Origin of the sequence: Psychrobacillus sp. BL-248-WT-3 (genome assembly GCF_012843435.1) — a bacterium.
In the GTDB taxonomy this organism is placed as follows: Bacteria; Bacillota; Bacilli; order Bacillales_A; family Planococcaceae; genus Psychrobacillus.
Genome location: NZ_JABAFC010000001.1, coordinates 1 through 230,686, shown reverse-complemented (window position 1 = coordinate 230,686; position 230,686 = coordinate 1). Strand labels below are relative to the sequence as shown.

General features: G+C 36.7%; 224 protein-coding genes, 1 other RNA gene, 3 pseudogenes, 1 riboswitch and 3 other annotated features (1 of these 232 cut by a window edge). Of the genes and pseudogenes, 42 read left to right on the top strand and 186 right to left on the bottom strand.

What is annotated here, in order from left to right; genetic code table 11:
• The 3 genes in view from HF876_RS01140 to mce are tightly spaced (at most 16 nt apart) and all read right to left on the bottom strand, a layout consistent with a single transcriptional unit that may run on beyond the window.
• Positions 1 to 365 carry the start of a M20/M25/M40 family metallo-hydrolase gene (locus HF876_RS01140; protein ID WP_169358199.1) on the bottom strand. Its footprint begins 748 nt before the window's first position, so the window shows 365 of its 1,113 coding nt (coding positions 1–365); the start codon lies at positions 363 to 365; its stop codon lies off the left edge, out of view.
• A gap of 16 nt (positions 366 to 381) precedes the next feature.
• A complete protein-coding gene (locus HF876_RS01135; RefSeq protein ID WP_169358198.1) occupies positions 382 to 1,929 on the bottom strand; it encodes an acyl-CoA carboxylase subunit beta in 1,548 nt (515 codons plus the stop codon).
• A 3-nt stretch (positions 1,930 to 1,932) separates the two neighbouring features.
• On the bottom strand, positions 1,933 to 2,343 hold the full coding sequence (gene mce, locus HF876_RS01130; protein WP_169358197.1) for a methylmalonyl-CoA epimerase: 411 nt from the start codon (positions 2,341 to 2,343) through the stop codon (positions 1,933 to 1,935).
• Positions 2,344 to 2,473: 130 nt separating this feature from the next.
• Here mce and prli42 point away from each other — a divergent pair, with 130 nt between their 5' ends.
• The gene (prli42, locus tag HF876_RS19070; protein ID WP_151109618.1) at positions 2,474 to 2,569 is read left to right on the top strand and encodes a stressosome-associated protein Prli42; all 96 of its coding nucleotides are present in this window, start codon (positions 2,474 to 2,476) and stop codon (positions 2,567 to 2,569) included.
• Positions 2,570 to 2,629: 60 nt separating this feature from the next.
• On the opposite strand, the gene HF876_RS01120 is transcribed toward prli42, so the two are convergent.
• The 4 genes from HF876_RS01120 to HF876_RS01105 are packed head-to-tail and all read right to left on the bottom strand — an operon-like array spanning position 2,630 to position 7,995.
• Complete coding sequence (locus HF876_RS01120; protein ID WP_169358196.1) at positions 2,630 to 3,070, bottom strand: BrxA/BrxB family bacilliredoxin; 441 nt, start codon at positions 3,068 to 3,070, stop codon at positions 2,630 to 2,632.
• A 41-nt stretch (positions 3,071 to 3,111) separates the two neighbouring features.
• Complete coding sequence (meaB, locus tag HF876_RS01115) at positions 3,112 to 4,203, bottom strand: methylmalonyl Co-A mutase-associated GTPase MeaB (protein WP_169358195.1); 1,092 nt, start codon at positions 4,201 to 4,203, stop codon at positions 3,112 to 3,114.
• The gene (gene scpA, locus HF876_RS01110; protein ID WP_169358194.1) at positions 4,203 to 6,362 is read right to left on the bottom strand and encodes a methylmalonyl-CoA mutase; all 2,160 of its coding nucleotides are present in this window, start codon (positions 6,360 to 6,362) and stop codon (positions 4,203 to 4,205) included. The genes meaB and scpA overlap by 1 nt, the downstream gene beginning before the upstream one ends.
• Positions 6,349 to 7,995 carry a methylmalonyl-CoA mutase family protein gene (locus HF876_RS01105; RefSeq protein WP_169358193.1) on the bottom strand — a complete coding sequence of 549 codons (1,647 nt, stop codon included), beginning with the start codon at positions 7,993 to 7,995 and terminating at the stop codon, positions 6,349 to 6,351. The genes scpA and HF876_RS01105 overlap by 14 nt, the downstream gene beginning before the upstream one ends.
• Positions 7,996 to 8,976: 981 nt before the next feature.
• On the opposite strand from HF876_RS01105, the gene HF876_RS01100 reads away from it, so the two are divergent.
• Together HF876_RS01100 and HF876_RS01095 are read left to right on the top strand one after the other, a co-directional pair.
• Complete coding sequence (locus tag HF876_RS01100) at positions 8,977 to 9,603, top strand: ZIP family metal transporter (RefSeq protein ID WP_169358192.1); 627 nt, start codon at positions 8,977 to 8,979, stop codon at positions 9,601 to 9,603.
• Between the two features lie 337 nt (positions 9,604 to 9,940).
• A complete protein-coding gene (locus tag HF876_RS01095; RefSeq protein ID WP_169358191.1) occupies positions 9,941 to 10,666 on the top strand; it encodes a hypothetical protein in 726 nt (241 codons plus the stop codon).
• A 183-nt stretch (positions 10,667 to 10,849) separates the two neighbouring features.
• Here the strand turns inward: HF876_RS01095 and HF876_RS01090 are convergent, their stop codons facing one another.
• The 7 genes from HF876_RS01090 to HF876_RS01060 form a co-directional block, all read right to left on the bottom strand.
• Complete coding sequence (locus tag HF876_RS01090; protein WP_169358190.1) at positions 10,850 to 11,272, bottom strand: hypothetical protein; 423 nt, start codon at positions 11,270 to 11,272, stop codon at positions 10,850 to 10,852.
• Positions 11,273 to 11,401: 129 nt separating this feature from the next.
• Positions 11,402 to 11,815, bottom strand: coding sequence for a hypothetical protein (locus tag HF876_RS01085; RefSeq protein ID WP_169358189.1), 414 nt, complete (start codon positions 11,813 to 11,815; stop codon positions 11,402 to 11,404).
• Between the two features lie 373 nt (positions 11,816 to 12,188).
• Positions 12,189 to 13,016 (bottom strand): carbohydrate ABC transporter permease, encoded by an 828-nt coding sequence (locus HF876_RS01080; RefSeq protein ID WP_169358188.1) that lies wholly within the window; start codon positions 13,014 to 13,016, stop codon positions 12,189 to 12,191.
• Positions 13,017 to 13,028: 12 nt separating this feature from the next.
• Positions 13,029 to 13,970 carry a carbohydrate ABC transporter permease gene (locus tag HF876_RS01075; RefSeq protein ID WP_169358187.1) on the bottom strand — a complete coding sequence of 314 codons (942 nt, stop codon included), beginning with the start codon at positions 13,968 to 13,970 and terminating at the stop codon, positions 13,029 to 13,031.
• A gap of 22 nt (positions 13,971 to 13,992) precedes the next feature.
• Positions 13,993 to 15,306 (bottom strand): ABC transporter substrate-binding protein, encoded by a 1,314-nt coding sequence (locus HF876_RS01070; protein ID WP_169358186.1) that lies wholly within the window; start codon positions 15,304 to 15,306, stop codon positions 13,993 to 13,995.
• Positions 15,290 to 16,339, bottom strand: coding sequence for a serine hydrolase domain-containing protein (locus HF876_RS01065; RefSeq protein ID WP_169358185.1), 1,050 nt, complete (start codon positions 16,337 to 16,339; stop codon positions 15,290 to 15,292). The genes HF876_RS01070 and HF876_RS01065 overlap by 17 nt, the downstream gene beginning before the upstream one ends.
• Before the next feature lie 251 nt (positions 16,340 to 16,590).
• Positions 16,591 to 17,820 (bottom strand): MDR family MFS transporter, encoded by a 1,230-nt coding sequence (locus HF876_RS01060; protein ID WP_169358184.1) that lies wholly within the window; start codon positions 17,818 to 17,820, stop codon positions 16,591 to 16,593.
• A 97-nt stretch (positions 17,821 to 17,917) separates the two neighbouring features.
• On the opposite strand from HF876_RS01060, the gene HF876_RS01055 reads away from it, so the two are divergent.
• A complete protein-coding gene (locus tag HF876_RS01055) occupies positions 17,918 to 19,552 on the top strand; it encodes an ABC transporter substrate-binding protein (protein WP_169358183.1) in 1,635 nt (544 codons plus the stop codon).
• 302 nt (positions 19,553 to 19,854) lie between these two features.
• On the opposite strand, the gene HF876_RS01050 is transcribed toward HF876_RS01055, so the two are convergent.
• A complete protein-coding gene (locus tag HF876_RS01050) occupies positions 19,855 to 21,852 on the bottom strand; it encodes an ABC1 kinase family protein (protein ID WP_169358182.1) in 1,998 nt (665 codons plus the stop codon).
• A gap of 440 nt (positions 21,853 to 22,292) precedes the next feature.
• Here HF876_RS01050 and HF876_RS01045 point away from each other — a divergent pair, with 440 nt between their 5' ends.
• Positions 22,293 to 23,150 carry a manganese catalase family protein gene (locus tag HF876_RS01045; RefSeq protein WP_169358181.1) on the top strand — a complete coding sequence of 286 codons (858 nt, stop codon included), beginning with the start codon at positions 22,293 to 22,295 and terminating at the stop codon, positions 23,148 to 23,150.
• A gap of 93 nt (positions 23,151 to 23,243) precedes the next feature.
• Here the strand turns inward: HF876_RS01045 and HF876_RS01040 are convergent, their stop codons facing one another.
• The 5 genes from HF876_RS01040 to HF876_RS01020 form a co-directional block, all read right to left on the bottom strand.
• Entirely contained in the window at positions 23,244 to 23,831 is a 588-nt protein-coding gene (locus tag HF876_RS01040; protein ID WP_169358180.1) for a protein kinase, read from the bottom strand.
• Positions 23,821 to 24,624, bottom strand: a complete 804-nt coding sequence (locus HF876_RS01035) for an aminoglycoside adenylyltransferase domain-containing protein (protein WP_169358179.1) — start codon at positions 24,622 to 24,624, stop codon at positions 23,821 to 23,823. The genes HF876_RS01040 and HF876_RS01035 overlap by 11 nt, the downstream gene beginning before the upstream one ends.
• On the bottom strand, positions 24,621 to 24,989 hold the full coding sequence (locus HF876_RS01030; protein WP_169358178.1) for a cupin domain-containing protein: 369 nt from the start codon (positions 24,987 to 24,989) through the stop codon (positions 24,621 to 24,623). The genes HF876_RS01035 and HF876_RS01030 overlap by 4 nt, the downstream gene beginning before the upstream one ends.
• 171 nt (positions 24,990 to 25,160) lie before the next feature.
• Positions 25,161 to 26,357 carry an MFS transporter gene (locus HF876_RS01025; RefSeq protein WP_205963945.1) on the bottom strand — a complete coding sequence of 399 codons (1,197 nt, stop codon included), beginning with the start codon at positions 26,355 to 26,357 and terminating at the stop codon, positions 25,161 to 25,163.
• On the bottom strand, positions 26,357 to 26,770 hold the full coding sequence (locus HF876_RS01020; protein WP_169358176.1) for a MarR family winged helix-turn-helix transcriptional regulator: 414 nt from the start codon (positions 26,768 to 26,770) through the stop codon (positions 26,357 to 26,359). Before HF876_RS01020 ends, HF876_RS01025 begins: the two co-directional genes overlap by 1 nt.
• Positions 26,771 to 26,896: 126 nt before the next feature.
• Here HF876_RS01020 and HF876_RS01015 point away from each other — a divergent pair, with 126 nt between their 5' ends.
• On the top strand, positions 26,897 to 27,391 hold the full coding sequence (locus HF876_RS01015; protein ID WP_169358175.1) for a GNAT family N-acetyltransferase: 495 nt from the start codon (positions 26,897 to 26,899) through the stop codon (positions 27,389 to 27,391).
• Here HF876_RS01015 and HF876_RS01010 read toward each other — a convergent pair.
• Positions 27,388 to 28,167, bottom strand: coding sequence for a class I SAM-dependent methyltransferase (locus tag HF876_RS01010; RefSeq protein WP_169358174.1), 780 nt, complete (start codon positions 28,165 to 28,167; stop codon positions 27,388 to 27,390). The genes HF876_RS01015 and HF876_RS01010 overlap by 4 nt on opposite strands.
• Positions 28,168 to 28,302: 135 nt before the next feature.
• Entirely contained in the window at positions 28,303 to 29,538 is a 1,236-nt protein-coding gene (locus HF876_RS01005; RefSeq protein ID WP_169358173.1) for a sensor histidine kinase, read from the bottom strand.
• A gap of 190 nt (positions 29,539 to 29,728) precedes the next feature.
• On the opposite strand from HF876_RS01005, the gene HF876_RS01000 reads away from it, so the two are divergent.
• Complete coding sequence (locus HF876_RS01000; protein ID WP_169357994.1) at positions 29,729 to 30,013, top strand: hypothetical protein; 285 nt, start codon at positions 29,729 to 29,731, stop codon at positions 30,011 to 30,013.
• Between the two features lie 42 nt (positions 30,014 to 30,055).
• Here HF876_RS01000 and HF876_RS00995 read toward each other — a convergent pair whose 3' ends face one another.
• Together HF876_RS00995 and HF876_RS00990 are read right to left on the bottom strand one after the other, a co-directional pair.
• The gene (locus tag HF876_RS00995; protein ID WP_169358172.1) at positions 30,056 to 30,556 is read right to left on the bottom strand and encodes an NUDIX domain-containing protein; all 501 of its coding nucleotides are present in this window, start codon (positions 30,554 to 30,556) and stop codon (positions 30,056 to 30,058) included.
• Between the two features lie 33 nt (positions 30,557 to 30,589).
• Positions 30,590 to 31,420, bottom strand: a complete 831-nt coding sequence (locus tag HF876_RS00990) for a DUF2785 domain-containing protein (protein ID WP_169358171.1) — start codon at positions 31,418 to 31,420, stop codon at positions 30,590 to 30,592.
• Between the two features lie 363 nt (positions 31,421 to 31,783).
• Between HF876_RS00990 and HF876_RS00985 the strand changes: the two genes are divergently transcribed.
• Positions 31,784 to 32,506, top strand: a complete 723-nt coding sequence (locus tag HF876_RS00985) for a hypothetical protein (RefSeq protein WP_169358170.1) — start codon at positions 31,784 to 31,786, stop codon at positions 32,504 to 32,506.
• A gap of 68 nt (positions 32,507 to 32,574) precedes the next feature.
• The gene (locus HF876_RS00980) at positions 32,575 to 33,783 is read left to right on the top strand and encodes a hypothetical protein (protein ID WP_169358169.1); all 1,209 of its coding nucleotides are present in this window, start codon (positions 32,575 to 32,577) and stop codon (positions 33,781 to 33,783) included.
• A gap of 918 nt (positions 33,784 to 34,701) precedes the next feature.
• Here the strand turns inward: HF876_RS00980 and HF876_RS00975 are convergent.
• The 11 genes and pseudogenes from HF876_RS00975 to HF876_RS00925 all read right to left on the bottom strand — a co-directional run bounded on the left by HF876_RS00975 (position 34,702) and on the right by HF876_RS00925 (position 48,199).
• Positions 34,702 to 34,881 carry a hypothetical protein gene (locus HF876_RS00975; protein WP_169358168.1) on the bottom strand — a complete coding sequence of 60 codons (180 nt, stop codon included), beginning with the start codon at positions 34,879 to 34,881 and terminating at the stop codon, positions 34,702 to 34,704.
• A 112-nt stretch (positions 34,882 to 34,993) separates the two neighbouring features.
• Positions 34,994 to 35,254, bottom strand: a pseudogene (locus HF876_RS18810) (amidase family protein); the annotation flags it as partial.
• 355 nt (positions 35,255 to 35,609) lie between these two features.
• On the bottom strand, positions 35,610 to 36,083 hold the full coding sequence (locus HF876_RS00965; protein WP_169358167.1) for a DinB family protein: 474 nt from the start codon (positions 36,081 to 36,083) through the stop codon (positions 35,610 to 35,612).
• Between the two features lie 146 nt (positions 36,084 to 36,229).
• Positions 36,230 to 36,703, bottom strand: coding sequence for a hypothetical protein (locus HF876_RS00960; RefSeq protein ID WP_169358166.1), 474 nt, complete (start codon positions 36,701 to 36,703; stop codon positions 36,230 to 36,232).
• An 810-nt stretch (positions 36,704 to 37,513) separates the two neighbouring features.
• Entirely contained in the window at positions 37,514 to 39,211 is a 1,698-nt protein-coding gene (gene metG, locus HF876_RS00955) for a methionine--tRNA ligase (protein WP_285841753.1), read from the bottom strand.
• Between the two features lie 54 nt (positions 39,212 to 39,265).
• Positions 39,266 to 39,522: a binding site (T-box leader), on the bottom strand.
• A 44-nt stretch (positions 39,523 to 39,566) separates the two neighbouring features.
• Positions 39,567 to 42,161: a cation-translocating P-type ATPase gene (locus HF876_RS00950; protein WP_205963944.1), complete on the bottom strand. Its 2,595-nt coding sequence runs from the start codon at positions 42,159 to 42,161 to the stop codon at positions 39,567 to 39,569.
• 206 nt (positions 42,162 to 42,367) lie between these two features.
• A complete protein-coding gene (locus HF876_RS00945) occupies positions 42,368 to 43,720 on the bottom strand; it encodes an amidohydrolase family protein (protein WP_169358164.1) in 1,353 nt (450 codons plus the stop codon).
• 430 nt (positions 43,721 to 44,150) lie between these two features.
• Positions 44,151 to 45,020 carry a serine/threonine-protein kinase gene (locus HF876_RS00940; RefSeq protein ID WP_169358163.1) on the bottom strand — a complete coding sequence of 290 codons (870 nt, stop codon included), beginning with the start codon at positions 45,018 to 45,020 and terminating at the stop codon, positions 44,151 to 44,153.
• A 100-nt stretch (positions 45,021 to 45,120) separates the two neighbouring features.
• Positions 45,121 to 46,056 (bottom strand): DUF2268 domain-containing putative Zn-dependent protease, encoded by a 936-nt coding sequence (locus HF876_RS00935; RefSeq protein ID WP_169358162.1) that lies wholly within the window; start codon positions 46,054 to 46,056, stop codon positions 45,121 to 45,123.
• Positions 46,057 to 46,154: 98 nt separating this feature from the next.
• Positions 46,155 to 46,901 (bottom strand): SDR family oxidoreductase, encoded by a 747-nt coding sequence (locus tag HF876_RS00930; protein ID WP_169358161.1) that lies wholly within the window; start codon positions 46,899 to 46,901, stop codon positions 46,155 to 46,157.
• Positions 46,902 to 47,128: 227 nt separating this feature from the next.
• Positions 47,129 to 48,199: a citrate/2-methylcitrate synthase gene (locus HF876_RS00925; protein ID WP_169358160.1), complete on the bottom strand. Its 1,071-nt coding sequence runs from the start codon at positions 48,197 to 48,199 to the stop codon at positions 47,129 to 47,131.
• Between the two features lie 103 nt (positions 48,200 to 48,302).
• Here HF876_RS00925 and HF876_RS00920 point away from each other — a divergent pair, with 103 nt between their 5' ends.
• The gene (locus tag HF876_RS00920; RefSeq protein ID WP_169358159.1) at positions 48,303 to 49,184 is read left to right on the top strand and encodes a LysR family transcriptional regulator; all 882 of its coding nucleotides are present in this window, start codon (positions 48,303 to 48,305) and stop codon (positions 49,182 to 49,184) included.
• A gap of 130 nt (positions 49,185 to 49,314) precedes the next feature.
• On the opposite strand, the gene HF876_RS00915 is transcribed toward HF876_RS00920, so the two are convergent.
• Complete coding sequence (locus HF876_RS00915) at positions 49,315 to 49,674, bottom strand: YolD-like family protein (protein ID WP_169358158.1); 360 nt, start codon at positions 49,672 to 49,674, stop codon at positions 49,315 to 49,317.
• A 228-nt stretch (positions 49,675 to 49,902) separates the two neighbouring features.
• Between HF876_RS00915 and HF876_RS00910 the strand changes: the two genes are divergently transcribed.
• Complete coding sequence (locus HF876_RS00910; RefSeq protein WP_169358157.1) at positions 49,903 to 50,535, top strand: CPBP family intramembrane glutamic endopeptidase; 633 nt, start codon at positions 49,903 to 49,905, stop codon at positions 50,533 to 50,535.
• Positions 50,536 to 50,619: 84 nt separating this feature from the next.
• On the opposite strand, the gene HF876_RS00905 is transcribed toward HF876_RS00910, so the two are convergent.
• From HF876_RS00905 to HF876_RS00875, 7 genes are all read right to left on the bottom strand, one after another.
• Positions 50,620 to 51,612: an LLM class flavin-dependent oxidoreductase gene (locus HF876_RS00905; RefSeq protein WP_169358156.1), complete on the bottom strand. Its 993-nt coding sequence runs from the start codon at positions 51,610 to 51,612 to the stop codon at positions 50,620 to 50,622.
• 394 nt (positions 51,613 to 52,006) lie between these two features.
• On the bottom strand, positions 52,007 to 53,323 hold the full coding sequence (locus tag HF876_RS00900; RefSeq protein ID WP_169358155.1) for a dihydrolipoamide acetyltransferase family protein: 1,317 nt from the start codon (positions 53,321 to 53,323) through the stop codon (positions 52,007 to 52,009).
• Between the two features lie 50 nt (positions 53,324 to 53,373).
• Complete coding sequence (locus HF876_RS00895) at positions 53,374 to 54,357, bottom strand: alpha-ketoacid dehydrogenase subunit beta (RefSeq protein WP_169358154.1); 984 nt, start codon at positions 54,355 to 54,357, stop codon at positions 53,374 to 53,376.
• Positions 54,357 to 55,367 carry a thiamine pyrophosphate-dependent dehydrogenase E1 component subunit alpha gene (locus tag HF876_RS00890; RefSeq protein WP_169358153.1) on the bottom strand — a complete coding sequence of 337 codons (1,011 nt, stop codon included), beginning with the start codon at positions 55,365 to 55,367 and terminating at the stop codon, positions 54,357 to 54,359. The genes HF876_RS00895 and HF876_RS00890 overlap by 1 nt, the downstream gene beginning before the upstream one ends.
• Positions 55,368 to 55,385: 18 nt before the next feature.
• A complete protein-coding gene (gene lpdA, locus HF876_RS00885; protein ID WP_169358152.1) occupies positions 55,386 to 56,816 on the bottom strand; it encodes a dihydrolipoyl dehydrogenase in 1,431 nt (476 codons plus the stop codon).
• Between the two features lie 85 nt (positions 56,817 to 56,901).
• On the bottom strand, positions 56,902 to 57,996 hold the full coding sequence (gene bcd, locus HF876_RS00880) for a branched-chain amino acid dehydrogenase (RefSeq protein ID WP_169358151.1): 1,095 nt from the start codon (positions 57,994 to 57,996) through the stop codon (positions 56,902 to 56,904).
• Positions 57,997 to 58,078: 82 nt separating this feature from the next.
• Positions 58,079 to 60,097 (bottom strand): sigma 54-interacting transcriptional regulator, encoded by a 2,019-nt coding sequence (locus tag HF876_RS00875; protein ID WP_169358150.1) that lies wholly within the window; start codon positions 60,095 to 60,097, stop codon positions 58,079 to 58,081.
• A 129-nt stretch (positions 60,098 to 60,226) separates the two neighbouring features.
• Between HF876_RS00875 and HF876_RS00870 the strand changes: the two genes are divergently transcribed.
• Positions 60,227 to 60,478, top strand: coding sequence for a DUF2627 family protein (locus HF876_RS00870; RefSeq protein ID WP_169358149.1), 252 nt, complete (start codon positions 60,227 to 60,229; stop codon positions 60,476 to 60,478).
• Between the two features lie 208 nt (positions 60,479 to 60,686).
• Here HF876_RS00870 and HF876_RS00865 read toward each other — a convergent pair whose 3' ends face one another.
• Together HF876_RS00865 and HF876_RS00860 are read right to left on the bottom strand one after the other, a co-directional pair.
• Positions 60,687 to 61,412, bottom strand: coding sequence for a glycerophosphodiester phosphodiesterase (locus tag HF876_RS00865; protein WP_169358148.1), 726 nt, complete (start codon positions 61,410 to 61,412; stop codon positions 60,687 to 60,689).
• Positions 61,405 to 62,892 (bottom strand): DUF342 domain-containing protein, encoded by a 1,488-nt coding sequence (locus HF876_RS00860; RefSeq protein ID WP_240949547.1) that lies wholly within the window; start codon positions 62,890 to 62,892, stop codon positions 61,405 to 61,407. Before HF876_RS00860 ends, HF876_RS00865 begins: the two co-directional genes overlap by 8 nt.
• 683 nt (positions 62,893 to 63,575) lie before the next feature.
• On the opposite strand from HF876_RS00860, the gene HF876_RS00855 reads away from it, so the two are divergent.
• Complete coding sequence (locus HF876_RS00855) at positions 63,576 to 64,118, top strand: hypothetical protein (RefSeq protein ID WP_169358146.1); 543 nt, start codon at positions 63,576 to 63,578, stop codon at positions 64,116 to 64,118.
• A 250-nt stretch (positions 64,119 to 64,368) separates the two neighbouring features.
• Here HF876_RS00855 and spo0A read toward each other — a convergent pair whose 3' ends face one another.
• From spo0A to HF876_RS00740, 23 genes are all read right to left on the bottom strand, one after another.
• Positions 64,369 to 65,160 carry a sporulation transcription factor Spo0A gene (spo0A, locus tag HF876_RS00850; RefSeq protein WP_169358145.1) on the bottom strand — a complete coding sequence of 264 codons (792 nt, stop codon included), beginning with the start codon at positions 65,158 to 65,160 and terminating at the stop codon, positions 64,369 to 64,371.
• A gap of 454 nt (positions 65,161 to 65,614) precedes the next feature.
• The gene (locus HF876_RS00845; protein WP_169358144.1) at positions 65,615 to 66,571 is read right to left on the bottom strand and encodes a SpoIVB peptidase S55 domain-containing protein; all 957 of its coding nucleotides are present in this window, start codon (positions 66,569 to 66,571) and stop codon (positions 65,615 to 65,617) included.
• Positions 66,572 to 66,667: 96 nt separating this feature from the next.
• Positions 66,668 to 68,371, bottom strand: a complete 1,704-nt coding sequence (gene recN / locus HF876_RS00840; RefSeq protein WP_169358143.1) for a DNA repair protein RecN — start codon at positions 68,369 to 68,371, stop codon at positions 66,668 to 66,670.
• A gap of 255 nt (positions 68,372 to 68,626) precedes the next feature.
• Complete coding sequence (gene ahrC, locus HF876_RS00835; protein ID WP_169358142.1) at positions 68,627 to 69,076, bottom strand: transcriptional regulator AhrC/ArgR; 450 nt, start codon at positions 69,074 to 69,076, stop codon at positions 68,627 to 68,629.
• A 98-nt stretch (positions 69,077 to 69,174) separates the two neighbouring features.
• A complete protein-coding gene (locus HF876_RS00830; RefSeq protein ID WP_169358141.1) occupies positions 69,175 to 69,993 on the bottom strand; it encodes a TlyA family RNA methyltransferase in 819 nt (272 codons plus the stop codon).
• Complete coding sequence (gene dxs, locus HF876_RS00825) at positions 69,990 to 71,885, bottom strand: 1-deoxy-D-xylulose-5-phosphate synthase (protein ID WP_169358316.1); 1,896 nt, start codon at positions 71,883 to 71,885, stop codon at positions 69,990 to 69,992. The genes HF876_RS00830 and dxs overlap by 4 nt, the downstream gene beginning before the upstream one ends.
• A gap of 89 nt (positions 71,886 to 71,974) precedes the next feature.
• The gene (locus tag HF876_RS00820; protein WP_169358140.1) at positions 71,975 to 72,859 is read right to left on the bottom strand and encodes a polyprenyl synthetase family protein; all 885 of its coding nucleotides are present in this window, start codon (positions 72,857 to 72,859) and stop codon (positions 71,975 to 71,977) included.
• Positions 72,849 to 73,070 (bottom strand): exodeoxyribonuclease VII small subunit, encoded by a 222-nt coding sequence (xseB, locus tag HF876_RS00815; protein WP_169358139.1) that lies wholly within the window; start codon positions 73,068 to 73,070, stop codon positions 72,849 to 72,851. The genes HF876_RS00820 and xseB overlap by 11 nt, the downstream gene beginning before the upstream one ends.
• A gap of 1 nt (position 73,071) precedes the next feature.
• Complete coding sequence (xseA, locus tag HF876_RS00810) at positions 73,072 to 74,421, bottom strand: exodeoxyribonuclease VII large subunit (RefSeq protein ID WP_169358138.1); 1,350 nt, start codon at positions 74,419 to 74,421, stop codon at positions 73,072 to 73,074.
• A gap of 62 nt (positions 74,422 to 74,483) precedes the next feature.
• Positions 74,484 to 75,338 (bottom strand): bifunctional methylenetetrahydrofolate dehydrogenase/methenyltetrahydrofolate cyclohydrolase FolD, encoded by an 855-nt coding sequence (gene folD, locus HF876_RS00805; protein WP_169358137.1) that lies wholly within the window; start codon positions 75,336 to 75,338, stop codon positions 74,484 to 74,486.
• Between the two features lie 25 nt (positions 75,339 to 75,363).
• Positions 75,364 to 75,741 carry a transcription antitermination factor NusB gene (gene nusB, locus HF876_RS00800; RefSeq protein ID WP_169358136.1) on the bottom strand — a complete coding sequence of 126 codons (378 nt, stop codon included), beginning with the start codon at positions 75,739 to 75,741 and terminating at the stop codon, positions 75,364 to 75,366.
• Between the two features lie 111 nt (positions 75,742 to 75,852).
• Positions 75,853 to 76,248: an Asp23/Gls24 family envelope stress response protein gene (locus tag HF876_RS00795; RefSeq protein ID WP_169358135.1), complete on the bottom strand. Its 396-nt coding sequence runs from the start codon at positions 76,246 to 76,248 to the stop codon at positions 75,853 to 75,855.
• Positions 76,249 to 76,262: 14 nt separating this feature from the next.
• The gene (gene accC, locus HF876_RS00790) at positions 76,263 to 77,615 is read right to left on the bottom strand and encodes an acetyl-CoA carboxylase biotin carboxylase subunit (protein WP_169358315.1); all 1,353 of its coding nucleotides are present in this window, start codon (positions 77,613 to 77,615) and stop codon (positions 76,263 to 76,265) included.
• Between the two features lie 31 nt (positions 77,616 to 77,646).
• Complete coding sequence (gene accB / locus HF876_RS00785; protein ID WP_169358134.1) at positions 77,647 to 78,156, bottom strand: acetyl-CoA carboxylase biotin carboxyl carrier protein; 510 nt, start codon at positions 78,154 to 78,156, stop codon at positions 77,647 to 77,649.
• A 637-nt stretch (positions 78,157 to 78,793) separates the two neighbouring features.
• Complete coding sequence (locus HF876_RS00780) at positions 78,794 to 79,327, bottom strand: SpoIIIAH-like family protein (RefSeq protein ID WP_169358133.1); 534 nt, start codon at positions 79,325 to 79,327, stop codon at positions 78,794 to 78,796.
• Between the two features lies 1 nt (position 79,328).
• Positions 79,329 to 79,763 (bottom strand): hypothetical protein, encoded by a 435-nt coding sequence (locus HF876_RS00775; RefSeq protein ID WP_169358132.1) that lies wholly within the window; start codon positions 79,761 to 79,763, stop codon positions 79,329 to 79,331.
• A 200-nt stretch (positions 79,764 to 79,963) separates the two neighbouring features.
• On the bottom strand, positions 79,964 to 80,875 hold the full coding sequence (locus HF876_RS00770; protein ID WP_169358131.1) for a stage III sporulation protein AE: 912 nt from the start codon (positions 80,873 to 80,875) through the stop codon (positions 79,964 to 79,966).
• 401 nt (positions 80,876 to 81,276) lie between these two features.
• A complete protein-coding gene (locus HF876_RS00765; protein ID WP_144536004.1) occupies positions 81,277 to 81,486 on the bottom strand; it encodes a SpoIIIAC/SpoIIIAD family protein in 210 nt (69 codons plus the stop codon).
• 292 nt (positions 81,487 to 81,778) lie between these two features.
• Entirely contained in the window at positions 81,779 to 82,336 is a 558-nt protein-coding gene (gene efp, locus HF876_RS00760) for an elongation factor P (protein WP_169358130.1), read from the bottom strand.
• 15 nt (positions 82,337 to 82,351) lie between these two features.
• The gene (locus tag HF876_RS00755) at positions 82,352 to 83,416 is read right to left on the bottom strand and encodes a M24 family metallopeptidase (protein WP_277347060.1); all 1,065 of its coding nucleotides are present in this window, start codon (positions 83,414 to 83,416) and stop codon (positions 82,352 to 82,354) included.
• Positions 83,417 to 83,486: 70 nt separating this feature from the next.
• Positions 83,487 to 83,909 carry a DNA helicase gene (locus HF876_RS00750; protein WP_169358129.1) on the bottom strand — a complete coding sequence of 141 codons (423 nt, stop codon included), beginning with the start codon at positions 83,907 to 83,909 and terminating at the stop codon, positions 83,487 to 83,489.
• A 390-nt stretch (positions 83,910 to 84,299) separates the two neighbouring features.
• Positions 84,300 to 86,867: a vitamin B12-dependent ribonucleotide reductase gene (locus HF876_RS00745; protein WP_169358128.1), complete on the bottom strand. Its 2,568-nt coding sequence runs from the start codon at positions 86,865 to 86,867 to the stop codon at positions 84,300 to 84,302.
• A 158-nt stretch (positions 86,868 to 87,025) separates the two neighbouring features.
• The gene (locus HF876_RS00740) at positions 87,026 to 87,862 is read right to left on the bottom strand and encodes a lipoate--protein ligase family protein (RefSeq protein WP_169358127.1); all 837 of its coding nucleotides are present in this window, start codon (positions 87,860 to 87,862) and stop codon (positions 87,026 to 87,028) included.
• Positions 87,863 to 87,965: 103 nt separating this feature from the next.
• Between HF876_RS00740 and HF876_RS00735 the strand changes: the two genes are divergently transcribed.
• Both HF876_RS00735 and HF876_RS00730 read left to right on the top strand, forming a co-directional pair.
• Positions 87,966 to 88,349: a rhodanese-like domain-containing protein gene (locus HF876_RS00735; protein WP_169358126.1), complete on the top strand. Its 384-nt coding sequence runs from the start codon at positions 87,966 to 87,968 to the stop codon at positions 88,347 to 88,349.
• Between the two features lie 73 nt (positions 88,350 to 88,422).
• Complete coding sequence (locus tag HF876_RS00730) at positions 88,423 to 89,685, top strand: ATP-binding protein (RefSeq protein WP_169358125.1); 1,263 nt, start codon at positions 88,423 to 88,425, stop codon at positions 89,683 to 89,685.
• Between the two features lie 240 nt (positions 89,686 to 89,925).
• On the opposite strand, the gene HF876_RS00725 is transcribed toward HF876_RS00730, so the two are convergent.
• The 14 genes from HF876_RS00725 to comGA form a co-directional block, all read right to left on the bottom strand.
• Positions 89,926 to 90,714 (bottom strand): alpha/beta fold hydrolase, encoded by a 789-nt coding sequence (locus tag HF876_RS00725; protein ID WP_169358124.1) that lies wholly within the window; start codon positions 90,712 to 90,714, stop codon positions 89,926 to 89,928.
• Positions 90,669 to 92,624, bottom strand: coding sequence for an ABC transporter permease subunit (locus HF876_RS00720; protein ID WP_169358123.1), 1,956 nt, complete (start codon positions 92,622 to 92,624; stop codon positions 90,669 to 90,671). The genes HF876_RS00725 and HF876_RS00720 overlap by 46 nt, the downstream gene beginning before the upstream one ends.
• A gap of 279 nt (positions 92,625 to 92,903) precedes the next feature.
• Positions 92,904 to 93,563 (bottom strand): suppressor of fused domain protein, encoded by a 660-nt coding sequence (locus tag HF876_RS00715; RefSeq protein WP_169358122.1) that lies wholly within the window; start codon positions 93,561 to 93,563, stop codon positions 92,904 to 92,906.
• 336 nt (positions 93,564 to 93,899) lie between these two features.
• Complete coding sequence (gene gcvPB / locus HF876_RS00710) at positions 93,900 to 95,360, bottom strand: aminomethyl-transferring glycine dehydrogenase subunit GcvPB (RefSeq protein WP_169358121.1); 1,461 nt, start codon at positions 95,358 to 95,360, stop codon at positions 93,900 to 93,902.
• A complete protein-coding gene (gene gcvPA, locus HF876_RS00705) occupies positions 95,353 to 96,702 on the bottom strand; it encodes an aminomethyl-transferring glycine dehydrogenase subunit GcvPA (protein ID WP_169358313.1) in 1,350 nt (449 codons plus the stop codon). Before gcvPA ends, gcvPB begins: the two co-directional genes overlap by 8 nt.
• Positions 96,703 to 96,726: 24 nt before the next feature.
• The gene (gene gcvT / locus HF876_RS00700; RefSeq protein ID WP_169358120.1) at positions 96,727 to 97,872 is read right to left on the bottom strand and encodes a glycine cleavage system aminomethyltransferase GcvT; all 1,146 of its coding nucleotides are present in this window, start codon (positions 97,870 to 97,872) and stop codon (positions 96,727 to 96,729) included.
• Positions 97,873 to 98,023: 151 nt separating this feature from the next.
• A riboswitch (glycine riboswitch) is annotated at positions 98,024 to 98,115 on the bottom strand.
• Between the two features lie 118 nt (positions 98,116 to 98,233).
• Positions 98,234 to 98,746, bottom strand: a complete 513-nt coding sequence (locus tag HF876_RS00695) for a shikimate kinase (RefSeq protein WP_169358119.1) — start codon at positions 98,744 to 98,746, stop codon at positions 98,234 to 98,236.
• A gap of 14 nt (positions 98,747 to 98,760) precedes the next feature.
• Entirely contained in the window at positions 98,761 to 98,967 is a 207-nt protein-coding gene (locus HF876_RS00690) for a hypothetical protein (protein WP_169358118.1), read from the bottom strand.
• A complete protein-coding gene (locus HF876_RS00685; protein WP_346764019.1) occupies positions 98,948 to 99,316 on the bottom strand; it encodes a competence type IV pilus minor pilin ComGF in 369 nt (122 codons plus the stop codon). The genes HF876_RS00690 and HF876_RS00685 overlap by 20 nt, the downstream gene beginning before the upstream one ends.
• A gap of 56 nt (positions 99,317 to 99,372) precedes the next feature.
• Positions 99,373 to 99,684 (bottom strand): hypothetical protein, encoded by a 312-nt coding sequence (locus tag HF876_RS00680; RefSeq protein ID WP_169358116.1) that lies wholly within the window; start codon positions 99,682 to 99,684, stop codon positions 99,373 to 99,375.
• A complete protein-coding gene (comGD, locus tag HF876_RS00675) occupies positions 99,674 to 100,111 on the bottom strand; it encodes a competence type IV pilus minor pilin ComGD (RefSeq protein ID WP_169358115.1) in 438 nt (145 codons plus the stop codon). Before comGD ends, HF876_RS00680 begins: the two co-directional genes overlap by 11 nt.
• Positions 100,098 to 100,427 (bottom strand): competence type IV pilus major pilin ComGC, encoded by a 330-nt coding sequence (gene comGC, locus HF876_RS00670; RefSeq protein ID WP_169358114.1) that lies wholly within the window; start codon positions 100,425 to 100,427, stop codon positions 100,098 to 100,100. The genes comGD and comGC overlap by 14 nt, the downstream gene beginning before the upstream one ends.
• A gap of 13 nt (positions 100,428 to 100,440) precedes the next feature.
• Entirely contained in the window at positions 100,441 to 101,502 is a 1,062-nt protein-coding gene (gene comGB, locus HF876_RS00665) for a competence type IV pilus assembly protein ComGB (RefSeq protein ID WP_169358113.1), read from the bottom strand.
• Positions 101,483 to 102,499, bottom strand: coding sequence for a competence type IV pilus ATPase ComGA (gene comGA, locus HF876_RS00660; protein WP_169358112.1), 1,017 nt, complete (start codon positions 102,497 to 102,499; stop codon positions 101,483 to 101,485). Before comGA ends, comGB begins: the two co-directional genes overlap by 20 nt.
• Before the next feature lie 173 nt (positions 102,500 to 102,672).
• Between comGA and HF876_RS00655 the strand changes: the two genes are divergently transcribed.
• On the top strand, positions 102,673 to 103,353 hold the full coding sequence (locus HF876_RS00655; protein WP_169358111.1) for a helix-turn-helix transcriptional regulator: 681 nt from the start codon (positions 102,673 to 102,675) through the stop codon (positions 103,351 to 103,353).
• A 141-nt stretch (positions 103,354 to 103,494) separates the two neighbouring features.
• Positions 103,495 to 103,734 carry a DUF2626 family protein gene (locus HF876_RS00650; RefSeq protein ID WP_169358110.1) on the top strand — a complete coding sequence of 80 codons (240 nt, stop codon included), beginning with the start codon at positions 103,495 to 103,497 and terminating at the stop codon, positions 103,732 to 103,734.
• A gap of 55 nt (positions 103,735 to 103,789) precedes the next feature.
• Here HF876_RS00650 and HF876_RS00645 read toward each other — a convergent pair whose 3' ends face one another.
• The gene (locus HF876_RS00645) at positions 103,790 to 104,428 is read right to left on the bottom strand and encodes an MBL fold metallo-hydrolase (RefSeq protein ID WP_169358109.1); all 639 of its coding nucleotides are present in this window, start codon (positions 104,426 to 104,428) and stop codon (positions 103,790 to 103,792) included.
• 152 nt (positions 104,429 to 104,580) lie between these two features.
• Between HF876_RS00645 and HF876_RS00640 the strand changes: the two genes are divergently transcribed.
• Positions 104,581 to 104,760 (top strand): DUF2759 domain-containing protein, encoded by a 180-nt coding sequence (locus HF876_RS00640; protein WP_169358108.1) that lies wholly within the window; start codon positions 104,581 to 104,583, stop codon positions 104,758 to 104,760.
• 43 nt (positions 104,761 to 104,803) lie between these two features.
• Here HF876_RS00640 and HF876_RS00635 read toward each other — a convergent pair whose 3' ends face one another.
• From HF876_RS00635 to rpmG, 5 genes are all read right to left on the bottom strand, one after another.
• Positions 104,804 to 105,904 carry a YqgU-like beta propeller domain-containing protein gene (locus tag HF876_RS00635; RefSeq protein WP_205963942.1) on the bottom strand — a complete coding sequence of 367 codons (1,101 nt, stop codon included), beginning with the start codon at positions 105,902 to 105,904 and terminating at the stop codon, positions 104,804 to 104,806.
• A 325-nt stretch (positions 105,905 to 106,229) separates the two neighbouring features.
• The gene (locus HF876_RS00630; RefSeq protein ID WP_169358106.1) at positions 106,230 to 108,131 is read right to left on the bottom strand and encodes an LTA synthase family protein; all 1,902 of its coding nucleotides are present in this window, start codon (positions 108,129 to 108,131) and stop codon (positions 106,230 to 106,232) included.
• Positions 108,132 to 108,349: 218 nt separating this feature from the next.
• Positions 108,350 to 108,550, bottom strand: a complete 201-nt coding sequence (locus tag HF876_RS00625) for a YqgQ family protein (protein WP_169358105.1) — start codon at positions 108,548 to 108,550, stop codon at positions 108,350 to 108,352.
• Entirely contained in the window at positions 108,547 to 109,137 is a 591-nt protein-coding gene (locus HF876_RS00620) for a 5-formyltetrahydrofolate cyclo-ligase (RefSeq protein WP_169358104.1), read from the bottom strand. The genes HF876_RS00625 and HF876_RS00620 overlap by 4 nt, the downstream gene beginning before the upstream one ends.
• Positions 109,138 to 109,206: 69 nt before the next feature.
• Positions 109,207 to 109,356: a 50S ribosomal protein L33 gene (gene rpmG / locus HF876_RS00615; protein WP_053588882.1), complete on the bottom strand. Its 150-nt coding sequence runs from the start codon at positions 109,354 to 109,356 to the stop codon at positions 109,207 to 109,209.
• Positions 109,357 to 109,533: 177 nt separating this feature from the next.
• Between rpmG and HF876_RS00610 the strand changes: the two genes are divergently transcribed.
• Together HF876_RS00610 and HF876_RS00605 are read left to right on the top strand one after the other, a co-directional pair.
• Positions 109,534 to 109,890, top strand: coding sequence for a hypothetical protein (locus tag HF876_RS00610; RefSeq protein ID WP_169358103.1), 357 nt, complete (start codon positions 109,534 to 109,536; stop codon positions 109,888 to 109,890).
• The gene (locus tag HF876_RS00605; protein ID WP_169358102.1) at positions 109,887 to 110,354 is read left to right on the top strand and encodes an MltG/YceG/YrrL family protein; all 468 of its coding nucleotides are present in this window, start codon (positions 109,887 to 109,889) and stop codon (positions 110,352 to 110,354) included. Before HF876_RS00610 ends, HF876_RS00605 begins: the two co-directional genes overlap by 4 nt.
• Positions 110,355 to 110,463: 109 nt before the next feature.
• Here the strand turns inward: HF876_RS00605 and phoU are convergent, their stop codons facing one another.
• From phoU to HF876_RS00560, 9 genes are all read right to left on the bottom strand, one after another.
• Positions 110,464 to 111,123 (bottom strand): phosphate signaling complex protein PhoU, encoded by a 660-nt coding sequence (gene phoU, locus HF876_RS00600; RefSeq protein ID WP_169358101.1) that lies wholly within the window; start codon positions 111,121 to 111,123, stop codon positions 110,464 to 110,466.
• Between the two features lie 18 nt (positions 111,124 to 111,141).
• Positions 111,142 to 111,942, bottom strand: coding sequence for a phosphate ABC transporter ATP-binding protein PstB (gene pstB / locus HF876_RS00595; protein WP_169358100.1), 801 nt, complete (start codon positions 111,940 to 111,942; stop codon positions 111,142 to 111,144).
• Positions 111,943 to 111,955: 13 nt separating this feature from the next.
• A complete protein-coding gene (pstA, locus tag HF876_RS00590; protein WP_169358099.1) occupies positions 111,956 to 112,834 on the bottom strand; it encodes a phosphate ABC transporter permease PstA in 879 nt (292 codons plus the stop codon).
• Entirely contained in the window at positions 112,835 to 113,776 is a 942-nt protein-coding gene (pstC, locus tag HF876_RS00585) for a phosphate ABC transporter permease subunit PstC (protein WP_481900270.1), read from the bottom strand.
• 75 nt (positions 113,777 to 113,851) lie between these two features.
• A complete protein-coding gene (locus tag HF876_RS00580; protein ID WP_169358097.1) occupies positions 113,852 to 114,826 on the bottom strand; it encodes a PstS family phosphate ABC transporter substrate-binding protein in 975 nt (324 codons plus the stop codon).
• 355 nt (positions 114,827 to 115,181) lie between these two features.
• A complete protein-coding gene (locus HF876_RS00575; protein ID WP_169358096.1) occupies positions 115,182 to 117,422 on the bottom strand; it encodes a peptidoglycan D,D-transpeptidase FtsI family protein in 2,241 nt (746 codons plus the stop codon).
• 117 nt (positions 117,423 to 117,539) lie between these two features.
• On the bottom strand, positions 117,540 to 118,148 hold the full coding sequence (locus HF876_RS00570; RefSeq protein WP_169358095.1) for a superoxide dismutase: 609 nt from the start codon (positions 118,146 to 118,148) through the stop codon (positions 117,540 to 117,542).
• Between the two features lie 116 nt (positions 118,149 to 118,264).
• Positions 118,265 to 118,744 (bottom strand): DUF456 family protein, encoded by a 480-nt coding sequence (locus tag HF876_RS00565; protein ID WP_169358312.1) that lies wholly within the window; start codon positions 118,742 to 118,744, stop codon positions 118,265 to 118,267.
• A complete protein-coding gene (locus tag HF876_RS00560; RefSeq protein ID WP_169358094.1) occupies positions 118,744 to 120,375 on the bottom strand; it encodes a Na/Pi symporter in 1,632 nt (543 codons plus the stop codon). The genes HF876_RS00565 and HF876_RS00560 overlap by 1 nt, the downstream gene beginning before the upstream one ends.
• Before the next feature lie 175 nt (positions 120,376 to 120,550).
• Between HF876_RS00560 and HF876_RS00555 the strand changes: the two genes are divergently transcribed.
• From HF876_RS00555 to HF876_RS00535, 5 genes are all read left to right on the top strand, one after another.
• Positions 120,551 to 121,051 carry a DUF1189 family protein gene (locus tag HF876_RS00555; RefSeq protein ID WP_169358093.1) on the top strand — a complete coding sequence of 167 codons (501 nt, stop codon included), beginning with the start codon at positions 120,551 to 120,553 and terminating at the stop codon, positions 121,049 to 121,051.
• Between the two features lie 47 nt (positions 121,052 to 121,098).
• Entirely contained in the window at positions 121,099 to 121,434 is a 336-nt protein-coding gene (locus HF876_RS00550) for a hypothetical protein (RefSeq protein WP_169358092.1), read from the top strand.
• A gap of 93 nt (positions 121,435 to 121,527) precedes the next feature.
• Positions 121,528 to 122,646, top strand: coding sequence for a flavodoxin-dependent (E)-4-hydroxy-3-methylbut-2-enyl-diphosphate synthase (gene ispG / locus HF876_RS00545; RefSeq protein WP_251555618.1), 1,119 nt, complete (start codon positions 121,528 to 121,530; stop codon positions 122,644 to 122,646).
• Positions 122,647 to 122,658: 12 nt separating this feature from the next.
• Positions 122,659 to 123,237, top strand: a complete 579-nt coding sequence (locus tag HF876_RS00540) for a hypothetical protein (RefSeq protein WP_169358090.1) — start codon at positions 122,659 to 122,661, stop codon at positions 123,235 to 123,237.
• Between the two features lie 137 nt (positions 123,238 to 123,374).
• On the top strand, positions 123,375 to 123,992 hold the full coding sequence (locus HF876_RS00535; RefSeq protein ID WP_169358089.1) for an NAD(P)-dependent oxidoreductase: 618 nt from the start codon (positions 123,375 to 123,377) through the stop codon (positions 123,990 to 123,992).
• Positions 123,993 to 124,394: 402 nt separating this feature from the next.
• Here HF876_RS00535 and HF876_RS00530 read toward each other — a convergent pair whose 3' ends face one another.
• The 3 genes from HF876_RS00530 to HF876_RS00520 are packed head-to-tail and all read right to left on the bottom strand — an operon-like array spanning position 124,395 to position 126,414.
• Positions 124,395 to 124,805 carry a Fur family transcriptional regulator gene (locus HF876_RS00530; RefSeq protein WP_169358088.1) on the bottom strand — a complete coding sequence of 137 codons (411 nt, stop codon included), beginning with the start codon at positions 124,803 to 124,805 and terminating at the stop codon, positions 124,395 to 124,397.
• Positions 124,802 to 125,650 carry a metal ABC transporter permease gene (locus HF876_RS00525; RefSeq protein ID WP_169358087.1) on the bottom strand — a complete coding sequence of 283 codons (849 nt, stop codon included), beginning with the start codon at positions 125,648 to 125,650 and terminating at the stop codon, positions 124,802 to 124,804. Before HF876_RS00525 ends, HF876_RS00530 begins: the two co-directional genes overlap by 4 nt.
• On the bottom strand, positions 125,647 to 126,414 hold the full coding sequence (locus HF876_RS00520; RefSeq protein ID WP_169358086.1) for a metal ABC transporter ATP-binding protein: 768 nt from the start codon (positions 126,412 to 126,414) through the stop codon (positions 125,647 to 125,649). The genes HF876_RS00525 and HF876_RS00520 overlap by 4 nt, the downstream gene beginning before the upstream one ends.
• A gap of 103 nt (positions 126,415 to 126,517) precedes the next feature.
• Between HF876_RS00520 and HF876_RS00515 the strand changes: the two genes are divergently transcribed.
• The gene (locus tag HF876_RS00515; protein ID WP_169358085.1) at positions 126,518 to 126,778 is read left to right on the top strand and encodes a hypothetical protein; all 261 of its coding nucleotides are present in this window, start codon (positions 126,518 to 126,520) and stop codon (positions 126,776 to 126,778) included.
• Between the two features lie 27 nt (positions 126,779 to 126,805).
• Here HF876_RS00515 and HF876_RS00510 read toward each other — a convergent pair whose 3' ends face one another.
• Both HF876_RS00510 and HF876_RS00505 read right to left on the bottom strand, forming a co-directional pair.
• Entirely contained in the window at positions 126,806 to 127,693 is an 888-nt protein-coding gene (locus tag HF876_RS00510; protein ID WP_169358084.1) for a deoxyribonuclease IV, read from the bottom strand.
• A gap of 12 nt (positions 127,694 to 127,705) precedes the next feature.
• Positions 127,706 to 129,004: a DEAD/DEAH box helicase gene (locus HF876_RS00505; protein WP_169358083.1), complete on the bottom strand. Its 1,299-nt coding sequence runs from the start codon at positions 129,002 to 129,004 to the stop codon at positions 127,706 to 127,708.
• Positions 129,005 to 129,111: 107 nt separating this feature from the next.
• On the opposite strand from HF876_RS00505, the gene HF876_RS00500 reads away from it, so the two are divergent.
• Both HF876_RS00500 and HF876_RS00495 read left to right on the top strand, forming a co-directional pair.
• Positions 129,112 to 129,810, top strand: a complete 699-nt coding sequence (locus HF876_RS00500) for a YqfQ family protein (RefSeq protein ID WP_240949544.1) — start codon at positions 129,112 to 129,114, stop codon at positions 129,808 to 129,810.
• A 68-nt stretch (positions 129,811 to 129,878) separates the two neighbouring features.
• Positions 129,879 to 130,856 (top strand): 4-hydroxy-3-methylbut-2-enyl diphosphate reductase, encoded by a 978-nt coding sequence (locus tag HF876_RS00495; protein WP_169358081.1) that lies wholly within the window; start codon positions 129,879 to 129,881, stop codon positions 130,854 to 130,856.
• Between the two features lie 117 nt (positions 130,857 to 130,973).
• Here HF876_RS00495 and HF876_RS00490 read toward each other — a convergent pair whose 3' ends face one another.
• From HF876_RS00490 to ccpN, 9 genes are all read right to left on the bottom strand, one after another.
• Complete coding sequence (locus HF876_RS00490) at positions 130,974 to 132,092, bottom strand: Nif3-like dinuclear metal center hexameric protein (protein WP_169358080.1); 1,119 nt, start codon at positions 132,090 to 132,092, stop codon at positions 130,974 to 130,976.
• Between the two features lie 2 nt (positions 132,093 to 132,094).
• Positions 132,095 to 132,787: a tRNA (adenine(22)-N(1))-methyltransferase gene (locus HF876_RS00485; RefSeq protein ID WP_169358079.1), complete on the bottom strand. Its 693-nt coding sequence runs from the start codon at positions 132,785 to 132,787 to the stop codon at positions 132,095 to 132,097.
• Between the two features lie 83 nt (positions 132,788 to 132,870).
• Positions 132,871 to 133,254, bottom strand: coding sequence for a cytochrome c550 (gene cccA, locus HF876_RS00480; RefSeq protein WP_169358078.1), 384 nt, complete (start codon positions 133,252 to 133,254; stop codon positions 132,871 to 132,873).
• A 141-nt stretch (positions 133,255 to 133,395) separates the two neighbouring features.
• The gene (locus HF876_RS00475; protein ID WP_169358077.1) at positions 133,396 to 134,535 is read right to left on the bottom strand and encodes an acyl-CoA dehydrogenase family protein; all 1,140 of its coding nucleotides are present in this window, start codon (positions 134,533 to 134,535) and stop codon (positions 133,396 to 133,398) included.
• A 270-nt stretch (positions 134,536 to 134,805) separates the two neighbouring features.
• Positions 134,806 to 135,375: a hypothetical protein gene (locus HF876_RS00470; protein WP_169358076.1), complete on the bottom strand. Its 570-nt coding sequence runs from the start codon at positions 135,373 to 135,375 to the stop codon at positions 134,806 to 134,808.
• 175 nt (positions 135,376 to 135,550) lie between these two features.
• Complete coding sequence (gene rpoD / locus HF876_RS00465; RefSeq protein WP_169358075.1) at positions 135,551 to 136,678, bottom strand: RNA polymerase sigma factor RpoD; 1,128 nt, start codon at positions 136,676 to 136,678, stop codon at positions 135,551 to 135,553.
• Between the two features lie 28 nt (positions 136,679 to 136,706).
• Positions 136,707 to 138,548, bottom strand: coding sequence for a DNA primase (gene dnaG, locus HF876_RS00460; RefSeq protein WP_169358074.1), 1,842 nt, complete (start codon positions 138,546 to 138,548; stop codon positions 136,707 to 136,709).
• Positions 138,549 to 138,763: 215 nt separating this feature from the next.
• Positions 138,764 to 139,573 carry a pyruvate, water dikinase regulatory protein gene (locus HF876_RS00455; protein ID WP_169358073.1) on the bottom strand — a complete coding sequence of 270 codons (810 nt, stop codon included), beginning with the start codon at positions 139,571 to 139,573 and terminating at the stop codon, positions 138,764 to 138,766.
• Between the two features lie 11 nt (positions 139,574 to 139,584).
• Complete coding sequence (gene ccpN / locus HF876_RS00450; protein ID WP_169358072.1) at positions 139,585 to 140,223, bottom strand: transcriptional regulator CcpN; 639 nt, start codon at positions 140,221 to 140,223, stop codon at positions 139,585 to 139,587.
• Between the two features lie 342 nt (positions 140,224 to 140,565).
• Between ccpN and HF876_RS00445 the strand changes: the two genes are divergently transcribed.
• Entirely contained in the window at positions 140,566 to 141,948 is a 1,383-nt protein-coding gene (locus tag HF876_RS00445) for a glycine--tRNA ligase (protein ID WP_169358071.1), read from the top strand.
• A 105-nt stretch (positions 141,949 to 142,053) separates the two neighbouring features.
• Here HF876_RS00445 and recO read toward each other — a convergent pair whose 3' ends face one another.
• The 22 genes from recO to hemW all read right to left on the bottom strand — a co-directional run bounded on the left by recO (position 142,054) and on the right by hemW (position 164,569).
• Complete coding sequence (recO, locus tag HF876_RS00440) at positions 142,054 to 142,836, bottom strand: DNA repair protein RecO (protein ID WP_169358070.1); 783 nt, start codon at positions 142,834 to 142,836, stop codon at positions 142,054 to 142,056.
• A gap of 32 nt (positions 142,837 to 142,868) precedes the next feature.
• A complete protein-coding gene (era, locus tag HF876_RS00435; RefSeq protein WP_169358069.1) occupies positions 142,869 to 143,789 on the bottom strand; it encodes a GTPase Era in 921 nt (306 codons plus the stop codon).
• On the bottom strand, positions 143,773 to 144,183 hold the full coding sequence (locus HF876_RS00430; protein ID WP_169358068.1) for a cytidine deaminase: 411 nt from the start codon (positions 144,181 to 144,183) through the stop codon (positions 143,773 to 143,775). Before HF876_RS00430 ends, era begins: the two co-directional genes overlap by 17 nt.
• Before the next feature lie 14 nt (positions 144,184 to 144,197).
• Complete coding sequence (locus HF876_RS00425) at positions 144,198 to 144,563, bottom strand: diacylglycerol kinase family protein (RefSeq protein ID WP_169358311.1); 366 nt, start codon at positions 144,561 to 144,563, stop codon at positions 144,198 to 144,200.
• A complete protein-coding gene (gene ybeY, locus HF876_RS00420) occupies positions 144,550 to 145,035 on the bottom strand; it encodes an rRNA maturation RNase YbeY (protein WP_169358067.1) in 486 nt (161 codons plus the stop codon). Before ybeY ends, HF876_RS00425 begins: the two co-directional genes overlap by 14 nt.
• A gap of 19 nt (positions 145,036 to 145,054) precedes the next feature.
• Complete coding sequence (locus tag HF876_RS00415) at positions 145,055 to 147,163, bottom strand: HD family phosphohydrolase (protein WP_169358066.1); 2,109 nt, start codon at positions 147,161 to 147,163, stop codon at positions 145,055 to 145,057.
• 265 nt (positions 147,164 to 147,428) lie between these two features.
• Positions 147,429 to 148,382, bottom strand: coding sequence for a PhoH family protein (locus HF876_RS00410; protein WP_169358065.1), 954 nt, complete (start codon positions 148,380 to 148,382; stop codon positions 147,429 to 147,431).
• Entirely contained in the window at positions 148,379 to 149,488 is a 1,110-nt protein-coding gene (locus HF876_RS00405) for a sporulation protein YqfD (RefSeq protein ID WP_169358064.1), read from the bottom strand. Before HF876_RS00405 ends, HF876_RS00410 begins: the two co-directional genes overlap by 4 nt.
• 289 nt (positions 149,489 to 149,777) lie before the next feature.
• Positions 149,778 to 150,245 (bottom strand): hypothetical protein, encoded by a 468-nt coding sequence (locus tag HF876_RS00400; protein ID WP_169358063.1) that lies wholly within the window; start codon positions 150,243 to 150,245, stop codon positions 149,778 to 149,780.
• Between the two features lie 27 nt (positions 150,246 to 150,272).
• On the bottom strand, positions 150,273 to 151,259 hold the full coding sequence (gene floA, locus HF876_RS00395) for a flotillin-like protein FloA (protein WP_169358310.1): 987 nt from the start codon (positions 151,257 to 151,259) through the stop codon (positions 150,273 to 150,275).
• Positions 151,260 to 151,270: 11 nt separating this feature from the next.
• Positions 151,271 to 152,599, bottom strand: a complete 1,329-nt coding sequence (locus HF876_RS00390) for an NfeD family protein (protein ID WP_251555582.1) — start codon at positions 152,597 to 152,599, stop codon at positions 151,271 to 151,273.
• 394 nt (positions 152,600 to 152,993) lie between these two features.
• Positions 152,994 to 153,977, bottom strand: a complete 984-nt coding sequence (locus HF876_RS00385; protein WP_169358061.1) for a phosphotransferase enzyme family protein — start codon at positions 153,975 to 153,977, stop codon at positions 152,994 to 152,996.
• Between the two features lie 403 nt (positions 153,978 to 154,380).
• Positions 154,381 to 154,554: a 30S ribosomal protein S21 gene (gene rpsU, locus HF876_RS00380; RefSeq protein WP_004227078.1), complete on the bottom strand. Its 174-nt coding sequence runs from the start codon at positions 154,552 to 154,554 to the stop codon at positions 154,381 to 154,383.
• Positions 154,555 to 154,667: 113 nt separating this feature from the next.
• Positions 154,668 to 155,339 carry a deoxyribose-phosphate aldolase gene (gene deoC, locus HF876_RS00375; protein ID WP_169358060.1) on the bottom strand — a complete coding sequence of 224 codons (672 nt, stop codon included), beginning with the start codon at positions 155,337 to 155,339 and terminating at the stop codon, positions 154,668 to 154,670.
• Positions 155,340 to 155,444: 105 nt separating this feature from the next.
• The gene (gene mtaB / locus HF876_RS00370) at positions 155,445 to 156,785 is read right to left on the bottom strand and encodes a tRNA (N(6)-L-threonylcarbamoyladenosine(37)-C(2))-methylthiotransferase MtaB (RefSeq protein ID WP_169358059.1); all 1,341 of its coding nucleotides are present in this window, start codon (positions 156,783 to 156,785) and stop codon (positions 155,445 to 155,447) included.
• Positions 156,786 to 156,800: 15 nt separating this feature from the next.
• Complete coding sequence (locus HF876_RS00365) at positions 156,801 to 157,541, bottom strand: 16S rRNA (uracil(1498)-N(3))-methyltransferase (RefSeq protein ID WP_169358058.1); 741 nt, start codon at positions 157,539 to 157,541, stop codon at positions 156,801 to 156,803.
• Positions 157,542 to 157,554: 13 nt separating this feature from the next.
• Positions 157,555 to 158,499 carry a 50S ribosomal protein L11 methyltransferase gene (prmA, locus tag HF876_RS00360; RefSeq protein ID WP_169358057.1) on the bottom strand — a complete coding sequence of 315 codons (945 nt, stop codon included), beginning with the start codon at positions 158,497 to 158,499 and terminating at the stop codon, positions 157,555 to 157,557.
• A 13-nt stretch (positions 158,500 to 158,512) separates the two neighbouring features.
• Positions 158,513 to 159,634, bottom strand: a complete 1,122-nt coding sequence (gene dnaJ / locus HF876_RS00355) for a molecular chaperone DnaJ (protein WP_169358056.1) — start codon at positions 159,632 to 159,634, stop codon at positions 158,513 to 158,515.
• Between the two features lie 151 nt (positions 159,635 to 159,785).
• Entirely contained in the window at positions 159,786 to 161,615 is a 1,830-nt protein-coding gene (gene dnaK / locus HF876_RS00350; protein ID WP_169358055.1) for a molecular chaperone DnaK, read from the bottom strand.
• A gap of 87 nt (positions 161,616 to 161,702) precedes the next feature.
• Positions 161,703 to 162,284, bottom strand: coding sequence for a nucleotide exchange factor GrpE (gene grpE, locus HF876_RS00345; RefSeq protein ID WP_169358054.1), 582 nt, complete (start codon positions 162,282 to 162,284; stop codon positions 161,703 to 161,705).
• Positions 162,285 to 162,301: 17 nt separating this feature from the next.
• Complete coding sequence (gene hrcA / locus HF876_RS00340; RefSeq protein WP_169358053.1) at positions 162,302 to 163,339, bottom strand: heat-inducible transcriptional repressor HrcA; 1,038 nt, start codon at positions 163,337 to 163,339, stop codon at positions 162,302 to 162,304.
• Between the two features lie 96 nt (positions 163,340 to 163,435).
• The gene (gene hemW, locus HF876_RS00335) at positions 163,436 to 164,569 is read right to left on the bottom strand and encodes a radical SAM family heme chaperone HemW (protein ID WP_169358052.1); all 1,134 of its coding nucleotides are present in this window, start codon (positions 164,567 to 164,569) and stop codon (positions 163,436 to 163,438) included.
• A 255-nt stretch (positions 164,570 to 164,824) separates the two neighbouring features.
• On the opposite strand from hemW, the gene HF876_RS00330 reads away from it, so the two are divergent.
• The 3 genes and pseudogenes from HF876_RS00330 to HF876_RS19340 all read left to right on the top strand — a co-directional run bounded on the left by HF876_RS00330 (position 164,825) and on the right by HF876_RS19340 (position 166,025).
• A complete protein-coding gene (locus tag HF876_RS00330) occupies positions 164,825 to 165,157 on the top strand; it encodes a DUF3889 domain-containing protein (protein ID WP_240949543.1) in 333 nt (110 codons plus the stop codon).
• A gap of 317 nt (positions 165,158 to 165,474) precedes the next feature.
• Positions 165,475 to 165,647 (top strand): annotated as a pseudogene (locus HF876_RS00325) (transposase); the annotation flags it as partial.
• Between the two features lie 300 nt (positions 165,648 to 165,947).
• Positions 165,948 to 166,025, top strand: a complete 78-nt coding sequence (locus HF876_RS19340) for a tyrosine-type recombinase/integrase (protein ID WP_169358309.1) — start codon at positions 165,948 to 165,950, stop codon at positions 166,023 to 166,025.
• A 436-nt stretch (positions 166,026 to 166,461) separates the two neighbouring features.
• Here the strand turns inward: HF876_RS19340 and lepA are convergent, their stop codons facing one another.
• The 3 genes from lepA to gpr all read right to left on the bottom strand — a co-directional run bounded on the left by lepA (position 166,462) and on the right by gpr (position 170,272).
• Positions 166,462 to 168,291, bottom strand: a complete 1,830-nt coding sequence (gene lepA, locus HF876_RS00315) for a translation elongation factor 4 (protein ID WP_169358050.1) — start codon at positions 168,289 to 168,291, stop codon at positions 166,462 to 166,464.
• Between the two features lie 61 nt (positions 168,292 to 168,352).
• Complete coding sequence (spoIIP, locus tag HF876_RS00310; RefSeq protein ID WP_169358049.1) at positions 168,353 to 169,207, bottom strand: stage II sporulation protein P; 855 nt, start codon at positions 169,205 to 169,207, stop codon at positions 168,353 to 168,355.
• A 54-nt stretch (positions 169,208 to 169,261) separates the two neighbouring features.
• Positions 169,262 to 170,272 carry a GPR endopeptidase gene (gpr, locus tag HF876_RS00305; protein ID WP_169358048.1) on the bottom strand — a complete coding sequence of 337 codons (1,011 nt, stop codon included), beginning with the start codon at positions 170,270 to 170,272 and terminating at the stop codon, positions 169,262 to 169,264.
• 159 nt (positions 170,273 to 170,431) lie between these two features.
• Here gpr and rpsT point away from each other — a divergent pair, with 159 nt between their 5' ends.
• On the top strand, positions 170,432 to 170,680 hold the full coding sequence (rpsT, locus tag HF876_RS00300) for a 30S ribosomal protein S20 (protein ID WP_169358047.1): 249 nt from the start codon (positions 170,432 to 170,434) through the stop codon (positions 170,678 to 170,680).
• Positions 170,681 to 170,849: 169 nt separating this feature from the next.
• Here rpsT and holA read toward each other — a convergent pair whose 3' ends face one another.
• Positions 170,850 to 171,854, bottom strand: coding sequence for a DNA polymerase III subunit delta (gene holA / locus HF876_RS00295; RefSeq protein ID WP_169358046.1), 1,005 nt, complete (start codon positions 171,852 to 171,854; stop codon positions 170,850 to 170,852).
• Between the two features lie 154 nt (positions 171,855 to 172,008).
• Between holA and HF876_RS00290 the strand changes: the two genes are divergently transcribed.
• Positions 172,009 to 172,143, top strand: coding sequence for a YqzM family protein (locus HF876_RS00290; RefSeq protein ID WP_169358045.1), 135 nt, complete (start codon positions 172,009 to 172,011; stop codon positions 172,141 to 172,143).
• 50 nt (positions 172,144 to 172,193) lie between these two features.
• Here HF876_RS00290 and HF876_RS00285 read toward each other — a convergent pair whose 3' ends face one another.
• The 12 genes from HF876_RS00285 to HF876_RS00230 form a co-directional block, all read right to left on the bottom strand.
• Positions 172,194 to 174,344, bottom strand: coding sequence for a DNA internalization-related competence protein ComEC/Rec2 (locus tag HF876_RS00285; protein WP_169358044.1), 2,151 nt, complete (start codon positions 174,342 to 174,344; stop codon positions 172,194 to 172,196).
• Positions 174,345 to 174,457: 113 nt separating this feature from the next.
• Positions 174,458 to 175,039, bottom strand: a complete 582-nt coding sequence (locus tag HF876_RS00280) for a ComE operon protein 2 (RefSeq protein ID WP_169358043.1) — start codon at positions 175,037 to 175,039, stop codon at positions 174,458 to 174,460.
• Positions 175,040 to 175,107: 68 nt separating this feature from the next.
• On the bottom strand, positions 175,108 to 175,728 hold the full coding sequence (locus HF876_RS00275; RefSeq protein WP_169358042.1) for a helix-hairpin-helix domain-containing protein: 621 nt from the start codon (positions 175,726 to 175,728) through the stop codon (positions 175,108 to 175,110).
• Positions 175,729 to 175,807: 79 nt separating this feature from the next.
• Complete coding sequence (locus HF876_RS00270) at positions 175,808 to 176,548, bottom strand: class I SAM-dependent DNA methyltransferase (protein ID WP_169358041.1); 741 nt, start codon at positions 176,546 to 176,548, stop codon at positions 175,808 to 175,810.
• On the bottom strand, positions 176,548 to 176,901 hold the full coding sequence (gene rsfS / locus HF876_RS00265; RefSeq protein WP_169358040.1) for a ribosome silencing factor: 354 nt from the start codon (positions 176,899 to 176,901) through the stop codon (positions 176,548 to 176,550). Before rsfS ends, HF876_RS00270 begins: the two co-directional genes overlap by 1 nt.
• Complete coding sequence (gene yqeK / locus HF876_RS00260) at positions 176,898 to 177,473, bottom strand: bis(5'-nucleosyl)-tetraphosphatase (symmetrical) YqeK (protein WP_169358039.1); 576 nt, start codon at positions 177,471 to 177,473, stop codon at positions 176,898 to 176,900. The genes rsfS and yqeK overlap by 4 nt, the downstream gene beginning before the upstream one ends.
• Positions 177,463 to 178,035, bottom strand: a complete 573-nt coding sequence (locus tag HF876_RS00255) for a nicotinate-nucleotide adenylyltransferase (RefSeq protein WP_169358038.1) — start codon at positions 178,033 to 178,035, stop codon at positions 177,463 to 177,465. Before HF876_RS00255 ends, yqeK begins: the two co-directional genes overlap by 11 nt.
• On the bottom strand, positions 178,032 to 178,337 hold the full coding sequence (yhbY, locus tag HF876_RS00250) for a ribosome assembly RNA-binding protein YhbY (RefSeq protein ID WP_169358037.1): 306 nt from the start codon (positions 178,335 to 178,337) through the stop codon (positions 178,032 to 178,034). Before yhbY ends, HF876_RS00255 begins: the two co-directional genes overlap by 4 nt.
• 2 nt (positions 178,338 to 178,339) lie before the next feature.
• Positions 178,340 to 179,155 (bottom strand): shikimate dehydrogenase, encoded by an 816-nt coding sequence (gene aroE, locus HF876_RS00245; RefSeq protein ID WP_169358036.1) that lies wholly within the window; start codon positions 179,153 to 179,155, stop codon positions 178,340 to 178,342.
• A 12-nt stretch (positions 179,156 to 179,167) separates the two neighbouring features.
• The gene (gene yqeH / locus HF876_RS00240; protein WP_169358035.1) at positions 179,168 to 180,271 is read right to left on the bottom strand and encodes a ribosome biogenesis GTPase YqeH; all 1,104 of its coding nucleotides are present in this window, start codon (positions 180,269 to 180,271) and stop codon (positions 179,168 to 179,170) included.
• Entirely contained in the window at positions 180,268 to 180,789 is a 522-nt protein-coding gene (locus tag HF876_RS00235) for a YqeG family HAD IIIA-type phosphatase (protein WP_169358034.1), read from the bottom strand. Before HF876_RS00235 ends, yqeH begins: the two co-directional genes overlap by 4 nt.
• A 37-nt stretch (positions 180,790 to 180,826) precedes the next feature.
• On the bottom strand, positions 180,827 to 181,609 hold the full coding sequence (locus HF876_RS00230) for a phosphatidylserine decarboxylase (RefSeq protein ID WP_169358033.1): 783 nt from the start codon (positions 181,607 to 181,609) through the stop codon (positions 180,827 to 180,829).
• Positions 181,610 to 181,699: 90 nt separating this feature from the next.
• Between HF876_RS00230 and pssA the strand changes: the two genes are divergently transcribed.
• Together pssA and sigK are read left to right on the top strand one after the other, a co-directional pair.
• Positions 181,700 to 182,239: a CDP-diacylglycerol--serine O-phosphatidyltransferase gene (gene pssA / locus HF876_RS00225; protein ID WP_169358032.1), complete on the top strand. Its 540-nt coding sequence runs from the start codon at positions 181,700 to 181,702 to the stop codon at positions 182,237 to 182,239.
• Positions 182,240 to 182,354: 115 nt separating this feature from the next.
• Entirely contained in the window at positions 182,355 to 183,092 is a 738-nt protein-coding gene (sigK, locus tag HF876_RS00220; protein ID WP_169358308.1) for an RNA polymerase sporulation sigma factor SigK, read from the top strand.
• A gap of 187 nt (positions 183,093 to 183,279) precedes the next feature.
• Here sigK and mtnN read toward each other — a convergent pair whose 3' ends face one another.
• From mtnN to cymR, 17 genes and pseudogenes are all read right to left on the bottom strand, one after another.
• Positions 183,280 to 183,972 (bottom strand): 5'-methylthioadenosine/S-adenosylhomocysteine nucleosidase, encoded by a 693-nt coding sequence (gene mtnN, locus HF876_RS00215; protein ID WP_169358031.1) that lies wholly within the window; start codon positions 183,970 to 183,972, stop codon positions 183,280 to 183,282.
• Positions 183,973 to 184,056: 84 nt separating this feature from the next.
• A complete protein-coding gene (locus HF876_RS00210; RefSeq protein WP_169358030.1) occupies positions 184,057 to 184,728 on the bottom strand; it encodes a YrrS family protein in 672 nt (223 codons plus the stop codon).
• Between the two features lie 484 nt (positions 184,729 to 185,212).
• Positions 185,213 to 185,685 (bottom strand): annotated as a pseudogene (gene greA / locus HF876_RS00205) (transcription elongation factor GreA).
• Between the two features lie 112 nt (positions 185,686 to 185,797).
• The gene (udk, locus tag HF876_RS00200) at positions 185,798 to 186,436 is read right to left on the bottom strand and encodes a uridine kinase (protein ID WP_169358029.1); all 639 of its coding nucleotides are present in this window, start codon (positions 186,434 to 186,436) and stop codon (positions 185,798 to 185,800) included.
• Positions 186,436 to 187,710, bottom strand: a complete 1,275-nt coding sequence (locus HF876_RS00195) for a peptidase U32 family protein (protein WP_169358307.1) — start codon at positions 187,708 to 187,710, stop codon at positions 186,436 to 186,438. Before HF876_RS00195 ends, udk begins: the two co-directional genes overlap by 1 nt.
• 55 nt (positions 187,711 to 187,765) lie before the next feature.
• Entirely contained in the window at positions 187,766 to 188,695 is a 930-nt protein-coding gene (locus HF876_RS00190) for a peptidase U32 family protein (RefSeq protein WP_169358028.1), read from the bottom strand.
• 5 nt (positions 188,696 to 188,700) lie between these two features.
• Positions 188,701 to 189,333: an O-methyltransferase gene (locus HF876_RS00185; protein WP_169358027.1), complete on the bottom strand. Its 633-nt coding sequence runs from the start codon at positions 189,331 to 189,333 to the stop codon at positions 188,701 to 188,703.
• Between the two features lie 186 nt (positions 189,334 to 189,519).
• Entirely contained in the window at positions 189,520 to 190,638 is a 1,119-nt protein-coding gene (gene mltG, locus HF876_RS00180) for an endolytic transglycosylase MltG (RefSeq protein ID WP_169358026.1), read from the bottom strand.
• 97 nt (positions 190,639 to 190,735) lie between these two features.
• Complete coding sequence (locus HF876_RS00175) at positions 190,736 to 191,029, bottom strand: DUF1292 domain-containing protein (protein WP_169358025.1); 294 nt, start codon at positions 191,027 to 191,029, stop codon at positions 190,736 to 190,738.
• A gap of 11 nt (positions 191,030 to 191,040) precedes the next feature.
• Positions 191,041 to 191,460: a Holliday junction resolvase RuvX gene (gene ruvX / locus HF876_RS00170; RefSeq protein WP_169358024.1), complete on the bottom strand. Its 420-nt coding sequence runs from the start codon at positions 191,458 to 191,460 to the stop codon at positions 191,041 to 191,043.
• Between the two features lie 2 nt (positions 191,461 to 191,462).
• Positions 191,463 to 191,729: an IreB family regulatory phosphoprotein gene (locus tag HF876_RS00165; RefSeq protein WP_053588802.1), complete on the bottom strand. Its 267-nt coding sequence runs from the start codon at positions 191,727 to 191,729 to the stop codon at positions 191,463 to 191,465.
• Positions 191,730 to 191,805: 76 nt separating this feature from the next.
• Positions 191,806 to 194,439 (bottom strand): alanine--tRNA ligase, encoded by a 2,634-nt coding sequence (gene alaS / locus HF876_RS00160; protein WP_169358023.1) that lies wholly within the window; start codon positions 194,437 to 194,439, stop codon positions 191,806 to 191,808.
• A gap of 85 nt (positions 194,440 to 194,524) precedes the next feature.
• Positions 194,525 to 194,741, bottom strand: a binding site (T-box leader).
• Positions 194,742 to 194,778: 37 nt separating this feature from the next.
• Positions 194,779 to 197,220, bottom strand: coding sequence for an SF1B family DNA helicase RecD2 (recD2, locus tag HF876_RS00155; RefSeq protein WP_169358022.1), 2,442 nt, complete (start codon positions 197,218 to 197,220; stop codon positions 194,779 to 194,781).
• A 20-nt stretch (positions 197,221 to 197,240) separates the two neighbouring features.
• Positions 197,241 to 197,900, bottom strand: coding sequence for a tetratricopeptide repeat protein (locus HF876_RS00150; protein WP_169358021.1), 660 nt, complete (start codon positions 197,898 to 197,900; stop codon positions 197,241 to 197,243).
• A gap of 14 nt (positions 197,901 to 197,914) precedes the next feature.
• Positions 197,915 to 199,030, bottom strand: coding sequence for a tRNA 2-thiouridine(34) synthase MnmA (gene mnmA / locus HF876_RS00145; RefSeq protein WP_169358020.1), 1,116 nt, complete (start codon positions 199,028 to 199,030; stop codon positions 197,915 to 197,917).
• An 18-nt stretch (positions 199,031 to 199,048) separates the two neighbouring features.
• Entirely contained in the window at positions 199,049 to 200,182 is a 1,134-nt protein-coding gene (locus tag HF876_RS00140) for a cysteine desulfurase family protein (protein ID WP_169358019.1), read from the bottom strand.
• Between the two features lie 17 nt (positions 200,183 to 200,199).
• Complete coding sequence (gene cymR / locus HF876_RS00135) at positions 200,200 to 200,622, bottom strand: cysteine metabolism transcriptional regulator CymR (protein WP_169358018.1); 423 nt, start codon at positions 200,620 to 200,622, stop codon at positions 200,200 to 200,202.
• Positions 200,623 to 201,105: 483 nt separating this feature from the next.
• On the opposite strand from cymR, the gene HF876_RS00130 reads away from it, so the two are divergent.
• The gene (locus HF876_RS00130) at positions 201,106 to 202,392 is read left to right on the top strand and encodes a replication-associated recombination protein A (RefSeq protein ID WP_169358017.1); all 1,287 of its coding nucleotides are present in this window, start codon (positions 201,106 to 201,108) and stop codon (positions 202,390 to 202,392) included.
• A 77-nt stretch (positions 202,393 to 202,469) separates the two neighbouring features.
• On the opposite strand, the gene HF876_RS00125 is transcribed toward HF876_RS00130, so the two are convergent.
• The 3 genes from HF876_RS00125 to ssrS all read right to left on the bottom strand — a co-directional run bounded on the left by HF876_RS00125 (position 202,470) and on the right by ssrS (position 204,434).
• Complete coding sequence (locus tag HF876_RS00125; RefSeq protein ID WP_169358016.1) at positions 202,470 to 202,664, bottom strand: hypothetical protein; 195 nt, start codon at positions 202,662 to 202,664, stop codon at positions 202,470 to 202,472.
• Between the two features lie 69 nt (positions 202,665 to 202,733).
• Positions 202,734 to 203,495: a tRNA threonylcarbamoyladenosine dehydratase gene (locus tag HF876_RS00120; protein WP_169358015.1), complete on the bottom strand. Its 762-nt coding sequence runs from the start codon at positions 203,493 to 203,495 to the stop codon at positions 202,734 to 202,736.
• 752 nt (positions 203,496 to 204,247) lie between these two features.
• Positions 204,248 to 204,434, bottom strand: a non-coding RNA gene (gene ssrS / locus HF876_RS00115) — 6S RNA.
• Between the two features lie 235 nt (positions 204,435 to 204,669).
• Between ssrS and HF876_RS00110 the strand changes: the two genes are divergently transcribed.
• Both HF876_RS00110 and HF876_RS00105 read left to right on the top strand, forming a co-directional pair.
• On the top strand, positions 204,670 to 205,299 hold the full coding sequence (locus HF876_RS00110) for a LysE family transporter (protein ID WP_169358014.1): 630 nt from the start codon (positions 204,670 to 204,672) through the stop codon (positions 205,297 to 205,299).
• A gap of 129 nt (positions 205,300 to 205,428) precedes the next feature.
• On the top strand, positions 205,429 to 206,637 hold the full coding sequence (locus tag HF876_RS00105) for an MFS transporter (RefSeq protein WP_169358306.1): 1,209 nt from the start codon (positions 205,429 to 205,431) through the stop codon (positions 206,635 to 206,637).
• Positions 206,638 to 206,802: 165 nt separating this feature from the next.
• On the opposite strand, the gene HF876_RS00100 is transcribed toward HF876_RS00105, so the two are convergent.
• The 3 genes from HF876_RS00100 to hisS all read right to left on the bottom strand — a co-directional run bounded on the left by HF876_RS00100 (position 206,803) and on the right by hisS (position 210,469).
• Positions 206,803 to 207,078 (bottom strand): YqhV family protein, encoded by a 276-nt coding sequence (locus HF876_RS00100; RefSeq protein WP_169358013.1) that lies wholly within the window; start codon positions 207,076 to 207,078, stop codon positions 206,803 to 206,805.
• A 341-nt stretch (positions 207,079 to 207,419) separates the two neighbouring features.
• A complete protein-coding gene (gene aspS / locus HF876_RS00095) occupies positions 207,420 to 209,192 on the bottom strand; it encodes an aspartate--tRNA ligase (protein ID WP_251555621.1) in 1,773 nt (590 codons plus the stop codon).
• Positions 209,192 to 210,469 carry a histidine--tRNA ligase gene (gene hisS, locus HF876_RS00090; RefSeq protein WP_169358011.1) on the bottom strand — a complete coding sequence of 426 codons (1,278 nt, stop codon included), beginning with the start codon at positions 210,467 to 210,469 and terminating at the stop codon, positions 209,192 to 209,194. Before hisS ends, aspS begins: the two co-directional genes overlap by 1 nt.
• A gap of 54 nt (positions 210,470 to 210,523) precedes the next feature.
• Positions 210,524 to 210,756: a binding site (T-box leader), on the bottom strand.
• Between the two features lie 113 nt (positions 210,757 to 210,869).
• Here hisS and HF876_RS00085 point away from each other — a divergent pair.
• Positions 210,870 to 212,429 carry an N-acetylmuramoyl-L-alanine amidase family protein gene (locus HF876_RS00085; protein WP_169358010.1) on the top strand — a complete coding sequence of 520 codons (1,560 nt, stop codon included), beginning with the start codon at positions 210,870 to 210,872 and terminating at the stop codon, positions 212,427 to 212,429.
• 101 nt (positions 212,430 to 212,530) lie between these two features.
• Here HF876_RS00085 and dtd read toward each other — a convergent pair whose 3' ends face one another.
• From dtd to HF876_RS00055, 6 genes are all read right to left on the bottom strand, one after another.
• The gene (gene dtd / locus HF876_RS00080; RefSeq protein WP_169358009.1) at positions 212,531 to 212,968 is read right to left on the bottom strand and encodes a D-aminoacyl-tRNA deacylase; all 438 of its coding nucleotides are present in this window, start codon (positions 212,966 to 212,968) and stop codon (positions 212,531 to 212,533) included.
• 42 nt (positions 212,969 to 213,010) lie between these two features.
• On the bottom strand, positions 213,011 to 215,203 hold the full coding sequence (locus HF876_RS00075) for a RelA/SpoT family protein (RefSeq protein WP_169358008.1): 2,193 nt from the start codon (positions 215,201 to 215,203) through the stop codon (positions 213,011 to 213,013).
• A 150-nt stretch (positions 215,204 to 215,353) separates the two neighbouring features.
• Positions 215,354 to 215,866 carry an adenine phosphoribosyltransferase gene (locus HF876_RS00070; RefSeq protein ID WP_169358007.1) on the bottom strand — a complete coding sequence of 171 codons (513 nt, stop codon included), beginning with the start codon at positions 215,864 to 215,866 and terminating at the stop codon, positions 215,354 to 215,356.
• A complete protein-coding gene (recJ, locus tag HF876_RS00065; protein ID WP_169358006.1) occupies positions 215,857 to 218,211 on the bottom strand; it encodes a single-stranded-DNA-specific exonuclease RecJ in 2,355 nt (784 codons plus the stop codon). Before recJ ends, HF876_RS00070 begins: the two co-directional genes overlap by 10 nt.
• Before the next feature lie 115 nt (positions 218,212 to 218,326).
• Positions 218,327 to 220,597: a protein translocase subunit SecDF gene (secDF, locus tag HF876_RS00060; protein WP_169358005.1), complete on the bottom strand. Its 2,271-nt coding sequence runs from the start codon at positions 220,595 to 220,597 to the stop codon at positions 218,327 to 218,329.
• Between the two features lie 157 nt (positions 220,598 to 220,754).
• Entirely contained in the window at positions 220,755 to 221,069 is a 315-nt protein-coding gene (locus tag HF876_RS00055) for a post-transcriptional regulator (protein WP_169358004.1), read from the bottom strand.
• Positions 221,070 to 221,107: 38 nt separating this feature from the next.
• On the opposite strand from HF876_RS00055, the gene HF876_RS00050 reads away from it, so the two are divergent.
• Positions 221,108 to 222,688 carry a putative polysaccharide biosynthesis protein gene (locus HF876_RS00050; protein ID WP_240949541.1) on the top strand — a complete coding sequence of 527 codons (1,581 nt, stop codon included), beginning with the start codon at positions 221,108 to 221,110 and terminating at the stop codon, positions 222,686 to 222,688.
• A gap of 65 nt (positions 222,689 to 222,753) precedes the next feature.
• Here the strand turns inward: HF876_RS00050 and HF876_RS00045 are convergent, their stop codons facing one another.
• The 8 genes from HF876_RS00045 to HF876_RS00010 form a co-directional block, all read right to left on the bottom strand.
• Positions 222,754 to 223,392: a DUF421 domain-containing protein gene (locus HF876_RS00045; RefSeq protein WP_169358003.1), complete on the bottom strand. Its 639-nt coding sequence runs from the start codon at positions 223,390 to 223,392 to the stop codon at positions 222,754 to 222,756.
• A gap of 69 nt (positions 223,393 to 223,461) precedes the next feature.
• Positions 223,462 to 223,728 (bottom strand): preprotein translocase subunit YajC, encoded by a 267-nt coding sequence (yajC, locus tag HF876_RS00040; RefSeq protein ID WP_169358002.1) that lies wholly within the window; start codon positions 223,726 to 223,728, stop codon positions 223,462 to 223,464.
• Between the two features lie 42 nt (positions 223,729 to 223,770).
• Entirely contained in the window at positions 223,771 to 224,910 is a 1,140-nt protein-coding gene (gene tgt, locus HF876_RS00035) for a tRNA guanosine(34) transglycosylase Tgt (protein ID WP_169358001.1), read from the bottom strand.
• Entirely contained in the window at positions 224,911 to 225,951 is a 1,041-nt protein-coding gene (gene queA / locus HF876_RS00030; protein WP_169358000.1) for a tRNA preQ1(34) S-adenosylmethionine ribosyltransferase-isomerase QueA, read from the bottom strand. It lies immediately after the preceding gene.
• 19 nt (positions 225,952 to 225,970) lie between these two features.
• Positions 225,971 to 226,981, bottom strand: a complete 1,011-nt coding sequence (gene ruvB, locus HF876_RS00025) for a Holliday junction branch migration DNA helicase RuvB (protein ID WP_169357999.1) — start codon at positions 226,979 to 226,981, stop codon at positions 225,971 to 225,973.
• A gap of 17 nt (positions 226,982 to 226,998) precedes the next feature.
• The gene (gene ruvA, locus HF876_RS00020) at positions 226,999 to 227,619 is read right to left on the bottom strand and encodes a Holliday junction branch migration protein RuvA (RefSeq protein ID WP_169357998.1); all 621 of its coding nucleotides are present in this window, start codon (positions 227,617 to 227,619) and stop codon (positions 226,999 to 227,001) included.
• 90 nt (positions 227,620 to 227,709) lie between these two features.
• Complete coding sequence (locus HF876_RS00015) at positions 227,710 to 228,558, bottom strand: phosphotransferase (protein ID WP_169357997.1); 849 nt, start codon at positions 228,556 to 228,558, stop codon at positions 227,710 to 227,712.
• A 2-nt stretch (positions 228,559 to 228,560) separates the two neighbouring features.
• Positions 228,561 to 229,760, bottom strand: coding sequence for a LysM peptidoglycan-binding domain-containing protein (locus HF876_RS00010; protein WP_169357996.1), 1,200 nt, complete (start codon positions 229,758 to 229,760; stop codon positions 228,561 to 228,563).
• 136 nt (positions 229,761 to 229,896) lie between these two features.
• Here HF876_RS00010 and HF876_RS00005 point away from each other — a divergent pair, with 136 nt between their 5' ends.
• Positions 229,897 to 230,427, top strand: coding sequence for a transcription repressor NadR (locus tag HF876_RS00005; protein WP_169357995.1), 531 nt, complete (start codon positions 229,897 to 229,899; stop codon positions 230,425 to 230,427).
• The last annotated feature ends 259 nt before the right edge of the window (positions 230,428 to 230,686 follow it).

Here is a 230,686-nt window from a genome sequence, read left to right as displayed (position 1 = left end):
TCTTTTAAACGACGTATTGCTTCGAATAATGCTGCAATCCCTGCTTTATCATCAGCACCTAGTATAGTGGTACCATCTGAGTAAATATAGCCATCCTCTTTAATAACTGGTTGGATTCCCTTACCTGGCACAACCGTATCCATGTGGGTAGTAAAGTAGATGCTATCTGCCGAAGACTTATTTCCCTTCAAGGTAGCGATTAAATTACCAGCTCCATGTCCAGTTCTCTGTGCTGAGTCATCTTCCAGAACTGAAAAACCGAGCTGCTCGAGCTTATTCTTTAAAATTGGTGCAATAACTTGCTCATGCTTTGTTTCAGAATCTATCTTCACTAATTCAAAAAATTCTTCTATTAAACGATTCATCTTGTAAAAGACTCCTTTATAATGGGATATTCCCATGCTTTTTCTTAGGTCTAGTTTCTTTCTTGTTACGCATCATCTCTAGTCCTTGGATTAACTTGATGCGAGTCTCTCTCGGATCAATAACATCATCTACCATCCCCATGGAAGCTGCTACATATGGATTCGCAAATTTTTCACGATACTCTTCAATCTTTTCAGCACGAACCTGTTCAGGATTATCGCTAGAGGCAATTTCTCGAGCAAAAATAATATTTGCTGCTCCCTGTGGCCCCATAACCGCAATTTCGGCATTTGGCCAAGCAAAAACTAGATCTGCCCCGATAGATTTAGAGTTAAGTGCCACATATGCTCCACCATATGCTTTACGTAAAATAACAGTCATCTTTGGAACTGTAGCTTCCGAATAAGCGAATAAAATCTTTGCACCGTGTCGTATAATACCACCATGCTCTTGTTTTATCCCTGGGAAGAAGCCAGTCACATCTTCAAACGTGATTAAGGGAATATTGAAGGAATCACAGAAGCGAATGAACCTAGCTGCCTTATCAGACGAGTCGATATCGAGTCCACCAGCCATAACTTTCGGTTGGTTACAGATTAATCCTACAACCTCTCCTTTAATACGAGCCAAGCCTACTACTATATTCTTTGCAAACTCTTTATGAACCTCCATAAATGAATCCTTGTCAACGACCTGATCGATTACTTTACGAATATCATATGGACGAATTGCTTCAAAAGGTACGATGTCTGCTAAATCTGGGCGGTCATCATCTTCTTCTAATGGCTCTAGAACTGGTGGTTTTTCCTCAAAGCTTTGTGGAAGGTAGCTCAATAGCTGTCTTACACTTTGTAAAACTTCTTCTTCTGTTTTACCGCGGAAGTGTGCATTACCACTAATCGTATTATGTACTTTAGAACCTCCAAGATCTTCTGAAGATATCTTCTCTCCTGTAACTGTTTCAATTACCTTAGGTCCTGTAATAAACATTTGGCTTGTTTCATCTGTCATAAACACAAAGTCTGTAATAGCTGGGGAGTAAACCGCTCCACCCGCACAAGGTCCGAGAATTACAGATATTTGTGGAATAACACCGGAGTAGATAGCATTACGGTAGAAAATTTGTCCATATCCATCTAAAGAAACAACGCCTTCTTGAATACGTGCACCGCCTGAATCATTTAAACCTATAAACGGAGCACCGTTTTTAGCAGCCAAGTCCATCACGTTGGAAATTTTAAGTGCGTGCATCTCTCCTAGAGCCCCGCCGAAAACAGTAAAGTCTTGTGAAAATAGGTATATAGCTCGACCATTTACTTTTCCGTATCCTGTAACAACACCATCTCCTGGCCCCTCTTGCTTGTCCATGCCAAAGTCAACCGTACGATGTTTTATAAATGGATTCAACTCAACAAAAGATCCTTCATCTACTAGCAGTTCAATTCTTTCTCTAGCAGTCAGCTTCCCTTTTTCATGCTGTTTTTCTATTCTTTCGTCTCCTCCACCTAATTCCACTTTACGTTTACGGTCATATAGATCATTAATTTTTTCGTAGATATCCATTAGTTATTTCGCTCCCCTTGATTTATCGCATAGTTCATATAAAACTCCACCAGAAGATTTAGGGTGAATGAAAGCAACCTCAGCCCCTCCTGCCCCAATTTTAGGAGTCTCTTGTATTAAACGAACTCCCTTTTCCTTTAACTCATCTAGTCGCTCCTGAATGTTTTTCACTCCGAATGCGACATGATGAATTCCTTCACCCTTTTTTTCGATGAAGGCGTGAATGGTACTAGTCTCATCAATTGGTTCCAGTAACTCTAGTTTGACATTTCCGCTGTCGATAAAAGCTACTCTTACTTTTTCGGATTCTACTTCCTCAATATGTATAAGTTTCAAGCCTAAAATTTCAGTATAGTATGGTAAAGAGTTTTCTAAGCTTTTTACAGCAATTCCGATATGGTCTACCTTTTCCATTGTTTGCACATCCTCTATTGTTTGACTATTCACTATACTATTGTACATATATTACAAAAAAAAATCTCTACCTCTTGTGCATTTTTTCAATTTTGATAAAATAGGAGTACAAGCAAAAGGAGAGAATTTAATGCGCAATCAAACATTTCGTAAGATTATTGTATATCTCATGATATTTGTCATGGTAATGTCCACATTATTGTTCGGTCTAAGCTTCGTATTATAGGAAATAAATGAATGTAAAAACAGCGGGTAGCAATTTATGCTTCCGCTGTTTTTTTGTAGACTATACTTCCTCGCAATACTCTTCGAATAAACCTTGAAGATGTGTAATGACTGAGGTTGGGGCATGCCCTTCAATTTCATGACGACCTATTTCTGCTACTACTTGTCCATCTTTTAACATTACAAATGATGGGGATGAAGGCAAATGATCATCTCCGAACATATTACGGGCTTGTTGTGTAGCTAATTTGTCTTGACCAGCAAATACAGTGACTAAATGATCAGGACGTTTGTCATAATGCACAGCATTTGCAGCTGCAGGACGAGCGATGCCGCCAGCACATCCACAAACAGAGTTGATCATTACTAGAGTTGTACCTTTTCTAGCGAAAGCAGCTTCTACTTCTTCCGGAGTAGTTAATTGTTCATAGCCACTGTTTTCCATTTCACTACGCGCTTGTATAATCATATCGTTCATTAATAAGTTAAAATCCATATTCATTTGACAGCTCTCCTTTTTCAATTCAAACTAAGTTTATCAGATTATTTATATGAATTCGAGGAAAATAACTCCTGAATAGCATCAGAAACAGTGATTTTTTCTTCTCTTACTTGTTGTTCTAACTGTTTCATCGTCTGCTTTCTTTCAATTGAGGCAAAAAAGTCATCATACAATCGATCTACAATCATTGATTTAAACCAATCAATCGTTTGTTCTTTTCTTCTCTTTTGCCAAAAATGCTGGTAATTCATTTTTTCCTCGAAGCTCTTAATTGTCGCCCACACCTTATCTAGACCTCGGTCATGTAAGGAGGAAACCGCAAGCGCTGGGGTTGTCCAATTGGGAGCAGAGGGAGCCAGAAAATGTAATATTTGTTTATATTCAGCTACCGTTTTTTTGGCTAAGGCTTCATTAGCGCCATCTGCCTTGTTGACGACGATTGCGTCTGCTAGCTCCATAATACCTTTTTTCATTCCTTGTAATTCATCACCTGCACCCGTCAAGGCAAGAAGTAAGAAAAAGTCTACCATTCCCCTAACGATAGTCTCACTTTGACCGACTCCTACTGTTTCTACTAATATGACGTCATATCCAGCAGCCTCACATAGCAGCATGGTCTCCCTAGACTTTTTATGCACGCCTCCCAGTGTACCTGCAGAAGGTGACGGACGTATAAAAGCGTTTGGATGCTTTGCCAGCTCTTCCATCCTAGTCTTATCCCCTAATATGCTTCCGCCGGTTAGGGATGAACTTGGATCAATTGCCAGTACGGCTACTTTATGACCGGAATTACATAGCATTTTTCCAAAGGCCTCAATGAACGTACTTTTTCCTACTCCAGGCACCCCAGTTATGCCTATGCGAATACTATTACCAGTGTGAGGTAACAATCGTTTCAGAAGCTGTTGACCTATCGTTTGTTGCTCAGAGGTAGTGCTTTCAATAAAAGTAATCGCTTTGGCCAAATGAAGTCGAGAGCCCTGTTTAATCTCATCACTATACGCTTTAGTATCTATAGAAAGAGTAGTCTTCTTTGAAAACTTTTTAACCGAAGACCTACCCATACCGTCGTGCTGAGATGTTACACCGCTCTTGACATGTAAAGAAGAGGTTACCTTTTCCTCATCTGCCATTATCCTTCCACTTCCTCGTAGCCAAGTCGCTTATAAATTTCCTCGATAACTTTTTGAGCTGCGACCGGAATAACAGTACCAGGACCAAATATAGCAGAAGCTCCATTTTCGCGTAAGAAAGCATAATCCTGTGCTGGAATAACACCACCAACAACGATTAAAATATCCTCACGACCAAGTTTCGCAAGTTCTTCTTTCAATGCTGGTACAAGGGTCATGTGTCCCGCTGCAAGCGAGCTAACTCCAATTACATGGACATCATTTTCAACTGCCTGCTGAGCTGTTTCTGCAGGAGTTTGGAATAGTGGACTAATATCAACGTCAAAGCCTAAGTCAGCAAATGCAGTAGCAATTACTTTTGCGCCACGGTCATGTCCATCCTGGCCCATTTTTGCGATTAAAATTCGAGGTCGTCTACCCTCGTTTTCTTTAAAATCCTCTGCCATTTGCTTCACAGAATCAATTTCTTCTGCGTCACTAAAATTAGCACTATATACTCCACTCACTGAGCGAATCACCGCCTTATGTCTACCTGCCACAACCTCTATCGCATCTGATATTTCCCCAATAGTCGCTCTTTGGCGAGCGGCATTTACTGCTGCAGCTAGAAGATTTTCATTACCCGTTTTAGCAGCCTCAGTTAATGCTGATAAGGCTACTTGAACAGCTTTTTCATCTCTATTAGCCTTAACACGTTCCAAGCGTTCCATTTGTTTTTGACGAACAACTGTATTATCAATATTTAAGATGTCGATGGCATCCTCTTGCTCAAGACGGTATTTGTTCACCCCAATGATAATCTCTTTTGAAGAATCTATTTGGGCTTGTTTTTTAGCAGCGGCTTCCTCGATTTTCATCTTTGGTAACCCTGTTTCAATCGCTTTCGCCATTCCGCCTAATTCTTCAATTTCTTCTATTAAAGTCCAAGCCTTCTCCATCAATTCATTTGTTAACGTTTCTACATAATAAGAACCGCCCCATGGATCAATTACCTTTGTCATGTTTGTTTCTTCCTGTAAGAAAAGCTGTGTATTCCTTGCAATTCTAGCGGAAAAGTCTGTTGGAAGTGCAATCGCTTCATCTAAAGCGTTTGTATGCAGGGATTGAGTGTGTCCCATTGCTGCTGCATTTGCCTCTACAAGAGTACGAGTCACGTTGTTAAAAGGATCTTGCTCTGTTAAGCTCCACCCAGAAGTTTGCGAGTGAGTTCGTAGAGCTAGAGACTTAGGGTTTTTAGGGTCAAAGCTCTTCATCATCTGAGCCCAAATTCTTCGTGCCGCTCTCATTTTTGCTACTTCCATGAAATAGTTCATACCAATTGCCCAGAAGAACGACAGTCGAGGAGCAAATGAGTCTATTTCAATCCCTGCGTTTATGCCTGTACGTACGTATTCTAATCCATCAGCAAGTGTATAGGCCAACTCGATGTCAGCTGTTGCTCCTGCCTCCTGCATATGGTAGCCGGAAATAGAAATGGAATTAAACTTTGGCATGTGCTGCGCTGTATATGCAAAAATGTCAGCAATTATTTTCATAGACATTTCCGGTGTATAAATATACGTGTTACGTACCATATATTCTTTTAAAATATCATTTTGGATCGTTCCTGCAAGCTGTTCCGGTGTAACACCTTGCTCTTCTGCTGTAACAATGTAAAATGCCATAATAGGTAATACTGCGCCGTTCATGGTCATGGAAACAGACATTTGATCTAACGGTATACCATCAAAAAGGATTTTCATGTCCTCCACCGAGTCAATTGCAACACCTGCTTTGCCGACGTCGCCTGTTACTCGCTCATGATCAGAATCATATCCTCTATGAGTTGCCAAATCGAAAGCTACAGACAGACCTTTTTGACCCATTGCTAGATTTCTTCTATAAAATGCATTACTTTCTTCCGCTGTAGAAAACCCTGCATATTGTCGAACAGTCCAAGGCTTCGACACATACATCGTTGGATAAGGTCCACGTGTATTGGGAGCTATTCCTGGCAGATCATTTATATGGTTTACATTCTTTAAATCTTCCATCATGTATTGTGATTTAAGTTCGATTCCCTCATTAGACATAAAGGAACCATGTTGACTGTCTACTTTATTTCCAGCTTTTTTTAATACTTCTTCTATAGAAACAGCTTCATAATTAGGCGTTGTCATGTGAACCCTCCTTCTGAGCTAGTGCCAGTAATTCTTTTCCTTTTATAAGAAGAGACTGTCCTGCATAAATAGAACCAGAGAGCCCTGCTTCTAACCAATCCTCATACTCCTCGAACTTCCCTGCTACATCTAATGGCACGGAAAGCTTTTCATTCAATAGAGCAGGTACTAGTCCAGCTGTTTGGTCATCATTACCTACAAAAACAGCATATTGAATATTGTCATTCTCGATCCACTGCTGTAAATCAAATGGCTTTAAATTGGCTTCTGCAAGGACGGGAGTAATTCCGATCGCATTCAAAAAGCCATTAACATAGTCCAGTCTAGGCTTATACTCCTTTAGAACACCATAAGGAAGTATGGCAGTCTTAAGTGGAGTCTGTTTAAAAGCTTTTCGTAGGTCTTCAAAAGGTTCTGCTAAACGTTTATAGTCCGTATGTTTAACCGGATTTTCTATTACATCAACGGGGTTAGCATAATTATTCGTACCGATTAGAGATTTTTTTCGAGATGACACTGCCTTTAACTGTAGCTCCCATTTCTCTTGAGCTCGTTGAAGCAGCATACTTTCTCTCGATTCTGGGGAGCTATCTTTCATAAGCTCAATAAAATATGCCCAAGCCTTCTCAACAAGCTGTTTAGTCAATGACTCAATATAGAAAGAGCCTCCAGCTGCATCGATTACACGTTGAATATGTGTTTCTTCCTTTAGTACAAGTTGCATATTGCGAGCAATACGGTTAGAAGTTGCAGTTGTGCCAGTTAAATAATTATATGGATATGCACTTACAAAATCTGCACCACCCAATACGCAAGACAATGTACTGTTACCAGCACGCAATAAGTTTACTGTTTCATCAAGTGCTGAGAAAGACCGGAGAGAGGTTTCTGCATAAACCGGTATAGCCTTCACATTTTCTTTACCAAATGCTTCTCCAAACGCCTTCCAAAGTATTCTAAAAGCTCTCAGCTTTGCAATTTCCATAAAGAAATTAGTGTCTACTGAAAATTGTACAAAAGCATTTTCTTCTACTTTCTCGATACCATGAAGATGCACAAATGTATCCGCTTGCACTAATACGCTCGCTAATTCGCTAATTGCATCCCCACCAGCCTTATGTAACTTGGAGCCATCTAAATGTAATGTACGAGCTCCTTTAAACTCTTCTTCTGCTCCGATTATAGAACCATTTAAATGATCAAAGTGTTTTAAGAAACTTGGATCATTTTTTACATCAAGTAACACCTCATAATGTTGGAAAAGCTCCTTCAACTCCTGAAGCTGTGAATCATTCCACTTATGGTCAATCTCTACTTTATAATTAATGACATTATTTCCTTTGGAAAGGCTTTCATTCAGATCAGATAGGATTTCCTCTGATGATAACCCTACTGATGGCTGTGCAACCTTCCAGCTTGCTGATTCTTTACTTTCTCTTACAGTTTTAGTTTGTTCGACGGGGATATTTTTTAAATCCGCTAATGTGTAAAGCGGTTTCAACATAATTTCTTCTAACGTCTTAGTTTCTAAAGATTCTAACGATTTACCCTTTAATGATTTTACTGCAGCCTGCTCCCATTCCGTAAAGCTTGCTTCATTAAATTTGGTTTGCTTCATGTCGTTTATAGTCATATGAACGCTTTCGCTTCCCCCTTATATAATTATTGTTATATATCTATTCTACATGAGTGCTTCAAGGTAATAAAGTGATTTAATGACTTATCAGTATATTAAGGATAATTTCCTAAAGAGTCCGATTCTCTTCTGTGTATCAGCAATCGAACATATAATTTGAAAATAAAACAATCTTTGAATCCATTTCTCTATTCTTATAATTATTTGCTATGTTAAAGGCTAGGGTTAATTATGATGTGTTCTAAATCGGCAAGTAGAATTGATTTTTCGCGCCAGTCGGACGCTTTCCTCGGGGTGAGCGATAAGCCATCACCCAGAGGAAAGCGCGTGGTTGTGATGTCTTATCTGTCTCACTCATCCCATTGGAGTGGCCGTCTGGCGCTCCAATAAATAAATGGAGAACGGCTTTAATTTATATAGTTCTATTTATAAATCACTAGTATAAACAACGCCGTAAAAATGATTCAACACACTTCAAAAATTATTTATGAATAGTCATTTAAATTGTACAGTTTTATGATGCAAAGAAATCTTAAACCAGAGAGTAGAATTGATTTCCGCGCCAGTCGGACGCTTTCCTCGGGGTGAGCGATAAGCCATCACCCATCGCTTACGCGCGTGGTTGTGAGGTCTTATCTGTCTCCCTCATCCCGTAGGAGTCGCCGTCTGGCGCTCCAATCAATAAATGGGAACAGCTTTAGCATCGATAAAGCGCTAATAAATTTACTCGCATAAACAAAGCTAAAAACTGTCACCAACCCCAATTTCATCAGCTATTTATGTTCTTAATAGCCATTTGAAAGTTTCTTTGTTTATGTTTACAGTCACTATAAAAAAAGAATTGTTAGTCCAAAATCAACCAATAACTTTAACAAAGCGTCAATAAATTATATCTGTTTATGTAAAAAGGTATATCACATTTTTAATTATGAATTTAACTCAAATTAATGTAAAACTTTAAATCGAAAGAGGTCAAAAATGACAGTAATCTTTTTAGGCTTTATTTTATTTCTTAGCCTTTCAATAGGATGTATAGCTGCTTATATGGTTTATGGGATACTTCACCAAAAATATGAAAAAATATTCGGGTTGTTATGTGGATTATTATTAATCAGCTTACTGGTATTTGAAATTGTTCCAGAAGCTCTCGACTCCTTTGAAAAGCTAGGGTTGTTTTTAGGATTCATTAGCGGTTACTACTTGAATAGCTTAATAATTCCACATCGACACGCTGCAAAAGATGAAACGAGTACAATAAGCCCTATGATTATTGGACTATTTTTACATACGATTCCCTTAAGTCTGACCATTGGCACGTTACTTCATAATGATTCGTTCCCTTTATCCGTCACTGCTTCTACAGTCCTGCATCATATCCCAGAAGGATTTGCTCTTACAACACTTTTTCTGCTTTATAAAAAGAAAATCATAGGCTTAATGATTTGTTTTCTTTCTCTCTCTATTTGTTTTATTTCTTTCATTTGGATTGGGGAACACCTGATTGTCTCAACTAGAATCCAAGGGATTTTTATGGGGGTTTCTATTTACCTTATTAGTACAATCAGCTTAAAAGAATTTATTGTTCCTCTTTTTAAAGGTAAATGAAAATCGTATTAAATTTAAGGTTTATTAAAGTTATTATGACTTTGGCTAACAATTCTTTTTTTATAGTGATTGTAAACATAAACAAAGGAACTTTCAAATCGCTATAAAGAACATAAATAGATGATGAAATTGGGGTTGGTGACAGTTTTTCAGCTTTGTTTATGCGAGTAAATTGATAGCGCTTTAAAGCATCCGGCGGCGGCGAAAATCAATTCTACTCTCTGATTTAAGATTTCTTTGTATCATAAATCAACCCTACCCTTCAACATAGCCTAAATTTAAAATATATGTGACTTTTGTTAAGTAACCATCGTCTAATAGTAAAGGAGTTGTTGTTATGAAGAAATTCTCCGTGTTAACCATCGTAACTGGACTTGTAATAGTAGGGTGTAGTCCAGTTAAATCAAATGAAAATAACGAAAAAAATATACATGAAGTCTCAGATAGTACAAGCACACTTAGTGAAGTAACCTCTGCTATTAAACCCGGCACAGAACAGAATGTAGATGGCCCTCCTCATTATGAAGTAAAAAACAAAGGAGAGCTATCTATTCAGGATGCAAAAAATGCTTATGAAATGTGTGCAAGAGCGCTGACCGACTATTATAAGGCGATATGGAATGGTACGGATATTGAATTGAATGCTTTTATGAATAATGAAAACCTTGTACATTATACACAAAAGAAGATACAATCCCAATTTGACTTGTATTTCACGATTAAGCTTGCAGATGACTTTGTACAAAGTGTGGGTATTGCCACTCGTGATGTAGATTGGGAAGTGGAGTATACGAACGATGAGGATGGAGGTTTTCTCTATTTACACATACCTGCAGAAATCAATTATAATCAAGGTAGCTTTGGTGAAGCCACTGAATTTCTAGTGCGTAATGAAAATGATCAGCTGGTCATTGTTGATTGGTATACAGGTGGGAAGGATACTTATGATTTTATGGTTCGAGGAGAAAACGAAACGATTGACAACCCAACTATTTGGAATAATAGTCAATGGGTGAAGGAGATAAATAGTAATCAGCTTAATTTCTCAGGCTCAACTCGATAATTACATACAGCTAACTTGTAATACACAATTAAATTTAATGCTGGCTGCTACTAATTTAATTTATGAACAGCTGTAAAAAAGAAAATAAGAGTTTACAGTTCAATTAGCTACTCATCTAAACTGTTCCTGTAGAAGGTAATAAGAAGGACTAGTACTGCTTCTGTGGCAACTTCCGATATTTATTTAGTGTGGGTCTTGCTCTTCGGGAATGGTACTAAATACTAAGCTTTTATCATTTCTGACTGTCACATAATTTTCAAGCTGATGGACCCATCCGTCTTCTCCTTTTACACCTCTTCCAGCTAATATAAAGCTATCTGGATTTATGCTCTTAACGGAGAATTCTAATCTATATACGTCTTCCGAAGCTTCATTTGTATAGCTTAACTCTAGATCGTCTAAAGTAAATTCGGTTACCATGTCATCATTTTTCAAATTCTCCGTTGCTGTATCCGTAATTCGTTCTCTTAGCTCATCTTCTGCTGAACCTCCCCTTAAAAAGAAAAACCAAAAAGGAACAGCCATAACTAAAAGAAAACAAAGAATCAAAAAAGATAATTTAAGCATTAAAATTTTTTGATATGGTGTAGTTGAGATTAGCTTCACGGCTAGCTCCCCCTTTCATAAAAGTAAACGTAATTTACATAAATAACATCGATAATCCTGGTGAGGCAATAACTCTACTAGTCTGAATCATAAACCCGAGAAACCCACAATGTTTTTACTTTCCCTATTTTAATGCCCCTCCATCGGTGTAGTGCTGAATACTAGTGTCTCGTTATCCTTGACCGTTACATAATTCACTTTTTCATTGATCCAACCACTTTCGCCCTTAACCCCTCCTCCTGTCAGTATAAAATTTGTTGGATCTGTAGGTTTAATGGAGAAAGTTATTATATATACCTCTTCTGACTCTTTGTTTTTATGACTTAGCTTAATCTTGTCAATTGTGAACTCCGAAATAGTGGGATCTTCCTTCAGCAGAGAACTTGCAGCAATATGGATACTTTCAGTTAAATCTCCCGAGACATTAGTGCTGTTGCTACTTTTAAGTAACCAAACGATGCTAAGAACAATTGCAAAAATAAGTAGTATTAAAAATATATTTTTCCCATTCTTAGAGGAAGGTGATTTAGAAATTAGTTTCACCTTTAACACTTCCTTATCTACAAAAATCGTATACTTATCTTTATATATACGATTAACTTCTAGAAAACATTCGCCACCTCCCTCACTGTTAATACAAAGGAAAAATTATTAGAATTTCGGCATGTCGATTGCGGTATGACTAATTTTTCTACGTATAGAAAAGTATTAGTCTAGATATGAAGACGCGATCTTTACTATAATCACCAAAAAACCCCGAGAGATGTGACTCACGAGGAAATTCAGTAATATGATGAAACTCTTTAGGAAACGTTTCCTATTGTTAGATTCACTATTATGAAAGAGAATCCCTTTTACCAAAAGCCATGCCATCTTACTTCTACATTCCTTGCCTGCCTTTTTAAATCTACGTCCCTCATTTTACAGCTCCTGCCGTTAGCCCTTCCATAAACTGCTTCGATGCAAGGAGAAAAAGAACCATCATAGGCAATGAAGCTAATGTTAGCCCTGCAAACAAAGACCCCCAGTCGGCTGAATGCTCCCCAAAAAGAGAAAGCATACCAACAGGAATCGTCATTTTTGCCTTTTCAGTTATAAATATGAGCGGGAAGAAAAAGTCATTCCAAGCAGCTATAAAGTTTATTATGACAACTGTTCCTATAGCAGGTCGCATAAGTGGAAGAAGCACATGCCAAAGGGTACGAAGATTCCCAGCCCCATCCATCCTTGCCGCCTCCTCAAGTTCCATCGGTAACGTCTTGAAAAAGCCTGTTAAAATAAGCATTGTAATAGGGGCACCAGTAGCTATATTCATAAGTATTAAAGACCATAAAGAATTGATGAGGCCCAGATCACGCATCAAGATAAATAACGGAACTATCCCAAGCTTTATCGGAATCATCATTCCTAGCAAAAACACAAAGAAAATGGCACTATTCCAGCTAAAGTTAAATCGAGCAATATAAAATGCTGCCAAAGAACAAAATAAAACGACTAGAACTACAGAAGTAACGCTCACCATGACACTATTATAAAAATATTGGTCAAATGGAATCTTATTTAATAACGTTCTGTACGTATCTAAACTAAAGCTTGTAGGTAATCCTAAGGGATTCTTAAATATCTCCGAACTCGATTTAAAAGAGGACATAAACATTAAAAAAATTGGATATAAGCTGACGGTAGCAACTCCGAACATAATAATATAATAAAATGGCCTGGTCCAAATTGTATTTTTCTCCATACTATTCACCTCTTACATTTGTACTTCTTTTTTATTCATAAGCTTTAGGAAGATCATTGTACATATTAATATGAAGAAAAATAAAACAGTCGCAAGTGCGGAGCCAAGTCCAATTGCCGTTGAGCTAGAAGCAGTGGAGCTACCAAAGGCAAGTCGATAAAAAAATACTGCCATTGTATCTGTTGAGTAATATGGTTCTCCCATCGAGCCTTGCATAGCATAAACGAGCTCAAATGCTTCGAACGATTGAATAAAGGTCAAAACCGTCATAATCAATATAGATGGAATCATTAATGGGATGTATATCTTTCGTAACATGGAAACTCCCTTTGCTCCATCCAGTCTTGCAGCTTCGATGAGTTCACCTGGAATGCTTTGGAAACCAGCTAAAAATATTAGTACACCAAACCCCAAGCCGAACCAACAGTTCACAAGGATAATGGAAATTAGAGCTGTTTCTGGCTCACCCAACCATGCTCTTTGTAGATTTTCTAAACCAAGCTTTCCTAAAATAAGATTGAGTGTACCAAAGTTAGGATTTAAGATTAGCTTCCACAAGAAACCAACTACAATAACTGATAATAACCGCGGTAAGAAAAAAGCTACTTTGAAAAATTCAGCACCTTTTACTTTTTTATAGACTATAAAAGCTAAAAGAAAAGCAAGGCCATTCATGACAACCATTTGTATGCAAAAGTAAAGGACATTATGGGAAAAAGCATTCCTAAACATGGACCCATAAGGCTCTGTAGTAAAGAGAGTGACAAAATTATCCAAACCAACAAAGGCATCTCTTGTGAATCCTTTAAAGGAGAAGAAGCTATATGATAATGCTGCTAGTATAGGATAGAGTACAAACATCCCATAAATGATTAATATAGGGACGGGGAAAAGGTGGATCGTCCACCCCTTCCCCTTCTTTGAACGCTTTACTGGAGCTGTTTCTTCTGACATATTTCACAGCCTCCTTACTTATTTATTGAAAGGGGGAAAACCACGATTCAGCACTTTTTTGCACCTTATCGGCTACTTCCTCTGGTGTAACCTCGCCAAGATACATTCCTTGTAATTCTGTTTCTAGGACAGTTTTTGTAGTAGGATCTCCACCTGTAAAATTTATAACCCAATAATACGGGGTTGAACTTGTTTCCACCGCTTTACTTAGCTCACTAAGAAGTTCATCTTCTGAACTGATCCCAGGAATTGCACTAATCATATTAAATTCTTTCACAAAAAGCTCTCCAAATTCCTTTGTTGTTAAAAACTGAAGAAACACCTTAGCTGCTTCTTTGTTTTTAGAATTTGCATTTATCGCAAATGAACCGTCAACCCACGAAGTTACTGTTTGATTTCCTTGCTTAGACGGCATTGCGAAATACCCATAATCTAAGTCTCCGTTTAAATCGTTAACTACGGGAATTTCCCAGCTCCCAAGTGGGAACATCGCTGCCTGCTCCATAGCAAACATCGTGCGAATATCATCCATTCCTAGCCCCTCAGAGTTTTTCGGGAAGTATTTCTTTAAATCATTCATTACTTGAATGGACTCTTTAAATGCCGAATCAGTAAAATCCGTTTCCCCTTTGATCAGCTTTTCTGCAAAGGTATTTCCATCAACAACCCCTGCTCCAACTATTCCATGGGTTAACGACAATAGCCAACCTTCTTTAGTTCCCATTGCAATAGGCGTAACTCCGGCTTCTAATAGCTTCTCATTCACTTCTATAAACTCATCCCACGTTGTAGGGATTTCAATTCCATGGTCTGCGAATATCTTTTTATTGTAGAAGAATTGAGTGGAGCTAATATTCAGGGGAACCCCGTATTGCTCTCCGTCAGCTCCTCGAGATGCAGCTAGAAATTCATCGGAATACTGGCCTAACCCTTCTAAATCACTAATCGGCTCTACAAATCCAGCATCCACTAGCTTTAATCCTGCACCATAAGGTCTTAAATGAAAAATGTCAGGGCCCTCTCCTGCTTGTAGTGCAGTATTTAATACTGTATTGTATTCTGTATTTTTAGTCGGGTTAAATTCTACCTGTATTTCCGGGTGTGTTTCGTTAAAAAGTGCGATTACTTTTTCATATTTCGAAACATCCTCTGTTCTCCAGCTTCCAATGGTTAAGTTTACTGTTTCCTTATCTCCTGATGTGGCAACTTTGTCTCCATCTCCCTGTGAGCCAGTTGTGGACGAACTATTTTCCTTATCATCTGAACAAGCACCTATAATGAAGGTAACCAACATAATCAAAAAAATTGTAAGACCATTTTTAATCCAACTTTTCATAATTAGTACTCTCCTTTTTTATAAACGTCTCGTAAACGCTTTCATGGATCTCCAGTCTAAACTCTTTTTTTGGAACATCCCTCCCGTAATGTATTGCATTGGTTAACAGCACCACAAATAGTTTTTCTTTTGGATCTATCCATATAGATGTTCCAGTAAATCCTGTATGTCCAAATGAGCCAATGGACCAGTCTGTACTGATTGTAACTTCAGTATCTTTACCATTCCATACTTCAAAGCCTAGACCCCTGTGTTTAAAAAATTTTTGATGACAGTCTTGTAACCAGGCAGGATTAAATACAGTTTGATCAGATGGATGTAACCAGTAATGCACGTATTGAACAAGGTCATCCAAACACGAGAATAATCCTGCACTTCCTGATACCCCATTTAACATATATGCTTTTTCATCGTGTACTACTCCTTGGACATAGCTCCCATTCATATATTCAGTTGATGCTATAAGACTTCTAACCTCTTCTTTAGGATTAAATGTCGTATTTTTCATCCCCATTGGTATGAGAACTTCCCTCTCTACAAATTGATCGAAAGTCTCTCCCGACACTTCCTCAATAATTTTCCCTAACAAAATCATTCCTAAATCACTATAAACTACAGTTTTTCCTGGCTCAAAAATTGGATTGACACTAAATATCTCTTCTAAAACATCCCGATTATCTCCTCTTTTTACTGGTGGGGATAAATCTGCAGGTAGACCACTATTATGATAAAGAAGGTGTTCAATATTAATATTTGGATATTGGAATTGTGGAATATACTTTTGAACAGAATCCTTTAGAGATACCTGTTTTTTATCTAGCAGAACGAGAGTGGCTGGTAATGTTGCAACTACTTTGGTTAATGATGCGATATCAAAAACAGTTTCCATAGTGATTTCCTTTACTTCACCAGTATTTGTAACAAATGAGCCAAAGCTGTCCCTATATAGCACTACATTGCCTTGCTGAACATGAATGACGCCTCCAGGTATTTTCTTAGCTACCAAGTATTCATTTATAATATTCCTAAGCATAATTCCCTCCTCCATTAAATTTAATTTTCTGATAATTATTAATTACAGTATATAAAATATCATTCTAAGAAACAATCGAATTTTTAAAATACTATTTTAAGTTGCTTGCATTGCAGAACGCGTCAGCCAGATATAGAAATGAGCAGCTTTCAAATTTAAAAAAGCGAGCAACTGGACCAGTTAACGTCCGCTTACTCGCTTTAAATACTTTTAAGGACTCATAAACAAATTTCAAACGGGAGAAAAATAGATTAAACAACTACCGTTAGCTTCCTCATGAATAAACCAGTGTATAATAAACCGATCCCAATCATAAGGATAATTCCAATATATACAGACATCATGGTTGGTACTAAAAATGCCCCGATAATAATCGTGGAGCGAGCGATTAAGTCTGCTCCGCTAAATGAGAAGTTAGAAAATGCGGAGTAAGATCCCCTTTTGTCTGCGGGTATCATATTTGCTTGCTCGGCATTTCTTACAGGTGAATATATCAACTCACCAACCGTAGCAATTAAATTAAAGAATATAAGTATATACCATGTATTGGCAGATGTTATCGTTATGTATCCAATACTATATAATGCTAACCCCACTAGCAATACACGCTTATTGCTGAAACGATCCGTTATTTTGTTGATAAAAAAAGTCAAACAAACGACTAAAAGCATGTTTTCTATATTAAGTAAACTTAGCATTCTAACTCCGGCAAGCTCGAAATCTCCTATTTGGACCGACTGAAAAGTTTCCGCTAGCCTTACACCTATATAGCTGTTTAAAGAAAACTCGGCAGCAAAAATGAACATGGATCCAACGACTACCTGGACGAACGGTTTATCTTGAAAGGCAATTTTATAATTATGTATGAGATCAATAAAAACGTTTTTGTGCTGCTTTTCTAAAAGCTTATTATGTCCATCCACCAACCAAATTTTATATGCGATTGGAAGGCATAAAGAGGTAAAAGAGAGTAACATAAACAATTCAATCTGATGGTTTAAATATAGTAATCCCCCTAATGCAGCCCCTATAGCCATTGACAAATTGGTAAGCCAGTAATCCAGCGCATATACTTCTTTTCGATTATCAGGAGAAGTAGAATCGATGATGATTGCATGCATAGCAGGCCTCCCTAAACTGCTTGTAATAATATATAGCGTATAAGCGATTGCAAACATCCAAATGATATTAGATTTAGGTAGCAAGCTAAGGGTCATGCAAACGAACATACCCCCACTTAAGAGAGATGTAATTACTAATAACCCCTTTCTTGGTAAGCGGTCAGAAATATATCCTCCAATTAGACTGATAAAAAAACTTACACATACTGTACCTATTAAAAATAAACCAGCCCAGACCTTACTCATCTCTTGAGCAAAGAACAATGCCATAAAAGGCATAACAGCAGATGAAACTGCCCTATTAAAAAAAGATGTAATCAATCGGACCTTAATATTTTGTGGGTAGTTTTTCCATTTCATGTTGTACTCCTCCTCTGTATTTAGTATATTAAACTAGACTTTTTAATATAAAAATGGACAAATAGGTAAAAGTTGTCCACTTATAGAGGTGTATGACATGGATTGCTCATTATTAACCCTTTGGAACACTGTTCCCTCTGGCAATATAAAGCAGGAAGAAATTGCAACTATAATAGGCTTCAGTACTAAGCAAACAAAGCGATATTTACAAAGATGGTCTTCAGAAGGATGGATAAAATTTATTTCTGGTAAAGGTAGAGGGAATTCCTCCCAGTTAACGTGGTTAAAAAATGTAGAGGCTTGTTTCGAGGACCAAGTCATGCAGATTTTAGAAAATGAAAGTGCAGAAATAAGTAGCAAATACTTAATGTTTGACTGGTCGACAGAATGTCGCCAAAGACTAATGAAAAAATTCCAAAACAAACTTGGCTTTGAGCAACAAATAAACGATAAGCTTATTGTTCCAAGGAAAAATCCTTTTCTTACACTTCATCCACTGCAAGCAGCAGACTCCCATAGTGCTAATATTGTTGCTACAGTATACAATCGTCTAGTTTCTGTTGATGAAAACGGAGTAGTATCTCCTGAGCTTTGTCATAGCTGGGATATGACAGACTCGAAGCTTCGTCTTTACCTAAAAAAAGATATTGCTTTTCATGACGGATCCATTCTCACTGCAGAAGATGTAGTATATTGCCTTCGGAAACTAAAAGATGATCCGCAATTTCGTTTGCTCTGCGAGCCAATTAAACAAATAGAAGCAATTACTCCCCTGATAGTTGATATTACATATCCTGCAGGTTGTAGCTACTGCTTGCAGCTTCTAGGAAGCATGAATGCCAGTATTTATAAAGAGCATTTAGACTTTGTTTATGGGACAGGCTGCTACTATGTGGAGGAAAATGGTCCATCCATTACTACATTAGTCGCATTTAAAGACTTTTACGGTGAAAGACCTCTTTTAGATACAATAGAGTTTGTTCAAGTTCCAGAGGATTTCGAAAATGTATATCGCACGTCCTCCAATCAGCAAACCTATTTTCCCATCGAAAGTGACTCAGGCTTTGGGGTAGTTTTGATTAGTCCTCAATTAGATATAGAACAAAGACACTATCTTCATTACATTATTTCAAAATACCGGCATGAGATACATATGGCGGATGATAGACTTTTACCTAATGAAGAAGGATGCTTAATTGGAATAAGTACACCGTATGAATTACATAACATACCTCGACCGAAGTTCAAGAAACCTATTGTACTAAAACTAGTAAAATACACTAACAAATCTTCACACTGGTTAAAAGAAATACTTACTCAGAATGGCATTCCCGTTGATGTTATCACAGTCTCCTTCATAGACAATCTATTAAATAGGGAATTAAACCCTAAAACTGACTTATATATACATGGAGAAATCTTTGAGATGAATCAAAACTATTCATTTTTTCATTTTCTTATGAATGGCTATTCTCCATTAGCCACTGTATTAAAGGGACAAAAGAAATACCAAAACAAATTAAAGAAATACGCCATTACTCCATTTGAAGAATGGACAGCTCTTAATAAAGAAATAGATCGTATGCTAATAGAAGATTCGTTAGTTTGTCCTTTATACTATTCAAAACGGCATATCCCTTTTTCTGCAGACTTAATGAACATTAAGATCAAGCATTTTGGTTTTGTGGATTATTCTAAACTATGGGTAAAGCCTAATATTCCATTAGATTAAGGATTGATGGTTTTATACTTTATAAAAAAAACTGAAGACAACTTTTAGTTTGTCTTCAGTCCAGAGTGTAGACAAAAGGGTTGGAAATCGAGCGCAGCGAGGGAGTTTCAAGGAGGGAAAACTAAGGACGTCACATCGTGTGACAACGTTTTCCTGACCAACATCCTGTTGGCCTAAGCCGTGCCCGCGAAAAAGCGTCCGTTCGTAGCGGAAATCAACTCTTCCTCGCATTACTTCTATTTTAAAAGAAAAAAGACTGTAGGCAAACTCCAAAATTTTTGGAGTTTGTCTTCAGTCAATAATTAACGTCTTTTCATTAAACGAATCGCTTGTATGGATAGTCGCACTAATAGCACTGCACACAGAAATAATCCTACAAAGGCAGCAGCATTTAAATAGACTGCATAAACAGCATCAATGAATTGAGCAATAGCTAGTAATGAGGAGGAGATAATTCCAAAAGTGATTCCAACTAGTAATAATATAAAACGGGAAAAAAGATTGGTTACGAATTCAGCATTATTTTTGTCGGAAAAGATATCATGGTGTAATATTATTTTTCCACTTTCCACTTTTTGAACTAGCTTATCGACTCGTCTTGGAATTTTTCGTAAAGCAGGAATCATTAAGGCGAATTCTTCCTCTAGTCGCTCTTTTGTAGCACCTGGATCTCTGAAAGGTTTCTTAAAGAGAGAACTCAAGTAATGTGAAGAATATTCCTTAGCTTCTGTAAAAATATCAAAATTTGGTTGAACTAAATGTAAAGTGCCCTCTAGTGTAACGATAGAACGTAAAGCTATACCAACCGAAGGATAAAAAGATAGTCCAAAATCTCTAACAACTTTAAAGAAGGCTTGAATTAGTTCTTCTGTTGGTATTTGTTCCACATACGATATGCGAAGAAGGATTTGCGAAAGCGCCTGTTCCATTTTGACCCGATCAATATGCTCGTGATCTTCTACAAGTAAAGTAATCGCATCATAAAGCATGTCGGCATCATTATGTTGAATCCCCATTAAAAATATCTTCATACCTTCTTGTTGGGGCTCTGCCAACCTACCAACAGCACCAAAATCTAGCAATATTGGCGTTCCATCTGCTTTATCGATGAATATATTCCCTGGGTGAGGGTCGGCATGGAATATCCCTGCTTTTAATATTTGATCAAAAAAGGAATATAAAACTGTGCGAGCAAATTGTTCTCGGTCGATATTCAGTGATTGAAACAAAGAATCCCCATTTCCGACACTTTGACCATATGCATGTTCAAAAACGATGATACAGTCATTACTAAGCTCAGCATAAACATGAGGAATCTTAACTTCGTATTTACTCTCCTCTAGCGCTTTTTTAATTTGTAAAACATTTCTTTTTTCAATTTCGAAATTTACTTCTTCCTTCAAATTTTGTGCAAATCCTAAGGCTAGTTCACAAAGGCCTAGTCGCGCAGCCCAAGATGATTTATCTGTTAGCCATCGAACAAACTCTAGCAATATATTTAAATCATCCCTTATCATACTTTTAACATCAGGTCTCAAAAGCTTAACAACAACCTGTTGGTTATTATCTATTAAGATTGCTTTATGTACTTGACCAATTGATGCAGAAGCTACTGGAATCATGTCAAAATACGAGAACATATCCTCCATTTTATATGGCAAAGACTTTTCAAGTATAGATTTTACCTCTGATTCCTTCAAAGGTTCTACGTTTTGCTGTAGCTTTTCTAACTCTTTGATAAATACTGGAGAAAATAAATCTCGACGAGTGGAAAGCACCTGACCAAATTTAATAAATATTCCACCAGCCTGCTCCAACGTATTCCGAAAAGCAATAGCCATTTCATGATCATTATTTCTGTACCTTGAGTATTTCATTGCTCTTGAAATACCATTTTTCACAGCAATTTGGATGACTTGTCGCATCCTTTTTTGCCCTCTCCATTGATTTCTTATCCTCAAAAGAAACGGCCTAGGTTTTATTCCACTTTCTTTTCGCTCTCCTGAATCCATTGGACTAAATAGCTCAAAAAACAAATATAACAGCATGGATATTAATAGCATGCTACCAATCCATATAATAGTGCTCACATCCATAAATGAATAAGCAAAGTTCTCTGAAAAAACATCAACGCTCTGTAAATATGCATACCAGTAAACAAATAGCGTAAATACTAAGCTTATAAATACAGAAAGCACTCTTTTCATAAAGTTTATTTGAGAACCCATTAATTTGCCGCTCACATAATAAATAAATAAAGAAATTAAGATTATTTGTCCAATTAATTTTACATATATCAAAAAAGTCCCCCCTATTCTTTTCTTTCTATTTAGTTATACATTCCCCTTTTCTACTTATTATTAATCTTATTATTGATTAAATTTTTAATAGAGAATAATAGTACAATTCAATTATTTATATGAATTAAATAAATAAAAGAGAAATTTTTTTATCCTTTTTTTTGAGTAAACCCTTAATTGCTTTTTTAAAAGATATTAGGTGATATGCTATCATATTGACTTACTCCTGCTCGTATCATGCCGGATAATACAATCAAAAAACCTCTCAATATATTTTCTGTATATTTTCCACTAAAAATTTCGATTTTTATATGCTGCATTAACTAAATATCGAATTTCTTAAATAGTATTTTTTTACTATTTTCGTAGAAGGAAGTTTCACTTAAATTAGCGTGGGTAATTTTTAGTGTAATCAGTAAAACTTAAGGAGGTTTTTATCTATGTTTTTTAACAAAAAAGAATTAAGTTTCCATGCGGTACCGGATAAGCCAGATCCAGTATTAGCAAAACATTTACAAGAAATTATTGGCGGTCAATTTGGAGAGATGAGTGTTGCCATGCAATACCTATTCCAAGGATGGAATACTAGAGGAAATGAAAGATATAAAGATTTGCTAATGGATACAGGTACGGAAGAGCTAGGACATATTGAAATGATTGCTACAATGGTAGCTAGATTATTAGAAGGTGCACCAGTAACAGAGCAAGAAAAAGGCGCTGCAAATCCACTTATTGGTGCTATAATGGGTGGGATGAGCCCTAAGGATGTATTAGTAGAGGGTATGAATCCACAGCACGCAATTGTATCAGGATTAGGTGCAATGCCAGTTAACTCAGTAGGTGTCCCTTGGAATGCAGGCTATATCGTTGCAAGTGGTAACTTGTTAGCAGATATGCGTCATAATGTAATGGCCGAGTCTCAAGGACGCTTACAAGTTGCACGTCTCTACGGCATGACGGATGATAAGGGAGTTAAGGATATGCTATCCTTCCTGTTAGCTCGAGACACAATGCATCAAAATCAATGGTTAGCAGCTATTAAAGATTTAGAAGCAACTGAAGGCGGAGTTATTTGTCCAACTACTGTTCCACCGGAATGGGAAGCAACCGAATTCTCTCATACGCTATATAACCATTCAGAAAGTGAAGACAGTGCAGAATTACCATGGTTAAAAGGAAATGCTCCAGATGGACATCCTTTCTCGTACGACCAAGGGAAAGCATTTGGAGAAAAGCCAGTCTTAAGCCCTGCTCCACCTTCCTTACACAATACATTGCCAGCTGAAGACTTGAAATAATCATAAACGGACTATAAACAAACATGGTACATCCAAGCTTGTTTATAGTCCGTTTTTTTATTAATGCTTTTGATAGAAGGTTTATAAACTGGATTATTCTTTTCCACATTCAATACAGCGATGATCTGAATCCCCATCGCCATACATTCGTAGCTCCTTCTCCAAGCCACAGATTATACATTTATTTAAAAAAATTTGTGGTAATATACCTGACTCTGCCAAGGGCACCCATTCGTTTTCATACAGTTTTTTTGTCATCCCATAATCAATTAATATTAGATTGCCTTTATCATCTAATCCGTAATTTCCGCTATCCAAAAAATCAAAACCATCTAACTTTGAATCAATAAGATGAATTGCATCCTTCAGGTCATCTGTTAAACGACTATCATGGATAAGATTAATTTCATACGAACACCCATTTTCCAATGGTAAAGGTTTAAAATAAGGTTGTATCAGCATTTGTTGATCTAAATACGTAACCTTTGCTACGTGTTCTGCTAAGCCCTCTTTCTCCAAGAAATCATACATATATTGCTCGTTTAACCCTTGTTTATATCCTATTGGATGTAGAAATCTTTTAATCACTATATTATTATATTTATATACTTTGCGAGTAGAACCAATACCAATAAAATTATCCTCCACACATAGCTCTATGTATTTATCTTTAATTTTCATCTATTCTACCTGTCCTTAAGGTTAGTAAATCGTTTACTTCTTCTTTTATATACTCTTTAAATGCTACTAAATTTTCCCTCTTAAACTGTAAATCAGACCTCTTCCCTGTATACGTATCTATCGCAAGATTCACTAGCTGGCTTTGCTTTTCAGGTAAAAATGTTAATCCCCACTTACCAGCCTCCATTTTAGAGAAAATAGTACCATCAGTTAAATAACGGTATACTCTTAACATATTTAGTATGCAATAAACTGGTTTTTTCTCTATGTTACTCAAACAGTCCTTATAGTCTCCCAAAATTGAATCGATATAATCGGTCATAGGAATATTCGGGAATACGAGCTCTATTGATTCACCTCTAAGACATATACCTTTGTAGTTAATGATAGTAATATGGGCAGCCAAATCTGCATCCCTATTCTCTTCAATAAACCATTGTTTTCTATTTTCCTCGTATCTTTCTCTCCAGTATTCACTATAATGATAATCATAGGCTGATGGATACTCCCATTTTTCTAGCTGACTTCTATTCATAAAACTAATTTCTATTGGGAAAGGTTTTTTAGACGATTTTAAGAAAAACTCGGTTAATGTTAATTTTTCGTGTAATGATAAGGCTTTTTCTGTTACTACCAATAAATCTATGTCACTACTTAACGGATTGAATCCTCCTAAAGCTAGAGATCCGTGTATATAAAAACCGACACTATTATCACCTATCACCGTTTGAATTTCGTCTATTACTTGTATGGTAAATTCTTTGACTTGATTTGTAGCGTTATCCCACTTCATCGATTAGCTACCTCTTTCAATGGCATAAATTCCTCTGGTTTCAATTCCTTTGCCTCTATTACTATGGCAGTTAAAAAAGTATCTGTCATCGTTTGGTGTCCCTCTCCCTTTTCCCAGAAAACTGCATCTCCAGCTCTTACTTGTATCTTCGTTTGTTCTTTACCGGTTACCCATCCTTCTCCATTAACAATTAATAATAGCTGGGGCATAACGGCTTTATGAAATCCGATAACACCATTCTCCTCCAAATGCATACAGCCTATTACGGCCTCACTTCCTAATTTAGTTACTTTAGACATGATGAAATTCGAATTGTAATGATTGATTTTCTGTCCAACCTGTTGATCAAAACGGAATATTTTCATTTTGGCACTCCTCCATAACTACTTTAATTCCATTCTAAAGACAAATTTCCCTTCCTATTTAACATAATAAAACCCTTTGAAGTTTTGTATTACCTTCAAAGGGTTGATTAGACTCGATTCAATTCCATTTATTATAAACAAAACTCATTAGTTCCTTTTAAGTGAATTCATTCAGGATATTTTTAATAGTTCTTTGTCTCTTCTACCATGCAGTAAGTAATAAATAGGAATACAAATTAGTATCAAAAAGACCATGGAAAGAAAAATAGGACGATAACCGCTATACGGCACTACAAAGCCTAATAGGAATGGACCTACTCCTAATCCAATATCATATAAAATGAAATAAGTGGATGTAGCAAGACCAAATCGATGTGGTGGAGTTACCTTCACTGCTACACTTTGAGCAATTGAATTAAAGTTACCATAACCGATCCCAATAAGTGCTGCTGCAAGTAAAAGCATCCACCCAGCAGTTGCCTGGCTGAATAAAAACATACCGATAGCAAACAAAACTAAACAAGGATACGTTACAATATTAGCTCCTCTAGTATCCATCAGCTTTCCTGTAAAAGGACGAGAAAAAATAACGACTATAGCATAAATTAAAAAGAAATAACTTGCTGCAGATACTAGATTTATCTCATCCGCATAGAAGGATAAAAAGGACATGACACCAGAATAACTAAACCCGATTAATAATGCCACAAAAGAGATAGGTATAGCTCTAGGCTCTATAAATTTCGATATAAATGAGCTTTTTTCCATATCTTGATTTGGAGCTTTTGGTAATGGCACATCTATTTTAACAATCGCGTAGATGACTAAGCACACAACCGAAAGCACTGCGTTCATAGCAAAAATCCATTGGAACCCACCGTCCATTTTTAATAATAGAATGCCTAGAAATGGCCCTATTGCTGTTGCTAATATGGCACTTAAACTGTAGTAGCCTATGCCTTCTCCCTTACGAGTATTCGGTAAGATTTGAGCAATAATCGTGCCGGTAGCTGTTCCTGCAATACCAACAGCAATCCCTTGAAGTAGTCTATTAACAATAAGAAGTCCAATATTAAAAGTCGCAAAATATAAGGCAGATGTAATAGTAAAAAATATTAATCCTATCCACAATGTTTTTTGAGTCCCTATATTACCTATAACCCTACCTGCCCCTAATCTGCCTATTAGAGACCCTATTATGAAAATACTTGATACTAGACCTGCTGTGCTAGTAGTTGCTCCATATTCTGACTGAGCATAAGAAGCAATCGTAACGATTAATAAGTAAAACATTAAAGTAATTATAAAATTGATCAAGGAAATGAAAAGAAATTCCTTTGTCCACAATTTTTCTTTTATCACTGCCATCATCTTCCCTTTATATTAACAAGTAGCTTTTCTAATACTCGTTCTGTAATTTTTCTTTCTTCTTCCGTGATACCTTTTAATAGATCCATTTGAAAGGCTTCTACTATTAATTTTGCCTCCTTATATTTCAAAACACCTAGACTTGTTAAATGCATTACTTTTTGTCGCTTATCCTGACCTGTACCTATGTAGATTAGGTCTTGATCTACTAGCTTTTGAGCAATCGGAGTTACGGACGGCTTTTCTACTCTCCAATAAGCTGCTACATCCGTAAAGGTTGAAGGTCCCTCTTCTTGCAAAATACGTATCAGTCCCCACTGTATTTCTGTTAAGCCTAGAGGCATCAATAAATCATGCATTTTGCTACTATATGGTCGAGAAATCAATTTTAGAGTAGTAAAAAAAGGTTGCATTTCAATTCCTCCTTAATTAGTTAGTTAGGCTAACTAATTTTAAACGTTTAAATTATATTTGTAAAGAAAACATTTCTTGCCATTTATTATTCAAGTAATTATATTTTTTATAAGGGGGGAGTATCTATGGAAATGAGGCTAGCAAATGAAGAAGATTGGGAGCAAATCAAGTATATTTATGAAGCAGGTATCTCTACAGGTAACGCAACCTTTGAGATGAGTGCCCCATCTTCATATGAACAATGGATTTCAACAGCAGACAAGCTATGTACCTTCGTCATGTTACATAATGACACAGTAAAAGGCTGGTGCAGACTTAGCCCTGTCTCATACAGGGCTGTTTACGCAGGAGTTGGGGAAGTAGGTATATACGTTCATCCAAAAGCAATCGGTCTAGGAATTGGAAATAAGTTACTTGGAAAATTGATCGCTAGTTCAGAAGAACAAGGCTATTGGATGCTACAGGCAAGTATATTTCCAGAAAACAAGGCTAGTATAGAACTTCACAAGAAAAACGGATTTAGAGTGGTGGGATATCGAGAGCGAATTGGAAAGCATAATGGAGAATGGAGAGATAACTTACTTTTAGAACGAAGAAGCAAGTTCACTGGTAACGATTAAACAGTTGCCCGAACAATATAGTAAGAGTTCGTTATAGGTAAGCCATTCGTCTCATGGAAACCAAAAATCTCCGTAATCTCTTTTAAGTTTTCATTTATAATTTTCTCTGTCACGATTGGATGCTGTCCAAAACATCTTTTATTTATGATATCCATAGGACTGTGTAGTATTTCTATATTGCTAACCGTTTCGATTTCCCATTTCTCAAAGTTCGCTGTCTTTAATCTTTCTTGTATAGCCTTCAATGTTGAATCTCTTGGTAACTTGGCTTGAAAGAGATTTGGAAATAAAATAGGCAGTTCCTTGTCCATATCATCACCAGGATGCAATCCGAGTACAGTTCCATCTTTTTTTATGGTTTTCGTCAAAGCAAGATATCCCGAAGTGGGCCCTTTCCGAATATATGCACAGTCAAATTCATCCTCTGAAAAGGGCAACTCTTTTTTCGTGCTACCTAGTACGAACGAGACATTCTCAGGCTTTTTTCTTTTTCCCTGTTCAATAAACAGGTTAGTTACATCAAATCCTACTATTTCTTTTGCAATAGGGCTACATTCGATAGCAAATTCTCCATGACCACAACCAACATCTAATACTATTTTAGACGCAATCATTTTTTTAACCTCCTCATCGAAAAGAATTTCTCCATTAGGTTTTAAAATAGTAGAATTCCATGAATAAGCATATTCTCCTTGTTGTTTCCCAAGCTGGTTGTACCATTCGAATGAATGAGGTTCGATCCATTCTGCTAATAGTGTTGGATTTAATAATGCCATAAAATACCCTCCCTATATTGTTCATTGTGCACATCTAAAACTCCAGGCTGCTTATAGTGATACTAAAAGTTGAGCTTACCTAAAGGGAAGTGACTCTATACTAAAAAAAGAAGCACTAATATTTAGCACTTCCTTTTAAACTGGTATAGTCAGAGTAAATGTCGTTCCTTTACCCTTCTTACTTTTTACTTCTACATTTCCTTTTAGCTTGGAGATTGTCCCATAAACCATCAGCATACCAAGACCAGTTCCTTCTTTTTTATTCGAGTAATAAGGCTTCCCTAACTGACTTATTTCTTCTGAAGACATTCCAATCCCTTGATCTTTAATGGTAATAACAAGGTGTTTTCCTAGTTGTACAGCTTGGACAAGAAGAATCCCCCCCTTGCCCTTCATCGCTTCAACACCATTCTTTATTAAGTTAATAATGCATTGTTTCATTTGATTTGAGTCAAATTTAATCTTCGCTGTGTTCTGAAACTCAAGAATGATTTCCACTTCGTTAAATTTAGCAAATGGCATCATAATATTTTTTACATATACGAGCTCCTCTTCCATAGTAGAGTGAACCATATGGACGGATTGTGGCTTAGCAAATGCTAAATAATCATTTAAAATACTTTCTGCTCTATTCAACTCTTTTAGAGAATATTCTATATAAACTTTGTCGTTTGGTGTAATATCCTTTGAAACACTTAACAATTGTAAAAAACCATTTGTTACGGTAAGTGGATTTCTTATTTCATGTGATACACATGCTGATAGCTCGCTCATCACATGCAATCGCTCAGAACGAAGAAAGTTATCTCGCTGTTTAATATTGGACAGAATCTTTTCAATCATAATCATATTAAATAGCATAATAACTGCATAAGTAATAATAACGTAACCAACAACATTCCAATATTCTAACGTCAGTGTTTCAAAATAGGTGGATAACGAAATTAAGTAAGTCAAACCGTTTACTAATACTACTATTATACCTGTAATTATTCTGTTTTTAGGAGCTAGGCTAATAAACTTTTTATGCACCAGTGGAATAATAATAAAAGCCAATGTTGAAAAAATAAACGACTGAAAAATTCCCTCTCCACCAACAAAGAAACGTACAATATTTAACGTAATGTATAAAGGGAACAGTTGCTTATAGCCGCCATATAAAGCCAGAGTAATAAACGGAATATATCTTAAATCTACTGTAAAACCTAATTCTAACCTTATTGGATAAATCATACACAAAAACATAGAAACAATAGAAGAAAATATATAATAAAATAAATTTTTTTTACCCTTATAGTTATCTATAAAGATAACAAATAGCAGAACAGGTAAAGTTATAAATAATATATTGATCAAAAATGTTTGCAGCAATGATGGTCCTCCTCGGAGCTTCTTCCATATACACAAATATAAATTATAGCATATATATTACCAAGTCTTTCATATTAAAATTTTGCTATTTTCAAATTGATTCAAGAATAAAGTTTAAAGTTAAAAATATGAGGTAGACATAAAGTAGGCCTAGAAAAAACTTTACCAACTATGAATGGAGGAATTTAAAATGAAGAAAAGAATATTCGCTTTACCAATAGTTTTAAGTTCAGCATTACTATTAGGAGCATGTGGTGATGGAGACGATGATATCAATGATATCGAAGTAGAGGATCCGACTTTTGAAGATGATGGACAAAATGATACAGGAATTGATTCTGAAAATGAAGGCGAAGTAGATACTCAAGATGATCAAGACAGTACTACAGGAACTGATGGTACTGATGACACTACCTCTACTGAAACTGAAGGTACTGAGACAGAAGATATTGAAAGTGATACAGAAGCTAACTAATACACATAAACCTCAAAGCATATATGCTTTGAGGTTTTTCAATTAGTATACAGACTTAACCATCTTTGCTTCTTCGATAATAGAATGAATTATATCATGATCATCAATAACATAAGGAACTTCTTCAGGTTCCATCCAAATACGCGTGGTCGTTTCGTGCTTCCGCTGAAAGGTATGGCATTCTTCTATATCCAGCCGATAGAATAATTGATAACCAATTATAGGATACTTTCCATTTGGGTCAAAGTAAGGATTTTCTTCATGATTTACCTCAATAGCCCCTATATAAGTAGCCTTACCTTTTACAGAGCCCTCTTCGAAGACCTCTCGGTGTAATGCTTCTTCTGGAGTTTCATTTCCTTCTATATGCCCTCCAGGTAGATTAAATCCCCTCTTTTTCACTTTAACTAATAATATTTTTCCTTCGTGAAAGCAGCATCCGTGTACACTTGTTACTGTGTCTTTGTTTCCTATTAATTTGGAACGCTGCCACTTTAACCTTACGGGATGTTGTCCCCATACGACTGTAGTTTGATGAGTCATCTATTTGCTCCTTTTTCCTTGCTGTCCCTGTGATTACTCTCTCTTGTACATAGCTTCATGTAAATTTTTCAATGTTTTTTTGATTTGATGTTGCGTATGTATATTTTGATCGAGATATGTTAAACGAAAATAAAGAGATTTTAAGAAGTTCATAACATTAGATCGATATTTGTAAAAGACTATGCGATTCTGTTCTTTTAATTTTGCTTCCAATAAACTCTCAAAGTTATGTACCCACTCTACAAGCATTTCCTCCGGTAAACCTTTTTCAATCATTGCTTCCACTGCAAAGATTAATCGTTCATCCTCATCGTCCTGGAGAACAGTATCCCTCCAAATACAAGCTTTTATAACGTTTAGCCATTCTTCAGCGTGTAATATGTCGTTGGAAGGATGACTAATAATAGATTCAAAGAGATCTGCGCCATGCGCAATACTATGAGCCCAGCCCTTCCCTTCTACATAACCTCTCACATCTTTTTCTGATTGTAAGTATGTTGTCGTTTTTTTATAGACTTCTTCTAATTGCTGCTTATCTAAAAATTCTTTTGTTTTATCCTTTTCTACAATCAAAGCAATGACTAGAGATGAGAAGGATCTAGTAAACACAGTATCCGTGTCCTGTTCACCTATGCCTTTAAATAAATATTCCTCTGATAAACAGACGTCTAGTATTTTCACCATGAGGGAGTTTGACAATTTGTTGTTCTCTATAAGTTGGTAAAAAGTAGAATAAATTAAGCTATCTCTTAGCTCTTCATCCACTGATCCTATATTAATAAGCATCTCTTTTATAACTTCCTCTAAATTATCCAAATCTCCTTTTTCATTTTGCCATTCTCTTAATATTGTTTTTAACTGCATTTTAATCCTCCTTAATTAACCATCTCTTTTTATTTCTAGATAAAGGAATTCATTTCCTTCTTTACTGCTATTTATTTTCCCAATTTAAAATAGTTGTATTTAAAATCTACAACTAAATATAAGATTCAAAATTTTATGCGACTACTTAATAGCAATAGCTTTAGGTGGCATTATTTGCGCCCACACAGAAATGTGAGCGACAGTAGTCGAAATTTAATTAATGAAATAATCAGCGCTTAATAGACTGAATATTTAATTAGTTTTGCAGAAATTTTGTTTTTGTGAATTTTTTTCCCAATTGTAAATTTGTACTAAATGATTAAAATTATAGATGTAGGAAAAATATGAAAAAGGAGTTGTACTATGAAAAAACCATTCGCTGCTCTATCGTTATCAGCTATGTTACTCGTCTCGACTTCCTTTACTAGTGCCTCTGCCAACAGCTACTCGTATCTTGATGAAATTTCATCCCTACAACCAGATGTCTCTACTGAAGAAATGATGGCCAGTGTTCAAGAAATTGCAAAAAACACTGGAGAAACGGAAGAACAGATTTTAGAACAAATCTATAAAGAGTTAAAAAACGATCAAGCTCAAGGATTGGCTGAAGCAAAGTCCAATCAAACTCAAGGCGCAAGTGGTGGAACAGTTAGTGTAGGAAACAGTACTAAAGGTAACTTCTACTACACCCCTTCTCAAACAGCCTATCTTGATCATGGTCATGTCGGACTTTATTATACTTCTACTACAATAGTAGAATCTGTTCCTTCTTCTGGGGTACGCACTATTTCTACCACTGCTAGAAAGGTAGATAGCTCGGGTGCTCTAGTTAAATCGGTGGGCACCACTTCAACTAATAGAAATAATGCTGCTAATTGGGCCTATTCACAAGTAGGCCAGAGTTATTCGTATAATTTTGCAACTAACAGATCTACTGGACATAACGGAGCCAAAAACTGTTCGAAGTTAATTTGGTCTGCATATAAATTAAACGGTAACTTAGATTTAGATGATGATGGTGGGCTTGGAGTATATCCTAGAGATGTGCGGGACGCGCCAGGTACAACCTTAGTAAGGAATATTTAACAGTCAAATGACAATAGGACAGTCGAAATACTGCCTATTGTCATTTTACTTTTAGGAGGGAATTTTATATGAAGAAAAATATAGTTTCTCTAATCGGAATCATTGGCCTAGGGGTTATTGTTTATTTCGCATACACATTCTTTTTCACACCTACACAAGCAACTAGCAGTTTACTTCTATCTAAAGCTGATATCGAAAAGGAAAATTTTCTACATAACAAGAAGGCAATTCTTTATCTGTCTACTACGGCTGATCAGGATATAGATGGGGAAGGATTTAGTTATGCTGTTTTCATTAATAAATCAGGTAAAGCTCAAGCATTAAAAATGGAGGGATTGGAGTTAGGCAGCACAGCAGTTTATGACAACAACGTTTTTTTAGAGGAAAAAGATATGGTTCGCCTAGTAGGAGAGGAATATAAGGAATTTCCAATGAAAACTGACCAGTACACAGGAGAACGTTCAGGTTATATTCAAGAGGAGGAAATATTCTTTAGCATTTATAACAGTGGATTTGCACAGGATGGAAAAGGATATCGTTCAGATGTTCGGTTTGGAAACGAGAAAAATTTTCAAACAGATAAAATTCCCTTTTACATCGCAGCCTCTGGCGTTGAAAGTGATAAAGTCAATATTCTTACTCAGGATGTAGATAAAAATGAGTTCTATTTAAAGGAAGTAACATTTGATACATCCTTAGAGGTTGAACATTTATCAAAAGTAGATACACCAAAGGGTGAGTTTTTTAACGCATTAGCCCCTGTCTTATCAGATCAAACATATTACTATTTAATCTTGTCATCTGCCATAGATGACTTCAACGAGAAGACCAGTCTTTATCGAATCAATAAGGATACTCTTCAGCAGGAAACGTATGATTTCATAGAATATCAGGATATGAAGGATCTTGTGGCAACCATTCCATATAATTTTAAGAACTCTGCTTATATATATAATGACATTCTGTACTTTATCAATGGCTTAGGGGAAGTTTACACCTTTGATACAAATACAGAAGAAATCCAGCTAAAATTCTCTTTAGAAGATGCTAGTGAATCTAAAATAAGAAATAATGAAGAAACTTATTTTAAGGATGGTTCACTTTTTGTCCTAAGATATAGTGAAGATAAGAAAGAAAAATATTATTTAGAGGAATATGATTTAACCAATGGCAATCGTGTAAGTAGCCTTGATATAACTGGCTTATCCGAACTATTATCAAGCGTTCAAAGAAAAAGTATTTACTCTTATGATTTAAAGGTATTCGATACGCAATAAATTACAGCACTGTGACAACACGCATCTTAGAAGTTCAAAAGCCCTGAAAATTTTACAAACAGTAAAATTTTCAGGGCTTTTTTGCTACTTCATCATCGTTGTTCTCCATTTCAGCGAACGCTTTCCTGGGGGCACGTTGCCTCAGCCTGTAGCCTCTCCCACGCGCTTTTCCCCTAGGAGTTACCGCTTTCCAATATCCTTACCTTGAAATTATTTATCCTAGCTGTAAATATAAATAGCAATTTTCTGACTGAGGTAAACTTATATGCCAATAATTTCCCCTTCTTTAACGAACGCTATTAGTTTAATCTTATTTCCAAATCAATTTCATAATTCCATTATTTATGAAAAAACTTGAACAATTAAAAGAGAATAAGAGTATTATATGTTTTTTTATAAGGCTATGTTAGAGGGTAGGGTTGATTTATGATGCAAAGAAATCTTAACCAGAGAGTAGAACTGATTTCCGCCCCAGCCGGACGCTTTCCACGGGGTGAGCGATAAGCCATCACCCATCGCTTACGCGCGTGGTTGTGAGGTCTTATCTGTCTCACTCATCCCGTAGGAGTCGCCGTCTGGTGCTCCAATCAATAAATGGGAACAGCTTTAATGTATCGATAAGTGTTAATAAATTTATTCCCATAAACAAAGTTGAAAAGTGTCACCAACCCCAATTTCATCATCTATTTATAGTCTTAATAGCGATTTGAACGTTCTTTTTTTATGTTTACAGTTACTATAAAAAAGAGTTGTTAGTCAAAATCAACCAATAACTTTAACAAAACTTTTATAATAAAGTAGAGTTGATTTCCGCTTTCCGTGGGGTGATGGTTTTATTTGTCTCCACATTCATACTTAAATCGCCGCATGTAGCTACAATCCATATAAAGAAGTTTTTTGTGTTTGATTGGTAAATCGCTATTCAGCTAATGCCGTAATTGAAAATAGGATAATCGCTGAACATACACTTATTACAATCGTATTGACAGAAGTATCCTCGTTGTCTCTAACTTTATGCAAGATAGAAACTAGGTTTACACAAATAATTACAGCTAGTATTGGATTATATAAAACTCCTAATTGTGCAATTTGATACAAAATATCCTACTCCTTTCTTTTTGTTCTACTATTAAACTTAATTGAACTACATATGCCTATGATACGCTATTTATTAGAATTTATTTCCAAAAAATTCATTGATTGATGAAGCTTTATCAACTAAGAAAGCATCTTGATTACTAATGTAGCTTTCTAGCGCAAGTGACCCAGCGCTTGTATGCATAGAATCATTTGTTTCAATATTATCTTTAAGCAGAACAGGAATCCCATGTAATAACCCTCTCACGCCTTGTTTCTTTCTTTCATAGTGCAAAGCCTCTGCTATAAATAAAGCATGAGGATTTATCTCGATAATTAAATTAAGATTAGGACCATTCTTATCAAACTTTGCAATTCTATCCATATAAAACATAACTAATTCTTATAAAGTTATGTCTTCTTTGAGTAAAGCAAAGTGCAGGTGTTCAACTGTTAACTCTTCTTTTAAAAAGGGTTTGAACTTTATACTCAATTTAAAAGCTCCCTTAGAAAGTAATGTTTGAGTAAATACTATAATTACGACATCTTTTAGACTTCATAATTTACTCTAACTTTAACACTTATATTAACAGTACATTAAAAATTTTATATAAAATATATTCCCCAAGAAGATTTAGCGGTTTCCTATAACACATTTTCAAAACCAACCTTAAACTGGCTGGTTTCTGTTTTCTCTCTATATATTCTCTCAAAAAAACACCTTCATTTTTAAAATGAAGGTGGCTTCTTTACATCTGTTGTTCTTTTGTAGGTCCCATAACTCCGGGTACCTCTAATCCTGCTTGGCGAAGTAAAACGGTCATTTGACCACGATGATGTGTTTGATGATCTATGATTTTTCGTAATATTTGACCACGTGGAATAGAAGTGCCAAACGCAGGTACTTGCTCTACCAAATCTGCATCCGTTAGAGATGCTGCAGCCTCTTTAAAAGCATCTGCCATTGTTTCATAAGCAGAGACAATTGTGTCAACTGATCCAGGTACTTCCTTAGGGTTCCCAACAGATGGTAGGTCAATTTTTGCTAGCTTAGCTAGAAAAATGGGTGCTGTCGTTAAATGCCAAGCTAACCATCCTAGTGTATTATGGTTTTCTGCAATTGCTTGGTTCAGCTTATCATCTGTCATTGCTTTAAAAACGTTAACTGTACCATCAGCTGACATCGCCCATTCTTGTATAAAATCTTCTGTTTTACGATACATATGAATACCTCCTAGTTATATCTATTTTCATTTTAATTTATAAGCCGTCTTATTCAAGTAAAAGGACTTATTAAATATGAATGCAGATTCAAGATATAAATATAGTATCATCATTTAACTTAGCTGGAATATGTATTTCCAACAGGTTATTTCTCTTCTTCAAAAAACATCTTCCCATCTCGATACTTTGCATATGGGTCATCTTTTTCACCGATCAATAACTTTCCTTTAACAATGTAAGCAACTTCATTCCATTCACTTTTTTCTCCATCCTGCTCTACTTCAAGCTTGATATGGTGCCAGAATGAGTGCCCGTCTTCGTACTCGATCTCTACAATTTCAAAGTCTTTCAGTTTATACTTTTGTTCTTCCAAGAGATTGATTTTTTCTAAATATATAGCTTTTGCTTCCTGTTCGGATAAGTCAGTTTTACCAGCTAACTTACCCTCTTCTGTAACATATAAATGTAATTGTTTAAATGCTTTCTCATAATCCTCATCTATTATTGCTTGATAATAATTTTGAATAATATTTTCAGCTTTCTTTTCTTCTACGTAATTACACCCTGTTAACATCAGTATAAATAATAATAACAACAGAATTGAACCTGGTTTCTTCATATTAACCTCCCTATTTTAAGGAAATGGAAAAAACTACTATAAATTAATTATTTTTTTATTTAGCTATGTAAAAGTTATTGTTCTTTTGATTCCGACTTTACAATTGAAATGACTGCTCTAATAATTTTTAAAGTGTGTTGGAGTCATATTACGGCTTTGTTTATAGGAGTGAATAAATAGAAATATGCAGCCGGTCTCCATTTATTGATTGGAGCGCCAGACGGCGACTCCAGTGGGATGAGTGAGACAGATAAGACATCACAACCACGCGCGTAAGCGATGGGTGATGGCTTATCGCTCACCCCACGGAAAGCATCCGGTTGGCGCGAAAATCAAATCTACTTGCCGACTTAGAACACATCATAAATCAAACCTAGCCTTTAACATGGCCTTTTATTTTAACATAATATCCATATAAAAAAAGATGGAGACTGCCTTATATGAAATAAACCTTTCTTCTAGTGTATCTAAATTTTTTTAAACTTTGTTAAAATTATTGGTTGATTTTGACTAACAATTGTTTATTATAGTGACTTAGTGACTGTAAATATTATAAAAAGGACATTCAGATTACTATTAAAATTTTAAATAGATGACGAAATTGGGTTGGTGATAGTTTCGATGATTAAGCTGTTCCATTTATTGATTGGAGCGCCAGACGGCGACTCCTACGGGATGAGGGAGACAGATAAGACATCACAACCACGCGCGTAAGCGATGGGTGATGGCTTATCGCTCACCCCGAGGAAAGCGTCCGGCTGGCGCGGAAATCAATTCTACTCTCTGATTTAAGATTTCTTTGCACATAAATTAACCCAACCCTTTATCATATACATTTTTTAACTGTTTTTCCAGATAATCAATTTCCTCTTGAATTGTACTAGGATCTATTCTTGCAAATAGTGGTTGTATATTGCTTATGTTATCTACTTTCACTTTTATTGGCTTCCAATGAAATTCTTCTAATTTTAATATTTTTCGTACTTCCTCACTTGAGAAAGGAAGGAACGGTGATAATAGTTGAGCAACATTTCCAATGATATAAACGCAACTTGCCAGTGTATCCAGGCAGCTTTCCCTATCTTCCTTTACTTGTATCCACGGCTTTTGCACGTCAAAGAATCTATTCGCTTCACGAATATATGAAAAGATAGAATCTATTGCTAATTTAAAATGACCCCCTTCGATTAATTGACCAACCACACTGTATAAGTTTAAAGTGGATTCTTCTATTTCTGTATTTATTGCTCGATCAGGAATTGTTCCTTCGAAGGACTTTTCAATGAATTTTAATGTGCGATTGATAAAGTTTCCATATGCCCCCAGGAGCTCCCCATTATGACTATGAATAAATTCTCTCCACGAAAAATCCGAGTCTCTGTTTTCGGGCGCATTGCTTGTTAAAAAGTATCTTAAGGAGTCCGGATGATATTTCTCTATAAAATAAGGAGCCCATACTGCCCAGTTTTGACTAGTCGAAAATTTTCTCTTTTCCAACGTTAAATACTCGTTGGAAATGATATGAGTTGGAAGTGTTTCTTGACGAATACCTTTAAGTATCGCTGGCCATATAACAGTATGGAATGGGATGTTATCTTTACCATGCACATAATAGGAAATGGTTTGTTCATTCCAAAATTCTTTTTCATCCGTTTGGTTAAGAGTCGCCCATTCCTTACTCGCTGAGTAATAACCGGAAACAGCCTCTATCCATACATACACTTTCTTTTCCTCGTATCCTTCGATAGGTATACTTACCCCATTTGGCAGATCCCTTGAAGCCGCTCGATCTCGAAGGCCTTCATTTAAATATCGCTCGGTCAGGTGAACTGCATTTTCTCGCCACGCATGATTTGCTTTTGCAGACGTAAGATAATTCTCTAGCTGCTCCTGAAAGCTGCTTAGTTGAAAATATAAATGCTTTGTAGCTTTAACTGTCGGCTCATTTCCACATAGCTTGCAGCTTCTATTCGTTAAGTCCATAGGGTCTAAAATCAATGAGCAGGCATCACACTGGTCCCCTCTTGCGCGGCTTCCGCAATTTGGGCAACTCCCCTCCACATACCTGTCAGGTAAAAACTGATTATCTGACTCACAATAGATTTGCTCAATTTCCTTTTCGTAAATATAACCATTCTTCCATAGCTCTAAAAAGATTTGCCTAACCACTTTATGATGATGATCACTATCAGTTCGTGTATACATATCATAACTAAAGCCCAGACGATTAAAGGTTTCTTTAAACTCGTTATGGTATCTATCCGCTATTTCTTTCGTTGTAACGCCTTCAGAATTAGCACGTATGGATATGGGAGTACCGTTACAGTCGCTACCAGAGACATACAATACTTCCTCTCCCTTTTGTCTATAATATCTCGCCAAAATGTCGCCTGGTAATAAGGCAGCAATGTGACCCAAATGTAAGGATCCATTAGCATATGGCCATGCCCCTCCGATAAAAATGTTCATTTTAATTCTCCCCTTTTCTTCATTAAGTTTTTTAGCCAATAAGTTTTAAATATCTTCAGCCAAAATAAAAAACCTCATCCATATCGAAATTTCGATAAGGACGAGGTTATCTCGTGGTACCACCTTAATACTCAAATGGTTCACACCATTTGACTCCATAAGTACATAGCAAAAAGCCTTTATACTTTGACATGGGTAACAAGTGCCAACTCTTGTCGTATCCTACTAGTTGTTTAACGTTCAGTACGAAGCTCCGAGATCATGTTCGAATGACTAGCTTGCCTCATTTCCACCACCAGAAGCTCTCTATATAACATCATCACTCTACTTTTCCTCTTCAACGCCTTTTTATATTATTAGAATTATACAAAATGTTCCACTCATAAATCAATATTTATTTTTTAGCAAGGAAAAATCTATCTATTTGAATAACTATAAATGGTACGAAAGCCAATCCATAGATCATCGCTAGTTGAGAGCGACTAATTGCGGCAACATCAAACAGCTCGAATATCAAAACTAGGTTCAAAAGAATGACACCAATTAGAAAAGCTATCCAAACAGTTATATTCGAAAACAATCCAATTTTAAATATGGACTCTTTTGATCGGCAATTGAAGCCATGAAATAATCGTGACAAGCATAAGGTTGCAAACGCCATAGTAGTCGCGACCATTGTATCGCCAGTCGCCAAACCTATTTGAAAGGCGATAATTGTTACTGCTGCGATGAGGAAGCCTTCCAATCCAACCTGTATAGCAAACTTCTTATTAAGAAGCGGTTCCTTAATGTCCCTTGGCTTTTCTTTCATTACTTTTTTATTGTGTGGCTCTAAACCAATTGCAATGGCAGGTAAACTATCCGTCAGCAAGTTTATGAATAATAGATGAACCGGTAAAAAGGGAGCAGGTAAAGCAAGAATGGTTGCATACAGTACAACTAGGATAGCCCCAGTGTTACCGGATAGCAAAAACATAATGGAATTGGTAATGTTCGTGTAAATACTTCGCCCATTGGAAACTGCTTTGACTATGGTTGAAAAATTATCATCAGTCAAGATCATAGCAGAGGCATCCTTTGCAACTTCTGTACCTGTAATGCCCATTGCAACCCCTATGTCCGCTTGCTTCAATGCTGGTCCATCATTTACACCGTCACCAGTCATCGCTACAACGTGACCTTTTTCTTGCCAAGCTTCTACTATACGGATTTTATGTTCTGGCGATACTCGTGCATATACAGAGACATTCTCGACTATGTCTTGTAATTCTATATCTGACAATTTTTCAATTTCCTTCCCTTCCATCACTTCCTGAGGACCTTCTACTATCCCTATTTCTTTCGCTATAGCAGTGGCGGTAGTCTTATGATCTCCAGTAATCATAACAGGCTTAATACCTGCAGCAATACAATCTTCTACCGCTTGTTTAGTTTCTGGTCTTAAGGGATCCATCATAGCTACTAATCCAATGAACGTGAGATCCTGCTCCATTTCCATGTTTACTATCGGGGAATCTACTTCTTTATAAGCAAACGCAAGGATTCTTAGACCTTGGCTTGAAAAATGGTGGTTTGCTTGTTTTATCCTTTCGATTTGCCCAATGTTAATAGGTGAAATGCCTGTAGATGTTTCCATTCTTACTATTCGGGATAATAGCTCATCCACTGCTCCTTTTGTAATCATCATATATCGATTATTTATTCGATGAATCGTAATCATTAGCTTGCGATTAGAATCAAATGGCATTTCTCCTACACGGAAATATTGTTGGCGTACGTTCCCTTCATCAAAATTATACAGTTTACTCCAATTCAAAAGGGCAATTTCTGTTGGATCTCCAATTTCTTTTTCTTCAGTACTTATCGAATCATTACAAAGCAACGCCATGCTCATTAAATTTTTATGGAGTGCGTTGTTGATATTAGCTCTGTCAGCTTTTAGAGTTTGCTCATTTACGTACATATGCTGGACTGTCATTTTATTTTGTGTAAGCGTTCCAGTTTTGTCTGTGCAAATGACAGAGATACTCCCTAAACTTTCAGCTGCTCGTAATTTTCGAATAATAGCATTTTCTTTTGCCATTTTCTGTGTACCAAATGCAAGTACTATGGTGACGATTGAACTTAGTGCTTCCGGAATAGCAGCTACCGCTAAGGATACCGCAAACATGAAAGAATCTACTAGCTCTCGGCCTCTAAGAATGTCTAGTCCAAAAATAATTAGGCATATAATGATAATGCCAATAGCCAATCTCTTTCCAAAGTGATCCAGATTCATTTGTAAGGGGGTTTTCTTTTCTTTTGCATTTTGTAACAGATTAGCTATTTTGCCTATTTCAGTCGCCATACCAATGGACGTTACAATAGCTCGTCCTCTACCATTCGTAACAAAACTTCCTGAAAAGACCATATTACGCTTATCACCAATTGCTAGCTCCTCTTTATCAATTAAAGCTTCAATTTTGTCTATTGCTTCGGATTCACCTGTCAATGAACTCTCATTTACTTGTAATCTATAGCTTTCCATCATTCTTCCATCTGCACAAATATAATCTCCCACTTCTAAATAGAGAACGTCTCCCACCACTACCTCTCGGGATGGAATTTTTATAACTTCTCCATTCCTCAGCACCTTAGCTATAGGAGCGGCCATTTCTTTTAAGCTATCTAATGATTTTTCCGCTTTAATATGTTGTACCGTCCCTAAAACTGCATTTAATACAATTACTATTACAATAACTATTGAACTTTCTAATTCTCCTAAAAAAGCAGAAATAGCAGCAGCAACTATTAAAATGATGACTAGAAAATCATTAAACTGCTCTAAAAATACTTGTATGGCATTTTTCCTTTTACCTTCCTCTAATTCATTGAAGCCATTCTCTTTATGTCTTTGTCGTACTTCATAATCTGATAACCCTTGTTGAGTAACGTCAAACTCTTTCATCACTTCTTGAACTGATTTTTGGTAGTATGCTGTGATATTCATTAGATTCCCCCAAACTCATTAGTTAAAATAATTACATACCAATAAATCACTTAGATATGAATATATGTGTGAATTTAAGAGATTAGTACACAAAAAATTATAGATTTCAATTATGATGCGAGTTTACGAGATTTTAATGCATATAAAAACAGGAGAGGCTTTAGTAATTGCCGCTCCTGTCAAAGATTCTATCTTATTATTTTTGATTAGCCTGATTTGTAATTGGTATCTAGAAAACTATTCATAAATTCCTCTACAGATTTTTTAATATTCTCCTCCACAGGAACTTTTTCAAGTAATTCATCTTGCGTATATACAGTCCCTCCCTTAATAATACTATGAATTTCTTTTGTGCAACGTATGTCTTTTAAAGGATTTTTTTCTAGTACTACCATATCCGCAATTGTTCCTTCTTGAATGACTCCTATATCTTGTCTATTAAGAGCATCTGCTGCATTTATTGTAGCTGTCCTTATCGCATCTATTTCAGATAGACCATTTTTAACGAATAGCTCTAGCTCTCTGTGAAGCGCCATACCAGGAAATGTGAAAATACCAGCAGGAGTATCAGTACCAGCTACCACTAGGCCCCCTAAGTCAAAATAAGCTTTGGTAATAGCTTTGTTAAAGGTATGTTGCATTCCTAATATACTCAATGAACTTGTATTTTCAATAAAGCGTCTCCAATGCTGCATTAACACCGAATTCTCTTTAATTTTGTCCATTATCTTTTCTTCAGAATACCAGTAATTCCGCATTAAATTGGCTTGGTCATACAAAACCATTGTCGGACAAAGCACAACATTATATTCCACCAATACTTTACAAACATCTCTAATCTTTTTCTCATCAGGATTCTCCCAGTCAATATCCTTCCATACGTCTTCATTTGCTTGCATGGTCCATTCTGGGAAAAGATCTTTTAAAATACCTGAAGCATGCTCGTTCCATTTAATACCCATTTTAGCAGCATCCGTTGCAGTTACATCTACGGAATGTATTAAATCACAACTGACTTCTCTCTGATGTTTTTTTGCTTCATCGACGACTACTTCCATTATTTCTTTCGATAACCACCCATACACCTTAATGAAATCAGCACCAGCTTCAACCTGCCTTCTAACCTCTGCTCTAGCACTCTGTGCATCATTTACATTTATGTTCCATGGACTATTTTCACCCCACAACCCAGGTGGTCCATCGATAATTCTATCTGAGGAAATAACTCTTGGTGTTGGTGCACCGTCATTCGCATGTATTAGGTTTTCTAATTCACCAACATTTCCGCCCGTATTACGAACGGTTGTAACGCCCGCTGCAGTAAAAATAGGAGCATAATCCTTTTTCATATGTACGTGCATATCAATTAAACCTGGTATTACATACTTTCTTTTCAAATCATAAATAACCGCTTTTTTATGAATATTACCAATCTGCTTGTGGGCAGAAAAAATTCTAGTAATATAGCCATTTTGGATAAGAAGATGTGAATAAGTAATTTTCCCAGTAATTACATCTACTACATTAACATTTTTTAATAATAATACTGCATTCTCCATGGCGCTCTGTCCTTTTCTCCCAGGTATAGGTAAGATATAAAATAGTTGTGATAATTATCTTTGATTTTTTCTTATGTTTCAAAAGGTCTCATCTTTCTATTTCCCCGATTTCTCTCTTTTTCAAACACGGTGTTTGCTTCAGTTACAAAGACTCTTTTTTGTTTATAATCTCATTAATTTCATTAAATAGTTTGCTAATCAAATATTCTTTTTTAGAAGTTATGCATTAACTAACCTAGAAAGTTAATTGGATGAGCATAAGCTACTTTTATTATTCTATCTAGCTAGTTCTTATTCCTTTTAGATACAAAAATATAATTTTCTAGAAACTGATTCATTTCTATCATACGGAAAAAGTGTAAACAAAAATGCCTCTTGCAGTAACTATGCAAGAGGCACGCTCTATACTTTTAAATCCAGGTTACAGCTATTACACTTTTTGGGGAGGATCAGTACCATATTCCTCTACGTAAAACTTCCATTCAGTATAGAAATCTATTACTGATGCATAACGATTGTTTCTATTCTTTTCCACTGCTTTCTTAGCGACCTGATATAATTCTCTCCCTGCTTCCCACGTATCATAGGAACGGTCAAGAGCTCCACCAACTAAAGCGAATGCCATGGCTCCCATATTGAAAACATTGGATCGACCATCAATTTCGGATGCAATGGTAAACTCTTCTGGTGACATAAATCTGGAAGAGCCCCAAAGCCTTCCTACTTGGTTATAAAACGGTTTTACTTGGTATAGATCCACGTCACATATTTTAGTTATATTTTGTTTAAAGTCATATAAGATGCTTCCATCGTAAAAGTCTATCGCTACATAATTATTTTTTTCTACATGAACGTGAAATTCAAAAATAGTTGAAAGAGATTGTAAGCGTAATTCAAGTGGAAGTTTTTTAAATCTCTGACAAGCAGAATTTAGTTCAACATTTTTTTGTATATTTAATCCATCAAACCATTCGAATACTAGTACAAACCCTTCCCGGAGCTCTAAATGATCCACTAGTTTAACTAGGTAAGGATGTTCTAACTCTTTATACACATCCTTTGCATTTTTGAGTTTTTTAATGGCTTCTTTAAGATCTCCCGCATAGTTTATAGTTTGAGCACCAGCATATTTTATAAACCTTTTCACATTCCCCTTCTGTACACCAAATGAGATATTACCTGAATCTTGCCGATCAAAGACACAAAAAACCTCTCCAAAATCGTTCAGCCATTTAAAATCATGATGTTCTTTTAACTGAAAGGACACACCGTCTAACACTAATGATTGTGCATATCTCATTTTCGTTCTCCTTCCATAAGAAATTCAAATTCACATTTTTAAAAAGTTCTCGGCTTTGTAAGTTGAGAAAGTAAATTCATGGTAATCTCCTACGCTCTCTTTAGTCCGTATATTGACTCTTAGCTAGTATGTCTTGTGCTGACATTTTGGTCCATTCCCCTATTGAAACGTCACGGTTTTCTTTCAAAAAGTTTTGCATAATCTCATAACCAATCTTGTAATTAGTCCATTTAGCTATCCCTTTAAAATGATTACCAATGAAAAGGAAATTCCATATTTCTGATTCCTCGGAGTTCAAGTTTTCCATGAAAACCTCCCACCCATGCTCCTTATAATAACCGGAAAGAGGCTGTAGCCAAGCTGGTTCCATTTCTGGATAAATGATTTTTGCAAACGTATCTGCCTTTCCCTCCAACACACTTCGCTCTAGCAAGGTCTTAGCACGGCCACTTTCCATTGCAACCGTATGATGATATTCATGTGCCACGGTATACTTTAGAGAGCGCTCTGTAAAAAGAGGATTTATCATTAAAATAAAACCTTCTTTATCTATCGCTAATCCACTCACATATTCTAATTCTTTTAAAGAAACTTCCTCACTAAAGGAAGGAAATATATAAACTTTCTTGTCTTCTCCTGGGAGCTTGTCTCCCGAATCCTCTAGAGCTTCTTTAATCCATCTGTCTATATCATCTTCTTGTGCTCTCAATTGCGTAAGATATTCCCTAACTTCATCTATCTTTGTGGGTTCTGATATTTCTTCATATAAAGAAACTGTATGGTTTGTGCTTTCACCGAAGGCTTTCATGACTTCTTGCTGAAATAATACTTTTATATTATCTGGTTCTTTTTCTGCCTTCTCGATAAAGTTCTCGTATTCATCATAAAATTTGTATAATTCAAATTGCTGACCGTTGTGCTCTAAAATCACAGGATTTTCATCCAGCAATATTTCTGGTTTTTCCACATCTTCGTTACATCCAAACAAAAGAAGAGAGATAACTACAAATATAAACATTCTCCAATAGTTAATCATTAATTTCCCCCAGTAAAGTTGATGAAAATGAAATAGATCTTTAACACAGTTTTATCGGGCCATCCATTAAACGCTATACAATGGATTCTTCTTGACGACTAGCCACGTACAAATCCACCCTCAGAATGAATAATTTGGCCAGTAATCCAAGCCGCTTCATCACTTGCCAGGAAGGCTACACTCTCTGCAACATCTTTTGGTTGACCGATTCGCCCCATTGGAAATTTCGGTAATAGATGTTCTCTTATTTCATCCGTCATCCAGGTAGAATCAGTCGGTCCTGGATTAACAGCATTTACTGTTATTCCTAATGGTGCAACTTCAGTCGATAATGATTTTGTAAAAGCTGTTATAGCAGCTTTGGTTGCTGCGTAGGCAAGCTCGCCGGGCATCGGGCCTAGCTCTTGACCTGATGTCATATTTATAATTCTTCCGCTTCTTAATTTACTGTTTTTGAAGCGCTTGGCAAATTCAACACTTAACAGAAATACTGTTCTCATGTTAACTGCGTAATGATCATCTATCGTCTTGCTGTCCAAATTTAAGTATCCATCGTTTGTGGAGTGAGCCGCATTGTTAACTAGGATAGTAGGCTTTCCTAGTTGCTCCTCTACAGCATCAAGGACAAGTGCGTAAGCCTCGGTTGCAGATAAATCAATATCCAAACCTACACAACGGACACCTAAGTTGTTTATTTCTTGTTGAAATTGTTGGATCCATTCACTTTCCGCTTTCCAATAGGTAAAGAATATATCCATTCCTTTAGAGGCTAATTTTCGACAGATAGCAGTCCCAATGTCTCTATGATTACTTGCTCCTGTTACTATTGCTATTTTTTTACTCATCTGTATCCCCCTTGTGAATCTTAAGCAAAAAGATAGTTACTTATAAATAAAATAAGAGGTTCACAAATTTATAACCTCCCTCTTATAAAATGTCTCCTATCATTTTATATCAGAATAGTCAAAATTAATATGCATTTTATACTATTTACTGTAAGAACTTACTAATTTATTCTTATACAAAATAAAAAAGGTTCCTGACAGCTGTCAAGAACCTCCACGTTTCTTACTTATTTTAGTTCCCCTACATAAATGGATTGTGGGCGGAAAATAGTATTGTCTCTAATTTGCTCAATTGCGTGTGCTGTCCATCCAACCATTCTTGCTGCACTAAATGTCGGTGTAAATAGTTCCGCTGGCATGTCAATTGAACGCATGATCGCTGCAGCATAATATTCTACATTTGTGTATAATTTACGCCCCGGCTTATGTTCTGCCAGTAACTCAATAATCTCCTTTTCCGCTATAGTCGCTATGTCTAGCCAAGGATCTTTCCCTTGCAGATTTAGACATTTATCTCTCAGTAAAATAGATCGCGGGTCTTCAGTTTTATAGATGCGGTGACCAAAGCCCATAATTTTTTCACCGCTCGTAATCTTATCTCTTACAATATCTCTAATCATTGTAGGATTTTTAAACTCATTGAGTAGTGAAATTACTCCAGAAGGCGCACCTCCATGCAATGGTCCCTTCATTGTTCCTAATGCTGATGTTACTGCTGCAGTTAAGTCTGACTCGGTTGAAATAGTTACTCGAGCAGCAAATGTCGATGCATTCAAACCATGCTCCATCGTCAGCTTTAAATAAGTTTCAAGTGCTTCAACTTGCACATCTGTTGGCACTTCCCCATTTAACATCCATAAATAGTTTGCTGTATGGTTAAGCTCTTGTTTAGGTTCAACTATCGGTAATCCTTTTTGATTTCGGTAATGCCTTGCAATAATAACTGGCAATGCAGCCGTTAAAATTACTGCCTGCTCCTCTAGCGTTTTTTCCTTAAATTCTGAATGTGCAAAGGCAGATATTGCTGTTCTCATGGCATCCATTAAAGAAACATCGCTTGGAAGAGCATCAATAATGGCGATTATATGATTTGGTAACACTCTATATTCTTTCAATGATGCCAAGCTTGTATTAGTTCTTTCCCCTGACCATAAAAAGCTTGCGATATCTTCAAATGTCCCTTCATTTATAAGCTCATCTACCTTCACACCTCGGTATCTAAGCTCACCCTTCTCCCCGTCCACTGATGCAATTTTTGTATGAACGGCAACTACATCCTTTAGTCCCTTTTGAAACATACGAAACGCCTCCTTTTTCTTTATTATATTTCAAAACATTGATAATAAAAATTAAATATATATAATTATATTAATTAAAAAAATTAATTGAGTGGGTGTACATATGGAATACCATTGGTTAAAAACATTTTGTGTAGCAGCAGAAACCTTAAACTTTCGAAAAGCCTCTGAGAAATTAATGGTTTCTCAGCCTAGTGTTACTGTCCATATTAAATTACTTGAAGAATATTTAGGTACCCCTCTTTTCGATCGAGTAAACAATCGTGTTTCTCTTTCAGAGGCAGGCAAATATTTTCTTCCAGAAGCTATGCGACTTGTCCAACAAACAGATCATAGCGTCAACAATGTACGTGCATTCGCACAAGGGTATCGTCGAAAATGGACTATTGCCATTTCTCCGCTTATGGCAGAGACAATCCTTCCTTACTTTTTAAAGACTTTCTTAAAGCGTCATCCAGACTTAGAGATAAATATTCGGGTAGAGGAATCCAATCTAATTGAGGATTTAGTAGATACAGGTGAAGTAAATATAGGAATATCAGCAATTGATTCTCAGAAAAAAAATATAGAATCTATTTCTATTTATGAGGACCCTATTCTATTTTTAATGCCTTACGATGGTTTTGATGAAGAAAATGGACCCCCAATAGATATTAAGGATATTCTTCAAAAAAATTATCTTTTTACACACCATCATCCTGTGTTTTGGGATGAACTGTTATTAAAGCTGAATAAGCATGTAGTTGGATTAAGAACGATGAAGGTTACGCAGGCACACATAACTAAACGCTTTATACAAGAAGGACTCGGTATATCCTTTCTTCCTCACTCTATTGTGAGACGAGAATTAATCGAGGGAAAGATGATGCAACCACATTTTGATTTGTTTGAACTGCCTACAGTTTCTACATTTATAATTGTTAAAAAGAAGGGGGTGCTCGAAGAAGAGTTTATATCCCAAATTTCCAAATATTATTTTGGGTAAAATAAGTATATGTATGAGCAGGAACTTTCTTCATACTTTCACTTTCAAATCAAAACAAAAACGTAAAAAAGTTGCTGTTTTTTACGTTTTTGTTTTATTGATTACCTACATCAGCATCTTTTATCTACAATTACTCTAGAATAGTGACATCAACTATTTCATCAATCTTTACTTCATAAAAACGATAGGGATCGTCTAACTCAAGAACACGCCTATTTAAATCAATCCATTGAATCGTTCCACGATGATATAAAAATTCTCCATCCTTCCAACGTTTAACTTTTATATCTACATTTCTTTTCATAGCAATTTCTATTTGTTCCTGAATTGCCTCGTAGTCGAATTCGTTTAGATCTGGGCGTGGAACTTTTTTTATCTCCTCATGATAGTCTCTCAGCATTGTTACATGTTCTGGCAACATCATAGCCACCCATTTTTTCGAGCCTCTATCACGTATTTTAGATAAATCAAACTCCTCGAAATTAGTCATCTCCATCACCTTTCTTTTTTGACTATTATACAGAACACACGTTCCTAATACAACCGCCAATTTATACCTAGGCATGAAAAGCCTTTGCATATTAGTTATCCTTAAGAAAGTAATTGCTTAATAAAAAGTCGCCATTATTGCCAGTAATATTATTATTAATGTTGTTTTTAAATGGATATTTATGTTAAATTTATAGTAGGTTCCGATATTACAGAGAGGGAGATCAAGATGATTGCAACTAACAAAAATAGTAATACATTAAATAATTTTGTGTATGCCGTTTTACTTATGCTAACAGGATATGGAGTGAGTTATTTTAATAATCAACTTTTTAACGGATTTGGTACATTTATTTGGTTTACTATTTTCATTTTATTATCCATTAGTTTTAGTTCGGTTAGAAATTTAATTGTACCTTTAATAAACTTCAAGCCATTTAAAAGTTCTTGGACATATCTATATATGTTAGTAGGAATTATGATCCCCTACCTAATATTAAAGTTAAGCGTTCATTATGAAATTCTAATGGACCGAAGTCTTATCGTTAATTATAAAAATGGTTGGCTTGAGGGTCCCAACCAACTTTCCTTAATAGATGCTGTCATCTTAGCTCCAATTTGGGAGGAGCTTCTTTTTAGAGGGGTACTACTATTTGCTCTATTGAAAGTGGTGAAGCCTGTATGGGCTGTAGTTTTAACTTCAATACTTTTTTCTCTTTTCCATCCTGCCTACCTATTCCTTTCACTTATTGCAGGGATTTTATTAGCTTGTATTACTATAAAAACTAAGTCTGTCATACCCTCCACGGCTATTCATTCAACCTGGAACTTATATACTGGAAAGCTATTTCTTTTCTTTTAATTGATTGGCGCATTTTAATATAGCAATTCAAAAGGGAGTAAATTAAAAAAGGCCCTGCATATAGCAGAGCCTCGAATAAATACACTACATTAATTCTTTTGCTAGCAATCGGTAAACGTCTAGTCGTTTTTGTTGAGAGTGTGGAATACTACAAATCATCACTTCATCGAAGCCATAATGTGCCTGCTCCTCTTGAAGAGTGTTAGCTACTTCTTTTGCAGATCCTACTAAGTGGATTTTGCGATTTTCTTGAATCATCATCCGATCCATTTCGGTTAAAGGATAATTTTGTGCCTCTTCCGGTGTCATAAGCTGGCTAATCTGTCCTTTCATAAGTGAAAGTCTAGAAATATCTTGAGGTAGCGCCTCAAATTCCGCCTCTTCCTTAGTTTCTGCAACAGTTACTAAATAGGTTACATTGATTTCTGGCTTTTCCATAAAGGCTGAAGGTTTAAAATTCGAACGATAAGCATCTAAAATTGTTGGAGTCATCCCACCCTGGAAGAACTGAGCAAATGAATAACCTAGTCCCATTTGTCCAGCCTTAATCGCACTGTTCCCAGTAGATCCAAGTAGCCATGCTTCAGGAAGTACGACGTTCGATGGTGATGCAATAGTTCTATTATAGACACTGTCCTCAGGTACCTCATCATTTAAAAGCTCCAGTGCTGTCCCTAACTTTTCGTATAAATTATTCACCATAGGCGGACGTCCTTCTGAAAGAGCGTACATCGCATAGTTGTCCCCGCCCGGGGCACGTCCTACTCCAAAGTCAATTCTTCCTGGAGAAAAAGCACTTAACGTTTTAAATACCTCCGCCAGCTTAAGCGCTGAGTAATGCATCATCATTACTCCACCCGTTCCAATTCGAAGGTTTGTCGTTTTCGCAGCAAGTTGAGCAGCAATAATTTCTGGAGCTGAGCTTGCAAAAGCACTTGTTCCGTGATGCTCCGCCATCCACATTCGGTGATAGCCGAGCTCATCAGCTAAAATTGCTAGTTCTTCTGCTTTTTTCAATGCATCTATTGCATTATTTCCTTTAGTGATCGGTGCTTGATCTAAGACACTTAATTTCATATATATATTCGCTCCTTCGTTTGCAATACATTCTCTACTTTCTATTTAAATGCTATAGAAATAGTAAGAAAAAGTAAACGAAAGGGTCTTGGAATTTCCTAAATAGATAATAAGGGGAGCCTCTTTAAAAGAGACTCCCCACACCTAAAGAGCGGACACGCACCTACAGGTAAGAAAGTGTCACCTAAACAGATAAAAAAGCCCGCCTTGGCGGACTTTTTTATTGGAATCGGTCGGTTTTTACACATAATCGGTTGGTTCAAGCCGATAATCGGTCGGTCACCCTGAATAATCGGTCGGTCACCCCGAAAAATCGGTCGGTCAACACTCACTCGAGACCATCCCTCAATTTATATCTAATTTTTGGACACCTATTGCTAGCTCTAGGTGTATTTTAGTATACTGAAGTATTTTCTTTCGAAATGTTTTCTAATATTTCTTTTACACGAGCCAAGAAACGACCACAAACTAGGCCATCTAATACACGATGATCAAGAGATAAGCATAGATTCACCATATCTCTAGCTGCAATCATGCCGCCCTCCATAATTACTGGTCGTTTTACAATAGACTCTACCTGAAGAATTGCTGCTTGTGGATAGTTAATGATCCCCATCGACTGAACAGAGCCAAATGAACCTGTATTGTTTACAGTGAAGGTACCACCTTGCATTTCATCAGATTTTAGCTTACCAGAGCGGACTTTTCCAGCTAGCTCCATTACTTCTCGAGCAATGCCTTTAATCGTCTTTTCGTCTGCATGCTTAATTACCGGAACAAATAAGGCATCATCTGTTGCAACTGCAATTGAAATATTGATGTCTTTCTTTTGGATAATTTTGTCGCCAGCCCACATAGAATTCATCATTGGAAATTCTTTTAATGCTTGTGCAACTGCTTTCACAAAGAATGCAAAATAAGTAACATTAAAGCCTTCTTTTTGTTTAAATTCATTTTTAATCGAATCACGGTATTGTACTAGGTTCGTCACATCTACTTCAATCATCGTCCAAGCGTGAGGTGCCTCATGCTTACTACGAAGCATATTTGCAGCAATTGCTTTACGGACACCAGTTACTGGAATTTCGATGTCACCTGCTCCGACTGGGACATTAATAGCAGCTGGCTTTGTTTGAGTGTTAGTAGGAGCAGAAGCTATAGCCGCTTTTTCCTCCACCTTAGCCTCGCTAGCTGGAGCTGCTTGTGGAATGTCTCCACTTTCTATTATTTTAAGTAAATCTTTACGAGTAATTCTACCTTCATTACCAGTACCTGTGACTAAAGAAAGGTCGATATCATGCTCCTGTGAAAGTTTAAGAACTGCAGGTGAGTAACGAGCTTTTGCTCCTTTTGCACGGTCTGCTGGCGCTGACTGTGCATGCTTATTCACCTCAGCAGGTTTAACCGTTTCAGCAGCTGGTTCTTCAGGCGCAGCTTCCTTTACCTCTACGATTTCTTCAGAAGAGCCTCCTTCTGTTTCAATCGTACAAACGATTTCTCCTACTGCAAGTGTATCTCCTTCATTGGCAATTAGTTCTTTAATAACTCCCGTGAAGGAAGAAGGTACTTCTGCAGTAACTTTATCTGTATTAACCTCAGCAAGTGCGTCATACTTATTGACATGATCGCCTGGTTTTACTAACCATTTTTCGATTGTCCCCTCGGTTACACTTTCCCCAAGCTGAGGCATTTTAATTTGTTCTAGTGCCATATGGGTTCCTCCTTTATAGATCAAATTTGCTTAGGCGTTTTTCCATTAGCTTAATATTCCGCCAGCTCACGCATTGCTTTTTCGACTTTGTCTGGATTAATCATAAAGAATTTTTCCATGGTAGGCGCATATGGCATAGCTGGAACATCAGGACCTGCAAGGCGCATAATCGGAGCATCTAAGTCAAACAAGCAATTTTCTGCAATAATCGCTGCTACCTCACTAATAATACTACCTTCTTTGTTATCCTCCGTTACAAGTAATACTTTACCTGTTTTAGAAGCAGCTTCTATAATTGAATCTTTGTCTAACGGGTAAATTGTACGTAAATCTAAAATATGAGCTGAAATACCGTCTTTTTCTAAGCGTTCTGCAGCTTGAAGTGCGAAATGGACAGCTAATCCATAAGTAATAACCGTAATATCTTCCCCTTCACGCTTTACGTCTGCCTTACCAATTTCAATCGTATAATCGTCGTCCGGAACTTCTCCTTTAATAAGGCGATAAGCACGCTTGTGTTCAAAAAACATAACCGGGTCCTCATCACGAATAGCTGCTTTTAACAATCCTTTCGCATCATACGGAGTAGAAGGAATAACTATTTTTAGACCTGGCTGGTTAGCAAAGATAGCCTCTACAGATTGAGAGTGATAGAGAGCACCATGAATACCCCCACCAAAAGGAGCACGAAATACGATTGGACAAGTCCAGTCATTGTTAGAGCGGTAGCGAATACGAGATGCCTCCGAGATAATTTGGTTAACTGCAGGCATGATAAAATCTGCAAATTGCATTTCTGCGATTGGACGAAGACCATACATGGCAGCTCCGATTCCTACACCCGCAATAGCTGATTCTGCAAGTGGTGTATCTAACACTCTATATTCACCGAATTCATCGTAAAGTCCGTTTGTTGCTTTGAACACGCCACCCTTACGACCAACATCTTCCCCAAGAACGAAAACGCGCTCATCGCGGGTCATTTCTTCCTTCATTGCAAGTGTTATTGCATCAATATAAGACATGATTGCCATTATGCGTTCCCCCCGTCTTTTTCAGCATAAACATGTTTTAATGCATCTTCTGGAGCAGCATATGGTGCAGCCTCTGCATAATCAGTTGCCTCATTTACTTCCTTCATAATGCGGTCATTGATCTCTTTTTCTAAATCGGTAGAAAGAATATCTAAATCTCTTAAATACTTTGCAAATGTAATAATAGGATCTAAAGCTTTTCCTTCTGCAATGTCTTCTGCCGTACGGTATTGTCTATCATCGTCATCTGATGAATGAGCTGTCAAACGGTAAGTAACGGCTTCTATAAGACTTGGTCCTTCTCCGTTTCTTGCGCGGTCAGCAGCTTCTTTTACTACTCTGTATACCTCGATTGGATCTTTACCATCCACCGTTACGCCTGGCATTCCGTAGCTACTCGCACGGTCTGCAACATTTTTACTAGCAACCTGACGCTCAAAAGGAACTGATATCGCATATTTATTGTTTTCCACCATTGTTATACAAGGTAATTGATGTACTCCTGCAAAATTTAAGCCTTCATGGAAATCTCCTTGGTTAGATGAACCTTCTCCTAATGTAACAAAGGTAATGAAGTCTTTCTTTTCAATCTTGGCAGCTAAAGCAACACCAACAGCATGAGGTAGCTGCGTTGTAACTGGTGATGAGCCTGTTAAAATACGATTTTTCTTTTGCCCAAAATGTCCTGGCATTTGACGACCGCCAGAGTTTGGATCCTCTGCTTTAGCAAATGCTGATAGCATTAAATCTTTTGGAGTCATACCGAAATGTAAAACTACCCCCATATCTCGATAGTAAGGAGCGATATAATCCTTTGTATTATCTAAAGCAAATGCCGCCCCTACCTGAGCTGCCTCTTGTCCCTGACAAGAGATAACGAATGGAATTTTACCTGCACGGTTTAACAGCCACATACGCTCATCAATACGGCGCGCCATTAACATCGTCTCGAACATTTTTAATACATCTTCATTTGATAACCCTAATTCCTTATGACGATTGTTTGTCATATAGAGATCCCCCTTTTTTTACATATGAATCGCTTTACCATCAACAGCTAACGCTGCTTCTCCCATTATTTCACTTAAGGTTGGATGTGGATGAATTGTATGTGCCATTTCCCAAGGAGTAGCATCTAGAACCATAGCCAAACCAGCTTCTGAAATCATATCTGTGACGTGAGGTCCAATCATATGAACTCCTAAAATATCATTGGTTGCCTTATCTGCCACAATTTTAACAAAGCCATCCGATTCACCGTATACAAGAGCCTTACCAATTGCTTTAAAAGAGAACTTGCCTACTTTTACATCAAATCCCTTTTCTTTTGCCTGTTGCTCTGTAATTCCAACACTTGAGCTTTCAGGACTTGCATAAATACAGCGAGATACAAGATTGTAATCCATTGGAATTATGTCTTCTCCAGCAATATGCTCTATCGCTGTAATCCCCTCATGGCTTGCTACATGTGCCAATTGAAGTCCACCAATTACATCGCCAATTGCATATATATGAGATTCTTTTGTTTGAAATGTGTCAGAAACCTGAATAAATCCATTTTCAATCACGATATCTGTATTTTCTATACCAATACCTTCTGTGTTTGCTTGTCTACCAACAGATACAAGCATTTTCTCAGCAGTAAATGATTGAGTTTCTCCATTAACTTCAGCAGATATTGTAACTACGTTGTCTGCTGTATCTAAAGTATCTGGAAGTACTTTTGCATTTGTTGCAAATGTGATCCCCTTTTTCCCTAGAAGCTTTTGCATTTCTTTGGAAATATCCTTGTCTTCCGTAGGAATAATTCGATCAGCGTATTCGATTACTGTTACTTCTACTCCAAAGTCGTTTAGCATGGATGCCCATTCTATACCGATTACTCCTCCACCAACTATGAGAATAGACTTAGGTAGCTCTGTCATTGCTAACGCTTCATCCGAAGTCATCACTAGAGATCCATCTATTGACAAACCTGGCAAAGAGCGAGGGCGTGAACCAGTGGCAATGACTACATTTTTCGGGATAAGCATTTCATTTTCTTCACCATTGTTCATCTCAACCGAGACGGTCCCCCCAGGAGACGGAGAGAAAATAGATGGCCCGAGCATTCTGCCTGTTCCTTCATACACATCAATCTTGCCTTTTTTCATCAATCCCTGAACTCCTTGGAATAATTGGTTCACAATGGATTCCTTACGGGCTTGCACTCTACTAAAATCTAATGTTACTTCACTCGTATTTACGCCAAAGTCGGCCGCATGATTTTTAGTAGTAGAAAAAACCTCCGCACTTCGAAGTAAAGCTTTACTTGGAATACAACCTTTATGTAAACAAGTACCACCTAGTTTGCCTTTTTCAACAATAGCTGTTTTTAAACCTAATTGAGCTGAACGAATGGCAGCTACATACCCACCAGTTCCTCCGCCAATAATTACTACGTCGTATTCTTTTGCCAAATAAATCCTCTCCTTCCAAATAAGAAGGCCGCTTTACAAAAAATCTATAAAGTCGGCCAATTTGCTGCTAGGATATAATTATTGATTAACGGCCATTTAAAATATGTTTTCCGTTTTGTAGAAATTGACTACGAGATTTGCTTACACGCGCGATACGCTCTTCAGCTAAACGGTCAGCAGCAACATAAGTTGGAATCCCGTCACGTTTTGAAATTTCAAAAATACGTTCAATTTTGTCATAGATACCTGCCACGCGTTTCATCGCACGGTCATGGTTGTAACCATATAATTCATCTGCTACATTGATCACTCCACCAGAGTTAATAACATAATCTGGTGCATAAACGATACCCATTTCATGAATCATGTCGCCATGTGTTGTATCTTTCAATTGGTTGTTAGCTGAACCAGCAATTACTTTAGCTTTCAACTGTGGAATCGTAGCGTCGTTAATAATTGCTCCAAGTGCACAAGGAGCAAAGATATCTACGTCCTGTGAGTAAATTTCATCTGTACCGACTTGTACTGCACCGAATGCTTCTACTGCACGATCCACTGATTTTTGGTTAATATCAGCAACGATTAACTTTGCGCCTTCTTCATGTAGGTATTCACATAGCGTATAAGCCACATTCCCAACACCTTGTACGGCAATTGTTTTTCCTTCTAATGAATCAGAACCAAATGCTTCTTTAGCTGCAGCTTTCATCCCAACGTATACGCCATAAGCTGTTACAGGAGATGGGTTACCTGAAGAACCAAACGCCTCTGAAATACCAGTTACGTAGTTTGTTTCTTCATGGATAAGGTCCATATCTGCAACTGTTGTGCCTACATCTTCCGCTGTAATATAACGTCCATTTAACCCCTGGATGAAACGTCCAAATGCACGGAACATTTCTTCATTTTTATCTTTTAATGGATCACCAATAATTACAGTTTTTCCTCCACCAAGATTAAGTCCTGCTGCCGCATTTTTATAAGTCATACCTTTAGCAAGACGAAGAGCATCCTCAATTGCTTCTTCTTCCGAAGCATAATTCCACATACGAGTACCACCAAGAGCCGGTCCTAATGTAGTGTCATGAATAGCAATAATCGCTTTAAGTCCTGAAGTTTTGTCTTGGCAAAATACTAATTGTTCATAATCATAAGTTTCCATATATTTAAAGATTTCCATTTGTAGTTCCTCCTAGTAGTTAAATTGGTGCTTGTATAAATGATTTATAGTAAATACCCCTATTTACGTGAACACTTTCCTTTTACACCAGATTGTGTTTTTCTAGCTTGTAATATAATGAGCGAAGAGAAATACTTAACTTTTTAGCTGCTTGTGACTTATTGCCATCGCAAATTTTAAGCGCTTGGGCGAGTACTCTTTTCTCCATTTCATCCATTTGGTCCGCAAGTGGAGCAATCGAATCTTCATCCTCCCCTTGTGACAACTGGAGCATCGATTTTGGTAAATGCTGTTCATCTACTAATCGTTCATTCGATTGAAGAAAAATCATGGAGCGGCTAATAATATTCTCTAACTCTCTGACATTACCTGGCCAATCGTAAAGACATAAGGTTTCGAGAGCTTCCTCTGAAAATCCTTCAATGTTTCTCCCAAACTCTTGGTTAAGTTTAACGAGCAATCGTTCTGCAAGAAGCGGAATATCCTTTTTTCTTTGTCGTAAAGAAGGTATATAAATCGGCATTCTATTTAACTGAAAATAGAAATCCTCCCTAAAGGTGCCATCTCTCATTGCCTTTTCCAAGTTAAGACTACTTGCAGCAATGATACGAACATCAACCTGCTTCGGGGTTGTGGCCCCGATAGGTATGATAATATTATCTCGCAAAACCTGTAGGAGCTTAGCTTGAGTTTTCTTAGTCAACTCACCAACTTCATCTAAGAAAACCGTGCCTTTATATGCTTCTTCTAATTTACCAGGATATTTGATGCCATCTTCCTCATATCCAAATAATTCACGTTCTAAAAGATGTTCCTCTAAAGAACTGCAATTAACTCGGATAAAAGGATAGCTTGAACGCCCACTTTCTCCATGAATGGCATGAGCAAACAAATCCTTTCCTGCACCGACCTCTCCCCTTAAAAGGACGGTAATTGGAACGTTAGCTGCTAGTTTAGCTTGTTCTATTGCTAAATTAATCTCATCTGAAGTCCCGACTATGTCTTCAAATGAATAAGTTGATTCTAGTGTTCTGATAATAGTTCTTGCGCGATCTAATTCCTTCATTAAACCTCGCATTTCAGTCATATCGTGAATAACACCGACACTACCCTTTAACTGGTTATTCACAATAATTGGAGCTACATTAACAATAACGTCCTTTTCTTGTTTTCCAACTCGAAGATTGACACCTCTAATAGGTTTTTTAGATTGAAGGACCTTTAAATGTATACTTTCGCCCTCCGAAATGTCGGCAGTAGCCGGCTTTCCTATTACCTCTTCTTCACTAAATCCAGTGATACGAGTGTATGCGGGATTTATCAATATACCTTTTCCTTCTTCATCCACTACCGAAATTGCATCATCACTTGAGTAAATGATAGCCTCGAGCATTTTTTGAATTTCCGTAAGGTTAGTAACTTCCTCTGCAAGACGAACGACCTCAGAGATATCCTTAAAAACCGCAAAAGCACCAATTCTTTTTCCTTCTTCGTTTACCATCGGGTATCGAGAAGTGACTATTTTGGTACCGCTTTCAAGAGTAAGTTCTTTGTGAAGCTCAATCTTGCCAGTTTCAAATATTCTCGGTAATTCACTTAAAGAGATTACATCTGCTACATGCTTACCTAGAGCATCCTCAACAAGAATTGAGGTCATTCTTTCGGCACTCTTATTGAAAAAGTTAACAATACCTTGGCTATTAATGCCAATCATTCCTTCTTCAATAGAATTAAAAATGAGTTCCTGTAATGCTTTTTTCTGATCAATAATTTGAATATATTTGTTTTTCTCTTCTATTAATGTAACGATTAAGTTGGCTATCTCGCCAGGAATCAGTACAGCTGTAGCCGGCCTATTTTGAAGTAATTCATAGAAAACTTCCTTTCGACCAGTCACATCAATAATGATTTGAATATCATTGCTTAACAAGCTTTTCCATTCCGAATAGGTTGGTATATTTTGTTGTTTAGCGTAGATCATTCCAGGAGCCTCATCATTAATATCAACAATAGCAGTAACCTGAAGGTAATCTGCCTGCTCTATTAATTTGAGAAGTGCATATCCACCGTTACCAGCACCTACAATGAGTATGTTTTGCAAAAATATGCACACCCCCACTTTTTTTCTGCAACTTATTGCATTTCTTCTATATCATACCGTAACTTTCTGACATTGACAATCCTAAACTTGGATGTAAAATTAAAATAGTAGAGAACAGGAGTGAAAAAAGTGGCTCGTTTATTGGCTTTAATCGTATTATTAATACCTGGAATTTTAGCAGCATTTGGAATCAAACTGATGAGAGATACATTTTTTGGTCTACAAATACTTCCACTTGGTGGATTAGCGGTACAGTTTATTTGTGGTCTTCTATTTACAGTTTTAGGTTTAGGATTTTTCGCAGGATTTCTACTCAATAGAGATAGAAAAAATGGAAAAGTTGCTCCACGATTTCAAAAGAAAAAGGACAATGACTTATAATTAACGCACTCAAATAGCCTGATCAGTGTCCACAGCTAGTCTTTATCTATTGATGAAGTATCAAATAAAAAAATAACGTTAAAAAAAAGACACTCTCTGTCCAAAATGAACAGAGAGTGTCTTTTTTTGCTTAAAGAGCTCATATTTGGGGCATTCACCCTTATTCGACATAGTATAACGAGTTCAATACTCATTTTAGCAAAGTTATTTATCTTTTGGTCCGATTTTGCTGTTCGATTACTTTCCTTGGATAATCCGTGATCCAGCCAATAACCGCCTCATGAGGATTTATCAAATATTTCTCGGTACCCTTAATGTTATAAAAACGCATGGGAAATCCGGCATCCCAAATCTTGTTCATCAGGTCAGTCCCGTAAAACTTTTTGTTAAGATGTATTGCCTCATAGTTCCGGTTAGACAATATCTGATCCCAACTAGAACTCTTTTTACCAATGAAAGCTGTTTTTGTTTTTATAGGTATTCTTTGAATAACTTCTAGAATGCTTTCTTCAAAGGAAGAATAATGCACATCCTTAATAGCCTCGGTCTTATAGACAACCTCTTCAATTTTTTCGGTTTTGCCAAGAAAGGATTCCTTGAATTCCACGTTTAACTTCATATTTGTTTGCTTAAAAAATGTAAGAAAATCCTCTAAGCTCAACACTCGTGAATATAAAAATCTGCGCACAATTGTTTTCCCGAGCTTTAGCTTAAGAATTTCCTCCGCTGCCATATCAGTGATTCTTTTATTGATACCAGCTAGTCTAAAAAAGTCTATATCATGGGTCACGAAAGCAATTCCATCTGCTGAAAGCTGTAGGTCCATTTCAATACCATCTACACCTATTTTACTTGCAGCTTCAAAAGACTTTAAAGAATTCTCTACATACTTTGTCGCTCCACCTCTATGAGCGTATACAGGTATATTAGACATTTAACTCCCCATTTTCTAACTTAAATTTTCCTTTTGTAGTACTTGCTACGAAGGTAGATTTATTACCTATTTGTATATAGGTACCCGGATTAGCTTCTTTTGTAACATTCACATAGTATTCCGCTTTACTTCTTAACATCCTTAAAATTCGTTGGATTTCCTTATCAGCTTCTTTCATTTCTTGCTGTAGCAGATTATATTTTTGTTTAACCTGTTCATACATTCCATTTTGTTGCGTTGTCATTTTGCCTTTGAACTGACCTAGCTGACTGATTTGATAGTTTAATTTAGTCGATTCTTCTTGATGCTGTACTATTTTTTCTGCTAGCATCTTTGCATTTTCAGTTAAAATTTTTCGATCGATCCCCTGTACAATTAACTCTGTCTTCCTTTCCATACTATTACTACTATATGCAGTAGTAATCGAATGAACTGCCACAGCTTTTCCACCAATAATCTTCCCCTTACGTTCGTCCAATATAATTTCATTGGCAAACATAGAAACACCAAGGGCATAGAAACCGATATGTATATTTTCCTTTGCGTCTAATGTACATTCATTTGCATGTTTAAGATATATATTATTATGAGCTTCCACCTTTGTTACTCCCCGTCCGAAAATGCCTCCTTTTATAAAGACATCTCCTTCAGCAGACTTGATCAGTTCAGCTGAATTAACGCCATCTTTCCCTTCAATAGATACATCTCCAGAAGCAATTACTGAATAGCCAGCCATTACAGTGCCCTTCACTTGAATTGACCCATCGAATTTCAAATTTCCTGTTTCTATACCGACATCTCCGTCAACTACCAAATGCTTTAATACAGAGAGAACCCCATTTACTTCTCCAATTACACCTTTTGTTTTCGAGCGAAGTACAATTTTTCCTCCCTCTTCTATTTCGTAGGCTGTCTTGGGATCGTATTTAAGGGTGATGTCGTCTCCAGGAGCAGCTTTAACAGTTTCCCCATATACATTCGTTCCATCCACCCCTTCTTTAGCGGGTATTTTCTCTCCTAACCATGAGCCCTCATGGATCTCTTTTAAAAAATTCATATCAAAATAATCTGCTTTACCATCTTCATTAATAACCGGTTTTTTTTCAGCCTGCGCTAAATAGCTTACTTGTGCATCTAAACCTTTCTGAGGTGGTGTACCTTGAGCTATAATAAACGGTTTTCCGGGCTTTAAAGACAATATATCTATGTTTTTTTTGCCATATGTAATATTATTTTTTTCTAATGCAATATGTATTTGAGATTGTACTTCTATTATATTTTCTTCAATATAGCTTGTTGATTCATTAACAGTTATAAGTGCCTGCATATAGTCTAAGCTAACATCTAACTCAACCAAATCAATCCAATTTCCAATTTCGATTGGTTCCGTAGACTTACCCGATAGAGCTTTTTTTAATGTCATAAAGCTTGTAATTTTAAAGCGAGGATTTTTTCGAGGATATTCTTCAAATTTTTTCAAACTGTATCCTTCTCTTTTGGTAAAAAGAAAAACCTTACCATCCTTTACAGACAAGGTTATGTGATCATTATCTTCTATTATCAAGTTTCTCACCCATTCCATATTATCTTAACTACTTACTTCATGTATTTTGAAATGACTCCCTTAAATTTGAGATTTAAATTCAGATGAAAGACACTTACTTTTAAAATCACCTGAGTCTTAATGACTATTCGAAAAACAAATCATTATACTTATTTAATATATATGATTAAGTCGGATAATACCATGAATTTTCTGGAAATTAGTTAGTTAATCTCATTTTATCACAATAATTTTCAATTATGAATTATTTTCATTTTAGCCAAAAAAAGTATCTATTTCTACGGAAATATCCATAAAATAAATGCACTATTTACTAAATCAGTTTCCGATATTAGATGATCTTATAGTGCAGTTGTGTTTTTAAACTTCCCCTCTGCATATCTCATGTAATCAAAGCAATGTAAGTTATTAATTCGGGAGTAACTGAAGTTAAAGGAGATGACAATAAGTCTAGTAAAACTGCCTTCTCAACTATAGATGACAAAAAAATACAGGTTATATATAAGAAGTCAGCCCAATAAGGTGACACCAAGTATGATTATGTTATAATAATATTCCCTTAATTTACCTAAATATTGAAGACGAGAGGAAGAATCCCAATGTCACTAACTCCAATTGAAAAAGCTAAAAAGGTATTACGAGGTATTGAAGAAGGCGACTATTTATTTGATATGCACGCCCAATGGAGAGTCGAGTATCATGACGAATACTTTAAATATTTTAATCATCCTGATCCCGAATTACGTAAGCGTTCTCTTCTTATCTTTATGTCTGGTCTTGGAGAAACGTGGCAGGGATCAACTCTCCTCTTCACCCCACTTAAAGAAAAAGAAAATGATGAAAATCCTATTTGGACTAAAATTTATCTTTTCGAGGATTACCTTAAATCATTCTTAGAAAATAGAGAAAGTATTAAAAAAGATTATCCCTTATTATATGAGGAACTGATAAGGTTTTTAATAAAGTTGGATATTAAAAAACGATTTGAAGATTCATATGTTGAAATTGATAAGGAAATTTTTGTGGAACTTAGAAAAGTCCTAGATGAATATAAAGATCTAAATGAATTTGGCGAATCATATTTTGGTGATTACAATGAAATATATAAAGAGTGTGGATTTCCACCATTCTCTTTCAAATGATAGATTGACACTGCAAGGGTCTTACCCTTGTGGTGTTTTTATGAAAAGCAAAGTATTATCAAAGGTATGATTTTTGACTTCACCTTTTTAGACTAATCAAATAAGCCTTTTTAAAACACAAAAAAACCAGCGAATCAAATAATTCGTTGGCTTTGTTGATATTAGTTTATAGGCTTTGAAGTACAGATCAAGTTAATATTTCAGAAGTTGGTTGGTTTGTACATCCCGTCAAACCGCGATTCTAACCCTTTCAGCTAGCCATGTTCTCCATGCGAATTTTATCCGCGATCATCGCGATGAATTCACTATTAGTAGGTTTAGATTTTAAGTGATGGACGGTATATCCAAACATTTTAGAAATAGTTTCATAGTTACCTCTGTTCCATGCTACTTCAATCGCATGGCGAATAGCGCGTTCTACACGTGAAGGTGTGGTTTGGAATTTCTTTGCTATCTCAGGATATAAAACTTTCGTAATTGATCCAAGCAGCTCAATGTCTGAATACACCATTTGAATGGCTTCTCGGAGATAGGAATATCCTTTAATATGCGCGGGAACACCCATTTCTTTAATAACATTTGTAATGGTATTATCAATCATTCGCTTGTTTTGTAAAGCTTCTTTTTCCGGGTTTGACTTAACTGGTGCTTCCTGCATGGATCCCTGTCTTCCAGCGACTTGAATAATCTGTGTTACAAGACGGTCAAATTCAAAAGGCTTTAGCATAAAATAAGAGGCACCTAAGTCCACTGCTTGTTTCATCACATCTTCCTGGCCAAAAGCAGTTAGCATAATAACCTGTAATCCCTTTAGCTTATCATTTTTTTGGAGTGAGTCTAATACAGCAATTCCATCAAGGTGTGGCATGATTATATCTAACAATAAAACGTCTGGTTTAATATTTTCTAACATTTCCAAACATAATTTCCCATTATACGCGGTACCAATAACCTCAATTTCAGGGTGTTGTTCAAAATATGAATCCATTGTCCGTATTAGATCTTTGTTATCATCGACTATTGCTACTTTTATTTTCTCCATTAAAATTCATCCACCTTTTGTAAGTTTTTACATAATTACTATTCGCTAATTTTTCCCTACTTCCTTTATTAATTTTCAAAATGATTCTTTCCTATTACGATTCCGAGGTATTATGACAAATTGTAAATCTTTTCTTCTCATTTGTCGAATTATAGTTATTTACATTTTAAGCTTTTATACAAGAAAAGCGCAAGCGCCTATTTCTGCCCCGACAGGCAAATGGGAAAAAGCGAGGAGGCAGTCCCTCAGCCACCACAAACGCTCTTGTTTGCGACGAGCTTGCGCAGGAGCACCTTTTATCCATTTGACCCCGAGGGGCAAGGCTGCTTGCGCTAGACAAAATAGAAAAGCGCAAGCCGCCTATGTTTTTTTATCCATAGGTTTTCAGAATTTATTTTATAATTTGCTAAGCAATTACAAAAGGCTACACCCAAATGGATGTAGCCTTCATAAATCATGGATTTTTCTTCATCATCTCTGTTATAGCTAAAGCAGCACCATTTTTTGGCTTATCCACGTACATATGAGTAACAACCCCAATTATTTTGTCAGCTTGAAGAATTGGGCTTCCACTCATACCCTGAAGAATACCACCAGTCCTTTTAATGAGCTGGGAATCAGTTACCGTAAACTGAAATAGATGTCCTTCCACAGATGAGATATTTATTGTAAAGTCCTGCACTTTCTCACCATCGATTGATGTTCGCATAATTGCTTTACCTGTCGTTATTTCTTCTTTTTCTGCAACTGACATTTGTTGCATTGGTATATTTGCTAATGCTTTGTTTTCTAGCTTGCCAAAAACCCCATAAACATTATTTTCATTTACTCCCCCTATAGGTGGAGTATTGTTTTCATGCGAAGTAATCTTATACCCAGGTTTTCCTGGAATACTTTTTTTAATCTGTTGAATGGAAGACAAATAAATAGAGCCTTCTGAAAATTTTGGAGTAACTCCAGAAGAATGGTCTACTATTTGATGCCCAAGTGCACCAAATTCATTTGTTTCTGGGTCATAATAAGTGAGCGTTCCTATCCCTTCAGTTGCATCTCGCAAGAAAGGGAATAATTTCATCATTTGATCTGGCGTAATATCTTTCGTATACATTTTTTTATCTCGCTCATACTGGATAATAATTTGTTTCTTATTTTTTAATTGCCTTTTTAAATCATCAATGTTAGATACCGTTTGGTCATTTATTTGATGAATTGCATCACCAGATTTTAGCCAATAGTCATCTTCTAACAACACATCGTGATTAAGAAACACAGATCCATACTGGAGGTCGATCTGAATAGATTGCCCAAGTGGAACAACTGTTATTTTTGAAGCGAATGCAGTGGTGCTTAGAAAGAACAAAGTAAAGAAAAGTATTGGCAAAAGCGACCAAATTCGATAGCTTTTTTTCATATTTCACCTCCTATACATCTTACTATGTCCTTTGCTGTGAACTCTATGTGAGGTAAATAATTGATAAAAAAAGAAGACCCCAAAAGTTACAGGTCTTCACGAGTTTCTTAATATTTTTTTACGTTCATTTGCAATTTTTAATAATTCTTTGGAGTGTTTTAATGTGGTCGTAGTTATTTCGGTACCTGACATCATTCGGCTCAATTCCTCAGCTCGTTTATTGTCTGTTATTTCCTCCAATAATGTATATGTTCTATTTCCAGTCACTTCTTTTCGGATTAACAAATGCTGATCTGCCATTGCTGCAACCTGAGAAAGATGAGAAATGCACAGTACCTGAGAATTTGTAGCAATGCCAGCTATTTTCTCTGCTATGGCCTGAGCAACACGTCCGCTAACTCCTGTGTCTACTTCATCGAAAATGATGGAAGTAATCCCTTGATGTTTTGAAAAAATGCTTTTTAGGGCTAACATCATACGAGAAAGTTCTCCTCCGGACGCTATTTTCGTTAATGCTTTTAATGGCTCTCCCACATTTGTAGAAATGTAAAATGACAAGTCATCTAAGCCATCTTCATTATACGTTTGGTTAGATTGTTCATGAAACATAACCGAAAAAGTAGCTTTTTCCATATATAACTCTTTTAGCTGCTCCATAATTGCTTTACTTAACTTTTCAGCAGCAATTTTACGTTTTACGGTCAATTCATTTGCTTCTAGCTGAAGATCAATTTCAATTTGCTTGATTTTTTCCCCCATTTTTTGAATCTGTTCATCTCTATTGACTAATTGGCTTAGGCTATGCTGAATTTGATCTTTGTATTCCAAAATTTCTTCAATGGATGAGCCATATTTTCTTTTTAACGTTTGAATCGTTGCAAGTCTCTCTTCCACCTCAAGCAACTGATTGCTATCATATTCCATCTCATCCAGCTCATTTTTAAGTTGGTGGGCGGCATCCTGTAATATATAAAAAGCAGAAGATACGCTTTCGCTTAACTCCTTCATATTATCATCCACATCGGCAATATCCATTAAATCAGACATTGCAGTTCCTATATAATCTAATCCTTTAGATTCTCCTAAAATAGCTTCATAGGAATTACTCATCTTGTCGAACACCTTATGAAAGTTTAATAATTTCTTTTTTTCATTTTGGAGCAATTCTTCTTCTCCACTTTTCAACTGTGCTTCCGCTATTTCCTCTACTTGAAAAGTGTACAAATCTATTTTATGCGCTATTTGTTGTTCGTTTTCCGTAAGTGTAGCAAGTTCTTTTTTCCATTTTTTATATTTATGGAACAATTCTTTATAATTTTCTTTTACTACCTTTAAGTCTTCTCCAGCAAACTGGTCTAGTAAATGAATATGTGCTTTGTCATCCATAAGTTCTTGGCTTTCATGTTGGCCATGAATATCTATTAAACTAGCACCAATTTCTCTTAAAATGCCTATAGTAACTAATTTTCCATTAACTCTACAGACACTTTTTCCAGAATCGTTTAAATCTCTTCGGAGAATAATAGTTTCGTCGTCGACATCTATACCAACGTCAAACATTTTCTTAAAAACACTATGTTGTGGATCTGTTATGATGAATAATCCTTCCAGTTCAGCTTTCCGTGCTCCATGTCGAATAAATTCCTGTGAGCCTCTACCTCCACAGAGTAAATGAACTGCATCTATAATAATGGATTTACCAGCACCAGTCTCACCAGTCAATACAGTTAGTCCTTCGTCGAAGCCAACTGATAGCTCGTCTATAATAGCAAAGTTTTTAATGGAAAGTTCTTTTAACAAAATATCACCTCTGTTTAAAAAATCTGTATCGTTTTAGGTATTTCATTTCATTTGTATACACATTTAGATTTAACACCCTTTAAGATGGTAGCACGCAGACCTCGAATCCATGACTAGTAAGACATCACACCTACGCTCTTAAGACTTCTTACGCCACGGAAAGCGGCCGTGCTGATCAATGATTACACTTTTGATAGCTGTTCATTTTTGACAAAATAACCGGAATTACAGAATTACACATGAAGCCATTGGATATTACAGCATTTCCAGTAAACGATTTTTTAAAGTTTGACTATCTTCTTCTGTTCTACAAATGATTAAGCACGTGTCGTCACCACAAATAGTCCCCAATATCTCTTCCCAATCCAAATAATCAATCAGCGAGCCAATAGCATGAGCATTACCTGGTAAAGTTTTCATAACTAAAAAATGACTTGCTCCATCGATACTAACAAAGGCATCTGTTAATGCTCTATGCAGCTTTTGCATAGGATTAAATCGTTGGTCTGCAGGCAAACTGTACTTATAGTTACCATTTGGTAAGGGCACCTTTACTAAATGTAGTTCCTTTATATCTCTGGATACCGTAGCCTGAGTAACGTTAACCCCAGCATTTTTTAAATGATCGACTAAATCATCCTGTGTTTCAATTTCATAATTCGCTATTATATCCCTAATACGAATATGCCGTTGTCCTTTATTCATAATGAGCTCCTTGCTGTATAAATATACTGTTTTAATTATACCTTAGCATTACATTGCAAAAGTAACAAGAAAAAACGCGACTCTTGGGGAGTCGCGAATTATTTTAATAAATTATGTGCCTCATTGACAAGCTTTTCAAAGTCGAATGTATGAGGGAGAACTTCTTCAGGATTTACACTAACTAAATGGAATAGAAATTCTATATTACCTTCACCACCAGTAATAGGTGAATAAGAAACATTTTTCAATTGGAAGCCTTGGCTTTCGGCAAAATTTGCTATATCGTTGAGCACATCTATATGCACTGCCTTATCTCTCACTACACCCTTTTTACCAACTCGCTCTTTTCCAGCTTCAAACTGTGGCTTAACTAAAGCAATCACATCTCCGTTTGGAACGATGATTGTCTTTAAAGTTGGGAAGATAAGCTTAAGGGATATAAAAGAAACATCGATAGAAGCAAACGACGGTAAGCCCTCTTGGAAATCAGCAGGCGTAGAATAACGGAAATTTGTTTTTTCCATTACCGATACTCGTGGGTCCTGCCTGATTTTCCAAGCCAATTGGTTACTACCGACATCTAATGCGTAAGCATGCGTCACACCATTTTGAAGTCCACAGTCTGTGAATCCTCCGGTGGAAGAACCAATATCTAACATAATTTTATCCTTAATCTCTAGATCAAACTGTTCGATTGCTTTTTCTAGCTTTAAACCACCACGGCTTACATATTTTAAAACCTGTCCCTTTACGGTTAATACAGAAGAGACCTCTATTTTTTCTCCCGGCTTATCTATTCTTTCTTCATTCTTGTAGATAAGTCCAGCCATAATAGCACGCTTAGCTTTTTCTCTCGTTTCAAACAATCCTTGTTCTACTAAGAGTATATCTACTCTCTCTTTTGGTATCTTACTCATGAGGAGATATACCTTGGGCTTTCTTTTAAAGTAGATTTTACTAAATCGACTATGCTATCGCTTGTAATATTAATTTCTTCGAGTAATTGATTAACATCTCCATGTTCAATAAACATATCAGGAATACCAATTCTTTTAACATTAGCTTGTAAATTTTGCTCGTTATAATATTCCAATACAGCACTTCCAAATCCACCTTGTAAGACGCTTTCTTCAACTGTAATGATAGGCATATTACGAGAGTGAATATCTTTAAGCATTGCTTCATCAAGTGGTTTGATAAAACGAGCATTTACTACTTCTACAGAGATATTTAATTTACTTAATTCGTCTGCTGCCTGTAGTGCCATTGGAATAGTAGTTCCAAATGTAAGAATGACAGCTTGACTACCTTCTTTTAGTACTTCCCAAGATCCGATTGGAATAGGAGTTAGCTCTTCGTCCATTGGCACGCCAAGTCCGTTACCACGAGGGTAGCGAAGGGCTATTGGGCCATCAGAATAGTCAAAAGCAGTTTTTACCATATGTTGGCCTTCATTTTCATCCTTTGGCATCATGATCACCATATTAGGCATATGTCGAAGGAAGGAAATGTCAAATACACCTTGATGTGTTTCTCCATCTGCACCTACGAGGCCAGAACGGTCAATACCAATTACTACATTTAACTTTTGACGGCAAATGTCGTGTAAAACTTGATCATATGCTCGTTGAAGGAATGTAGAATAGATGACTAATAACGGCTTCATCCCTTCAGCAGCCATTCCAGCTGCCATTGTAGTGGCGTGCTGCTCTGCTATCCCCACATCGAACATTCGATCCGGGAATTCTGATGCAAACCCTTCCAATTTAGAACCAACCGGCATAGCTGGAGTAATCGCGACAATACGATTATCTTCACGAGCTAATTTTCTTGCAGTTTCGGCTACTAGTGCACTCCAAGAAGGTGCTTTAGAAGCAGATTTCACAAAGTCACCTGTCTCCATTTTATAGGGACCTGTACCATGCCAAGTACCTATTTTATCTTGTTCAGCCGGTTTGAAGCCTTTTCCTTTTTTCGTAATTACATGAATAAGGACTGGGCCCTTCATTTTTTTAGCGTTTTTCAAATTTTCTTCTAGGTCTTCAAAGCTATGACCATCAATTGGTCCAAGGTACGTGAAGCCTAGTTCTTCAAAAAATGCTCCAGAAACTAGTAGATACTTTAACGAATCTTTTAAGCGTTCTGCAGTACCTGCTAGTTTACCGCCAACAGCTGGAATTTTTTTCAGCAAGGATTCAATTTCATCCTTAGCCTTGTTATACGTTCCATGAGTACGTAATTTACCCAATACATTATGCAATGCTCCTACGTTTGGAGCAATCGACATCTCATTATCGTTTAGAATGACAATCATGTCTGTTTTTTCATGACCGATATGATTCAATGCTTCAAGAGCCATACCACCTGTGAGAGCCCCATCACCAATAATAGGTATCACAAAGTTTTTCTTCTTTTGAATATCACGAGCTTTTGCCATTCCCATTGCGGCAGAAAGAGAAGTAGAGCTATGCCCTGCCTCCCATACATCGTGCTCGCTTTCAATCATTTTAGGAAATCCACATAGTCCTTTAAATTGGCGTAGCGTATCGAATTGATCTGCACGGCCAGTTAAGATTTTGTGAACGTATGCCTGGTGTCCAACATCCCAAAGAAATTTATCATCTGGGCTATTAAACGCTTTATGCAGTGCCACAGTTAATTCAACTACACCTAAGTTAGGTCCAATATGTCCACCTGTAACTGATAACTTTTCTATTAAAAACGATCGAATATCTTCACTTAAGTCCTTTAATTGTTCATTGTCTAAACGTTTTAAAAAGGATGGACTAGAAATTGAAGTTAAATCCATTGCCATCACTCACCTTCTTTTAGATTTCCTTTAATAAAGCTAGGTATAATCATATCAATATTTGCTTATAAAACAAAATTATACGCTACTTATTTTGATCTTTTTGTTATGTAGTCGGCTAATTCTACTAAAAGTCCCTTGTTTAGTGTTACAGGATGTAACGCTTCAATGGCCAAGTTATATTGCTTCTGTAATTGTTCCTTAGCACCAGCCAAGGTTAAAATAGAAGGATAAGTATTTTTTTCACTCAAAATATCTTTTCCAGCAGTTTTACCTAATTGCTCAGAAGTACCTTCAACGTCTAAAATATCATCTTGAATTTGAAAAGCCAGTCCAATATGAATCGAATATTGATGGAGTGCTTTCATAATATCCTCGTTTGCATTAGCAATTATTCCGCCAGCTAAAATACTATAAGATAATAATGCTCCAGTTTTGTTCAGATGTACCTCTTCCAGCTCTTCTAAAGAAAGTATCTTACCTTCACCAAGCATATCTAAAACTTGACCGCCTACCATACCTTCCGCTCCTGATGCCATACTTAATTGATCAATCAAGCGAACTTTTTGGCTCGGCTCCAAGTCTTTGAGTCTAGCTATAATGCCGAATGCTAGTGTTACTAAGGCATCCCCTGCAAGAATTGCTAAAGCTTCACCAAAAACCTTATGGTTAGTAGGCTTACCTCTGCGTAAATCATCATTGTCCATGCTAGGTAAGTCATCATGTATTAAAGAATAGGTATGAATCATCTCTATAGTACTGGCAACTTTTATAGCTTCTACATTTTCCACTCCAAGTTCTTGCAACACAGCAAGAGTGTATAACGGTCTAATTCTCTTACCGCCTGCTTTAAGAGAGTAAAGCATAGCTTCTTTTAATTCATGTGGAGCTGTAATGTCATTTATAATTGACTCGAGCTGGAGTTCAATATGTGGAAGGTTGGTTTCAATAAATGTTTGTAAGCTACTCATCATTTTGCCCTACCTCTTCTTTATTTTCCCCCATAAAGGAAACTAATTGTTTTTCAGCGCTTTGTAATTTATCACTGCAAAGTTTAGATAGCTCCATCCCTTTTTGGTAGAGCTCGATTGCATTTTCAAGCGGGACATCCCCTTGCTCTAGCTGACGAACAATTTGTTCTAATTGAAGCATTGCTTCATCAAATGGAATCTCTTTTTTTGCCATGCTATTTTACCCCCTCTTTACTCACTGCTTGTTGAACTATAGCATCTATTTGACCATCAGGTAATGTGACAGCGATTGTATCACCTTTTTGAACTTCATCTATCGACTTGATTACTTGTCCATCCTTATAAGTAATGCTATAGCCACGGTCCATAATTTTTAGAGGATTTAGAGCCTCCAAGGTTCTTAACGACCCAGTAAATTGTTGACGATTTTTTTCAAAAGCCGCAATCATTGCTTGGTTCAGTTGATTTGTACTAATTACCAAATGTTTAGATTGTAATGTGATCAATCTTTGCGGTGAAAGCTGTTTGAAGCGATTGTCTAACTGAGAAAAATTGCGCACTTTGTCACCAAATAATCGATTAACCTCTCGATGCAGTTGCTGTTCCGTTCGAATATATCTCTCTATAAAGGGACGATATAATTTTTCCGGAGTTGCCATGACTGGTGAGGTGATTGCTCTTTGGTATCTGTTTTTTTCATCTGTCAGTCTTTTAGTAATAAAGTGGAGACTTGCAGACTGATAAGATAGAATGTTCTTCATAAGATTTTCTTTGCTTGGGACAGCCATTTCTGCAGCTGCTGTCGGTGTTGGTGCCCTTAAATCAGATACAAAGTCAGCAATAGTTGTATCTGTTTCATGTCCCACCGCACTAATGATAGGAACACTGCTTTCTGCTATTGCCCGAGCAACAATTTCCTCGTTAAATGCCCATAAGTCCTCTATGGATCCTCCACCTCTACCAACGATTAATACATCAATACTTCCTAGGGTATTAGCTTGTTTAATGGATTTTACGATAGAAGGGGCTGCTTGAGGGCCTTGAACGATACTAGGGAAAACGATAACCTCACTAATTGGGTAACGTCTTTCGAGCGTAGTCAAAATATCTCGAATCGCTGCACCTGTCTTCGATGTGACGACTCCAATTTTTTTAGGAAATGCAGGTAGTCGTTTTTTCCTATTTGGATGAAAAAGTCCTTCTTGTTCTAGCTTTTTCTTTAGCTGTTCGAAGGCTAAAAAAAGCTCGCCAATACCATCTGGCTGTATAGAAGAGGCATACAACTGATATTGTCCTGCTGCCTCAAATACATTAATGTCCCCTCGAACTAGCACATTCATACCACTCTCAGGTCTGAATTTAAGGCTACGAGCGTTCATAGCAAACATAACTGAGGTCAGACGAGCAGATTCGTCTTTTAAAGTGAAATAAATGTGACCACTAGAGTGAACCTTTACATTTGAAAGTTCTCCTTTTACGTAAACATCTCGCAAATGAGTATCCGCATCAAATTTTCTTTTTATGTATTTAGTTAAGGCTTTTACAGTTAAATATGTTTGAGACATCCAATCAACTCCCAAGACTGTTGACAAGGTAAAAGCTGTTCTCTTGTAGAACAGCTTTCAGCTTATTTATCTAGTGTATTCTCTGCTGCAAGGCATGTATTTTCCATTAACATTGCAATAGTCATTGGACCTACACCACCAGGAACAGGGGTGATTTTAGAAGCAATTTCTTTAGCAGAAGCAAAGTCCACGTCGCCGCATAGTTTATTGTCTTCATTACGGTGAATCCCAACATCTATTACAACCGCACCTTCTTTTAAGTGACTAGCATTGATCATTTTCGGCTGACCAGTTGCTACTACTAAAATATCTGCTTGTTTTGTAAAGCTATGTAAGTCTTTTGTTTTCGAGTGGCAGTAGGTTACTGTAGCGTTCTTTTGTAAAAGGAGCTGACCCATTGGTTTGCCAACGATGTTACTTCTCCCAATAACTACAGCGTGCTTCCCTTCTAATGCTATATCGCTATATTCTAAAAGTTTCATTACACCAAAGGGCGTACAGGATAAGAAAGTAGGTTGCCCAATGAGCATCTTACCGACATTTACTGGATGAAAACCATCTACATCTTTTAATGGAGATATAGCTGCAATTACTCTATCCTCATTTATTTGCTTTGGTAGTGGTAATTGAACTAGAATACCGTGTATCTTATCATCGTCGTTTAGCTTGTTAACGTGAGTTAATAGTTCTTCTTCGGATATATTTTCTTCTAGTTCTATCATAACAGAATACATACCTAGTCTTTCGCACGTTCGTGTTTTACTATTCACATAGGTTTGAGAAGCTGGATCACTTCCAACTAATACAACCGCTAATCCTGGGGTAATACCCTTTGATTTTAGATGTTCCACACGTTCTTTCACTTTTTCAGTTACTTTTCCAGCTATTTCTTTCCCATTAATAAGATTATCTACCACTATAAACGCCCCTTAATGTCGAAATTTATTGATCTGTATATTTAGATAAAACTCCATTTACAAATCGGCTAGATTTTTCATCGCCATAGATTTTACATATTTCCAATGCTTCATTTATAACTACTTTTGCTGGTGCTTCGTTTGCATATAGTAGTTCATAAACTGCGATTCGCAGAACTGTTCTTTCGATTTTAGGTAATCTGGAAAGAGACCAGTTTTCTAGCTTGTCTGTCAAAGAGGTATCAATTTCATCTTTATGCTCAATTGTCCCTTTCACTAAATCAGTTAAAAAAGGGTCATTTTCTTCTGTAACATGCCCTATCGCTTCTTGTATTGTTATCTCATGATTGTCTAGCTGAAATAGTGCTTGTAATGCTAGCTCTCTTGCTTGTCTACGTTTCATTATTAGTTCTCCTTTAAATGTAGCTATCTTACCCATAATATCATATTTTTTTGTAGAGTGCTTATTAGAAAGTAGAAAATAAGAAAAAGAGCCCCAAATGGAGCTCTTTTCTCATGATTCAACCGTTTCAAATTGTACGCCTGTAATATGAACGTTTACTTCGGTTGGAACTAAGCTAGTCATATTTTCAATAGCCTGGCGAATTTGAGACTGCACTTCTCTTGCTACATTAGGAACGGATATACCGTATTTCACAAGGCAATATACATCAATATACAGACCGTCATTTGTGATTTCAGTCTTTATGCCCTTACCATGCACTTTTTTTCCTAAGCGCTCTACTACGCCTGCTGCAAAGTTACCACGTGTACCCGCGATACCTTCTACTTCAGTTGTAGCAATTCCAGCAATTACCGTTATAACCTCTGGAGCAATTTCAATTGTCCCTAGGTTTTCTTTGCCATCAGGAGTCATTTGAACAAATTTTTGTTCGGTTGTTTCTGTCATATGGATCACTCCTTTTATGAATTCATCACGTCGTATCTCTCTAAAAACTTAGTATCGAAATCTCCAGAGACAAATACCTCATGATTCATGAGTTTTTCATGGAAGCCAATAGTGGTATCGACACCTTCAATGGCGAATTCACTAAGTGCACGCTTCATCTTAGCAATCGCCTCTTCTCTTGTCTCACCAAAAGTAATAAGTTTAGCAACCATAGAATCATAAAATGGAGGAATTGTATAACCAGGATATACTGCTGAATCTACTCGAACTCCTAGTCCGCCTGGTGGTAAATAGAATTCAACAAGTCCCGGAGAAGGCATGAAGTTTTTATCTGGGTTTTCCGCATTAATACGACATTCTATTGCCCATCCATTAAGTTTAATATCTTTTTGCTCAAATGGCAATTTTTCTCCGGCTGCGACTTTCAACATTTGTTTAATTAAGTCAATACCAGTAATCATCTCTGTCACTGGATGCTCCACTTGAATACGAGTATTCATCTCCATAAAGTAGAACTTTTGGTTAATATGATCAAAAATAAACTCTACTGTTCCAGCACTTTCATAGCCAACTGCTAATGCTGCCTTTACTGCCGCGGCGCCCATTTCGGCACGCATAGCTTCTGATAAAGCTGGTGATGGAGCTTCTTCCACTAGCTTTTGCATACGTCTTTGGATGGAGCAATCTCTTTCACCCAAATGTACTGCATTACCATGAGAGTCAGCTAATACTTGAATTTCTACATGACGAAATACTTCAATATATTTTTCGAGATAAACGCCAGGATTACCAAATGCTGCAGCAGCTTCTTTTTGGGTAACTTTTATCCCTTTGATTAAATCAGCTTCGTCTTTTGCTACGCGGATACCTTTACCACCACCGCCAGCAGTTGCTTTGATGATAACCGGATATCCTATTTCATTTGCTACCTTAAGTGCATCCTCTTCCGTTTTAACGATACCTTTAGAACCAGGAACTGTAGGAACTCCAGCTTTTTGCATAGTTTCCTTTGCTACATCCTTTATACCCATGCTTTTGATCGCCTGTGATGTAGGACCAATAAACTTAATATCACATTCCTCACATAGCTCAGCAAATTCTGCATTTTCCGCTAGAAAACCATAGCCAGGATGTATCCCTTCACAGCCCGTTAGCTTGGCAACGCTGATAATATTTGAAAAGTTTAAATAGGAATCTTTCGATAATCTAGGCCCTATACAATAAGCTTCATCTGCCAGTTGCACATGTAAAGCCTCTCGATCCGCTTCAGAATATACAGCAACAGTTTCAATGTTTAGCTCCTTGCATGCTCTAATAATACGAACAGCTATTTCACCACGATTGGCAATTAACACTTTTTTCATGATGCTTACCCCTTTCCTTATTTAATTCATATTTTTAAGCTTTAACTAAGAATAGAGGTTGACCGTATTCTACTAATTGACCGTCTTTAACTAGAATTTCAACGATTTCTCCAGTTACTTCTGCTTCAATTTCATTGAATAGTTTCATCGCTTCTACTATACAAACAATTGAATCTGCAGTAACCTTGCTGCCGACCTCAACGTATGCAGGAGAATCTGGTGATGAAGATTGATAGAATGTCCCAACCATTGGAGAAGTAATTTTATGTAAAGAGCTATTTTCCTCTTCAACTGGAGCTTGTTTTGTTACAGAGCTTTCTACAGCCGCTGCTTTTGGAGATTCCTGTACAGCTGGTGTCTGAACTTCTTGTACTTTAGGAAGTTCTCCAACCGAAGAGCTTTCTATCGTTTGAACAGTAGATTTATGAGAGTTTTTATCCCCTCTTTTAATTTTAATTTTTGTTCCCTCTGTTTCGTATGAAAATTCATCTAGTGTAGATTGATCGATCAGTTTAATAATTTCTCTGATTTCTTGGATTTTCAATTATCCCATCTCCTTTTAGTTGCATTTTAATACTTCCTTATTCATTTTAGTCGTTTTTAAGGTAATTGAAAATAGAAACGTGCAAATGTTCTTAACTTTTAGGGAATAAAAATCTTATATAATCCAATAATTGTATTTTATGCAGTAGCTTTAAGATAGTAAAATGTTACACTTTTTTATCATTTTATTTCAAAATAAGCTTTGTTAAAGTGAATGGTTGATTTTGGCTAACAATTATTTTTATTGTGACTGTAAACATAAAAAAAGAATATTCAGTGGCTATTTAGAACATAAATAGATGATGAAATTTAAGTTAGTTACAGTTTTTTCAGCTTTGTTTATGCGAGTTAATCAATTAGCACTTTATCGATGCTAAAGCTGTTCCCATTTATTGATTGCAGCGCCAGACGGCGACTCCGCTGGAGGAGGGAGACAGATAAGACATCACAACCACGCGCGTCAGCGATGGGTGGTGGCTTATCGCTCCCCCGCGGAAAGCGTCCGGTTGGGGCGAAAAATCAATTCTACTCTCTGATTTAGGATTTCTTTGCATTAAAAAAGTACTATTCACATACAACAATTCCGCGTTATAACTAATTGAAAACAAAAGAAAAAGTGCCCTTTAAAGGCACTTTTGTTATAGTCCGTCAAATTTCACTTCAACATTGTATGCTTGAGGGTATTCTCGCTTAACTGCGTATATAATAGCATCAGCCTTTTTTGAAGATTGTTCATTTGAAACTACATCGATCAGCACTTTGTTTTGGTCAATACGAACAAGTGCATCGTCATATCCTAATGATTTTATAATTAGCTCCAACATCGCTTCTGTAGAGTTTATCTTTACTAATTGTTCAATTTCGTTGTATGCTTCATTTTTTTCTTCTGGAGAGAAATCATTTGAAGCGACCTTAGATTCTAATTGCTCATGTAACTGTGAACGTTTTTCCTGCACTTCCATACGTAATTCTTCATATTGATTACTGTGAGAAACAAATGATTCTTCATTCGTTGAGGATGTTTCTACCAATTTCACATCATCAACTGAGTCATTAGAAAATAGGGCTATTCCATCAAAAGGGGATGGCTTTTCTGTTGCATAATACACCGTCACTACTGCCACTAAGCTTAGTAAAGTTAAAAACCATACGGATCTTTTTTTAATGTTCATATCATTTATCCTCCAATTCCATTTCTTCTATAACTATTCGATGTGGAGATATTTGCAATACAGATGAAAGGGTTTTAATAAGATTATTTTTTATACGTTTATCGCTCGCTCCTTCCGCAACTACCAGTATTCCAATCAGTTCTTCTTTTTCCATCTTGCTGTCACTTGTCCATTGGAAAAATGATAAATCACTTTCCGTTTTATTTTCAGCTCGTTCTGCGTAATGAAAGTAAATAGATACTTTTCCAACCCCATGGATTTTTTCCAATATAGCGGAAAGCTCATCTTTTGTGTGAACCTCTGGTGGGCTAGTGTTTTTATTTACATCATCCGTCAGTCCGAAAATCTCTGAAAATAAGAGACTAATAACCAAAACCGCTAAACTTATTACTACAAAACGAAAAGTGGGTTTTTTTTTTAATGAGATAGTGTTCACCCTTCTTTTCATATTGGATAACATACTTTATGCAGGACAATCTATTTATATGAAGAAAAAGGAGATAATCCATGAGATTATAGAAAGTTTTATAAGAAAGCCCGTCTTCTCCTTGTCCAAATGCTCAATTAGAATAGATAGAATCTCTCCGATTATGACAATCATTAAAATCCCATATAGCAATGTAGAGAAGTTAAACATTATCCCTTCACACCTATCAATAATTTGGCGAAAAGCATGATTAATATCACTGTAAAGAAAAAGGCAAAGGCTATTAATACGGAAATGATAGAAAGTACAAATAGCGTTTTTCCAATATCGTCTAATAGTCCACTAATTTGTCCATCTACAAAAGGCTCAAGAATAGCACTTAGAAATCGGTAGAGAAAAGCAATCAGGATCGTTTGAATAGTTGGAATAGAAATAAGAACTAGAATTGATATCAAAACAGAATTCCCAGTGACAGCAGCAGCAGTAGATGAGTAGCTTTTCATCGTACTAATACTCTCTGTAAGCAAGGAACCGACAAAGGGAATATTATTGGAGATTAATCTCTTTACAGTTTCGTTTACAGCACCACTTACTGACCAGGTTACTACACCGTTTACGGTTATAAACAGACTATATAATACGAGAATAATCGAGGTAGCCCCAACTAAAGTCATTCGTATTAGGTCAGACATTCGAGAAAAAGATATAGAAGGTTGAATTCTAGTCATAAGATCAAATATAAAGGCTGACAATAAGGCTGGAATCATAATCTTGTCTGCCACAATACTAGTAAAAGAGGCAAAGAGCATTACAACTGGATTCCATAAAGTAATAAGAAAAGCGCCACCCGACAGTGCTATTCCAGCAGTTAATACTGGATATACTCCTATAAACACATTAACGAGTTCACCTGTTACTACTTGAATCATCTTTACTGAGCGAAAAGCTGGCTCTAAGCAATAAAAACAAATAATAAGAATAAACAATAACTTAAATAATCGCTTGCTACTGGGAATAAGCCATTCTAAACACATAAATACAAAACCGAACAGGAGAATATAAACAAACGTTTGCAGTACTTCTTTCGCGGGTTGCAAGATTGTTGCAATTAATTCTTCCATTACTGCTCATTCCTTCAAGAGAGTAGTCCCATAAATGAAAAAAATTTTTGATAAAATGGTTCCATATGCTGAATCCATACAACAAGTAATATTGCCTTGGTCGTAATTGTAATTAGTGAGGCTAAACTAGTATATTCATAGTCTTCGAGCAGCTCTTCTATTATTTGTGAGATAAATAATAGGATTACTGAAAATAATAGCAATTTCACAATAGGTAGAATGGCGACCGGTACGTTTGAAATATACTGGTTTATAAAAGGAATAATGACCGAAGTGGAGAGGTAAGTTAAAAAAAGAAAAATATAAATAGTATAAATTAGGGAATGAAATTTGGGGTAGGTTTCTTTAACTAACTGCAACAAGCAAAATGCAACAATGATAGTAATATAGACAATCATTTGTTAACTCGTCATAACAAGCCATTCTAAAAATGAGGAAATTTCATAAAAGAACAGCCTAAGCAAACGTAGTAACTCAATAGTCATGTAAATATAACCCACAAAAAACAAGAAGAATGCAAACTCTTTTTTTCCAGTCGATTCAAAAAATAAGTGAAGAATTGCTATCAATAAGCCTATACCCGCAACTCGAAGTACATCGTGAAGTTCCACAATGCCTCCCCCTTCCCTATTACGTACTATATGTTGGACAGGTGGAGAATATGAACATACTGTTTGAAATTTACGAGTACTTGACCGACTATTTTCACTAGGAATATTGACTGATCTAAATCATTCAACGGAGGTGTTTGGTGAGTTTCAACACATTTTTTTCTGGTTAATGATTACTCTAGTTATTTAGGATTGCAGAATTCGATCTCCTGTCATTTTCGATTTTTCCTTGTATGCCCATAAAAAAAAGACATCAAGAGGTTTCCCCTCTTGATGTCTTTTAAAAAGTCTCTTAAGCTCTTGAAACGTATGAACCTTCATCTGTATTAATAATTAGTTTGTCACCAACATTAATAAATAGAGGTACTGTTACAACTAAACCAGTTTCTAATTTAGCAGTTTTAGATCCACCACCAGAAGTATCTCCTTTGATTCCTGGCTCCGTTTCAATAACTTCTAGCTCTACCGATTTAGGTAATTCTACTCCAAGTGTTTCTCCTTGGTATTGAATTACTTGTAATTCCATGTTTTCACGTAGGAATTTCAACTCATATTCGATTTGGTTTTCATTAAGCTCTAATTGCTCGTATGAATCCGTATCCATGAATACATGTTGATCTCCACTTGCATAAAGATATTGCATTTTTTTGTTATCAATTTGTGCTTTTTCTACTTTTTCACCAGCACGGAATGTTTTTTCGTTCACAGAGCCGTTACGTAAGTTTCTAAGTTTTGAACGAACAAACGCTGCTCCTTTACCAGGCTTTACGTGTTGAAAATCAAGAACACGGTAAAGAACGCCATCTACTAAAATTGTTAAACCTGTTTTAAAATCATTTACTGAAATCATTTATTTCCCTCCAAATTACGATAATATAAGTAGCTCTTTCGTCGAATGTGTTAACTTCTCTAATCCATTCTCCGTAACTAGTGCGTCATCCTCTATACGCACCCCACCGATGTTCGGTAGATAAATTCCCGGTTCAATTGTTATAACCATTCCTGGCTCTAAAACAATGTCGGAACGGAAGGATAAACCAGGTCCTTCATGTACCTCAAGCCCAATACCATGGCCAAGTGAATGACCAAATGCCTCACCATATCCTTTTGACGCAATATAGTCTCGTGCAATAGCATCCGCTTCTTTACCTGTCATTCCTGGTTGAACCTTTTCAAGAGCTAATAATTGAGCATCTAAAACTACTTGATAAATTTCTTTTAGTTTTTCACTCGGCTCTCCTACTGCAAGTGTACGAGTCGTATCAGAAATATACCCGTTGTAAAGTGCTCCGAAATCTAATGTTACAAAATCGCCAACTTCAATTACTTTATCTGTTGCTACACCATGCGGCAATGCAGAACGCGTACCTGAAGCTACTATTGTATCAAAAGAAGAGGAGGTAGCGCCACGTTTACGCATAAAGAATTCTAGTTCGTTCGAGACTTGAAGTTCTGTCATGCCGGGTTTTATGTAAGTCACGATATGCTCATATGCCTCATCTGCAATACGACAAGCTGCCTTTATTATACTAATCTCTTCGTCCGTCTTTATCAAGCGAATTTTTTCTACTACACCTGATAGAGGTACTAAATCTGCTGAAACAGCTTGCTTGTATAATTCATATACACCGTATGTTACGTCATCTTTTTCAAACCCAAGTGATTTAATACCCATTTCGTTTACTTGGTGGGAAATTTCCTCGATCAACGTTTTAGCATGTTGAACTATACGGAAATCCTTTATTTGACTAGCAGCTTGTTCTGTATATCTGAAGTCTGTAATAAAAACTGCATCATTTTTGGAAACTATTGCTACACCCGCTGTCCCAGTGAATCCGGTGATATATCGACGGCTGTAATCATTTGTTATCAATAATGCGTCAACGCCTCTTTCTTCTAATGCTAAACGCAGCTTTTCTAATTTCATCAATTTCCCTCTCCCCATTTTCAAAATAAACACTATAGTCTATTTTATCATAGTAAAGAGGGGTGGTAAATTTTCATTTTGCGATGGGCTGATCCTTTGAATGAAAAATAGCTGACTCCATTAGAAAACGCATTCCAATAACTACAATACAAATAAATGGTATGGACAGTTTCTTCATCGTTTTAAGCATTGTTCCAGCATCGCTAATTAACCACTCTACAACAAATGCGAGAAGTATCCCAAAAATAAGGCTAGATATAGCAACGGGTACTTTAGAAGTTAAAAGACTTATATAATAAATCACTATACTAATAACCCAAATAACTAGAAATAAAACCAGCCAGCGTAAGTATACATTCGTATCTTCAAACATCTCAAAGGATTTTGAAAAACCTACTGGATTCCATTTAACAAAACTGAATAAGTGTAAAAATTTAAGTAACGCAGTAATTCCAATAGCCGCCGCCAAACTGGTCAATACCGATAAGCTTTTCATTTCTGCTCTCCTCCTTTTAAAGACAGTTTGTACCTTTTCTTGTTTTACTAAACAAATAGCTAGAACATTTCTTCAAAAGAGGTTACATAAAATTAAACGTCATGAAAGCGCGTCATCGATTGAAAAAAAAGAAACGGGTAGAAGGCTCTCGTCCAAAAAAAACATCTCGGAGATTTGTTATAAGAAATATAGTGTCGCTGGTTAAGAAAGCCTAAGATGTGGATAATATACTCAATGAACTGCCCTCTATATGCTATCTTCCGGTTTCCAATTATTTAGGTTTTTTGGAAATATTAAAACCCCTTTGGATAAAATAATCCAAAGGGGTGTAATTTTATTTGAAATTGTACAATCTTAATTCAAATCCATATCAAATGCTCTCTATAAAATTTACAGTCCACATTTCAACTGGGCATTACAATTTGTACAAGTGTTGCATCCGCCCATTTCCTCTACAGTTCCTTTACGGCAGACAGGACAGGTATTACCAACCTCTGAACCGATTGTAACGTTAGTAGAACGTATATCTTGAATCGTATCAATCAATACTATTGGACGTTTTTCCATCACTTTTTCTTCCTTCACCGTATCATCATTTACAGTGTTTTCTTCCGCCTTAAGCGTAAGAACTTGCGAGTCACGGCTTCCATCTACATATACTGTTCCGCCTTTTGCTCCACCATTATATAGACGTTCGTAAACACCTTCTACTTGTTCTACTGTATATCCTCTAGGAGCATTTACAGTCTTCGAAATAGAGCTATCAATCCAACGTTGAATAATACATTGTACGTCTGCATGGGCTTCTGGTGGCAATTCCATTGCAGTAACAAACCAATTAGGTAATTCATCTTCTTTAGTATCTGGATTTGCATCTAAGTATTCTTGTACAATATCCGCTTTTACCTCGATGAATTTACCTAAACGACCACTACGGTAATACGTAAATGAATAATAAGGTTCTAAACCAGTAGAAACTCCAACCATAGTACCCGTGGATCCAGTAGGTGCAACAGTTAATAAGTGAGAATTGCGAATACCTTTTTCAAGTACTGCTTCACGAATCTCCTGTGGCATTGTTTGCATAAATCCAGTTTCCGTAAATGCCTTACGAAGTCTGTTCGTTTCCTCTTCTGTTTCTCCAGTCAAGAACGGGAAGCTACCTCTTTCGTTTGCTAGGTCTGCAGATGTTTCGTAAGCAGCTATTGCAATCGTCTTGAAGATTTCATCAACAAGAAGATTTCCTTCCTCAGAGCCGTATTCTTTTTGGCAATAGATTAAAAGGTCAGCTAATCCCATGACACCTAGACCTACACGTCTTTCACCAAGTGCTTGAACTTTATTTTCCTCTAAGAAATAAGGCGTAGCATCGATTACGTTATCTTGCATACGAACTCCCACACGAACAGTTTCTTTTAATGCTTCAAAATCAACTGTTTTTGTATCTTTGTTAGCAAACTGAGCTAGGTTGACTGCTGCAAGGTTACAAACGGAATACGGAGCAAGTGGCTGCTCTCCACATGGATTTGTTGCAACAACCTTTTGACCATATGCAGTTGCATTTGTTTTTTCGTTAGCATTATCGATAAAGAATACGCCTGGCTCAGCAGAATAAGTTGCACAAATATTGATTAAGTTCCACAATTCTTTCGCTTTCACTGTGCGATAGGTACGAACCTTGTAGCCCATACGCTCCCACTCACGAACATCACCAATTTTGTGCCAATTTTCGTTATAAAAAGCCATCTCTTCTTCTGTATAAGTTTCTGTTGCAGGGAAGCGAAGAGCGAAGTCTTCATCTTTTTCTACAGCTTTCATGAAATCCTCAGTTAAAGTTACAGAAATATTCGCTCCTGTTAAAAACTCCGGATTGTGAACAGAAAAAGTTCCGCCATCTCTTAGTTTCGTTTGAGCGTCGCGTATGATTTCATCGCTAAAACCACCTAAGCCAGGGATGTGTTGATAGTTTACAATTCCTTGATACATTGCTTCTTCTTGTGCAGTTAGCGGCTTAAACTTAAGCTTGTCCTTTGCAAGTTGTTTGATTGTTTCATCATTTGTGTTCTCAATCAAGAAGCGAAGGATACGTGGGTTTTGCATTTTAGAAATGATAAACTCTGCGATGTCCGGATGCCAATCTGCAAGCATAATCATTTGCGCACCGCGTCTTGAACCGCCTTGTTCCACTAGGTGTGTCAGTTTAGCAATGTCATCTAACCAAGAAACAGACCCTGAAGACTTACCATTAACTCCTCGAGCTAAAGTATTACGAGGACGTAATGTAGATCCGTTTGTTCCAACTCCACCGCCACGACTCATGATCTCCATCACTTGTTTTCGATGATCACTGATGCCTTCACGTGAGTCAGCAACAAAAGGCATAACGTAACAATTAAAGTAAGTTACATCTGTACCTGTACCTGCTCCATATAGAACTCGTCCAGCAGGGATAAATTTTAGTGATACTAATTGCTGATAGAACTTTTCGAACCATTCTGTTCTTTTTTCTTCTGTCACTTCAACAGAAGCAAGTCCAGTCGCATTTCGCTTAGCAATTTGCTCATAGAAAACCTCCAAAGGTTTTTCAATAACACTTAAAGGACGGCGTACAATTCCTGATTTAACTTTAGTACTATCATCGATTGCACTACGATAATCTTCTTCGATCAAAACTTCTGCCGTTTTATCTTCCTGGTTAATGGAAACAATATAACCAAGACCTCGTGCAGGAAATTTAGGGTCTTCTTTCACCGTTAAAACGACAAAATCCCCTACTTTTAGTGTTTTCTTTTCGGTATCCTTGAATGAATATCGATCAATCATCACCAAACGTGACACACCTTTGTGTGTTAGATTCATATCTTCTGTTATTGGATGTACTTGAGGAAATAATTCGATATCGTGATTTAATTCTTTTACATTTAATTTTATTTGAGATTCATTTGTAGTAGTTACCAATTCTTTTCCTCCTTTCTACAACTCGTATTGACACAAGATGTAGTAGTTTCATTTATCATACGGCACTACATATAGAGGTGTAAAGCAATTTAGTTGTTCAAATTAATTTTTAAGTATTAATTCCTATACCTCATATTCTCCATATGTCTTTCATACTTTTATTTTTTAAAATTCCAGGCGTCATTATCATAACGCCGTCTTTCCAGCATTTTCACGTATTCATTTTGTTCATTATTTAAATGAAATGGTACCAATTCAATGTTTAAGGCTTCAGAAAATCCCTTTTTAAAAGCATCCTTACATATGTCTATTGGTATCGATTTTTGTAATAATTTGTTTATAGCAACAGCTTTTTGATTAATACTATTTTTCACTTTTTCCCGGACTTCATCGGAAGAAAATTTAAAGGTTTGCACAAGTTTTTCATCATCTAAGTCTAAAAGAATTGCACCATGCTGAAGTATAACACCTTTTTGTCTAGTTTGAGCACTTCCAGCTACTTTCCTGCCTTCTACTACGAGCTCATACCAGCTTGGTGTGTCAAAGCAAACAGCAGTTTTCGGACTTTTTAAGGCTTGCAGTTTATCTGGAGTATTAGGAATAGAAAAATATGCCTCTAATCCAAGACTTTGAAATCCCTTTAATAGTCCTTCACTGATCACTCGATAAGCTTCTGTCACTGTTGCTGGCATATCTGGATAGTTTTCCGAAACAACCACGCTATATGTAAGTTCATGCTCATGAAGAACTCCTCGTCCTCCCGTCGGTCTGCGGACAAATCCTAAACCGAGACTTTTAACTGCTTCCATATCTATCTCTTTTTCTACCGATTGAAAGTAACCAATCGATAGAGTTGCAGGATTCCATTCATAGAATCGAATCACTGGTGGAATCAACCCTTCACTATGCCAATCTAAAAGGGCCTCGTCAAGCGCCATATTATAGGACGGGGCGCACGGACCTGAATCAATAAAATACCATTTTGTCTTTTTCAAACTTTCTCCCCCCTAACAACGCTATTCATTTTACCAAAATGATTGAATTGTATCTAGCAAATCTTTTATAATAGATAATGGAAGTATAGAAAGGGGAAAGACCGTGTTAGAGACTCTTTATATTATTATAGCAATATTGGTCGTATTATTAGTTTATGCAGGTATTTCAGCATACCGACTAAAGAAAACAGTTACAAACCTTACACAGGAGCAATTCATCGAGGGCTATCGTAAAGCTCAATTAATCGATGTACGCGAGCCTAAAGAATTTGATGGTGGCCATATCCTTGGAGCAAGAAATATTCCTTCCTCCCAGTTAAGACAACGCCACAAAGAAATTCGCCCAGACAAACCAGTATATCTGTATTGTCAAAATGGTGCAAGAAGTGGACGTGCAGCTATGTTCTTAAAGAAAAAAGGGCATACCCAACTTAACCAGTTACAAGGCGGCTTTAAGGGCTGGACCGGCAAAATCAAATCTAAATAGTATAACATAAGGTTCTTCTTAACAAGAGGAACCTTTTTTGTTTAGAGCTTACACTAAGGGGGCATGAACTACTATGAAAGTAATATTTTCCCACGAAGAACAATTTCGGGAGATTCATCCAAGTTATGAGGATTTCGCTATTCTGACAAGGCGAATCACTAATGTTTTAAATGAAGAACAGGCAGGCAGCTGGCAATTAGTCAACATTGACAATCAATTTAATCAGTTAGATACTAATTTAATTGAAATGATGGAGCATCAATTGATTCCTTATAAAATTTTAGCAAATATTTACGAAGCTAAGCCTTTAAGTAAAATAACAAGCAAATCCCTACTTTCTATGGAAAATCAACTGGGAATGGTTAGTACATTTGAGAATACACTCATAATGTTTCCGGATTATCAGGTGGCAGTAACTATGGCATTTAACTATTCTCAAGGTAACTCTTGGCCGGATTACTTTTTCTTTTCCACCTCCCCTCAAGCCGCCCTTTTCTTTTTAGAGGAGATCAATGAAAAGCTTCGCGAGCTTCTAATGCAGTCAGTCACCTATTTAGTTGACACGGAGCAAGGGGTTCAGCGAAGAAAATATAGTGAGCAAGCAGTCGTTCCTCGAGAAGAGGTTCTACTAGAGAATCAAATCAAACAAGATATTTTTCGATCCATCGATGAATTTTTTAAAGAGGACGGTTTGTTTTTTAAGGAATATGGTCTTCCTTATAAAAGAGGTATATTACTATATGGTTCCCCTGGAAACGGGAAAACGACACTAGTAAAATCGATTACCGGCTCTACGAAAGCTCCTGTCGTCTATTGGCAAATCACTGAGTTCACAGGAAGTCACTCCATCCAAGAGGTTTTTGGAATTGTTTCTAGATTAGCCCCAGCTATTCTGGTGATTGAGGATATTGACTCAATGCCCGAGTATACAAGATCTGTCTTTTTAAACACATTAGACGGAACACAATCTAGAGAGGGTCTATTTATCATTGGAACAACTAACTACCCACAGAAGATTGATCCAGCATTAATCAACCGTGCAGGAAGATTCGATCGTGCATATGAGATTCCTTCACCACCCCAACAAGTGAGAGAAAATTATTTACGTAAGCTTGATATAAAGAAGATTCTTCTTGACCACGTCTTAGTAGATATAGCTAAACGATCAAAAGGCTTATCCGTTTCTCAACTAAACGAGCTGTACATGTCCATTGCACTTAACTGGCATTATGATGGAAAGCTGGAATACGAAACACGGATCGACGAGCTGATTAAACAAAATAAACGAACCATAAAAAATGATTGGGAAGAAGACAATCATTCTATTGGTTTTTAAAAAAGTAAAACACTCCCAACACTAAAAAGGGAGTGTTATATTTTTTTAGATAACATTTAAGGTAAAAAGCATACGACAATTAAATTTTAACTTCAATAAATATTGAGTTTCTTCTATAATATTAGAAGAATTTTGCGTTCATAAGAATTCTGAATAGTAGTTGGGATGCAAAAAAGCATGCTAACAGCATTCTTCTTACAAGACTACGTAATTTCTGGTTAAAGAAGCTCCATTATTAGTTCAGCATTTCGGAATTACTTTAGTGTTCAGAAGTAGTCCTGCACCTTCTAACCAGTTTTCTAATATATCATTAAAAAAATCTGGAGCAGCTATTGGAATACCATGACCAATACCAGTGATCGTAATTCCCTGAGCTCTGTCTTGTTTGCTTAAAAGGTCAATTGCTGAGCTTTTCATCACTTTTCTTTCTTTCTCGCCTACTGTTATTAAAAGGTCTGCTTTTACGTCAGCATAGGAATCTGGTACTTGAAAAGACATATTCTCTTCTAGAACCATTGTTAATGTATCTAAAGACATTCGATTGCTATCTTTAAAGTACTTTTCAAAAAGGTTTGGACCAATATACAATTGTTTAGCTTGTAGCTTGGAAAAGAATCTATATTTTATCAAAGGATATGTTAACTTTATAGTAGGTTTAACCATTTCCTTTCCAAATGGTACTTTTCTTACGAGAGCACTGTTAATCATTGCATAATCGATTAAATCGAGAGACTGACTAAGCATCTGAATAGCAATTTGAGCACCAAGTGAAAATCCCACGACTATTATCTTTTTATCTTCTTTTTTTTCCTCAAGTAAGTGTATAAGCTGAAATGCGCAATCTTTAATAGAGACAAAATAAGTCTCCCTACTACGACCATGACCTGGGAGATCAGGTACTATACAATGATATTTTCCTTTAAAGTACTGTACCTGTTCGTCCCACATCCAGCCTCCTACTCCTCCGCCATGTAGAAAGAGTATTATTTGTTCATTTTGTTCCCCATCTTCCTTGTAATATAAAGCCATTTAAACTCCCGCCGTTTCTTTTGTATACCTAACTGCATTTCTTTTTCTGTGAAGCCCTCTGCTATCTTCTGAAAGCAAAAGATAAGAAGCATAAATATAGCTAATGGTGGTAGAATCAGCCATAGTTGTCTCGTTAAAAATACTTCCTTTGCAATAGATATCATTCCAGATAATTCGTAAATGACTGGAGAAAGTCTCGCACTATCTGGAAAGCTTATCGCTCCTCCGACAAAAATAGATAAAACCCCTAAATGTACTAATGTTTGAAGTACTTGTACTACATGCTGAGACCAATATAACCAAAGTTTTCTTCCTATTTGGGGGTTGATATGCTTCAGAATAACCCATATTAATGACCCGCCCATTACAGCTGAACTTTGCACATATTCTTTTTTTATTGCCTCATTCATTTCATTCCCTATAAGACTAGTAGTTATGGGAAGGACTAACACGGACATGATCAAAGCTTGGATAAAAAGCCTTTCTCCTAAGCTTGTTTCTAATCCACTTGTTAAAATGGTTAAAATTGGTAAAAGTAAAATAAACATTAATAATGTTAATGGTAAAAAGTGCATACCATCGGAGATACTATTTATTACCTTTCTCCATCTTTCGTTCAAAAAGAATGCATATAGAATTCCTAGTAAATATCCTCCGCCTACTCTGATCGTAGCAATTAATACAGTCATACCAATTGTATATTTTGTTCCAACAAGCAGTTGCTGAAGAATTGAATATCCATATGGATCTGTACCAAAAATAATACTAGTAGATGGAGGCAGTGGTGGCCTTCCTATAAGGCTACCGTTATCGTCATATAAAAAATTTACCTGCTCTACATCGTCATGAAAGATAAAATAATAGGCGACGGACACACTGAATAGTCCAACAATTATTAACGCAGGAATTGTTATATTTACACGTTGTCTTGAGAAAATATTGAATCTCCGTGTATGTGCCTTAGTTTTATATCGAAAAATTGCTTTCCACTGAAGTCGATCTATGAGCGGAACTCGCAACCCTTCAAACATAACGCTTTTTTCCAGTCGACCCCGTTTAACCAGATTCTCAACAATCGAATAGAATAGAAAAAATGGTATGAATATCGATAGTAAGATGAAAGTAATACCCTTTGGACTAAAATCATTCGTTAAATAGTGTAGAATCCCTTCTATCCCAAAAAGATACTCTAATATGAACAAGGAGGACAATGTGAGCCAGACGATTGATTTTGATTGAAAGAAGACACTCTGCAGAACATTACGGGTACAGTGCTTAATAAGCACCTCGACATTAGAAAGCCCCTTGGATCTAGCAAGCTCTACATATGGCTGGTCCAGCTCTTGTTTAAATAAAAGCACCAATAATTTATAAAACAAAATGGCTGGTATCACCGATAGGCAAATGACAGGAGCCGCATAAACCCTCTCTCCCCCTAAGCTATAAAAAGAAAGAATTCGTAAACCTGTCATCGTATACAGTTGTACTACGGCTAGTTGGATAAGAAATATGTATGCAAAATCAGGAATCGCAGTTAGTATATTTGCAAATTGTAGTAAAAGCTTTTGGACAGGACCATTTGAAATAGTCGTAAAAATAGCCAATATAAATGAAAAAAACAAGGAAAACAACAAAGAGACTATCAATATAGTCATCGAATACAAATAAGGACCCTTCAGATATTCCGATATGCTAATCGGAATAATCTCCATTGTTTGCATTACTAGATAGCTAAGATGCCATTCAGACGGTAAAAACAAGCTTTTACATACCTCAAAAATTGTTCGTAAATAGAAAGAAAAGTCAAAGAGGCTACCTACTTGAAACAAGACGATGGGAACGCAGCTAATTAAAACAATCCCAATAATACCTAAAAGAAATTTACCTAATAAATTAATCCATCTGTACATATTGTTCCCCCTAGGTAGACCTCTTCTATCGCTCTATAAGGGTATATGAACCTATTTAGGTAAAAGTTTCAAAAATGTTAAATATTTGTTTTTATTCATAAATTATCTTTTTCCTCTTTGATATTGGAGGATGCAATTCCGGTGGTTAACTGATAAAACACGACCAGTCGTTGTCGCTCGTAAGGCTGTAGCACTTAACATTCTCATCCCACTAGAATCCTCTCTTACCTCTAAAGAAATTTAATGGTAAATTGCTACTTTTATAGTTGACTCGGTATATCAAATATACGACTTTGTTCTTTTCATATCAGTAATGAAGTAAGGGTTATCTTTTTTCATTCTCTCCGAAAGAAGCACGACGTTACTTGGATCCTCTATTAATAATTCTAATTCCCTTTGGGTGATTCCAACCACTTGAAGAAAGTCAACTCTACCATGTACACTATCTATCCCTGTAAGCTCTGGATCATCTATAACAAGCAACGCTGTAATCGCAGAGTCTACTCCAATATGGATGGAACCCCCATTACCAGCAACATACTGAAATGGCTCAAAAGGTTTTTTCTGCGTATATGTATAGCTGGCAAGATTAGAAAGCATGGATACTGCCCATAAACAATCCTCTACATTTTCCTCTGCCAATTTAATCGTCATTTCATATCCCCAGCCACTCCATTTACCACCGAACGATTGATCATTCACATACAAGTCGGTCATCCCATAAGTCACCATATGCTTGTACCCATTAGGTGACTGATAAATACTATATCCATCAATATATTGATCCCCACCTAACCAAGCCCGAGCATGTAGGTCTGTCCCAAAATGAGCAGGTTCTTGGTTTGGATAAAGCTCCTCAAAAACTCTATCGATTGCATCCCATCCTGGTGACCAATCCTCTTGCGCTGCCGCTCGCTTTTTATACTCTTCTAGGTTCATGATTATATCTTCCTTTCGCCTTTAACTTTTATTATTGGTACGAAAAAAATAGTGAATTAGTTTCAAAAAAAGAATGAAGTGCGGAAAACATATATTTATAACCGCTAATGAAGATTTATGACCGTTCAATTAACTTTTATAATCGTTCGAATAGATTTATGACCGTTCAGGTGAATTTATGACCGTTCGTGGAGATTTATCACCGTTCACATAAATTTATAACCGGTTTATTTTAAATTGTTAGAAAGCATATGAAAGTAACCGTTTCTTTATTTTTCATTCGTATTTCATTAAAAACGTAAAAAAAAGTGCGACCCTTAAGGATCGCACTTTTCATTATGCTTTAGTGTATCGAAGTACTGGCTTACGTGCAGCTTTTGTTTCGTCTAAACGATTGATCACGGTTGTATGTGGTGCATTTTGAACGATTTCTGGGTTTTCTTCAACCTCTTTAGCAATTTGAATCATTGCATCACAGAATGCATCTAACGTTTCTTTGGATTCTGTTTCAGTCGGCTCAATCATCATGCCTTCTTCTACGTTCAATGGGAAGTAGATTGTTGGTGGATGATAACCAAAGTCTAACAGACGCTTAGCCATATCTAATGTACGAACGCCTAATTTCTTCTGACGACGTCCACTTAATACGAATTCATGCTTACAATGACGGTTGTATGGAAGGTCGTAATAAGCTTCCAAGCGTCTCATCATATAGTTAGCATTTAACACAGCGTATTCTGTTACTGCCTTTAGACCATCTGGACCCATAGAACGAATATATGTGTACGCACGCACATTGATACCAAAGTTACCGTAGAACGGTTTCACTCGGCCAATAGATTGTGGACGGTTATAGTCAAACGTATATTTGTTATCTTCTTTTACAAGAACTGGACTTGGAAGGAAAGGAATCAGATCCGCTTTCACTCCAACTGGTCCAGAGCCCGGACCTCCACCACCATGAGGGCCAGTAAACGTCTTATGCAAGTTTAAATGAACACAGTCAAAGCCCATATCTCCAGGTCGCGCTTTAGACATAACGGCATTTAAGTTGGCACCATCGTAATAAAGCTTACCGCCTACCCCGTGAATGATTTCTGCTAGCTCTAGGATATGTTCTTCAAATAAACCTAACGTGTTAGGGTTAGTAAGCATCAAGGCAGCTGTATCTGGCCCAGCAACACGACGTAGATCCTCTAAGTCTACTAAGCCGTCCTCATTAGACTTAACAGTAATAGTTTCAAACCCTGCTACTGTTGCAGATGCTGGATTTGTACCATGCGCAGAGTCAGGTACAATTACCTTCGTACGCTGTGTGTCCCCATTTGATTCATGGAAAGCACGAATCATCATCAGCGCTGTCCACTCACCGTGGGCACCAGCTGCTGGTTGAAGTGTAACCTCATCCATACCAGTTATTTCAACTAGAGATGTTTGTAGTTCATATAACAGTTCCATTGCACCTTGAACAGTTGACTCTTCTTGAAGTGGGTGAATGTTTGCAAATCCAGGGAATCTTGCAACAGATTCATTAATTTTGGGATTGTATTTCATTGTACAAGAACCAAGTGGATAGAATCCTGTATCCACACCATGGTTTCTGTTAGATAAAGCTGTATAGTGACGCATAATGTCAAGCTCAGATACTTCTGGAAGCTCTGCCTCTTCTTCACGTAACATTCCTGCAGGCAATATGGATGACAAATCTACTTCTGGAACATCTAGCTCCGGTAGGCTATATCCTACTCGACCTTCTTTTGTTATTTCAAAAATTAGTGGTTGATTGTCCTTATGCATAAAGAGCCCCCATTTCTTGCACGAGTGCATCTATTTCTTCTTTAGTGCGTTGTTCTGTTACTGCGATTAATACGTGGTTTTTCAGATCCGAGTTAATACGACCCAAATCAAATCCACCAATTATACCTTTTTCTAAAAGCTTACTATTTGCATTAGCTACTGAGCCATTCACTTTCACGACGATTTCATTAAAATGAGCTCCTTGGAAAGGTACTTCAAAACCAGCTTTTTCAAATGCTAGCTTTGCATAGTGAGTCTTCGTTATATTTTGAATAGCCATTTCTTTTACACCTTTTTTACCAAGTGCCGTCATCGCTACAGATGCAGCAAGTGCATTTAATGCTTGGTTAGAACAGATATTAGAAGTAGCTTTGTCACGACGAATGTGCTGTTCACGCGCTTGTAGTGTTAACACAAAACCACGGCGACCTTCCTCATCTGTTGTTTCTCCAACAAGACGACCAGGGACCTTACGCATCAGCTTAGAAGTTACCGCGAAGTAACCACAATGTGGTCCACCAAATGCTTCCGCAATACCAAAAGGCTGAGCATCCCCAACTGTAATATCCGCACCAAACTTACCAGGTGGTGTTAAAGCACCTAATGCAAGAGGATTAGCTGAAACAACGAACAACGCTTTTTTCTCATGTGTTACTTGTTCAATTTTTGCTAGGTCTTCAATTTGACCGAAGAAGTTAGGATATTGAACCATAACTGCTGCTGTATCCTCATCGACTGCTTCTTCTAGCTTAACTAAGTCTGTAACCCCATCTTTCATCGGTACAGTAACTACATCTACATTTTGACCCTTTGCATAAACCTTCACTACATCAATATACTCCGGATGGATTGCCTCAGAAACAACTAACTTCTTGCGCTTTGTGTGACCTGCTGCAAGGTTACCCGCTTCAGCAAGCGCAGTACCACCGTCATACATAGAGGAGTTTGCAAGATCCATTCCAGTCAATTCGCAAATCATCGTTTGGAATTCAAAAATAGCTTGAAGCTCCCCTTGAGAAATCTCGGGTTGATATGGTGTATAAGCTGTATAAAATTCAGAACGTGAAATAACATGATCCACAATGATAGGCTTGAAATGATCATATACTCCAGCACCTAAGAAAGAAGCATATTGTCTACTATCTGCATTTTTAGCAGCTAGCTGGCTTAATTCCTTAAGAAGAGCAGATTCTGCTTTAGCAGGTTTAATATTATATTCCCCTTTAAAACGAACCTTTTCTGGGATATCTGCAAACAATTCATCAATAGAAGAAATGCCGATTACGTCTAACATTTCTTTTTGATCTTGTTCAGTCATTGGTAAATAACGATGCTGCTTCATCAATGGACAACCTCTTTCTTTGTCTTATTTTTCTCTTTTATAAAACGGAGTAGCTACAGTTACTGCTTTTAATCGTTTGTTACGTATTTCAATTTCAAGTTCCTGTCCGATTTCAGCAAATGTTGCGTCAATTAAAGCTAGACCGATATTCTTTTTAGATGTAGGTGATTGCGTACCGGTAGTAACAAAACCAATTTGAACTCCATCTTTGTATACTGGATAACCAGTACGTGGAATTCCTTTATCAATCATTTCGATCCCAATACTCTTTCTCGGAACACCATTCTCTTTTTGTTCTACCAATACTGACTTCCCATTAAAATCCTGCTCTTTATTCAGTTTCACTACGAATCCAAGCCCTGCTTCTAATGGCGTAATATCTTTAGATAATTCTTGGCCATATAATGGTAGGCAAGCTTCAAAGCGTAATGTGTCTCGAGCTCCAAGCCCACATGGAAGTAATCCTTCATCTTTACCTGCCTCTAGTATGCTGCTCCATAAATCTGTTAGATCATTACTAGATGCATAGATTTCAAAACCATCTTCTCCCGTATAACCAGTTCTTGATACGATTACTTCTTTGCCAGCGACTTCTACTTTATCTTTAAAGCGGAAAAATTTAATTTCTGATAAATCCTGTGTTGTTAACTTTTGAAGAATTTCTTGTGCTTTTGGACCTTGCAAAGCTAATAGTCCATAGTCATTAGAGCTATTATTTAACTCAACATCATCTATAAGATTTTCTTTCATCCACTCAAAATCTTTTTCTATATTACCAGCATTCACAACCAATAAATAATGCTGATCCTCTAGCTTATAAACCAATAGGTCGTCAACAATTCCGCCGTCTTTATAACACATGACATTATACTGTGCTTGACCATTAACTAATTTAGAAATGTCATTGGTAACTAAACCTTGTATGTAGTTTTCACTTTGTGGCCCACTTACGAAAATTTCTCCCATATGGGAAACATCAAACAATCCAGCCTTCGTACGAACAGCTTCGTGCTCTTCCTTAATACTTGAAAACTGAACAGGTAATTCCCAGCCACCAAAATCGATTGTTTTTCCTCCATACGATGAATAGACATCATACAACGGCGTTCGTTTTAACTGTTCTGACAATTTAAATTCCTCCTTTAAATAGGTAGAAAAAGCATAGGGCATTAAAGGTACATGGTTTAAAAATCACAAAAAGGACAGAAAACCCCCTTTAACTTAACAAGGGTTCTCTGTCCTGGCACCTGAAAGTTTACCATAAGATGGCTTTCCCCTTTGGTGGCTTTCCACTTAACTTTGAAAGCACTCTCCAGAGTTGCGTCCTATACGAGTCCATTTGCCTGAGAGATTCATAAATAATTACTTGCTCCTTCGGCGACGCAGTGATGCGTTCTCTCCCCGTATAATCATCCGCTAAATATAGAAATATCACTAGCTTTGTCTATATCCTAACATTGAACATAAGAGAGCGCAATCATTTTTACAAAAACTATCTAAAGACGAACGAATATTTAAAGAAATTGATAAATCATTCGCCTTTGAGTCGATTTACTTGAAATCCTGCGTATTCTGTTATTTGTCGAATATGCCTGTTTTCGGTTCTAATAGTAATATGAGCAGCCTTTTTGTAGCTTCTTCTCCGCGTATTATAAAGTTGCTGTAATTCTTCCTTCGTACTCCTTTGAACGATTGGCCTATTTTTATCCGTTTTTATACGCATCCAAATATCTTCGAATGTTGCGTCTAAAAATAAAACTAGTCCATTATTTCTCATAATTTTAATATTCCGTTCAAGTGTGGCTACACCACCACCCGTAGAAATAATACAAGATTCATTTCGAAAGGTTTGCAAAAACTCCGTCTCTAATTTCCTAAAATATGCCTCACCGTGCTGCTCAAATATTTCAGGTATCGACATTTTCTGTTTTTTGACAATTTCTTTATCCATATCATAGTAAGGCATTTTTAAATGGTAGCTCAGCCTTCTTCCGACAGCGCTCTTACCGCTCCCCATAAAGCCTACTAAATAGATCTTGTACATTTTTCATCAACTCACTACATACCAGGATTATTTTCTTGATCAATAAAAATACTCATTTTATTGATAGTATCACTAATATGACGGATTTCCAACAAATCATACGTTCGATATTTAGATTGGTATGCGGCAGTAATGGTGAGAATGGAAAAACAGACAATGGAAAGTAGGATGGTGGAAGCTAGTAGCAAAGCACCTTTTTGCTCATTTAGAATACGTAACATACATGGTGTGCTCCTTCTGTTGACCATTAAAAAAAGTGACGAAGAATGTAATATTTTGTCCTTCCATACTAACTTTAAGTGCTTGTACATTTAAGAGGAGAGGCTCGTTCCCCAATCTATTCTTTTGTTTTCGAATTACGTTTGATGCGTATTCTACATCAAACTCTTCCCCTTCTTTTATAAAACGGATTCCTGGCTGGCTTTTTTGGACCATGATACTGTCTACATTATTTAGGTAAGCTTCCACGTATTGTATGAATAAACCCCATTCCACTTCTTGTGGATCCGTCACCTTTTTTTCAGTCGTATATAACGACCACATTATTAGCACCATTATTTGAGCAAAGATAATAAATACCGATAGTTGTAAAATACCATCGATAAAAGTATAACCATTTTGCTTTCTTAATTTACCGATGAGATCTCTATACAGTTATTCATCTCTCCCCTCACACCTTCATATTCTACACAAACCTGCTGTTCATCTATTTGAAAGTTAAACGTTACACTTTCTATAGTAAGAGATCCGTTTTTTATATTTTCTGTCACGAATAATTTAGCTGCTTCATTCATGACGATTGCCGAGTGGTATTTTCTCTTTTTGTCTTCAAGCTTCACATTCATATTTGTGAGTAAAGGTAGAAGTATTGTAGCAATCATAAAAGTAATAAATAAAGTTAATATGGTCTCTGCCCATGAGAATCCCTTATTGTTCATACGCTAATTTACCAGTACCAATATGCACAGTAACTAGTTTCGTTTCTTTTGAAGTCAAGAAAGCAAAGCTCCCAAAATTTCTAACCATACCACTTGGCAGAAAAATAAGTTCCTTTAATTTACTGTCCTCCGATAAACTAATATGTGAAGGAAGTCTATTTTCAAATAAAGTTATATTGGAGTTTGTCGTGGAATAGCTTGTTCCTTTGTTTCCAAATTTTAAAACGATATATTGCTCCTGACTTAAAGCCAGAGCTTGCGCTCGTTGCACATCTAACTGAAATTGGCGAAAAAATTTTTTTTCCTCTAGCTCAATTACCTTATTAGACGTTCCATAAATAACCGCAGAGCTAATTACCATAACAATCATTAGCATTAATGTAGTCTCGATCAAAGTAAATCCAGCTTGTTTTTTAATTTCCTCCATTAGCTACTTCCTTAATAATCACTTTTCCATTTTCAATATCAATTTCATCCCCGTTAGGACAGCTTTTATTATTCGCTCCCAAATATTCATCTACAGTTAAGTCTGAGAGTAAAGGAGTTTTATTATTATCTATCTTATAGGCTTGCACTTGTCCTTCGACCATTTTAATGTAGGCTGCACAGCCCTTCTTATCAATATTTGCTGAATGCTTTGTGACATTTGGAATCGAGATTAATATTAGTACAGATATAATTAGCAGTACAATCATCATTTCAATTAAAGTAAAACCTCTATTAGATTTTAATAAGTTTTTCATTTGATTAGCTCCTTTAAATTATATTAATCATTTCATATACTGGTAGTAAGATTGCCAAATAAGCACCCACTATAAAAACTGCAAGTATTAAGAACATCAAAGGTTGAATAATACTTAAGTAACGGGATAGTTTTTCCTCTACGCGCTTGTTTATAAAGTCACTATAAAGTGTAAGTTCTTTGCCTAGGTAGCCATTATTTTCTCCATGAACAATAAATTGATGAAAATCATCAGTAAAACAATCCACTAGTATGACACCTTCTGAAAATGAGGAGCCATAAATTACTTTTTCGTTCATTTGAAATACAATGTACTGCAGTATTTTATTTTCTTTTTGGTGGATTAAAGCAGTAAAGGATTCTTGAAGAGACATACCACTCTCTAGAAGTACCCCTATCTCCCTAGAGAATATTCTGGTCACTAGTAAACGAAACCAACTATTCAAAATGGGAGTTCGTTTAAAGAATATAATTTTAATCTCCATACTTTTCCTTCTAAGCAGAAGCCATAGAACTAGACAGAGTAATACCATAGAGAAGAGAGAAACTATAAAGATGTTAGGAAGGTTTAGTAGGGTATTGGTTAATGCTAGGGAACTGTCAGATTGGGCGGAGTTTTTAGAAAGCAAGGTTTCCATATTGGGAATAAAGTAAATTCGAAAAACAGAAAACAACAAAAATATTATGACAAACAAAAATAAGGGATATAACAAGAGGTTCTTCAAACGTTTTCTTGCTTGCTCATTGAAAGCAGAGTTTATTGCTAAAACCTCAGTTGTCTCTGCTAAATGTCCATGCTGGGATGCCAAATAAATAGGAAGAAGTAAACGATTAGGAAAACCTAACACCCTAAATACTTCTATTACACCAAGCCCTCTTTTTTGTATGTCCGTCACTTTCGTTTGTACCACATGTATGTTCTTCACATGAAATGGTAATAACATAGTAATCGCTTCATGAAATGTATATCCCTCATTAAGCAACTCACTTAACCTTTTCAAAAAAGAGGCATGCATAGAAGCGTGTATGGTTTCATCCTTCTTACGGAGATAATCTTTAATTGATTTTAATAACACCTTCCCTGATTCCCCTTTCTATTTGGTACGAAAGAGTTAAGGGAACTGGAACCTTGAAAGTATTTCCTTCACTTATCGAGAGTAAGGCACCCTCTAAAACATCATCTGCAATAATTTCATATATGGCAGATAGTTCTGGACTTTTTGTTTTTACTACACTTACCAATCTTTGAGTGACAACACCGGTTACCGTTTGTTTTAATTCATCAATACTAATACCAAGATCCATTAGTCTATATAAAGCACCTAATCCGTCCTTGGCATGAATCGTGGATACTACTAAGTGGCCCGTTAAAGAAGCCTGTATTGCCGCTTTAGCCGTATCCTCATCTCTTATCTCTCCAATCATAATAACGTCTGGCGAGTGCCTTAAGATGGCTTTTAGCCCTTTGGCATACGTAACACCTGAACGCTCATTCACTTGAATTTGAAGTAGATATGATTGGCTATTTTCAACAGGGTCCTCTAAAGAAATGACATGCCGGTTCATATTTTCTGCACAGTATTTTGTCAATGAATACATAGATGTAGACTTACCTGAGCCAGTTGGTCCAACAAATAGAATCATTCCTTGTCGTTGGTTAGCAAGCTCTACGATTTTGTCTGATGCTCCTCTAAATAAGGAAAGCGAGTGTATAATTTTTGCATTGTCGTGCTGTTGAAGTCGAATGACTAAGCTCTCCTTTCCATACACAGATGGTAAGGTAGAAACTCGAAACGAAAATTTTTGTGAGTTAAACATATGTTGGAAGGAACCGCTTTGTGGTTTTCGTTTTTCGCTGATATCAAGAGAGGATAAAAACTTGAAGTATGATATGATTCTAATCCCGAGATTTAATGGCAGCTGACCTGCCTCGAACATTTGGGATGTCTTCTTGAAATAATAGATGTAATTTTCTTCATTGGGAATCATGTGAAGATCAGAAGCTCCAAATTGATGTGCCTTCTTTAATAGTTGGAAGCATCTTTGTTCCACTACATTTTCTTCTTGCTGCATTTAGTCGTCCTTTCCCCAGTCACAAGCTTGGCCGCACGAAGCTTATAAAACATAGTATACTTCCTATTTCTAAATAAATAAAGTGATTTTTCACAATTTTTGTTTATTAGATAATATCGTTTGTCATTCTTAAATTCTCCCTTATAATAAAATTAATGGAAGGTGGGATATACTTGTCCGATACATTAAAACTAACAGGTACCCTGGCAGATGAGACTAGATACTCAATCTATCAATATATTATAAAAGAAAATAAGGAAGTAAATGTACAGCAAATTGCCCAACATTTTGGTATTCATCCAAATGTGGCTAGACTACATCTTACAAAACTTAACGAAGCGAAGCTACTGACTTCGAAATTCGTTAAAAACGAAAAAGGTGGTCGGCCAGCAAGAGTTTATGTTGTTGCTGAAGAACCAATACATTTAAGTTTTCCTAAACAAGAAAATCATTTACTGCTTGAATGGCTATTGGAATTAGTGGATACAATGGGTGAGGAAGCGCTTGAAAAAGCTAAGGATATCGCTTATCAAAACGGACAAAAAGTGGTTAATCATACACTAATGGATAGCATGTCCTTTGAAGAGAAGCTGGATATTTTAAAGGAAACTGCCCACTCTATAGGTTATATCCCTACTATCATGGAAAAGAACAATAAAAAAGTTATCACTTTTTCTATATTCAATTGTCCTTATAAAGATTTTTTAAATAAATACCCACAATTTATATGCTTATTACATGAATCCTTTCTAAAAGGTCAGTTTGACAAGTTATTCCCAGAGAATTCATTCATCCAGTTAGAAAGTAAGCAAAATCACTGTATTAATTGCGTATATCACGTCGAAGTTCTATAATGAATTGAAGATGTATCTTAATTGTGACAAACTTATGTTATTCATATGTAGATATTTAATAATCAGTTTACATGTAAGAACACTTTCATTTATAATGAATAGGAGAATTATTTGTATTCTTTGCAAAAGGAGGGACTACAATTGGGCAATATGTATAAAGTAATGGCATTCTGGACAGGGATTTTTGCAGTTATGTTTTATTTAGGTGATATGACAGAAGCGTCTTTACTATTTTTAGCAAATACGGGGTTATTCCTTCTTTTAGGGTTCTTAAACCTATCTGAGCGTATGTATATGTACATCTTCGGGGCTTACTTAATGTTCTTCTTCGCTGGTTTTACATACTACACTACATTCATACATGTACCAGGTGGACATTAATAAAGTCCAAAGCAGCTTCCACATATAATGGAGGCTGCTTTTTATTTGGTCTTTATTAAAACCCATTCAAAAATGGATTGCTGTCCATTTCTGCTTGAACAATTGATGCTGGGCCATGCCCAGGATATATTACAGTTTCTACAGGAAGTGTTAATAGCTTTGTGTGTATCGACTTTAACAGCTGCTTCTCGTTACCACCAGGTAGATCTGTACGACCTATACTGTTTTGGAATAACGTATCTCCAACTATTGCAAAGCCATCTGATTCAAAGTAATAGGTTATGCTGCCTGGAGAATGTCCTGGTGTGTGAGAGATGGTAAATTCAAAATCACCAATACTCATCTTTTCTTCATGGTTTAACATTACGTCGGCTTCTTTAGCAATAATATTTGGGATTTCTGCATATTTAGCAGAACCATTCTTCTCCGCATTAGTTAACCATGTCTTTTCTGTAGGATGTATATAGACTGGAATATGATATGCATCTCTTACGTCATCTACAGCCCCAATATGATCAAAGTGAGCATGGGTCAGCAGTATGGCAATTGGTTTTAAATGTAGCCTGTTTAGCTCCTTAATTAACTGCTCTCCGTTGCCTCCTGGATCAAAAATTAGGCATTCTTTTTTAGCATTGGAAATGACGTAGCAATTCGTTTGTATAAAACCTAATGGATATGTACGTATATTTAACATAATTTCACCTCTTCTCTATATTAAACGATTTGTTTACCTTTGTTCAATCTTTCGCCACTTTTATTACTCGACAAAAGAACAGATAACAATTACAATAGAAGAGGAATATGCAATCGCGACATTTATTTTATATGTCGGAAGGAGTGTCTTTCATGAACTTATTAATAGTTATTTTTGGTCTTGTTACAGTGCTAGCTATTATAGGCACTTACCAAGCAATCAAAGAAAAAAATTTACTAAGTGTTTTATTTAACTTTGGTACATTTGCAGTTTTTGGTTTCTTTACAGTTATGACAGTAATCAACCAAGGCTTTCCACCAAGCTTACACTAAAACATACAGAAAAAGCTGCTATACAAATGTATAGCAGCTTTTTCTATTCCAATATATTTAACCATTTACCTTCTTTTAAGGTATTTAAGTTAATCCATTGCTCTTTCTCATATCCACCAAGACAAATCATACCGTTTGGCGAGCAGTCAATAGGTCGTTCTATTATTTCCCCATATTGTTTTTCCCCTTCTATGGAGTACATACCTATTGTACTTTTTTCGTTTGTTTCATCCTTATTTCCCTTTTCTTTCGCTTGGAAGGCAATAAAGCTATTTGGAGAGATTATGGATATGGTAGGTATAACCCACTCGGAGTAATTACTTACGGCTGGAGATACCCAGTCAAAGCTCTTTCCACTACTTTTGTTCACTAAGTGATACTTAAATTGCATGTTTTCTTCATCTATTTGAATATAGACTAGAGAATCCCCTAAGTTTTGTACATCTATAATATTACTCCACTCCGTAGCCTTAATGGAATGATCAGCTATAGAATACTGTTTTAGATTACTTCCATCTAAACTAGTTTCACTCCAATCGAATACCATTAAATTCTCGCTGTCCAACCACTTTACAAATGGATTCTCTACATCAATCGCTTCCATTTCTTGCGTATGTCCATTGTAAACTACGCTGTTATAACTCCAATCTTCATAAAAAGCAGTGAAAGCAATTAAATTTGGATCTGTTGGATGCCAATCCATGTACAGTTCAGCAGATTCAAAATACAAGCTTTGCTCCACTACACCGTTCATATGTATTAATTGCACTTCAGCTGAGGAGGAATTGTTAGAAGTATGTAAAACTATCATTTCTTTGCTCGGATGAATCATTCCTTGAATCACTGGTGTATTAGTTCTATAAATCTCTTTCCATTCTTCTTTAGTGACCGAGTAAGATTTTAAAATCCACTCTCCTTTGTCGACCAATATAAGTAAGATTTCATCATCAGATAACCAACCAATAACACTATGAAATTTGTTACGTTCTAAATGAATAGATGGGATATTATTTGTGATATCATTTTCATTTGCAGATGTGGGCTGCTCGGAGATATCGTCAGGGGGAACTTCTGGTGACTTCTCTGTTTCTGTGCAGGCCTGTAAAAACATTATACAAAATATAAATAATAAAGCTTTTTTCAACATTCTCCCCCCTTCATCCTATACACATTAGACGATTCAAACTACATTTTGTTTCAAAAAAAAGTAAACATCTTATATTTTATTCTCTAACTTTTTCTAATGAGCTAATTCAATAAAATAATACTCGTTATTTTATAGGATAACATAAAAAGTCACACCACTTTACATTATCTAGATAATTTTTAGCTTTAAATTTTGAAAAGGACATAATAAAATCAAGACTTTTCTAACTGCTTAAGATTTAACTAAAAGACGCCAGTAATTTTTACGAAGTTTATTTATCAGCTAAAAAAGCACAGACTTTTTAGTCTGTGCTTTTAAGAAATTATTCAGTTGAATCCTTCGTTTCATCAATTAAAAGATTACCTGTCTTTAAATCATAGAATCGTAGCAAATCTCCATTGATAATTTTATCGGAATAGCCTAGTGCCTGTGTTGCTCGATCAACATATGGTTGACAGTTTTCCATCTCGACCTCTAGACCTGTTCCATTCTCATAACATGTGTTTGCAGTGTATAAATAATCTTCTGTAACAAAACCACCATTACGGAAAATAACAAATTCCTCGTGATCCTCAGAGAAAATATCTGCACCTAATTGCATATCCTTATTCGTTTCTAAACCTAATAAGTGTAAAATTGTTGGACGTAAGTCAATTTGACCGGAAATATCCGTAATTTCTTTCCCAGCATCACTATTTGGTATATGAACGAACATAGGAACGCTTTGTAACTTAGCAGACTCATAAGGCGTGATTTCTTTTCCTAAATACTTAGACATTGCAGCATTATGATTTTCAGAAATACCATAATGGTCTCCATACATCACAATAATAGAATTATCATATAATCCTTTTTCTTTTAATTCATCAAAGAATACTTTTAATGATTCATCCATGTAACGAACGGATTGGAAGTATCTATTTAATGTTCCAGAATTAGAATCATATTCAGGTATTAACATATCTTCTTCATCCAATGTAAATGGATGGTGATTCGTCAACGTGATTAAACGTGAATAAAAAGGCTCAGGCATTTCTGTCATTAAATCTACAGATTGCTCTAGGAATGGAATATCCTTTAGTCCCCAGTTTACTGAGTTTTCATCATTTACATCATAACTCATTACATCATAAAACTTTTGAATATTAAGCGACTGGTACATCATATCTCGGTTCCAAAAGCTTTTCTTGTTAGAGTGCATGACGTTCGTAAAGTAACCTTCCTCATTTAAACGTTCTGCCATTGAGTGGTATGTGTTTTCTCCGTGTGTAAAGAATACCGCACCGCCACCTAAAGGATAAAGAGAATTTTCTATAAGAAACTCTGAATCAGATGTTTTCCCTAATCCTGTTTGATGATAGAAATTTGAAAAATAAAATGTATCTTTATCGTTCGTTAGACTGTTTAAGAATGGTGTTACTTCATGCCCGTTCATTTCGTTATTTAAAACAAACGACTGTAAAGATTCCATAGAAACAACAATTAGGTTTCTGTCTTTAGCTAAGCCAAACATTTCCTCATTCGGATCTGCTTGATTTGAGCGTACATAGTTATTTACTTCGACTAACTCACTTCCATCTGCAAGTGCACGTTGAGCATGGGACTTGGATTGAATATAAATGTCGTATAAATGGTAATTGTATGAGCCAAGATTTTTAACAAGCATCTCTCTGTCAAAACTTCTTGTTAGAAGCTGAGGTCTCTCAATTTCAGAAAGTCCTAAATTTAAAAATAATATAGCAGCAGAAAGCACAAAATATGCTCTTCTTGTTGCTGGTTTAATACTCGTACCTTTTTCTCTAGTTTTTAACCATTTCATCGCGATTAAAATAATCGCAATATCGGTGAAATAGAAAATATCAGTAAGGAAGATACTTGCTGCTGCAGAAGAACCTAAATCTCCAAAATTACTTGTTTGAAACAAGACTGGAATGGTTATGAAATCCGTGAAAAAGCGATAAAATACAGCATTTGCATAAAGCACTATGGAAAGTATCACACTAGTAATTACTATATGTCTATTTCGAGCCTTATTGGTTTTATAAAATAAAGAAATTCCATAGATCAGGAGCAAAAAGCTCAATGGGTTAATAAATAAAATAAATTGTTGCATCATATTCTCGATTTTCATATCAAAGCTCGTGTGGTACACAATATACGTTTTTATCCAAGTTGCCACAATTGCAATTACAAGAATAGAATGTTTGGGCCAGTTATTTTTCAATGCCTACATCCTCCTTATTTACTCCTTATGCGAGTAAAGTAACAGTGTATATATTAATCCTTTATTGACAATAAATCAATATCAATGAATTGGGATATTCATATAAAATTTTACAATCCCTTTTTTATATACCCTTTATTAGACGTTCTCAAACCCGAAAAGTTTCATTTCTTTCGTAATATAGCTTTTTAGTCTTATGCCAGCTTATTATTTACTAGTCATAAAGTTTTAATGATTCTACTTTTTTCTTGTCTAAGTAATAATACAGCCTGTTGAAAATCCTGAGGCTGGATCATCTGCAAAGTATATAATTCTTTTATTTCCTCTTCCATTATTTCAAGATCTGCTACTCGATCCTTCGTATATACATAAATTCCAAAACGTTTTAATAGCTGCATCACATCATATACAGACTTCAATTACAATCATCCTTTTTTCGATATTCATAACATGGTATGGTTGCACTCTCAGTTATTATGCGGTCAACCGGTAGATCGAACTGTTCACGTACTACTTCATTATTAACCTGCATATCAAAAGCCAAGGACATTGTTACGCCAAGGTAAGTAGATAAGAATCGATCATAATATCCACCACCGTACCCGATCCGATAACCTGACTTATTATACACAATACCAGGGACAATTAACAACTCAATTGCATCCGAACTAATAGCCCTCGTAATATTTGGATTTGGCTCCCTTAGATTCATGTAGACCGTTTCAAGCTGATCGTAGCTTTCTATGTGATAAAAAGTCATCGCTCGACTTTTGGGAGAACATTTTGGTACAACTACTGTCTTCCCCATACTCCAAAGTTCCTTAATGAGTCCCTCCGTATCTACCTCTGGAAAAGAAGATATCGTAAGGCCAATCGTTTGAAAATTTAAGGTAGAAATTTCTTGTAAAAAATTTATTTTTATTTGCTCGGAATATAATATGTATGAATCATAATCTAATCTAGATAAATTCTCCTGCATTTTTTTTCTTATTAATTGTTTGGACATATTTTTACCCCCAATATTAGATTAGCTAAAGAAAAAAACCAAAACCATTAAAGGTTTTGGTTTAGGTTATTATTTAGTTTCTCTATGAAGAGTCATTTTCTTTTCACGAGAGCAATATTTTTTAAGTTCAAGACGTTCTGGATTGTTACGCTTGTTTTTCTTAGAAATATAGTTGCGCTCTCCGCAATCTGTACAAGCTAATGTAATATTAACGCGCATGGTTGTCCCTCCCACTCTTTGCCAGGATTAAATATAAAACTTGAGCATGATTTATACGACTAACCAATTATAGCACACAATTGAAGAAAATCTACAATATTATAGAAGATTTTGTTTAAAGTTTTTTCCATTATGGTAGTATAGATAGAAGATATTTAAATTTTGAGGTGAAAAAAAGTGGACTTATCATTTATAATTATGGCTCTCGGGGTACTTTTAATCGCAATTTCTTTCTTTGTTAAGGACACTTCTAAAAAAGTGGAAGCAGAAGTAGAGGATCTTTCTTTTACTGTCTACCAGGAAACAAGTGCTCTTAAACGGCGAATGAAGGTTATTGAAGAAGAATTATTGATTGAACCTATCCATGCTACCCCTAAAAAAAGTCAAACCGTGGTAAAACCAATTGTACATGAAATAATAAGAAATCAAGTACTGGAATTACATAAGCAAGGATACTCCTTAAAGGAAATTAGCACTCGCTCCTCTCTTTCTGTAGAGGAAGTTAAATCAGTAATAGGCGGTTCTCAGGGATGAAAAAAACATCTATTCTTTTCTTAGGCATTGGCTTATTCCTTGCCGGCACCATGATTCAAATAGATCAAAGGTTTTTCCAAGAAGATATAACTTCGACTGGTGTTGTTACGAACCAAGCATATGAGCAATCTCAAAAAGAGTTATCGAGTGTCAAAGAGCAGCTTGCTCAACTCCAACTAAACTTGGAAAATGCACAAAAAGAGCAACCAAGTGAACCACATAAAGAAGAAAACAAACAACAAGCATCATCTCCGCCTGTTCAAGGCTTTACTTTATCCATCACTTCAGGCATGACATCCTCTGACATTAGTTCTTTATTAGAGGAAGCTGGAATCATTCAAAACCAAATGGATTTACACGATTATATAGTAGATCAAAATTTGGCAGGACGAATCCAAATAGGGAATTATGAAGTTAACTCTTCCATGACTATCAAACAAATTACAGAGTTGATCACTAACTAAACGGCGAGAATAAATACATCTAGAAAAGCTCCCTCCATTTTATCATTCGGTAAAATGGAGGGAGCTTTTTACACTTTTTAAAATATTGTTTTAGCTATATTCGTATGCTTTAATTGTTTAACTCATAATGTCTTCCTTTAAGTAAATATAAAAGACGCTCTGCCATGTTAGTTGCATGATCGGCAGACCTTTCGAGATATCGACAGACAAAGGATAGTTGTGTTACCTGACTCAATTGAGTGGGATCACTTACCCCTACTCCTAATAAAGTTTTAATTGTGTAGCCGTACATTTCATCGACCTCATCATCTAGCTTAGCGATTGCTTTAGCTTCTTCCATATCTTCTTTTATTAATGCTGTTAACGTTTGTTTTAACATAGCAATTGTTTTTACACGCATTTCATCTAACAAGTAAATGGGTGCAATATGTTCGTCTTTACCTATACGAATAGTTTCTTTTGCAATATTTACGGCATAGTCCCCTATACGCTCCATATCTGCAGCAATTTTCACTAAAACCATTAGCCTTCTTAAGTCTGTAGCCACCGGTTGCTGCTTTGCAATAAGTAAAATAACCCGATCATTAATTTCCTCTTCCATTCGGTTAATATGAACATCATTATTAATAATGGTTAATGCACCTTCAATATCATTTGCCAATAAATAATCCATTGCATGGTCAATTGTTTGTATAGCTGTGTTACTCATTTCAACCAATAGCTGCTGTACTTGTTTAAGCTCTTCATTAAATTTCTCTCTTCCTACCATAATGTTTTTCCCCTTTCGTTATCCAAAGCGGCCCGAAATATAATCCTCTGTGCGTTTATCCTCCGGGGTTGAAAAAATAACATTTGTTTGGTCAAATTCAATTATTTCGCCATTTAAGAAAAAAGCAGTTTTATCTGAAATCCTTGCTGCCTGCTGCATATTGTGTGTAACAATTATAATGGAATAATCCTTCTTTAGCTCGGCCATTAACTCTTCTACTTTTAAAGTAGAGATTGGGTCAAGCGCTGAAGTCGGTTCATCCATCAGAATTACATCAGGTTCAATTGCCAGACAACGTGCTATACAAATCCTTTGCTGTTGCCCACCAGAAAGGCTATAGGCATTTGCATTTAAACGATCTTTTACCTCATCCCAAATAGCTGCTCCGCGTAGGCTATTCTCCACAATTTCATCTAGTATTTTCTTGTTCCTAATCCCATGTATCCTAGGACCATACGCTATATTGTCATATATCGATTTTGGAAAAGGGTTTGGTTTCTGAAACACCATACCTACCTTTGTTCTTAATTCCTCTACGGTATAGTCTGCTTTAAAAATACTTCTATTACGATAAGTTATTTCTCCAGAAATTTTTACTGTTGAGACTAATTCTACCATTCTGTTTAAAGTTTTAATATATGTAGATTTACCACAGCCTGATGGACCAATGATCGCGGTGACTTCGTTTTCATTTATTTGCAAATTTATATTTTTTAAAGCATGGTGTGCACCGTACCACAAATTTAAATCCTTTGTATCGTATACGATGTTAGTTGAGCTGGAATCTTGGACAGTTCTTTTCTGTTTAGCATATACCATTGATGGGTCCTCCCTAGTATCGTTTTTGGAATTTGTTACGGATGAAAACTGCTATTGCATTCATAAACAGTAAGAAAATCATCAAAACTAATATTCCCGCAGCTGCAACATATTGAAAATCCACTTGTGGTCTTTTTGCCCAATCGTAAATTTGCATAGGAAGAGCTGTAAATTGGCTTAACGGTCCATCGGGTAGAAAATGTATAATAACTGGTACACCTATAACAACTAACGGAGCAGTTTCACCGACAGCTCGAGACAATGCTAAAATTGCACCAGTCAAAACCCCGGGAATAGCTGAAGGAAGCACTATTTTAATAATTGTTTGCCATTTGGTTGCTCCCATTCCATAAGAAGCTTCCCGAACCTCCGATGGAACAGAGCGTATAGCTTCTTGAGATGCCACAATAATTACCGGTAAGATTAACAAGCTCATAGTAAAGCCAGCTGCTAATACACTATTCCCTAATGCCAATGCACGCACAAAAATAGTTAATCCTAACAATCCAAAAACAACGGATGGAACTCCCGCTAGATTAGATATATTCATCCTTATAAAATCATTCCATCTATTTTTCTTTGCATATTCCTCTAAATATATTGCTGTTCCAACTCCTAATATTAAGGAAACTGGAGCGACAACTCCCATCAACCAAATAGATCCCACCAATGCCGCTTTAATACCTGCTTTTTCTGGAAATCTGGAACCATAGTTTTGAAAAAATTCAGGTGTAATGTAACCCGCACCTTGCGAAATAATTCGGTAGAATAAAATACCCAAAGCTAATAAAGCAAATAATGTAGTTAATAGAAAAATAAATTTAAACACCATATTTATCGTCAGCCTACTAGTCATCCTTTTCACTACCGTCTCATGTTCCACGTATCTCATTTAATATTCCTCCCGAAATCTTTTCGATATAACATGAGCAAGATAGTTCATGAACAACGTAAATAAGAATAATGTAAAACCTACTGCATAGATCGAATAGTAAATGGTGGTTCCATAACCGGCATCACCAGAAGACACTTGGACAATGTAGGCCGTCATTGTTTGAATAGATTCTGTTATATCCCAGTCAAACTTTGGTGTTGAACCCCCTGCCAAAGAAACGATCATAGTTTCGCCGATTGCTCTAGACATGGCAAGCACAATAGAAGCGATAACTCCGGAAACTGCAGCAGGTAAGACGATCTTTAAAGCTACTTCTAATTTCGTTGAGCCAATTGCTACTGCGCCTTCTCTAATGGAGTTTGGTACGGATGACATGGCATCCTCCGACAATGAAACAATCATTGGTAAAATCATTATACCAACTACAATTCCTGGACTCAAGGCATTAAATATTTTTAAATCAGGTATGATCTGTTGCAATAAAGGAGTGACAAAAGTTAATGCAAAAAAACCATACACAATAGTAGGAATACCTGCTAATACTTCTAAAATAGGCTTAATAATTCTTCTTGTTTTATCACTTGCATATTCACTTAAATAAATTGCTGAACCAATACCAAATGGGACTGCAACAATCCCAGCTATAAAAGCCACCTTCAATGTTCCTACTATTAATGGCAGAATCCCAAACAGCTGCTCTGTATTTGCAAATGGATACCATTCCGTTCCAAATAAGAATTCTGTAATCGAAATACGGGAAAAGAAAATAATTGTTTCTACTACTAACGTTATTATTATTCCAAAAGTCGTAAGGACAGAGACAGATGCAATAAGCATGAGGATATATGGAATAATCTTTTCAAATTTTTTAGAGTTACCTGCGCGAGATTTTACGATTAGTTCTTGAATGGAAGTGCTCTCGGTTAGTCTTTTTACCACAGAAAATCCCCCTTTTCCAACGAAAGAAATGAGCAGCAGCAAGCTACTCATAAATCTTCCACATATAAATCTCTATTACTTAAGTGCCTCTAAGTCTGCAAGCCCTTTATTATAGTTTTCTTCAGGTAAACTAACATATCCAACCGCCTCTGCCATATCACCGGCATGTTCAATGGTAAATTTCATGAAATCATAGAAAGCTGGATTTTCTTTAATGGCACGATTGTTAGCGTAAACGAATAAGGGACGTGACAACGGTGAATAATCTCCAGATTCGATTGTTTCGTTTGTAGGTTCAACCCCGTTTACTTTAACTACCTTTAATGTCTCTTGGTTAGCTAGATAGTATGCATACCCAAAGAAACCAATCGCATTTTTGTCACCTTGTACTCCTTGCACAAGAACATTGTCATCTTCAGATAACGTTGCACTTTTAACCAAATCCGCTTCATCTAATATCACTTCATCAAAGTAGTCATATGTGCCAGAATCCGTGCCTGGGGAGTAGTATACAATCTCTTCCTCTGGCCACTCTGGGTTAATATCTGACCATTTTTTCTTTGTCCCATCTTCTATCCACATCTTTTGTAATTCTTCTATAGTTAAAGAATCTACCCAGTCATTTTCTTTATTTACTACTAGGGATAATCCGTCGTACGCAATTTGAAATTCTGAGAAGTCAATATTTGCTTCTGCTAGCTTTTGCTTTTCTTCTTCTTTAATAGGGCGTGATGCATTAGAAAAATCAGTGTCACCAGCTATAAACTTTTCAAAACCTCCACCTGTTCCTGACACTCCCACTGTAACCTGTACTTCGGACTGTTCAGCTGCATACTCCTCTACCACTGCTTCTAAGATAGGCGCCACCGTGCTTGATCCATCTCCAGAAACTTTCCCTTCCAAGACACCTTCTGCTTGGGGTTCACCCGCTTCTGATGAGCTAATATCGGATTCTGCCTCTGCTCCTTCTGTAGAATCTGATCCGCAGGCTCCCAGAACAAATGTCAATCCTGCCATAGTTGTTAATAAAAAGTATTTCCAGCTTTTCATCAGGTATTTCCCCCTAAAGTATATTTTCTGTCTTACAAGACTTACTTTAAAGTTTGTATATTGAGTGGGTATAAAGGAGATGTAAATAGTTTGTAAATTCAAACATTATAATGTTTACATCTATATTTTGGAAAGCCTATTGTTTGTAGATTTACTTTCTAACAATTCACAGATGAAAGGTTTCCTTCTTATAAAAAGTCACTGACGCAAAATACCACTTTGCTATCCTACAGCCTTCTGCTGAGCTTAGAGACTTCCTAGATTATGTTTTGTGAAATGTTTAAATAAAAAAAGTGAAATTGCACAGTCGCAATTTCACTTTTGATGTGGCAAGAGATTGAACTCTAGCCCTTATTTACTGTTCATCAGTTACGTTTTTTTCTTCTCCTTCATCAATTTGGTCATTTGTGAATGCCGGTTTGATAGGAGGTGTTGCCGTAGATTCGTTATTTTCTAACGTACTTTTCTTTTTCTGTATATTAAAGTAAGTATCTACAACCTCTCGAGCCATTACACTCGTATAATTTGTTTTATAAGAGGATTCAGTGAATGCATGAGGTACAACAATCGCATAAGCAATTTCTGGGTTATCATAAGGTGCAAAACCTACATGAGTTAAATTAACTGTTCTAACTGATTCTTTCATCGTGTCATCCTTATAGTATGACTGGGCCGTTCCTGTTTTACCTGCTGCTGTATAAGGTGCGTTACCAAAAGCTCTAGCACCTGTACCTTGCTTTCCAAAATAAACGCGTTGCATCCCTTTTCGAACATGATTGATCTCTTCCTGCGAATTATCTACCACATTTAAAACGGTCGGTTTAATTTCTTTTACTAACTTCCCTAGAGTGACACCATCCTCTGATGGCTCACGAATTTCTTTTACGACATGCGGTTTAATTCGTTTACCACCGTTAGCAATAGTTGCAGTATATTGAGCTAACTGTAATGGAGTGTACGTATCATACTGACCAATACTTAAATCTAGTAATTTACCTGACTCTGTTTTACCGATAACACCAGTAGATTCTCCAGGTAAGTCTATGCCAGTTGGGACACCTAAGCCAAACTGAGCATACCCATTACGCATCTTTAAAAATGCTTCTGCTCCAAAGCTGACCGGTTGATTCACCTGGTATGTTTTGCCAGCCAAGGCGTATGCTATTTTAAACATATACACGTTGGATGAACGTTCTAAAGCTGTTAAATCATTTAAACGAATTCTTGAGCCTCTATTAAATACAGAGCTTTTTGGTGCTGAACCCTTAATACGGATAGGCTCATCTACCATATACTCCCCTATACTAATTGCATTTTCTCTATAAGCCGTTAAAACAGTAGCAGGTTTTACGGTAGATCCAAGCTCATAGCCAGTTTTAAATGCTCCATAGGCATAGTCTTGTACAGCCCATTTACCATTCTCTTTTACCAGCCTTTTACCTACTAAAGATAAGACATCTCCCGTATAAGGATCTAATATCACTAAGAACGCACTATTTAAATAATTTGTTCCTGCATTATTGTTTTTCATTTGAAGGAGCTGTCTTTCAATAATCCCTTCCATTTCGAGCTGAACCTGGCTATCAATCGTCAATACGAGCTCATTCCCTGGTTTTCCATCATAAATGGTACTTACATCAATCACTCGACCTTTACCGTCTGTTATATTTTTTACTACCGTTTTTTGTCCTTGTAGTATTTCTTCATATTGTTGTTCGATATAAGAGGTTCCTACTCGATCATTACGAGTGTAGTCTCTAGATAAGAAATAATTTAGTCGCTCATTTGGAAGTCCTTTTTTAGGAGAGGATACGCTTCCTAATACTGCTAAGGTTGAGTTTTTTACACGTCTCCAGTCAGTTGTCGTGTTTACCCCGGCCATATCTGGGTCTCCCAGTCTCTCGGAAACTCTAGCAAATTCCTCAGCTGTAACCTCTTTTATGTCTCCTTCTTCCTTGTTCATTTCGTCACCTTTAATAATTTGTGGTGATAAGGCATAGCCTGCAGCCATTTCTCGATAGATAGCGATAATTTCCTCTTCCTCGGGGGTAAAGGAATTGAGATGTTCTTCAGTAAGCTTACTTCTTTGTAAACGATCAACCGCCCTGTTCTTTTCACTCTTCGTTAACTCTTCATTAGATTCAATTTCGTTTCGTTCTTTATCTGTTATGAGTTTTTTAGCTTCTTCCGGATTCTCTCTTAACCAATAGTCTTGACGATCACTTTTTGTAATATTGTCTGTATCCTTCTCAATTAACTTACTCAATTTCTTTGCAGTTTCTAACATATCCTCGGATTTCGTTGTCTGCATTTTTGTATAAGTTATTACCTTTTGTGGTTTATTGTCGACTAGTATACGACCTTCACTATCATATAATCGTCCTCGTGGAACACTAGTATTTACAGAAGTCTCCTCGGTACTCTCTAGTTTACTAACGTACTCCTCACCTTTTACAATTTGAAGGTATCCTAGTCTGAGGATTAAGAGGGTAAATAAAATAAAAATAGAAAAGAAAAGAATGTTCATACGAAAAGTAATGTTTTTCCTTTGTTTTGCTTTTATACTTTGTGCACGTTTTTTTGAAATTTTTCGCATGATATCACCTACTTGTTAAATAATTTTCTTTACTTACTAGTGTAACATAAAAAGCACACACTTTTAGACGAAAAAGTGTGTGCTAAGTTTCTTTTTATAGACTTTTTAAGATAATAATTATTTTGCTGAAGCGTAACGTTTTGAAACTTCATCCCAGTTTACAACATTCCAGAAAGAAGAAATGTAATCAGGACGACGGTTTTGGTAATTTAAGTAGTAAGCATGCTCCCAAACGTCTAATCCTAATAATGGAGTTTTACCTTCCATGATAGGTGAATCTTGGTTTGCAGTCGAAGAAATTTCTAACTCTCCGTTTGATACAGATAACCAAGCCCAGCCAGAACCAAAACGAGTTGTTGCTGCTTTAGCAAACTCTTCTTTGAAAGCATCAAAGCTACCGAATTTTGCATCAATTGCTTGAGCTAAATCTCCAGTTGGAGTACCGCCACCATTTGGTGATAATAGTTGCCAGAATAATGAGTGGTTAGCGTGCCCACCACCATTGTTACGAACTGCTGTTTTAATGTCTTCTGGAAGAGCGTCGATATTAGCAATTAGTTCTTCTACTGATTTGTTTTCTAAATCAGCTTTACCAGCTACCGCATTGTTTAAGTTTGTTACATAAGTATTGTGGTGTTTCGTGTGATGAATGTTCATCGTTTCCTTGTCGATATGTGGTTCAAGTGCATCGTAAGCGTAAGGTAATTGTGGTAATTCGTATGCCATTATAGTTTCCTCCTAAAGAATAATATAGTAATTTTCTACCCATTTATTAGCGTATCAAAATATGATCAAACGTTCAATTAAAATAGCCTATTATTGTTCTCCTACTTTTGACTGAGTTATACAAAGAGAACAAATACCACTAGCATTACAGTTAATATTACCACTTTAGCAATGGAAGAAGTTAAGAACCCAATTAAAGATCCTATACCAGATTTAATCGCATGTTTTAATCCTTCTCTTGTCACGATTAGCTCAGCTATTACAGCTCCAAGGAATGGTCCAATTATGATACCAGCGACAGGAATAACAAAAGGTCCAAACAACAAGCCTATTGTACTGCCCCAAACTCCGGCCTTCGTTCCACCAAATTTTTTAACACCAAGCGCATTGGCAGCCATATCCGCTCCAAACAAAAGAATGACAAATAATATTTGTATTGTCCAGAACAGCCAAGTCAATTCAGTAAAAGAAAAGAACAATCCATACAAAATATAACCAAGTAGCATGAATACTACTGAAGGAATAATAGGATAAAAAGTACCGACATAAGCTATTACAAAACTAGCTATTATTAAAATCCAGCCAATAACCTCTATCATGTGCGTCTCCCCAATACGGCTTCTGCCACATTACAAGCATGGTCTCCGATTCGCTCTAAGTTACTTAAAATGTCGACGAACATTATACCTGCTTGACCTGAACATTTACCTTCGTTTACTCGTAGAATGTGATTTTTTCTAAATTGTCTTTCCATTTTATCTATAACATTCTCTTGTTCTGCTACTTCTTGTGCTAATTTTACATCATTAGTATTCAGAGCTTCTATTGCTTTTTCTACTGTTTTTATCGTTAACTCAAACATCTCAGAAACATCCTCTATTGCATCTGGAGTTAAAACTATTCGGTGAACTTCTTGGTATTCTATCAGTTCCAAAATGTTCTCAAAATGATCTCCAATTCTTTCAATATCCCGAACAGTATCCATTAGCATATTATGTCGGCTAGAATCTTGATCCGACAATGGCTGCGAAGAAATTTTTACTAAGTAATCTGTAATTTTTTGATCTAAATTATTTAATGCGTCTTCTACTTGATAAGCCAAATCTGAATCACGCTTGTTCTTTGTTTTTAGATAAGCATATGTTTTCTCTAATCCTTGTATACTTAGAGCTCCCATACGCAAGATTTCCTCTTTAGCCTGTCCGATAGCGATGGATGGTGATTGTTCGATGAAGTTAACATCTAAATGTTTAGGCTTATATTCTATGGAAACATCGTCTCCAGGTATTAACTTAGTAACAAGATATGCCCAAGCCCCAATCAATGGAAATTGAATAATTGTATTTGCCACGTTAAAGGAACCGTGAGCAAAAGCTATTTGCATCTTGCTTTCTAAATCTAGTACTCCAGAGATCCACTCAATATAAAGAGTAAATGGAATTAACAAAATTAAGAAAATTACTGAACCAATGACATTAAATAGAACATGAGTTGCAGCTGCTCTCTTTGCAGCAACAGATGCACCTAAAGAAGCTAATATAGCTGTAATTGTAGTACCTATATTATCTCCAAAAAGTACTGGTAAGGCTCCTTGTAGAGAGAGTAAATTTTCTGAATATAGACCTTGCAATATAGCAACAGTTGCACTGGAGCTTTGTACTATTAACGTAAAAATTGTTCCTGCCAATAAACCAAGGAAGGAATGATCACTCATTGCGAGAGTGAAATCAGTGAATGCTTCTAACTCTCTTAAAGGCTTCATACCGCCACTCATTAGTTCAAGCCCGAGGAATAACCCACCAAATCCAAATATAACTTCCCCTACATTTTGTACAATATGTTTCTTAAAAAAGAAAATTAAGAACGCCCCTATTGCCATAATTGGAAGTGCATAGCCCCCAACATCAAAGCCTATGATAAACGCAGTTATTGTTGTTCCTATATTTGCTCCCATTATTACACCAATAGCCTGTCGCAATTTCATAAACCCTGCACTTACTAGACCTACTGTAATTACAGTTGTCCCAGAACTAGATTGAATTAATACAGTTACAATGATTCCGACTAAAACTCCCATAAAAGGGTTAGTAGTATAGCGATCTAAAATATCTCTTAGGCGATCTCCAGCCGATTTTTGTAAACCATCTCCCATATACTTAATGGAGAATAAGAATATCCCAAGTCCTCCAAAAAATTCAAACAACATCTGTTGCCATTCCAATTCCACGATGTCCTTCAACTCCTATTTCGACAAATTCATTCATTTTCTATTATCGTTAATTTGTTTAGCTTATGTAAACACTTACCCGCCATTCTTTACAATATCTTAACAAAGTAAAATTAAATTTACTTTGTTTAGTTCATTCTGATGATGATAATATAGAATAGAAAGGGTGAAATTTATGAATTTATTTCAGCTATTTAAAGCAAGCCTACATAGCCCTAAAAAAATTGCTGCATTTCGACTTATTCCAATCGGAAAGGTAATGCAATACGTGTTTATCTACGTATTTTTCATGACCGCAATCTCCTTTTTCGGATTTATAAACGGTATTTCAGAACAACAACAAAATGTAGAAGGACTAATCGAATACTTTTCTGATATTCAATGGTTAATCTATCCCTTTGCATTTCTATTTTTATTTGTTTTAAATACTATGTTTATATTTGTCCGTATTAGTATCTTTGCCTATTTAGGTACCCTAATACTTCTTCTTTTAAAACGACGTGGAGAATATCGACACCTTTGGAGAACTACGCTGTTTGCTAGTACGGTGCCTATGGTCATTTCTATTGTCATTGCAATCCTGCAATGGTCTAACGATTGGATTCAGCTAGGAATCTATGCTGTTACCTTTGTCTATTTATATATTTCTTTAAAATATTATCCAATAAAGAAATAGCATAATGTCCCCTCCTCCGACATAGAGTTGTTTAGGGGGGATTTTTTATGAAACTATTTATAGCAACCATTATACTTTTTATATCGTTTTATATTATTAAGGTAGATTTGTTTGAAGGAACAATCCCACTAGCTTATTCAAGTGAAGTCTTAATAGAAGAATGTATGGAATCTCCAGAATATATAGTTGCTGAGATTATGCCCGGAGAAACAATCTATTCGTTGTTTGCCATTTACCCAACTAGTGAAGAAATTTCTTTTACTAAACGATTAAATGATTTTTACGAGCTTAATCCACACTTAAAAAAGCAATCATTTCATGTTGGAGAAAAAGTACTTTTACCTGTTTATACATCACAATCAAACTGTAAAAAAGAAAATTAGAGGTTTCTTCCTTGTCAATTCGTTTGAAAGACTGATAAAATGGTGGATAGTGACGGCATAAAGCCTCAAGAAGGAGAGAATTTCATGAGTGAAATAATTCATCGTTCCAAAACTCGTCCTGTACGAGTTGGAAACTTAACTATAGGTGGCAGTAACGAACTTTTTATTCAAAGTATGACAACAACTAAAACACATGATGTGGAAGCAACCGTAGCTGAAATATTACGTTTAGAGGAAGCTGGTTGTCAGGTTGTTCGTGTAGCTTGTCCAGATGAACGTGCTGCTTATTCGATCGGCGAGATAAAAAAACGTATTAATATTCCATTAGTAGTGGACATCCATTTTGATTATAAATTAGCACTAATTGCAATCGAGCAAGGTGCTGATAAAATTCGTATTAACCCTGGTAACATCGGGCGTAAAGAAAAAGTAGAAGCTGTAGTTAATGCCGCTAAAGCAAAAGGTATTCCAATTCGTATTGGAGTAAATGCTGGTTCATTAGAGAAAAAAATCTTAGAGAAATATGGCTATCCTACTGCAGACGGTATGGTAGAAAGTGCTCTACACCATATTAAAATCCTAGAAGACTTGGATTTTCATGATATTATCGTTTCGATGAAGGCTTCTGATGTTAATCTTGCAATCGAAGCATATCGCAAGGCTTCTGAGGCATTTGATTATCCATTACACTTAGGGATTACTGAGTCCGGAACTTTGTTCGCTGGATCTATTAAGAGTGCTGCCGGCCTAGGAACACTCTTAGCCATGGGTATCGGAAACACATTACGTGTATCGTTAAGTGCAGACCCAGTGGAGGAAGTAAAAGTAGCTCGGGAGCTGCTAAAAGTATTTGGTCTTTCTTCTAATGCGGCTACATTAATTTCTTGCCCTACATGTGGACGTATTGAAATCGACTTAATTTCTATTGCAAATGAAGTGGAAGAGTATATCTCCCATATTAAAGCACCTATTAAAGTAGCAGTACTAGGCTGTGCAGTAAACGGTCCTGGAGAAGCTCGTGAAGCTGATATCGGAATTGCTGGTGCACGTGGCGAAGGTCTATTGTTCCGTAAAGGAAAAATAGTTCGCAAAGTGCCAGAGGAAACTATGGTAGATGAACTGAAGATTGAAATTGATAAAATCGCAGCTGAATATTTTGCGAAACAAGAGTTAGAAAAGCAACAAAAGGAAATTGAAGCTCAACAAGCTTAAGGAGAGATATAAATGACGAATGTACGTTTCGGCATTGATATAGATGGGACAGTAACTTGCCCTACTTCTTTGCTACCTCATATAAATGAAGCATTTAAATGCAACTTGCAATTAGAGGATATTAAAGAATATGACTTAACTAAAGCTTTTGAAGTAGACCAGAAGGAATTTTATGAATGGTTTAAATCCTCTGAGCCAGTCATTTACGCAACCTCCCCTATCCAGGCTGATGCGAAAGCTGTTTTATCAGCATGGAAGGAAAAGTATGAGCTATACTTCATCTCAGCTCGTGGAGAAAACGTGATGGACGTAACGCTAAACTGGTTTAAAGAGCAAGAGCTCCTATATGACCATATCGAATTGATTGGTACGCATAACAAAATTGAAACTGCAAGAAAGCATGGGGTTCACGTATTTTTCGAAGACAAGCATGACAATGCTGTTGAAATAAATGAAGAGCTAGATATACCTGTATTATTGTTCAATACCCCATATAACCAGCAGCCAGCTCCTAAGGGAGTCATTCGAGTGAATAACTGGATTGAGGCTAACAATTGGATTGAAAAGGAATTTTCGATGACAATTAAATAAAAAGTTGAAGGGGTAACCTGTTAAGGGTTACCTCCTTTTTTTAGATATAACTCAACTTTATGACTATACATACTATCGCAGAATGATACTAGCTAGAAAAAAGCTTTAACTAAAACAAATGAAAAGAGGAATTACGAATGAACATTATTATATTTGGAGCTAGCGGTGGAGTAGGTAAACATTTTACTAAATTGGCATTAGACAACGGTCATTCTGTCACTGCTTATATTCGTACACCTTCCAAGCTAGAGATTAATCACGAGAATCTAACTATTATTCAAGGAGATGCTTTTGACAAGCAAGCTGTCGAAGCTGCTATAAACGGAAAGGATGCCGTTGTTTCGTGTTTAGGCTCCACTACCGGTATGAAAAAATCTACGCAGTTAGAGAATATGATGAAAAATGTAGTAGATGGAATGGTAGCAAATAATGTAAGCCGCATTGTTTACACTGCATCAGCAGGTGTAGAAAATGAAATACCCGGGTTAATGGGCAAGATGATGATGAAGATGCTTGGTAACGTGTTAGCCGATCATAAGAATGCGATCGAATATATCAAATCCAATAATTTAACGTATACGATTGTAAGACCTATGGGACTAACGGATAAAGCATTTACTGGGAATTATAAAGAGTCTGCTACAAGCGTTCCTAGTTCCGGAAAATCAATTTCAAGAGCAGATGTAGCTGATTTTATCTACAAGGCGTTAACTGACAGCTCGTATGAAAATACTTCTGTAGGAATAAGCAGCTAATTTATATTAGAGCGTAAGTAACATCTTTTTAAAGATTTGCACCGTTCACATAGCCTAATAAAAATGAGACCGGGACATAATTAGACAGTATATAAAAAACGAGAAATCGGCAACTTGATTTCTCATTTTTATTTTATAAAGTAAGGTAATTTCTTGAGAAATTACTCTATTGTTGTTTGAAATGCAGAAGGCGCTGCTGGGGGAACAAGCGAGCGCAAAAACCTAAACAGGAGCAATGCGACGAGGAGATTGAAGACGTGCCCCGCAGATAGTGACCTATAAAGGAAAACAACTGCAGGAATGCAAATAGAAGCCCCGAAAACTTTACTAGGTCGTAGAGTTTTCGAGGCTTTTTATGTGGAGGAAAGTTTTGTTCAGCACTATTCCTAATAGAATAAATTTTTAATGACACTCTGGACAGTTGCCGTAAATCTCAAACTTGTGATTTTCAATTTCATATCCAGGAATCGAATTTTGGAGAGTTTCCATCGGGCAATAATTTATTTCTTTAATGTTGCCACATTTCAAACAAATAAAATGATGGTGGTGATGGTCTACTTCACATTGCATGCGAAAATTCTTTTCGCCGGCAAGCTCTGTTTCTTCTAAAATACCAAGCTCAACAAAAGTACTAAGATTACGGTAAATAGTATCATAGCTCATGCCTGGATGCTCCTCCATCATGACGTCTAATATATCTCTAGCAGTAATATACTTGGTTGTTTTAGAAAAAATATCAAGAATTTGTTCTCGCTTGTCTGTTTTTTTAAAACCCTCTTTTTTAAGAATATCCCATGCTTTATCTATATTCACGTTGCCACCGCTCCCTTTCTACCCATCTTTTTAACAAAAATAGCTCCAAGTAAAATGACAATAGATGTAACTACAATGGTACCTCCCGGGGCTAAATCAAGGTAAAATGCACTTACTAATCCAATAAGGACAGCTAGCTCACCAAATACTACTGAAAGAATGAGCGCCTGTTTAAAGCTTTTTGACAATCTCATAGCAGCAGCTACAGGTAAGGTCATTAAAGAGGAAACAAGTAAGATCCCCACAATTCGCATAGAGGCAGCTATTACTAGAGCTGTGACGATCATGAATAGCATGTGAATCCACTTAGCAGGAAGACCAGATGCCTTTGCATACTCTTCATCAAAGGATAGTACAAATAGTTCTTTAAACAATAATCCTAAAAATAAGAAGACGACCACTGCTATACAAATAACTATCCAAAGATCCTGTCTACTAACCGCAGACACCGATCCAAATAAATAACTAAACAAGTCAGAGCTGAATCCTTCCGCTAAAGAGATAAATATTGCACCAAACCCTAAACCTGCTGACATAATTATTGGAATCGCTAATTCTTCATAATGTTTATATAAGCGACGAAGCCTCTCTATAAAAAGAGAACCAGTAACAGAAGCCACAATGCCTAAATATAATGGGTTTAGTAGCGCAAGTGCTCCTACAGATTGACTAAGATAAAGACTGCCTGCTATTCCGGCAAGGGTTACATGGCTCAGTGCATCAGCGATTAAGGATAATCTTCTGACAACAATAAACACACCTAATAATGGAGCAATAATTCCAATAATCAACCCGGAAGCAAATGCATTTTGTAAAAACTCATACTGAAAAATAGACTCTATCATGACTGTACCTCACCCTGGTGTTCTACTTTACGGACCGAATGACCGTACCACGATTCTAATTGTTCCTCGCTCATCGATTCCATATCTTTTTTAAAGCCGTGAAAATGAATTCTCTGATTTAGGCAAGCTACGTGGCTTATACTTGTTGATACTGCGTCCACATCATGTGTAACTAATACGATGGAAATGTTATGTTCACGATTTAAGTGTACTAACATATTATAAAATGAACGAACATTTTTACTATCAATTCCAACGGTAGGCTCGTCTAGTATTAACACTTTTGGATTACTAATCAAAGCCCTTGCGATAAATACGCGCTGTTGCTGGCCTCCAGAAAGCTCTCCAATATTTTTTTGAGCGAAGTCTTCCATTCCTACTGCCTTTAACGCTTGACGAACTTGTATTTTAACATCATCCGGAAAACGTTTAAACAGACCTATTTGTTTAACAACTCCACTTCTAACGACTTCACTTACGGTTGCTGGAAAGCCAGTATTGAACGAATTGGACTTTTGGGAAACATATCCGATCCATTCTCTTTCCTTAAACTGATTAGCTGGCTTCCCAAAGAGAAGTACATTCCCGTTTGATGGCTTCAATAAGCCCAACATTATCTTTAATAAGGTTGATTTCCCAGAGCCATTGGGACCGATAATAGCTAGAAAATCGCCTTCCTTAATAACTAAATTTATATCGATTAAGGCTTGTGTTTGTTCATATTTGTATGAAATATTATGTAATTGAATTAATGGTAAGGCCAATTTTGTTTCCTCTATTCTAATTAAGAATGATTACGATTTACAAAATAAAAGTATAGAGGATAAATCGTATAGTGTAAATAAAAATGCTTGAAAGGATGTTCTAATGGATATTGCTAAGTTTATTATTCAGCTACAAACCTGTTCAAAAAAAGAGTTTAAGAAAATACTCAAAGGGTTTGATGTGAAATTATCAGATAAAGAAATAGAGGGCGTCTACCCCTTACTGCAAGAAATATCTATTACTTGGTTGGTATTAGGTGTACCTAATGCTATTCAGCAAAAACTTATAAGCATTTTAGGAGAAAAACGTGCAATTGCTTTATACGAGCAATTGAAAGAAAAAGGCCCCTCTTCTTTTCAATGAAAAGAGAGGGTCCTAAATTGATTATATTTAAACAGTTAGTAGTTCTAATGCATTTGGGTCAAACGTTTTCGAGCGTAGCATCTCAATCTCCATTTTATATGGAGCTTTCTTTGATTTGGCATCCACACCAACGAAAGGAGTCTCTAAAATTTTAGGGATATTTATCAGCTGTGGATGATGCACTACATATTGCAATGCCTCAAAGCCAATTTCACCAAACCCTATGTTTTCATGACGATCTTTAGCTGCTCCACAAATATTTTTACTATCATTGATGTGTAGAACTTTTAATCGGTCAATTCCAACCAAATGATCAAAATTATTTAAGACGCCATCAAAATCGTTTACAACATCATATCCGGCATCATGGATATGACACGTATCCATACAAACCGACAAGCGATCATTATTTTTCACACCATCAAATATTTGTGCAAGCTCTTCAAAAGTCTTACCACATTCAGAGCCTTTTCCCGCCATTGTTTCTAAAGCAATTTGGACAGGATAATCAGAGCTTAACACTTCGTTTAAGCCTTCGATAATCTTTTGAATGCCAGCATCAGCTCCAGCTCCAACATGTGCACCAGGATGCAATACGATTTGTGTAGCTCCTATAGCTGCAGTGCGCTCTACCTCTTTTTGTAGAAAGTCTACACCTAAAGCAAACGTTTCTGGCTTCGTTGTATTACCCAAATTAATAATATAAGGTGCATGAACGACAATATTATTTATGCCGTTTTCCTTCATGTGCACAACGCCAGCTTCAATGTTTAACTCATCTATTGGTTTTCTGCGCGTATTCTGTGGTGCACCCGTATAAATCATAAATGTATTGGCACCATACGACGCCGCCTCTTTACTAGAAGCTAGCAACATTTCTTTTCCACTCATGGAAACATGTGATCCTAGTAGCATGGAAGTTCCCCCTTATTTCTTACGGTTTTTGATGCGACGTTCTCTTTTCTTAACTTTATCCATTTCCCATTTCATGTTTCGTTTATATCCTGGTTTAACCTTTTTAGGCTTTCTAACCAACGCTTTTGCTTTTGCATCTATCTCATTTTCGACTTTAGTTCTATTTTTTCTAGCATGTCTCTCTTTCAATTCAGACCATTCGCCATTACTTACATCTTTATGCTCAAATGTAATACCCATCTTTTCAATACGATTTAAAGCATCTTCATCAGATGGTTCAAATAAGGTAATAGCTGTTCCAGTTAGTCCTGCGCGGGCAGTTCTACCAACTCGGTGAATGAAAAATTCAAGGTCATCGGGTATTTCGTAATTAATGACATGGCTTACTCCTGGAATATCGATTCCACGAGCTGCTAAGTCAGTAGCCACAATGTATTGATATTCTAATTCGTGTATTTGCTTCATCACTCGTTTACGATCACGTGGAGAAACATCTCCGTGAACAACGCCAACTTTTATGCCGTTTCCTTGTAAATAGTGTGCTACTTCATCCGCATTCTGTTTCGTATTAGCAAAGATAATCGCTAAATAAGGATTAATACCTTCAATAACGTCTAATAATCTTTTTTTACGAGATTTACTACGTACAGGGACAACAGTAAAGTCAATTCCATCAGCGACCGGACGTTTGTCACCTATTTTAATATGCACAGGTGAATCCATGTATTTCTTAAGGAATGGTTGTAGTTTTTCTGGTATGGTAGCAGAGAATACGAACATTTCTAATTCATCTGGCATTTTTGATGCAAACTGATCGATTTCATTGATAAAACCTAAATCAAATGCAAGATCGGCTTCATCTACCACTAATATTTTTGCGGTATGAACTAAGAGTGCCTGCTCAACTGTTAAATCACGAAGTCGACCTGGAGTACCAACGACTATTTGAGGCTGTGTTTTTAACTTTTCGATTGAACGAGCTTTATCAGTTCCTCCGATAAATAGCTTAGTTTGAATTTCAGTGCCTTCAATTAACTTATTCAACTCTTTATATATTTGAGTTGCGAGCTCTCTAGTCGGAGAAGTAATTATTGCTTGAACTGCTTGCTTACTAGCATCAATTTTTTCAACAATTGGTATTAAGAAACTATGTGTTTTCCCAGTTCCTGTATGCGCTTGACCAATTGCACTTTTACCTTTCAAGACTAATGGAATCATTTCTTTTTGGATTGGTGTTGGTTCTTGGAAGCCTAATTTATTTATAGCTTCTAGTAAAAACGGTTGAAAATTATAATCTGTATATTTGGACATTTTAGTCCCTCCCTATCATACCTATATTGTAACATGATTTGTACATAAAACCGATAATTTGCATAGAATAGAATAGTCTGTTTGTTCGAAAGGAGATGAGAAATAAATTGCGCTATGAATCATTTTATCCATTTGCTCAGAGAAGAAATAATTTCTCTAATTTTGGCAATCCAAATTCTTTCCAAAACACGCCCCCTCCTCCACCCAATTTCAATCAAGCACCAAGTGGGCAAGCGAGTGGGCCAATTTCAAATTTTATAAGACAATTCCAAGGCAATGGTGGTTCTGCAGATCCTGTTCCTACTCCGCCAATTGGTGGATTTAACCAAGGAGGTCCACCGGTTCCGAATGATTTTGGTCAAGGTCCTCCACGTCCAGGAGGATTTAGTCCAGGAGGCCCGCCTAATTTCGGTCCTGGGCCGCAAGGGTTCGCTCAAGGTGCTGCTACAGCAGGTGCCGCAGCTACAGCGGGTGCGGCAGCAGCAAGTGCTGGAGGATTAAGCAGTAAAACCATGTCTTATTTGCAAACTGCTGATAAGTTTATAAATACTGCACAACAAATCACACCGATGGTTAAACAATGGGCTCCAATGCTTCAAAATGTACCTGCTCTTTTAAGACTTTACCGTGGATTCTCTGCAGCCCCTGCTGCAGGTGCCGCAGCTAGCGCAGCAACTACAGCGGCTACCGCGGCTACCGCTACTACAGCAGCTTCAGCGGCAGCTCCAGCTGTTGCCCGAGCAGCTAGTACCGTAGCATCTACTGGCGGTGTCTCTTTACCGCGAATTTTCCAGCCACCATTTTAATATTTTGTAATCATCTCTTTCCTCCGCTATAATATGAGTATGCTCGTATTGAAGGGAGTTTCTTAAAGATGATTGTACAAAAAATTTCGCCTAGAGGATATTGTTATGGTGTGGTGGATGCAATGGTTATTGCAAGGAATGCAGCAATGGATTCATCTCTTCCACGTCCAATTTATATATTAGGAATGATTGTTCACAATAAACATGTAACAGATGCATTTGAGCAGGATGGTATTATTACTTTAGATGGAGAAAATCGCTTAGATATTCTATCAAAGGTCGATACAGGAACGGTCATTTTTACAGCGCATGGAGTTTCACCAGAGGTAAAGGAATTAGCTCGCAAAAAAGGATTAGTTTCCATTGATGCCACATGCCCTGATGTTACCGTTACCCATGATTTAATAAAAGAAAAAACAGCAGAAGGCTATGATATTATTTATATCGGGAAAAAAGGGCATCCTGAACCTGAAGGAGCAATCGGGGTTGCCCCAACTAAAGTCCATCTTGTTCAAACAAATGAGGATATTGAAAGTCTTTCCCTTTCTAATACAAAATTATTAGTCACAAATCAAACTACTATGTCACAATGGGACGTTGTTCATCTCATGGAAAAGCTGAAAGAAAAGTTTCCTCACATTGAGGTACACAAAGAAATTTGTCTTGCCACTCAAGTTAGACAAGAAGCGGTTGCGGAGCAAGCAGGAGAAGCTGAGCTACTAATTGTTGTTGGTGATCCAATGAGTAATAACTCTAATAGACTTACACAAGTTTCAGAGGAAATTGCAGGCACTCCATCTTACCGAGTCGGCGATATATCTGATCTTAAATTAGAATGGCTAGACAATGTTAACCATGTAGCAGTGACTGCCGGAGCTTCCACACCAACACCGATTGTTAAGGAAGTCATCCAGTTTTTAGAGAAATACGATCCAAATGATCCTACAACTCATGATACAACAAAAAAAGTACTTCCCGAGAAAATTCTACCTAAGATTAAAGTTCCTAAACCAGTTACTAAAATAGAGCCTTATACAGTTAACTAACAAAGTAACTTAATTATGTAGAGGTCGATATAGAAGATACTCTAAAATAAGCTTCGAAAATTTACTAATAGTAAAATTTTCGAAGCTTTATTTTTTTGGTAGAATAGCACGTTATAGTCAAATAAGTTTAAAAGGTTCTGTAGATATCTTAGAAGCGATGAATTCACAGTCCAGTTTTTTATTTAGGCACTCCGCTTGCATATATTTTACAACGCCAATTTTCATAATTTGTTCAATATGGTGGCCAGGATCAATAACAGCAAGTCCCATCGCTAATGCATCTTGTGCAATATGAAAATATAAGTCCCCGGTTATAAAAACATCTGCCCCTGCCCTTTTAGCAATCGAAATATATTTGTTACCATCTCCGCCTAGTACTGCCACCTTTTGAATGGGTTTATCAAGCGGTCCAACTACTCGAACAAAAGGTACGTTTAGCAATGATTTGACGGTATTTGCATAATCCGCCAAAGAAACTTTCTTTGGTAATAACCCTATTCTTCCAAGCCCCATTTCGTTGACCTGAGTATCCAAACTCATCAAATTGTATGCAGGTTCTTCATAGGGATGATTATTTAACAGGGCTCTTAATACTTTGTTTTTCTTAGATTCAGGTAATACTACCTCTATTTTTTCCTCTTTTACAACAGCTAACTCATTTGGCTTCCCGATATAAGGCTCAGCACTTTCCTCAGGCTTAAACCGGCCTTCTCCAGAGGTTGTAAAGCTACAGCTATTATAATCCCCTATATTACCTGCTCCAGCCTCTGCTAGAGCCTTTCTAACGGTTTCAGTAGCTTCTTTAGGAGTAAATACTTCAAGCTTCATTAAGTTTTCGGAGGTAGTTGGTTCTAATATAGAAATATTCTCTAGCTTCAGTGCTTCAGCTAATAGATCATTAACCCCTCCAGTAGCTATATCCAAATTCGTATGAGCAGCATATACAGCAATATCATGCTTAATCAGTTTTTCAAACAGACGTCCTTGTGGCATATCTGTACGTATATTCTTAAGCTTACTGTAAATAGGAGGATGATGAGCAATGATTAGCTGACACCCTTGCTCAATTGCTTCATCAACCACTTCGTCGTTCACATCTAATGTCACAAGCACCTTCGTAACAAGCTTATCTAATCTACCGATTTGAAGACCTACCGAATCTCCCTCTACCGCTAAGGAGCGTGGTGCCCATTCTTCAAAGATAGAAATAAGATGTTGTCCATTGGTTTGCTTCATGTTTACAACAGCTCCTTCACTAACGAGATTTTATTCTCTATTTCCTCTACTTTTTGTAAAACTTCCGGAGTTGGTGGAATATTTTTTAATTGAGTCAGTATTCTTTCCCATTCTTTCATTTCGACTGACCATTTTTTCTGAAATACACTTGTACGGCTTTGCATTAAAATTGGTCCTAATAAAAGCTCCTGTTCATTAAGCACCATATTTCCTTTTTTAAGTACAATTACTTCATAAATTTTGGTATGCTCCTCCAAAATTGTTTCTTGATCAACATTCCAGCCTTCTTTAATTGCCCATTCTCTAATTGCTTTTGCGTGAATGTTCGGTTGAAGAATGAGCGTGTGAACGTTAGTAAGTTTATGCTTACCTGCTTCTAGTATGGAAGCAATTAACGGACCACCCATCCCAGCAATTGTAACGGTGCCCACTTGGTCCTCGTCTTCAATCACTTGCAGACCGTCTCCAAAACGCACTTCAATTTGCTTTTCCAGGCCTTCACTTTTCACTTGCTTCACTGCAGATTCAAATGGTCCCTTTACTACCTCTCCAGCAATTGCTTTAGAGATTATGGATTGGTGGACCAAGTAACATGGAAGATAAGCATGGTCACTTCCTATATCCGCTAAAATTGTATCCTGTTCGACAAAGGATGCCACAGTTTTCAGTCTATCTGATAAGTTTTTCGCATTCATTCTATACACCTCACCATTATTATAACAAAAATAAAAAAAGACCTCGATTCTTAAAAAGAATCTAGAGGTCTTTTCTTAAAATCTTATTCACCTAGAGATTTGACCCAAGCAGCCATTTCATCAAGGTTTGCTTCTGGTACTAAACCACCAGGCATTGAACCTTTACCATTAGCTAAAATGTCTTTAATTTCATCTTCAGACAATGCTGTACCCACTAATGATGGCCCCATTCCGCCTTCATAAGTGTTACCGTGACAGCTGATACATTTTCCTTGAGCAAGTGCTTCAGGATCGAATTCACCAGCAGTAGCTTCTTCTCCACCTTCAGCAGATTCTCCGCCTTCAGCAGCTTCATGTTCAGCCGTAATTTCTGCTTTATTACCTACTCCATCGATAGATAGGAAGAAAATTAAACCGATACCAAATGCCATAATAAGTATAAATGGGATAATTGGATTCTTTTGCATAGTTAACCCTCCTTCTTTTATACAATCTTTTCTAATATAGAATTAGTCAACACTCATATTGTACTCCATTGTGTCGAAAACGAAAAGTGTTATTGAAGAAAGTTTTATAGCTTTGTGACAAAATCGACATATTTTTAATGTTTAACAACCAATATGTCTAGCTATTACCATTCGTTGGACCTCGGAAGTACCTTCTCCAATTTCAAGTAATTTTGCATCTCTCATATAGCGTTCTACTTCATATTCTTTCATATATCCATATCCGCCATGAAGCTGAATCGCTTGATCAGCAACCTCCATTGCAATTTCAGAAGCATATAGTTTACACATAGATGCCTCTTTACCAAACGGTCGTCCTTGGTCCTTTAACCAAGCAGCTTTATGCACCATCGTTCTTGCTAATTCAATCTTCATTGCCATATCTGCTAGTTTAAACTGTGTAATTTGAAACTCTGATAATGTTTTTCCAAACTGTTTACGTTCCTTGGAATATTGGAGAGCTCGGTCAAATGCAGCTTGAGCAATCCCTACTGCCATTGCACCTATTCCTATTCTTCCACCGTCTAACGTAACAAGAAATTGTCTGAAACCATTCCCTCGTTTACCTAATAAGTTTTCTTGAGGTACTCTAACATTTTCTATCACTAATTCAGTCGTGTTAGAGGCATTTAACCCCATTTTTTCATAGTTATCAATTACTGTAAAACCATCTGCATCAGTTGGAACTATAATAGCAGAAATCTCTTTTTTACCATCTGACATACCTGTAATAGCAGTCAGTGCAAGATGTTTTGCATAACTAGCGTTTGTAATAAACGCCTTGCTTCCATTTATAACAAAATCATTACCTTCTTCTTTTGCAGTTGTTTGAGTTCCCCCAGCATCTGATCCAGCATTTGGCTCCGTTAATCCAAAAGCACCTAAAGATTCTCCCGTACAAATTGGAACTAAGTACTTTTGTTTTTGTTCTTCTGTTCCGAACAAGCTTAGCGGTGCTCCGCCTAGTGATATATGAGCTGAATAGGTAATACCAGTTGATGCACAGGCACGACTCAATTCTTCAGTCACAATAGCAAAGCTAACTGTATCAGCTCCTGCTCCACCATACTCCTCTGAAAACGGTAAGCCCATCATCCCCATGTCGGCTAACTGTTTAAAGATTTCTTTTGGAAATTCCTTCGTTTTGTCTCGCTCAATTGCTCCGGGAGCTACAACCTCACTAGCAAACTCTCGAATCGTTTTACGAATCATTTGGTGTTCCTGCGTTAAATCAAAATTCATTTTATTCCATCCCCTTTGTAAATAAAAACGCTTACTTTTTTATTATACAAAAGATTATGTAAATAATCATATTAAAACGAATTTGAATCTATTTTTCTTTCTTAATCTTTTAATCCCAAAAGAGAATATAAAATACATTTAAAGAAAGTACATCCACTTCTGTCGGAAAGCTTTCTATGGAGCACTCTCTATGCGCATGTGTTGGTTCATTAACTCAAAAAAAAGAAATTCCACTGGTCACGTGAAATTTCAATCATTAAAAATTGTATTCTATGTAAAAAATGTAATAGAGATGTATATAAATATCAATAAGAGTCCCACAATACCGGAAATAGTAAAATAAATTAGCTTCAAACGAAAGCCAGAAAATAACCATAATATGCAGTTAACTGCAATCATAATTACTAGTGTAGTAGGCTCCGTTATGAAAAAAGCTTCCCATATTTTAAAAGTAATTCCTAATAGTAATAACGCAGAAAATACTAATAGTAAGGGTGGTAAGATTGAACTTTGACTAAACTTTTTAATAGATATGTACGTAAAAACTAGAATTGCAATCCCCGATAAAATAATTGGTATAATAACGGCCGTTGTTATGAAAACTAGTGAGCCTAAAAGTGCGAGCGTAATGAGACTTATAATAGAAGTAGCCGAGATCACTTTCAGCTTCGACTTTTTCGCTTCCTTTGCTAGTATACCTTCGTTGGTTCCTTCAGTTCCCTCTCCTTCCCCTTGAGCATAAAGAGCTGTAAGAAAATCACAGTAATGCTCGGGAAGTAGCTTATTTTGCTTCCAAAAAGCAATTTCATTCAATATTACTTTTTTTCGTTGAATAGACATATCCATCCTCTTTTCCCTATATCTTTTTATACTAATCTTTTCGGCTAGTTTCAAGTGCATTTTTACGAACACCTTGAAATAAAAGAAAAGTGAGATGGGTAATCCCACTTTTCAGGAGAAAAAAGGCACTAAAAAAACCTGTAAAAAAGACACCCTTTGTCAGGATGTCTCTTGATTATTCTAAGAAATCTTTTAAACGTTTGCTTCTAGAAGGATGGCGTAATTTTCTTAATGCCTTCGCTTCAATTTGACGAATACGTTCACGAGTAACACCAAAAACTTTACCTACTTCTTCAAGTGTTCTTGTACGTCCATCATCTAAACCAAATCGTAAACGGAGTACATTTTCTTCACGGTCAGTTAAAGTGTCTAGTACATCTTCTAATTGCTCTTTAAGAAGCTCATATGCTGCATGATCCGATGGTGACTGTGCATCGGCATCTTCAATAAAATCACCTAAATGTGAATCATCTTCTTCCCCAATAGGTGTTTCTAAGGAAACAGGCTCTTGAGCAATTTTCAAGATTTCACGAACTTTTTCTGCTGGAAGATCCATTTCTTCTCCAATTTCTTCTGGAGAAGGCTCACGTCCTAAGTCTTGAAGTAATTGACGTTGCACACGAATCAGTTTGTTAATTGTTTCGACCATATGCACTGGTATACGAATAGTTCTTGCTTGGTCAGCAATTGCACGAGTTATTGCCTGGCGAATCCACCAAGTTGCATACGTACTGAATTTAAATCCTTTTCTGTGATCGAATTTCTCTACTGCTTTAATAAGACCCATATTTCCTTCTTGAATTAAATCTAAGAAAAGCATACCACGACCAACATATCGCTTCGCAATACTTACAACTAAACGTAAGTTCGCCTCTGCTAGACGCTTTCTCGCTTCTTCATCACCTTGCTCTATTCTTTCAGCAAGTGCAATTTCCTCTGATGCCTTTAAAAGGTCTACTCGACCAATTTCTTTTAAGTACATGCGTACAGGATCATTGATTTTAACACCTGGGGGAACACTTAAATCATTAAGGTCAAAAGTTTCTTCTTCCTTCCCCTTCATCAAACGATCTAAATCTTCCTCATCTCCAGCTTTACGCCCAAGTTCAATACCCTTGCCTTCTAGCTGATCAATGAATTCCTCGATTTGATCTGATTCTAAATCGAAAGACGCTAATTTATCTGCTATATCATGATAAGTTACCTCACCATTCTTTTTACCTAACTCAATCAGTTGTTTCTTTGCTTCTAATAATGATAATTCGATGTCCGTTTCTTTTGTACGTTCAGACTTGTCCGCCATAAGAATTCCTCCTTTTACTACCGGATGATTATTGAAAATTTACTAAAGATTTTTTTAACTGAATGGCCTCTTGTGCCAGTTGGAGCGCTTTAGTTATATCCGTCATTTTTTCAGCCTCTTTAGCTTCATGTAACTTTTGCCCAATTTGCTGCTCTATCCGGTACTTTCTAATATGGCGCAAACAGTCCATGACTTCTTCAGTTTCATGTTCTGGATCACGTTCTGAGAGCGCAGCTTCCATTACTATTTTCCTTAATTCACCGTCGTTTAATACTTCTAAAAACCGTTGATAGTCACCTTCCGGATAATCTTCGTAATACCCCATCAAACGAACGTACGCAGCTTCGTATGCGTCCCTTATAAAACACGGGCCATCACTTATAGTTCTAATTGCAATGTCAATTACCTGCGGATTATGGAGCATATGTGCTAATAAAATTCTTTCTGCTCGTTCATCAGCTGAAAGAGTTCGTTTCTTTTTAGGCAGCTCTTGAGGAGCAGCTAAAGGAATGGAATTGTTGCTATGATTACTACTTTTAGTGTCTCTTGCTTTTTTCCCCTGTATTTTCCGTAAATGTTGATAAATAGCTTCTTCGGATACATTTGTTTCCTGAGAAAGCTGTCGAACATACAGATCCCTTTCTACAGAAGAGCTTCTCTCACTCAGTATTTCCAATATTTCTTGAATATACTGAAGGGTATCATTTTCGTTATTAAAATTCTTATCTCTTTTGGAAACAATCATCATAAATGAAAGATAAGAATGGGGCTTTTCAATAATTTTCTCCTTAAAAGCTTCTTCCCCATAATTCTTAATATAATCATCTGGATCCATAGCATCCGGAATAATCGCAACCTCTGTCTGAATATTTTGCCCTTGTAAAGAGATTGCTGCTCTTTTTGCTGCTTCCATCCCTGCCTTGTCTCCATCGAAACAAAGGGTAACATTGGAGGTTAGTCTATTCAGCTTGGTTATATGTTGAGACGTTAATGCTGTTCCCATTGTTGCAACACCATTTGTTATACCCGCTTTAGACGCCGATATAACATCTAAAAAGCCTTCAAAAATAACCACGTTGCGTTTTTTCCTAATGTCTAGTCGCGCTTTATCTAAGTTATAGAGTATCTGGCTTTTTTGAAAGATAGGAGATTCAGGACTATTTAAATATTTGGCTTCATTTTCCTTCTTACCAAGAATCCTTCCAGAGAAGGCAACTACATGGCCAGTTTCGTCGAAAACAGGAAACATAATTCTCCCACGAAAGCGGTCAAAATACTTCAATTCATTTTCTTTTCTAATAATAAGTCCAGTTTTCTCAATTTCTTGCAAATCCATACCTTTTCTCTCTAATAAGGTAGTTAGGGCATCCCAACTAGGCAATGACCATCCTATTTTATACTTTTCGATGAGTTCGGTAGAAAACCCTCTTTCTTGTAAGTAATGTAATGCATTTTCTCCTTCCTCCGTGTGAAGTAAAAGATGATGAAAATATTCGCTAGCAAATTCATGCGCTTTTTTCATAAGAGATACTTCTTTGGAGACCGGTGCTTTCTCTTCAGAAATTTCGGTTGCCTTATGTTCAATCTGCATTCCTAGACGGCTACCTAATTTACTAACAGCTTCATGGAATGAGAGATTCTCAATGTCCATTAAAAACGTAATTACATTTCCACCAGCTCCACAGCCAAAGCAATGAAAAATTTGCTTTTCTTGAGTGACAGAAAAAGATGGGGTTTGTTCACCATGAAATGGACAGAGACCGAAAAAGTTTCTACCTCTTTTTGTAAGCTGAACAAATTCACTAATTACATCAACTATGTCTGTATTATTTCTAACTTGTTCGATTACTTCTTCTTCTATACGATTCATGAATTCACCATCTTTACTTACTACTTAGTATTAATTCGAGAGACTTAAGAAAAATCCTGCAAGAATCGACAAAATATTTACATGATAATACGAAAAATTTCTTTTTTCCACAAATAAATATTATAAAACATTTCAATATATTAATCTATACTTTTAATTCGCTTTCGTACATAAAAAAACCTTTTCACAATTGTGAATCGGTCCAAAATTTCAAATTATTTTTGTTGAATTTGAGTTATTACTAGATTTGCTGTTTCTTCTACCGCTCGATTTGTCACATCAATAACCTTACAGCCAATTCTTTCTACCACTTTTTGAAAATGCGCAATTTCTTCATTAATACGTTCTACTTTGGCGTAAGATGCATCATCTTTAAGACCAATTGCGATTAATCTTTCTCTTCTAATGGAGTTTAATTTGTCAGGAGTAATGATAAGACCGAAGCATTTCGAAGGATCTATTTGGAAAAGTTCTTCTGGCGGCTCTACTTCTGGAACTAATGGTACGTTCGCAACCTTATAGCGTTTGTTTGCCAAGTATTGCGATAAAGGTGTTTTAGAAGTGCGGGAGACACCTATTAGTACAATATCCGCCTGCAATAACCCTCTTGGATCTCTTCCATCGTCATATTTTACAGCAAACTCTACTGCTTCAATTTTTTTAAAGTAATCTTCATCCAGCTTTCGAACGAGACCAGGCTCTTCAAAAGATTTTTCATCTAGTTTCTTTTCAAGTAGATTAATTACAGGGCCGATAAGATCTACACACTCTAAGTCATATTCTTTGCAATACTTAACAATAGCTTCTCTCATTTCCTGTTGAACTAATGTATATAAGATACTTGCATTCTGGTCTTTAGCTAAAGCAGTAATTTCTTTTATATGATCCAAAGAATCGATATGGGTAAATCTTTTTAGTTTGGTATGCTGCAGACCTGGTCTAAATTGGCTTACTGCAGCTCTAGCTACTAGCTCGCCAGTTTCCCCAATGGAGTCTGAGACAATAAATAGGTTTAACATTTTCATTCTTTCACTCCTCATAAATCATGGTCATCAGCTAAAGATAAGAAGGCACGTGTAATATTTGTTTTAGTTATTCTTCCAACAATCTCTAGACCGTCTTTCGACTCTTTTACTACCGGTAACGAATCTATTTGCCGACTCATTAATTTATTTGCTACCTCAATTAATGTATCTTCCTTCAGACAATACGTAATATTTGGCATCCTAGTCATAATCATATGTACCGGCATTTTGGTTAAGTCTTGGTTTCCGATACTTGTTCGTAAAAAGTCTTTCCTAGAAAGCACACCGGATAATACTGATTTTTTATCAACGACAAACAAAGAGCCAACATCCTCTAAAAACATATGGCATATTGCATCGTAAACCGACATACTTTCTTCTACAACAACGGGGATAGACTGAAAATCCTTTACGAGCATTTGTGCAATGCTATCAGAGATTGCCTGACTGGTTTTCTTACCTGAGTAAAAATAACCTACACGAGGTCGAGCATCCAGAAAGCCAGCCATCGTTAATATCGCAAGATCAGGTCTTAGAGTTGACCTAGTCAGATTAAGTCGTTCTGCAATTTGTTCACCAGTAATAGGTCCATTCCCTTTTACAATGTCCAAAATTTCGACTTGCCGTTTGTTGAGTTCGATTGGACTCACCGCCTCAAAGTTTATACTTAGTTATACTTATTCTAAATAATTATATACCATTATCCATCACATTGCTAAATAAAGAAGCATATGATACAATCATCAATAATATTAAAGCGTTGAAGAGCATTATAAGTACTGTAACATAAAGCGAGTGGTGACAGTGAAAGACCACATCTACAGGAAACGGCAGCTTGGAGCTTAAGTTTTTAAAGAGGGTTGTCATACATACAACCAATCGGGGTGGAACCGCGGGTTATAAACTCGTCCCCGGGCTATTGAGGCCCGGAGACGAGTTTTTTTGTTTCATTTTTTTCTTTAAAAGCTTTTATCAAAATGGAGGTATGTCAAATGGAATTTTCAATGGAAAATGTAGTAAGTTTAGCAAAACAAAGAGGCTTTGTATTCCCTGGCTCTGAAATTTATGGAGGTTTGGCAAATACATGGGATTACGGTCCACTTGGAGTAGAGCTTAAAAACAACGTAAAAAAAGCTTGGTGGAAAAAATTTGTACAAGAGTCACCATATAATGTAGGTTTAGATGCTGCTATTCTTATGAACCCAAAAACATGGGTCGCTTCAGGTCATATTGGTAACTTCAATGATCCAATGATTGACTGTAAAAAATGTAAATCACGTCACCGAGTGGATAAAATCATCGAGGATGCATTAGATAAAAAAGGAATTGAAATGGTAATAGATGGCCTTTCCTTCGAGAAAATGGAAGAAATCATGAAGGAGCATAATGTAGTTTGTCCTTCTTGTGGTGCATATGATTACACGGAAATTCGTCAATTTAACTTGATGTTCAAAACGTTCCAAGGTGTAACGGAATCTTCTACGAACGAAATCTTTTTACGTCCAGAAACAGCACAAGGTATTTTTGTTAACTATAAAAATGTACAGCGTTCTATGCGTAAAAAAATGCCATTCGGTATTGCCCAAGTCGGAAAAAGTTTCCGAAATGAAATCACTCCTGGTAACTTCACGTTCCGTACGAGAGAATTTGAACAAATGGAGCTAGAGTTTTTCTGTAAGCCTGGTGAAGACATGGAATGGTTTGAGTTCTGGCGCAATTATTGCCGTCAATGGTTACTTAACTTAGGTGTTTCGGAGAATAGCATTCGTTTAAGAGACCACTCTGACGACGAACTTTCGCATTACTCGAATGCAACAACAGACATTGAATATAAATTCCCATTCGGTTGGGGTGAACTATGGGGTATTGCCGATAGAACTGACTTCGATTTGAAGCAGCATATGGAACACTCTGGTGAAGATTTCAATTATATCGACCCAGTAACCAATGAAAGATATGTACCATATTGCATCGAGCCATCTCTAGGTGCTGACCGTGTAACATTGGCATTCTTATGCGAGGCTTATGACGTGGAGCAACTAGAAGGCGACGACCAACGAACAGTTTTACGCTTCCACCCTGCTCTGGCTCCGGTAAAAGCAGCGATCTTGCCTTTATCGAAGAAGCTATCTGAAGGTGCAACTGCATTATTCTCTGACCTTAGCAAGCATTTCATGGTTGACTATGATGAGTCTCAATCCATTGGTAAACGTTACCGTCGACAAGATGAAATCGGTACACCATTCTGTATCACGTATGACTTTGATTCAGAGACGGACGGCCAAGTTACGGTGCGTCATCGTGATTCAATGGAACAAACAAGAATGCCTATTTCAGAAGTAAAAGCTTATATTGAAGAGCAAATACAATTTTAATTAGAAACATTGCCAAATAAATTAAGCCTGCAAAACAAATCCAATTACGGATACAATTTGCAGGCTTTTTTTATTTATTATTTCCAATAAAAAACTCATCCGGAATTATTCTTCCGAATGAGAATCTTTTTTAGGCTGGAAAAACTCAGGTGTTTTTTCCATTTGGTCTAGAAACCCTTGAGATTTTAAACGAACTCCAACCTGCTCATTGTATATGGTACGGACGATTTTTTTTATAAAGCCCTTCGTCTCTTTTTTCAAAGTTAGCTTACCAACCTGGTCAATAGGAACGGTATAAAATGTTCGGATTAACTTCACCTGTGAGGGTGTTAAACGAATTAAATAAGGGTCAATTGTAAAACAACGATGACATAAAAAACCGATTTGAGCAAAAGAGAATGCAAATTCCCCATCTGTTGCTCCACAATTGGCACACTGATGAAGTACCGGATATATTCCAGCTACGGATAACATCTTCCACTCAACAAACAAGCTAATGGCTTCTGGATCATAGCCCTCTGATATTGCCTCTAATGCTTGCTGTAAAATTGTAAACACATGCGGTTTAGGAGATTCATCATCAATTAGTTTATCTACTAGCTCCATAATAAAACTAGCATAAGCTGTAGTAAAAATATCTTCTCGAATAACACGCATCGAGTCAATTATTTCACCTTGTTGTAGAGACCCCATCCCTCTCCCTTGTTGTATTAAAAAATAAGCATACGTAAAAGGCTGGGAGATTGAAGACAGACGGCTAGTTGGCTTTTTAGCTCCACGAGCCATCGCAGCCCTTTTACCAAGCTCTCGAGAGAATATAGTTACTACTTTATCTGTTTCTCCGTAGGAGGAGGTACGTAAGACAATCCCTTCTACTTTTTGAAGCAAAAGCCTTCCCTTCCTTCTATGCTTCCTCTATATTAATATTCGTCTTCTCTAAATCCATAATCTTTTAGATGGGCAGATTTATTGCGCCAATCCTTTTGAACCTTCACCCAAAGTTCTAGGAACACTTTAGTTCCTAAAAGCATTTCAATATCATGACGAGCTCTTGTCCCAACTTCTTTTAGAAGTGCACCTCTTTTACCGATTACAATACCTTTTTGAGAATCACGTTCTACAATAATAGTAGCCATAACACGGATCATGTCTTTATCTGTATCTTCTTCTTTTTTTATCTTGTCAATTACAACTGCAATTGAGTGTGGTATTTCTTCTCTAGTCAAGTGCAATACTTTCTCACGGATCAGTTCAGAGATGATAAATCTCTCTGGATGGTCAGTTACTTGGTCCGCTGGATAATATTGTGGACCTTCCGGTAAATATGATTGGATTGTTTCTAATATTCTTTCTACATTATTACCTTGAAGAGCAGAAATAGGAACGATTTCAGCAAAGTCATATTTATCTTTATAAGACTCAATTATTCCGATTAAATCATCTGGATGTACTTGGTCTATTTTATTGATTACTAAAAATACGGGAGTTTCGTTTTTTTCTAAGAGATCAATGATAAATTCATCACCTTTACCTCTTGGCTCTGTAGCATTTACCATAAATATAATTACATCTACTTCACGTAGCGTATTTTTTGCAACTTTTAACATAAAGTCACCTAATTTATGCTTAGGCTTATGAATACCCGGGGTATCAATAAAAATCATTTGACTTTGATCTAAAGTAAGAACTCCTTGTACCTTGTTGCGAGTCGTTTGTGGCTTATCACTCATTATTGCTATCTTTTGCCCTATTACACGGTTTAGAAATGTAGATTTACCTACATTTGGTCGTCCGATTATTGATATGAATCCTGATTTATATCCTTCATTGTTTTGCAGCATAATTTAAATCCTCCGTTGTAAAAGCTCCAGGCAATAATTCTGATACCGTCGTTTCTGTTACATTTCCTTTTAAGTTTGTTAAATATACGGGCATATTAGGCTCGCAGAACTCCGCTAAAACTTGTCTACATGCTCCGCATGGTGAAATTGGTCCATCTGTATCTCCAGCGATAGCTATTGCTGTAAAGTCTTTTATACCTTCTGACACAGCTTTAAAAACGGCAGTTCGCTCAGCACAGTTTGTTAACCCAAAAGATGCATTTTCAATATTACAGCCTAAAATAACTTCTCCACTTTTAGTAAGTAAAGCTGCTCCTACAGGAAATTTGGAATACGGAACGTATGCTTTTTCCATGGCTGTGATAGATGCTTTTAGTAATTCTTCTTTCTTCATATAAAATCACACCTTTAAAATAAGATTACCGACCATTTCGGTATGAATATAATTAAACCTACTATTACTGTGCAGAGTGCATAGACTAGACATGCGCCTGCAGCAAGATCCTTAGCCTGTTTGGCTAAAGGATGGAAGTCCGGAGAAGCAAGGTCTACAATTCTTTCTACGGACGTATTAACTAATTCTATCATGAACATACCAAAAATGAGCATAACAACGATTATCCACTCCCATTTAGAGAGGCCAGTTAATAAACTTGCAATGAATACTATACCTGCAGCAAGCAAATGTAGCCGGAAATTCTGCTCTGTCTTTATAGCATGTATAACTCCCTGTGTAGCATAGACAAAGGACTTTCCAAACTTATGAAAGTTCATGGCCTTCACGCTTCAAACCAAACTCCTGCAAAATTTTCTCCTGTAGACCAAACATTTCTTTTTCTTCTTCTTCTGTCCCATGATCATACCCTAATAGGTGTAAAAAACCATGGACGGCTAAAAAAGCAAGCTCGCGTTCAAAGGTATGCCCGTATGCTTGCGCTTGTTCAATCGTACGTTCTACAGAAATAATGATATCTCCAAGCAAAGTGGGTATGTCAGCGTCTTTAATTTCTATTTCACCTTCACCCATTTCTTCCATAGCAAAAGATATTACATCTGTAGGCATATCTTTGTTCCGATAATTTTTATTGATTTCTTGAATTTGATCGTTTGTAACAAACGTAACACTTACTTCGCTCTCATTTTTCACATTCAATTGCCCTGCTGCAGATTGTAGTACTTTTTCTACTAGTGCAATAGCTTCTTTAGTTAAAGTATTTGTTTCGTCCATTAAATCTAGTTCTAACATATTATTGACTCCTTACTATTTATTTAGGGTATTCTATTCTCGAATGAAATGTGCCATTCATTGTAGAGCAGAAGCTTTCTTCAATTTTCTTTATTTCTTTGAATGATAAGTCGCATTCGTCTAATTGTCCATCAATTACCTTATCTTTAATAATGGATTTAATCAGACTGTGGATTTTCTCTCCACTTGGTTCCTTCATGGACCTTACAGCAGCTTCTACGCTATCTGCAATTGAAATAATTGCAATTTCTTTCGTCTGTGGCTTTGGCCCAGGATATCTATAGGACTCCTCAGTAGTATTAGGATTACTTTCTTTCGCTTTATAATAAAAGAATTTCAGTAAGCTAGTGCCGTGGTGCTGTTCCGCCACATCTACGATTTCTTTCGGTAGCTTATGTTTCTTTAAAATATTTGCCCCATCTGTTGCATGAGAAATAATAATATCCCTGCTAGCTTCTGGAGAAAGGTTATCATGTGGATTATAGCCGTTCACTTGGTTTTCTATAAAGAACCCAGGTCGATTGGTTTTTCCAATATCATGATAATAACATCCAACTCTAGCTAGCAAGCCATTCGCTCCGATTGCCTCACAAGCTGCTTCTGCTAAGTTTGCCACCATCAGACTGTGATGATACGTACCTGGGGTTTCAGTTAAAATTTTCTTAAGTAATGGATGATTTGGGTTAGAAAGTTCTATGAGCCTCATTGTGGATAAGATTCCAAAAAGCGACTCAAAGAAAGGCAAAATACCAAGTGTAAGAGCCCCGGATAATATACCAGATATTAAGGCAGCGCCAATATAGAAAGCTACATCAACAAACTCATAAGTTGTCTTTGTCATTAACAGATAAAATAAGATAAACGTTAAATTTATAGACGCAACAATTAAGCTTGAACGTAAAATTTGGGAATTATTGTACATACGCTGTACGGCAAAAACACCTGCTATACCACCAAAGAGTATGTATAAAGCAACTTCCATTTGAAAGATATTCGTATATCCTTCTTGAAAAATAATCCCTGCATAGGCCGCTACGACAAAGCTAGATATAAAAGCCGCTCTTTCATTGACTAGAATATAAACTAACATAGATACCATTGCAGTAGGAAACAAAAATGCAATAACAACATCAAAATTGTACGCTACTGATTGTAGCACTTTCATCATCAAGACGGATACAATAACACTAAAAGCCACAACAATCAGATTTTTCACGTTGATAACATTAGGGTCTTTAAAACGAATGGTTTGTCCGAAAAGCACCCACATTGTCATCAATACAAAAAGAGCTACACCTATATATTGTTTATACGATGATTTATCAGTCAGCATTCCTAATAGCTCTAGTTGACGATACACATCTTTACTGACAATTTCCCCTTTTTGAACGAGTATTTGACCTTGTAATATTCTAGTTGGTTCTACGCTAGCTCTAGCTTGTTCCATGCGTAGCTCAGTTAGTTCATCGTTTTTTGTTTCTGTAGCTATTATGGAGCCTCGAGCTATAGATACTAAAACGCTCGTAAAACTATCTGGATAATTAAAAGTAGTTCGGACTTTCTGAACAACCTTATCTCTTTCTGTACCTAAATTTTCATTCCTAATCGGTTCACTTAATGTTTCTTCTACTAGGATTGGAAGCTTTTCTTTAACATCATTTATAGTTGCTATGTTTTGACTTAATAATATACTCAGTGCATCGTCAGTTAACGGTACAAAGCTAGCATTTTCTGCTAGAACGTTCATTTCTTTTTTTAGTCTTTGAAGACTATCTGTTGCTGCTTCAGGCTCATCACTTGTGATAGATTGCTTAATCTCTATTACACTATCGAAAATAGACTCAATGATAGTCGCCTGATTTTCAGCTGTTTCATCCTGAAATTGATAGACGGGATTTACTTCTGAAGCAGCCTGGTCTTTTTCTTCTTCAGTTTTTATTGGGTCTTCCATCGTTTTAACTGAACGGATGGTTTCAGGTGCTAAGTTCATTAAGGATATATCATATGTATTTTCTTGCACGCTTCCCTTAACCAATAGAAACATACTTATGGAAGTTAGAAGGATAATAATTAAAGGGAGATATTTACTTTCTCGCCATTTTCTCCACTGGATCATTAAAGACTTCATCCTATCATCCCCTCGTCTACTATTCTCTTTATTATACCTTATATTTTCAAAATTTGACCAATTTATCTGAAATGACTGGTTTATAGTTAGAATGATGACGTTATCTGGCGGTTACTGGTTCATCTTCTATGCGAGGAAAATAAAAAATCTCAAAAATTCTACGATCAGATAAAGTTTTCGAGTTTCTATTTTCTAAGGAATTAACTGCCTTTAAAAAGAAATAAAAACGTGAAATCAGTTGATGATTTCACGTTTAACTTATTGACTACTGCTCTTCATATGCAGATATAATTTTAGCAACTAATGGGTGACGTACTACGTCGCCTTGCTCTAAATATTGGAAGTGTATGCCAGAAACTTGATGTAGTATTTTTTCTGCTACTATGAGACCTGACTCTGCACCTTTTGGTAAATCTATTTGAGTTTTATCTCCTGTTATGACCATTTTTGAACCAAAGCCTAATCGTGTTAAGAACATTTTCATTTGAGCTTTTGTAGTATTTTGGGCCTCGTCCAGAATAACAAAAGCATCATCTAACGTTCTACCGCGCATATAAGCAAGAGGAGCAATTTCTATTGTACCTCGTTCCATAAGGCGATCCGTTTGCTCTGTTCCTAATACATCATGTAACGCATCATACAAAGGACGTAAATAAGGGTCTACCTTCTCTTTTAGATCTCCTGGTAGGAATCCTAGACTTTCCCCTGCCTCAACTGCTGGACGTGTTAAAATGATTCTCTTAACGTGTGCATTTTTTAAAGCTTGAGTAGCCATTACTACAGCAAGGTAAGTTTTTCCCGTACCGGCTGGTCCAATTCCAAACGTTAAATCAGTATGTCTAATACCGTGGACATACTCTCTTTGACCAATGGTTTTTGCCCGTATTGCTTTCCCTTTAGTATTTCGAGCAATTTCTTCATCATAAAGACTTGCAAAATATTCAATTGTCCCATTTGTACTCATTTCTATAGCTGTGGTTACGTCTCGAAGGTTAATATTAATACCTTTTCGTATTACAAGTAGAAGTTGTATGATTAGCTGCCTTGCATCTTCTACATTTTGTTCTTCACCAGCAATTTGTATTAGTTCTCCTCTGGTGATCAACTGCACCTTCAACTCTTCTTCAATCAGTTTAATATTCTTATCTGAAATACCAAGCAGCATTACTGCTTCAGTTGGATCCTGTAGATTAATATCTAATTGTTTTTGTTGGCTCATGTGTCGTCTCCTTGGGGTATAACTTGTGGTGTTGCAATATTTTCATTTATTAGTAATAATATCTTTCCTTTAACTTTATCATTTTCTATAGACATCTGTAAAACTTTATCTTCTAAGATTTGAGTGCCTCGCGGTAAATCATTCATAATTTTTTGAAATAATAAAGGTCGAACTAAATGCTCTACCGATTCTTCATCTAAGTCATAGGTAACTTTTTCACTGCCCTGTACATAGCCCGCTTTAAAATATGGCTGTAAGAATCGAGGCATAGCTATTTCCTTCCAATATTCATTGCTGTTATTGGATTTTTTCTCAATCAGTACTTCTCTAGTAGTAGGCTTTACAATGGTTACTTTTTTGGGAAGTTCGAAGTTAAGCTCTATCCAATAACTTGCATATACCTTGCCCTCTGCGCTAGTTATAATTCGTTTTTCTCCTTGAGTAACAAAGCCATTTACAAGTATGTCACCTTTTTTTACAGCAGCATTCTTCTCAACTGCTCTAACTCCTTTTACTAGCTCAAAGTCTGTAACAACGCCGCTTCTTTTAGCAATAAGATGAGATGCAGGAGCATTTTTCACTTCTCTCTCCTTCGTGATTGGAGCAAGCATCGGAGTCACTGTTAAAGTGGAACCTGATTGCGTGAAGTGTATCCAAGAGAACTCCTTATGCTTTAAAAGTAGCTTTTGCCGAATTTCTTGTTCTGACGGTAAAGAAGAAATACGTATTCGTTCTTTAATTTTCATTTCTTTCAGTTGTTCTGTAATTAGAATATTGCTTTCTGGCGTATAAGAGTCAATATTAATCTTCCATATAAATTGTGCCAAAACCACTGGTATTATGAAAAAAAAGATTACCCCGATTATGGAATATGAATATAAAGAAATCGTACGATTTTTTGTCTCATCTTTTAGATGTACAGGAATCTTTAATGTTTTCCTTATCTTTCTAAACTCTTTAAGATCCTTACGTTTGATAGAAAAGAACAAGCTTTCTTCTGTGCTATACACCCGATATACTTCAATTTGTTGTGATAACAGCTTTTGAAACAAGAGAAACTGATCAGTAGAGCTTGGCAATTGGATTCTAATTAATTGTTGTGGCATCAGCTGCTTTCCTTCCTAGTCAGTTTAAAGTGAAGGAGTTTGTCTACCTGAAGATGAAGGCGCTCCATCGACATGGACTTTATAGACAAACGGTCTGCTTTTATTTCTAGAAGATAATGGTTGTAGGAACAGACTAACTCCGTATCTGTTAACCGAAGAAGAGAAATTTCATAATCTAATATAATGTCATCAAAGTTATCAATCATAATACTCGCATGGAGTGGAAATAATTGTTTGATAAAAAACACCCCTTTACATGAATTTATGCATGTAAAGGGGTGTTCATGAGTTATCTTTTAGATTTTGGCGGAGCTAATATCTCTGATAAGACAATTGCACGCATTAGCTCTTCTTTTGTATCAGGCATTATGTTATGAACTACCGATTTTTTAGTTGCATTCGTCGGTATCACTTGATGAACAGAAAGACGGCCAGTTGACCTTGGCACGCCTTGGTCTCTTCCCGCTTCTCTTCCAGCCTTTTGTATTACTGGAGGTACCTCTGCCTGCACTACTTGTCTAGGAGCTTGCTTTCTAGGTGTTTGCTTTCTTTCAGGCCTAGCTTGTTGTTGCTCCTGCTGAAACTCTTTCGCTAAATCCCCTAAGCTTTTAAAAGGATTTTGTTCGACAGGTTTTTGCTGTGGAGCAGTTTGAATGTTACGTGGAGCAGGTTTGGGTGCAGGTTTTTCATCCGGCTTCTTTCTCCCAAACAATGAACTAAGGATAATAATTATTAATGGTATTATTAAACCTTCCAAGGAGAAGTCCTCCTTTCTAAGCTAATACTAGTCTTTCAACTCATCCGTTGAAGGCTTGTCATTTCCAACCTTGCTGATTGAGTCTCTCATGCCAGTATCAGCTTTGATGTTGTTATAATTCATATAATCCATGACTCCCATATTACCTTCACGAAGTGCTTCAGCCATTGCGCGAGGAACCTCTGCCTCAGCTTCCACTACTTTAGAACGCATCTCTACAACTTTAGCTTTCATCTCTTGCTCAGATGCTACAGCCATTGCACGACGTTCTTCCGCTTTAGCTTGCGCAATTTTCTTGTCTGCTTCAGCTTGTTCCGTTTGAAGCTCTGCCCCAATGTTTTTACCGACATCAACGTCCGCAATATCAATCGACAGAATTTCGAATGCAGTACCAGAGTCTAATCCTTTAGATAAAACTGTTTGTGAAATTAAATCTGGATTTTCTAATACACGTTCATGACTTACACTAGAACCAATTGTACTTACAATACCTTCACCAACACGGGCTACGATTGTTTCTTCACCAGCACCACCGACTAAACGATCGATATTGGCACGAACTGTAATACGAGCTTTTGCTTTTACTTCGATCCCATTCATTGCAACACCAGCGATAAACGGTGTTTCAATAACTTTAGGGTTAACAGACATTTGTACTGCCTCTAATACGTCACGACCTGCTAAGTCAATAGCAGCTGCACGTTCAAACGTCAACTCGATGTTTGCACGATGTGCAGCGATTAATGCATTAACAACTCGGTCAACGTTACCACCTGCTAAGTAATGGCTTTCTAATTGATTGATCGTTACATTTAATCCAGCCTTATGTGCTTTAATAAGCGGGTTTACGATACGTGACGGAATTACTCGACGTAACCTCATCCCTACTAATGTGAAAATACTAATTTTAACTCCTGCAGCCAATGCTGAAATCCAAAGTGCTATCGGGAAAAATGTTAAAAATACCGATAACAAAATGAATGCAATGACAATAATAACTATAGTACCAATCATGCCTGAAGAAATCATTGTGTTGCCTCCCCTTCTCTTGCTTCTCGAACAACAATTCGAGAGCCTTCCACCTTGATAATTACTACTTTCTTATCTTTGCCGATAAAACTACCATCAGATACCGCATCGATACGTTCATTCTCAATACGTATAGTTCCTGAAGGTCTAAGCTGGGTCATCGTCTCTGCTATTTTTCCAACTAAATCTAAACGATTTTGATTAGAAACATACCCTTGCTCAGTAGTAGTAGCATCTGTCAAAATCATTTTATTTAACAATCTCACTCTTTTACCAAAGAATTTCACAATAATCACCATTCCTAATATAGCTACTGTTATTGCAATTAAAACAGCAACACTCATGTAAAAAAGATTACCACCTGCTAATATTATACTAAATAAAACAGCTGCTAAACCTATTATACCAATAATCCCTCCTGGTACAAAAAATTCAGCGATTATTAATATAATACCTATAACCAATAAAATAATGGATTCATACCCTGCCAATCCGGCTACAAGATGCCCGTAAAAGAAAAGACCTAATGAAAGTAATCCTACCGTCCCAGGAAGACCAAAACCTGGTGAATATAATTCTAGGACCAAGCCTAAGCTTGCAAGAGATAATAAAATCGGCACTACTACTGGATTTGTAACAATACGCGCAAGAGTTTCTACAAAAGCTTGCTCTGTTTCCACTACTTTTGCACCTTCAAGATTGCTTGCAGTTAGTAACTCAGCGAATGTCGAAACAGTTCCCTCAGAATAACCTACTTCTATGGCCTCATTTGCTGAAAGCGTTAACAATTCTCCCTTTCCTGCTCGGTACTGAGGAAGATCTACGGATTCATCAGCCATTGCCTGAGCATAAATAGGCTTTTTCCCGGTTCTTTCCGCTGCATTTATCATTTTAGCCTTCCAAGCACTTGTTGCTTTCATATCTGCAGCATTTCCTGCATTGTCAATGACAGCTGCAGCTCCCATAGAACCATTTGGTGACATATAAATTTCATCTGTGTGCAGTGCTAAGTAAGCCCCTGCCGATAATGCCTCTGAATTAATATAGGCTATTTTGCGAATATCGGTAGAATCTAACAGGTTCACGATACTCTCTGCAGAATTTACAAACCCTCCTGGCGTGTTTATATCGAAGATGATGGCATCTGCTCCTGCTTCCTCCGCTTCCTTAATAGAGCGCTTTAAAAAAGCATACAGACCATTCTCTACTTCCTTATAAACGGGGACTTTATAGACTAGCTTGGAGTCTGCAGAAAAAGCTGGAGTCAACATAGCAAAAGCGGCAAGCAGCAAACAAAAAGAAATTAACAGCCGCGATAATTTCACACTTAAACCTCCCTTCATCTATATGTATATTATTGTTTACGGATGAAAATCTTAAAAGTTTCATTTTATTAAGAAAAATATTTTGATTATGAGATAAATTTAATTGTTTATGTTCATGCCAATTGATTTGAAGACTGGATTACAGTGGTCCAAGAGTATAGTCTTAATACCTAGTGCAAGATAATAGAACGATACGAAAAAAATGCCTAGGCATAAAAGCCTGGGCATTTTTCTTGTTTTTTATACTGTTAATTTGGTTGCAATTCATATACTAATAAAGTTGTTAGTTACGTTTTTGTTTTTCTCTCCATCAACCGAACCCTTAGGCATAATTTCTAGTATCGTTTTTCGATTGCTACTAAATCATACCTTTATTTGTCCTACAACACTATATCTACCATGGTTTTTGAAAGGTTATTCTTAAGTCATCTTTCACACGCATTAACTTTCCCCTTAACCCATCATACCAAGACGGAGCATCCATGATGACTTCATGATCTAGTGAAATCGATAACTTGTAGAATTTATATAAATTCGCATATCTTTGAAACCGTGGAAATTGAGCCACTATATCATTTTCTAGATTCATTTTAGAGCGATAACCATTCAAAAAAGATCGCATTAATACTTTTGAAGAAGGATTTTCCTCTCCAATAAAATCATCAAGGGCGGTTACAATATCAATCGCATACCAATGGTACATTGCATCATCAAAGTCGATTACATTGAAACTATTTTTATTCTCTTCAAAAAAGATATTATCCAGCTGGAAATCATAGTGTATAATTCCATACGTCTCATTATCCTTCGGTAGCGATTGAAGCCATGAGGTAACTTTATTTAGCTCCTCTAGGGCAATACGATCCGAAGGGTGCCTTTGAAACACGTCTTCCATGAGCTCCACTGTATCCAACCAACTTTTTCTTCTTACAAATCCAGGCTCGAATTTTTTCGACAAATAGTGTAGTGAGCCAAGTGATTCTCCCCACTTCTCCATCTGTATTTCAGTAATATCATCCGAATCCAGGTTAATCCCATTTGCTTTACTAAAGACAACAGCCATATACGTTCCTTCAGGAGCCATTAGTGTTTCAATTAATTCTCCATTCTTTGAACGAATTGGTACGACAGATGGAAAACCATTTAAGTATAAATATTGCATATACTCTAACTCAGCTTTCAATTGATCCATAGTTTGATTCTGTTCAAAACTAAATCGCAAAAAATATTGATTTTGATGTTGTTTAAAAGCATATACAAAGTTTGAACTTGCGCGCCATAGTTCTAATGATCCCTCATCATTTCCCCACAATTCAACGAGGTTTTGAGCGACGGTATGTGAAGCTAATACGTGTACCATGTTTTCTAAATTCATCATCTCTAGTTTTTCCTCCCATTACCTTGAGAGGTTAATACCCTAGTTAAGAAGTAATGCCTCTCATTAGTATGCTTTTTTGAAATTCTTTCATTTTCAATATGTCACCCCTTCCAGAAGTTTCGGCCATAAGAATTCAATAGCCCTATATCTTCTTTAAATTCTATATATAATTACAAATCCCTTTTTTACGCAAAAAAGCAAAAAAAACACTTGAACGATAATCGTTCGAGTGCTCAATTCCATTCGTTTATGGATTTTTTCAGTGCTCCCTATATTACATACAGCTAATCTCTTTCAAACTATAAATTAAAATAAACCGAGAAAATAAATTTTCTCGGTTTACATAATTGTAAATGTTAATCATACAGTACGTGTTTTGAACGTAGGGATGGTTGGGATTAAATTACCACTTACGTTTACGTGCAGCTTCTGATTTCTTTTTACGTTTCACGCTTGGTTTTTCATAAAACTCGCGCTTTCTAACCTCTTGAATTGTACCACTTTTAGATACAGTACGTTTGAAGCGGCGAAGAGCATCTTCAAGCGATTCGTTTTTGCGAACGACAGTTTTTGACATCTCTCTTTCCCTCCCTCCGAACACACGTCAGTACATAACCAAGTGTTATGTACTAAAAAATTATACCGTATATTATAGACTTGGTCAATACTTTGGTTTTAAATATTCACCAATTAATAATCTGACTTACTTTCTAAGCCATTTACAATATCTACACCAGAACTTGCACCTATTCTAGTAGCTCCTGCTTCAACCATAGCTTCTAAATCAGCAAGACTTCTAACTCCTCCAGAAGCTTTAACACCTAGCTCAGGACCTACTGTTTCGCGCATTAATTTAACTGCTTCGACAGTTGCTCCTCCAGTTGAAAAACCAGTAGAAGTTTTGACAAAATCTGCCCCAGCTAATTTGGATAATTCACTAGCTTTAGCGATCTGCTCATTTGTTAATAAACAAGTTTCTAAAATTACTTTTACAATAGCTTTTCCTTTAGCTGCTTGTACTACTGCTTCAATATCCTTTTGAACATAATCAAAATCGCCGTCTTTTAAAGCTCCAACGTTTAAAACCATGTCTATTTCATCTGCACCTTTTTCAATAGCATCCGTAGTTTCAAATGCTTTTACTTCGCTTGTGCTAGCCCCTAGTGGGAATCCGATTACTGTACATACCTTAACCGGTGAGTCTTTTAATAGAGAAGCACTTAGGCTTACCCAAGTTGGATTAACGCAAACAGATGCAAATACATGTTGTTTTGCTTCCCCACAAAGTTTTTCAATTTGATTTTTAGTAGCATCTTGCTTTAATAACGTATGATCTATAAGTGCTGCTATATTATTTGTCATTTTAAAATCTCCTTCTTAGTTGTACGTACCTCTTAATATTACTAGTAAACATAAGAAAAGCCAAGCAACTATGTTTCTTCCAACAAAAAAAGCTAGTGACCTAAGTCAAACTAGCTCTTTTACTTCTTCTAACACACGAACAAATTGACCAATATTTTGAGGATAGCCTGCTCGCGTTATTTTTACTCTTACTAATTTTCCGATCAGTTCCTCAGAGCCTGGTATAGCAACTTTTAAATAATTATCCGTATAGCCTTCTACCATGGTTTCTCCCGCTTCTGAAATGATAACTTCCTCTGGGATGATTTCAAGAACCTCTCCCTCGAAGCGAGAGGCATATTCTACAGCCAGCTGATCATTTAAACTAATAAGTCTGTGTACTCGTTCGTTTTTAATTTCTTCATCCACTTGATTTTCCATTCTAGCGGCAGGGGTGCCTGTACGTTTTGAGTAAGGGAAAACATGTAGTTCAGAAAATCTTTGATCGCGAATAAAGCTATAGGTTTCCATAAATTCTTCTTCTGTTTCTCCAGGGAATCCAACGATTACATCAGATGTGATCGCCAAATCTGGAAGTGCATCTCTTAAACGATCTAATCGGTTCGCAAAAAATTCCATTGTATATTTTCTACGCATTCTTTTTAGTACCGTATCAGAGCCTGACTGAATTGGTATGTGTAAATGTCTTACAACTATATTCGATTGCTTTAAAACATCGATTACTTCATCTGATAACTGACTAGCTTCTATTGAACTAATTCGAAGACGTTTAAGTCCCTTTACATTTGTTTCAATATCTCTTAATAATTGAGCAAGATTATAATCCTTTAAATCTTCTCCGTATCCACCAGTATGTATACCAGTCAAGACGATTTCTAGATAACCAGCATCAACTAACTGCTGTGCTTGTCTAACTACTTCTTGTGGGTCTCGGGATCTCATCAAGCCACGTGCCCAAGGAATGATACAAAAAGTACAGAAATTGTTACATCCTTCTTGTATTTTAAGAGAAGCACGTGTACGGTCAGTAAAAGCAGGTACATCTAGCTCTTCATATACACGATTTTTCATAATGTTTCCTACCGCATTAATAGGCTTACGCTCCATTTTATATTGTTCAATGTAACCAAGCATTTTTGTACGCTCTTGGGTACCAACGACAATATCCACGCCAGGAATCGCCATTATTTCTGCAGGAGAGGTTTGTGCGTAACAGCCGGTAACACAAATAACAGCATCAGGGTTTTGACGAATAGCTCTTCGTATAACCTGTCTACTCTTTTTATCACCAGTATTTGTTACAGTACATGTATTAATTACATAAACGTCTGATTTTTTTTCGAAGTCTGTACGTTCATAACCATTTTCTTTAAATAGTTGCCAAATGGCCTCTGTTTCATAATGGTTTACCTTACAGCCTAATGTATGGAATGCAACGGATGACATATCCTTACACCTCTTTCATTCATATTCATAGGAAATAGCAGCAAGCGCATATAACGGCGCAGTTTCAGTTCTTAATATTCTAGGGCCAAGTGCAATGGGTTGAAAATCATTATCTAAAAGTTGCTTAACCTCATGTCTATCAAGTCCACCTTCTGGACCAAAAACAATCAGTATCGATTGTTTATCATACACCTTTTTTAATTGGTCAGCAAACTTTTGTCGCTCTGTTAATTTTGCATCCTCTTCATCAGCAACAAATTTAACGTCATATTGCTTAGAGACTTCTATTAGGTCTTTCAAGCTCTTAGGACTATGTATGTGAGGAATAGATGAGCGATGGGACTGTTCCGCCGCTTCTTTTGCAATCTTTTGCAATCTTGCTATTTTTTTCTCGTTTTTTTGCTTGTCCCATTTCACGATAGAGCGCTTTGCTTCAAAAGGAAAGAGGGAATGCATACCAAGTTCAGTGGCCTTCTGTGTGATTAGTTCTAGTTTGTCACCCTTTGGTAATCCACAGGCAATAGAAACCTTAATTGGCATTTCATTTGTTTTTAACACTTGTTCTTTTGTTTCTAAAATGACTTCTTTGCTAGTTCCAGAAAGAATAGTCATAATATACGTTTCTTTAGCGGCCACTATATACACTTCATCACCAGGTGACATGCGCATCACTTGAATCATATGATGCGCATCGTCTCCAAGAATTTTTATAGTAGAATTCTCATCTAACGGTTTTTCTGTAAAATAACGTTGCAAGACAACTACTCCTTTACTTAACAGGCTTTCTTGAAATGATAGTTACCCAATCTTCCATCATCATTATTTCATCTATTTCAAAACCAGAATTTTGAAGAGCAGTTTTCACATCATCTTTTTTTGTCGAAATTATTCCAGAAGTAATGAATTGCCCACCAGACTTAACAATAGTATAAGCATCATCGGTAAATGTCATAATGATTTCAGCTAAAATATTTGCAACAACTATATCTGCTTGTTCTGTAATATTGTCTAATAGATTACCATGAGTAACTTTTACAATATCGCTCACTCTATTGATCGCAATGTTTTCTTGTGCAGATCTTACTGCAACTTCATCTAAATCAAGTGCGTGAACTGTAGCTGCCCCTAGTTTAGCTGCTCCAATAGATAACACACCAGAACCAGTGCCTACATCAACAACTGATAGGTTAGGCTTCACTGTTTTTTCAAGTGCCTGCAAGCACATAACGGTAGTAGGGTGTGTCCCTGTACCAAACGCCATACCTGGATCTAACTCTATAATTAATTCATCAGAGTTCACTCTATTATATTCTTCCCAAGTAGGAACAATTGTAAATCTGTTAGAGATTTTAACTGGGTGATAGTACTTTTTCCAAGCTGTCGCCCAATCTTCTTCGTCTACTTCGGTTACGGTAATAATATTATGTCCAAGGTCTATATTAAAATTTAGTAAGTTGTTGATCGCAAGTTTGATCTCTTCCACCGTTTCTAATAGAAAGCTTGTTTCAGCCAAATAAGCTTTAATACGCACTCCGTCTACTGGAAAATCATCTGGATTTAAGCTGTAGATCTCTCCAAAAACATCTTCTCTATCTCTAGCCAACTCTTCTGAATCCTCAATTACTACTCCACTAGCACCAGCTTCATGCAAAATATTGCTTACTGCTTCCACTGCCTCATTAGTAGTATGAATGGATAGCTCAGACCATTTCACTTGCTCCAACTCCTTATTCGCCTTTTATCGTTCTCTTGATTTTGTCAAATAATGTACTACCTTGCTCTTCCGGTATATCACCGCTGATTTCTGCAAACTCACGTAATAATTGTTTTTGTTTTTCGGTCAATTTCTTAGGCGTGATTACTTTTACGATTACATGCTGATCTCCCATGCCATAGCCATGCACATTTTTTACACCTTTTCCTTTAAGACGGAATTTCGTAGAAGACTGGGTGCCCGCTGGGATTTTTAATTTTACTTTTCCTTGGACAGTTGGAATCTCTACTTCATCCCCAAGTGCCGCTTGTGCGAATGTCAAAGGTAATTCGTAATAAATATCGTCACCATCACGTTCAAATCTTGGATCGGCTTTCACTCTAAATACAACGTAAAGATCTCCTGCTGGACCACCATTTACACCTGGTTCACCTTGACCGCTAACACGTAATTGTTGACCATCATCTACACCCGCTGGAATAGTGATTTTAATCTTCTTGCGCTTATTAACTGTTCCATTACCATGACACGTTGAACATTTATCATTGATAATTTTCCCAGTTCCTTCGCAATAATTACATGCTCGTTTCGTTTGAATTCTTCCGAAAGGAGTATCTTGCGTAACATTAACTTGGCCGTTTCCGTTACAGTGTGTACATTTTTCTGGATGTGTGCCTTTTTTAGCTCCAGTACCATTACACGTATCACAAGTTTCTTCTTTAGCTACTTCAATCTCTTTTTCCATACCAAATACTGCTTCTTCAAATTCTATAGTCATAGAGTACTGAAGGTCATTTCCTTTTCTAGGAGCATTCGGGTCACGACGACGCGAACCTCCTCCTCCAAAGAACGAGCTGAAAATATCTTCAAATCCAAATCCATCCGCGCCACTAAACCCGCCACCAAAACCTTGGTTAGGACCTGCATGACCGAATTGATCGTATTGTGCACGTTTTTGATCGTCGCTTAATACTTCATATGCTTCTGAAATTTCCTTAAATTTATCTTCAGCGTTAGCATCCTTATTGATATCTGGGTGATACTGTTTAGATAATTTGCGATACGCCTTTTTTATCTCATCTCCAGAAGCTCCCTTGGCTACTCCAAGGACTTCGTAATAATCACGTTTGCTCATAGTTCACTCTCCTGCTCTGTTAACTTACACATAAAGATAATTGTAACATGGATAAATTCCTAATAGCAAAACAAATAGCGTATTTCTCCATGCTACTAATTACATGGAAAAAGCCAAAGCCGAAAACGGTCTTTGACTTTTCCTGTTGACATTACTTGTCTTTATCGTCCTTTACTTCTTCAAACTCTGCATCGACTACACCGTCATCAGATGGCCCGTCTTCTTGTTGTCCGTTAGCCGCTGCATCCGCTTGTGCTTGTTCATAAAGCTTCATAGTCAACTGTTGAACGATTTCGTTTAATTTATCTTTTTTCGCTTTAATATCTTCTAAATTTCCAGCTTCTAGAGCTGCTTTTAACTCTTCTTTTGCATCTTCAGCAGATTTTTTCTCATCGTCTGAAACTTTGCCTTCCAAATCTTTTAGTGTTTTTTCAGTCATAAACACTAATTGGTCCGCTTCATTCTTAACTTCTGCTTCTTCTTTGCGTACTTTATCCGCGTCAGCATTTGCTTCTGCTTCTTTTACCATACGTTCAATTTCTTCATCCGATAAAGATGAATTAGATTGAATTGTAATTGTTTGCTCTTTTTGTGTTCCAAGATCTTTCGCCTTAACATTTACGATACCATTTTTGTCGATATCAAACGTCACTTCGATTTGTGGTACTCCACGAGGTGCTGGTGGAATATCCGCAAGTTGGAAACGACCTAGCGTTTTATTGTCTGCTGCCATTGGTCGCTCACCTTGTAATACATGGATATCTACTGCTGGTTGGTTATCAGCAGCTGTTGAGAAAGTTTGAGATTTAGAAGTTGGTATTGTTGTATTACGTTCAATTAACTTTGTAAATACTCCGCCCATTGTTTCAATACCTAAAGAAAGTGGTGTTACGTCTAAAAGTACTACGTCTTTTACGTCACCAGTTAATACTCCACCTTGTACTGCTGCTCCCATTGCTACTACTTCGTCTGGGTTAACACCTTTATGTGGCTCTTTACCTGTTTCTTTTTTAATCGCTTCTTGTACAGCTGGAATACGTGTAGATCCACCAACTAAGATAACTTTATCAATTTGTGAAGAAGATAATCCAGCATCTTTTAATGCTTGACGAGTTGGAACCATTGTACGCTCTACTAAATGAGCTGTTAAATCATCGAATTTAGCACGAGTCATTGTAACTTCTAAGTGAAGTGGACCTGCCTCACCAGCAGTGATAAATGGTAATGAGATTTGTGTTGAAGTAACACCCGAAAGATCTTTTTTAGCTTTTTCAGCAGCATCTTTCAAACGTTGCACTGCCATTTTGTCTTTAGAAAGATCAATACCGTTATCCTTTTTAAACTCTTGTACTAGGAAATCCATAACTACTTGGTCAAAGTCATCCCCACCAAGACGGTTGTCCCCAGCTGTAGCTAGTACTTCAAATACGCCATCTCCAAGTTCAAGAATAGAAACGTCAAATGTACCTCCACCTAGATCATAAACAAGAATTTTTTCATCGTGATCCATTTTATCTAAGCCGTAAGCTAGCGCTGCAGCAGTAGGTTCGTTGATGATACGCTCAACTTCTAGACCTGCAATACGTCCAGCATCTTTTGTAGCTTGGCGTTCTGCATCATTAAAATATGCAGGAACAGTGATTACTGCTTTTGTAACCTTTTCTCCAAGGTATTCTTCTGCGAAACCTTTTAAATATTGAAGGATCATTGCTGATACTTCTTGAGGAGTATAGTCTTTTCCTTCAGCACTTACTTTTTCACTAGTTCCCATTAAACGTTTAACTGAAGAAATTGTATTTGGGTTTGTAATAGATTGACGTTTAGCTACTTCCCCGACCTGTTTTTCGCCATTTTTAAAAGCTACTACAGATGGAGTCGTACGATTTCCTTCTGGATTTGGAATTACTTTTGGCTCTCCGCCTTCTAGTACAGATACACATGAGTTTGTTGTTCCTAAGTCAATACCGATAATTTTTGACATACAATTTTCCTCCTAATAAATACTGTTATATGCAATTTATATTATAACTGGCAACCTAATGGACACCAATAAAAATCAGTTTATATTTTATTCGTTTACTTTTACCATTGCTGGTCTAAGAATTCGATCCTTCAATTTGTAGCCTTTTTGTAGTTCTTGAAGAACAATACCTGAATCTTGGCTTTCGTCTTTTTCCTGCATAACTGCATGGTGAAGATTTGGATCAAAAGGTTTCCCCTCTGACTCAACTGATTCCAATCCTTCTTTTTCAACAGCTGCTACAAGAGAACGATAAACCATATCTACACCCTTAGTTAAAGAAATCGCTTCTTCAGATGTAGCTTCAACAGCAAGTGCTCGTTCTAAGTTGTCTAAAACAGGTAACAAATCGCTAAGTAAAGATTGGGCACGATATTTATAATCTGCTTCTTTATCCTTTTGAACACGACGTTTGTAGTTTTCAAAGTCAGCACGCAGTCTTACCGTACGATCTTGTTCTTCTTCTAATTGTTGTTTCAAAAGCGTTAGTTCGTCTACTTCTTCTACTTCAGTAGCTTCTTCTGATACATCTACTTCTTTAGTTTCGATCGCTTCTTCAGTTACCATCTCTTGTTCTGCTGATTCTTCTTCAGTCGATACATCTTTTACTTCTTCTTTTTGATTTTCCATTTAGCAGCAACTCTCCTTTAATCGTGTTGACCTCGTAATATTCTAGACAACTCTCTAGATAAGTCCCCACTCATTACATCCAACAAAGATACTACACGTTTGTAATCCATTCTCGTGGGACCTATGATGGCAATAGAACCACTTTGCTCATCTCCAATATCATAAGAAGCTGTGATTATACTGCAATTATTCATTCCAAATTGGTTATTCTCAGAACCAATACTGATATTGATGCCTTTTTTGTTCAAATGGAAAAGTCCAGGGAATTCATTGACGTGTTCCATCCAATACATAATGCTTTTTGCTTTTTCCACATCATTAAATTCAGGCTGGCTTAACAATTGCATTTTTCCACCATAGTACACTTTATCCTCATGCTCAATTATCATCGCTTGGTTTAGAGAACCAAGTAGGTCATTTAACCGACCGTTATTCTGACGTAAGACGAACTGAGTGACAGCTTCTAACTTCATTTGTAGCTCGTGTAAATATACACCAACTAAATGTTCGTTTATGATATTGACCATTTTTTCAATATCGGAAGCAGTAAAGGCCTCAGGAATAGAAAAAACTCGATTTTCAACATGACCACTGTCCGTAACGATTATAGCCACTGCAGAATCGTCTGTAAGAGGAACAATTGAAAATCTTTTGACTCGATGCTTTCTCACATCTAAGCCTAACATAATAGAGGTATAGCTCGTTAGTTCAGACAAAATATTAGCTGACTTACGAATTATTTGCTCCGTCTCAACCTTTCTTTCCTCGAAAACGGAACGAATTTGTTTAATCTCTTCTTTTGAAACCATTTGTGGAGTTAGTAAGTTGTCTACATAGTAACGATAGCCTTTTTCTGATGGCACACGGCCAGAAGAGGTGTGAGTCTTTTCTAAATAACCCATATCTTCTAAATCTGCCATTTCGTTTCGAATCGTAGCAGGACTAAACGGTACTTCCTCCTTTTTCGAAAGTTGACGAGATCCAACTGGCTGAGCGGTATCAATAAAATCATCCACCGTTACTTGCAATATTAATAATTGCCTGTTAGTTAGCATGATTATCACCTCTGTTAGCACTCATCTGTAGAGAGTGCTAATACTCATATAAAACTTATCAAATCTAAAGAAAACTGTCAACGATTATGCGCCAAATTATTTAAGGAAATATTGAAATACTTCATTACCTACAAAACGTCCTCGAGTTGTAAGGAAAATGTGGTCTTCTTCTAAAGCCACAAGCTCTTTATGAATTAACTCTTCGATTTCTTTCCCGTATACCTCATGCAAAGTCTTGCTGTATTTTTGTTCGAAGACGGTTAAAGAAACGCCTCTGTTTTTTCGAAGACCTAAAAACATCTCTTCTTCCATCTTTTCTTCATAAGTAACCTCTTTTTGCATCATAATAGGCTTTTCACCTAAATCTAGCTGTTGCATATACTTTTTAAGAGGGCCATGATTAGAATATCGTATTCCATTTACATAGCCATGGGCACCAGCCCCTAATCCTACATATTCGTCATTGTTCCAATATAAAAGATTATGCTCGGAGGCTTTTCCCTCATGAGAAAAATTACTAATCTCATATTGGTGATATCCGTTCGCTTTCATTTCATCCATTAAGAATCCATACATTTCTGCTTCTAAATCCTCACCAGGTAATGATAATTTCCCTTTTGATAGAAGGTTATAGAATATGGTCTTAGGCTCAACTAGTAACGAGTAGGCTGAGATATGGGGTATCTTCAGTTTAAATGCCTCTTGGAGGGATTCCTTCCATTGCTCCATCGTTTGATTTGGCAACCCATACATTAAATCAATGCTTATAGAGGGGAAATTTGTTTCCTTCGCATATTCAATTACTTTATATACATGTTCATTGGAATGTGTTCTGCCTAATACTTTTAACAAGTCTTGATTGAAAGTTTGCACTCCCATGCTTAATCTATTCACACCAAATTTTCGCATAAGCTGCATTTTTTCCAGGGTAAGCTCATCTGGATTAGCTTCTGATGAGAACTCCTTTACATGATCCAGTGGGATATGCTCTTGGATAAGCGTTAACAACCGATCTAACTGTTCAAGTGATAAAGAAGTAGGAGTTCCTCCACCAAGAAAAATGGTTTCTATATGACCTTTCGATAAATCGTCTTTCCAAAGAGCCATTTCTTTCCCTAAAGACTCAATATACTCATCTACTGGCTGATTATGAAAATAGAATTTATTAAAATCACAATAATTACATATTTGATGACAAAAAGGGATGTGTATATATACTCCGCGTACCATTATAAGCCTTCTTTCTACGTTCATTTATAAATACGAAGAAGGAGGCAAATAGTGCCTCCTTCTCCTAGTTATTTATCAAGCATCAAATATTGCACTAATTTGAATACCGTTTTCCAAAATTACCTACATAAATTATAGCTTATAATTCATCTTCCTTCAAACTATTGAAGTTACACTGGATTTTCCGATTTATTTATTAAGTTGGAATGATTTTAAGCAAGATAACCATCTTAAAGAAAAGGAGATGGTATGAAGATGATTAAAAAAGTGTTTATAGCCATAGGTATATGTATGTTTGCTACCACTGTGACCATGAATATTTATTCAAGCACATATGCTCAAGACCAAGTTCCAGCATACGCGAAATGGGGAAAGTTAGCGGTAAAGGAGACACAAACTAAATATCCAAATGCGACTATTATTGACTACTTGCATATAGGAAGTGAAACAAAAGAGGATTCAACCATTGAAAGGTTTAAATTGTGGATGAAGGATGGCAATAAGGAATTTGGAGTTTTTATAAATATTAAATATACAACGGAAACAGGTAAATTAGTTAATATTGAATTTCAGGAAACTTCTCAGTAAATAAAAAAACATGGAGAGCTTAGAAAACTCTCCATGCTCATACCAGTATCGAACTCTCACCCATTGTGCTAATTGCTTTTGTGACACAGAAAAAAGCATCTCTTTTAAGATGTCTACAATCTTTTTTCTTTTAAATATAGAAGTAACGCGAGGAAGAGTTGATTTCCGCTACGAACGGACGCTTTCCGCGGGCACGGCTTCAGCCGCTTCCCTCGCTGCGCTCAGTCCAGGGTCTTCAGCTCGCGCTGTTCCCGCTGGAGTCGCCGTTCTTCGCTCCAATCAACGGGGCCTCCTATAAAATGAATGAGGTGATGGATATGATGACGAAAAATCAAACCAATGAACGCGAACAATTAGAAATCTTGACTATTGAACAGTTGGTACCACAAGACCCTTTCGTAAGTTAGATGCGGCAATTGATTTTTCCATTATCTATCCATTGGTTGAAAACCTTTATTCGACAATAGGGAGACCTAGTATCGACCTGGTGGGACGCCCAGTCGTTGTTGCCACTGATGCAGCCTACAAGATATTTTTAGATGGTCTAACACATGTCATAAGTTGTCTCTAGGTTATTTTTAAAGCTCGTCAAATTTCAATCTATTATGCCAAATAGTATGAAAGACAATCATTCTGCAAGCATCAATTGATTATTTAAAATGCGTTATTTATTCCAAATCTGTTTGAAATTTAATCAATAGTAAAATTTTCTAAAATGCATAGTAATGAATATACTGGGATCCAATATTCGAGCTATCTGAAATGACCGCACAGGATTATGGTTTGATCAATATGTAATGGTGAACTTACATACGAGAATTATAAAGGGATCATCAACAAGCACATTAATCCTACTTTTGTAAAGTAGATGTTGAAAGCTTTAAAGCCTGATATTCTTCAAAATTTTTCAATGGTATAAAAGAGTGAAGGTTTTGCAAGTAAGACCCGTATTATTTCCACACGGCATTAAATAACTCAATAATACACGCTGGATATCCTAATAAGCTAATATACGAAAACCCTGTGCAATATGTCAGAACTCCGGGTTATAAACGAAAAAAACCACAGAGAGCGATTTAAAGATGCTCTCCATGGAATTAATAATGAGAATAACAATTTACTTTACGATAACAACTCTTTTTACATTCCATTTCACATTGGACTGGATATAGAAATGCGTAAGAGAAGTATGCGATTGAAATGGGGATTGAAATAACTTGCCACCCAAACCTAATTTCGGTGGCAGAAGGGTGGCAAATGCTAGTTATTCAAAATCACTAATATACGTTAAACCTTGGTATTACTTATTTATTCGGCTCATCCATCTTAAGGACTGCCATAAACGCTTCTTGAGGTACTTCTACAGAACCTACTTGTTTCATACGTTTTTTACCTTCTTTTTGCTTTTCAAGAAGTTTACGTTTACGTGAGATATCTCCCCCGTAACATTTAGCTAAAACGTTTTTACCCATAGATTTAATCGTAGATCGTGCAATAATTTTTTGTCCGACTGCCGCTTGAACTGGTACCTCAAACTGCTGTCTCGGAATTAGTGCCTTCAGCTTCTCAACAATCAGCTTCCCGCGCTCGTATGCAAAATCTCTGTGCACGATAAAGCTTAAAGCATCTACTTTTTCCCCGTTCAACAAAATATCCATTTTTTGTAGTTTAGATTCCTTGTAACCGATAAGTTCGTAGTCAAAGGAAGCATAACCTTTAGTGCTGGATTTTAATGAATCAAAGAAATCATAGACTATCTCGGATAGTGGAATTTCATAGATAATATTTACACGAGCAGAAGATAAATAATCCATTGTGATGAAGTTACCACGCTTACGTTGGCAAAGCTCCATAACAGATCCTACATAATCCTCTGGAACCATAATAGAGGCTTTAACATAAGGCTCCTCTATTGCGTCTACCTTTTGAACGTCTGGCATCATAGAAGGATTATCAACCTTTAAAGTTTCTCCACTAGTCAGCTTTACATTATAGATAACACTTGGTGCTGTCGTTATAAGATCAATTTTAAATTCACGCTCGATACGTTCTTGAATGATCTCCATATGGAGCAATCCAAGGAAGCCACAGCGATACCCAAAACCTAGCGCTTGGGAAGATTCTGGTTCAAACTCTAGTGCAGAGTCATTTAGCTGTAGTTTTTCTAATGCGTCTCGAAGGTCATTATATTTAGAGTTATCAATTGGGTACAATCCACAGAACACCATTGGATTCATCTTACGGTAACCCGCTAATGCCACTTGTGCTGGATTATTCGCCAAAGTAATAGTATCCCCAACACTCGAATCGCCAACATCCTTCATAGACGCTGTTAAGAAACCAACATCTCCAACAGTCAATTCGTCACGTTGAGTAGTTCTAGGTGTGAAGACCCCTGTTTCTACAACATCAAATTCTTTGCCCGAGGACATCATTTTAATGCGGTCTCCAGGTTTTACGGTTCCTTGCATAATACGAATATAAACAATTACACCACGGTATGGATCAAATAATGAGTCAAAAATCAATGCTTCTAAAGGTGCTTCTGGATCACCAGTTGGCGCAGGGACTTTTTCCACGATTTGCTCTAAAATTTCTTCTATACCAATACCAGCTTTTGCTGAGGCATGAACAGCTTCTGAAGCATCTAAACCAATTACTTCTTCCACTTCTTTTTTTACACGTTCTGGATCAGCTGCAGGTAAATCAATTTTATTGATAACTGGTAAAATCTCTAAATCGTTATCTAATGCAAGATAAACGTTAGCTAACGTTTGTGCTTCAATTCCTTGTGCAGCATCTACAACTAAAATAGCACCTTCACAGGCTGCTAAGCTTCTAGACACCTCATAAGTAAAATCGACATGTCCAGGGGTATCGATCAAATGGAAAATATATTCTTCTCCATCCTGTGCCAAATACTTTAGCTGAACTGCATTTAATTTAATTGTAATTCCACGTTCTCTTTCAAGATCCATAGAGTCTAACAATTGGTCTTTCATTTCTCTAGATGTTAACGTCTTTGTTTTTTCTAAAATACGGTCAGCAAGCGTTGACTTCCCATGATCTATATGGGCGATTATAGAAAAATTTCGTATCTTTTTCTGTCGTGCCAGTCTCTCTTCATTATTCATGCTTGTTCACTCCTAATTAAACTATTATGAATTATAGCAGTGAACAAGCGATACATCAATGTTAGGATGCATTTTGTTGATCAAAAACATTTGAAACTGCTTTTGCTAAGATTGCAATTGTCCTATTTAGTTCGACTTCTGTACTGTCAATGCCACCTAATTCAATAAGTATGGTGTTCTTATTTAGGTCTTGATTATAGACTCCATCTACACCTTTTCCAGTTTTCAAGAAAACGCCTCTTGAGATACCTGGGACTATTGTATTCATTTGTTCCGATAGTTTATTAGCTAGTTGCTCATTCCATTTATAATTTGCATGCTCGCCACCTACAACAAGCATGATTTTTGCATAGCTCTCTTCTCCAAATTTTAACGTTGTCACTTTTGCTTTTGCAGAGTCTCGGTGGATATCTAATACAATATCATAATTGTTTTGAGATAAGGCTTTCTGGACTAGAGGTCTAACCGAGTGATAATCTTTTGTGCCATGTGGATTATCGCTTGTTAGAAAATCAGTTTCTACATTATGAAAAGCAAACTGAGCAGTAATTTGCTCTTGAAAATTAGTAATATTTTTTTCTGGATGATAGATTTCAATTTTTTCTCCGCTGGCAGCTAAAATTGGTTTAAAAGCTTCTTGCCAATGGGTAAAGTATACGAAAGCTTTTCGTGGCGGTTGCAAAATCTCTGCTACCGGATCTGATTCAGTTTCCGTTTCAGTTTCGGTTTCGGTCTCAGTTACCGGCGGTGTTTCAATTTGTGCCGCATAAACAACCGGGATATCCTCTTTTTTCTTTTCTACTGTTTTTTCAGTTGTTGCGTCCATGCTTAGAGGTGTTTGGACTGTTGCAATAATAATAGGCGCCAAAAATAAGAGTAATAAAATCGTAGTTAGCTTCTTTAACGTATTAGTCATAGGTTCCACTCTCCTCACACAATCGTATGAGAAGAGAAGAATTTTTAGAACGACCTATTTACTTACAAGCCAGGTTTCAATCCCCGTAGAAAGCATATACGCGTACTGTTCCACCCATAAATCTGTTTCCTTTGGCGTAACAAATAAGGATGGATTTTTTCCAACAAATACTTCCTCAAATAATTTTCTTTTTTCATCCGTCGACCAGCCAACCCATTCACCAAATATTGGCTCAAGGACTTTTTTATCTATATTCGTTTTATTAGAAACCATAGGAGTAACGGCTAAGGCAGAGGAAGGCTTCCCTTTTTCCTCTACACGTGCTGCCACATGATGAATAACCTGCTCAACCGCGTCTGCATATAACACAGGTCCATCTACCACCATAGGTATACCAATTGCAGTAACCGGCACATTATATACCTCTTTAGAAATTTCCTTACGCTGGTTACCTACTCCTGACCCTGGATGAATGCCTGTATTAGTTATTTGGATTGTCTTACATAAACGCTCGCTATTCCTTGCAGCAAGGGCATCCATCACTATAATTAAATCAGGTTGAAATGCTTCACTAATCGCACTAACAAAGTCGCTTGTTTCAAAGCCTGTCTGGCCAGTGACACCTGGTGCATACATGACTACCTTTATTCGTTCATTATTAGTCAAAGATGAATTTTGAAGATACTCGATTGCTTTTGGACCAATTGCATCCGGGGTAATGGTTGCATTTCCAAGACCAATGATTAATATTTTGGATTGGTCTGTAAGTGTAATCTCTTTATGCATATCCCGGAGATGGTCAATAAAGGTCCTAGCAATATTCTCAAAACTTTTTTCATCATCTGGACTTAAGGTCAGATCGGTCAAGGTAATATATTTCCCTTGTTTTTTACCTATTTGTTTCTCCCCTTCTGCATCCACTTCGATCGATGTAACCAATACGGCTCCATTCCTTGATTCCTCAAATTTTATACCTTTTGATTTTGCCAATGTATCTTTTTGATTTTCCGAACGGTGCTTTACCATTTCATCCGATTCATCGATTAAATCAGTTCTTCCCCACATAATTATCACCTCCAAAATAGTTTGTTCAAAGTGTCAAGTAAATATTCTTTGCATTTATATATTGCAATTTGTTTTTTCGTTTGTTAAAATAATGCTTGTTGTATAAATTCAGTTACCAACAAAATGTATCATCTCAGACCTTACTAGGAGGTGAAAGGTATGCCAAACATTAAATCTGCAATCAAACGTGTTAAGAAAAATGAGACTTTAAACACTCAAAATGCAAAGGCAAAATCAGCTATGCGTACTGCTGTCAAAAAAGCTGACACTGCTGCACTTAATAACGATGAAAACGCAAAAGAACTTATTAAAACTGCGATTCAACAAGTTGAAAAAGCAGCTTCTAAAGGTTTAATTCATAAAAACGCAGCTTCTCGTAAGAAAGCTCAATTAATGAAAAAAGCGTAAATAAAAAAGACTGTTCCGATGTCAAACTCGGTCAGTCTTTATTTTTTTTCATTAAATCATATTTTCTAAGAAGTTTCAGAAATAGAAAAAAGAGCTTGGAGAACTATTTCCAAGCTCTCTATTCTTATACTCCCCATTAAACTCATAAGAATCTTTCAATCCAATGCCATTATTTCAATAAAAATAGTTCAAGAATACGGTCTCTATTTGTATTCAATGACTTTAACTGCAAATCTACTGTAGCCAAGTCATTCAATGTATTTAAGAGCTTTTCCTCTTGATGTAACAAAGGATTGTCAAATAGCAATTTAACTCTGTAAGGGTGCACTTTTAATTGAGACGCGATTTGTTGCGCATGATAGCCTTTTTTCTTAAGATGACTCACCTGAATCATTAATCGCACTTGAGAAGCGATCAAGGCATTAAGCTTCAAAGGATCTTCCTTACGCTTAAGTAAGTCATGATAAATCGCCATTGCCTCACTTTTTCGTCCTGATAAATACGCGTTCCCTAAAGTGAAAACGTCCTCCTCTAGCGTTCTGACAAGTAAAAATTTGACGGTATCTGCATCAATCTCATTCTCTTCTCCGATATAAGTCGAAATTTTAGCGATTTCTGTTCTTAGGTGAACTAAATTTGTTCCCCCACTTTCAATTAGTCGTTCAATACCTTCATCTGTAATCGTTTTTCCTTCATTTGAAACTTCATGCAACACCCAACTTTTTAAGTCATGAATTTGTAGACCCGCAGCTTCGATTACATTTGCTGTTTGCTTTATAGCTTTAGTTATCTTTTTGCGTTCATCCAGCTTTTCATAAGGTGCTACAAACACAACAATGGCAGTAGAAGAAGGATCTTTAAGCCAACTTTCTAGTAGAGCTGTATCGTGAACAATTTTTTCTTTGCCTTTTTCCGAGGCTTTTAAGAAAAATGCATTTTTTGCGATTATTAACTTTTTCTCAGAGAAAAAAGGAAGTGTGTCTGCCTCGTAGATGACATGTTCAATATTTTTTTCCTCTAAATCGAAGTAAATGACTTCTGCTTCTCCATCTTCTTCGAGTTTATTCTTTAATTTTTTTATTGTTTCTTCGATAAAATATGCTTCCGTGCCATATAATAAATAGACGTTTGATATTTTACCGTTAGAGATTTGCATCCATTTTTCTGAAATCATTTTGAATCTCCTTGCTCATCATTAGTATATTTATTATAACGCAATTGAAGTGAAAACTTTGTGACATTATGTATTTATAGCGAAAAAGAAAAGTTTGTGTGTAGATTTTTTTTTCGCTATCCTATATAATTATGTGGAAATAGGAGGGGTAACAATGAATGAATTTGAGCAAAATGTACAGTCGAAGCGTAATGACGCGATCGATTCTGGCGTAGGCTTTGTAGTCTCCTTTGGATTTTTTACAATTATGTTTGTAATTGCAGTAGTTATTGAGTTTCTTGCTCGATAATACATGAGAAGGGTTTTGTCTAATTTATAGACAAGACCCTTTTCTCTATTCTAATGTGGAAAAATAGTTACTTCCCCTTTTTTCGTTATTATAACCTCAATAGACCCATCCTTCCCTGTTTGAAAATACGGTATGTCCAATTTGTTAAGACGCTCTACGACTTCAGGGTGCGGATGCCCATAACGGTTATTCAACCCGGCCGATACTATGGCAAATTTAGGATTAGCTTTCTCCAAAAAAAGCTGCGTACTAGAAGTTTTACTTCCATGGTGGCCCAGCTTAAGTATGGTTTGTCCCTCAATCTGCTTGGAATACTCTGTAGCTAACACTCGCTCTCCATTGCTCTCCAAATCTCCTATAAACAACCCCTTGAAATATGCATTTTTCATATACAGCACTAAAGAATCATCATTTCCTTCATAGTTTACATCCTTTGGATATAAATAAATAAGCTGATAATAGGACGACTCAATCACTTCTCCCGCCCCTTTCTCAAAAACTGAGATTCTTTGCTTATTAATTTCTTCTCTTAAGTCTTTCATAGCATCTTCCTCATAAGAACCTGGAGTAATATGTACTTCCTCAACTTTTATCTCTTGAAGAATTTCCTCTGCTCCCTCCATATGGTCTGCATCTGCGTGAGATAAAATCATCACGTCAATTTTACTGATACCTCTCCCTTTTAAAAAAGGGACTACGACTTGTCTACCAACCTCATACACATTTTCGCTTTCCATCCATTTTTCCTGATCAAATCTTAATAAACCACCAGTATCAATTAAAATAACCTTCTCTCTTTTCGGCATTTCGATAAGAATAGAGTCCCCTTGACCTACGTTTAAATAAGTTATTCTAGTTTTAGTATCAAAATAGGGAGATAAATGGAGTATAATGATTGGTGCAAAAAGAATGCAGAGTGACAGAAAAATTTTAGATTTGTTCTCTACTAAAATGAAAAAAGTAAAAATACTTATATAAGCAGTCACGACTAACCATAGCTCAGGCTGTCTAGGATTCCACATTTGAAATGGCAATGCACCTAAAAAAATGATGAAGTCATCTAGCCAAATTCGTAGTGGCTCATAGATTCGAAAAATAATATTGCTGATTACGGGAGAAAGAAATGTCAATGGGAGCACAAAAATATTAATTGGTAGTATAACAAATGAAAATAGAGGAACAAACAAAAGGTTGGCTAAAAAAGAAGAAAGAGAAATCTCATAAAATTGATAGATTAAGAGAGGGTATACCATCAGCTGACAAATAGCTGTAATAAGAAAGGACTGAACTAAAGGATTGATGCTTAATCTTAACAAGCTTGAGGAAAATATTAGTGAAAATGCAGCTAAGTAGGATAATTGGAAGCCTGTTTGATAAACAACCCAAGGAGAGGAAAACAAAAATAAAATGAAACTTAAAGAAAATGCATCTGATATGATTAACTTATTATTTATAAGACTACTGATCAACAAAATTTCTGTTACAGATACAGCTCTCCATACCGAGGGAGCTCCTCCTGCAATAAATCCGTATAACGGTAATGCTAAAATTAGAAGCCAATTTGCGGTTTCTCTTCTAACGCCTAGACGCACCATTACTTCATAGAGCAACATCACTACTAATGCCACATGTAAACCAGAGATTGCAAATAAGTGAGTGATACCTAGGGTCAGATATGCATCCTGAAGATCTAGAGGCATACTTTCTCTGCTACCTATTAGTAAAGCTTCTGCTTCGGCTTGGAGGCTTGCTGGAAAAGTAAGTTGGATATGCTGCTTTAGTTTGAAGCGTTGTTTAGCCATATAAGTTCTAAATCCCGTCTTCAAAGTTAACATTTTATATTCTTCAACGGCTATTTGACCAATAGCCCCATGACTCTTTATATACTTTTCTATGTCAAAAGCATATTTATGAGAAGTTGGTCTTTCTATAGCTTTTTCCACCTTAACTTGTAACTCCAAACCAGTTAAAGAGTTATTAGAAAAGTAGTCTTTATCGTCTTCGTTTAATATTTTTAGCTGAACATACCACTTTTGGTTTGTATCTGAAGTAGCAAAGCCTCTTATAAATCTCCCATTAATACGATAGTTATCCGTCCAAGTAATTGTTTTTACGTCCTTATGTTCGACCTTTTCTGGATTTATATGATTTACATAAAAAAAAGTAAAGAAGCCTAAAGAAATAATAGTAATAGTTAACATTATCGAAATTTGCCTATAAATAAACCAACAGAATAATAGCACGAATAAGATTAGCAGCCTTGTCGTTTCAAATGCTGCTAGAGTAGCAAGTAAAATGGACAAGGCTACATATATTACATTACCTTGGATTCCTCCAAACCGAATAATTCTGCCACCTTCCTCTCATAAGGCAGAAGTTCCTCCTCACTTGCTCCCTTGTCCCTTAGCTTCGTTATAAGCTCCATATAAAGGGTTACCTTCTCGTCACTAAGGAAATCAATCTTACGCTCGTCAAAGGGCACGTGAATGGTCTCTACGCCTGCTTTGTTCAGTAATTCTATTGCATAGGAATTATTTTTATAGTCTTGCGCATAGTACAATCTTGCAATACCAGCTTGAATGATTGATTTCGTACAAGGTAAGCATGGGAAATGGGTCACATATAAGTCTGCTCCACCGACTGTAATACCATATTTTGCACATTGTAAAAGTGCATTCATCTCAGCGTGCACCGTTCTAACACAATGGTTATCAACTACATAACATCCATCATCGATACAATGCTCCCCACCCGATATGGACCCATTATATCCTCCGGCCATGATTCTTCTATCTCTTACAATGGTAGCTCCAACTGCTAAACGCGTACATGTGCTTCTTAGTGCTAATAAGTGGCTTTGTGCCATGAAAAATTGATCCCATGTAATTCTCTCCATATTAAATACCCCCTAAATAATACTTCTTTTAGTTTAAATCTTTCATGGATAAACTTCAATCAAGCCTATTATTTAACAGTGATATAAGTTTCAAGCTTTTCAAAAGTCTTTTGACCGATTCCAGTAACCTCCATTAAATCCTGAACAGATTTAAAACCACCATTTTCCTCTCTATAAGAAATAATGGCTTCAGCTTTTGCCGGACCTATTCCTGGTAAAGAGGTCAAGCCTTGTATATCTGCTTTATTAATGTTGATCAGCTGATCTTTTGATGAACTGGTAGCGGAATTAGCAGGGGTTACAACCTCTTCACCAACTAAAGGGACATAAATTATCATCTCATCTTCTACTTTTTGAGCATGATTAATTGTTTTACTATCACCTTCAGGCAAATACCCACCCGCTAGTTCTATAGCAGTTAACACCCGATCACCATTTTCGAGTTCATAGACTCCTGGATTTTGGACAGCTCCTTTAACTTCTATAAATATGGAGTTATCTTCTTCAATGTTTATTGTTTCTACAGTTTCTTGTAAGTTTGTATCGTCTAAAAGGGAGGGTTGTATTGGTTCAGCCGAGGGGACAGCTGAAAAAAATTGCTTTTGAAGAAATAGAAACACTAGGAGAGTTAATACTCCAATAGGGAGTATCAGCTTTTTAAGCTTACTAGATTTAATCTTGGGGATCATGCATCAGCCTCTTTTCTTAAAGAGGTAAATGATATGGAGATGTACAAAATATACCAAATTTACCTCTTCTTGAAAAGAGTTATTTCACTGCACGTATAAAATATCTTTCAATTTCATCGGTGGGCTGTTCGTCAAAAATATTTGTTTCCGTATAAACTTGCGAAAATCCTACACGCTCTAAAAGTTTTATATAAACTTCAAGAGGAAAACTTCTTTGATAATGGGATTCCTCAAATCTTTCGTAATAGCCTGATGCAGCATCACGGACGAAGAAAGTAATATCGTGGTAAATAGAATGTTCTTCTTCTCCTTGCTCCGTGTTCCATATATAAGCTACCCGCTCATCTTCATATGTAAATGGTCCATCACGAAAGATATGATTCATTTTATATTCCGAGTGAATGTCAAAGAATAACTGACCTTCTTCATTCAATGCAGAATAGACCTGTAGAAAGGTTTGTTCTACCTCTTCTAAAGTTTCCAGATAGTTTAATGAATCTATCGCTATCACTGCAACGTCTAAATCGGAAACTCCATCGATATCGGTCATAGACTGGCACAAAAACGTTATATCTGTATTTTGCTCGGTGCTTCTACTTTGGGCAACTGTCAGCATTGACTCAGATAAATCAATGCCGATTACTTCATATCCAGCTTTTGCAAAGCTGACACTTAGTACACCTGTGCCACAGCCTATGTCCATTAAACGTTTATTTTTAAAAATAGGTGCTTTAGCCAGCACCCATTCTGCATATTTATCATATGGTATATCTGACATCAACGAATCGTAGATGAAGGCGAACTGGTCGTAAGTAGACATTATGCGTCATGTCCTACTTCAATCATTGGAGCATCGCCCCATAGACGTTCTAGGTTATAATAAGAGCGCTCATCTTTATGGAATACGTGTGCTACCACATCTCCCATATCAACTAATATCCAACGAGCCTCATCGAAGCCTTCCATACGTTTTACATTGAATCCAGCTTTATCTGCTTGTTCAAACAGTTCCTTTGCAATCGCTTGAACTTGACGATCTGAGTTAGCGTGACAAATTAGAAAGTAATCCGCAAGTAAAGATACGCCTTGCATATTTAAAATTACAATATCCTCCGCTCTTTTGTCGTCTGCCGCTTTATAAGCTATTTCTACTAATGATTTGTTTGAAGTCATTCTTTCACTTTTCCTCTCTTTTGTATCAAGTCATTATAACAATGAAATGAATCCGGAAAAACCGGCTGTCTTTTTTTGATCAAAAATGTCATGCTGTGCTGGACGCAACTAAGCATCCCTTCTTCTAAATCTTGATTTGCAATTTCCCTTAATACTTCTACTCCAGGGAAACTTCTACTAGGTTCAATCATATCTGCAATATAGACGATTTTTTCTAAGTTAGACATCCCTGCCCGGCCCGTCGTATGATACTGAATAGCATTAAGAATATCCGCGTCTTCAATATTAAACTCCTGCCTTGCTACATAGCTTCCCACAGGAGCATGCCATAATTCATGGTGAAAATTTAAAAGCATCGGGTCCATTTGCTCTGAGATAATTATTTCTTTCAGCCAGGACTTTTCTGCATATTTTACACTGTCATGTAATATGCCAGCAATTTCAGCTTTTTCTATATCCTCACCGTATTTAGCTGCAAGCTGTGTAGCTGTCTCGGCTACACCTCTCGTATGGATAAAACGGCGCTCTGGCATTCTGTCTTTCATTTGAAGAAGCATAGATTCAAATTTCATACAGATTCTCCTTTTGAATGTATTCTCTAACCTGAGCAGGAATTAGAAATTTTGTTGTTTCTCCATTCTTCAGTCGTTCCCGTATGACAGTAGAAGAAATATCGATTTGGGGAATATCTAAGGTAATAATAGGATATGCAGACACGATAGAGGTATTTGGTCTTGCAACACCAACCAAACGCACTAATTTTAAAAGATCGTCAATACGGTGCCATTTAGATAAATACTCTACCTGGTCTCCGCCAATAATGAAATAAAACTCGGTGTCTGCTTCTTGTTCTGTTAATAGTTGCATCGTATCAACAGTATATGAGGTTCCCCCTCGAATAAGCTCAATCGTTTCAATAGCCATATATGGCACCTGTTCAATAGCAAGCTTTAGCATTTCTAATCGCTGTTCGGAAGTAACTCTTGTATCCTTTGATTTATGTGGAGGAATAGCATTCGGCATCAGTCTTACTTCATCTAAATGAAGTGCATGATACACTTCATTTGCAATGATTAAGTGGCCAATATGTGGAGGGTTAAAAGTCCCCCCCAATATCCCTACTTTTTTTGTCATGCACGATTCACTTTTGGAAGCTCAATTCGTTTGTTGTTTTTAGACTGCTTGTACAAAACAACCGTTAAACCGATTAACTGGACAAGCTCTGCTCTAGTGCCTTTTGCAAGTGCTTCTGCCACCTCGTGCTTTTCATCCTCACAGTTTTGTAAAATACTGATCTTGATCAATTCACGTACTTCCAACGCTTCGCTAATTTGCTTAGTCATTGCATCATTAACGCCACCTTTACCTACTTGAAATATTGGTGACAAATGGTGAGCTTGACTACGTAAAAACCTTTTTTGTTTACCTGTTAACATAATTATCCTCCTAATTGCTCTGTCAATCGTTGAATCATATCATCTGTATTCGGATAACTTCCGTTCCAATATGAAAAAGCTAAGGCACCTTGATGGACAAGCATACCTAAACCGTTAATTGTTCGAACATTGTACTTTTCTGCTTCCTCTAAAAAAGGGGTAACTAAAGGATTATATACAATATCCGCAACAATTGTATACTCTTTAATACCTTTTAGTTGAATAGGAAGCTCTTTACTCTTACTTTTCATACCAAGAGGAGTTGTTTGAACAACGACATCAAACGATTGTAATTGTTCCTCTGCCTCTAGGTATGTAATTGCTTGACCAAATTGAAGCTCATCTACAAGTTTTTTTGCATTTTCTAATGTCCGATTTGCAACGGATAGATTTTTATATCCCAGCTGCTTAAAGGCAAATATAATTCCTCTAGCTGCCCCGCCTGCACCGAGCATCAATATTTTATTGGATTGGTCAGTTACTCCAAGCGAACGGATAAACCCTAATCCATCCGTATTATAGCCCACGAATTCCCCTTCATCGGTTTTGACGACTGTATTTACAGCTCCAATTTTGGCAGCTGATTCATCCAGGCGGTCCAAAAAAGGAATGATGGCTTCTTTATATGGTACCGTTACATTCCATCCACTACACCCCAGAAGCTTTAAACCTTCGATAGCGTCCTCTAGCTTCCCATCCTTCACATGAATAGGAATGTAGCTTGCATTGATATTTTGCTCCTGTAGCCAAGCATCATGCATATAAGGTGATAATGAATGGGCAATTGGATCACCTATGACTGCAAACCATTTTTTCAAACTTACTTCCCCCTAAATAAGAGATGGACGAATAGAAATCTCTACACCGGCAGGAGCATGTGCTGCTATCACAACTCCGCCTTTTTGCACGGTAATCCAACCAAGTCCTGAAAATACGATATCCGTTTTATCATCTTTTATCTTAAATTCATGTCTTACTAAAGGTGGTAATAGGTCTATAAATTTCTCAGAAGGCGGTGACAACAATTGACCGCGATGCTCTTGCCATAAAGTATCAGCATTCTCAAGCTTCGTACGATGAATTGGAATATCGTTTGCTATATGACAAGTAAAGGCAGATCGTTCGCCCTTTATAAAATCAAATCGAGAAAGTCCTCCAAGATAGAGAGTTTGCTCACTATTTAGTTGGAAAACCTTTGGCTTCACTTCTTTTTTAGGTGTGATATATTTTAGCTCCGATGGATCTAAGAAATGGGCCATTTGATGATGATTGATGATTCCTGGAGTATCATATAGAGCTTTTTTATCGTCTAAAGGTATCTCAATCATGTCTAAGGTTGTCCCAGGAAAATGAGAAGTAGTGATAACTGCTTCTACACCGGTAGCCTGTTTAATAATCCTGTTTATAAATGTAGATTTACCAACATTGGTACAGCCTACTACGTAAACATTTTCACCTTTGCGATAATGCTCTATGGCCTCCATAGCTTCTGGCATACCAGTACCTTTATGTGCACTGACAAATAGAACATCAATTGGTGATAGGCCAAGTTTTTTTGCTTCTTGCTTCATCCAATTGATTACTTTGTTTTTCTTCACTGATTTCGGCAGTAAATCTGCTTTGTTTGCTACTAATAGTATCGGATTGTTACCAACAAATCGGTGTAGGCCGGGTAGCCAGCTTCCGTTAAAATCAAAAATATCTACAATCTTCACAATTAGTCCTTTTTTTGTTCCTAAACCATTTAAGATTTTTAAGAAATCATCATCGGTTAAAGATACCGGCTGCAACTCATTGTAATTTTTTAAACGAAAACAACGCTGGCAAATAATGTCCTCTTTTTCTAACGAAGAAACAGGAGCATATCCTGGATCTCCAACTACCTCGGTTTGGATTACTGTTCCACAACCTATACATTTTGGTGCTTCTGTCACGCTTCTTCCTCCCATGTAACTTGTCCTTTTTTGTCCAAGTAACTAAAAATTCTTCTCTCCACCATACGATTGAACTTCGTCACGAAACCATCTGATTTTGCGACAGGTATTACTAGAATGGTATGGAGCTTTTGTCTATTTCCGCCAAAGACATCCGTTAATAGCTGATCACCAATAACTACAACTTCCTCTTTTTTAACGGACATTATACTAAGAGCATGACGAAAAGCCTTTCCTAAAGGCTTTTTTGCTTTATATATAAAAGGAATCCCTAATGGATCTGCAAATGACTTAACACGTAATTCATTGTTATTGGATACAATGGTTACTTGAATACCTGCTTCTTTCATATTAGTGAACCATTCTATTAGCTTAGGGGTTGCATCTGGTCGATCCCATTCAACTAATGTATTATCCAAATCTGTAATAATTGCCTTTACGCCCTTTTCCTTTAACATTTCCGGTGTTATATGAAAGACACTTCTAACAAATTCACTTGGTATAAAATTTGAATACAAAGACAAACACTCCACTTCGACACTTTTTCTTTAACGATTATAGCATATTTGCGAGTCTCTCACCCATTCGAATAAACTTTCCAGGAGTTATTTCTCTTGAAAACTCTATACTGTCTTCTTCAAATAACAAAACTACTGTTGAACCGAAAGAAAAGTAACCTACCTCTTCTCCCTTTTTCCATTCTAACTCCCTGTTAGTGAGTTCAATGGAATTCACGAACATTGCCCCCACCTTAATATGAAAACAACGCTTATCATTAGGCATCAAAAGCTCTGTTAATAGCCGATAGTTGCCACTAATTGTTTCTTTACCATAAGCTAGTCCCCATTTGTTCACTGGATAGGATTTCTTTCCTAGCACATACTGCCGAGTGACCTTCCCATCAATTGGAGAGTGGATTCGGTGATATTCCGCCGGGCTTAAATATAAAATGATAAATTTACCTTTTTCATATTCTTTACCTATTTTGTCGGAGCCGAGCATATCATATAGCGTGTATGGTTTTCCTTTTACATGAAAAATTCCATCATACGTTATATCCCCGAAAGTTTCAATAGTTGCATCTACTGGACTTATAATTCCGTTGACAGCAGGGTCTATATTTCTACTATTTTGTTTTAATGGGCGAACAAAAAAATCATGCAATGTAGAAAATTCATGGAGATGACATGGCATTTCAGAAGGATCTATATTAAAATGTTTCATATAGGCAGGTATTATTTTCTTACTGAGATTAGACTGAGCAAAGCCTTTGATTAATGATGATGACCACCTACCATTGGTTAGCTCAATCATAGATTGATATATTTTTTCTTTCATTTCTTAGTCTCCCTATAAAAATTTACTTACAATTTTTGTTTACTCGAAGTATAATGAACAAATATGTTATTTGTAAAGGAGTGATTTGCAATGTATTTACAAAATGCTATGACTCAAACAATAAAAAAACTAAAAACGCAGGCTGCTAATATGATAACAATTGGTAATTTAGCATTCGGTGGAGCAGCAATTATGGCTACAGTAAATGAATACTACACGTTTAGCGTGTTATTTATATTTATAGCAGGCTTGTTAGATCGTTTTGATGGCATGGTTGCCAGAAGATTCAACTTAGAGTCAGAGCTTGGTAAACAATTAGATTCGATGAGTGATATTATATCATTCGGAATTGCACCTGCTCTTTTAATGTACTCCTTAGTTTTACAGGAATTTAGTATTGCAGGAATGATTATTACTGTTATATATATAGCTTGTGGCGCATTTAGATTAGCCCGCTTTAATATTTCTGAGTCAAATGGATTTTTTACAGGACTACCAATTACGGTTGCCGGAGTAATTTTAACATTATCATACTTCGCTATTAATTTTGTTCCGCCAGTTACGTACATGTTTTTATTTATTATTCTTGCATTATTAATGATTAGTACTTTTACTTTAAAAAAGGTCTGATATGCTTTAAGCAATTATATATTTCTTAAAAGGCGACTGCAAATGCAGTCGTTTTTTTCATATTTTGTCGTAATTCCACATATATTGAAAGTATAACTAGATGGAGGTGAACATAATTTCCGGTCTTCTAACCGCATTTATAAACATGGTCATCGATTTGCCACTTGTGCTTGGTTATTTAAAAGGGCAGGCGTTCCATCAGCCCCTTTCTCCGGAGGAAGAACAAGTAATGATTCAACGTTTTCTAGATGGAGACCTCACAGCAAGAGATGAACTTATCGAACGTAATATGCGGCTTGTTGCACACGTAGTTAAGAAATTTCACCCGAAGCATGAGCTTTTAGATGACTATATATCAATTGGAACAATTGGGCTGATGAAAGCTGTTAATAGCTATACACCTACCAAAAAAACAAAATTAGCAACATATGCTGCTCGTTGTATCGAAAATGAAATTCTTATGTATTTGCGTTCATTAAAAAAAGTTCAAAAGGATATTTCTTTACATGAACCTATTGGAATGGATAAAGATGGACATTCTTTAGAAATCACCGATTTACTACAAGGGCTAGATAAAAGCTCGGACGAACAGCTAGTGGAAGAAGAAGATACCAATCGTTTATATAAACACCTATCCCAACTCGAGAAACGAGAGCTAGATATCATCGTTCGAAGATATGGATTATTGGGCCATGAGCCAATGACTCAAAAAGAAATTTCTAAGCAATTAAAAATTTCAAGAAGCTATGTTTCTCGTATTGAAAAGCGTGCGCTTGTTAAGCTCTATCAGTATTACATCCATGAAAAAAACTCTCTTGATGGATCAAACACCAAGAGAGCTAGAGAAAATTAATCTTCACTTGTTTCGGCAATCATTACAAATGCTAATACAGCTGTAACCAAAACAGACATAGCCATGATAAAAACCATCAGATCTCCTCCTAGACTATTGTGGAAAGCTTTTAATACTTTCATCATAGCACATATAGGAAATACTGATTACATGCATTCTATGCTATAGTTTGTCCAATTAATGACAACTAAATGTTTTCAATTACACGAAGCACTATTTGTGTGGAATGCTTAGCTGCAACTGGCAGAAACTCATCAAAGCTAATCGAGGATTCTTTTCCTGCAATATCGGAAAGAGCACGAATAACTACAAATGGTACTGAAAATTGATGACAAACCTGCGCGACGGCAGCAGCTTCCATTTCACAAGCTTTCATAGAAGGAAAATAACTGCGAACTAGTTCTACTCGTTCTGGATTATGCATAAAGGTATCACCAGTAGCAATTAAGCCTGTTGAGGCCTGATGCTCACCAATTTCATTTACCGCATCTTCTGCAAGCTTCATTAAACGCTCGTCGGATTTAAATGCAGGTGGCATTTGAGGAACCTGTCCCATCTCATATCCAAATGCAGTTACATCTACGTCATGATGTCTTACTTCATCTGAAATAACAATTGCTCCTACTTCTAGCTGAGGATCATATCCGCCAGCAGACCCTGTATTAATGACATAATCTGGTTTATACTCATTTAAAAGAATAGCAGTAGACATGGCTGCATTTACTTTGCCAATTCCACTTTTCAACAGGATTATTTCATGGCTTTTATATGTACCAGTTGTAAACTCACTATTTGCAATTTCTATAGTCTTTGCATTTTCAACCGCATTTCTTAATAATTCTACTTCTTCTTCCATTGCTCCAATTACGGCAATCTTCATTATTAAAAACCCCTCTCTAAAAGTACTTCTTTTAAAGTAAAGGAGAGCGGCACTTTAGTCAAGTACCGCTCCCACATTGTATATTTATTTTGCTGATAACAGCTTTTCTTTTTTGGTTGGCTTCCATCCTTGACCGTCGACCCATTCTAAGGATATACGATAGATTTCTTTTCCATCTTTAGAAGTAACAGTTCCTATAGACTTTTGTGGACTTCCACCATTACCTAGAAAATGGACAATCATATTAGATGGGTCTAAGTTTGCCGCGTAAGCTAATGCGTCAACCTTCTCTTCCCAATCTACTGTTTCCTTCGTATAGCTAGAGACATGTTCTCCTACTTGAGCTGTCCCTATTGGTTCCCACGAAGGGTCTACTACAACAGCCTCCACATTTGGATCATCGGATTCTTCTATAATTTCATTTGAGTCGTTAGAAGAAGAGCCTGACTCTGTGGTCGAATCATTTTCTTCATTGGCTGTTTCGTTTTGTTCGTCCTCTTCGGCTATTTCCTCAGTAGTCAATTCAACGTCTTCTGATTCCTCTTCTTCGACTTCACTACTCTCTGAAACGGATTCAGTTTCTTTTGGTTCTTGGGCAATATCTTTTTCCTCTTTATCACCTGTCACTAAATTAACAACTACAATAATGATTAACAGAAGTACTACTCCAATTAAGACATTCAGTATTGTATTAGTTTTTTTCTTGCGATTATTTTTGTTTAAACGTGAGTTAATTTTTTGATTTTGTTCTGACATACTCTTCCTCCTTTTAAAAGATAGAGAACTATAAATAATAGACGTGATAATAGAAACTAAGTTTCAAAACTTTAGGTGCTAACTAATTTAATACATATAAATGCTTTTAGCAAGTCTCATTTTTCTTCCAAATATTATATCATAGGGATAAAAAGAGAATGATACAAAATTAATATCTACGATAATAGTTTTTTTCCACTACAGCGGACGTTTTCATGAGAGCATATGAGCTAAGATATTACCTTCCCCTAGCACATGTCCTCAGGATTTTATAGCATTTCTGCCCTATCATTAATATGCATAGAAGAAAGAGTGAATCCATCCACTTATATCCTTAGGAATATCAAAAATACATTACAGTTATAAAAAGAATAAACAATATGACAAAGGTCTTAACTATTTATACTTAAATTCTTTGTAAATTTAAAATGAGGAGCAAACATATAAATGTTTACTCCTCATTTTTGAAAATATATTGTCCGTCTTAAGAAATAGAAATAATTTCTACATCCATTTCTCCGCCTGGAGTAAGGATTTTCACTTTATCTCCGGTTGTCTTTCCAAGTAAGCCTTTAGCAATAGGAGAATCGTTTAGATAAGCCCTTCTAAAGGATCAGCTTCAGCAGATCCAACGATAGTGTAGCTTTCTTCATCTCCATCTGGAATTTCAACAAATGTCACTGTTTTACCTAAAGAGACAACGTCATTATTATCTTCCTCTTCGATAATCACAGCATTTCGAATCATGGATTCAATTGTAGAGATTCTTCCTTCAACAAAAGCTTGGTCTTCCTTAGCAGAATCATACTCCGAATTCTCCGACAAATCACCGAAGCTACGAGCGATTTTAATACGTTCTACGACTTCTTTACGTTTTACAGTTTTTAATACTTCTAATTCTTCTTCTAGTTTACGTTTACCTGCTACAGTCATCGGAAATTGTTTCTCAGTTGACACTTCCATACACTCCTTTAAAATCCCTCTTTATAAACACATATTTCCTATTCATATGCTTCGAGTTAAAATGATATGAATTTAATGAAATATTTGTAAATCTTTCATCATCATATTATACAATAGCATTAGTTTCAAGAATAGTTTTTATTTTTGTAACCATTAAATCGATTGCTACCTCATTTTGACCGCCTTCAGGAATAATTACATCTGCGTATCTTTTAGTAGGCTCTATAAACTGATTATGCATTGGGCGAACGACTGTTAAATATTGTTCTACTACAGATTCTACCGTACGGCCCCTCTCATGAATATCACGTAAAATTCTTCGAATAATACGTAAATCCGAGTCTGTATCTACAAATAATTTTATATCCATGAGGTTTCTTAAACGCTCGTCCTCTAGCACTAGGATACCTTCTAAAATAATTACATCCTTTGGTTGGATCAGGACTGTTTCACTTGAACGCGTGTGTTGTGCATAATCATAAATTGGTTTTTTAATTGCTTTGTCGTTCAGCAAATCATTTACATGCTGAATAAGTAGGTCATTGTCAAAAGCAAAGGGATGATCGTAATTTGTATTCAATCTTTCTTCAAAAGCTAAATGGCTTTGGTCTTTATAATAATAATCTTGTTCAATAACTACTACAGAATGGTCTTTAAAAACTTCACTAATTGCTTGGGTAACGCTGGTCTTTCCTGAACCGGAACCACCAGTGATGCCTATGATAAGCGGAGTACGTTTAGCCATTAGTTTAACCCCTTTCTCATCATGTTGTTTGGATATAATTTAGTCGGACATGTAAATTGAACTATTTCTAAGGGATGTCTTGCTGCATCTAGAACTTTTCCCTTTTCATTTTTAAGTTCACCAATTACCAATCGAACGTTGTCGATTTCGGGTCCAAAGAATTCTACCTCATCTCCTGGCTTGAAGTAGTTTCTCTGTTGTAATGTTACTACTTGTGTTTCATCGTTATAGTCTAGAACTAGCCCAACAAAGTCGTATCCCAGTTTTTTGTCATGAACGCCATACATTTGTTGTTCAACACCAGGCTCACCCTCAAAGAATGCTGTGTCTGCTTCTCGGTTTGCACACTTTTCAAGCTCTTCCAACCATTCCTGCTTCATAACAAAGTTTTCTGGGTCCGCACAATAAGCATCGATGACTTTACGATATACACTAATAACTGTAGCTATATAGTGAATAGATTTCATACGACCTTCTACTTTTAGAGAATCAATTCCCATTTCAATCATTTTAGGAATAGATTCAACTAGCTTCAAATCTTTTGGACTCATAGCAAAAGGAGTATCTTCTTCTTCAAATAATGCTTTCTCTTCTCCATTAGAGCTTGCTTCGTAGAGATCGTAGTCCCATCGGCATGATTGGCAGCAACCACCGCGGTTAGAATCGCGAGCAGTCATATGATTAGAGAGTGTACATCTACCGCTATATGCTATACACATAGCTCCATGGATAAATGTCTCAATCTCTATATCCACTTTTTCTTTCATTAGCTTTATTTCTTCACCGCTTGTTTCTCGAGCTAAAACAACTCGGTGTAAGCCTTCTTCCTTCCAATATTGGACTGCTTTCCAGTTAGAAAGGGATTGTTGAGTACTTAGATGAATTTCTAGCTTAGGAGCTGCCTCCCTACAGGTTTCTATAATTAAAGGATCTGCAACTATAATTCCAGTTACTCCTGCAGCCTCTATTGACTTTAAATACTCCTCTAGCCCGTCCATATTTTCGTTATGAGCAAAGATATTAGTTGTAACATAAATTTTTGCTCCGTATCGATTGGCAAACTCGACACCCTCACGCATTTCATCAATGGAGAAATTACCTGCGTTTGAACGTAAGCCAAACTCTCTACCACCTATAAATACTGCATCTGCACCATAATGAACAGCAATTTTTAATTTTTCTAGACTACCGGCCGGAGCCAATAACTCAGGCTTTTTCGTAATGACACGTTTGCCGTCGACTAATTCACTTATTTCATCTATTTTCGTGTTTATCACATGAATTCTGTCCTTTCTGAACCGAAAATAATTTCAGCTAAGAGCTACGCAATTAGTATACTGTTTCTTTAAAATAGAATCCGGTATCCAAGGGTCTAAGTGGAGGTTGAATAGCTTCAATTTTCTTAAATAGTTCCTTTTTAATCTCTTTATAGGCTGAACGTGATTCATAGTATGCATCAATTGCCTGACGATAGTAGCTAGTGACTTCCGTTACATATGACGTTTCATGGAGAATGCCATCAATCTTTAAGCTATCCACTCCTGCATCTAAAAACTCATCTAACTCATCAATCATACAAATATCATTCGGACTAAAAATATGGGTTCCATTTTGATCCTCGAAGATAGGGTACTTATTCGATCGCTCTTTATCATGTAAAAACATATTTTTATTTTGAGAGCGGTTTTCCACTTCCATTGCTTTATCTTGAAAAAGAAAATAGTTGCCGATTAAAGATCGCTTAGACTGGAACATACACGTCATTCCGTGCACCTGTGCCTCTACTTCGACTTCTGCATTTTCTTTTATATCTATCACTTCTTCTAAGCTAAGCTCACGAGCTAAAACAGCTCTTGTAGAACCACGTTTTCCCCAATAGTTTGCTGTAAAGTAATTAGTAGCTGTTTGTTCAGTATTCCAATGAAGAGGTAGTGTAACTCTCGCCTCTCTCCTAGCAATAATTACCGCCGGGTCACCAAATACAATTGCATCTACACCAATTTCTTGTATTTTCTGCATATAAGGGCCAAGTTCATCTACTTTGTCATTGTGAAAAATGCCGTTCATGGCAACGTAAATTTTTTTATTATGTTCTTTTACTAGCTTTGTCGCTGCTTGAATATCATCTAGTGTAAATTCTCCTGCTAGCCTTAACCCAAAATACTGTTCGCCTACTAAAAAAGCATCTGCACCCGCCTGTATAAGCTCTCGAATGTGCTCTACATTTTTAGGTGTCACTAGTAATTCTGCTTTTTTCATGCTTGTCACCTCTTTATACTTACTAGCATTCCGTCTCCCACAGAAAAGAATGCTGTGTCATAGTCTGGATGCTGCATTAACCATTCCATAAACTGATGCTGGTTTCGCACCATGGTTCTTTTCCTTCTTGGAACCTCTTCTATTGGAAGCTCGGAGAGACCGTTTAACAATATATTATCACAGTAAATAACGCCCCTATCGTTTAACAAAGGTGCGTACTTTTCAAAGAATTTTTTATATTGTCCTTTTGCAGCATCAATAAAAATAGCATCAAATCTTTGATTATTCAAAGTATCCTCGTCTAACTCTAAGGCGTCTCCAATAATAACTCTGATGCGTTCCTCCAAGTTGGCTCGGTTAATATATTCCTTAGCTAACATCGCTTTTTGCTCATCACGCTCTACTGTGACAATAGAAGCATCTAGTTTGTCGGCCATGCGCATAGAAGAATAACCGATTGCTGTTCCAAGTTCTAAAATAGAGGTTGGCTTCTGTAAAGAGAGTAACTGTAGCAATACTTCCATTCCCGACAGTTGCATAATTGGTACATGGTTTTCTTTTGCATAGCTCTCCATTTCAATAAAGATAGGTTCTCTTGGCTTAATTAGATTTTTCATAAAATCTTCACTGATGTTCATAGCTTAACTCCTTTTAGATGCAAGGTTATTTCGTTATGTAAACTGGAGATATCTCTGCTTCCCGAAATTCTACTCCTAAGTACAAGGATAATCAACAGACAAATATAACCTGATACGTAAAAAACCCATCTTATAATAACATAGCAGGAGAAGGAAAGCGATAACCTTCCTTCTCCTGCATGCTAATTATTTTAAATGTTCGTCTATTTTTTGAAGATGTTCATCATATGTCTTAGAAAAATGATTTTTTCCTTCTTTATCAGCTAGGAAATAGAAGTATTCTGTCTTTTCTGGATCTAATGTTGCCTCTATAGACATTTTCCCTGCATTTGCAATCGGACCTGGTGGTAATCCTTTGTTTTGGTAAGTATTATATGGATTATCAATTTCTAAGTCCTCAAATAATACACGATCTTTATGGCTTCCTAAAGCATAAAGTACAGTCGGGTCGGTTTGTAATGGCATATCAATTTCTAAACGGTTGAAAAAGACACTAGCTATTTTTTCACGGTCTGTTTGAGCAGTTGCCTCTTCTTCCAATAAGGAAGCAAAGGTTAAAAGCCAATGAACAGACTTTTCTTCTGCTTGTAGCAATTCATAATAAGGTGCCAATGCTTTGTCCGTTTGAGCCAATAACATTTCTGCTATTTCTTCATTTGTCGGATTTTCCTCGTAAAATGGATATGTCGATGGATATAAATAACCCTCTAATGCGTAACGGATATTTTCCCCTTTAATTTCTTCTGTTAACAATGTAGGGTACTTACTCATCATGCGATCAACAAATTCAGCGTTAGTAACTAGTTCAAAGAATTCCTTGGAAGAATTTCCAGTCTTCTTCTCCACTACATCTCCAATTTGCTCTAGAGTCAATCCTTCTGGAATGGTTAAGGTTAGTAGTGGTTCCCTGTAAATTTTACCAGTTTTAAGACTTTCGATAATTTCATCTAAAGTCATATCCTTAGACAAATCATATGTACCTGCTTGAAAATCAGATTGGTTATTAAACTTAACATAGTATTTAAAAATCTTTGCGTTTTTAATTATTCCATTTTTTTCAAGGGTCGAAGATATGCTATCGATACCTGAGCCAATTGGAATTTCAACTGTCACTTTCTCAGTAGAGTCAGGATCCATTGGTGAAAGAGCACCTTTTACATAGTTATAACCAGTGAATCCAGCTATAGCAATAACGACCAACAGAACTAATGCTATTATCATTACTATTTTTCTAACAAGTTTTACTTCTTTTTTTTTGTTTTTCATCTGATCAAACATTATCTCTTTTTTTGATTTGTTTTCCACGGGCTTTCCCCCTTTATTCTCCCTTATTATACATGATGCTCAACAAAAAGAAAAAGGATGGAATGAGAATACTCAGTCCACCCTTTTTAGATTTGAATTAGTCTTCGTCTTCTTCTGTTTCATCTAAAGATGTGTTTAACATTTCTTCGATCATATCCCATTCAGCATCTGTTTCGATTGGATGTAAATCTCCATCTTCTCCGTTTTCATTTGGAGTGAAAGAAGAAGCATGAATTTCTATTTCTTCGTTCTCATCTTCTTCAGCACCGATAGGGTAGTAAAGTACATAAGATTTACCGAATTCATCTGATTCAAATGTAAATAATACGTTACAAAGCTGTTCATTTCCGTTGTCATCAACGATTGTGATATTTTCTTGTCCGTGGTCCATTTGTGGTCACCTCATCTGTTTTTTCTATCAAGATATCCTTGTAAAATCATTACAGCAGCCATTTTGTCAATAACTAGCTTGCGTTTTTTACGACTAACATCCGCATCTATTAACATACGTTCTGCAGCCATAGTTGTCAATCTTTCATCCCATAATGTTACTGGAAAGTTATATTTATCAGTTAACAGCTTGGCAAATTGTTCCGAAGCTTCTGCACGCGGTCCGATAGAATTATTCATGTTTTTAGGAAAGCCTACGACGAACTCACTCACTTGATGTTGTTTTACCAATTCATCAATTCGTTCCATCCCAAACTCTTGTGCATCTTCGTTAATTTTAATCGTTTCAATCCCCTGGGCTGTCCAACCGAGGGCATCACTTATTGCAATGCCCACGGTGCGAGAACCGACATCTAAACCCATTATTCTCATAATTACGCCTCATTATTCTTTTTAATATAGAACTTAACTAGCTCCTCTAAAATTTCATCTCGTTCTAATTTACGGATCATATTTCGAGCATCTTGGTGGCGAGGAATATAAGCTGGATCACCAGAAAGTAAATAGCCAACAATTTGATTTATAGAGTTATATCCTTTTTCCTCTAATGCAGAGTGAACCTGAAGCATCACATGTTTGACTTCTTGTTCCATCGATTCCTCTGGGAAATTGAATTTCATTGTTTTATCAAATGAACTCATGATCAGCACCTCGCTTTCAAATTGGTAATAATGTTTGCTTAGTTATTTGTTAAGTATACCCTATTTTTGAAATAGTTTAAACTGATTTGATGTATTCGTAAACGGAGTTAAGTGCAAGCTCAAGCTTACTTGCGTCTTTAGCCCCAGCCATGGCAAAGTCCGGACGACCCCCACCTTTACCTCCACATTGTTCAGCGACTAGTTTGACAATATTTCCAGCATGGTAGTTCCCACCTACTAAATCCTTAGTCACTCCAGCAGAAATCATTACTTTTTCCTCGTCTACAGCACCTAAAACTATTACAGCATTATCCATTTTTTGTTTTAAATCATCCATCATTTGTCTTAGTTGATTATTATCCTTAGCCTCTACTTTAACAGATAGCACCGTAATGCCATTAATAGTTTGAGCTGATGATAAAACGGAAGATGCCTGACTATTAGCGATTTTAGCAGATAATGATTCATTTTCTCTTTGAATGTTTTTCAATTCACTTAATAATTGAGAAACCTTCATAACTAAATCCTTTGGTTGAGCTTTTACTAGTGAAGCAGCTTCCGTAAGAAGCAATTCTTCCTCTTTAATAACCTCAAATGCACCTTTTCCAGTAACTGCTTCAATACGACGTGTTCCTGCACCGATACCGCCTTCAGAAAGAATTTTAAAGTAACCTATCTCAGAAGTGTTTTTCACATGCACTCCACCGCAAAGCTCTAATGAATAAGCTCCCATTTGAACTACTCTCACAATATCTCCATATTTTTCTCCGAAAAGAGCCATAGCACCCATATTTTTTGCCTCATCAATATTGTGATATCCAGTTACTACCGGAATATTATCCCACACCTTTTCATTAACTATACGCTCGATTGTTTCTAACTCTTCTTTCGTTACTTGCCCAAAATGAGAAAAGTCAAAGCGTAGGCGATCTGGTCCAACATATGAGCCTGCTTGGTTTACATGTGTTCCTAGAACTTCTTTTAAAGCTTGATGTAGGATATGTGTTGCTGAGTGATTCTTTATAGTGTGACCTCTTAATGTTTGATCTACTGTAGCTACTATGTCAGCTCCAACCGTCATTTCTCCAGACTCAATAATAACAGTGTGTAGATTTTGACCATTCGGAGCTTTTTGAACATCCTTTACAAACCCACGGAAATTATCATTTTCAATTGTTCCATGATCTGCTATTTGGCCCCCACTTTCCGCATAGAAAGGTGTCTGCGTTAAAATAATTTTCACTTCATCGCCTTCTTGAGCAGATTTAACTAATTCTTGCCCAAGTACAATAGAGGTAACCTTTGTAGTGACACTTAGCGTATCGTAGCCAACAAACTCACTTTCATCTTGTAAGTTACTAAAAACAGCAGATTGCACCTGCATAGAATCTACATTCTGACGAGCAGCACGTGCTCTAGAACGTTGAGCTTCCATTTCAGCTTTAAAGCCCTCATGATCAACTGTCATATTTGCTTCTTCTGCATATTCCTCTGTTAACTCAATCGGGAAGCCGTATGTGTCATAAAGTGTAAAAGTCGTTGTTCCAGGTATAAATGACTCACCTTTTGAACGTTGCTCCTCAATTACTTTTTCTAAAATGCTAAGCCCATCGTGTAGTGTTTCATGGAATCTTTCTTCCTCTGTTTTAATAACACGCATGATGAAGTCTTTTTTCTCTGTAACTTCTGGATAGAAATCCTTCATGATTTCCCCTACTACAGGTACAAGCTCAAATAAAAATGGCTGATCGATACCTAGTTGTTTTGCAAAACGGACAGCTCTGCGAAGAAGTCTTCTCAGTACATAGCCGCGTCCTTCATTGGAAGGTAAAGCACCGTCTCCAATAGCAAATGCAACGGTACGAATATGGTCAGCAATTACTTTGAAAGCTACGTCATTCTCCTTGTTTTGGCGATACTTCTTACCTGCAATTGTTTCAGTTTGCTCGATAATCGGCATGAATAGGTCTGTATCAAAGTTAGTTGGAACATTTTGTACAACACTAGCCATACGCTCCAAGCCCATTCCAGTATCGATATTTTGCTTTGGTAATGGTGTATATGTGTGATCTGGATTATGGTTAAACTCAGAGAAAACTAAGTTCCAGATTTCTAAATATCGATCATTTTCTCCACCTGGATAAAGTTCTGGATCATTTACATCATTACCATAGGTTTCACCACGGTCATAGAAAATTTCTGAATTAGGTCCACTCGGTCCTTCTCCAATATCCCAGAAGTTTCCTTCTAATCGAATAATACGCTCTTCCGGAATACCAATTTCATCCTTCCAAATAACATATGCCTCTTCATCTTCTGGATGAATGGTAATAGATAGCTTTTCAGGTTCAAAGCCCATCCACTTTTCATCAGTCAAAAACTCCCAAGCCCAATGAATTGCTTCTTTTTTAAAATATTCACCGATTGAGAAGTTTCCTAGCATTTCAAAGAACGTATGATGTCTAGCTGTCTTTCCTACATTTTCAATATCATTTGTACGAATAGATTTTTGTGCATTTGTGATTCTTGGATTTTCTGGAATTACACGTCCATCAAAATATTTTTTTAAGGTAGCAACTCCACTATTGATCCAAAGAAGTGAAGCGTCATTAATCGGTACAAGTGGAGCAGATGGTTCTTGTGAGTGACCTTTTTCTATAAAAAAGTCTAAATACATTTGTCTAATTTGTGCACCAGTTAAATGTTTCATTTTTTCATTCCTCCTAATAATATTATTCCTCTTTAACAAAAGATTTGACGCGATGCAAAATAAAATAAAAAAAGCCTTCATCCCAAAAAGGGACGAAAGCTATTATTTCGCGGTACCACCCTAGTTACATAATAGAATACAACCTTATTATGTCTCTTAAGAATCCTTAACGCAGATTTACGGCAGGTATTAGCTGCACTCAGGAGTAGCTTTCCTAATTGTTATACGCTGGGGATTCTTTCAGCCAAAGGAATCCTTCTCTCTTCAGGTAACAACAGTACTTTCTCCGTCATCATGTTTTATATGCAATTTTGATTATAATTAACAATTTGTACTATGTCAATCGGTATCTAAGAACTCATATGGGGTAATATCCTTCATACCTATAAGAGGATCGATTAAATGATAATTATCTGCTGACAAATATGTTGAGTCCACTTCATCATCAACAGACAACGTCTCTTCAGTACTACTTTTTTCTGTAGATACAGATGTTGTAGATTTTGTCTCTATTTCTTCTTTTTCTTCATCTGCTAAACGTTCTTTTAATGTAGTTAAACGCTGCAAGTCATCTGTTCGTTCAACGCCAAATTTAAATACCTCTGGATCTCCACAAAGAATTAAGAAATTTTTAGCACGAGTAATTCCAGTGTAAAGCAAGTTACGTCTAAGCATTTTCATATAGCTTCTCGTAACAGGCATAATGACTGTTTGGAACTCACTACCCTGTGATTTATGAACAGAGCAACAATACGCTAGAGTAATTTGATTTAAGTCATTCTTTTCATACGTAACTTCATTGCCATCAAAAGAGACAACAAGCATCTCTTTCTTCTCAACCGTTTCGTTGGCTCTAAAAATAGCAACAATTTCTCCCATATCGCCATTGAATACGTTACTTTCTGGTTGATTTACTAGCTGGAGTACTTTGTCACCTATTCGATAAATGGTATCTCCAAAGGTCATTTCCTTACGTGTTCCATCGGTATTCGGATTGACCATCTCTTGAATCATTTTATTTAACGCATCTATTCCAGCAGGCCCTCTATACATAGGAGCTAGCACTTGTATCTCTCGAATGGATTGACCTTTAGACAATGCCGCCTTTAACACTTGTTCTACTACTTTTGGGATTTGTTCAGTCGTTGCCTTGATAAAGGATCGATCTTTTGTTTTAGCGGTAAGTGTAGCAGGTACACTTCCTTGTTTCATTTCATGTGCTAATTCTATAATGGAGGATCCCTCCGATTGTCGATAAATATCAACCAGTTCCACTGTTGGAATTCTTTTAGATGCCAGTAAGTCCTTTAATACTTGACCTGGACCAACAGGCGGGAGCTGGTCTTGGTCACCAACAAAAATAACCTGAGCATCCTTAGGGATAGCTTTTAAAAGCTGATGACCTAGCCAAGTATCTAGCATAGAGGTCTCATCAATAATAACTAGTCTTCCTTCAATTTCTTTACCTTCTGTATCGGTGTCCTCTTGGCCATTAAAGCCAAGTAATCTATGAATGGTCATTGCAGGCAGCTCTGTAGATTCACTTAAGCGCTTGGCTGCTCTACCGGTAGGTGCAGCCAGAACAATTGGAAAGGGCTTTTGCTCCTTCGCCCATTCCTTAGGATCTAAGGACAGCCCGTGCAATTCAGAGTATAGTTCTACAATTCCTCGTACAACGGTTGTTTTCCCTGTCCCAGGTCCTCCTGTTAATAAGGTAATATTCGAATTAAGAGCTGTTTCAATAGCCTTGATTTGTGTATTGGCATATTTAACGCCAAGACGTTTTTCTAAAGGACCTAAATGCTTCTTAATTTCTTTTAAAGGAAATTGGTGAATATCTTTAGCCATTAGTAAAGTTTCTACCTTGGAGCTGATGCCAACCTCTGAAAAATAGAGAGATGGGATATAAAATTTATTTACCTCACCAACAATCCTACTTTCCTCAGCTAGCTCTATACAACATTGTGTTATTGACTCGTAAGAGATTTCTTCTCTTTGTGCATTTTCAAGCATTCTTTTAACGTCTTCTAAAAGCTGCTCAGCATATTGAAAGACATGACCCTCACTTAGCGAAGAAGTTTGAAGTAAATGGTATATCGCTGCTTTTATACGATCCGGATGATTTCCTTTTATCCCGAGCTTATAACCTAACTCGTCGGCACGTACAAAACCAACCCCCTCTACATCTTCTATTAAACGATATGGGTTTTCTGTTAACTTAGCAATTGTTTCTTCTCTATACGCCTGATAGATTTTCATGGCAACTTGGGGACCAAAACCCCACTCGTTTAACTGAATCATCACTTTTTCTAATCCTAAATTTTGTTCTAATGTGGCTCTAATAGTTTGTTTTTTATCTTCACCTAGCTTTGGAATAATATCTAGAGACGCTGGATCATCTAAAATTCGATTAATCGCATTTTCTCCTAGTTTCTTAACAATTAGCTCCGCGGTCTTCCTACCTATCCCAGGAAACATATCACTAGATAGATAATGAACAATCCCTGTCTCTGTTGCCGGGACCTCCTTTTGGAACGTTTCGACTTGAAACTGTATTCCATACTTTGGGTGATTTTTAATAACACCTGTAAATTTATACGCTTCTTCTAAAACTAACTGGGGGAAATAACCTGTAACAATTATTTCTTTATCTGTGTATGTAGTATTAGTGGATTTTATCTTTAGTTTAATAATGGAGAATAGATTTTGTGGATTATGAAAGATAGAGACGATTGGTCGACCAGATATAAATTGTTTTTCGTTATTTATTTCATTTATCATTTCAATCGTCTCCTAACTTCCTAATTGCGTAGTGAAATCATATCGTATACATATCTAGCTTGATCATAGTTTGGTTGTATTGTAAAAGCTGCTTTTAAATGTTTAAGAGCGCTTTCTGTGTCAGATGTAGACACTGCATATAAAACTCCCATGTTGTAATGGGCATCCGCGTTTTCTGGGTCTAGCTCTAATATTTCTTTAAAAATTGGTTCTGCCACATCGAACATTTCAAGGCTTGCCAGAGCGATACCATACGTTAATTTAATCTGAATATCTTGTGTCTCGTCTAATTCGTAAGCTCTTTGAAGATATGGAAGTGCAAGCTTCGTTTGATCAATCTTCTGAAAGCTTTTTCCTAGCATGAAATAAGCATCTGGACCTTCAATACCATTTGTAATTGCTTTTTCATAAAGCTTTGCTGCTTCTTCAAAGCGCTCTGTATTATAATACAAATTAGCTAGGCTATAAAAGGCTGTTGCAGCTTTTTCGTCTAATGTGATTGCCTTTTGAAAAAAGCGTTCTGCACGTTCATTTTCATTCATAGAAGCTAGTAGGTTTCCAAAGTTGATAAAACCGATTGATTCTTCTGGGTTTTCTTCAATTGCTTTGTTAAACCATTCTGCTGCTTTTTCATAATTTTCTTCTTGTATTGCTTGTATCCCTAGTTCATTGTAATTCAAATCCAATACCTCCATTAACCAACGTAATCCAATTTAAGTCCATCTTTAAAAACCTCGTCTATCGTCGCTCCACCAAGACACTCATCTCCTTGATAGAAAACAACTGCTTGTCCTGGAGTGATAGCGCGAACTGGCTGATCAAATACTACACGAACACGATTTTCAGACAGTAGCTCTACGTGAACTCCAACATCTTCCTGACGATAGCGGAATTTCGCTGTACACTTAAAGGAAGATGGTTTGTCTAGCGTAGTTGTAAATGATAAATCAGTAGCTGTAAGACTCGTAGAGAACAAGGCGTCATTATTAATATTCTGACCGACTAATAATACATTTCTTGCTAGGTCTTTTCCGATAACAAACCAAGGGTCTCCAGCTCCACCAATACCTAAACCATGGCGTTGACCAATTGTGTAATACATTAAGCCATCATGTTTACCCATTACTTGACCGTCCATTGTTTCCATAGTACCTTGCTTAGCTGGTAAGTACTGACTTAAAAATTCTTTAAAGTTTCTTTCACCTATAAAGCAAATACCAGTAGAGTCTTTCTTAGTTGCAGTTGCTAGACCTTGTTCTAATGCTATCTCACGGACTTTTTTCTTCTCTAAATGACCGATTGGAAACATAACCTTTTCTAATTGCTCTTGGTTAAGTTGATTTAAGAAATAAGTTTGGTCTTTGTTATTGTCCTTACCACGCAGCATTCTCGTTTGGCCTTCTTTAACTTCTACTTGTGCATAATGTCCTGTTGCAAGATAATCAGCTCCAAGTGCCAATGCATACTCTAAAAATGCTTTAAATTTAATTTCCTTGTTACACATTACATCAGGGTTTGGCGTTCTGCCCGCCTTGTATTCTTCTAAAAAGTAAGAAAATACTTTATCCCAATACTGTTTTTCAAAGTTAACGGCATAATAAGGGATACCAATTTGATTACAAACCTTTATAACATCTTCGTAATCCTCTGTTGCTGTACATACACCGTTTTCGTCGGTGTCATCCCAGTTTTTCATAAATATACCGATTACATCGTAACCTTGCTCTTTTAGCAGATAAGCAGCTACGGAGGAATCAACTCCTCCAGACATACCTACTACTACTCTTGTATCTTCTTTTTTCTTCATCATTTAACTCACTCTTTTCAGTTATCCAAGAATAATTTTACTTATTTTATTGGCCGCTTCTATTGCTTCTTCTTTTGTATTGTTTAATCCAAAACTGAATCGCACTGAATTTCTCAGTTCAGGTGTTTTTTCACCATACATCGCTACTAGGACGTGCGAAGGGTCAATGGAGCCAGCGGTACAAGCAGAACCACTTGACGCATCAATCCCAGCTAAATCTAACTGTACGAGAAAAGTCTCCACATCTGTTTTGGGGATACTTACATTTACTACATGAGGTAGTAAATTTTCTAGTGAGCCATTTATTTTAAACTCTACTCCATTTGTTTGTAATTGCTCAACAAATGTATCTCTTAACGTTCGATAATGCTCGTTGCTTTTTTCAATGTTTTGCTGCTTAATTTCCACTGCTTTTGCAAAGGCAACAATTGCCGGAACATTTTCTGTACCTGCACGTTTTTTGCGCTCCTGTTGACCACCATACAATAATGGTTTAAGGTAAATATCCTTATTTTGATATAGAAAACCGATTCCTTTTGGTCCGTTAATTTTATGACTGGAGACACTGAGCAAATCGATATAGGTCTCTTTTACATCAATTGAAACACTTCCGTATGCTTGTACTGCATCTGTGTGGAAATATGCTTGATGATCCTTTAATATGTTGCCTATTTCTTTTATAGGTTGAATGGTACCTACCTCGTTATTGGCAAACATAATGGAAACTAAAATAGTATCTTGTCTTAAAGCGTTTTTCAAGTCATCTATACTGATTAAGCCTGTTTCATCAACCGGTAAGTATGTTATTTCAAAGCCTTCTTTTTCAAGCTGCTGACATGCATGCAAAATTGCATGATGCTCAATCTGTGTCGTAATAATATGTTTACCTAAAGCTTTACGGGCATAGGCAGTACCAAATAATGCGTAGTTGTCTGCTTCTGTCCCACCACTTGTTATAGTTATTTCAATTTCTTGTGCTCCAATTGATTGAGCTAATATTCTACGAGCATCATCTAATTTTTTTCGAGCAATTCTTCCTGTTTGATGGATACTTGATGCATTGCCATAAACATTATTCATCTCTTCTACTAAAGTATGGACAACTTGCTCTGCCATAGGTGTTGTTGCAGCATGATCTAAATATATTCTATTCATAATGAACTCTTAACTCCTTATATATAAAACATGTACCCTTCCAAATCAGGGTTTTCTTCAGTGTATTTGGACAAATCTTCAATCGTTGTCGTATCAAGCACATTTTTAACTGCATCACGAATTCTTAACCAAAGCTCGCGCTGTGGCGCTGCTTCCTCATCTATACCTTCTACAATTTGAATTGGACCCTCTAATACACGAATAACGTCGCCAGCAGTTATCTCATTTGGCGCTTTAGATAGCATATAACCACCATACGCTCCTCTAACACTTTTTACTAAGCCAGCATTACGTAAGGGTGATACAATTTGTTCTAAGTAAGCTTCAGATAAGGAGTGCTCCGTAGCAATTTGTCGTAAAGCATGTGGACCTTCTCCATACTGTTTCCCTAAAGCTACCATGATGGTAAGTCCATACCGACCCTTTGTTGAAAATTTCAACGTTTTCACCTCATTTTAATTTAACAAATTACTTATTTAATCATTCTTAAGTATAATTTTTGCGTTTAATGTTATATTCATCAGGGTATAAAAAATTCTTTCCCTAGTATAGCATAACTCATAGTGCTAACGACTTCAAAATGACTTTTAGTCCCATCTTCTATATAATAAAGGAACAAATGTACGTTTTAAAGCACTAAAAATCATTTGTTTCTTAAATGGCTGAGTAAAAATAATAAAAATGCAACTAGCCGAAGCTTTTAATTTACTGAAATAGCCAAATATATTCTAAAGTCAAAATAACTTTTCTCTTACACTTGGTTTTATCACCTTTCGGAGAGATTTTTGACTGTTCAGCGGGGTTTATCACCATTCACTGTACGATTATCTCCGTTCGTGCAGTTTTATCACCGCTTAGGCATAGCCCTGATCCACAAAAAAGAAAAAATCTAGATAAATACATAGAAAAAGGAGAGATTCATTTTGCAAAATGAACCATTAGCCTATCGAATGAGACCACAAACAATAGATGAAATTGCAGGACAGCAACATGTAATTGGGAAGAATACAGCCTTATATAAAATGATTATCAATGGGCATGTTCCCTCCATGCTTCTGTACGGAGATCCAGGTGTAGGCAAAACCTCTTTGGCTTTTGCCATAGCTGGAACAACCAAGCTCCCTTTTGTCGCCTTAAATGCAACTAAAGCTGGGAAGAAAGACGTGGAGGATGTTGTGGCCGACGCAAGAATCAGTGGAAAGATTATATTATTTTTAGACGAAATTCATCGATTCAACAAACTACAGCAAGATACTCTTTTGCCACATGTTGAAAATGGTTCTATCATTCTGATCGGTGCAACAACGGAAAATCCTTTCCATGATGTCAATCCAGCGATTCGCTCCCGTTGTGGAGAGATTAAACAGTTGAAGCGGCTTACTACGGAGGATGTAGACGTTCTTCTAAAAAGAGCTTTAGAGGATAGCGTTAAAGGTCTCGGTAAAACCCCTATTAAAATAACAGAAGAACAACTATTAAAGATTGCAGATGCCTCGAATGGTGATGCTCGTAAGGCTTTGACTCTATTAGAATCAACTATTTTTGCAAGCTTTGAAGAAGATGGTATTACCGTAGTAGAAGATTCTACGCTGGATAGCCTTATTGATCGCGTAGGTGTATTTGGAGATAAAAAGGGCTCTCACTTTTATAACTTATTATCAGCCCTTCAAAAATCAGTGAGAGGTAGTGATACGGACGCAGCTTTATATTATCTTGCACACCTTTTAGAAAATGGGGATTTGGTAGCTGTCAGTAGAAGACTTTTGGTAATGAGCTATGAGGATATTGGACTTGCCAATCCTGCAGTAGGACCACAAGTATTAGCAGCAATTCAATCAGCAGAAAGACTAGGGCTTCCAGAAGCGCGTATTCCCCTCGCTAATGCAGTAGTTTTAATGTGCTTATCCGAGAAATCCAACTCTGCATATGTAGCACTCGATAAGGCGATTAGCAGTATCCATGCAGGTAAAACCGGGGATATTCCAAGTCATTTAAAGGATACTCATTACGCTGGTGCGAAGGAACTTGGGCATGGGGGCTATGTATATCCACATGATCATAAAATAGGAACGTTCGGCGGTTGGGTGAAACAAACCTATCTTCCAGATAATTTAGTCGGTACAAGATTTTATGATCCGATAGATGCTGGAGAAGAAAAGCGATTGGCAGCTATTTATAATCGTTTGGAAAACTTTAAGAAGGAAAAATAAAGTCAAAAAAACACGAGTCATAAAAATTTAAAAAGCTACCGAAAAACATCGGTAGCGTTTTGCTTTGCTTATAAGGATTATACACCCATTTTTCTGCGTGTATTGCTTACCTTTTTAGTTTGTTGACTTTTCATTTTTTGGTTAGCTGCTGGACCAGTTCCTTTTAAGTTACCACCACCAGCTTGGTTTTTCTTTTCTTCTAGCTTTTGTTTCACAGCTTCTTGAAGAGTCATTTTTTTCTTTGGCTCTTCCTGATTTTTTGTTTCAGTCATTTTAGATTCCACCTCGTTTGAAATGTGATTAGTTTTAGTATAAGTGATGTAAAAAAAACTGCAACCTATTTACTGCACTCTATTAATTGTAATATTTTTTGTAATGTCATTTATTACCCAACTAGCACAAATTAAGCCAACGACAGAGGGCACAAATGCATTAGAGGATGGTGGCATCTTAGCTTTACGGATAGCAGCATCTGGCTTTCCAACTGTTTCTACTACGTCTTCTCTTACTACAATGGGGCTTTCATCTGAAAATACAACTGGAATTCCTTTAGTGATCCGATCTTCCTTACGTAACTTTGTACGGATTACTTTAGCAAGTGGATCGGTATGTGTCTTAGAAATATCAGCAATTTTAAATCTAGTTGGATCTGTTTTGTTGGCAGCTCCCATACTAGAAATTATTTTAATGCCACGCTTTAAACATTCTTTCATCAAATGAATTTTATATATTATTGTATCCGATGCATCTATAACATAATCAATTTTCATATCAAAAAATTGTTCATACGTTTCTTCGGTATAGAACATATGCATATCAATTACTTCACAATCTGGATTAATGTCTGCGATTCTTTCTTTCATTACCTCAGACTTTGATCGGCCTACAGTAGACATGTAAGCTACTAATTGACGATTTATATTTGTTATATCCACATTGTCCTTATCTACTAAAATAATTCTACCCACGCCACTTCGGGCGCATGCTTCCGCGGCAAATGACCCAACGCCTCCTACACCCAAAATAGCTACTGTTGTATTCTTTAACAGCTCTACTCCTTCTCTTCCTATCGCAAGTTCATTTCTAGAAAATTGATGTAACATAAAAAAACACTCCATTTATATAAGATTAGTTGGTTTTATCTTTTCACTACTCAAATATTATCACATTAGTTCCAGTCGAGTACTATTCTATTAATATTTTACCCTCGAAAATTTATTATAAACGATGGAGTGTACTATGGTACACAGATAAAGTATTTACTAAATTCACTAATTTTATAGCGTTAGGAAATGCTAGATTGGATTAGAGTAACTCTAATTTCCAGTTTATTTTAGGCTATGTTAAAGGGTAGGGTTGATTTATGATGCAAAGAAATCTTAAATCAGAGAGTAGAATTGATTTCCGCCCCAGCCGGACGCTTTCCTCGAGGTGAGCGATAAGCCATCACCCATCGCTTACGCGCATGGTTGTGATGTCTTATCTGTCTCCCTCATCCCGTAGGAGTCGCCGCCTGTAGCTCCAATTAATAAATGGAAACCGCTTTAGCATCGATAAAGTGCTAATCAATTTAATCGCATAAAAAAAGCTGAAAAACTGTAACCAACCAATTTCATCATCTATTTATGTTCTTAATAGCCATTTGAACGGTCTTTTTTTATGTTTACAGTCACTATAAAAAAGAATTTTCAGTCAAAATCAACCAATAACTTTAAAAAAGTTTATTTTTATAAGAATAATGACATTTAGATGCTTAAAATTATGAAAATATAATAGAGTTTTGTAAGAGTAAATGTATTTATTATTCATTCCACTAAAAAAGTCCCCTGCAAATACAGGGGACTTTTTTAAATAGACGAATCCCAATCGTGCCGACTAATAGTGCTTATCGTTTTGAACCCGCACAGAGCAGGTGGGTGTCCTCTTCATTGTCTTTGAAGTCCCTAACTAGAGGGCATGTCATTAACAATAAAAGTGAGACTCCCGACGATATAATTGTTCGGTCAAAACTGATTGGCGTTTCGCGAACACATCAGGATTCGTATTACTTGTATAATAGCATATCCCTTTTAAAACTTCAATGAATATACCATGATATTATTTGACTATTCAGAATCATGAAGGATAGTAGATATATCATATATAATAGCTTTCTTCCATTATCCTTCCCTTCTCTCACACTTTCAAACGTCGATAAAAATACTCTATAAAACTAGTCCTAGATATCCTTGTCTATGAATAATATACATAGACAAGACATTAAACGGAGGGCTCTATGTGAATTCACTAACCACTTATTTTATATTAGGTATATCCCTGGCTGCACCAATCGGCCCTGTAAAGGCGACCTTACTGAACACTGGCATAAAAAACGGTTTTTTTCATGCTTGGTTTTTTGGTTTAGGAGCAATAGCAACTGATATTCTCTACATGTTAATGGTGTACTTTGGTGTCGGACAGTTTATTGACAATCCAATGATGAAAACGTTTCTTTGGTCTTTTGGATTTTTTGTCCTCATGTACACAGGGATTGAAAACTTGTTAACGGTAAATAATATTTCTATGGATGCGAAATATCGAAAAGTCGTACGGTTGAGACATTCCTTTCTATCTGGGTTACTTATGGCTCTATTGAATCCTTTGACTATTTTATTTTGGCTTGGAATTTATGGTTCCATACTTGTTGGTGGAGCAAGCGGCTCTTTATCAGGGCTTGAGGTTATTTTGTATAGTATTACTATCTTATTAGGAATTACACTTGTCGATCTGACGATGGCCACTATTTCTAGTGGTTCTAGAAAATTATTATCTACTCCTCTTTTAAAAACTGTGTCCATCATCTCTTCTATATCCATGATAGGTTTTGGTATTTACTTCGGAATTCAGGCTTACTATTCTTTATTTTAATTTTTAACGAGAAATCATTTCTTATAAATATATGCATAAAAAAATCCCTTCAGGAGAACATACCTTTATTCTATAAAAATTGAGGTGTGTAGGTTGGGGAAGAAAGATGAAAATCTTAGCGTAAGCAAGATGACTATTATTAGTATAGCTTCGATTCCATTAGTGATGACACTTGGGAACTCCATGCTTATTCCCGTGCTTCCAATACTGGAGAAAAAGGTAGATATTAGTTCTTTTCAATCAAGTATGATTATAACTAGCTACTCAATTGCTGCCATCATTCTTATTCCAGTTGCTGGCTATTTATCTGATCGATTTGGGAGAAAGAAAATTATATTGCCTTGCTTACTTTTAGCATTGATCGGTGGTCTTATAGCTGGAATGGCTTCCTGGAAAATGGACAGTCCTTACATGATGATCATTATTGGTAGGGTTTTGCAAGGCATGGGTGCTGCCGGTGCTATGCCGATTGTCTTGCCTCTAGTAGGTGATTTGTTTAAAGATGATCCAGAGAAGACAAGCTCCACCTTAGGTTTGATTGAGACATCAAATACCTTTGGTAAAGTATTAAGCCCTATCTTAGGTTCAGCTATTGCTGCTGTACTATGGTTCTTCCCATTTTTCTCTATCTCTATTTTTAGCGCCATCGCCTTCATACTCATATTATTTTTCGTTAAAGTTCCAAAAGGAGATAACGAAGAACCAGATAAACTTAAGGAATTCTTAAAGAAGGTCAAGGAAACATTTAAAGCTGAAGGTAAGTGGTTAACCTCGGTATTTTTAAATGGAATATATGCGATGTTCGTTCTTTTTGGGGTTCTATTTTATCTATCTGAAATATTGGAGAAGATTCATGATATTAAAGGAGTTAAAAAGGGGTTTGTATTAGCAATTCCTTTATTATTCTTATGTATTGCATCTTTTATTACGGGCAGAAAAATAAAGGGACAATTGAAAACAATTAAACGTCTAATGATTATTACACTCATCGCGGCCTCAGCAAGCGTTGTATTTATAGGCTTTGTAAAAGACAGTATCTTTTTATTGATCGCTGTTTCGAGCATTCTTGGAATCGCAATTGGTGCTATTCTTCCTGTTTTAGATGCCATTATAACTGAAAACATTATAAAAGAAGAACGGGGCACCATCTCTTCTTTTTACAGCTCTGCTCGTTTTTTAGGAGTAGCAGCAGGACCACCTATCCTATCATTAGTCATGAAAAACTATATCAATCCTTTCTATATAGGCTGTGGTGTTTTAGGAATTATACTCACGTTTCTTGTCTTTAAACTCGTTAAAGTTAGTGAAATAGAAAAAAAAGATAAAAAGCCCGCTTAAAATATAGATAAGATATAAAAATGAAACCGATAATGCTTTCAAGTTATCGGTTTTTTTATGTGCAACAACTTTATATAAATCCCCCAAAAAAATTAGCACCAACTTCCATTCTCACTATTGAGAAGGAAACATGTGCTAGTTTTTTTAGCTTATAATTTGATAAACTCATTTTGAATTTACACTAAACAGAATCAATAAAATACCTGCGAATAGGCATACGATTCGAGTCATAGATATTTTATCCGCTAATCCCAATAAACCTATACCTGTCGTAACAATCAAAATGCAAGGCCCTACTAGTGCAAGCATTGAATTAATATAGAATGCTTTTTCTAAGTCGTTAAACTTTAGCATAAACATGGCTGCAGTAATTTCAATGCTACCAGATGCAAGTCTTAATAAAATTATAAAGAGTAATGCCTTTTCAATAACTCCAATCATCCTTCCAATTATGTATAATCTCTTAAAAGTATATGTGACCTCATCTTAAATTATTTTAGTTAGTTTTGTTATCTTCCGATTATTATTGAGTTTTAGCATTACGTGTGTTTTCAAGGTATCCCTTCTCTACTTTTAATTGTGACTTCACTTTTTAGGTGTCACTTTCTCCTCTTTATGTTGCACTTCTCTTCCAATTACGTGCGCCTCGCTATGATTTAGGTGTCACTTCCACTAATTTTAGGTGCGAATTCCACTGATTAAGACCAACTTCTCTCTTTGTGACTCACAAATAAAAAACCACCTTTTAAGCATAAATTTCATGCTTAAAAGGTGGTAACTATTTATTGTTCTTTTTTATTTAAGCTTAACTGTAGTTCATCAAGTTGAGCTTCTGCTACTGGGCTTGGTGCTTGTGTCAGTAAGCAGCTAGCACTTGCTGTCTTAGGAAAAGCAATTGTATCACGAAGATTTGTTCTTCCTGATAGAAGCATAACTAAACGGTCTAATCCGAATGCTACTCCACCGTGAGGAGGTGTACCATATTCAAACGCCTCCATTAAGAATCCAAACTGAGCTTTTGCCTCTTCGTCAGAGAATCCAAGAATTTCAAACATTTTTTCCTGTACTTCTCTTGAATAAATACGAAGAGATCCGCCACCTAGCTCATAGCCATTTAAAACAAGGTCATACGCTTGTGCTTTTACTTGGCTTGGGTCTGTTTCCATCAACGGCAGGTCTTCGTCAGCAGGACGTGTAAATGGATGGTGGGCTGCATAATAACGTCCTTCTTTTTCATCGTACTCGAATAATGGCCAGTTCACGACCCAAAGGAAAGCATAACGACTTTCATCAATTAGCTTTAAATCTTTACCAAGCTTCAAGCGTAACGCTCCAAGAGCATCTGCAACTACTGATTTCTTGTCGGCTACAAATAGTAATAAATCTCCTGCTGCAGCATCTAGAGTTTGGATAAGCGTACTTGCTGCTTCACCTTCAAAGAATTTTGCAATAGGACCTTTAATGCCTTCCTCGTCAACTTTAAGCCATGCAAGACCTTTTGCTCCATAGCGAGATGCATATTCTCCAAGGGCATCAATATCTTTACGTGAATAGTTATCGGCTGCTCCTTTGACGTTAATAGCTTTTACCTGGCCGCCGGCTTCTACTGCAGATGCAAATACTTTAAAGGAGCTATCCTTCACTTGCTCTGAAAGATCTGTTAACTCTAAACCAAAACGAACATCTGGTTTATCTGATCCGAATCTTGCCATTGCCTCGTCATAATCCATTCGTGGGAATGGAATGCTAACATCTACTCCTTTAACATCCTTCATGATCTTTTGCATCATCCGCTCATTCATCTCAAGAATGTCATCCATAGACAGGAAGCTCATTTCCATATCAATTTGAGTAAATTCTGGTTGACGGTCAGCACGTAAATCTTCGTCACGGAAACAGCGAGCAATTTGATAGTACTTTTCAAATCCTCCAACCATCAGCAACTGTTTGAATAATTGCGGAGACTGAGGTAAAGCGTAAAACTCTCCTCCATGTACACGACTTGGTACTAGGTAATCTCGAGCTCCCTCTGGCGTAGATTTCGTTAGGATTGGTGTCTCTACTTCAAGGAATCCTTCATCGTCTAAGAAACGTCTAACTGTTTTAGTAATATCTGAACGCATCTTAAATGTGTCATACATCACTGGTCTTCTTAAATCTAAATAACGATATTTTAAACGAACATCTTCCCCTGCGTCTGTTTGATTTTCAATAGAAAAAGGAGGATTTTTTGCTTCATTGATAATGGAGATTTCATTTGCTTGGACCTCAATTGCACCAGAAGGGATGTTGCGGTTTATTTGATTTTCTGCACGTGCAACGACAGTTCCTTTAATTTCAATGATAAATTCGTTTCTTAACGTATTTGCCACCTGTAGAGCAGTTTCTGAAATTTCTGGATTAAATACAACCTGTACAATACCAGTACGGTCTCTCACATCAACGAAAATAAGTCCACCCAAATCTCTTCGTTTTTGAACCCAACCGATTAGTTGAACCGATTCACCTATATGTTGTTCGTTAAGTTGTCCACTTGTATGCGTTCTGTTCATGATTATTTTGCCTCCGTTAATTTTTTCACTTCATCTATTAAGGATGTAAATGGTATTAGCTGTTGAGTCCCGGTAGTTAAATCTTTTAACATAACACTTTGTTCTTCGAGTTCATCTTCACCGATTACAATTACTGCTTTTGCTTTTAATCGGTCCGCTGATTTCATCTGTGCCTTTACTTTACGGTCTAAATAGTCCATATCAGCAGAGATTTTGTTTTGACGAAGCTCAAAGGTAAGCTCTGTCACCTTTTTCTTAGCTTCCTCACCCATTGCAACTAAGTATACGTCTAGCGATGTAAGGTCTGGAAACTCAATTTTTTCTGCCTCCATTGCAAGGAGAAGCCTTTCAATGCTCATCGCGTAACCGATACCCGGAGAATCGGGACCACCTAGCTCTGCTACTAAGCCATTATATCTTCCTCCACCAGCTAGCGTAGTGATGGCACCAAATCCCTCAGCAGTACTCATAATTTCAAATGCAGTGTGGTTATAATAGTCTAGTCCTCGTACTAAATTAGGATCTACCTCGAACTCAATATTTAACGTTGTTAAGTATTCTTTAACTTTTTCAAAATATGCTGCAGATTCTTCATTTAAATAATCTGTTAAAGATGGTGCTGTGGCCATCAAAGGATTGTTACGATCTACCTTACAGTCTAAAATTCGCAGTGGATTTTTTTGCAATCTATTTTGGCAATCAGAGCAAAATTCCTCGATATGCGGTTCAAAGTGGTTCACTAAAGCTTCTCGGTGAGCAATTCGACTTTCTGTATCCCCTAGTGAGTTAATCACTAGCTTCAAGCTTTTTAAACCAGCTTTTTTATAGATCGACATAGCTAAAGATATTACTTCAGCATCGATTGCTGGGTCAGCACTACCGATTGCCTCCATACCAAATTGAACAAATTGACGATATCTACCAGCTTGTTGGCGCTCATAGCGGAACATAGGTCCCATGTAATATAGCTTTACTGGCTGATCAGGATATCCAAACATCTTATGTTCTACAAATGACCGTACAACTGATGCTGTTCCTTCAGGTCTTAACGTAAGTGAACGATTTCCTCTATCCTGAAACGTGTACATTTCTTTTTGGACGATATCAGTTGTATCTCCTACACCTCTTTTGAAAAGCTCTGTATGTTCAAAAACTGGAGTTCTAATCTCTTTATAGTGATACATACGGCATTCTTCTCTAATAAGTTCTTCAACTACTTGCCACTTCGCTGTTTCAGCAGGCAAGATGTCTTGTGTTCCTCTTGGTAATTTAATATCCATTATGTTGGACTCCCTTCAAATACAAATAAAAAAAGCCCTCATCCCTTGCATATAGCAAGGGACGAGAGCTTTTAAGCTTCCGCGGTTCCACCCTAGTTGGTTAATAAATTAACCCTCTCAACGCTGGATAACGGCCAGATCCGTTTTTGCCTACTAAAGCATACTCTTTCGACAAAAAACCTCTCGAATGTTGTTCACTGTAAGGGTCTGTAGGAAAGATTTCAGCCACGTCTTTCCCTCTCTTGTCATTCCTGATAAACAGTTACTTTTTCGGTCAATGGTTTGTTTTAATTTTTAATTATACTTTATCATAATAACGTAAATGAAATAAGTCAACCTTTTTAAATAAATGGTAGTAATTTTTTGTTAGACTATTTACAATAAAGAGAGAGGTGATCCAATGAATAACAAAATAGTCCACAAATTGGTAACATTATTACTAGTATTTACGCTCTTCATACCTTTTGTTAATATTCAGGTTCAAGCTCAAGAACAAGAGGCTATAGTAAGTGTATCGTCTTTAAAGGTGCGTAGTGGTCCGGGATTAACATATGACACAATTGGTTCAGTACATAAAAATGATAAGCTAACAGTAGTCGGAAAAGAAAATGATTGGTTAAAAGTTAAATACAAAAATACTACTGGTTGGGTTGCTAGCTGGTATGCAACTATTGAGACGGAAGGTTTAGAGAATAAGCAAATTGTCTCCAAAGTAAATAATTTAAACGTTCGTACAGCTCCTTCAGTTTCTTCCGCCGTTATCGGTAAATTAAATGAAGGTGAAAAGTATGTTGCACATCAATCAGAAGATGAATGGGTTGAAATTGATTACAATGGACAAAAGGGATGGGTAAATAATACATATGTGACGATAGTAGATCATACTGAAACAAAAACTCCTGCACCATCCACATCCATAAAAGAAAGAAAGTTTGTTATTTCTGTTGATGCTTTAAATGTACGTGCTAAACCTGACTTATCTTCCAAAAAAATAGGTCAAGTTAACAAAGGAGACCAATTTAACGTGCTTGCTACGGACCATCAGTGGGTTCAAGTAGAACTTGAAACAGGAAAAAAGGGATGGCTATATAGCTTTTATGGTAGTTTTACAAATGCAGTAGAATCTAGTTCAAAGTCCACTTCATCAGAGTCCATTACTGTGCTATATAGTGGAACAAATATCCGCGCTGAGAGTAATACTAACAGCGAAGTAGTGAAAAGAGCTGCGGCTGGTGAATCATTTAAAGTCATTGAGACAATTAATGACTGGTTTAAAATCGATTTAGGAAATGGAAAAAATGGGTATATCGCTAACTGGGTAGTATCCTCCTCAGAAGAAACAAATACTCCGGAAACATCAAAAGAAACAGAGAAAGAGCAAAAGAAAGAAAAAGTAACAAGAAAAAAAGGGACACTAAAAGGAGCAACCATTGTAATTGATGCCGGCCACGGTGGAAATGATCGTGGGACAACTGGTGCTTTAGGGACCGATGAAAAAGATATAACGCTTAAAACAGCTGAATTGCTCTCCTCCAAACTGCAAGCAGCAGGTGCTAATGTTAGGATGACCAGACAATCGGATGAATATGTAGACTTACGTAAAAGAGTTTCTATAGCGCATCAAGTGAATGCTGATGCTTTCATAAGTCTCCATTACGATGCCATTAATAATAGTTCCGTACGAGGCTATACAACATACTACATGAATAGCCATCAAAAAGAGCTTGCTAACTACGTTCATAAAGGACTCGGTGACATGATTTCCTTAAAAAATCGTGGTGTTCAACCAGGTAACTATTTAGTACTTCGAGAAAATAAGCAGCCTGCTATTCTTATAGAATTAGGATATTTGAGCAACCCAACTGAAGAACAGCATGTAACTACACGAGCATTTAGGGAACAAGCAACTCATGGAATATATAATGGTATTATCGACTACTTTGATAGTCAACTGAAATGATTAACAAGCTAATTGTCTTTTAACATTTATGAAGTAAACAAAATAAGTCCTGAAAATTTTACTGTACGTAAAACTTTCAGGACTTTTAATATAAAGTAAGACTAAGCCTCAAGCACGATAGTCACAGGGCCATCATTAGTGAATGTTACATCCATCATGGCTCCAAAAATCCCTGTTTCCACTTGGATTTCCTTTGCCTGTAACTTGCTATTGAAAAGCTCCCAAAGTGGCTTAGCTTGTTCTGGTCTAGCAGCTTCTATAAAACTAGGACGTCTTCCTCTTTTTGTATCTGCATAAAGTGTAAATTGAGAGACAGAAAGAATGGAACCATTCATTTCTTGAATGGAATGGTTCATCTTACCATCTTGATCCTCAAATAACCGTAGTCCCGCTATTTTCTCTACTAAATAATCGACTTCTTTTTCCGTATCTGTAGTTGTAATTCCTACTAATAACATATATCCATGATCTATCTGACCAGTAATTTCACCGTCTACTGTTACTTTTGCATTTTTGCATCTTTGTAGAACTACTTTCATCTAAATTTACTCCCTTTAACTAAATTCAGTTTATAGTTTGCATTAGTTAATAATACGCTGAACAGAATAGACATCTGATAGCTGTTTAATTCGATCCACAACTTTGTGTAGATGTGCAATATTAGAAATTAGAATAGACAGATGAATGGAAGCTATATCATTATCTGATTTGCCACTAACTGCAACTATATTGGTTTTAGATTCGTTTACTACTTGGAGTACTTCGTTTAGTAAGCCTGTCCGATCAAAAGCAGACACTTCGATATCTACCTGATATTCCTTTTTCGAAGGACTATCTGATTGTTCCCATTCAACCTCAATAATACGCGAATGCGCATCATCATTTTGAACATTTGGACAATCCGCTCGATGAACAGATACCCCTCTACCTTTCGTTATAAATCCAACAATTGCATCCCCTGGTACAGGACTACAGCAGCGGGAAAGACGAATAAGTAGATTATCGATACCTTTTACTACAACGCCAGATTCTGTTGTTTTCTTAATCGTAGGCGTTTGCATTTCAGTATTAATCTTTTCAAGCGCTTCTTCTTGGTCACGAATTTTGCGCATTTTTTCCGCTAAACGGTTTACTACCTGCTGCGCAGTTATTCCACTAAAGCCGACAGCTGCATATAAGTCTTCTTCCCCGGCAAAAGCATATTTTTCGCAAACTCTTTTAATGTTCTCGGAAGTAAGAACTTCCTTTATATCAAACTCTTGAGCTTTTATTTCTTTTTCAACAGCTTCTTTACCTTTTATTACATTTTCTTCTCTAAGCTGTTTTTTAAAGAATTGCTTAATTTTATTTTTAGCCTGCGATGATTGAGCAATTTTTATCCAGTCCCTGCTCGGTCCAAACGATTGTTTAGACGTAAGAACTTCAATAATATCTCCTGTTTGCAGCTTAGTATCCAGCGGCACCATTTTTCCGTTCACTTTAGCGCCAATCGTTTTGTTACCGACCTCAGAGTGGACTCGATACGCAAAATCTATTGGAACAGAGCTGGCGGGAAGCTCAATTACATCACCTTTTGGAGTGAATACGTACACCATATCTGAAAATAAATCGAATTTGAGGGATTCCATAAATTCTTCAGCATTTGATGACTCTTGCTGAAATTCTAAGATTTCTCTAAACCAAGTAAGCTTGGAATCAACGTTTTGCTTACCTGCCTCTACCTTTTTGCCCTCTTTGTAAGCCCAATGCGCGGCAACCCCATATTCAGCTATATTGTGCATTTCCTCAGTGCGAATCTGAACCTCTAATGGCTCTCCGTTAGGTCCGATTACCGTAGTATGGAGGGATTGGTACATATTTTGCTTAGGCATAGCGATATAGTCTTTAAATCGTCCAGGCATTGGCTTCCAAAGTGTATGAATAACCCCTAAAACTGCGTAGCAATCCTTAATACTATTTACAATGATTCGCATTGCTAATAAGTCATAGATTTCATTGAACTGCTTGTTTTGAACGACCATTTTGCGATATATACTGTAAATATGCTTCGGTCTCCCAGATATATCTGCTCCTACTTCCATTTCATCCAGCTGATTTCTTATATCATCCATAACATCCGTTAAGTAAAGCTCTCGCTCTGTACGCTTCTTCTTCATAAAATTAACAATTCGATAATATTGCTGTGGATTTAAATAACGTAATGCCGTATCCTCTAGCTCCCATTTCACTGCTGAAATCCCTAGTCTGTGGGCAAGAGGTGCAAAAATCTCTAACGTTTCGTTAGATATACGTCGTTGTTTTTCCTCAGGTAAATGCTTTAATGTACGCATATTATGTAAACGGTCAGCAAGCTTAATCAAGATAATTCGGATATCCTGTGCCATAGCTATAAACATCTTCCGATGATTTTCAGCCTGCTGTTCTTCTTTAGACATATATTTAATTTTACCTAATTTCGTTACCCCTTCTACTAGCAGGGCAACCTCTTCGTTAAATTCACGAACAATATCTTCTCGTGTATATTCAGTGTCCTCTACAACATCATGTAGAAAACCAGCGGCAACAGTCTCGGGATCCATTTGAAGATCAGCAAGAATTCCTGCTACTTGTATGGGATGTAGAATATATGGCTCCCCCGAATTACGGAATTGTTCTCTATGAGCATGCTCTGCCAATTCGTATGCTTTCTTAACGAAGTCAACATGTTCTTTATTCATATAAGTGGAAACTGTTTCAAAAACATCTTCTGCTGTCTTCACCTGATCTTTTGCCATGTTAACTCACCTGATTTCGTTATTTTTCAAAAATAGTATATAAGCTATATTTTATAAAAAAAAAGAGGGACTTGTAAAGTCCACCCTTATCTTGTATAGTCAATTACTTTCTTATTATGCACAATTTGTGTCCATAAAGAAAGAAGAATATTAGTATTGCATTAACGTACGGATGTTATAGTCCTTAAGCTTGTCACGTCCATCTAAATAAGTCAATTCGATTAAGAATGCACAACCTACTACTACACCACCAAGTTCCTCTACTAATTTGATAGTAGCCTCTATTGTACCACCTGTAGCTAACAAGTCATCTACAATTAGTACACGTTGCCCTGGTTTAACAGCATCTTTATGCATTGTCAAAACATCTTTCCCGTATTCTAATCCGTACTCTGCACGGATCACTTCCCGAGGAAGCTTGCCTTCCTTACGAACTGGTGCGAAACCTATGCCTAAAGCATAAGCAACTGGACATCCAATGATAAATCCACGTGCTTCTGGTCCAACGATTATATCTACACCCACTTCTTTGGCATATTCCACAATTTGGTCAGTAGCATATTTATATGCTTCTCCATTATCCATAATTGTTGTAATATCCTTGAAACGAATACCTGGTTTAGGCCAGTCCTCTACTATTGTAACATATTTCTTTAAATCCATTTTTGCTCCTCCTCAGGAACGGTTTGTACTGCTTTTCGCTCTTCAAACCATTGTTTCAGCTCTTTATATGGTGCGTACAATAGCTTCTGCTCTAAATCAATTTGCTTTGTACGCTGTTGATAGATTGGTGCTTCCGATAAATCTCTTTTAGGTAGATTTTCATTCAACACCAATGTGCCACCCTCTATTCTAACAAAATCTAGCTCAAAAAACACCTTTGACATAAAATTAATTGTATTTTGGCTCCAGCCAGTGTGCTTGGATAGCTGTTGTATATGCTGTTTGAGAGCAAACGTTTTTCTTTTTGAAAGGAAAGAAAAGTACCATTTAAACTGTTCTCGCGTAGGTAAGCCCTCAAAGTAAGTCGACTCCGATGCAAAAAAGTGAGCATAGATTCTTTTCCAATCGTGGTATTGTAATAAGTTCATTAATTGCTCTTCATCTTCAGGCAAATCTAAGAGACATAAACAGTTTGCTTTGACTTTTTCTTTTATCAAGCTATCCCATGACCATATATTTTCAGAAACAACTGATTCAAAATGAGAAATAGATTCCTTGTTAAAACACATAAAAACAGTCTGAGAAACGGGAATGGTTGGTAACCATCTATTCACTTGTCTCACACCACGTATATCAAACAACTGCCACTCATTTGTTCTAGCATCCTGAATCATAAGCTGGGGTTTCTTTCGACCATTCCACTCGTTAATTTGCAAGTCCCCTATAAAAGATAACTTTGTAGCTGGTGCTATCTCATCAGCTAGCTCTCCTTTTCCAAAACCTACCGCATCTAACAAGATTGCTCCCTGCATGAGCTCCATTTTAACATGATTTTGAGCAGATCCAATTTTTTTAACTGAGTTTACTTGTATATTCTCGATACAATACACTGGCTTAGCAAAACCCATTCCAAATGGAGATAGACGTTGAATGGACTGTATAGACTCGGTAGAAATTTCATCCATTTCTAATGGTACGTCTATCGATACTACAGGTATTAACTGTTCCTCTGTTAAGCATTCTCTTGCCTGCTCATTGAGCCTTTCTCTAAACTCATCTACATGTTCAAGCGGAAACGTCATACCTGCCGCCATCGGGTGACCACCAAAATGAGAAACAATATCACTATTCTTAGCTAGTTCATTGTACATATGGAAGCCTTCTATACTGCGCGCAGAGCCTTTAGCAATTTGCTTGTCCGGATCAAATCCAAGAACAATTGTTGGACGATAATATTTCTCTACTAATTTCGAAGCCACAATTCCTAAAACACCAGGGTTCCACCCTTCCTTACCAACTACGATGACACTAGGACCCTCGATAGTATGGTTTTGCTCTAGAATTTCCACCGCTTCATCTGTGATTTGCTTCACGATAGCTTGTCTTTCCTTATTTTTATCATTTAGCATGTTGGCAAGCGCAAGTGCTCGATTCGAATCTTCCGTTATGAATAACTCAACGCCAGGTGCTGCTTCACCAAGTCGACCTACAGCATTAATACGAGGTCCGAACATAAAACCTATCGTTTCTTCATTGATCGTGTTTATTTCTACACCACTGACATTTGCTAATGCTTCTATCGCTATGTTGGTAGTTTTTCTCATTTGCTTAATACCTTCTTGGACGAAGTATCGATTTTCTCCCTTAACCGATACAAGGTCAGCAATTGTACCAATAGCCACTAAATAAAACAAGTCTTTAGGTATTTCACCAAGTAATGCATGAGCAACTTTAAAAGCTACTCCTACGCCTGCTAAATGAGAAAAAGGATATCTTGTATCTTTTAAACCAGGGTGTATGATAACATCTGCTGCTGGAAGCACATCTCCTGGTTCATGGTGATCCGTAACAATGACATCCATCCCTAAGTCTTTTGCAAACTGAATCTGTTGAATCCCTGATATCCCATTGTCGACTGTAATGATAAGTTTGACACCTTCATCAAAAGCTTGTTGGAATAAACGCTCACTTGGTCCATAGCCGTCTATAAATCTGTTAGGAATCTTAAAAATAACATCGGCACCAAGGGCCTCCAATGTTTTCATCATGACAGTAGTACTTGTTATTCCGTCTGCATCGTAATCGCCGTAAATCATGATTTTTTCATCAACATCTATTGCTTGATGTACTCTTTCTACTAATTTCTCCATTCCTTCAAAGAGAAATGGGTCATGTATATGTTCTTCCGTTATATATAAAAAGTTTTTAGCATCCTCTACACTATTAAAACCCCTAGAGACTAATACTTTCGCACAAACGCGAGGTATGGTTAGCTCTTTTTCGAACGTATTAACTAATTCGTCATTGGGCCTAGATATTCTCCATCTTTTTTGTGATTGTATCATTTTTCTTCACTTCCTTATTAGTTATTATAACGTATAAAACAAGAAAGGTTGTATATATTACTGCAAAGAAAAAAGAGGCGGAGTATAAAATACCCCGTCCCCTTATTTTGTTTCATTATACTACTGGCTCATCTGAACCCCATTTTTTCTCTTCTTTATCTACTTTAATACCGCCTGTTTTACGTAGCTCTCTAGCTTTCAGATCAAACCAGATTTGAGTTGCGATAAATAGAGATGAATATGTTCCTGCTAATAATCCAATTAACAGTGCAATAGAGAAGTTTCGTATACCTTCTGCACCAAACAATAATAATGCTACTACTACAAGTACCACAGTCAATACAGTATTAACTGAACGCCCTAAAGTTTGTCGAAGTGACTTGTTAACTATAGAAGCAAGTTCTTCTTCGGTAGTAATAGTTTTACTACGATGGAGATTTTCCCTAATTCTATCAAACGTTACAATTGTATCATTTATCGAATAACCTACTATCGTTAATATAGCTGCGATAAAGGTAATATCTACTTCTAAACGTAAAATACTAAAAATGGCTACCATTAGGAAGACATCATGGATTAAGGATGCAATGGCAGCTACACCCATACGCCACTCAAACCGGAAAGCAACGTAAATTATAATCCCAATTGCTGCAAATAGCATCGCCTTCATTGCGTTGGCAGCAAGTTCCTTTCCTACCGTAGGTGAAACTGTACTTACTTGTGGCTCTGCTCCAAATTGTTCCTTAATATCTGCTTTTAAATTTTTAATCTCTTCTTGAGTAAATTCATCTTTATAACGGACTACTGCTCCTTCGCTATTGTCACCTGAAATGACGATATCTTCAGAAGACAATCCAATAGTATCCAACTTCTCGGTAACGATACTTTGAGTCAACGGTGTTGTGGAGTCTATTTGGACACGTGTACCAGAGGAGAAATCAATTCCTAGATTTAGCTTAAATACACTCAAGATGACAATTCCAGCTACTGTCAATATAATAGACGCTGTATAATAAATTTTTCTATTGTGAACAAAATCTACTCGATCAAATTTTGTAGTTAAATCTAACGTATCAATTTCCTCTTCTGGAGGGTGTATACGTTTTTTCGAAATTCCAAACCAGCCTGGCTTATTGTCTAAGTAACCGCTATGAACTAGCAATCCTAAAAGAATACGAGAAGCAAAAACTGCTGTTATAAATACAACTAGAATACTAATAATTAAAAGCGTAGCGAACCCTTTAACAGAGCTTGTACCAAAATAGAATAATACAACTGCCGCTAAAAGGGTGGTGACATTCGCATCAAAAATCGCCGAGAAGGAAGATTTCGCTCCAGCTTCAAATGATTTTTTTACCGAATTACCAACTCTTAGCTCTTCTCTTATTCGTTCATAGGTTAAGATGTTGGCATCCACTGCCATACCTACTCCGAGAACAATGGCTGCAATACCTGGAAGAGTTAGAACTCCATTAATCCAATCGAATATTACTAAGATTAAGAAGATATACACGACTAACGAAATGACTGCTATAGCGCCCGGTAAGCGGTAATAGAAAATCATAAATAGGAAGATAGCTGCAACACCGATAATACTTGCAAGAATCGTGCTGTCTAATGCTTGCTCACCAAATTGTGCTCCAACTGACGTCGAGAAAATTTCTGTAAGTTTAACTGGTAAAGCCCCAGCGTTTAATATACCTGAAAGATCTTTTGTTTCCTCTACTGAAAAGGCACCCGATATTTCCACGCTTTCAGAGCTAATTCGCTGAGATACTCGCGGATCAGAAATGAATTTGTGTTCTTCCTTTAATACCTCGGCAGCATAGGAATCTACGCCTTCTTCAAAATCTAACCAGATGACTAACACATTGTCTGGTGCAGGTCTAGCTGCTATTTGCTCCGTTATCTCTGCAAACTTATTTGCATCTTTTAGCTCTAATGTAACAATTGGCTGTCCTTGTTGGTTAAACGCAGGATTAGCGCCTCCCTCTTTAAGGTCCATACCATCTAGCATTATATTATCTTCTGAGTCCCTGAACGTTAGATTAGCTTGTGTAGAAAGTAGTTCCCTAGCTGACTCTTGGTCTTCAACTCCTGCGAGCTGAACCCTTATTCTATGGTCGTTCTCAATCTGAATACTTGGCTCACTTACACCAAGTACATCAATACGGCTAGTTAATGCTGACGCCGTATCTGCTACTATTTCATCTGTAATTTCTTGTCCATCCTGTAGTTCTTCAACTTGATACAGGACTTCAAAGCCACCTTGTAAATCTAGCCCTAATTTAATATTATTTAAAACTCCGCCAACTGTTGGGCTTATTGTCCCTGCAAAAATTACAAGAAGCAGTAAAAACGCAACTATGCGTCCTCTTGTTTTCATATGTACTTCCTCCTAAGAATAACCACAGACTTCCTTCGTCAGAAAGACTATTGCTAAAACAATTATGAAATAGAATATTCCATCTATTTCAATTCCAAAAAAATGCAACACATTTATTATGAAACACGATGCCCCTTACTGTCAAATGACTGTTTGCTTATTTTTTCTCATTTTGAGGATTTAATAAGACTTGTAATTCCTCTTGGTTAATGTCTGCAAACCAATTGGATGTTCGAGAGTTTTGAATTTGCTCGTAGGTCATATACTCTGCTGGTGTAATAGAAAGAACGTCATTGACAATCTGATGAAGAGATAAGGAAAGAACATCTAGCTTCCTCCATTTCTTTTCCACACAATACTTCCAAATATCTTGTTCTGTTACTGTTTCGTACTGATAAACTTTAAATTCACTCTTTTTGCTCTCTAAAGCTGGTAGCACGTGTAGAAAGATATGATTGTATGAGTTTTCCAAAATACTGCACCTCTTTATAGAATAATGTGGTAAGTGGCTTGCATATTATTATTGTAAACGAAGTTCCTGCATTTGAGAAGGAAGTGTTTAATTTGTCGACGTATTTAAGAGGGTCCATTGTATTAATGTTTGCCATTTTTTTGTCCAAGTTCTTAGGCTTTATTTACCGCATGCAGTTCGTTCGGTTGACTGGAGAAGAGGCAGTTGGTATTTACAGCACGGCGTATCCAGCCTTTATCTTCTTCTTATCCCTTATCCAATTGGGCATACCGATTGCTATAACTAAAATTATAGCTGAGCTTCGAACGAGAAACGCTATATCTGATTATTTCACAGTTATGCGAACTTCCGTAATTGTAACCGTAGTATCTATGATTATTTTTACACCGATCTTTATTTTTGTCACTCCACTTATTTCTAGTAATCTATTGAAAAACGATGCAATAACGATGACTCTCTACGTGTCTATTGCTATTGTACCAATCGCAGCAGCAGGGGGAATCTTAAGAGGCTTCTTACAAGGAATTGCTAAATTAGAAGAAACAGCAATAGCCCAGCTAATTGAACAAATAGTTCGTATCTTATTAATCACCTTTGCCTTGCCTTTATTTTTAACATCTTCATCTCCACAGGAAGCTGCTGCATACGCTATGTTCTTAGCTTTGGTTGCAGAGGCAGCATCATTACTTTATCTCAAATGGAGATATGAAAAGTGGAAAAAACAACAAACATATACAAAGTCAAAAAAGGCGTATCCACTGCCGCCATTATTCGCTATAGCCCTGCCTTCATCTGGTAGTAAGCTTTTTGGTTCATTCACATGGTTTTTGGAGCCTATCATTTTTATCAAGGCTTTAGCTATTACAGGTATAAGCGCTGTTGCTGCTACAACGCTCTATGGAGTAATTTCAGGCGTTTTAGTACCGCTATTACTGTTCCCATCCTTTATACCCTTTGCACTCTCTATCGTCCTTATACCTGCTGTAAGTGACGCTTATGCAAGAAAGAACTATAGTTTGCTTAAAGAGAGAATCCATTTATCTTTAAAGTTTTCTACTCTAACGGGCTGTTATGCAGCTACCTTGTTCTATTTACATGGTGGTGAGCTAGTCTATGAACTATTTCATGTTGAAAACGCAGAAGTCTATATGAAAATTCTATCTCCAATTTTTTTCTTTTACTATATTCAAAGCCCTTTGTTCTCTATCTTGCAGGCTCTCAACAGCTCTAATAGCGCATTTCTCAACTCGCTTTATGGCGGGGTAGGAAAGTTACTATTACTATTTTTCTTAGCATCTCAGGCTGGCATCCAGGAGAAAGGTGCAATTGTTGCGATAGGATTTGGTGTACTGATCACTTCATTTCTACATATCGCTTCACTTAAACAAAAGAAAGAAGCTCAAATTGGGTTCTCTTTTTTCGCGTTACCTTATGTCGTATTTCTAGTGACTATTATTACTCGACCAATGTTAGTGTCCATAGGTAGCCAATCATTGATAATAGATTGCTTACTCACTCTAGCTTATTTAACAATCGGCCTATTACTATTTGGACAAATCCGACGAAAAGAGCTAAGTGTGATTTTCAAAATAGCTAAAAGCTCTAAAAATAGATTTTAAGTCCATTAGTTAAAAAAGTAAGAGTCCAAGATCCCCCTTCAAAAGGGTGGTTTTGGGCTCTTTTATTAAAAAGAAGTTTTGAGTTGTATATATAATTCTTCTTCCTCATAGGAACAATAGAATACTTTTTTATAATCATAAAGCATTTTCTTATTCAGTTCGTCCAATAACCATTCTTTACTTTTTCCAATTCGAATAAGATGATCCATTTGTATATCTCCATCAATAATTAAAGGAAATATAAACTGCTCCTCTTTCTTTTTGAAAACGGATAAGTTTCCTGATGGCTCCAAAAAGGCATAGGAAACTGAACGAACAGAACCAATCTGCTGTTCTCTCAGCTGCTGTAGCAAATCATCTAGATTATATCTTTGCTTCCTCATCTCTTTCTCCACTATCACGCCATCTTTTATAATAATGGATGGATGGCCCTCCATCATATCTCTAAATTTTTTACTCTTTAAGGAGGTATACGAGGCAATCAGTTGAATAATCAGCAAGATTCCCATTGGTAAAAAAGCGTGCCAAAGATTACTTTCTGGGTCATCAATTGCAACGGATCCTACTTCTGCAATCAACAAAAAGACAACTAAGTCAAAAATACTTAGCTCGCCGACTTCTCTTTTTCCCATAATTCTTAAAATAGCTAATATAATCCAATACAATGCTATTGTACGCAAAATAATTATGAGAGTATCATTCATATGAATTCACCTCAATTTTATATTGCCCACAAAAAAAGAACTTACTCATTAGAGAGTAAGTTCTTTTACTTAAATTGTAGAATCTGTAACAACTCGTCCAACAGCAACACGTTCAAATTGTAAACGAGTACCATCCGCTACGACTACATAAATTGTTTGATCATCCACTGCATCTACCTTACCGTGTAATCCACCTACTGTAATAATATGATCTCCACGCTTTAGATTACTTTGCATTTCGGCAGTGCTTTTCTGTCTCTTTTGCGCTGGTCGAATGATAAAAAACCACATAACGACGAACATAGCAATAATTGGCAATAAACCTACTAAATCCATTAATATTTCCCCTCCTTTTCCTCTTTATACAGTATACAAGAATCAGAAGTTTTTTGCATTTGGTTTGTTGTACCCATACTCTTCAAAAAACTCTTCTTTAAAATCTAATAGACGATCTTCTCTAATTGCCTGGCGTACATTCTCCATTAATTTCATCAAGAAATGGAGATTGTGATAAGATGCTAAACGCAATCCAAAGGTCTCATCTGCCTTGAAAAGGTGGCGAATATAAGCTCTTGAATAATTTTTGCATGTATAGCAATCACATTTTTCATCGATAGGACCAAAATCTCTAGCAAATTTAGCGCCTTTAATTACTAATCTTCCTTGGTGCGTAAAGAATGTACCATTTCGAGCAATTCGTGTAGGCAATACGCAATCAAACATATCCACGCCACGAATAGAACCATCGATTAGTGAGTCTGGTGAGCCTACTCCCATTAAGTATCGAGGCTTGTTATCAGGCATTAAAGGAGTTGTGAAATCTAATACTCGATTCATAACGTCTTTTGGTTCACCTACAGATAAACCACCAATAGCATAACCAGGGAAATCTAATGAAATTAAATCCTTCGCTGACTGGCGACGAAGCTCTTCATATTCTCCACCTTGAATGATACCGAATAAGCCCTGTTTATCCGTGTTTGTATGAGCAGTTAAGCATCGTTCTGCCCAACGAGACGTACGCTCAACAGATGCTTTCATGTATTCGAAAGTAGCTGGATAAGGAGGACATTCATCAAAGGCCATCATAATATCAGAGCCTAGTGCATTTTGTATCTCCATCGACTTTTCTGGACTTAAAAATAGCTTGTCCCCATTCAAGTGATTGCGGAAATGCACACCTTCTTCTTCTATCTTACGCATATCGCTTAAACTAAATACTTGGAAGCCGCCTGAATCTGTTAAGATTGCTCGATCCCAATTCATAAATTTGTGTAATCCGCCAGCCTCACGAATAATATCATGTCCAGGACGAAGCCACAGATGGTAGGTATTACTTAAAATTATTCCTGCGTCCATCTCTTTGATTTCTTCTGGAGCCATTGTTTTAACAGTTGCTTGTGTTCCAACCGGCATAAAGGTTGGTGTCTCGAATGACCCATGAGGTGTATGTACTATACCTAGACGAGCACCTGTTTGTTTATCTTTTTTTATTAATTCATACGTAATTGCAGTCATTTAATAGTTCCTTCCTTTTATAAACATCGCATCACCAAAGCTAAAGAAGCGATAACGCTGCTCGATTGCTTCTTGGTATGCGGACAATATAAATTCCTTTGATGTTAAAGCACTTACTAGCATAACAAGTGTGGACTTCGGTAAATGGAAGTTAGTGATCATTCCATCGATACATTTAAATTCGTATCCTGGATAAATGAAAATAGATGTCCATCCACTATCTTCTTTTAATGTACCATCAAATTTTGTAGCGACAGTTTCCAATGTTCTTGTGGAAGTGGTTCCAACTGCTACTACTTTACCGCCAGCTTCCTTCACACCATTAATCAGTTCAGCAGTTTCCTGTGTAACACGGTAGAATTCCGAATGCATCTCATGGTCATCTATGGAATCAACGCTTACTGGTCTGAATGTTCCCAAACCTACATGAAGTGTTACAAATGCGATTTTAATACCTTTCGCTTTTATCTCCTCAAGTAGCTCGGTTGTGAAATGCAAGCCTGCAGTTGGAGCAGCAGCTGAACCTTGTTCTTTTGCATAAACCGTTTGGTAACGATCCTTATCTTCCAATTTTTCATGAATATAAGGTGGTAAAGGCATCTCGCCAAGCTTGTCCAATACTTCAAAGAATACTCCAGTATATTCAAAACGGAATATTCTTCCTCCGTGATCTTTTAATCCGGTACACACTGCTGTCAATAATCCTTCACCAAACACTATTTTTGTGCCTATTTTCACTCGTTTAGCTGGTTTGACAAGGGTTTCCCATTCGTCCCCTTCCAATTGAGTTAACAATAGCACCTCAATATTAGCACCAGTATCTTCTTTAATTCCCATTAGTCGGGCAGGCATTACCTTAGTATCGTTTAGTACAAGGCAATCCCCTTCATGTAATTCATCAATTATTTTAGAAAAGTTGGTATGCGTTAGCTTTTGGTTCGCATAATCGGTGATTAACAGCTTACTGCTTGTCCGATCAGCTAACGGTACTTGTGCGATTAACTCTTCTGGTAAATCAAAATCAAAATCTTCTACTCTCATTTATAAGGACATCCTTTTATTAATTGTTTCCATCGATTGGCAATGGTTTTCCTAAATGTTCATAAGCAAGCGGGGTGACAATTCTTCCACGAGGAGATCGTTGTATAAAGCCTATTTGCATTAAATAAGGCTCGTACACATCCTCAATAGTAGTAGACTCTTCTCCAATACTTGCTGCAATCGTATCTAACCCTACAGGGCCACCTCTAAAACGCTCAATCATAGCATTAATAAGTTTATGGTCGATATGATCCAAGCCTCTAGGATCAACCTGTAATAGTTCCAACGCTTCTTTAGCAATAGTTATATTAATGTTACCATTACCTCTCACTTGAGCATAATCCCTAACCCTTTTTAACAAACGGTTGGCAATACGGGGGGTGCCTCTAGAGCGACGGGCAATTTCACCAGCTGATTCATGATCTATTGCTGCATTAAATAGCTCTGCACTTCTTAATACAATTGACGTAAGGGCTTCTTCATCATAGTAATCCAAACGAAGCAGCACTCCAAAGCGATCCCGTAAAGGAGCAGATAGTGCGCCTGCTCTTGTTGTTGCTCCAACTAACGTAAAGGGAGGGAGATCCAAACGTACACTTCTAGCCGAAGGACCTTTTCCTACTACAATATCTAAGCAGAAATCTTCCATAGCTGGATAAAGAACCTCTTCAATCGAGCGGTTTAAACGATGAATTTCATCAATGAACAATACATCGCCAGGCTCCAAAGAGCTAACGATTGCTGCCAAATCACCTGGACGTTCGATTGCGGGACCACTTGTCATCCTCATTTGAACATTCATTTCGTTAGCTATGACAGCAGCTAGTGTGGTTTTACCAAGACCCGGTGGACCATAAAGTAAGCAATGATCCAAGCTCTCATTTCTCATTTTTGCAGCTTCAATAAAAATAGCCAAATTGTGCTTTATTTTATCTTGCCCAATATACTGAGTTAATAACTGAGGACGGAGGGATTGCTCAAAAGGTTCATCATAGGAAGAAATTTCACTGGAAATAACACGTTCTGACAAACAAAACTCCTCCTTTCTTACTTACCAGAGAATAGTAGCTGCAATGATTTTTTCATGAATTCGTCAGTTGTAGTCAATTCATTGTTTGACTTAAGCTTAGGACGGATTTTGGATAATTCTTTTTCTGAATATCCTAGAGCGTTTAAAGCTAACATAGCCTCTTCCATTTCATGAACGGTATCATGCTCAGTGAATAGGCTTGGCTCATCGTCCTCAAATTCTAGCTGTTCGATATCTATTAGGTCATTTAATTTACCTTTTAAATCTAGAATCATTTGTCTTGCAGTTTTTTTACCTACTCCGGGAAACTTGACCAAGAACGATTCATCTTCTCTTTCAATCGCTTGTATCACATGTGTCGGCTCACCACTTGCTAGTATGGCTAATGCACCTTTAGGACCAATACCAGATACCAGGATCAATTTTCGAAATAGCTCTCTTTGTGCCAGGTTAGGAAAGCCCATTAATTGTTGGGCATCCTCTCTTACATGTAGATAGGTAAAGACTTGCGTTTCTTCCTCACTTCTTTGAAAGGCGAACGGATTAGGCGTAAACAATTGATAGCCAATTCCCTGTTGCTCTAACACAACGTATTCAGGTGTCACTCGAGTGACTTGCCCTTTTATGTAATCATACATCTTTATTTCCCACCAATCCTTCTAATCATTATAACATATCAAACAAAGAGGGCCGCCCATGTTCTTTGAGCGACCACTACATGTAAACTATTATAGCTGACTTAAATTATAGCATAAAATAGGCCAATTTGTTAAAGCTTTGTTCGTATACGGAATAAGCTGATTTATAAACTTCTGTTTACGTTCTTCCGGTAAGGCAAATGCATATAACCATTCTCTATACAATTCATTCGGATACATGATTGCTTCTTTGTATTTGGACATTATTTTTTCTAATTCGGGAAACTCATTTAAAAATAACTCAATATTGTAGTCCATTTCAGGTAGTACTCGATGAATCCATAGGATAAACTCCATTTCCTTTGGACCTAGCACTGCTAAATCAAAATCAATCATCTTATACGTATCATCTCTTACTAGAAAATTATGATGAACGACATCACCGTGTAAAAGGGTTAAATTCTTCAAACTAAATGGTCGAATTTCACTAAGAGCAATCTCCCCATAATGTAAAAGCAATTTAGTCTGGTTATAGCCAATATACGATTCTATAAATGGCACAATCTCTGAAACCTTGAAGTACCTAGCTTGCCATTTAGAGATAAGGTTAAACGGATAAAGAAACGGGCTCTTTTCCCATTCTATTTTCCTTCTCGTTCCATGCATTCTTTTCAGTAACGTGTACGTCGCTAATCGATCTTTTTTATCTTTGTAGCTTACTGCACGACTATTTTCGAACCACGGCTGAATAATATACCCTTTTTGGGTAGTCGGGATAATTGGTAGGACAAATGGTTTTTTTAGTGCAGACAGTTCATCATGAATATAGCCTATCTTTGCAGCCTGTTCCTGGGAAGCATATTTCTTAACTGAAAAAATACCGTCTTCCTTTTTCCACTTCCACACATTCTTTTTGATTTGCTTTATATAAGTATCCACATTTAAAAGTGTCTATGAGGATATGGTGGGCAATGAAAATTTGGTTGATAAAAATGTTGTGGAGGGTAAGGATAGCCACCTAGATATTGGTGATGGGCATACATTTCTGGCTGTGCATGGTTAGAGCCTCCACAGGATGAACATTGTACCTGATTATATGCAGGATATTGTTGAAATTCTGGTTGAGCATAGGTTTGGTGAGCTTGTGGCTGCTGAGTATGCTGCATATAATCATAAGCCATTTCCATTGCAGATGATGGATCCTCAACAAACATTTGCATCACCTGCTCATGAACTTTTTCTTCTACATGCATACGTGGATGACTAGGTGCAGCACTAAATTCTACCTGTCCCTCTGTTGTCATACTCGTCGACTCAATTAGCATCCAGCTATTTGGTGATGGCATTTCAAATTCTGGTTTAGTCATCATGTCCATTGGAGCGGTTGTCGTTGGTTGGACAGCCATTGGCTGCATATGTGGCAAATAGTGTACCGGATAGTCTGGCGGACATGGCATCGGTGGGCAAGGCATTGGTGGACATGGCATTGTGTATACCGGTTGATGCATCGGTGGACATGGAATTGGTATAGGCATTGGCATCGGTAATGGCATCGGATGTACTTGAATTGGTTGTACTGGCTGTTGTTGAATTGGTTGAACTGGTTTTGGTGCTGGAGCTGGTGTGGGTTTAGGTTGAGCTATTGGCTTAGGTGCAGGTGCTGGTTTCGGCGCAGGTTTTGGTACTGGTTTAGGTGCCGGAGCTGGTGTGGGTTTGGATTCGGGAATTGGGATCGGTATTGGAATCGCTTTTGGTTCCGCCTGAGGTTGAATTGGTGGCATAATTGGCATCGTCTCGATTGGTTCCGCTTTTTGTATAGGTGGTACTTGTGGTGCTGGTTGTGCTTTAGGTGCCGGTGCTACTTGAGCTGGCTGAGCTTTTTGCATATTTTTAAGATTTCCATCGTATGGCTGTGCCGTTCCATCCCCCATCATCCCTTTTTTGTTGGGACGATTATCTCCGTACGGATGTACCATAGTCTCTGCCTTTTTAGTTTCTGGGATGAAGATTTTCATGCCAGGTACTATATATTCTGGATTTGCTAAATGAGCGTTAATCTTTTTTAAATCATCAAAAGAAACTCCATACTCTCTGGAGATTTTCCAAAGGGTGTCACCCTTTTTGACAATATGAATTTGCAAAGTCTTCCTCCTTCCTTCACATTAAAATATGTGTAACATCAAAAATTGGTCACAGATTTTAAAACAATGTTACTTCCCTTCATGATAAACTTATGAATAGTAACTATACCGTTATGCAAGATTGGAGGGATTTACATTGAAAAAATTAAAAGGGGCAGCGCGAAGAGAATGGATTTTGACTTATTTAAAGGAACAGGACTCCCCAATCACTGGAGCTGATCTTGCGAAGCTAACTAATGTAAGTAGGCAGGTTATCGTCAGTGACATCACGTTACTAAAAGCTATTAACCATCCTATTTTGTCTACCAGTCAAGGTTACATCTTACTTCCCAATCAAGAGGAAAGTAATTTTGTAAAAAGAAAAATTGCCTGTAATCATAAGTCAGAAGATACAAAAGACGAGTTACTGACATTAGTGGATGCAGGTGTCACAGTGGAAAGTGTAACTGTAGAGCATCCGGTTTATGGAGAAATCACCTCCTCTATCATGGTTTCTAATCGTCATGATGTGGAAAACTTTTTAAAAAAAGTCCAAGAAACAGAGGCGTCTTTTTTATTAGAGCTAACTGCCGGCCTTCATATTCATTTGTTATCTGCTCCAAATGAACAGATATTACAACGAGGAATCACAGCAATACGAGAAAAAGGCTATGTGTTTGAGGGTTAATATTCATTAAGAAAAGCGCAAACGACTATGTCTGCCCCGACAGGCAAATGGGGAAAAGCGAGGAGGCAGCTCCTCAGCCACCGCAGCTTTTATCCATTTGACCCCGAGGGGCAAGGCGATGGAGCTAGACATGAAGAAAAGCGCAAACGCCTATCTCTGCCCCGACAGGCAAATGGGGAAATGCGAGGAGGCAGCTCCTCAGCCACCGCAGCTTTTATCCATTTGACCCCGAGGGGCAAGGCGATGGAGCTAGACATGA

Bases quoted from the DNA above. Each gene is read 5' to 3' on its own strand.
- HF876_RS00550 (WP_169358092.1), top strand. From the start codon at position 121,099: ATGAAACTATTTATAGCAACCATTATACTTTTTATATCGTTTTATATT.
- efp (WP_169358130.1), bottom strand. From the start codon at position 82,336: ATGATTTCAGTAAATGATTTTAAAACAGGTTTAACAATTTTAGTAGAT.
- recJ (WP_169358006.1), bottom strand. From the start codon at position 218,211: ATGATACAATCACAAAAAAGATGGAGAATATCTAGGCCCAATGACGAA.
- HF876_RS00680 (WP_169358116.1), bottom strand. From the start codon at position 99,684: ATGAACAATAAGGGATTCTCATGGGCAGAGACCATATTAACTTTATTT.
- HF876_RS00845 (WP_169358144.1), bottom strand. From the start codon at position 66,571: ATGAAAAAAAGCTATCGAATTTGGTCGCTTTTGCCAATACTTTTCTTT.
- HF876_RS00995 (WP_169358172.1), bottom strand. From the start codon at position 30,556: ATGACTCATCAAACTACAGTCGTATGGGGACAACATCCCGTAAGGTTA.
- yhbY (WP_169358037.1), bottom strand. From the start codon at position 178,337: ATGTTAACAGGTAAACAAAAAAGGTTTTTACGTAGTCAAGCTCACCAT.
- HF876_RS00570 (WP_169358095.1), bottom strand. From the start codon at position 118,148: ATGGCATACGAATTACCACAATTACCTTACGCTTACGATGCACTTGAA.
- ruvX (WP_169358024.1), bottom strand. From the start codon at position 191,460: ATGAGAATAATGGGTTTAGATGTCGGTTCTCGCACCGTGGGCATTGCA.
- comGD (WP_169358115.1), bottom strand. From the start codon at position 100,111: ATGGAGGAAATTAAAAAACAAGCTGGATTTACTTTGATCGAGACTACA.
- HF876_RS01045 (WP_169358181.1), top strand. From the start codon at position 22,293: ATGTTTTTTAACAAAAAAGAATTAAGTTTCCATGCGGTACCGGATAAG.
- hisS (WP_169358011.1), bottom strand. From the start codon at position 210,469: ATGGATATTAAATTACCAAGAGGAACACAAGACATCTTGCCTGCTGAA.
- mnmA (WP_169358020.1), bottom strand. From the start codon at position 199,030: ATGATGAAGAAAAAAGAAGATACAAGAGTAGTAGTAGGTATGTCTGGA.
- HF876_RS00965 (WP_169358167.1), bottom strand. From the start codon at position 36,083: ATGTATCGTAAAACAGAAGATTTTATACAAGAATGGGCGATGTCAGCT.
- gcvPB (WP_169358121.1), bottom strand. From the start codon at position 95,360: ATGCATAAGGACAATCAACCACTAATTTTTGAAATAACAAAAGAAGGT.
- HF876_RS00230 (WP_169358033.1), bottom strand. From the start codon at position 181,609: ATGAAAGAAAAAATATATCAATCTATGATTGAGCTAACCAATGGTAGG.
- mtnN (WP_169358031.1), bottom strand. From the start codon at position 183,972: ATGAAGATTGCCGTAATTGGAGCAATGGAAGAAGAAGTAGAATTATTA.
- HF876_RS00535 (WP_169358089.1), top strand. From the start codon at position 123,375: ATGAACATTATTATATTTGGAGCTAGCGGTGGAGTAGGTAAACATTTT.
- xseB (WP_169358139.1), bottom strand. From the start codon at position 73,070: ATGGCAAAAAAAGAGATTCCATTTGATGAAGCAATGCTTCAATTAGAA.
- HF876_RS00075 (WP_169358008.1), bottom strand. From the start codon at position 215,203: ATGGCAAAAGATCAGGTGAAGACAGCAGAAGATGTTTTTGAAACAGTT.
- dnaG (WP_169358074.1), bottom strand. From the start codon at position 138,548: ATGAATCGTATAGAAGAAGAAGTAATCGAACAAGTTAGAAATAATACA.
- comGA (WP_169358112.1), bottom strand. From the start codon at position 102,499: ATGCAGCAAGAAGAAAATGTAGTGGAACAAAGATGCTTCCAACTATTA.
- HF876_RS00950 (WP_205963944.1), bottom strand. From the start codon at position 42,161: ATGAATATCACAGCATACTACCAAAAATCAGTTCAAGAAGTGATGAAA.
- dnaJ (WP_169358056.1), bottom strand. From the start codon at position 159,634: ATGAGCAAACGTGATTATTACGAAGTCCTTGGAGTAGCCAAGGGAGCT.
- comGC (WP_169358114.1), bottom strand. From the start codon at position 100,427: ATGAAAAACTTATTAAAATCTAATAGAGGTTTTACTTTAATTGAAATG.
- HF876_RS00920 (WP_169358159.1), top strand. From the start codon at position 48,303: ATGGAATACCATTGGTTAAAAACATTTTGTGTAGCAGCAGAAACCTTA.
- HF876_RS01080 (WP_169358188.1), bottom strand. From the start codon at position 13,016: ATGGAGAAAAATACAATTTGGACCAGGCCATTTTATTATATTATTATG.
- HF876_RS00495 (WP_169358081.1), top strand. From the start codon at position 129,879: ATGATTGTACAAAAAATTTCGCCTAGAGGATATTGTTATGGTGTGGTG.
- HF876_RS00410 (WP_169358065.1), bottom strand. From the start codon at position 148,382: ATGAGCCAACAAAAACAATTAGATATTAATCTACAGGATCCAACTGAA.
- HF876_RS00795 (WP_169358135.1), bottom strand. From the start codon at position 76,248: ATGACAGAAACAACCGAACAAAAATTTGTTCAAATGACTCCTGATGGC.
- HF876_RS00925 (WP_169358160.1), bottom strand. From the start codon at position 48,199: ATGTTTCAAAAGGGACTAAAGGATGTAGTTGCCGTTCATACAAAAATT.
- HF876_RS00070 (WP_169358007.1), bottom strand. From the start codon at position 215,866: ATGGATTTAAAGAAATATGTTACAATAGTAGAGGACTGGCCTAAACCA.
- HF876_RS00425 (WP_169358311.1), bottom strand. From the start codon at position 144,563: ATGAACTTTCATAAGTTTGGAAAGTCCTTTGTCTATGCTACACAGGGA.
- HF876_RS00190 (WP_169358028.1), bottom strand. From the start codon at position 188,695: ATGAAAAAAGCAGAATTACTAGTGACACCTAAAAATGTAGAGCACATT.
- ybeY (WP_169358067.1), bottom strand. From the start codon at position 145,035: ATGTTAGAACTAGATTTAATGGACGAAACAAATACTTTAACTAAAGAA.
- HF876_RS00255 (WP_169358038.1), bottom strand. From the start codon at position 178,035: ATGACAAAAAAAGTAGGGATATTGGGGGGGACTTTTAACCCTCCACAT.
- rpmG (WP_053588882.1), bottom strand. From the start codon at position 109,356: ATGCGCGTTAATATTACATTAGCTTGTACAGATTGCGGAGAGCGCAAC.
- HF876_RS00935 (WP_169358162.1), bottom strand. From the start codon at position 46,056: ATGATTAACTATTGGAGAATGTTTATATTTGTAGTTATCTCTCTTCTT.
- hrcA (WP_169358053.1), bottom strand. From the start codon at position 163,339: ATGCTAACTAACAGGCAATTATTAATATTGCAAGTAACGGTGGATGAT.
- mce (WP_169358197.1), bottom strand. From the start codon at position 2,343: ATGGAAAAGGTAGACCATATCGGAATTGCTGTAAAAAGCTTAGAAAAC.
- HF876_RS01075 (WP_169358187.1), bottom strand. From the start codon at position 13,970: ATGTCAGAAGAAACAGCTCCAGTAAAGCGTTCAAAGAAGGGGAAGGGG.
- dtd (WP_169358009.1), bottom strand. From the start codon at position 212,968: ATGAAAGTAGTTCTACAAAGATGCAAAAATGCAAAAGTAACAGTAGAC.
- HF876_RS01100 (WP_169358192.1), top strand. From the start codon at position 8,977: ATGACAGTAATCTTTTTAGGCTTTATTTTATTTCTTAGCCTTTCAATA.
- HF876_RS00270 (WP_169358041.1), bottom strand. From the start codon at position 176,548: ATGTCTACTTACGACCAGTTCGCCTTCATCTACGATTCGTTGATGTCA.
- HF876_RS00915 (WP_169358158.1), bottom strand. From the start codon at position 49,674: ATGACTAATTTCGAGGAGTTTGATTTATCTAAAATACGTGATAGAGGC.
- rsfS (WP_169358040.1), bottom strand. From the start codon at position 176,901: ATGACTTCAAACAAATCATTAGTAGAAATAGCTTATAAAGCGGCAGAC.
- HF876_RS01025 (WP_205963945.1), bottom strand. From the start codon at position 26,357: ATGGCAGTGATAAAAGAAAAATTGTGGACAAAGGAATTTCTTTTCATT.
- pstA (WP_169358099.1), bottom strand. From the start codon at position 112,834: ATGAGATACGTGGAACATGAGACGGTAGTGAAAAGGATGACTAGTAGG.
- HF876_RS00890 (WP_169358153.1), bottom strand. From the start codon at position 55,367: ATGACAAACAATCGTCATAAGGAATTAGGGTTATCAAATGAAGATGTA.
- HF876_RS01035 (WP_169358179.1), bottom strand. From the start codon at position 24,624: ATGAAGTGGGATAACGCTACAAATCAAGTCAAAGAATTTACCATACAA.
- era (WP_169358069.1), bottom strand. From the start codon at position 143,789: ATGCTGCAAAACAATGAAGGATATAAATCAGGATTCATATCAATAATC.
- HF876_RS00125 (WP_169358016.1), bottom strand. From the start codon at position 202,664: ATGACTGAAACAAAAAATCAGGAAGAGCCAAAGAAAAAAATGACTCTT.
- HF876_RS00525 (WP_169358087.1), bottom strand. From the start codon at position 125,650: ATGATAGAGTCTATTTTTCAGTATGAGTTTTTACAAAATGCATTTGCT.
- scpA (WP_169358194.1), bottom strand. From the start codon at position 6,362: ATGACAACGCCTAATTATGAAGCTGTTTCTATAGAAGAAGTATTAAAA.
- udk (WP_169358029.1), bottom strand. From the start codon at position 186,436: ATGGCTAAACGTACTCCGCTTATCATAGGCATCACTGGTGGTTCCGGT.
- HF876_RS01105 (WP_169358193.1), bottom strand. From the start codon at position 7,995: ATGACTATAAACGACATGAAGCAAACCAAATTTAATGAAGCAAGCTTT.
- HF876_RS00490 (WP_169358080.1), bottom strand. From the start codon at position 132,092: ATGAAGCAAACCAATGGACAACATCTTATTTCTATCTTTGAAGAATGG.
- xseA (WP_169358138.1), bottom strand. From the start codon at position 74,421: ATGTCTCAAACATATTTAACTGTAAAAGCCTTAACTAAATACATAAAA.
- ruvA (WP_169357998.1), bottom strand. From the start codon at position 227,619: ATGTATGATTACATAAAAGGGCAAGTCACTCGAGTGACACCTGAATAC.
- HF876_RS01120 (WP_169358196.1), bottom strand. From the start codon at position 3,070: ATGAATATGGATTTTAACTTATTAATGAACGATATGATTATACAAGCG.
- HF876_RS00445 (WP_169358071.1), top strand. From the start codon at position 140,566: ATGGAATTTTCAATGGAAAATGTAGTAAGTTTAGCAAAACAAAGAGGC.
- ahrC (WP_169358142.1), bottom strand. From the start codon at position 69,076: ATGAATAAAGGACAACGGCATATTCGTATTAGGGATATAATAGCGAAT.
- HF876_RS00505 (WP_169358083.1), bottom strand. From the start codon at position 129,004: ATGTCCAAATATACAGATTATAATTTTCAACCGTTTTTACTAGAAGCT.
- HF876_RS00930 (WP_169358161.1), bottom strand. From the start codon at position 46,901: ATGAGTAAAAAAATAGCAATAGTAACAGGAGCAAGTAATCATAGAGAC.
- HF876_RS00185 (WP_169358027.1), bottom strand. From the start codon at position 189,333: ATGAACATCAGTGAAGATTTTATGAAAAATCTAATTAAGCCAAGAGAA.
- secDF (WP_169358005.1), bottom strand. From the start codon at position 220,597: ATGAAAACAAGAGGACGCATAGTTGCGTTTTTACTGCTTCTTGTAATT.
- hemW (WP_169358052.1), bottom strand. From the start codon at position 164,569: ATGGTACGCGGAGTATATATACACATCCCTTTTTGTCATCAAATATGT.
- gpr (WP_169358048.1), bottom strand. From the start codon at position 170,272: ATGTGGGGAAGAACTGATTTAATCGATGAATCGGATGAAATGGTAAAG.
- spo0A (WP_169358145.1), bottom strand. From the start codon at position 65,160: ATGGAGAAAATAAAAGTAGCAATAGTCGATGATAACAAAGATCTAATA.
- HF876_RS00985 (WP_169358170.1), top strand. From the start codon at position 31,784: ATGAAAAAACCATTCGCTGCTCTATCGTTATCAGCTATGTTACTCGTC.
- HF876_RS00640 (WP_169358108.1), top strand. From the start codon at position 104,581: ATGAACTTATTAATAGTTATTTTTGGTCTTGTTACAGTGCTAGCTATT.
- dnaK (WP_169358055.1), bottom strand. From the start codon at position 161,615: ATGTCAAAAATTATCGGTATTGACTTAGGAACAACAAACTCATGTGTA.
- HF876_RS00695 (WP_169358119.1), bottom strand. From the start codon at position 98,746: ATGTACAAGATCTATTTAGTAGGCTTTATGGGGAGCGGTAAGAGCGCT.
- HF876_RS01135 (WP_169358198.1), bottom strand. From the start codon at position 1,929: ATGGATATCTACGAAAAAATTAATGATCTATATGACCGTAAACGTAAA.
- HF876_RS00385 (WP_169358061.1), bottom strand. From the start codon at position 153,977: ATGATGAATTTAGAAAACATGGTACACGTATTAGCTTCACATACCGTC.
- HF876_RS01020 (WP_169358176.1), bottom strand. From the start codon at position 26,770: ATGCAACCTTTTTTTACTACTCTAAAATTGATTTCTCGACCATATAGT.
- nusB (WP_169358136.1), bottom strand. From the start codon at position 75,741: ATGAAACGTAGACAAGCAAGAGAGCTAGCATTACAAGCACTATTTCAG.
- bcd (WP_169358151.1), bottom strand. From the start codon at position 57,996: ATGGAAATCTTTAAATATATGGAAACTTATGATTATGAACAATTAGTA.
- HF876_RS00280 (WP_169358043.1), bottom strand. From the start codon at position 175,039: ATGGAGAGAATTACATGGGATCAATTTTTCATGGCACAAAGCCACTTA.
- meaB (WP_169358195.1), bottom strand. From the start codon at position 4,203: ATGGCAGATGAGGAAAAGGTAACCTCTTCTTTACATGTCAAGAGCGGT.
- phoU (WP_169358101.1), bottom strand. From the start codon at position 111,123: ATGGTAGGAAGAGAGAAATTTAATGAAGAGCTTAAACAAGTACAGCAG.
- HF876_RS00120 (WP_169358015.1), bottom strand. From the start codon at position 203,495: ATGTTACATCAATTTTCTAGAAATGAACTTGCGATAGGAAGAGAAGGA.
- deoC (WP_169358060.1), bottom strand. From the start codon at position 155,339: ATGACAAATAATATAGCAGCACTTATAGATCATACGTTATTAAAGCAA.
- HF876_RS01060 (WP_169358184.1), bottom strand. From the start codon at position 17,820: ATGAAATGGAAAAACTACCCACAAAATATTAAGGTCCGATTGATTACA.
- HF876_RS01095 (WP_169358191.1), top strand. From the start codon at position 9,941: ATGAAGAAATTCTCCGTGTTAACCATCGTAACTGGACTTGTAATAGTA.
- HF876_RS00580 (WP_169358097.1), bottom strand. From the start codon at position 114,826: ATGAAAAGCTGGAAATACTTTTTATTAACAACTATGGCAGGATTGACA.
- floA (WP_169358310.1), bottom strand. From the start codon at position 151,259: ATGATTGGTACTATAGTTATTATTGTCATTGCATTCATTTTGTTATCG.
- HF876_RS01055 (WP_169358183.1), top strand. From the start codon at position 17,918: ATGGATTGCTCATTATTAACCCTTTGGAACACTGTTCCCTCTGGCAAT.
- HF876_RS00910 (WP_169358157.1), top strand. From the start codon at position 49,903: ATGATTGCAACTAACAAAAATAGTAATACATTAAATAATTTTGTGTAT.
- HF876_RS00690 (WP_169358118.1), bottom strand. From the start codon at position 98,967: ATGTTACGTATTCTAAATGAGCAAAAAGGTGCTTTGCTACTAGCTTCC.
- HF876_RS00165 (WP_053588802.1), bottom strand. From the start codon at position 191,729: ATGAGTTCATTTGATAAAACAATGAAATTCAATTTCCCAGAGGAATCG.
- HF876_RS00430 (WP_169358068.1), bottom strand. From the start codon at position 144,183: ATGAAGAAAGAAGAATTACTAAAAGCATCTATCACAGCCATGGAAAAA.
- spoIIP (WP_169358049.1), bottom strand. From the start codon at position 169,207: ATGACTAATACGTTAAAGAAGCTAACTACGATTTTATTACTCTTATTT.
- tgt (WP_169358001.1), bottom strand. From the start codon at position 224,910: ATGACTGCAATTACGTATGAATTAATAAAAAAAGATAAACAAACAGGT.
- HF876_RS01065 (WP_169358185.1), bottom strand. From the start codon at position 16,339: ATGCTTAGGAATATTATAAATGAATACTTGGTAGCTAAGAAAATACCT.
- queA (WP_169358000.1), bottom strand. From the start codon at position 225,951: ATGAGAGTAGAAGATTTTGATTTTGATTTACCAGAAGAGTTAATCGCA.
- HF876_RS00720 (WP_169358123.1), bottom strand. From the start codon at position 92,624: ATGTACAGATGGATTAATTTATTAGGTAAATTTCTTTTAGGTATTATT.
- pstB (WP_169358100.1), bottom strand. From the start codon at position 111,942: ATGGTATATGCTAAACAGAAAAGAACTGTCCAAGATTCCAGCTCAACT.
- HF876_RS00175 (WP_169358025.1), bottom strand. From the start codon at position 191,029: ATGGACCACGGACAAGAAAATATCACAATCGTTGATGACAACGGAAAT.
- rpoD (WP_169358075.1), bottom strand. From the start codon at position 136,678: ATGGCGGACAAGTCTGAACGTACAAAAGAAACGGACATCGAATTATCA.
- HF876_RS00905 (WP_169358156.1), bottom strand. From the start codon at position 51,612: ATGAAATTAAGTGTCTTAGATCAAGCACCGATCACTAAAGGAAATAAT.
- HF876_RS00725 (WP_169358124.1), bottom strand. From the start codon at position 90,714: ATGGCTTTATATTACAAGGAAGATGGGGAACAAAATGAACAAATAATA.
- cccA (WP_169358078.1), bottom strand. From the start codon at position 133,254: ATGCAAAAGAATCCAATTATCCCATTTATACTTATTATGGCATTTGGT.
- yqeK (WP_169358039.1), bottom strand. From the start codon at position 177,473: ATGAAATTTGAATCTATGCTTCTTCAAATGAAAGACAGAATGCCAGAG.
- HF876_RS01010 (WP_169358174.1), bottom strand. From the start codon at position 28,167: ATGGCATTATTAAATCCAACACTATTAGCAGAATGGATCGAACCTCAT.
- HF876_RS00575 (WP_169358096.1), bottom strand. From the start codon at position 117,422: ATGCGAAAAATTTCAAAAAAACGTGCACAAAGTATAAAAGCAAAACAA.
- HF876_RS00540 (WP_169358090.1), top strand. From the start codon at position 122,659: ATGACGAATGTACGTTTCGGCATTGATATAGATGGGACAGTAACTTGC.
- gcvPA (WP_169358313.1), bottom strand. From the start codon at position 96,702: ATGAAGCAGCATCGTTATTTACCAATGACTGAACAAGATCAAAAAGAA.
- HF876_RS00045 (WP_169358003.1), bottom strand. From the start codon at position 223,392: ATGAATGATACTCTCATAATTATTTTGCGTACAATAGCATTGTATTGG.
- HF876_RS00285 (WP_169358044.1), bottom strand. From the start codon at position 174,344: ATGTTAACTATTACTATTATTTCTTTAGGCTTCTTTACTTTTTTTTAT.
- HF876_RS00730 (WP_169358125.1), top strand. From the start codon at position 88,423: ATGAAAGTAATATTTTCCCACGAAGAACAATTTCGGGAGATTCATCCA.
- holA (WP_169358046.1), bottom strand. From the start codon at position 171,854: ATGATTTCAGAAAAATGGATGCAAATCTCTAACGGTAAAATATCAAAC.
- lepA (WP_169358050.1), bottom strand. From the start codon at position 168,291: ATGAATAATGAAGAGAGACTGGCACGACAGAAAAAGATACGAAATTTT.
- HF876_RS00945 (WP_169358164.1), bottom strand. From the start codon at position 43,720: ATGGAGAATGCAGTATTATTATTAAAAAATGTTAATGTAGTAGATGTA.
- HF876_RS00960 (WP_169358166.1), bottom strand. From the start codon at position 36,703: ATGAAGAAACCAGGTTCAATTCTGTTGTTATTATTATTTATACTGATG.
- HF876_RS00485 (WP_169358079.1), bottom strand. From the start codon at position 132,787: ATGAATGCGAAAAACTTATCAGATAGACTGAAAACTGTGGCATCCTTT.
- HF876_RS00605 (WP_169358102.1), top strand. From the start codon at position 109,887: ATGAAAAAAACATCTATTCTTTTCTTAGGCATTGGCTTATTCCTTGCC.
- HF876_RS00865 (WP_169358148.1), bottom strand. From the start codon at position 61,412: ATGTCTAATATACCTGTATACGCTCATAGAGGTGGAGCGACAAAGTAT.
- HF876_RS00515 (WP_169358085.1), top strand. From the start codon at position 126,518: ATGGATATTGCTAAGTTTATTATTCAGCTACAAACCTGTTCAAAAAAA.
- HF876_RS00290 (WP_169358045.1), top strand. From the start codon at position 172,009: ATGAATGAATTTGAGCAAAATGTACAGTCGAAGCGTAATGACGCGATC.
- HF876_RS00555 (WP_169358093.1), top strand. From the start codon at position 120,551: ATGAATTTATTTCAGCTATTTAAAGCAAGCCTACATAGCCCTAAAAAA.
- HF876_RS00940 (WP_169358163.1), bottom strand. From the start codon at position 45,020: ATGAGATATGCACAATCATTAGTGTTAGACGGTGTGTCCTTTCAGTTA.
- HF876_RS00510 (WP_169358084.1), bottom strand. From the start codon at position 127,693: ATGCTACTAGGATCACATGTTTCCATGAGTGGAAAAGAAATGTTGCTA.
- HF876_RS00895 (WP_169358154.1), bottom strand. From the start codon at position 54,357: ATGGCAATCATGTCTTATATTGATGCAATAACACTTGCAATGAAGGAA.
- HF876_RS01030 (WP_169358178.1), bottom strand. From the start codon at position 24,989: ATGAAAATATTCCGTTTTGATCAACAGGTTGGACAGAAAATCAATCAT.
- HF876_RS01040 (WP_169358180.1), bottom strand. From the start codon at position 23,831: ATGAAAATTAAAGATAAATACATAGAGCTATGTGTGGAGGATAATTTT.
- HF876_RS00140 (WP_169358019.1), bottom strand. From the start codon at position 200,182: ATGAATAGAATATATTTAGATCATGCTGCAACAACACCTATGGCAGAG.
- HF876_RS00780 (WP_169358133.1), bottom strand. From the start codon at position 79,327: ATGAACATTAAAAAAAGATCCGTATGGTTTTTAACTTTACTAAGCTTA.
- HF876_RS00855 (WP_169358146.1), top strand. From the start codon at position 63,576: ATGTCACTAACTCCAATTGAAAAAGCTAAAAAGGTATTACGAGGTATT.
- HF876_RS00210 (WP_169358030.1), bottom strand. From the start codon at position 184,728: ATGTCAGAACAAAATCAAAAAATTAACTCACGTTTAAACAAAAATAAT.
- HF876_RS00715 (WP_169358122.1), bottom strand. From the start codon at position 93,563: ATGAACCTAGAAGAGTATAAAAAGCGAGCGGCAGCGCAAGAGGATTGG.
- HF876_RS00980 (WP_169358169.1), top strand. From the start codon at position 32,575: ATGAAGAAAAATATAGTTTCTCTAATCGGAATCATTGGCCTAGGGGTT.
- HF876_RS01000 (WP_169357994.1), top strand. From the start codon at position 29,729: ATGAAGAAAAGAATATTCGCTTTACCAATAGTTTTAAGTTCAGCATTA.
- HF876_RS00100 (WP_169358013.1), bottom strand. From the start codon at position 207,078: ATGATTGGAGTTATTGAAAAGGCATTACTCTTTATAATTTTATTAAGA.
- HF876_RS00455 (WP_169358073.1), bottom strand. From the start codon at position 139,573: ATGAAAATGTTAAACCTATTTATTGTCTCAGACTCCATTGGGGAAACT.
- recD2 (WP_169358022.1), bottom strand. From the start codon at position 197,220: ATGATAAATGAAATAAATAACGAAAAACAATTTATATCTGGTCGACCA.
- HF876_RS00990 (WP_169358171.1), bottom strand. From the start codon at position 31,420: ATGCAGTTAAAAACAATATTAAGAGAATGGCAAAATGAAAAAGGAGAT.
- dxs (WP_169358316.1), bottom strand. From the start codon at position 71,885: ATGGATTTAACTTCAATTTCTAGTCCATCCTTTTTAAAACGTTTAGAC.
- HF876_RS00830 (WP_169358141.1), bottom strand. From the start codon at position 69,993: ATGAGTAAGATACCAAAAGAGAGAGTAGATATACTCTTAGTAGAACAA.
- HF876_RS00645 (WP_169358109.1), bottom strand. From the start codon at position 104,428: ATGTTAAATATACGTACATATCCATTAGGTTTTATACAAACGAATTGC.
- HF876_RS01015 (WP_169358175.1), top strand. From the start codon at position 26,897: ATGGAAATGAGGCTAGCAAATGAAGAAGATTGGGAGCAAATCAAGTAT.
- HF876_RS00820 (WP_169358140.1), bottom strand. From the start codon at position 72,859: ATGATGAGTAGCTTACAAACATTTATTGAAACCAACCTTCCACATATT.
- prli42 (WP_151109618.1), top strand. From the start codon at position 2,474: ATGCGCAATCAAACATTTCGTAAGATTATTGTATATCTCATGATATTT.
- HF876_RS00900 (WP_169358155.1), bottom strand. From the start codon at position 53,323: ATGGCACTAGAACAAATTAAAATGCCTCAGCTTGGGGAAAGTGTAACC.
- HF876_RS00330 (WP_240949543.1), top strand. From the start codon at position 164,825: ATGATTAAAAAAGTGTTTATAGCCATAGGTATATGTATGTTTGCTACC.
- HF876_RS00475 (WP_169358077.1), bottom strand. From the start codon at position 134,535: ATGAATTTTGATTTAACGCAGGAACACCAAATGATTCGTAAAACGATT.
- HF876_RS01070 (WP_169358186.1), bottom strand. From the start codon at position 15,306: ATGAAAAGTTGGATTAAAAATGGTCTTACAATTTTTTTGATTATGTTG.
- HF876_RS00405 (WP_169358064.1), bottom strand. From the start codon at position 149,488: ATGCCACAACAATTAATTAGAATCCAATTGCCAAGCTCTACTGATCAG.
- HF876_RS00620 (WP_169358104.1), bottom strand. From the start codon at position 109,137: ATGTCCAAACAATTAATAAGAAAAAAAATGCAGGAGAATTTATCTAGA.
- HF876_RS00770 (WP_169358131.1), bottom strand. From the start codon at position 80,875: ATGGAAGAATTAATTGCAACAATCTTGCAACCCGCGAAAGAAGTACTG.
- HF876_RS00105 (WP_169358306.1), top strand. From the start codon at position 205,429: ATGACTATTATTAGTATAGCTTCGATTCCATTAGTGATGACACTTGGG.
- rpsU (WP_004227078.1), bottom strand. From the start codon at position 154,554: ATGTCAAAAACTGTCGTTCGCAAAAACGAATCGCTTGAAGATGCTCTT.
- rpsT (WP_169358047.1), top strand. From the start codon at position 170,432: ATGCCAAACATTAAATCTGCAATCAAACGTGTTAAGAAAAATGAGACT.
- yajC (WP_169358002.1), bottom strand. From the start codon at position 223,728: ATGGATTTAGTAGGTTTATTGCCAATTATTGCTATGTTCGTCGTTATG.
- HF876_RS00750 (WP_169358129.1), bottom strand. From the start codon at position 83,909: ATGAAAAGCTTATCGGTATTGACCAGTTTGGCGGCGGCTATTGGAATT.
- HF876_RS00415 (WP_169358066.1), bottom strand. From the start codon at position 147,163: ATGAAGTCTTTAATGATCCAGTGGAGAAAATGGCGAGAAAGTAAATAT.
- gcvT (WP_169358120.1), bottom strand. From the start codon at position 97,872: ATGCCCTATGCTTTTTCTACCTATTTAAAGGAGGAATTTAAATTGTCA.
- pssA (WP_169358032.1), top strand. From the start codon at position 181,700: ATGTATTTACAAAATGCTATGACTCAAACAATAAAAAAACTAAAAACG.
- mtaB (WP_169358059.1), bottom strand. From the start codon at position 156,785: ATGTCATCCGTTGCATTCCATACATTAGGCTGTAAGGTAAACCATTAT.
- HF876_RS00470 (WP_169358076.1), bottom strand. From the start codon at position 135,375: ATGTCTATTCAACGAAAAAAAGTAATATTGAATGAAATTGCTTTTTGG.
- grpE (WP_169358054.1), bottom strand. From the start codon at position 162,284: ATGGAAAATCAAAAAGAAGAAGTAAAAGATGTATCGACTGAAGAAGAA.
- HF876_RS00085 (WP_169358010.1), top strand. From the start codon at position 210,870: ATGAATAACAAAATAGTCCACAAATTGGTAACATTATTACTAGTATTT.
- alaS (WP_169358023.1), bottom strand. From the start codon at position 194,439: ATGAAACATTTAACTGGTGCACAAATTAGACAAATGTATTTAGACTTT.
- HF876_RS00275 (WP_169358042.1), bottom strand. From the start codon at position 175,728: ATGATCCCCAAGATTAAATCTAGTAAGCTTAAAAAGCTGATACTCCCT.